Source organism: Tardiphaga robiniae (genome assembly GCF_001618955.1).
Classification (GTDB): Bacteria; Pseudomonadota; Alphaproteobacteria; order Rhizobiales; family Xanthobacteraceae; genus Tardiphaga; species Tardiphaga robiniae_A.
Genome location: NZ_LVYV01000012.1, coordinates 1 through 228,638 on the forward strand (window position 1 = coordinate 1; position 228,638 = coordinate 228,638).

At 61.6% G+C, this 228,638-nt stretch carries 218 protein-coding genes, 1 tRNA gene, 1 other RNA gene and 1 pseudogene (1 of these 221 running past the window's edge); 116 read left to right on the top strand and 105 right to left on the bottom strand.

From position 1 onward, the window contains the following. Positions 1-340 precede the first annotated feature (340 nt). On the top strand, positions 341-772 hold the full coding sequence (locus A4A58_RS13215) for a hypothetical protein (RefSeq protein ID WP_068732732.1): 432 nt from the start codon (positions 341-343) through the stop codon (positions 770-772). A gap of 1 nt (position 773) precedes the next feature. Here the strand turns inward: A4A58_RS13215 and A4A58_RS13220 are convergent, their stop codons facing one another. The 3 genes from A4A58_RS13220 to pyrE all read right to left on the bottom strand — a co-directional run bounded on the left by A4A58_RS13220 (position 774) and on the right by pyrE (position 3,739). Continuing rightward, positions 774-1,538: a DUF2865 domain-containing protein gene (locus A4A58_RS13220; protein ID WP_068733687.1), complete on the bottom strand. Its 765-nt coding sequence runs from the start codon at positions 1,536-1,538 to the stop codon at positions 774-776. 157 nt (positions 1,539-1,695) lie between these two features. Beyond that, positions 1,696-3,060 (bottom strand): sodium:proton antiporter, encoded by a 1,365-nt coding sequence (locus A4A58_RS13225; RefSeq protein WP_068733689.1) that lies wholly within the window; start codon positions 3,058-3,060, stop codon positions 1,696-1,698. Between the two features lie 115 nt (positions 3,061-3,175). After that, positions 3,176-3,739 carry an orotate phosphoribosyltransferase gene (gene pyrE, locus A4A58_RS13230; protein WP_068732734.1) on the bottom strand — a complete coding sequence of 188 codons (564 nt, stop codon included), beginning with the start codon at positions 3,737-3,739 and terminating at the stop codon, positions 3,176-3,178. A 162-nt stretch (positions 3,740-3,901) separates the two neighbouring features. Between pyrE and A4A58_RS13235 the strand changes: the two genes are divergently transcribed. Further along, on the top strand, positions 3,902-4,528 hold the full coding sequence (locus A4A58_RS13235) for a glutathione S-transferase family protein (protein WP_068732736.1): 627 nt from the start codon (positions 3,902-3,904) through the stop codon (positions 4,526-4,528). A 219-nt stretch (positions 4,529-4,747) separates the two neighbouring features. Here the strand turns inward: A4A58_RS13235 and A4A58_RS13240 are convergent, their stop codons facing one another. From A4A58_RS13240 to polA, 4 genes are all read right to left on the bottom strand, one after another. Then, positions 4,748-5,383 carry a LysE family translocator gene (locus tag A4A58_RS13240; protein ID WP_068732738.1) on the bottom strand — a complete coding sequence of 212 codons (636 nt, stop codon included), beginning with the start codon at positions 5,381-5,383 and terminating at the stop codon, positions 4,748-4,750. A 140-nt stretch (positions 5,384-5,523) separates the two neighbouring features. After that, positions 5,524-5,832 (bottom strand): HigA family addiction module antitoxin, encoded by a 309-nt coding sequence (locus A4A58_RS13245; RefSeq protein WP_068733691.1) that lies wholly within the window; start codon positions 5,830-5,832, stop codon positions 5,524-5,526. A gap of 21 nt (positions 5,833-5,853) precedes the next feature. Further along, entirely contained in the window at positions 5,854-6,135 is a 282-nt protein-coding gene (locus A4A58_RS13250; RefSeq protein ID WP_068732740.1) for a type II toxin-antitoxin system RelE/ParE family toxin, read from the bottom strand. Positions 6,136-6,212: 77 nt separating this feature from the next. Next, on the bottom strand, positions 6,213-9,290 hold the full coding sequence (polA, locus tag A4A58_RS13255) for a DNA polymerase I (protein ID WP_068732742.1): 3,078 nt from the start codon (positions 9,288-9,290) through the stop codon (positions 6,213-6,215). A gap of 139 nt (positions 9,291-9,429) precedes the next feature. On the opposite strand from polA, the gene A4A58_RS13260 reads away from it, so the two are divergent. Further along, positions 9,430-10,035, top strand: a complete 606-nt coding sequence (locus A4A58_RS13260; protein ID WP_068733693.1) for a hypothetical protein — start codon at positions 9,430-9,432, stop codon at positions 10,033-10,035. A 3-nt stretch (positions 10,036-10,038) separates the two neighbouring features. Here the strand turns inward: A4A58_RS13260 and A4A58_RS13265 are convergent, their stop codons facing one another. Beyond that, positions 10,039-11,103 carry an acyltransferase family protein gene (locus A4A58_RS13265; protein ID WP_068732744.1) on the bottom strand — a complete coding sequence of 355 codons (1,065 nt, stop codon included), beginning with the start codon at positions 11,101-11,103 and terminating at the stop codon, positions 10,039-10,041. 202 nt (positions 11,104-11,305) lie between these two features. On the opposite strand from A4A58_RS13265, the gene hrpB reads away from it, so the two are divergent. The 3 genes from hrpB to A4A58_RS13280 all read left to right on the top strand — a co-directional run bounded on the left by hrpB (position 11,306) and on the right by A4A58_RS13280 (position 16,205). After that, positions 11,306-13,906: an ATP-dependent helicase HrpB gene (gene hrpB / locus A4A58_RS13270; RefSeq protein ID WP_068732746.1), complete on the top strand. Its 2,601-nt coding sequence runs from the start codon at positions 11,306-11,308 to the stop codon at positions 13,904-13,906. Positions 13,907-14,047: 141 nt separating this feature from the next. Next, the gene (locus A4A58_RS13275; protein WP_068732748.1) at positions 14,048-14,566 is read left to right on the top strand and encodes a TIGR02281 family clan AA aspartic protease; all 519 of its coding nucleotides are present in this window, start codon (positions 14,048-14,050) and stop codon (positions 14,564-14,566) included. A gap of 139 nt (positions 14,567-14,705) precedes the next feature. Further along, on the top strand, positions 14,706-16,205 hold the full coding sequence (locus A4A58_RS13280; RefSeq protein WP_068732750.1) for a phosphomannomutase/phosphoglucomutase: 1,500 nt from the start codon (positions 14,706-14,708) through the stop codon (positions 16,203-16,205). 181 nt (positions 16,206-16,386) lie between these two features. Here the strand turns inward: A4A58_RS13280 and A4A58_RS13285 are convergent, their stop codons facing one another. The 6 genes from A4A58_RS13285 to A4A58_RS13310 form a co-directional block, all read right to left on the bottom strand. After that, positions 16,387-17,268 (bottom strand): LysR substrate-binding domain-containing protein, encoded by an 882-nt coding sequence (locus A4A58_RS13285; RefSeq protein ID WP_068732752.1) that lies wholly within the window; start codon positions 17,266-17,268, stop codon positions 16,387-16,389. Between the two features lie 67 nt (positions 17,269-17,335). Then, positions 17,336-18,373, bottom strand: coding sequence for a YeiH family protein (locus A4A58_RS13290; protein ID WP_068732754.1), 1,038 nt, complete (start codon positions 18,371-18,373; stop codon positions 17,336-17,338). 230 nt (positions 18,374-18,603) lie between these two features. Continuing rightward, positions 18,604-19,113 carry an Lrp/AsnC family transcriptional regulator gene (locus A4A58_RS13295; RefSeq protein WP_068732756.1) on the bottom strand — a complete coding sequence of 170 codons (510 nt, stop codon included), beginning with the start codon at positions 19,111-19,113 and terminating at the stop codon, positions 18,604-18,606. Between the two features lie 78 nt (positions 19,114-19,191). Further along, on the bottom strand, positions 19,192-20,124 hold the full coding sequence (locus A4A58_RS13300; RefSeq protein WP_068732758.1) for a sugar kinase: 933 nt from the start codon (positions 20,122-20,124) through the stop codon (positions 19,192-19,194). Positions 20,125-20,142: 18 nt separating this feature from the next. Next, positions 20,143-21,081, bottom strand: a complete 939-nt coding sequence (gene nudC, locus A4A58_RS13305; RefSeq protein WP_068732760.1) for an NAD(+) diphosphatase — start codon at positions 21,079-21,081, stop codon at positions 20,143-20,145. Positions 21,082-21,086: 5 nt separating this feature from the next. Then, a complete protein-coding gene (locus A4A58_RS13310) occupies positions 21,087-21,509 on the bottom strand; it encodes an HIT domain-containing protein (RefSeq protein WP_068732762.1) in 423 nt (140 codons plus the stop codon). A gap of 180 nt (positions 21,510-21,689) precedes the next feature. On the opposite strand from A4A58_RS13310, the gene ffs reads away from it, so the two are divergent. From ffs to A4A58_RS13325, 3 genes are all read left to right on the top strand, one after another. Further along, an RNA gene (gene ffs, locus A4A58_RS13315) (signal recognition particle sRNA small type) lies at positions 21,690-21,786 on the top strand. Positions 21,787-21,954: 168 nt separating this feature from the next. Then, entirely contained in the window at positions 21,955-23,832 is a 1,878-nt protein-coding gene (locus A4A58_RS13320) for a DNA polymerase III subunit gamma/tau (RefSeq protein ID WP_068732764.1), read from the top strand. A 40-nt stretch (positions 23,833-23,872) separates the two neighbouring features. After that, positions 23,873-24,193, top strand: coding sequence for a YbaB/EbfC family nucleoid-associated protein (locus A4A58_RS13325; RefSeq protein ID WP_068732766.1), 321 nt, complete (start codon positions 23,873-23,875; stop codon positions 24,191-24,193). Between the two features lie 5 nt (positions 24,194-24,198). On the opposite strand, the gene A4A58_RS13330 is transcribed toward A4A58_RS13325, so the two are convergent. Next, positions 24,199-24,675 (bottom strand): hypothetical protein, encoded by a 477-nt coding sequence (locus A4A58_RS13330; RefSeq protein ID WP_139069848.1) that lies wholly within the window; start codon positions 24,673-24,675, stop codon positions 24,199-24,201. Between the two features lie 90 nt (positions 24,676-24,765). Between A4A58_RS13330 and recR the strand changes: the two genes are divergently transcribed. Beyond that, the gene (gene recR / locus A4A58_RS13335; RefSeq protein ID WP_068732770.1) at positions 24,766-25,368 is read left to right on the top strand and encodes a recombination mediator RecR; all 603 of its coding nucleotides are present in this window, start codon (positions 24,766-24,768) and stop codon (positions 25,366-25,368) included. A gap of 16 nt (positions 25,369-25,384) precedes the next feature. Further along, entirely contained in the window at positions 25,385-25,831 is a 447-nt protein-coding gene (locus tag A4A58_RS13340; protein WP_068732772.1) for a hypothetical protein, read from the top strand. 11 nt (positions 25,832-25,842) lie between these two features. Here A4A58_RS13340 and A4A58_RS13345 read toward each other — a convergent pair whose 3' ends face one another. Next, positions 25,843-27,213 (bottom strand): AmpG family muropeptide MFS transporter, encoded by a 1,371-nt coding sequence (locus A4A58_RS13345; protein ID WP_068732773.1) that lies wholly within the window; start codon positions 27,211-27,213, stop codon positions 25,843-25,845. A gap of 40 nt (positions 27,214-27,253) precedes the next feature. Then, positions 27,254-28,468, bottom strand: a complete 1,215-nt coding sequence (locus tag A4A58_RS13350) for a DNA recombination protein RmuC (RefSeq protein ID WP_068732776.1) — start codon at positions 28,466-28,468, stop codon at positions 27,254-27,256. Positions 28,469-28,700: 232 nt separating this feature from the next. On the opposite strand from A4A58_RS13350, the gene def reads away from it, so the two are divergent. Genes def through truA form a run of 3 tightly spaced genes read left to right on the top strand, consistent with a single transcriptional unit; the run spans position 28,701 to position 30,984 of the window. Next, positions 28,701-29,222 carry a peptide deformylase gene (def, locus tag A4A58_RS13355; RefSeq protein ID WP_068732778.1) on the top strand — a complete coding sequence of 174 codons (522 nt, stop codon included), beginning with the start codon at positions 28,701-28,703 and terminating at the stop codon, positions 29,220-29,222. Between the two features lie 39 nt (positions 29,223-29,261). After that, positions 29,262-30,194 (top strand): methionyl-tRNA formyltransferase, encoded by a 933-nt coding sequence (gene fmt / locus A4A58_RS13360; protein WP_068732780.1) that lies wholly within the window; start codon positions 29,262-29,264, stop codon positions 30,192-30,194. A 49-nt stretch (positions 30,195-30,243) separates the two neighbouring features. Then, positions 30,244-30,984: a tRNA pseudouridine(38-40) synthase TruA gene (gene truA, locus A4A58_RS13365; protein WP_068732782.1), complete on the top strand. Its 741-nt coding sequence runs from the start codon at positions 30,244-30,246 to the stop codon at positions 30,982-30,984. On the opposite strand, the gene A4A58_RS13370 is transcribed toward truA, so the two are convergent. The 12 genes from A4A58_RS13370 to rpmH all read right to left on the bottom strand — a co-directional run bounded on the left by A4A58_RS13370 (position 30,981) and on the right by rpmH (position 40,733). Continuing rightward, positions 30,981-31,541: a 5'-methylthioadenosine nucleosidase gene (locus tag A4A58_RS13370; protein WP_068732783.1), complete on the bottom strand. Its 561-nt coding sequence runs from the start codon at positions 31,539-31,541 to the stop codon at positions 30,981-30,983. The genes truA and A4A58_RS13370 overlap by 4 nt on opposite strands. Then, a complete protein-coding gene (gene dapE, locus A4A58_RS13375; protein ID WP_068732785.1) occupies positions 31,538-32,707 on the bottom strand; it encodes a succinyl-diaminopimelate desuccinylase in 1,170 nt (389 codons plus the stop codon). The genes A4A58_RS13370 and dapE overlap by 4 nt, the downstream gene beginning before the upstream one ends. Next, positions 32,707-33,183 carry a DUF805 domain-containing protein gene (locus A4A58_RS13380; RefSeq protein WP_068732787.1) on the bottom strand — a complete coding sequence of 159 codons (477 nt, stop codon included), beginning with the start codon at positions 33,181-33,183 and terminating at the stop codon, positions 32,707-32,709. The genes dapE and A4A58_RS13380 overlap by 1 nt, the downstream gene beginning before the upstream one ends. Positions 33,184-33,251: 68 nt before the next feature. Then, positions 33,252-34,097, bottom strand: coding sequence for a 2,3,4,5-tetrahydropyridine-2,6-dicarboxylate N-succinyltransferase (dapD, locus tag A4A58_RS13385; RefSeq protein ID WP_068732789.1), 846 nt, complete (start codon positions 34,095-34,097; stop codon positions 33,252-33,254). A 249-nt stretch (positions 34,098-34,346) separates the two neighbouring features. Then, entirely contained in the window at positions 34,347-35,054 is a 708-nt protein-coding gene (locus A4A58_RS13390; RefSeq protein ID WP_068732791.1) for a pyrimidine 5'-nucleotidase, read from the bottom strand. Positions 35,055-35,077: 23 nt separating this feature from the next. Then, the gene (locus tag A4A58_RS13395) at positions 35,078-36,115 is read right to left on the bottom strand and encodes a DUF1036 domain-containing protein (RefSeq protein WP_081421883.1); all 1,038 of its coding nucleotides are present in this window, start codon (positions 36,113-36,115) and stop codon (positions 35,078-35,080) included. Positions 36,116-36,201: 86 nt separating this feature from the next. Beyond that, positions 36,202-37,098, bottom strand: coding sequence for an acetylglutamate kinase (gene argB, locus A4A58_RS13400; protein WP_068732793.1), 897 nt, complete (start codon positions 37,096-37,098; stop codon positions 36,202-36,204). Positions 37,099-37,189: 91 nt separating this feature from the next. Further along, the gene (locus A4A58_RS13405; protein WP_068732795.1) at positions 37,190-37,567 is read right to left on the bottom strand and encodes a DUF423 domain-containing protein; all 378 of its coding nucleotides are present in this window, start codon (positions 37,565-37,567) and stop codon (positions 37,190-37,192) included. After that, complete coding sequence (gene yihA / locus A4A58_RS13410; protein ID WP_068732797.1) at positions 37,567-38,217, bottom strand: ribosome biogenesis GTP-binding protein YihA/YsxC; 651 nt, start codon at positions 38,215-38,217, stop codon at positions 37,567-37,569. The genes A4A58_RS13405 and yihA overlap by 1 nt, the downstream gene beginning before the upstream one ends. Positions 38,218-38,278: 61 nt before the next feature. Further along, positions 38,279-40,138 carry a membrane protein insertase YidC gene (gene yidC / locus A4A58_RS13415; protein ID WP_068732799.1) on the bottom strand — a complete coding sequence of 620 codons (1,860 nt, stop codon included), beginning with the start codon at positions 40,136-40,138 and terminating at the stop codon, positions 38,279-38,281. A gap of 73 nt (positions 40,139-40,211) precedes the next feature. After that, the gene (gene rnpA / locus A4A58_RS13420; RefSeq protein ID WP_068732801.1) at positions 40,212-40,574 is read right to left on the bottom strand and encodes a ribonuclease P protein component; all 363 of its coding nucleotides are present in this window, start codon (positions 40,572-40,574) and stop codon (positions 40,212-40,214) included. A 24-nt stretch (positions 40,575-40,598) separates the two neighbouring features. Continuing rightward, a complete protein-coding gene (gene rpmH / locus A4A58_RS13425) occupies positions 40,599-40,733 on the bottom strand; it encodes a 50S ribosomal protein L34 (RefSeq protein WP_011471298.1) in 135 nt (44 codons plus the stop codon). 447 nt (positions 40,734-41,180) lie between these two features. On the opposite strand from rpmH, the gene A4A58_RS13430 reads away from it, so the two are divergent. From A4A58_RS13430 to A4A58_RS31650, 5 genes are all read left to right on the top strand, one after another. After that, positions 41,181-42,608 carry an ATP-binding protein gene (locus tag A4A58_RS13430; RefSeq protein WP_086937061.1) on the top strand — a complete coding sequence of 476 codons (1,428 nt, stop codon included), beginning with the start codon at positions 41,181-41,183 and terminating at the stop codon, positions 42,606-42,608. A gap of 150 nt (positions 42,609-42,758) precedes the next feature. Continuing rightward, a tRNA-Arg gene (locus tag A4A58_RS13435) sits at positions 42,759-42,835 on the top strand. Between the two features lie 98 nt (positions 42,836-42,933). Continuing rightward, positions 42,934-44,772 carry a site-specific integrase gene (locus tag A4A58_RS13440; RefSeq protein ID WP_068732805.1) on the top strand — a complete coding sequence of 613 codons (1,839 nt, stop codon included), beginning with the start codon at positions 42,934-42,936 and terminating at the stop codon, positions 44,770-44,772. 99 nt (positions 44,773-44,871) lie between these two features. Continuing rightward, positions 44,872-45,138 carry a hypothetical protein gene (locus A4A58_RS13445; protein ID WP_068732807.1) on the top strand — a complete coding sequence of 89 codons (267 nt, stop codon included), beginning with the start codon at positions 44,872-44,874 and terminating at the stop codon, positions 45,136-45,138. 26 nt (positions 45,139-45,164) lie between these two features. Further along, on the top strand, positions 45,165-45,296 hold the full coding sequence (locus A4A58_RS31650; RefSeq protein ID WP_283804895.1) for a hypothetical protein: 132 nt from the start codon (positions 45,165-45,167) through the stop codon (positions 45,294-45,296). A 55-nt stretch (positions 45,297-45,351) separates the two neighbouring features. Here A4A58_RS31650 and A4A58_RS13450 read toward each other — a convergent pair whose 3' ends face one another. The 5 genes from A4A58_RS13450 to A4A58_RS13475 all read right to left on the bottom strand — a co-directional run bounded on the left by A4A58_RS13450 (position 45,352) and on the right by A4A58_RS13475 (position 51,834). Next, on the bottom strand, positions 45,352-47,271 hold the full coding sequence (locus A4A58_RS13450) for a hypothetical protein (RefSeq protein WP_139069849.1): 1,920 nt from the start codon (positions 47,269-47,271) through the stop codon (positions 45,352-45,354). A gap of 975 nt (positions 47,272-48,246) precedes the next feature. Beyond that, positions 48,247-48,969, bottom strand: coding sequence for a phosphoadenosine phosphosulfate reductase family protein (locus A4A58_RS13460; RefSeq protein WP_068732816.1), 723 nt, complete (start codon positions 48,967-48,969; stop codon positions 48,247-48,249). Between the two features lie 204 nt (positions 48,970-49,173). Continuing rightward, positions 49,174-49,332, bottom strand: coding sequence for a hypothetical protein (locus tag A4A58_RS30790; RefSeq protein ID WP_158005677.1), 159 nt, complete (start codon positions 49,330-49,332; stop codon positions 49,174-49,176). A 9-nt stretch (positions 49,333-49,341) separates the two neighbouring features. Next, complete coding sequence (locus A4A58_RS13465; protein WP_139069851.1) at positions 49,342-50,136, bottom strand: hypothetical protein; 795 nt, start codon at positions 50,134-50,136, stop codon at positions 49,342-49,344. A 1,461-nt stretch (positions 50,137-51,597) separates the two neighbouring features. Then, positions 51,598-51,834 carry a hypothetical protein gene (locus A4A58_RS13475; protein ID WP_068732822.1) on the bottom strand — a complete coding sequence of 79 codons (237 nt, stop codon included), beginning with the start codon at positions 51,832-51,834 and terminating at the stop codon, positions 51,598-51,600. A gap of 139 nt (positions 51,835-51,973) precedes the next feature. Here A4A58_RS13475 and A4A58_RS13480 point away from each other — a divergent pair, with 139 nt between their 5' ends. Next, on the top strand, positions 51,974-52,453 hold the full coding sequence (locus A4A58_RS13480) for a hypothetical protein (protein WP_244499778.1): 480 nt from the start codon (positions 51,974-51,976) through the stop codon (positions 52,451-52,453). A 596-nt stretch (positions 52,454-53,049) separates the two neighbouring features. Here A4A58_RS13480 and A4A58_RS31655 read toward each other — a convergent pair. Continuing rightward, positions 53,050-53,172, bottom strand: coding sequence for a hypothetical protein (locus tag A4A58_RS31655; RefSeq protein ID WP_283804896.1), 123 nt, complete (start codon positions 53,170-53,172; stop codon positions 53,050-53,052). 9 nt (positions 53,173-53,181) lie between these two features. Continuing rightward, positions 53,182-53,859 carry a recombinase family protein gene (locus A4A58_RS13485; protein ID WP_433993625.1) on the bottom strand — a complete coding sequence of 226 codons (678 nt, stop codon included), beginning with the start codon at positions 53,857-53,859 and terminating at the stop codon, positions 53,182-53,184. 279 nt (positions 53,860-54,138) lie between these two features. On the opposite strand from A4A58_RS13485, the gene A4A58_RS13490 reads away from it, so the two are divergent. The 4 genes from A4A58_RS13490 to A4A58_RS13505 all read left to right on the top strand — a co-directional run bounded on the left by A4A58_RS13490 (position 54,139) and on the right by A4A58_RS13505 (position 59,360). After that, positions 54,139-56,592 (top strand): hypothetical protein, encoded by a 2,454-nt coding sequence (locus tag A4A58_RS13490; RefSeq protein ID WP_139069852.1) that lies wholly within the window; start codon positions 54,139-54,141, stop codon positions 56,590-56,592. Positions 56,593-56,754: 162 nt separating this feature from the next. Then, positions 56,755-57,567: a hypothetical protein gene (locus A4A58_RS13495; protein WP_068732828.1), complete on the top strand. Its 813-nt coding sequence runs from the start codon at positions 56,755-56,757 to the stop codon at positions 57,565-57,567. Further along, positions 57,557-58,666: a pentapeptide repeat-containing protein gene (locus tag A4A58_RS13500; protein WP_068732830.1), complete on the top strand. Its 1,110-nt coding sequence runs from the start codon at positions 57,557-57,559 to the stop codon at positions 58,664-58,666. Before A4A58_RS13495 ends, A4A58_RS13500 begins: the two co-directional genes overlap by 11 nt. Before the next feature lie 22 nt (positions 58,667-58,688). After that, complete coding sequence (locus tag A4A58_RS13505) at positions 58,689-59,360, top strand: hypothetical protein (protein ID WP_139069854.1); 672 nt, start codon at positions 58,689-58,691, stop codon at positions 59,358-59,360. 614 nt (positions 59,361-59,974) lie between these two features. Here the strand turns inward: A4A58_RS13505 and A4A58_RS13515 are convergent. Together A4A58_RS13515 and A4A58_RS13520 are read right to left on the bottom strand one after the other, a co-directional pair. Further along, positions 59,975-64,801: an NAD-glutamate dehydrogenase gene (locus A4A58_RS13515; protein WP_081421859.1), complete on the bottom strand. Its 4,827-nt coding sequence runs from the start codon at positions 64,799-64,801 to the stop codon at positions 59,975-59,977. Positions 64,802-65,187: 386 nt separating this feature from the next. Beyond that, on the bottom strand, positions 65,188-65,976 hold the full coding sequence (locus A4A58_RS13520) for an IclR family transcriptional regulator (RefSeq protein ID WP_068732838.1): 789 nt from the start codon (positions 65,974-65,976) through the stop codon (positions 65,188-65,190). A gap of 135 nt (positions 65,977-66,111) precedes the next feature. Between A4A58_RS13520 and A4A58_RS13525 the strand changes: the two genes are divergently transcribed. From A4A58_RS13525 to A4A58_RS13550, 6 genes are all read left to right on the top strand, one after another. Beyond that, positions 66,112-67,077 carry a Bug family tripartite tricarboxylate transporter substrate binding protein gene (locus A4A58_RS13525; RefSeq protein WP_068733699.1) on the top strand — a complete coding sequence of 322 codons (966 nt, stop codon included), beginning with the start codon at positions 66,112-66,114 and terminating at the stop codon, positions 67,075-67,077. Positions 67,078-67,080: 3 nt separating this feature from the next. Continuing rightward, a complete protein-coding gene (locus A4A58_RS13530; protein WP_068732840.1) occupies positions 67,081-67,689 on the top strand; it encodes a flavin reductase family protein in 609 nt (202 codons plus the stop codon). An 89-nt stretch (positions 67,690-67,778) separates the two neighbouring features. Beyond that, positions 67,779-68,639: a fumarylacetoacetate hydrolase family protein gene (locus A4A58_RS13535; protein WP_068732842.1), complete on the top strand. Its 861-nt coding sequence runs from the start codon at positions 67,779-67,781 to the stop codon at positions 68,637-68,639. Then, positions 68,636-69,445: a 2-oxo-hept-4-ene-1,7-dioate hydratase gene (gene hpaH / locus A4A58_RS13540; RefSeq protein ID WP_433993628.1), complete on the top strand. Its 810-nt coding sequence runs from the start codon at positions 68,636-68,638 to the stop codon at positions 69,443-69,445. The genes A4A58_RS13535 and hpaH overlap by 4 nt, the downstream gene beginning before the upstream one ends. A gap of 22 nt (positions 69,446-69,467) precedes the next feature. Next, positions 69,468-69,860 carry a RidA family protein gene (locus tag A4A58_RS13545; RefSeq protein ID WP_068732845.1) on the top strand — a complete coding sequence of 131 codons (393 nt, stop codon included), beginning with the start codon at positions 69,468-69,470 and terminating at the stop codon, positions 69,858-69,860. 12 nt (positions 69,861-69,872) lie between these two features. Then, entirely contained in the window at positions 69,873-70,745 is an 873-nt protein-coding gene (locus A4A58_RS13550) for an amidohydrolase family protein (RefSeq protein ID WP_068732846.1), read from the top strand. 147 nt (positions 70,746-70,892) lie between these two features. Here A4A58_RS13550 and A4A58_RS13555 read toward each other — a convergent pair whose 3' ends face one another. Then, positions 70,893-71,804, bottom strand: coding sequence for a DUF2189 domain-containing protein (locus tag A4A58_RS13555; protein WP_068732847.1), 912 nt, complete (start codon positions 71,802-71,804; stop codon positions 70,893-70,895). A 601-nt stretch (positions 71,805-72,405) separates the two neighbouring features. Between A4A58_RS13555 and coxB the strand changes: the two genes are divergently transcribed. The 7 genes from coxB (at position 72,406) to A4A58_RS13590 (ending at position 77,580) form a co-directional block, all read left to right on the top strand. Then, entirely contained in the window at positions 72,406-73,239 is an 834-nt protein-coding gene (gene coxB, locus A4A58_RS13560) for a cytochrome c oxidase subunit II (protein WP_068732848.1), read from the top strand. An 80-nt stretch (positions 73,240-73,319) separates the two neighbouring features. Continuing rightward, positions 73,320-75,095, top strand: coding sequence for a cbb3-type cytochrome c oxidase subunit I (locus A4A58_RS13565; RefSeq protein ID WP_068732849.1), 1,776 nt, complete (start codon positions 73,320-73,322; stop codon positions 75,093-75,095). After that, complete coding sequence (locus tag A4A58_RS13570; RefSeq protein WP_068732851.1) at positions 75,092-75,796, top strand: cytochrome c oxidase subunit 3; 705 nt, start codon at positions 75,092-75,094, stop codon at positions 75,794-75,796. The genes A4A58_RS13565 and A4A58_RS13570 overlap by 4 nt, the downstream gene beginning before the upstream one ends. A 16-nt stretch (positions 75,797-75,812) precedes the next feature. Further along, complete coding sequence (locus tag A4A58_RS13575; RefSeq protein WP_068732853.1) at positions 75,813-76,535, top strand: heme-copper oxidase subunit III family protein; 723 nt, start codon at positions 75,813-75,815, stop codon at positions 76,533-76,535. Between the two features lie 9 nt (positions 76,536-76,544). After that, positions 76,545-76,910: a cytochrome C oxidase subunit IV family protein gene (locus tag A4A58_RS13580; protein ID WP_068732855.1), complete on the top strand. Its 366-nt coding sequence runs from the start codon at positions 76,545-76,547 to the stop codon at positions 76,908-76,910. Between the two features lie 36 nt (positions 76,911-76,946). Next, complete coding sequence (locus A4A58_RS13585; protein ID WP_068732857.1) at positions 76,947-77,240, top strand: GYD domain-containing protein; 294 nt, start codon at positions 76,947-76,949, stop codon at positions 77,238-77,240. A 136-nt stretch (positions 77,241-77,376) separates the two neighbouring features. Next, on the top strand, positions 77,377-77,580 hold the full coding sequence (locus A4A58_RS13590; protein WP_068732858.1) for a hypothetical protein: 204 nt from the start codon (positions 77,377-77,379) through the stop codon (positions 77,578-77,580). Positions 77,581-77,684: 104 nt separating this feature from the next. Here A4A58_RS13590 and A4A58_RS13595 read toward each other — a convergent pair whose 3' ends face one another. The 3 genes from A4A58_RS13595 to A4A58_RS13605 all read right to left on the bottom strand — a co-directional run bounded on the left by A4A58_RS13595 (position 77,685) and on the right by A4A58_RS13605 (position 80,668). Beyond that, on the bottom strand, positions 77,685-78,449 hold the full coding sequence (locus tag A4A58_RS13595) for a slipin family protein (RefSeq protein WP_068732860.1): 765 nt from the start codon (positions 78,447-78,449) through the stop codon (positions 77,685-77,687). Beyond that, complete coding sequence (locus A4A58_RS13600; protein WP_068732862.1) at positions 78,446-79,849, bottom strand: NfeD family protein; 1,404 nt, start codon at positions 79,847-79,849, stop codon at positions 78,446-78,448. The genes A4A58_RS13595 and A4A58_RS13600 overlap by 4 nt, the downstream gene beginning before the upstream one ends. Before the next feature lie 399 nt (positions 79,850-80,248). Beyond that, entirely contained in the window at positions 80,249-80,668 is a 420-nt protein-coding gene (locus A4A58_RS13605) for a CBS domain-containing protein (protein WP_068732864.1), read from the bottom strand. A 326-nt stretch (positions 80,669-80,994) separates the two neighbouring features. Between A4A58_RS13605 and A4A58_RS13610 the strand changes: the two genes are divergently transcribed. After that, on the top strand, positions 80,995-81,795 hold the full coding sequence (locus A4A58_RS13610; protein WP_068732867.1) for an AMP nucleosidase: 801 nt from the start codon (positions 80,995-80,997) through the stop codon (positions 81,793-81,795). Between the two features lie 113 nt (positions 81,796-81,908). On the opposite strand, the gene A4A58_RS13615 is transcribed toward A4A58_RS13610, so the two are convergent. Further along, on the bottom strand, positions 81,909-82,379 hold the full coding sequence (locus A4A58_RS13615; RefSeq protein WP_068732869.1) for an aminoacyl-tRNA deacylase: 471 nt from the start codon (positions 82,377-82,379) through the stop codon (positions 81,909-81,911). Between the two features lie 546 nt (positions 82,380-82,925). Between A4A58_RS13615 and A4A58_RS13620 the strand changes: the two genes are divergently transcribed. Beyond that, positions 82,926-84,104 carry a M20 aminoacylase family protein gene (locus A4A58_RS13620; protein ID WP_068732871.1) on the top strand — a complete coding sequence of 393 codons (1,179 nt, stop codon included), beginning with the start codon at positions 82,926-82,928 and terminating at the stop codon, positions 84,102-84,104. A 30-nt stretch (positions 84,105-84,134) separates the two neighbouring features. Here A4A58_RS13620 and A4A58_RS13625 read toward each other — a convergent pair whose 3' ends face one another. Beyond that, positions 84,135-84,812: a GntR family transcriptional regulator gene (locus A4A58_RS13625; RefSeq protein ID WP_068732873.1), complete on the bottom strand. Its 678-nt coding sequence runs from the start codon at positions 84,810-84,812 to the stop codon at positions 84,135-84,137. Between the two features lie 178 nt (positions 84,813-84,990). Between A4A58_RS13625 and A4A58_RS13630 the strand changes: the two genes are divergently transcribed. From A4A58_RS13630 to A4A58_RS13645, 4 genes are all read left to right on the top strand, one after another. After that, the gene (locus tag A4A58_RS13630) at positions 84,991-85,614 is read left to right on the top strand and encodes a TRAP transporter small permease (protein ID WP_068732875.1); all 624 of its coding nucleotides are present in this window, start codon (positions 84,991-84,993) and stop codon (positions 85,612-85,614) included. 1 nt (position 85,615) lies between these two features. After that, positions 85,616-86,881, top strand: a complete 1,266-nt coding sequence (locus A4A58_RS13635) for a TRAP transporter large permease (protein WP_068732877.1) — start codon at positions 85,616-85,618, stop codon at positions 86,879-86,881. 28 nt (positions 86,882-86,909) lie between these two features. Beyond that, positions 86,910-87,893 carry a TRAP transporter substrate-binding protein gene (locus A4A58_RS13640; RefSeq protein ID WP_068732879.1) on the top strand — a complete coding sequence of 328 codons (984 nt, stop codon included), beginning with the start codon at positions 86,910-86,912 and terminating at the stop codon, positions 87,891-87,893. 70 nt (positions 87,894-87,963) lie between these two features. Next, on the top strand, positions 87,964-88,890 hold the full coding sequence (locus A4A58_RS13645; RefSeq protein WP_068733701.1) for a dihydrodipicolinate synthase family protein: 927 nt from the start codon (positions 87,964-87,966) through the stop codon (positions 88,888-88,890). A 189-nt stretch (positions 88,891-89,079) separates the two neighbouring features. Here the strand turns inward: A4A58_RS13645 and A4A58_RS31145 are convergent, their stop codons facing one another. Next, positions 89,080-89,229: a hypothetical protein gene (locus tag A4A58_RS31145; protein WP_170849725.1), complete on the bottom strand. Its 150-nt coding sequence runs from the start codon at positions 89,227-89,229 to the stop codon at positions 89,080-89,082. A 163-nt stretch (positions 89,230-89,392) separates the two neighbouring features. On the opposite strand from A4A58_RS31145, the gene A4A58_RS13655 reads away from it, so the two are divergent. Then, positions 89,393-89,641, top strand: coding sequence for a hypothetical protein (locus A4A58_RS13655; RefSeq protein WP_068732883.1), 249 nt, complete (start codon positions 89,393-89,395; stop codon positions 89,639-89,641). A gap of 37 nt (positions 89,642-89,678) precedes the next feature. Here the strand turns inward: A4A58_RS13655 and A4A58_RS13660 are convergent, their stop codons facing one another. Together A4A58_RS13660 and A4A58_RS13665 are read right to left on the bottom strand one after the other, a co-directional pair. Further along, positions 89,679-89,933, bottom strand: coding sequence for a hypothetical protein (locus tag A4A58_RS13660; protein WP_068732885.1), 255 nt, complete (start codon positions 89,931-89,933; stop codon positions 89,679-89,681). After that, positions 89,933-90,169, bottom strand: a complete 237-nt coding sequence (locus A4A58_RS13665) for a hypothetical protein (RefSeq protein ID WP_068732887.1) — start codon at positions 90,167-90,169, stop codon at positions 89,933-89,935. The genes A4A58_RS13660 and A4A58_RS13665 overlap by 1 nt, the downstream gene beginning before the upstream one ends. Before the next feature lie 219 nt (positions 90,170-90,388). Between A4A58_RS13665 and A4A58_RS13670 the strand changes: the two genes are divergently transcribed. After that, complete coding sequence (locus A4A58_RS13670) at positions 90,389-91,444, top strand: HoxN/HupN/NixA family nickel/cobalt transporter (protein WP_068732888.1); 1,056 nt, start codon at positions 90,389-90,391, stop codon at positions 91,442-91,444. Positions 91,445-91,454: 10 nt separating this feature from the next. On the opposite strand, the gene A4A58_RS13675 is transcribed toward A4A58_RS13670, so the two are convergent. After that, positions 91,455-92,273 carry a class II aldolase/adducin family protein gene (locus A4A58_RS13675; protein ID WP_244499763.1) on the bottom strand — a complete coding sequence of 273 codons (819 nt, stop codon included), beginning with the start codon at positions 92,271-92,273 and terminating at the stop codon, positions 91,455-91,457. Positions 92,274-92,323: 50 nt separating this feature from the next. Continuing rightward, positions 92,324-93,364, bottom strand: a complete 1,041-nt coding sequence (locus tag A4A58_RS13680; RefSeq protein ID WP_068732891.1) for an MBL fold metallo-hydrolase — start codon at positions 93,362-93,364, stop codon at positions 92,324-92,326. Between the two features lie 143 nt (positions 93,365-93,507). Here A4A58_RS13680 and A4A58_RS13685 point away from each other — a divergent pair, with 143 nt between their 5' ends. Then, positions 93,508-94,188, top strand: a complete 681-nt coding sequence (locus tag A4A58_RS13685; protein WP_068732892.1) for a DUF938 domain-containing protein — start codon at positions 93,508-93,510, stop codon at positions 94,186-94,188. A gap of 114 nt (positions 94,189-94,302) precedes the next feature. After that, positions 94,303-95,541, top strand: a complete 1,239-nt coding sequence (locus A4A58_RS13690) for an MFS transporter (protein ID WP_068732893.1) — start codon at positions 94,303-94,305, stop codon at positions 95,539-95,541. Between the two features lie 90 nt (positions 95,542-95,631). Here A4A58_RS13690 and A4A58_RS13695 read toward each other — a convergent pair whose 3' ends face one another. Next, a complete protein-coding gene (locus A4A58_RS13695; protein ID WP_068733702.1) occupies positions 95,632-96,855 on the bottom strand; it encodes an LON peptidase substrate-binding domain-containing protein in 1,224 nt (407 codons plus the stop codon). Positions 96,856-97,076: 221 nt separating this feature from the next. After that, entirely contained in the window at positions 97,077-98,393 is a 1,317-nt protein-coding gene (locus A4A58_RS13700; RefSeq protein ID WP_068732894.1) for an ActS/PrrB/RegB family redox-sensitive histidine kinase, read from the bottom strand. 109 nt (positions 98,394-98,502) lie between these two features. Here A4A58_RS13700 and A4A58_RS13705 point away from each other — a divergent pair, with 109 nt between their 5' ends. The 4 genes from A4A58_RS13705 (at position 98,503) to A4A58_RS13720 (ending at position 102,699) form a co-directional block, all read left to right on the top strand. Further along, complete coding sequence (locus A4A58_RS13705; RefSeq protein WP_068733704.1) at positions 98,503-99,297, top strand: ABC transporter ATP-binding protein; 795 nt, start codon at positions 98,503-98,505, stop codon at positions 99,295-99,297. After that, positions 99,294-100,109, top strand: a complete 816-nt coding sequence (locus tag A4A58_RS13710) for an ABC transporter permease (protein WP_068732895.1) — start codon at positions 99,294-99,296, stop codon at positions 100,107-100,109. The genes A4A58_RS13705 and A4A58_RS13710 overlap by 4 nt, the downstream gene beginning before the upstream one ends. A gap of 136 nt (positions 100,110-100,245) precedes the next feature. Continuing rightward, the gene (locus tag A4A58_RS13715; RefSeq protein ID WP_068732897.1) at positions 100,246-101,571 is read left to right on the top strand and encodes a polyhydroxyalkanoate depolymerase; all 1,326 of its coding nucleotides are present in this window, start codon (positions 100,246-100,248) and stop codon (positions 101,569-101,571) included. A gap of 291 nt (positions 101,572-101,862) precedes the next feature. After that, positions 101,863-102,699, top strand: coding sequence for a M48 family metallopeptidase (locus A4A58_RS13720; RefSeq protein WP_068732899.1), 837 nt, complete (start codon positions 101,863-101,865; stop codon positions 102,697-102,699). A 52-nt stretch (positions 102,700-102,751) separates the two neighbouring features. Here A4A58_RS13720 and A4A58_RS13725 read toward each other — a convergent pair whose 3' ends face one another. Then, complete coding sequence (locus A4A58_RS13725) at positions 102,752-105,013, bottom strand: transglycosylase domain-containing protein (protein WP_068732900.1); 2,262 nt, start codon at positions 105,011-105,013, stop codon at positions 102,752-102,754. Between the two features lie 302 nt (positions 105,014-105,315). On the opposite strand from A4A58_RS13725, the gene A4A58_RS13730 reads away from it, so the two are divergent. From A4A58_RS13730 to A4A58_RS13755, 6 genes are all read left to right on the top strand, one after another. Further along, entirely contained in the window at positions 105,316-105,894 is a 579-nt protein-coding gene (locus tag A4A58_RS13730; protein WP_158005679.1) for an ADP-ribosyltransferase domain-containing protein, read from the top strand. After that, on the top strand, positions 105,895-106,083 hold the full coding sequence (locus A4A58_RS13735) for a hypothetical protein (RefSeq protein WP_068732903.1): 189 nt from the start codon (positions 105,895-105,897) through the stop codon (positions 106,081-106,083). It abuts the gene before it with no gap. Positions 106,084-106,657: 574 nt separating this feature from the next. Then, a complete protein-coding gene (locus tag A4A58_RS13740) occupies positions 106,658-107,203 on the top strand; it encodes a hypothetical protein (protein ID WP_068732905.1) in 546 nt (181 codons plus the stop codon). Positions 107,204-107,540: 337 nt separating this feature from the next. Continuing rightward, on the top strand, positions 107,541-108,170 hold the full coding sequence (locus A4A58_RS13745) for a hypothetical protein (RefSeq protein ID WP_139069855.1): 630 nt from the start codon (positions 107,541-107,543) through the stop codon (positions 108,168-108,170). Between the two features lie 83 nt (positions 108,171-108,253). Beyond that, the gene (locus A4A58_RS13750; RefSeq protein WP_244499764.1) at positions 108,254-108,766 is read left to right on the top strand and encodes an endonuclease domain-containing protein; all 513 of its coding nucleotides are present in this window, start codon (positions 108,254-108,256) and stop codon (positions 108,764-108,766) included. A 180-nt stretch (positions 108,767-108,946) separates the two neighbouring features. Further along, positions 108,947-109,309, top strand: a complete 363-nt coding sequence (locus tag A4A58_RS13755) for a hypothetical protein (protein ID WP_068732912.1) — start codon at positions 108,947-108,949, stop codon at positions 109,307-109,309. A gap of 254 nt (positions 109,310-109,563) precedes the next feature. On the opposite strand, the gene A4A58_RS13760 is transcribed toward A4A58_RS13755, so the two are convergent. The 4 genes from A4A58_RS13760 to A4A58_RS13775 form a co-directional block, all read right to left on the bottom strand. Then, a complete protein-coding gene (locus tag A4A58_RS13760) occupies positions 109,564-110,817 on the bottom strand; it encodes an ABC transporter substrate-binding protein (protein WP_068732913.1) in 1,254 nt (417 codons plus the stop codon). Positions 110,818-111,214: 397 nt separating this feature from the next. Then, on the bottom strand, positions 111,215-113,116 hold the full coding sequence (locus A4A58_RS13765; RefSeq protein ID WP_081421885.1) for a methyl-accepting chemotaxis protein: 1,902 nt from the start codon (positions 113,114-113,116) through the stop codon (positions 111,215-111,217). Positions 113,117-113,533: 417 nt separating this feature from the next. Further along, entirely contained in the window at positions 113,534-113,899 is a 366-nt protein-coding gene (locus A4A58_RS13770) for a DUF1304 domain-containing protein (protein ID WP_086937051.1), read from the bottom strand. Between the two features lie 174 nt (positions 113,900-114,073). Beyond that, entirely contained in the window at positions 114,074-115,810 is a 1,737-nt protein-coding gene (locus A4A58_RS13775) for a bifunctional diguanylate cyclase/phosphodiesterase (protein WP_081421862.1), read from the bottom strand. Positions 115,811-116,017: 207 nt separating this feature from the next. Between A4A58_RS13775 and A4A58_RS13780 the strand changes: the two genes are divergently transcribed. Next, a complete protein-coding gene (locus A4A58_RS13780; RefSeq protein WP_068732919.1) occupies positions 116,018-116,344 on the top strand; it encodes a hypothetical protein in 327 nt (108 codons plus the stop codon). 253 nt (positions 116,345-116,597) lie between these two features. On the opposite strand, the gene A4A58_RS13785 is transcribed toward A4A58_RS13780, so the two are convergent. The 3 genes from A4A58_RS13785 to mtgA all read right to left on the bottom strand — a co-directional run bounded on the left by A4A58_RS13785 (position 116,598) and on the right by mtgA (position 118,677). Next, on the bottom strand, positions 116,598-117,269 hold the full coding sequence (locus A4A58_RS13785; RefSeq protein WP_068732921.1) for a hypothetical protein: 672 nt from the start codon (positions 117,267-117,269) through the stop codon (positions 116,598-116,600). A 273-nt stretch (positions 117,270-117,542) separates the two neighbouring features. Then, a complete protein-coding gene (gene rpmF, locus A4A58_RS13790; protein WP_068732923.1) occupies positions 117,543-117,728 on the bottom strand; it encodes a 50S ribosomal protein L32 in 186 nt (61 codons plus the stop codon). Between the two features lie 286 nt (positions 117,729-118,014). Further along, entirely contained in the window at positions 118,015-118,677 is a 663-nt protein-coding gene (mtgA, locus tag A4A58_RS13795) for a monofunctional biosynthetic peptidoglycan transglycosylase (RefSeq protein WP_068732925.1), read from the bottom strand. A gap of 168 nt (positions 118,678-118,845) precedes the next feature. On the opposite strand from mtgA, the gene A4A58_RS13800 reads away from it, so the two are divergent. The 3 genes from A4A58_RS13800 (at position 118,846) to A4A58_RS13810 (ending at position 122,257) form a co-directional block, all read left to right on the top strand. Continuing rightward, positions 118,846-119,772, top strand: coding sequence for a polyprenyl synthetase family protein (locus A4A58_RS13800; RefSeq protein WP_068732927.1), 927 nt, complete (start codon positions 118,846-118,848; stop codon positions 119,770-119,772). A gap of 13 nt (positions 119,773-119,785) precedes the next feature. Then, entirely contained in the window at positions 119,786-120,484 is a 699-nt protein-coding gene (locus A4A58_RS13805) for a DUF1345 domain-containing protein (protein ID WP_068732932.1), read from the top strand. Between the two features lie 168 nt (positions 120,485-120,652). After that, entirely contained in the window at positions 120,653-122,257 is a 1,605-nt protein-coding gene (locus A4A58_RS13810; RefSeq protein WP_068732934.1) for a Na+/H+ antiporter, read from the top strand. A gap of 75 nt (positions 122,258-122,332) precedes the next feature. Here A4A58_RS13810 and ispG read toward each other — a convergent pair whose 3' ends face one another. The 4 genes from ispG to A4A58_RS13830 all read right to left on the bottom strand — a co-directional run bounded on the left by ispG (position 122,333) and on the right by A4A58_RS13830 (position 126,250). Beyond that, positions 122,333-123,616 carry a flavodoxin-dependent (E)-4-hydroxy-3-methylbut-2-enyl-diphosphate synthase gene (gene ispG, locus A4A58_RS13815; RefSeq protein ID WP_068732936.1) on the bottom strand — a complete coding sequence of 428 codons (1,284 nt, stop codon included), beginning with the start codon at positions 123,614-123,616 and terminating at the stop codon, positions 122,333-122,335. A 49-nt stretch (positions 123,617-123,665) separates the two neighbouring features. After that, positions 123,666-124,580: a DMT family transporter gene (locus A4A58_RS13820; protein WP_068732938.1), complete on the bottom strand. Its 915-nt coding sequence runs from the start codon at positions 124,578-124,580 to the stop codon at positions 123,666-123,668. 42 nt (positions 124,581-124,622) lie between these two features. After that, positions 124,623-125,108, bottom strand: coding sequence for a Fur family transcriptional regulator (locus A4A58_RS13825; RefSeq protein WP_068732939.1), 486 nt, complete (start codon positions 125,106-125,108; stop codon positions 124,623-124,625). A 158-nt stretch (positions 125,109-125,266) separates the two neighbouring features. Beyond that, positions 125,267-126,250, bottom strand: coding sequence for an AraC family transcriptional regulator (locus A4A58_RS13830; RefSeq protein WP_068732940.1), 984 nt, complete (start codon positions 126,248-126,250; stop codon positions 125,267-125,269). A gap of 254 nt (positions 126,251-126,504) precedes the next feature. Between A4A58_RS13830 and A4A58_RS13835 the strand changes: the two genes are divergently transcribed. From A4A58_RS13835 to A4A58_RS13850, 4 genes are all read left to right on the top strand, one after another. Next, positions 126,505-127,350 (top strand): outer membrane protein, encoded by an 846-nt coding sequence (locus A4A58_RS13835; RefSeq protein WP_068732941.1) that lies wholly within the window; start codon positions 126,505-126,507, stop codon positions 127,348-127,350. Between the two features lie 180 nt (positions 127,351-127,530). Continuing rightward, the gene (locus tag A4A58_RS13840) at positions 127,531-128,010 is read left to right on the top strand and encodes a MarR family winged helix-turn-helix transcriptional regulator (protein ID WP_068732943.1); all 480 of its coding nucleotides are present in this window, start codon (positions 127,531-127,533) and stop codon (positions 128,008-128,010) included. Continuing rightward, positions 128,003-129,157: an HlyD family secretion protein gene (locus A4A58_RS13845; protein ID WP_068732944.1), complete on the top strand. Its 1,155-nt coding sequence runs from the start codon at positions 128,003-128,005 to the stop codon at positions 129,155-129,157. The genes A4A58_RS13840 and A4A58_RS13845 overlap by 8 nt, the downstream gene beginning before the upstream one ends. A gap of 4 nt (positions 129,158-129,161) precedes the next feature. Then, positions 129,162-130,733, top strand: a complete 1,572-nt coding sequence (locus tag A4A58_RS13850) for a DHA2 family efflux MFS transporter permease subunit (RefSeq protein ID WP_068732945.1) — start codon at positions 129,162-129,164, stop codon at positions 130,731-130,733. Positions 130,734-130,991: 258 nt separating this feature from the next. On the opposite strand, the gene pcaG is transcribed toward A4A58_RS13850, so the two are convergent. Genes pcaG through pcaF form a run of 3 tightly spaced genes read right to left on the bottom strand, consistent with a single transcriptional unit; the run spans position 130,992 to position 133,540 of the window. Then, positions 130,992-131,573: a protocatechuate 3,4-dioxygenase subunit alpha gene (gene pcaG / locus A4A58_RS13855; RefSeq protein WP_068732946.1), complete on the bottom strand. Its 582-nt coding sequence runs from the start codon at positions 131,571-131,573 to the stop codon at positions 130,992-130,994. Then, the gene (gene pcaH, locus A4A58_RS13860; RefSeq protein ID WP_068732948.1) at positions 131,573-132,274 is read right to left on the bottom strand and encodes a protocatechuate 3,4-dioxygenase subunit beta; all 702 of its coding nucleotides are present in this window, start codon (positions 132,272-132,274) and stop codon (positions 131,573-131,575) included. The genes pcaG and pcaH overlap by 1 nt, the downstream gene beginning before the upstream one ends. Before the next feature lie 57 nt (positions 132,275-132,331). Further along, positions 132,332-133,540: a 3-oxoadipyl-CoA thiolase gene (gene pcaF / locus A4A58_RS13865; protein ID WP_068732950.1), complete on the bottom strand. Its 1,209-nt coding sequence runs from the start codon at positions 133,538-133,540 to the stop codon at positions 132,332-132,334. 252 nt (positions 133,541-133,792) lie between these two features. Between pcaF and mutS the strand changes: the two genes are divergently transcribed. Beyond that, positions 133,793-136,522, top strand: coding sequence for a DNA mismatch repair protein MutS (gene mutS / locus A4A58_RS13870; RefSeq protein ID WP_068732953.1), 2,730 nt, complete (start codon positions 133,793-133,795; stop codon positions 136,520-136,522). On the opposite strand, the gene A4A58_RS13875 is transcribed toward mutS, so the two are convergent. The 5 genes from A4A58_RS13875 to A4A58_RS13895 all read right to left on the bottom strand — a co-directional run bounded on the left by A4A58_RS13875 (position 136,519) and on the right by A4A58_RS13895 (position 140,779). After that, complete coding sequence (locus A4A58_RS13875) at positions 136,519-137,316, bottom strand: hypothetical protein (protein WP_068732955.1); 798 nt, start codon at positions 137,314-137,316, stop codon at positions 136,519-136,521. The genes mutS and A4A58_RS13875 overlap by 4 nt on opposite strands. A gap of 58 nt (positions 137,317-137,374) precedes the next feature. Then, on the bottom strand, positions 137,375-137,884 hold the full coding sequence (locus A4A58_RS13880; RefSeq protein ID WP_068732958.1) for an OsmC family protein: 510 nt from the start codon (positions 137,882-137,884) through the stop codon (positions 137,375-137,377). 57 nt (positions 137,885-137,941) lie between these two features. Beyond that, positions 137,942-138,721 (bottom strand): ABC transporter ATP-binding protein, encoded by a 780-nt coding sequence (locus A4A58_RS13885; RefSeq protein WP_068732960.1) that lies wholly within the window; start codon positions 138,719-138,721, stop codon positions 137,942-137,944. After that, positions 138,721-139,569: an ABC transporter permease gene (locus A4A58_RS13890; protein WP_068732962.1), complete on the bottom strand. Its 849-nt coding sequence runs from the start codon at positions 139,567-139,569 to the stop codon at positions 138,721-138,723. The genes A4A58_RS13885 and A4A58_RS13890 overlap by 1 nt, the downstream gene beginning before the upstream one ends. Positions 139,570-139,804: 235 nt before the next feature. Beyond that, complete coding sequence (locus A4A58_RS13895) at positions 139,805-140,779, bottom strand: aliphatic sulfonate ABC transporter substrate-binding protein (protein WP_068732964.1); 975 nt, start codon at positions 140,777-140,779, stop codon at positions 139,805-139,807. 271 nt (positions 140,780-141,050) lie between these two features. Between A4A58_RS13895 and A4A58_RS13900 the strand changes: the two genes are divergently transcribed. Then, a complete protein-coding gene (locus tag A4A58_RS13900) occupies positions 141,051-143,846 on the top strand; it encodes a [protein-PII] uridylyltransferase (protein WP_068733707.1) in 2,796 nt (931 codons plus the stop codon). Here A4A58_RS13900 and A4A58_RS13905 read toward each other — a convergent pair. Then, positions 143,843-144,367, bottom strand: a complete 525-nt coding sequence (locus tag A4A58_RS13905; protein WP_068733710.1) for a methylated-DNA--[protein]-cysteine S-methyltransferase — start codon at positions 144,365-144,367, stop codon at positions 143,843-143,845. The genes A4A58_RS13900 and A4A58_RS13905 overlap by 4 nt on opposite strands. 88 nt (positions 144,368-144,455) lie before the next feature. After that, entirely contained in the window at positions 144,456-145,055 is a 600-nt protein-coding gene (gene phaR / locus A4A58_RS13910; RefSeq protein ID WP_068732965.1) for a polyhydroxyalkanoate synthesis repressor PhaR, read from the bottom strand. A gap of 307 nt (positions 145,056-145,362) precedes the next feature. Between phaR and A4A58_RS13915 the strand changes: the two genes are divergently transcribed. From A4A58_RS13915 to A4A58_RS31830, 3 genes and pseudogenes are all read left to right on the top strand, one after another. Next, the gene (locus A4A58_RS13915; protein WP_068732966.1) at positions 145,363-146,541 is read left to right on the top strand and encodes an acetyl-CoA C-acetyltransferase; all 1,179 of its coding nucleotides are present in this window, start codon (positions 145,363-145,365) and stop codon (positions 146,539-146,541) included. A gap of 183 nt (positions 146,542-146,724) precedes the next feature. After that, the gene (phbB, locus tag A4A58_RS13920) at positions 146,725-147,450 is read left to right on the top strand and encodes an acetoacetyl-CoA reductase (RefSeq protein ID WP_068732968.1); all 726 of its coding nucleotides are present in this window, start codon (positions 146,725-146,727) and stop codon (positions 147,448-147,450) included. A 68-nt stretch (positions 147,451-147,518) separates the two neighbouring features. After that, positions 147,519-147,767 (top strand): annotated as a pseudogene (locus A4A58_RS31830) (EamA family transporter); the annotation flags it as partial. Here A4A58_RS31830 and A4A58_RS13925 read toward each other — a convergent pair. The 3 genes from A4A58_RS13925 to A4A58_RS30795 form a co-directional block, all read right to left on the bottom strand. After that, on the bottom strand, positions 147,764-148,198 hold the full coding sequence (locus A4A58_RS13925) for a cupin domain-containing protein (RefSeq protein ID WP_068732970.1): 435 nt from the start codon (positions 148,196-148,198) through the stop codon (positions 147,764-147,766). The pseudogene A4A58_RS31830 and the gene A4A58_RS13925 overlap by 4 nt on opposite strands. Then, on the bottom strand, positions 148,198-148,965 hold the full coding sequence (gloB, locus tag A4A58_RS13930; protein ID WP_068732972.1) for a hydroxyacylglutathione hydrolase: 768 nt from the start codon (positions 148,963-148,965) through the stop codon (positions 148,198-148,200). Before gloB ends, A4A58_RS13925 begins: the two co-directional genes overlap by 1 nt. 87 nt (positions 148,966-149,052) lie before the next feature. After that, positions 149,053-149,361 (bottom strand): MliC family protein, encoded by a 309-nt coding sequence (locus A4A58_RS30795; RefSeq protein ID WP_068732974.1) that lies wholly within the window; start codon positions 149,359-149,361, stop codon positions 149,053-149,055. Between the two features lie 222 nt (positions 149,362-149,583). Here A4A58_RS30795 and A4A58_RS13940 point away from each other — a divergent pair, with 222 nt between their 5' ends. Continuing rightward, on the top strand, positions 149,584-150,366 hold the full coding sequence (locus A4A58_RS13940; RefSeq protein WP_068732976.1) for a class I SAM-dependent methyltransferase: 783 nt from the start codon (positions 149,584-149,586) through the stop codon (positions 150,364-150,366). A 3-nt stretch (positions 150,367-150,369) separates the two neighbouring features. On the opposite strand, the gene xerD is transcribed toward A4A58_RS13940, so the two are convergent. Further along, positions 150,370-151,329 carry a site-specific tyrosine recombinase XerD gene (xerD, locus tag A4A58_RS13945; protein WP_068732978.1) on the bottom strand — a complete coding sequence of 320 codons (960 nt, stop codon included), beginning with the start codon at positions 151,327-151,329 and terminating at the stop codon, positions 150,370-150,372. Between the two features lie 16 nt (positions 151,330-151,345). Beyond that, complete coding sequence (locus A4A58_RS13950) at positions 151,346-151,492, bottom strand: histidine kinase (protein ID WP_068732980.1); 147 nt, start codon at positions 151,490-151,492, stop codon at positions 151,346-151,348. A gap of 176 nt (positions 151,493-151,668) precedes the next feature. Between A4A58_RS13950 and A4A58_RS13955 the strand changes: the two genes are divergently transcribed. From A4A58_RS13955 to A4A58_RS13975, 5 genes are all read left to right on the top strand, one after another. After that, on the top strand, positions 151,669-152,310 hold the full coding sequence (locus A4A58_RS13955) for a shikimate kinase (RefSeq protein ID WP_068732982.1): 642 nt from the start codon (positions 151,669-151,671) through the stop codon (positions 152,308-152,310). Then, entirely contained in the window at positions 152,307-153,464 is a 1,158-nt protein-coding gene (aroB, locus tag A4A58_RS13960) for a 3-dehydroquinate synthase (protein WP_068732983.1), read from the top strand. The genes A4A58_RS13955 and aroB overlap by 4 nt, the downstream gene beginning before the upstream one ends. Before the next feature lie 55 nt (positions 153,465-153,519). Beyond that, positions 153,520-154,869, top strand: coding sequence for a hemolysin family protein (locus A4A58_RS13965; RefSeq protein ID WP_068732985.1), 1,350 nt, complete (start codon positions 153,520-153,522; stop codon positions 154,867-154,869). A 79-nt stretch (positions 154,870-154,948) separates the two neighbouring features. Then, positions 154,949-155,914, top strand: a complete 966-nt coding sequence (locus A4A58_RS13970) for a Bug family tripartite tricarboxylate transporter substrate binding protein (protein ID WP_068732987.1) — start codon at positions 154,949-154,951, stop codon at positions 155,912-155,914. Positions 155,915-156,091: 177 nt separating this feature from the next. Further along, positions 156,092-157,051: a Bug family tripartite tricarboxylate transporter substrate binding protein gene (locus tag A4A58_RS13975; protein WP_068732989.1), complete on the top strand. Its 960-nt coding sequence runs from the start codon at positions 156,092-156,094 to the stop codon at positions 157,049-157,051. A 42-nt stretch (positions 157,052-157,093) separates the two neighbouring features. Here the strand turns inward: A4A58_RS13975 and A4A58_RS13980 are convergent, their stop codons facing one another. The 6 genes from A4A58_RS13980 to A4A58_RS14005 all read right to left on the bottom strand — a co-directional run bounded on the left by A4A58_RS13980 (position 157,094) and on the right by A4A58_RS14005 (position 162,082). Continuing rightward, positions 157,094-157,804 (bottom strand): ABC transporter ATP-binding protein, encoded by a 711-nt coding sequence (locus A4A58_RS13980; RefSeq protein ID WP_068732991.1) that lies wholly within the window; start codon positions 157,802-157,804, stop codon positions 157,094-157,096. Then, positions 157,797-158,576: an ABC transporter ATP-binding protein gene (locus tag A4A58_RS13985; RefSeq protein ID WP_068732993.1), complete on the bottom strand. Its 780-nt coding sequence runs from the start codon at positions 158,574-158,576 to the stop codon at positions 157,797-157,799. Before A4A58_RS13985 ends, A4A58_RS13980 begins: the two co-directional genes overlap by 8 nt. After that, complete coding sequence (locus A4A58_RS13990) at positions 158,573-159,511, bottom strand: branched-chain amino acid ABC transporter permease (RefSeq protein WP_068732995.1); 939 nt, start codon at positions 159,509-159,511, stop codon at positions 158,573-158,575. Before A4A58_RS13990 ends, A4A58_RS13985 begins: the two co-directional genes overlap by 4 nt. Beyond that, positions 159,508-160,374, bottom strand: a complete 867-nt coding sequence (locus A4A58_RS13995; RefSeq protein ID WP_068732997.1) for a branched-chain amino acid ABC transporter permease — start codon at positions 160,372-160,374, stop codon at positions 159,508-159,510. The genes A4A58_RS13990 and A4A58_RS13995 overlap by 4 nt, the downstream gene beginning before the upstream one ends. A 6-nt stretch (positions 160,375-160,380) precedes the next feature. Further along, positions 160,381-161,541 (bottom strand): ABC transporter substrate-binding protein, encoded by a 1,161-nt coding sequence (locus A4A58_RS14000; protein ID WP_158005681.1) that lies wholly within the window; start codon positions 161,539-161,541, stop codon positions 160,381-160,383. Positions 161,542-161,650: 109 nt separating this feature from the next. Beyond that, entirely contained in the window at positions 161,651-162,082 is a 432-nt protein-coding gene (locus A4A58_RS14005) for a nuclear transport factor 2 family protein (protein WP_068733003.1), read from the bottom strand. A 268-nt stretch (positions 162,083-162,350) separates the two neighbouring features. On the opposite strand from A4A58_RS14005, the gene A4A58_RS14010 reads away from it, so the two are divergent. Both A4A58_RS14010 and A4A58_RS14015 read left to right on the top strand, forming a co-directional pair. Beyond that, on the top strand, positions 162,351-163,586 hold the full coding sequence (locus A4A58_RS14010; RefSeq protein WP_068733004.1) for an amidohydrolase family protein: 1,236 nt from the start codon (positions 162,351-162,353) through the stop codon (positions 163,584-163,586). A gap of 31 nt (positions 163,587-163,617) precedes the next feature. Next, on the top strand, positions 163,618-164,793 hold the full coding sequence (locus tag A4A58_RS14015) for an amidase (protein ID WP_068733006.1): 1,176 nt from the start codon (positions 163,618-163,620) through the stop codon (positions 164,791-164,793). A 219-nt stretch (positions 164,794-165,012) separates the two neighbouring features. Here the strand turns inward: A4A58_RS14015 and A4A58_RS14020 are convergent, their stop codons facing one another. Further along, positions 165,013-167,355 carry a Tex family protein gene (locus A4A58_RS14020; RefSeq protein WP_283804897.1) on the bottom strand — a complete coding sequence of 781 codons (2,343 nt, stop codon included), beginning with the start codon at positions 167,353-167,355 and terminating at the stop codon, positions 165,013-165,015. 239 nt (positions 167,356-167,594) lie between these two features. Here A4A58_RS14020 and A4A58_RS14025 point away from each other — a divergent pair, with 239 nt between their 5' ends. The 20 genes from A4A58_RS14025 (at position 167,595) to A4A58_RS14120 (ending at position 191,994) form a co-directional block, all read left to right on the top strand. Further along, the gene (locus A4A58_RS14025) at positions 167,595-168,848 is read left to right on the top strand and encodes an Hsp70 family protein (RefSeq protein ID WP_068733010.1); all 1,254 of its coding nucleotides are present in this window, start codon (positions 167,595-167,597) and stop codon (positions 168,846-168,848) included. An 87-nt stretch (positions 168,849-168,935) separates the two neighbouring features. Continuing rightward, positions 168,936-169,517 (top strand): TetR/AcrR family transcriptional regulator, encoded by a 582-nt coding sequence (locus A4A58_RS14030; protein WP_068733012.1) that lies wholly within the window; start codon positions 168,936-168,938, stop codon positions 169,515-169,517. Positions 169,518-169,632: 115 nt separating this feature from the next. Continuing rightward, a complete protein-coding gene (locus tag A4A58_RS14035) occupies positions 169,633-170,979 on the top strand; it encodes an MFS transporter (RefSeq protein WP_068733014.1) in 1,347 nt (448 codons plus the stop codon). Positions 170,980-171,091: 112 nt separating this feature from the next. After that, a complete protein-coding gene (locus A4A58_RS14040) occupies positions 171,092-172,198 on the top strand; it encodes an efflux RND transporter periplasmic adaptor subunit (protein ID WP_068733016.1) in 1,107 nt (368 codons plus the stop codon). A gap of 27 nt (positions 172,199-172,225) precedes the next feature. Then, the gene (locus tag A4A58_RS14045; RefSeq protein WP_068733018.1) at positions 172,226-175,366 is read left to right on the top strand and encodes an efflux RND transporter permease subunit; all 3,141 of its coding nucleotides are present in this window, start codon (positions 172,226-172,228) and stop codon (positions 175,364-175,366) included. 19 nt (positions 175,367-175,385) lie between these two features. Next, a complete protein-coding gene (locus A4A58_RS14050) occupies positions 175,386-175,985 on the top strand; it encodes a TetR family transcriptional regulator (protein WP_068733020.1) in 600 nt (199 codons plus the stop codon). Between the two features lie 36 nt (positions 175,986-176,021). After that, positions 176,022-176,645 carry a flavin reductase family protein gene (locus A4A58_RS14055; protein ID WP_068733022.1) on the top strand — a complete coding sequence of 208 codons (624 nt, stop codon included), beginning with the start codon at positions 176,022-176,024 and terminating at the stop codon, positions 176,643-176,645. A 234-nt stretch (positions 176,646-176,879) separates the two neighbouring features. Then, positions 176,880-179,156, top strand: a complete 2,277-nt coding sequence (locus tag A4A58_RS14060; RefSeq protein ID WP_068733024.1) for an acyl-CoA dehydrogenase — start codon at positions 176,880-176,882, stop codon at positions 179,154-179,156. 13 nt (positions 179,157-179,169) lie between these two features. Then, positions 179,170-180,453 (top strand): acetyl-CoA C-acetyltransferase, encoded by a 1,284-nt coding sequence (locus A4A58_RS14065; RefSeq protein WP_068733712.1) that lies wholly within the window; start codon positions 179,170-179,172, stop codon positions 180,451-180,453. Between the two features lie 7 nt (positions 180,454-180,460). Continuing rightward, entirely contained in the window at positions 180,461-182,557 is a 2,097-nt protein-coding gene (locus A4A58_RS14070) for a 3-hydroxyacyl-CoA dehydrogenase NAD-binding domain-containing protein (RefSeq protein WP_068733026.1), read from the top strand. 27 nt (positions 182,558-182,584) lie between these two features. Continuing rightward, positions 182,585-183,016 carry an acyl-CoA thioesterase gene (locus A4A58_RS14075; RefSeq protein ID WP_068733028.1) on the top strand — a complete coding sequence of 144 codons (432 nt, stop codon included), beginning with the start codon at positions 182,585-182,587 and terminating at the stop codon, positions 183,014-183,016. Positions 183,017-183,103: 87 nt separating this feature from the next. After that, positions 183,104-183,301, top strand: a complete 198-nt coding sequence (locus A4A58_RS14080) for a hypothetical protein (protein ID WP_068733030.1) — start codon at positions 183,104-183,106, stop codon at positions 183,299-183,301. A 119-nt stretch (positions 183,302-183,420) separates the two neighbouring features. Then, on the top strand, positions 183,421-184,239 hold the full coding sequence (locus A4A58_RS14085; protein ID WP_068733032.1) for a DeoR/GlpR family DNA-binding transcription regulator: 819 nt from the start codon (positions 183,421-183,423) through the stop codon (positions 184,237-184,239). Between the two features lie 139 nt (positions 184,240-184,378). Further along, positions 184,379-185,923, top strand: coding sequence for a glycerol-3-phosphate dehydrogenase (glpD, locus tag A4A58_RS14090; RefSeq protein WP_068733034.1), 1,545 nt, complete (start codon positions 184,379-184,381; stop codon positions 185,921-185,923). After that, positions 185,920-187,008, top strand: a complete 1,089-nt coding sequence (locus tag A4A58_RS14095) for an ABC transporter ATP-binding protein (protein ID WP_068733036.1) — start codon at positions 185,920-185,922, stop codon at positions 187,006-187,008. The genes glpD and A4A58_RS14095 overlap by 4 nt, the downstream gene beginning before the upstream one ends. 1 nt (position 187,009) lies before the next feature. Beyond that, positions 187,010-188,095: an ABC transporter ATP-binding protein gene (locus A4A58_RS14100; protein WP_068733038.1), complete on the top strand. Its 1,086-nt coding sequence runs from the start codon at positions 187,010-187,012 to the stop codon at positions 188,093-188,095. Next, a complete protein-coding gene (locus tag A4A58_RS14105) occupies positions 188,095-188,997 on the top strand; it encodes a carbohydrate ABC transporter permease (RefSeq protein ID WP_068733714.1) in 903 nt (300 codons plus the stop codon). The genes A4A58_RS14100 and A4A58_RS14105 overlap by 1 nt, the downstream gene beginning before the upstream one ends. Beyond that, entirely contained in the window at positions 188,997-189,803 is an 807-nt protein-coding gene (locus A4A58_RS14110) for a carbohydrate ABC transporter permease (protein WP_068733040.1), read from the top strand. The genes A4A58_RS14105 and A4A58_RS14110 overlap by 1 nt, the downstream gene beginning before the upstream one ends. A gap of 9 nt (positions 189,804-189,812) precedes the next feature. Then, a complete protein-coding gene (locus A4A58_RS14115) occupies positions 189,813-190,142 on the top strand; it encodes a DUF2160 domain-containing protein (RefSeq protein ID WP_068733042.1) in 330 nt (109 codons plus the stop codon). 61 nt (positions 190,143-190,203) lie between these two features. After that, on the top strand, positions 190,204-191,994 hold the full coding sequence (locus tag A4A58_RS14120) for an ABC transporter substrate-binding protein (protein WP_081421865.1): 1,791 nt from the start codon (positions 190,204-190,206) through the stop codon (positions 191,992-191,994). Between the two features lie 175 nt (positions 191,995-192,169). Here the strand turns inward: A4A58_RS14120 and A4A58_RS14125 are convergent, their stop codons facing one another. The 4 genes from A4A58_RS14125 to A4A58_RS14140 form a co-directional block, all read right to left on the bottom strand. Next, a complete protein-coding gene (locus A4A58_RS14125; protein WP_068733718.1) occupies positions 192,170-193,270 on the bottom strand; it encodes an alkene reductase in 1,101 nt (366 codons plus the stop codon). A gap of 182 nt (positions 193,271-193,452) precedes the next feature. Beyond that, a complete protein-coding gene (locus tag A4A58_RS14130; RefSeq protein WP_068733044.1) occupies positions 193,453-193,956 on the bottom strand; it encodes a DUF1993 domain-containing protein in 504 nt (167 codons plus the stop codon). Between the two features lie 179 nt (positions 193,957-194,135). After that, positions 194,136-195,380: a lytic murein transglycosylase gene (locus A4A58_RS14135; protein WP_068733045.1), complete on the bottom strand. Its 1,245-nt coding sequence runs from the start codon at positions 195,378-195,380 to the stop codon at positions 194,136-194,138. Between the two features lie 135 nt (positions 195,381-195,515). Beyond that, positions 195,516-196,454, bottom strand: a complete 939-nt coding sequence (locus tag A4A58_RS14140) for an acyl-CoA desaturase (protein WP_068733049.1) — start codon at positions 196,452-196,454, stop codon at positions 195,516-195,518. Between the two features lie 158 nt (positions 196,455-196,612). Here A4A58_RS14140 and A4A58_RS14145 point away from each other — a divergent pair, with 158 nt between their 5' ends. After that, complete coding sequence (locus A4A58_RS14145) at positions 196,613-196,990, top strand: metalloregulator ArsR/SmtB family transcription factor (RefSeq protein ID WP_068733051.1); 378 nt, start codon at positions 196,613-196,615, stop codon at positions 196,988-196,990. A gap of 36 nt (positions 196,991-197,026) precedes the next feature. On the opposite strand, the gene A4A58_RS14150 is transcribed toward A4A58_RS14145, so the two are convergent. After that, complete coding sequence (locus tag A4A58_RS14150) at positions 197,027-198,472, bottom strand: helix-turn-helix domain-containing protein (protein ID WP_068733052.1); 1,446 nt, start codon at positions 198,470-198,472, stop codon at positions 197,027-197,029. A 211-nt stretch (positions 198,473-198,683) separates the two neighbouring features. Here A4A58_RS14150 and A4A58_RS14155 point away from each other — a divergent pair, with 211 nt between their 5' ends. Continuing rightward, positions 198,684-198,893 (top strand): DUF4170 domain-containing protein, encoded by a 210-nt coding sequence (locus tag A4A58_RS14155; protein WP_068733054.1) that lies wholly within the window; start codon positions 198,684-198,686, stop codon positions 198,891-198,893. A 249-nt stretch (positions 198,894-199,142) separates the two neighbouring features. Next, positions 199,143-199,691, top strand: coding sequence for a hypothetical protein (locus A4A58_RS14160; protein WP_068733055.1), 549 nt, complete (start codon positions 199,143-199,145; stop codon positions 199,689-199,691). Between the two features lie 143 nt (positions 199,692-199,834). Here the strand turns inward: A4A58_RS14160 and A4A58_RS14165 are convergent, their stop codons facing one another. After that, entirely contained in the window at positions 199,835-200,719 is an 885-nt protein-coding gene (locus tag A4A58_RS14165) for a metallophosphoesterase family protein (protein WP_068733057.1), read from the bottom strand. Between the two features lie 138 nt (positions 200,720-200,857). Here A4A58_RS14165 and A4A58_RS14170 point away from each other — a divergent pair, with 138 nt between their 5' ends. Both A4A58_RS14170 and A4A58_RS14175 read left to right on the top strand, forming a co-directional pair. After that, positions 200,858-201,346 (top strand): NUDIX domain-containing protein, encoded by a 489-nt coding sequence (locus A4A58_RS14170; RefSeq protein ID WP_068733059.1) that lies wholly within the window; start codon positions 200,858-200,860, stop codon positions 201,344-201,346. A gap of 161 nt (positions 201,347-201,507) precedes the next feature. Beyond that, entirely contained in the window at positions 201,508-202,020 is a 513-nt protein-coding gene (locus A4A58_RS14175; protein WP_068733061.1) for a GNAT family N-acetyltransferase, read from the top strand. A gap of 145 nt (positions 202,021-202,165) precedes the next feature. Here A4A58_RS14175 and A4A58_RS14180 read toward each other — a convergent pair whose 3' ends face one another. The 6 genes from A4A58_RS14180 to A4A58_RS14205 all read right to left on the bottom strand — a co-directional run bounded on the left by A4A58_RS14180 (position 202,166) and on the right by A4A58_RS14205 (position 212,167). Continuing rightward, complete coding sequence (locus A4A58_RS14180; RefSeq protein ID WP_068733063.1) at positions 202,166-204,517, bottom strand: TonB-dependent receptor; 2,352 nt, start codon at positions 204,515-204,517, stop codon at positions 202,166-202,168. 123 nt (positions 204,518-204,640) lie between these two features. Next, positions 204,641-205,018 carry a hypothetical protein gene (locus A4A58_RS14185; RefSeq protein ID WP_068733065.1) on the bottom strand — a complete coding sequence of 126 codons (378 nt, stop codon included), beginning with the start codon at positions 205,016-205,018 and terminating at the stop codon, positions 204,641-204,643. Between the two features lie 314 nt (positions 205,019-205,332). Beyond that, positions 205,333-207,396, bottom strand: coding sequence for a hypothetical protein (locus A4A58_RS14190; RefSeq protein WP_068733069.1), 2,064 nt, complete (start codon positions 207,394-207,396; stop codon positions 205,333-205,335). Between the two features lie 9 nt (positions 207,397-207,405). Then, a complete protein-coding gene (locus A4A58_RS14195; protein ID WP_068733720.1) occupies positions 207,406-210,219 on the bottom strand; it encodes a DUF4159 domain-containing protein in 2,814 nt (937 codons plus the stop codon). Beyond that, positions 210,219-211,163 carry a DUF58 domain-containing protein gene (locus A4A58_RS14200; RefSeq protein ID WP_068733071.1) on the bottom strand — a complete coding sequence of 315 codons (945 nt, stop codon included), beginning with the start codon at positions 211,161-211,163 and terminating at the stop codon, positions 210,219-210,221. The genes A4A58_RS14195 and A4A58_RS14200 overlap by 1 nt, the downstream gene beginning before the upstream one ends. Next, positions 211,163-212,167 carry an AAA family ATPase gene (locus A4A58_RS14205; protein WP_068733073.1) on the bottom strand — a complete coding sequence of 335 codons (1,005 nt, stop codon included), beginning with the start codon at positions 212,165-212,167 and terminating at the stop codon, positions 211,163-211,165. Before A4A58_RS14205 ends, A4A58_RS14200 begins: the two co-directional genes overlap by 1 nt. Positions 212,168-212,428: 261 nt before the next feature. Here A4A58_RS14205 and A4A58_RS14210 point away from each other — a divergent pair, with 261 nt between their 5' ends. The 5 genes from A4A58_RS14210 to A4A58_RS14230 are packed head-to-tail and all read left to right on the top strand — an operon-like array spanning position 212,429 to position 216,123. After that, entirely contained in the window at positions 212,429-213,040 is a 612-nt protein-coding gene (locus tag A4A58_RS14210; protein ID WP_068733075.1) for a DUF1285 domain-containing protein, read from the top strand. A gap of 35 nt (positions 213,041-213,075) precedes the next feature. Further along, positions 213,076-213,741, top strand: a complete 666-nt coding sequence (locus A4A58_RS14215) for a CoA pyrophosphatase (RefSeq protein WP_068733077.1) — start codon at positions 213,076-213,078, stop codon at positions 213,739-213,741. After that, positions 213,738-214,001: a DUF6111 family protein gene (locus tag A4A58_RS14220; RefSeq protein WP_068733079.1), complete on the top strand. Its 264-nt coding sequence runs from the start codon at positions 213,738-213,740 to the stop codon at positions 213,999-214,001. Before A4A58_RS14215 ends, A4A58_RS14220 begins: the two co-directional genes overlap by 4 nt. Continuing rightward, the gene (locus A4A58_RS14225) at positions 213,998-215,251 is read left to right on the top strand and encodes a CCA tRNA nucleotidyltransferase (RefSeq protein WP_068733081.1); all 1,254 of its coding nucleotides are present in this window, start codon (positions 213,998-214,000) and stop codon (positions 215,249-215,251) included. Before A4A58_RS14220 ends, A4A58_RS14225 begins: the two co-directional genes overlap by 4 nt. A gap of 14 nt (positions 215,252-215,265) precedes the next feature. Next, positions 215,266-216,123, top strand: coding sequence for a serine hydrolase domain-containing protein (locus A4A58_RS14230; RefSeq protein ID WP_068733082.1), 858 nt, complete (start codon positions 215,266-215,268; stop codon positions 216,121-216,123). A gap of 53 nt (positions 216,124-216,176) precedes the next feature. Here the strand turns inward: A4A58_RS14230 and A4A58_RS14235 are convergent, their stop codons facing one another. The 3 genes from A4A58_RS14235 to A4A58_RS31515 form a co-directional block, all read right to left on the bottom strand. Further along, complete coding sequence (locus tag A4A58_RS14235; RefSeq protein ID WP_068733086.1) at positions 216,177-216,425, bottom strand: YodC family protein; 249 nt, start codon at positions 216,423-216,425, stop codon at positions 216,177-216,179. An 82-nt stretch (positions 216,426-216,507) separates the two neighbouring features. After that, positions 216,508-217,230 carry an aspartate/glutamate racemase family protein gene (locus tag A4A58_RS14240; RefSeq protein ID WP_068733088.1) on the bottom strand — a complete coding sequence of 241 codons (723 nt, stop codon included), beginning with the start codon at positions 217,228-217,230 and terminating at the stop codon, positions 216,508-216,510. A gap of 237 nt (positions 217,231-217,467) precedes the next feature. Then, complete coding sequence (locus tag A4A58_RS31515) at positions 217,468-217,713, bottom strand: hypothetical protein (RefSeq protein WP_244499765.1); 246 nt, start codon at positions 217,711-217,713, stop codon at positions 217,468-217,470. Between the two features lie 29 nt (positions 217,714-217,742). Here A4A58_RS31515 and A4A58_RS14250 point away from each other — a divergent pair, with 29 nt between their 5' ends. After that, positions 217,743-218,222 carry a MarR family winged helix-turn-helix transcriptional regulator gene (locus A4A58_RS14250; protein ID WP_068733091.1) on the top strand — a complete coding sequence of 160 codons (480 nt, stop codon included), beginning with the start codon at positions 217,743-217,745 and terminating at the stop codon, positions 218,220-218,222. Between the two features lie 99 nt (positions 218,223-218,321). Then, positions 218,322-218,771, top strand: coding sequence for a PaaI family thioesterase (locus A4A58_RS14255; protein ID WP_068733092.1), 450 nt, complete (start codon positions 218,322-218,324; stop codon positions 218,769-218,771). 80 nt (positions 218,772-218,851) lie between these two features. Here the strand turns inward: A4A58_RS14255 and A4A58_RS14260 are convergent, their stop codons facing one another. Then, positions 218,852-219,217 carry a 6-pyruvoyl trahydropterin synthase family protein gene (locus tag A4A58_RS14260; protein WP_068733093.1) on the bottom strand — a complete coding sequence of 122 codons (366 nt, stop codon included), beginning with the start codon at positions 219,215-219,217 and terminating at the stop codon, positions 218,852-218,854. Positions 219,218-219,247: 30 nt separating this feature from the next. After that, positions 219,248-219,880 carry a 7-carboxy-7-deazaguanine synthase gene (gene queE / locus A4A58_RS14265; RefSeq protein WP_068733095.1) on the bottom strand — a complete coding sequence of 211 codons (633 nt, stop codon included), beginning with the start codon at positions 219,878-219,880 and terminating at the stop codon, positions 219,248-219,250. Between the two features lie 258 nt (positions 219,881-220,138). Between queE and A4A58_RS14270 the strand changes: the two genes are divergently transcribed. Further along, a complete protein-coding gene (locus tag A4A58_RS14270) occupies positions 220,139-220,615 on the top strand; it encodes a hypothetical protein (RefSeq protein WP_139069856.1) in 477 nt (158 codons plus the stop codon). Here the strand turns inward: A4A58_RS14270 and A4A58_RS14275 are convergent, their stop codons facing one another. The 3 genes from A4A58_RS14275 to A4A58_RS14285 all read right to left on the bottom strand — a co-directional run bounded on the left by A4A58_RS14275 (position 220,616) and on the right by A4A58_RS14285 (position 222,937). After that, positions 220,616-221,065, bottom strand: coding sequence for a tRNA (cytidine(34)-2'-O)-methyltransferase (locus tag A4A58_RS14275; protein ID WP_068733103.1), 450 nt, complete (start codon positions 221,063-221,065; stop codon positions 220,616-220,618). It lies immediately after the preceding gene. An 86-nt stretch (positions 221,066-221,151) separates the two neighbouring features. Continuing rightward, positions 221,152-222,441, bottom strand: coding sequence for a siderophore utilization protein FsrB (gene fsrB / locus A4A58_RS14280; RefSeq protein ID WP_068733104.1), 1,290 nt, complete (start codon positions 222,439-222,441; stop codon positions 221,152-221,154). 106 nt (positions 222,442-222,547) lie between these two features. After that, positions 222,548-222,937 (bottom strand): TonB-dependent receptor domain-containing protein, encoded by a 390-nt coding sequence (locus tag A4A58_RS14285; RefSeq protein ID WP_349509576.1) that lies wholly within the window; start codon positions 222,935-222,937, stop codon positions 222,548-222,550. Between the two features lie 506 nt (positions 222,938-223,443). On the opposite strand from A4A58_RS14285, the gene petA reads away from it, so the two are divergent. The 5 genes from petA to A4A58_RS14310 form a co-directional block, all read left to right on the top strand. Next, complete coding sequence (petA, locus tag A4A58_RS14290) at positions 223,444-223,971, top strand: ubiquinol-cytochrome c reductase iron-sulfur subunit (protein ID WP_068733107.1); 528 nt, start codon at positions 223,444-223,446, stop codon at positions 223,969-223,971. 59 nt (positions 223,972-224,030) lie between these two features. After that, positions 224,031-226,100, top strand: coding sequence for a cytochrome c1 (locus tag A4A58_RS14295; protein WP_068733109.1), 2,070 nt, complete (start codon positions 224,031-224,033; stop codon positions 226,098-226,100). Positions 226,101-226,270: 170 nt separating this feature from the next. After that, entirely contained in the window at positions 226,271-227,200 is a 930-nt protein-coding gene (locus tag A4A58_RS14300; protein ID WP_068733111.1) for a bile acid:sodium symporter family protein, read from the top strand. Further along, complete coding sequence (locus A4A58_RS14305; protein ID WP_068733113.1) at positions 227,197-228,165, top strand: SDR family oxidoreductase; 969 nt, start codon at positions 227,197-227,199, stop codon at positions 228,163-228,165. The genes A4A58_RS14300 and A4A58_RS14305 overlap by 4 nt, the downstream gene beginning before the upstream one ends. Further along, a protein-coding gene (locus A4A58_RS14310) for a flavin-containing monooxygenase (RefSeq protein ID WP_068733115.1) crosses the window boundary here: on the top strand, positions 228,162-228,638 show its 5' end (the start). Its footprint extends 801 nt past the window's final position; the window shows 477 of its 1,278 coding nt (coding positions 1-477); it begins with the start codon at positions 228,162-228,164; the stop codon falls past the right edge of the window. Before A4A58_RS14305 ends, A4A58_RS14310 begins: the two co-directional genes overlap by 4 nt.

Sequence of the window (228,638 nt, forward strand, 5' to 3'; positions counted from 1 at the left end):
ACGCCCCAGGATCTTGCTGATGCCGTTCTGGCTTACAACAGCACACCCCGAAAGTGCCTTGACTGGCACACCCCCGCTGAGCTCTTTGCTCGACAGCTGTTGCACTTCGAGTGGGAATCCACCTCCCGGCTTTCGCCGGGACGACGTCCTCTCCTGTCGTCCCGGCGTAAGCCGGGACCCATAAACTCCTGCATCGAAAGGATCGATGAAGTCACGTCGCGACAAAGTGAGGGCGCCAATTAGAACAAATTAAGAACATTTTTACAAGTCATTGATATATCATGTGATTCGTTGCCTTCGCCTACAATATCTATGGTCTGTTCAATCTCGTGAGGACTAGATGTCCACCATTGCCTTCGATCAGTTTGCTCTCACCCGCATAGCCGACTTCGCGCGGTCGCTGTCGCGGCTGCATTTGATGGCGCGGCGGCATCCGATCGATGACGATCAGATCGATCGCGAGTTCAACACCGTTTGCCTCTCGGTCTGGGGCTATACGACGGACGACATCAGCGATGACCTGTTCTCGCTGGAAGATCACGCCTGGCTCGACCAGCTCGACGAGGCGCATGCGCGGATCTTTGCGGCCGAGCAGGGCTACGACCTTGTCGATGACCACGGCATGCTCACAGACTGGTGGGGCTATTGCTGGATGATCCTCGCCGAGAAGCGCGGATTGCTGACGCCGGAGAATCGCACGGCGGCGCGTGCCGAGATCGAGGAGAAGTATCTCTCGGCGCCGAACGTGATCGGCGTCATCGTCGGGCGATGATCTATTGAAGCTCGGCGCGCTTGGCGCGGGCAGCCGGCGCGCTCTTCGGCACGACGGTCGTGGCAGCAGCCGGCGCTGCATCACGCGCAGCTTCTGACATGGGCGCTTCGTCGGTGATCATCTCTGCAGAGACCGGTGCCACCTTCATCTCGCCGAGCCGGGCACGAACATCCGAGGTCAGGCCGGGATAATTCGCAACCGGCGTGAATTCCGCGGTCTGGGTGTTGCCGGTGCGGACACCTGAGAAGGCGACGAGGCCGTTGGTCGTCGCGATGACATCGCCGGGACGCAGCGACGTATCGAGCGTGAGATCGACCGGCGCGAGGCCGGAGGGATCGCGGCCGTTGCAGGTGCAGTCGGCCTTCAGCGCCTTGCGATAGGCGAAGGCGTTTTCGAGATCATTGTAGCGCTCGCCAGTGCTCGACGAGGCACTTTCGATGCTGCTGCCGAACAGGACCTTGGTGGTCGCCGCCGGGCAGAACGCCTGGCACATCTGTGCCGGGCTCATGCCGCGACCGAGCGGAAAATACTTGCCGTCGCAGGTGCGCACGCAGAAGGCCGGGCCGGAGCCGCCGATGGATGCGCTGCGCTGGAGCGGCGGCGCTTCGGCCGGCGTGTTGAGGCCGAACGGATCCGAGAAGAAATTGCTCTCGGCCGGTGGCGTGCCACGACGCTGTTGCTGTTTCTGCGGCTGGCTGCCGCCGAACAGGAAATCGAAGAAATTTTGCGCAGATGCCATCTGCGGGGTCAGTGCGAAGAGGCTCATGGCCGTCAGCAGCACCAGGGGACGCACGACACGCGAGGATGTTCGATTATGACGCAACGCCAGCTCCGCGACCGCATGTCAGTGCCCGAGCGAAAACGCTCCGGTGCGGTGTCATGTTAGGGCATCATGGTAAATGAATGGTAACCAGCGCAGCGGGCTAGATGAAAAACACCCATGTCATCACCAGGAAGACCGGGATCAGCACCGCACCCGACCACAGGATGTAACCGAAGAAGCTTGGCATTTTTATGCCCGCGTCGCGGGCAATGGCATAGACCATGAAGTTCGGCGCGTTGCCGATATAGGTGTTGGCGCCCATGAACACCGCGCCGGCTGAAATCGCCGCCAGCGTCGCCGCGCCCGATGCCATCAATGTCTTGGCGTCGCCGCCGGCGAGTTCGAAGAACACCAGATAGGTCGGGGCGTTGTCGAGGAATGACGACAGGATGCCGGTGAGCCAGAAATAGGCGGCGTTGTTCGGCGTGCCGTCGGCATGGCTGACAAGGGCAACCAGCGCTGCAAACGGCCCCTGCGCGCCCGCCTGCAGCATCGCCATCACAGGCACGATGCAGATGAAGATGCCGGCAAACAGCAGTGACACTTCCTGGATCGGACCCCAGGTGAAATCATTGGCCTTGCGATATTCGGGGCTGGTCAGCCACAGCGAGGCAAAGGTGACCGCCACGAAAATCGCGTCGCGCAGCAGATCCTGCAGTGCGAGTGGCGTGCCGAGTACGGTGAACGTGATGCCGGGCTTCCAATTGGCACTCATCAGGATCGCGCCGATGATCACGACCAGCAGCAGCAGGTTGATTTTGCCATGCAGATGCAAGGGTGAATCCGGCGTCGGATCTTTCTTCGGAGGAAAATTGCCTTCGCGGTGATGCAACCAGACATCGAGCACCATGAAGATGGCCAGCACGATGCCAGCCGCGAACAGCGTTTCCGGAAAAATATGCACCGTGGTCCAGAAGAAATCGACGCCCCGCAGGAAACCGAGAAACAGTGGAGGATCGCCGAGCGGCGAGAGCGAGCCGCCGATATTCGAGACGAGGAAGATGAAGAACACCACCACGTGGACGTTAGTGCGACGATCGTCATTGGCGCGGATCAGCGGCCGGATCAGGATCATCGACGCGCCGGTGGTGCCGACAACGCTCGCGATCAGCGTGCCGAAGCCGAGCAGCACCGTATTGGTGAAAACGCTGTCATGCAGGTTGCCCTCGACATAGATGCCGCCGGCCACCGTGAACAGCGCCAGCAGCAGCAGGATGAAGGGCATGTATTCGAGCAGCACGGTGTGGGAGAGCGTGTGCACCACGGTCGTTGCATCAGTCACGAAGAACAGCGGCACGATCACCAACGCGGCCCAGAACGCGGCGAACTTGCCGTAATGGTGCTCCCACAGGTGATGATAGAGCACCGGCCCCGTGGCGATGCACAGCAGGATCCCGGCGAACGGTAATGCCCACAGCAGCGACAGCTTCGTGCCATCGAGGCCGCCCTCGGCTGCATGTGCCATGTCGGGCGCAAGCGTGACAACGAGGGGCAAAGCAGCGAGGGCGAAGAAGCGAAGCAAAACGTGACCTCTCACTGCGTCCTTGCGCGCGTGATGCGCGAACGGAGCCGATGAAGGATCAACCCTTCAGAAATTCCCCGGCCTTGTAAAGCGAGCGAAACGCCACGCCGGCCTTGGCGAAGGTTTCGGCTGCGCCTTCATCGCGGTCGACCATGGTGAAGACCAGCACGACTTCGCCGCCGGCCTCGCGCACGGCTTCGAGCGCCTTCACCGCTGAGCCGCCAGTGGTGGTGACGTCCTCGACGATGACGATGCGCTTGCCTTCCAGCGTCTCGCCCTTGGCGAGGCCTTCCACAGCGAGGCGCGCGCCATGTTCCTTCGGCTTCTTGCGAACGAAGAAGGCCGCGATCGGATGGTTCTTCAGCCAGGAGAGCTGCGCCAGCGCGCCGGCCAGCGGCACGGCGCCCATCTCAAGCCCGCCAACATAATCGAGAGTGTCGTCGCGCAGCGCGTCGTAGGTCAGCTCGGCCAGCAGGGCCGCGCCTTCCGGGTGGCACATCGTGGGTTTCAGGTTGAAATAGAAATTGCTCTTGCGGCCCGAAGCCAGCGTGATCTCGCCGTAACCGAACGAGCGGTCGCGGATGATCTCGAACAGGCGGGCGCGGGCGGCTGATTTGGTCAAAATGAATGTCTCTGTGCTGAACCGGGCGCAATCTATCGGCGCTTTACGGCACATTCCAGACCGGGACGGGCGTCGTCAACACTCTCCGGGCCGTTTTACCGCCCATCGCGACGATGCTACAGACCTGCCAACAAGATCGGGCAAGACCGGAAGAGGAATCGCATGACCATCGAGCTGCACACCTGGAATACGCCAAACGGCCGCAAGATCTCCGTCGCGCTGGAGGAAATGGGCCTGCCTTACAAGGTCTTCCCGGTGCACATCGGCAAGGGCGAGCAGATGAAGCCCGAATTCCTGAAAATCAGCCCCAACAACAAGATCCCGGCCATCGTTGATCCCGAAGGACCAGATGGCAAGCCGGTCAGCGTGTTCGAATCGGGGGCCATCCTGCTCTATCTCGGCGAAAAGACCGGCAAGTTTCTGCCAAAGTCGCTGGGCGAGCGCATTCCGGTGCTGGAATGGCTGATGTGGCAGATGGGGGGCTTCGGCCCGATGCCCGGCCAGGTGCATCATTTCATCGCGCTGGAGGATGAAACCCAGCGTGTCTATGGGCTCAAGCGCTATTCCGATGAGACCCGCCGGCTCTATGGCGTGCTGGATCGTCGCCTGGCCGACCACGAATTCGTCGCCGGCGCGCTGTCGGTGGCCGATTTCGCCATTCTTGGCTGGGCCTGGCGCCACGAGCGCCACAAGGTGTCATTCGCCGATTTCCCGAATGTCGGCCGCTGGTACGACACGCTGATGGCGCGGCCCGGCGTGAAGCGGGGCATGGACGCGAAGCTGGATTGAGGTTGGCTCCCTCTCCCCGCTCTTTGCGGGGAGACGGGTGGGGTGAGGGGCGGGGCACTGACGTCACAACGTGCGTGCTACTCGCGTATTACTCAACGCGTGGTTCGACTTTCCGATCCGATAGACTGTTAGTGAGGCAGGCCCGGTGCCTTGCCCCTCACCCGCGCGCAAAGGTGCGCGCGACCTCTCCCCGCAAAGAGCGGGGCGAGGTTAGGAAGATCACGCCTTCCGCGTTTCCAGCGCCATCCGCACGGCGAGGCCGGCGAGCACCGTGCCCATCAGCCAGCGCTGCAACTTGAGCCAGGTCGGTCGCTCGCCGAGAAACAGGGCGATCGACCCGGCACCGAGCGCTATCAGTCCGTTGACGCCAACGCTGATGATCGTCTGTGTCGATCCGAGCACCAGCGACTGCGTCAGCACGCTGCCGGCCGTGGGATCGATGAATTGCGGCAGCAGCGCCAGATACAGCATGGCGATCTTCGGATTGAGCAGATTGGTGACGAAGCCCATGACGAACAATTTGCGTGGGCTGTCGATCGCCAGCTTCCTGACCTGAAACGGTGAGCGCCCGTTCGGCTTCAGTGCCTGCCATGCCAGCCACAGCAGATAGGCCGCGCCGGCGAGCCTCAGCGCGTCATAGGCGTAGGGGACCGCGAACAGCAGCGCGGTGATGCCGAAGGCTGCGCACAGCATGTAGAAGATGAAGCCCAGCGCCACGCCGCCGAGCGACACCATGCCGGCTGCCGGCCCCTGCGTGATCGAACGCGAGATCAAGTAGATCATGTTCGGCCCCGGCGTCAGCACCATGCCGAGCGAGACGAGGGCAAAACCGAGCAAGGATGTGAGATGGGGCATGGGACCGATCGCAGGCTGGGGATGGTCGTTGTGTAGCCCATGCGATGGCGCTCAACCATTTCAGATTAAGCAACCCAGATAGTCGTTTCGATCTGTGATGCTATTCTTGATGGTAAAATGAGTACGCCTACCATCCCGCTCTAAGCCGCAGCTACCGACGGATTTACGGGAGCGATCTTTTCAAGCTCCTTACCGATTTCCCGTTCGGCGATCCTTACATCATAGGCATTCTGCAAGTTGAGCCACAATTGAGCAGACGTCCCGAGTGCCTTGCCCAGTCGAAGTGCGGTGTCGGCGGTTACGCCGGCTTCCTCGTTCGCAAGGCGCTCGATGCGGGTTCGAGGGACGCCACAGATCTTCGCCAGTCCGCCAGCCGACATTTCCAGGGGAATAAGGAACTCCTCGCGGAGTACTTCACCCGGATGCATAGGCGGAAGCTTCTTTATCATCTTCATCTCCTTCTACCCCGGTCAGTGATAATCGACGAATTCGACATTCGTCGGGCCTTCCGCTGTCCAGACGAAGCAGATTCGAAACTGATCATTGACCCGGATCGAATGTTGGCCAATCCGATCAGCTTTCAAGGCTTCGAGCCGATTGCCCGGCGGCGACCGCAGATCGCCTAGGGATATGGCCGCGTCCAGATAATTCAATTTACGTCGCGTCACTACGAGAAGGTGGGCGGGGAAGCCCTTGATAGCTTCGCCGTCAAAAACCGCCCGCGTCATGGCATCTTTGAAGCTCTTGATCACGGACGCGAGTGTATCATATTTCGATACATCTCGCTATAGTTTTGTATCGAAAAGAGATACAAATTACAGGTGGGCTGCTAATGCGCCTCTTCCCAGTTATTCGCCGCGCGTGCGTCGACCTGCAGCGGCACCGACAGCAGCACTGCCGGGAATGGCGCGTCCTGCATGGTGTGCTGCACGACCGGCAGCGTCGCCGCCACTTCGTCGTCGGGGACCTCGAAGATCAGTTCGTCATGCACCTGCAGCAGCATCTTGGCTGACAGCTTCTTCTCCTCCAGCGCATCTTCCATCCGCGTCATGGCGCGACGGATGATGTCGGCGGCGGTGCCCTGCAGGCGCGCATTGATCGCAGCGCGTTCGTTGAAGGCGCGGATCGAGGCGTTCGAAGCCTTGATGTCCGGGTAGTGGCATTTGCGCCCGAACAGGGTCTGCACATAACCGTGTTCGCGGCAGAAATCGCGCGTCTGGTCCATATAGGCGCGGATGCCCGGGAAGCGCTCGAAGTATTTCTTGATATAGGCGCCGGCTTCCTCGCGGGGGATGCCGAGCTGGTTGGCGAGACCGAAGGCCGAAATGCCGTAGATGATGCCGAAATTGATCGCCTTGGCGCGGCGGCGGATTTCGGCCGGCATGTCCTTCACCGGCACGCCGAACATTTCCGACGCCGTCATGGCGTGAATGTCGAGCCCGTCCTGGAAGGCCTGTTTCAGCACAGGGATATCGGCGATCTCCGCGAGCAGCCGCAATTCGATCTGCGAATAGTCGGCCGACACCAGTTTGTGGCCGGGCGCGGCGATGAAGGCGCGCCTGATTTTACGGCCGTCCTCGGTACGAACAGGAATATTCTGCAGGTTCGGTTCGTTGGACGAGAGGCGTCCCGTCGTCGTCGCAGCCAGCGCGTAAGTGGTGTGAACGCGGTGGGTCTGCGGATGCACGTAGTTGGGCAGCGCATCGGTATAGGTCGAGCGCAATTTCGAAACCTGCCGCCAGTCGAGAATCTTGCGCGGGAATTCGTGGCCCTGTTCGGCGAGGTCATCGAGCACTTGTGCCGAGGTCGACCAGGCGCCGGTCTTGGTCTTGCTGCCGCCCGGCAGGCCCATCTTGCCGAACAGGATGTCGCCGAGCTGCTTGGGGCTGCCGATATTGACTTCTTCGCCGGCAATCTCGCGGATTTCGGCTTCGATGCGCGCTGCGGTCTGCGCGAAGTCGGCCGAGAGTTTCGACAGTACCTGACGGTCGATGGAAATGCCGCGGCGTTCCATGCGGGCGAGCACGGAGATCAGCGGTCGTTCCAGTGTCTCATAGACGGTGGTCATGTGCTCGGCCGCAAGCCGCGGCTTCAGTACATTCCACAGTCGCAGCAGCACGTCGGCGTCTTCGGCGGCGTAAGTCGTGGCGCGGTCGATCTTGACCTGCTCGAAGGTCAGCTTGCCCTTGCCCGAGCCGATGATTTCGCCATAGGTCAGCATGGCATGGCCGAGCCAGATCTCGGCGAGCGCATCGAGCCCATGGGCATTGCGCCCGGCGTCGAGCGCGTAGGACATGAGCTGCACGTCGTCGGCGTTGCGCAGGGTAATGCCGTGCTGCGCCAGCAGTACTGCGGTGAACTTGATGTTGAAGCCGATCTTCAGCAGGCCGGCGGATTCCAGAACGGGTTTCAACGCTTCGAGCGCGTCGGCTGCCTTGATCTGGTCGGGCTCGAGGTCCGCGGCGAACAGGCCAGTGCCATCGCCGGATTGGCGATGTGCGAGCGGCACATAGCAGGCGTCATTCGGGCCGAGCGACAGCGCGATGCCGACCATATCGGCCTGCATCGGATCGATCGACGACGCCTTGCATTCGAATGCGACGTGACCGGTGTCAAGGATGCGTGCGATCCACGCACGGAGGTCGGCGAGCGTGCGTACGGACCGGTAGTCGTCGCGCTTCACCGGCAGCTTGCGCGCGGCTTCGGCGCGGGCCTTGGCCAGCGAGATAGGGGTGAGGGCAGGGCGATTGGCGTGAACGGCACTATCAACGTGCGCGCTACTGCTCGACGGACTTGAGACATTCCCTCCCCCCCGCGCGGAGCGAAGCTCCGCTAGGCGGGGGAGGGTTAGGGAGGGGGGTGAGCCAAACAGGTCGCTCTCGCCTGTGGACCCCCCACCCCGGCCCTCCCCCGCAAGGAGGGAGGGAGCAGAAGCGCCGCCGCTGATCCCTGCCGCATCCACATCCGCCGGATCGATCTCGGCATATTCGGCAACACGCCGCGTCAGTGTCGAGAATTCCATCGCCTTGAGGAACGCGATCAGCTTGCGCGCGTCGGGCTCGTGCACGGCGAGGTCATCCAGCGGCACGTCGAGCGCGACCTTGTCATCGAGCAGCACCAGTTGCCGCGAGATGCGGGCCTTTTCGGCGTGCTCGATCAGCGACTCACGGCGCTTCGGCTGCTTGATCTCGCCGGCGCGGTTCAGCAGCGTTTCAAGATCGCCATACTCGGTGATCAGTTGCGCAGCGGTCTTGATGCCGATGCCGGGGACGCCGGGCACGTTGTCGACGCTGTCGCCGGCCAGCGCCTGCACTTCGACGACCTTGTTCGGCGGCACACCGAATTTCTCGATCACCTCGGCAATGCCGAGGCGGCGATCCTTCATGGTGTCGTACATGGTGACCTGTTCGGTCACGAGCTGCATCAGATCCTTGTCCGACGACACGATGGTGGCGGTGGCGCCGCGTTCACCGGCCTCGCGGACATAGGTCGCGATCAGGTCATCGGCTTCGAACCCACCTTGCTCGATGCTCGGCAGGTCGAAGGCGCGGACGGCGTCGCGGATCAGCGCGAATTGCGGGATCAGGTCGTCCGGCGCCGGTGGCCGGTGCGCCTTGTATTCGGGATACAGCTTGTTGCGGAAGGTCACTTCGGACTTGTCGAAGATGATCGCCAGATGCGTCGGCCGGTTGTCCGGCGGCATGTCGCGGATCAGCTTCCACAGCATGTTGCAGAAGCCCAGCACCGCATTGACCTGCAGCCCGTCGGACTTGCGGTTCAGCGGCGGCAGTGCGTGATAGGCGCGAAAAATATAGGACGAGCCATCGACCAGAAAGACATGGTCGCCCTTCGCGAGGGCCTTGACGGTGGCGGGCTTGGCGGCGGCTGTTTCTGAGGTTTTCGGCATGGCCGCAACTTAAGGATTTTCGCCGGAAATGACAGTCTGTCAGCCCGCCATCCCGCCGGTTTTTGTGATGTCGCCCGGCTTGCGCCGCGCCCTGTTCCATGTGCCCTTGCGCCGGTCATTGCCAATCGAAGGACCATTCATGCCCGAGCTCGCCGAACTGATGGACAAGATGAAGGGCGTGGAGGCCGAGATCGAGGCCGAGCTGACCCGCCGGCGGGAAGAGCTGCGCTTCCGTTTCGAGCGGCGCAGGATTGTATTCGAGCAGGACATCGAGAAGCTGCAGCGCGCCATCAAGGTGGGCGCGTCGAAATACCTCTTCAGCGCCAATCCGCTGATCGTGTTGTCCGCTCCGGTGATCTATTCGCTGATCATCCCCTTCGTACTGATCGATTTCTGGGTGATGGCCTATCAGGCAATCTGCTTTCCGATCTATGGCATCCCCAAGGTGCGGCGGCGCGACTATCTGGTGTTCGACCGGCATCATCTCGCCTATCTCAACATCATCGAGAAGGTGAATTGCGCCTATTGCTCATACTGTAACGGCGTGGCTGCCTTTGTGCGCGAAGTTGCCGCCCGCACCGAAGTCTATTGGTGCCCGATCAAGCATGCGCGCCGCGTGCTCGGCCCGCATCCGCATTATGTCGGCTTCGCGGATTTCGGCGATGCGGAAGGTTTCCGCGCCAAGATTGAGGGCATGAAGGACGGCGTGAAGCTCGATGACGGAAGGTCGCCGACGGCGGTGTAAGTTCTACTCCGCCGCCTGCAGGGTCGCGCTTTTCTTCTTCGGTGCGATCCAGAGCGCTGCCGGCCGCTCGAACAGGAAGTTCGCACGGACCAACAGCGCGAGCCTCCAGATCACCAGCGCACCGATGACGCCACAGAGCGTCACCAGCAGCGAGATGGTGCCGATGTCGAACGGGCTGAACTTCAGCAACAGCGCGCGGGATGTCGCCATAGGCAGGAAGAAGGCGAGATAGATCACGATGGAATACTCGCCGAAGAAGCGGATGAAGCCGAGCCACTGCATCTTCGCCAGCAGCGTGCCCATCACGATGATCGCGACCGCGCCGGCGAAGCCGAGCATCAGCGAGATCACGGGCCATTCGCTGCAGCCGTCGTAAACAAGGGCGGCGTTGACCAGCGCCCAGGCCACAAGGCCGATCAGTGCCATCACTGGTTTGGCCCGTGCGCGATCGGACAGCGCGAAGACCTGCGTGGCGAACAGATAGCCGGAATAGAAATAGACGAAGCGCGCGCAGAATTCGTCGATCATCGTCCAGCCGGTGGTGACATGCGTCATCTCCAGCGCCGCGGCGATGCCCCAGATCAGCAGCGGCGGCACGCGCCGCGCCAGCTTGGTGACGATGAAGAACACCGGCAGCATATAGATGAACCACAGCGTACCGAACGGCTCGATGTAGGAGATTAGATAAAGATTGGCGACATGGGCCCAGCCATGTTCGGCGGCAAAGCCGGGCGCCTTGAAGCCGAACTGGATGGTCACCCACAGCACGTAGAAATACAGGAAGTGGACGACCTTGCGGTCGAGATAGGTCCGCCAGTCGCGGTCGATGACACGGGCGAGAAAGAGCCCCGAGATCAGGAAGAAATCCGGCATCCGGAACGGTTTGGCAAAGGCCACCAGCAGATGCATGTAGCCGGTCTGGCCGGCGGCCAGTTCGACGCCCAGCACCGAATGCATCATCACCACCATGATGATGCAGATGCCCTTGGCGTAATCGACCCAATCGATTCGTTCTGTGCCTGACAGCGCCGCGCGATCGGCGACGGCGAATGTGCCGCTGGTGGTCATCGGTATCCCCTGTTCGGCGCTTCTTTTGGCCGGATCATGAGACGAGATCGGTTTCAATTGCCTTTCTCTGGACCTCAAATATGCCCCGCAAATGGTCGCGGCAGTGCGAGTTTGGTGGGGTGGTTAACGCAGGTTAAGGAATGTGGGATGGTCCGCCGCCCCGCTGCCGCGTATGACAGCCCGGACCATTGCAGAGCCTGATTTGACCCGAACTTTCGATACATCCCTGCCGATCGATGCTGTGCTTGATGAGCTGTCAGGCGCGCTGGAAGCCGGCAACGCCGCGGTGCTGGTGGCGCCGCCGGGCGCCGGCAAGACCACGCGCGTGCCACTGGCTTTGCTCGATGCGCCGTGGCTGAAGGGCAAAAAGATCATCATGCTGGAGCCGCGGCGCATCGCGGCCCGCGCCAGCGCCGAGCGGATGGCGAAGACGCTGGGCGAACGCGTCGGCGAGACGGTCGGCTATCGCGTCCGCTTCGACTCAAAGATCTCGCGCAATACCCGGATCGAAGTGGTCACCGAAGGCATTTTCTCGCGGCAGATCCTCGATGATCCCGAGTTGAAGAATATTGGCGCTGTATTGTTCGACGAGTTTCACGAGCGCTCGCTCGATGCCGATATGGGACTCGCGCTGGCGCGCGATGTGCAAACCGGATTGCGCGAAGACCTGCGTATCCTGGTGATGTCGGCAACCATCGATGGCGCGCGCATCGCGAAATTGCTCGGCGACGCGCCGGTCATCGCCAGCGAGGGCCGCGCCTATCCGGTGGAGACGCGCTATCTCGGCCGCAAACCCGATATCCAGCTCGAGCGGCAGATGGCTGACGCCATCGCGACGGCCTTGCGCGCCGATCCCGGCTCGGTGCTGGCCTTCCTGCCGGGTGCTGCGGAAATCCGCCGCACGCAGAGTTTTCTCGCCGAGCGAGTGCAGGACGCATCCATCGAGATCGTGCCGCTGTTCGGTGCACTCGATGCCGGCGTGCAGGACCGTGCCATCCAGCCTGCGCCCAAGGGGCAGCGGAAGGTGGTGCTGGCGACCTCGATTGCCGAGACCTCGCTGACCATCGAAGGCGTGCGGATCGTGGTCGATTCCGGCGTCGCGCGCGTGCCGCGCTATGAGCCGGATATCGGGCTGACGCGGCTGGAGACCGTGCGCGCCTCGCGCGCCGCGGTCGACCAGCGCCGCGGCCGCGCCGGGCGCACCGAACCCGGCATCTGCTATCGCCTGTGGGACGAGCCGCAGACCGCCTCATTGCCCGCCTACACGCAGCCGGAAATTCTCAGCGCCGATCTGTCCACGCTGGTGCTCGATCTCGCGCAATGGGGCGTCAGCGACCCCGCGCAGCTGACTTTCCTCGATCCGCCGCCCGCGCCTGCGCTGAAGGAAGCACGCGGCCTGCTCGGCGAACTCGGCGCGCTCGATGGCGATGGCCGTATCACCGAGGAAGGTCACGCGCTGCGCGCGCTGGCCCTGCCGCCGCGGCTCGCACGCATGATCGTGGATTCGGCGCGCTTCGGCTATGGCGAGGAGGCTGCCGAGATCGCTGCCATTCTCACCGAGCGCGGGCTTGGCGGTGATAGTGTGGATCTCGATGTCAGACTCGATCTATTCCGCCGCGACCGCTCGCAGCGCGCCGGTAGCGCCCGGCAACTCGCGGAGCGCTGGGCGGGACAGGTTGAAGGCAACACGAAAGCGGCTGCTGCTCCCTCCCCCCTTGCGGGGAAGGGCCGGGGAGGGGGGTCCACAAGTGAGGTCGGAGCGTTGGGCACCCCCATCCCCGACCCTTCCCCGCAAGGGGGAAGGGGGGGCGACCGCCGCAGCCCAGCCTCGGATACGCTGACCACCGGCACCATGCTCGCTTTCGCTTTCCCGGACCGTGTGGCCAAGAATCGCGGCAATGGCAGTTTCGTGCTGGCCAATGGTCGCGGGGCGTCGATCGAACAAAGCGCCGCGCTTGCGCGGGCGCCTTACATCGCCGTAGCCGAACTCACCGGCACCGCTGCCAATGGTCGCATCCTGCTGGCGGCGCCGATCGCGCAGGCCGATATCGAAACGCGCTTTGCCGATCAGATCGCAAACACCGACGAGGTCAGTTTCGATCGTGCATCGATGTCGCTGCGCGGGCGTCGCAAGCGTGTGCTGCATGCGATCACGTTGTCGGAAGCGCCGTTCACGCTGAAACCGTCGGAAGACACCGCGCGCGTTTTCGCCGACGGTCTGGTTGCCGCGGGCATCGACCGCTTGCCATGGTCGAAGCCGCTGCAGCAGTGGCGTGGGCGCGTGATGTTCCTGCGTGCGTCGGAAGGCGACGCGTGGCCCGATCTGTCCGACACTGCGCTCGCCTCGGCGCGCGAGACGTGGCTGATGCCGGCGCTGTTCGACAAAATCTCCTTGAAGGATTTTTCGGCCGGAGATCTGTCCGATGCCGTGATGGGCCTGCTGCCCTGGGATCTGCGCACGCGGCTCGACAAGGAAGCGCCGACGCATTTCGAGGCGCCAACGGGGACCGTGCTCGCGATCGATTACGAAGCCGAGCAGGGGCCGACCATTGCCGTGCGTCTGCAGGAACTGTTCGGGCTGAACACCCATCCGTCAGTCGCGAAAGGCAAGGTGCCGCTGGTGCTGGAATTGCTGTCGCCGGCGCAGCGGCCGGTGCAGGTGACGCGCGATCTGCCGGGCTTCTGGCGCGGCAGCTACCTCGATGTGCGCTCCGACCTGCGCGGCCGCTATCCGCGCCATCCCTGGCCGGAAGATCCCGCCAATGCGCTGCCCACGCGCCGCGTGAAGCCGCGCGGGACGTAATCATCAGGCAAAGTGCTGCCCATTAACGCTTCGCTCATCCTTTTCGCGAAAATAGCAGTCTGTAAGACCGTCCTGAACGGACGGTGGTGAACCCGTGTGATGAACTCGCGGTTCCCCTGATTGCGTTCAGTGAGGTTGCGTATGCGTAGTATCATGTTCTTCGCGGCGATCCTGATCGGTCTGGGCACCGTGATGGCGCAGATGGCCGACAAGATGACGGCGACGACGCCGGCCATGGCGAAGGCGGCATCACTCACAACCACAACAGAAGGCAATGCAAAGGCCGGTATCCGCAGCCTGTCGATTGCGCGCGATGCGCGCGGTCACTTCCAGACTGAGGGTAGTATCGAGGGCCAGCGCATCGGCTTCATGGTCGATACTGGCGCGTCCGTCATCGCATTGAATGAAAAGTCGGCGGCACGATTTGGTCTGCGTCCGTCGCGTGCCGATTATAACGCCACGGTGACAACGGCGAACGGAACGCTGAAGGCTGCGCGCGCGCGAATCGCTGTCGTGCAGGTCGGTGAGCTGACCGTGCGTGATGTCGATGCGATGGTGCTGCCCGATGAGGCACTGTCCGAGAATCTGCTCGGCCTGTCGTTTCTCTCGAAGTTGAAACGCTTCGAATATGCAAATGGCCGGATGGTACTCGAACAGTAGTACCTCATATCCCCACGCATTCACGCCGCAGCCCAATTCTAAACAAACTCGCATCCTTGAATACCCATGCGTCTTCCCACAGGCGTGCGCAAAGGCTAAGCCTGCGCAAGATTGATCCCAATTGATGCGAGGTTCTCCGATGTTTCCGAAGCCGAAGCCCTTGCTCGTGCCGAATACCTACGCTTACGAATCCGAGCCGATGGTAAAGGCGACGGGTTTTCGCGAATATGACGCGCGCTGGCTGTTCGGCAAGGAAATCAACCTGATGGGCATTCAGGCGCTGGGCATGGGGCTGGGTGCGCTGATTGCCGAACTTGGCCAGAAGCAGGAAATCGTCACCGGACACGATTTCCGCGGTTACTCCGCCTCGATCAAATATGCGCTGATGACGGGCCTGATGGCCGCCGGCTGCAAGGTCCATGACATCGGCCTCGCGGTAACGCCGATGGCCTATTTCGCGCAGTTCGATCTCGATGTGCCCTGTGTCGCCATGGTGACGGCCTCGCATAATGACAATGGCTGGACTGGCGTGAAGATGGGCGCCAGCAAGCCGCTGACCTTTGGCCCGGACGAGATGACTCGGCTGAAGGAAATCGTGCTCAATGCCGAGTTCAAGAACAAGGCCGGCGGCTCCTATCAATTCCACGAGAATTATCCGGCGCGCTATATCGCCGATCTCACCAATCGCCCGAAGCTGAAGCGCAAGCTGAAGGTCGTCGTGGCCTGCGGTAATGGCACCGCCGGTGCTTTCGCACCACAAGTGATGGAAGCGATCGGCTGCGAGGTGATTCCGCTGGATACCGAGCTCGATCACACATTTCCAAAATACAATCCGAATCCGGAAGACATGGAGATGCTGCACGCGATCCGCGATGCGGTGCTCGAACACAAGGCCGATGTCGGTCTCGGTTTTGACGGTGACGGCGATCGCTGCGGCGTTGTCGACAACGCCGGCGAGGAAATCTTCGCCGACAAGGTCGGCGTGATGCTCGCGCGTGACATGTCGGCGGTTCATAAGGACGCGACCTTCGTGGTCGACGTAAAGTCGACCGGCCTGTTCGTGACGGACCCGGTGCTGCAGAAGCAGAATGCCAAGACGACCTATTGGAAGACCGGCCACTCCTACATGAAGCGCCGCACCAATGAGCTGAAGGCGCTTGCGGGCTTCGAGAAGTCCGGCCACTTCTTCTTCAATGCGCCGGTGGGGCGCGGCTATGACGATGGCCTCGTCTCGGCGATTGCGATCTGCGAAATGATGGACCGCGCGCCGGGCAAGACCATGGCTGATCTCAAGGAGGCGCTGCCGAAGACCTGGTCGTCGCCGACCATGTCGCCGCATTGTGCCGACGAGACCAAATATGGCGTCGTCGCTGCGGTGGTGAAGCATTTCGAGGATGCGCAGAAGAAGGGCGACAAGGTCGCAGGACAATCGATCCGCGATCTCGTCACCGTCAACGGCGTGCGTGTCACCTGCGAGGACGGCAGCTGGGGCCTGGTGCGCGCATCATCGAACAAGCCGGAGCTGGTGGTCGTTGTCGAAAGCCCGATCTCCGAAGCGCGGATGCACGACATGTTCGAGGCCATGAATGTGGTCCTGCGGACGCATCCGGAAGTCGGTGCTTATAATCAGACGATTTAGCACTCTTCCTCGCGTGACAGCGCGTCCGATCTTCCCGTTGCGCGCGGACCTCTCCCCACGTCATGGCCGGGCTTGACCCGGCCATCCATCTTCCGTTCGCGCTTGCTCGTAAAGATGGATGCCCGGGTCAGGCCCGGGCATGACAGCGTTCCAGGTTGATGGTCGACGTGTAACGATTGACTCATCGCGCCCGCATCATCTCCGACATCTCCCTTGCCGCTTGTGTCACATAGCGCTCCTTGTGGCGCAGCTGGATGAAGCGCCGCGTCGGCAGCGAGGCCTTGATGGCTATGAGATCGCCGCTGCCGATCAAGGCGGCGGCAACCAGGCGCGAGATGATGCTCGCACCAGCGCCGGCCACGACGGCCGCGCAGACGGCTTCGTTCGACGGCAGCTCCATGGCAACGCGAATATGGTCGGGCGCGATTCCTGATTGGTCCAGCACCGATTGCGCGATGGCGCGCGTGCCGGAGCCGGCTTCACGCAGCACCCAGCCTGTCTCGGCGAACTGACCCGGCACGACAGTGTGTAGCTTCGCCCATGGATGCGATCGACCGACCACCAGCACAAGTTCGTCGTCGCCCACGGGCTGGGTCGCGAGCGCCGGATCGTCAACCGCGCCTTCAACGATGCCGAGATCGACTTCGCCATCGCGCACCCAGTCGGCCACCTGTTCGGTATTTCCGATGCGGAGGCTGAGGTCGATGCCGGGGAAGCGCTGGCGATAGCGCGCCATGACAGGCGGCAGAAAGTAGTTGCCGACGGTCTGGCTCGCGGCCAGCGCAAGGGAGCCGCGCGTCATGCCGGCCATATCGGTGAGCACGGTCGTCGCGGCGGCGGCGCGGGCCAGCACGGCCCGGGCTTCGATCAGAAAGGCGCGGCCAATCTCGGTCAACTCGATGCGGCGGCCGACACGGTGAAACAGCTGCGTCGCATAGCGCGTTTCCAGCGCCGCAATGGCGGCGCTGGTGGCGGATTGGGTGAGATGCAGACTCTCGGCAGCCCGCGTCATGTGCTCGTGTTCGGCGACGGCGACGAAGATCCGGAGCTGTTCGAGCGTCATGTGATCTCCGTCATAGCGTTTTCGAGCGAAGTGGATGCCGGTTCGCTGAGGAAAACGCATCAAAAAACTAAGTAGTCAGCTTCACCAGCATGAGGCTGAAGCTGGCAATGAACAGGAAGGCCGCGGCGCCGAGCAGCAGGGGGCGCAGGCCCTTGGCGCGGAGCTTCCGGATATTGGTTTCCAGTCCCATGGCGGCAAGTGCCATCGTGAGCAGGAAGGTCGTGACAGGGACGATCAGGCTTATCACCGCATGCGGAATGGCGACCAGGCTGTTGAGCACGACTACCGCGACGAAGCCGAAGGCAAACCAGGGCAGTAGCACGTTCGCGTTGCCGGCTCCGGCGCCGAATGTCCGAGCGCGGCGGGCGGCCAGCGCACCGAGTGCAATCACCACCGGCGCCAGCATCATCACGCGCGCGAGTTTCGCTACGGTGCCGAATTCGCCGGCCTCGCGGCTCTGCTGGAAGGCGGCCGCAACCACCTGCGCGATCTCGTGGATCGATGCGCCAGCCCAAAGCCCGAAATGATGCGGGTCGAGCTGCAGCACGCTACCGAGTAGCGGATAGACGAACATGGCGATCGAGCCAAAGATGGTGACGCAGGCGACCGCGTAGGCGACATCCTCATCGGACGCGCGGGTCACGGTGTTGGTGGCGATCACGGCGGAGGCGCCGCAGATCGATGTGCCTGCAGCGATCAGTTCGACCAGTCTGCGGTCGATGCCCATGGTGCGGCCGAGCCAGGTGGTGAAGACGAAGGTCGCAATGAGCGTCGCTGCGATCACCGCAAAGCCGGCGGCGCCAACCTCCAGCAACTGCGCCGCGGTGAGCTGCAGGCCGAGCAGGATGATGGCGAAGCGCAGGATGCTGCGCATGGAGAAGGTGATGCCGGCTTTGGCTGCGGCCGACGTGCCGGATGTGTTCTGGATCGCGATACCGATGCCGATGGCCAGGATCATCGGACTGGCGAAGCCGACATAGGGGATTTCACGCAAGGCGAATGCGGCGCCGCCGATTGCGCCGGTGAGCGCCAATCCGGGGAGAAGCGGGAGGCTGCGTGCAACAAGTGGGCTGGTGCGGTTGGCATCTTGGGCAAGAACGGTCATGGGCCAAACTCCGGTTTGGCCACATCCTCATGCCATTCGATCAATAAATCTAATTGATCGTTATTGTTGATTCAATCATATTTTACGATTGATCTGTCCCGTCGTCCCGGCGAAAGCCGGGACCCATAGCCCAGGTCGGCGTGGTTGCAACGATAAGGCCACCGCTGCAGGAGCTTTGCCCGTTCCCCAGCGTCTATGGGTTCCGGCTTTCGCCGGGACGACGTGGGTACTCACCCAGCCGGCATGGGCGGCACCGGCAGGGCCGTGACCGACTTGATCTTCTCCATGGCGAAGCGCGAGGTGACGTTCTTCAGGGCCACGGCACTGATCAGCTTTTTGTAGAAGATGTCGTAGCTCTGCATGTCGGCCACGACCACGCGCAGCATGTAGTCGACGTCGCCGGCCATCCGGTAGAATTCCATGACTTCGGGCATGGCGCTGACGGCATCGGCGAATTTCTTCAGCCAGGCGTCGGAATGGTCGCCGCTCTCCACCGAGACAAACACCGAGATACCCAGGCCGATCTTGTTTTGATCGACCAGCGCCACCCGGCGGAGGATCACGCCATCGGCCTCGAGGCGCTGGATGCGCTTCCAGCACGGTGTCGACGAAAGCCCCACGCGGTCACCGATCTCGGCCACCGACAGCGAGGCGTCTTCCTGCAGGACCGTCAGGATTTTGCGATCGATCGCATCGAGGCGGCGGGTGGATTCAAGGGGCTGGTCGGCGACATCGGTCATTGGAAGAACTTTGTTCTAATTATGGGGTCGCTTAACCTCATATATAGAACATTCTTCCAAGGCAAGCCCTGTCCTGCCTCAGTTAGGGGCACCGACCCTGGATTCTCTCAAAAGCTGTTCGACTTCAGCACGTTGCGGGCAGGCGAAAGCGCCGCCATAGCGGGTGCATTTCAGCGCTGCGGCGGCGGACGCGAAGCGCAGGGCCTCCGGTACCGACTTGCCGCCCGCGAATTCCAGCGCGAAGGCGCCATGGAAAATGTCGCCGGCGCCGAGGGTGTCCACGGTGTGAACGGGGAAGGCCGGGGTTTCCTTCGGATGTCCCTGCTCGTCGAGCCACAGGGTGCCCTTGGGGCCGCGGGTGACGGCAAGGAAGGACGAGGTCAGCGTCGCCATCTTCTGCAGCGCCTTGAGATTGTCGGTGATGCCGGCGGTCGATTGCAGCGCATCGTCCGAAAAGATCAGGTGTGACGAGGCGGTCAGCAGGCCCTCGCGCTGCGACAGCGTGCTGTCGATGTCGACGACGACGGGAATGCCGCGATGGCGTGCCTCGATGCAAAGCTCGGTGGCAAAGCCCGCGCAGCGGCTCTCGACCAGAATGGCGCTGCAGTCCTTCAGTAGCAGGTCGTGGTCGGGCAGCTTCACTTTCCAGAGTTCGGGATCGCGGAAGGTGACGATGGTGCGCTCGCCCGAAGGGTCGATCATGACCGCCGAGATCGGTGTCACCAGACCCGGCATGTGCACCAGATGCGCGGAGTCGATGCCTTCCTTGGCAAGATCGTCGAACAGAAACTGGTCGGCGGTCTCGTTCTTGTCACCCATCGGCCCGGTCATCGACGCCCGGCCACCCAGCCGGCTGACGCCGATGGCGGCGTTGAGCGCATTGCCGCCGATGATCTGGGCGAACCGTTGGGAAGGGAATTTCTGGCCGCGCCCGGGTACGGATTCGACGGCAAAGGTCAGGTCGCGAACCGGCAGGCCGATGCACAATACGTGGACAGGCTTGGCACTCATGAGAAATTCCCTGTGTAGTCAGGCTTGGTCGGGGTGCAGCCAGCGACCGAGCAGATGATGCGCGATGGCAAATGGATGCGGTCCCGCGAGCCCGTCGGGGTGCTCGCGTTTCCACATCAGCATCGCCTCGTCACGGTCAAACCACCGGGCGTCCTCAAGTTCCATTTTGTCGACGGTAATCTCGTCGCTGATGGCGCGCGCCGAACAGCCGATCATCAGCGATGACGGGTAGGGCCAGGGCTGCGTCATGTAATAGGTGACGTCGGTGCAGCGGATGCCGGATTCCTCGAAGATCTCGCGCTTCACCGCGTCCTCGATGGTCTCGGCCGCTTCGACGAAGCCGGCGAGGCAAGAATACATGCCCGGCGCAAACTGCTTCTGGCGGCCGAGCAGACACTTGTCGCCCTTCTCCACCAGCATGATGACGACCGGGTCGGTGCGCGGGAAGTGCTCGGTCTTGCAACTCGGGCAAACGCGCTTCCAGCCGCCTTCGGCCATTGAGGACTTGGCGCCGCAATTGGCGCAAAACCCGTGGCGCTGATGCCAGGAGACGAGCGACTTGGCCTGTGCAACCGCCGAGAGTTGTTCCGGCGGCACCATGCCCTGCATGGCCATGCCGCGGAGTTCGCTGACAACGACATCGTCGCGGGTCAGCAGCTTTTCGACGGCGGGTGCGCTGATGCCCATGCCGAATACGGCATCGCCATCACGCAGGCCGAGAAAGACGGTGCCGGGATTGGCGCCGAATTTCAGCGCCTCGTCGATGGTCAGCAGCGCGCGCTGGGCATCGCCATCCTTCTTCATGACCAGCGAGTCGCGGTAGATCACATAAGCGCGCGAGGAGCTTTTGCCCTCCAGCGCGAACAGTTTCTCGTCGCTGAAGCGCAGATGCGCGGCGCGATCGAGCGTGTTGGAGACGAAAGCCGGATGGCCGAGCGGAAACATGGTGCTTGTCATGATGGTTAACCGAGCCAGATCTTGCGGCGGAGTTCTGAGATGAAGCGCTGCACTTCGGCGGCGTCATGGGCGAGTGGCGGCATCACGCCCCAGATCGGCCGCGGCCAGGCGGCATCGGTCTTGCGGCGGGCGATGATGTGGACGTGCAACTGCGGCACCATGTTGCCGAGCGCTGCGACATTGAGTTTGTCGCATTTGGTGATCTCTTTGAGCGCGCGGCCGACGCGGTTGATCTCGGTCATCAACTGGCCCTGCGCGACTTCGTCGAGATCGATGATCTCGGTCGTGTCGGCGCGGCGTGGCACCAGCATCAGCCAGGGATAATGTGCGTCCTTGACGACCAGCACGCGGCTCAGGGGCAGATCGCCGATGTCGATGGTGTCTTGTTGCAGCTGCTCGTGCAGCGACCAGGAGGAGGGAGCGGCCATTCTGACTCTCGATTAAGGCGCACAGCGTCGCAGGAAGCGGCTGCGCAGACAACTCCCGTCATGGCCGGTTTTGCGCGTCTGGACCACGTTTTCTTGCGACTTTCCTGCGCAAAACTTGCGGCGGACTTGCGACACGCGCCGCGCTTGCTTTCCGACCATTTTGGCCCCAAATAAGCACCGGGAGATTGGCGGTGGACGAGCCACTCGCCAATCGGGTCAGGTCCGGAAGGAAGCAGCCCTAACGAGATCCGGATCGGGTCGCTCGTCAGTCTCCTACTGTTTTATCGAGCAAATTCAGCGTCCTGCTTGTGGTCGTTGGCTCGGTGGGCGCCTTGTTCGATGAGTGAGGCAGCATCGAAGGCCGGAACCTGTGTCCCGTTCCGCCTATGATGCGCCAGATGTTCCGCAAGCCGGCTTTACGAGACAACACATTGCGGATTCCTCGATGACCGACGCTGGCACGTCCCCTCCCGATGATCACCAGAGCGGTTTCGATATGGGCGCTGCCCCGGCGCCTGCTGCTACCACGCCCTATCGCGTGCTCGCGCGTAAATACCGCCCCGGCAGTTTCGACGATCTGATCGGCCAGGAAGCGCTGGTCCGCACCGTTTCCAATGCGTTCGAGACCGGCCGCATTCCGCAGGCGTGGATCCTTACCGGTGTCCGCGGTGTCGGAAAGACCACGACGGCGCGTATTCTCGCGCGCGCATTGAATTATGAAATGGCCGATGGCTCGGTCAAAGGCCCGACCATCCACATGCCGACGCCCGGCATCCATTGCCAGGCGATCATGGAAAGCCGGCATATCGACATTCTCGAAATGGATGCCGCGAGCCACACCGGCGTCGACGATGTCCGCCAGATCAATGACAGCGTGCGCTATGCGCCCTCCAGCGCGCGCTACAAGGTCTACATCATCGACGAAGTCCACATGCTGTCGACCGCCGCCTTCAACGCGTTCCTGAAGACGCTGGAAGAGCCGCCGGAACACGCCAAGTTCGTGTTCGCCACCACTGAAATCCGCAAGGTGCCGGTGACGGTGCTGTCGCGCTGCCAGCGCTTCGATCTGCGCCGCGTCGATGCCGACGTGCTGATGTCGCATCTGTCGAACATCGCCGGCAAGGAGAATGTCGAAGTCGAGCCGGAAGCGCTGGGCATCATCGCGCGCGCTGCCGAAGGTTCGGTGCGCGATTCACTGTCGCTGTTCGATCAGGCCATCGCGCACGCCGCGGGCACCGTGCGTGCCGATGCGGTCCGGCAGATGCTCGGCCTCGCCGATCGTACGCGGGTGATCGACCTGTTCGATTCGCTGGCGCGTGGCGACATCGCCAGCGCATTTAAGGAATTTCGCGAACAATACGACGTCGGCGCCGATCCGATCGTGGTGCTGAGCGATCTCGCCGAATTCGTCAATTTCGTCACCCGCGTGAAGATCGTGCCGGCGACCGCCGATAATGTCGCGTTCGGCGAGACCGAACGGCTGCGTGCGCGCGATTTCGCCTCGAAGCTCTCCATGCGCGTGCTGTCGCGGATGTGGCAGATGCTGCTCAAGGGCATCACCGAAGTGCAGGGCGCGACGCGTCCCGCCGCCGCCGCCGAGATGGTGCTGGTGCGTATCGCTTACGTCGCCGATCTGCCGACCCCGGACGAAGCGATTCGGATGCTCGACCAGAATGGCGGGGCGTCGCCGATGATCCCAACGAATGGTGGAGGCCGTGCCGCGCCATCATCCGCTCCGTCGGCATCCTTGCCGTCAGCGCAGATGCCCTCCGCCATGCCGACGATGTCAGCGGGCGTATCGCGCGGTCCGACCATGCAGCGCGGCGGTGCAGAACCATCGCCGCGGCCGCAAGTCGGCATGGCAGACGCGCCGCCCGCAGCGGTGCTGAAGATTTCCACGTTCCCTGAACTCGTCGCACTGGCCGGCGAGAAACGCGACCTGATGGTGCGCGGCGCGCTCGAAGCCGATGTGCGCCTGATCAGGATCGAGGACGGGCGGCTTGAGCTTGCGATGGAGCGTACGGCGTCGCGCACGTTGATCAACGATCTGTCGCGGAAGCTCGAACAGTGGACCGGCCGGCGTTGGGCCGTGATCGTGTCCAACGAGCAGGGACAGCCGACGTTGCGCGATCAGGAGCTCGAGCAGAAGAACGAGCGCCAGCGTGCGGCGGAAGCCGATCCGCGGGTCAAGGAAGTGCTGGCACGGTTTCCCCGCGCGAAAGTCGAGGTTCGTGTCATCGCCCCCGAGCCGCCGGAATTTAACGGCAGCGACAGCGACCTGATCAGCGATGATGCGACCGACGGCCTCAACGACGACGATTAATCGAACTGCGAAGGAAAACTCATGTTTTTGGAGAAAGTATATGGCTGATTTTCTCGGCATGATGAAACAGGCAGCGCAGCTGCAATCGAAGATGAAGGCGATGCAGGACGAGCTCGACCATGTCGAGGTCGAAGGTATTTCCGGTGGTGGCCTCGTGTCGGTGCGGATGACCGCGAAGACCGAAGTGAAGGCCGTGAAGATCGATCCGTCGCTGGTGAAAGCCGATGAGGTCGAGATACTGGAAGACCTGCTGGTCACCGCGCTGGGCGATGCGCGCCGCAAGGCGGAAGCTGCGATGCAAGAGAAGATGCAGGCGCTGACCGGCGGCCTCGGTCTGCCGCCGGGGATGGGCCTCGGCTAGTGAGGCTACTCACCGTGCTTCTGCGAGAGTGCTCTCGTCGATCCGCGTTTGACGCCGACGAATACCAGAATCGCAAATCCCGCTAGCAGTGAAACAAATCGAATCCAGTCGTCGAGATAGGACCAGTAACTCCAGTATCCCCATCCGACGCTTAGAATACCGCCAAGGATCAAACCTGTGCCGATGGCCTGGAAGGAAAGATAGGCGCCGATGAAAATGGCGGCGACTCCGAGCGGAGTCGATACGATGGCCAGAACGCGAGAAAATTGTCTGGCCGCTTCGGCGAATGCGTCCTGCCGCTGTCTCTGCTGTTCGGCATATTCTTTCCGCTCATCTGCCGTGGCGCCGGCTGGCGGAGCTGGTCTTAGCGTAACGAATGCTTGGTATTTTGGCGCTGGATGAAACGTAGCCACGCCGTAGTGAATGAGAAGTGGAAGAATGATAGCTATACCAAACCCGATCGCAATTTGACGCGCCAGCATCATAGCTCCCGCTCTGCTTTGCTTCTGATCAAGGCACCACTATGGGTGATACTTTTCGCCGATACAATCCTTACCTGGTGAGATGGCTATATGGCTGGCACTGCCGGACCTGAAATCGAAAGGCTGATTCAGCTGCTGGCGCGGCTGCCCGGGCTTGGCCCGCGCTCGGCCCGGCGTGCTGCGTTGCATCTGATCAAGAAGCGCGAGGCGCTGATGACGCCGCTGGCCGGCGCGCTGCAGGTGGCGATTGACCGCATCCAGGTCTGCAAGGTCTGCAGCAATATCGATACGCAGAATCCCTGCACGATCTGCACGGACCGGCGCCGCGATCCCTCGACCATCGTGGTGGTCGCCGATGTCGCGGACTTGTGGGCGCTGGAACGCGCACATGCGACGACGGGAAAATATCACGTGCTCGGCGCGACTTTGTCACCGCTCGACGGCGTCGGCCCGCAGGATCTGACCATCGACGCACTGGTGTCACGTGCGCATGATTCAGAGGTGAGCGAAATCATCCTGGCGCTGAATGCGACGGTTGATGGGCAAACGACAGCCCATTACATCACCGACCTGCTGCAGGAAGCCAATGTGAAGGTGACGCGGCTGGCCCATGGCGTGCCGGTTGGTGGTGAACTCGATTATCTCGACGAAGGCACGCTGTCGGCAGCAATGCGACAGCGGACGCTGTTTTAAGACTGGAAGAGCATTGATGACACGATACGACTTGAAGGCTTTGCCGACCTGGGCCGCTGCGATTTGTGTGGCCGGCCTGTTTGCGACGGCTGCCAGCGGCGCGACCGAAACGCCGGCTCCGCCAGCGACGCCGGTGGCACCGAAGACCATGAAGATCGGCGATGTGCTGACCGGGCAGCTCAATGCCATGCGCAGCCGCGACGCCAAGGGCAAGCGCACCAACGTGTATCAACTGGTCAGCGAGCCGCGCCGCCTGCCGGCCCCCGCCGGTCTGTGCAACCTCGAGACCGGCCCCGAGACCTTCGAGATCGTCGTTGCCAATGACGCTCAGGCTACGCAGCTGAAGAAGCTGGTCGGCAAGGAAGTGGCGCTCAAGGTTGCTGAAGTCACCTGCGCCGAACAGGCCGGGCAGATGAGCGAAGCGCTGGTGACGAAATGGAGCGTGGTGACGAAGCCGAACTGAGTTCGCTTCGGCTAAACCCGCACCGGCCCCAGCATTTCGAAATGTTTGCGGCGCTGCAGCCAGATCAGCAGGATCAGGCTCGGCACCGCGACGACCACGCTGATGGCGAAGAACATCGGCCATCCCGTCGCCTGCGCGACGTAACCTGCACCTGCCGACAGATAGGTCCGCCCCACTGCGGCGAGCGCCGTCAGCAGCGCATATTGCGTGGCGGTATGCAGCGGATTTCTGCAGAGCGCGGAGAGATAGGCGACGAAGATCACCGTGCCGATGGCACTTGTGAAGTTCTCGACCGAGATCGCGAGCGCCAGCGCCCATTGATTGACGCCGACGATGGCGAGCCACGAGAAGGCCAGATTGGATACCGCCTGCAGTACAGCGCCGATCCACAGGCTCGCCGCCAGCGAATAGCGCCGCGCCACGAAGCCGCCAGCGAAGCCGCCGATCAATGTGGCGGCAAGGCCGACGCCTTTGACGATGGCGGCATAGTCATTGCGGGTGAAGCCGAGGTCGATCACGAACGGCGCCGTCATGGTACCGGAAAACGCGTCTGTGAATTTGAACAGCACGACAAAGGCCAGCGCGGCCCAGGCATCCTTGCGGGTGAGAAATTCGGAGAACGCGCCGATCGCTGCCTGCAGCACGCGGTTGAAGGCGCTCTCGCCGCGTGTGGCCGCTTCGGCCTGCGCGGATTGCTCGGGCTCGGTGGCGGCCAGCGCCGTGACCGTGCCGATCAGCACCATCGCAGCCATCGCCACATAGCCCCACATCCACGCGGTGGAGCGCGCGATGCCGGTGCTTTCGAAGGCGCTGACCAGAAACAGCACACCGGCGGTGGAGATCAGCATGCCGATGCGATAGGCCGCGACGTAAGACGCCATGCCGGCGGCCTGTTCGCTCTCCGGCAGGCTTTCGACACGGAACGCATCGACGACGATGTCCTGCGTCGATGACATCGCGGCGACCAGCAGCGCACCAAGGGCGACAAACAGCGGCGAGCGCGCGGGGTCGGTCAGCGCCAGCAGCAGGATCGCACAGATCAGCAGCAGCTGTGAAAATACCAGCCAGCCACGGCGGCGGCCGAATCGCCGTGTGAAGAAGGGCACATGCAGCGCATCGACCAGCGGCGCCCAGAGGAATTTCAGCGTGTAGGGCGTGCCGACGAGGGCGAACAACCCGATGGTACCAAGATCGACGCCGGATTCGCGCATCCACACCAGCAGCGTCGAGCCGGACAGCGCGAGCGGCAGGCCCGACGATAGACCAAGCAGCAGCACGATCAGCACGCGCGGCTGCGTGTATACCGCCATGCTCTCACGCCAGGAGGCACGGGGCTTCAGGGCGGCGAGGGCGGCTTCGGACGAGTCAGGCGCGCTGGTCATGGGGAAGGGTTAGCAGATTCGGGAGGAAGCGGCCTGTGGCCTATTCCCCCGCCTGAATCTTGCGCGGTAGCGGCGCGAACATGTCGGGGGCCGCGGTCCTGGCGACCGCAGGGGCGACCTCGGTCGCTGGCTCGCTCTTGCTGAAATCCAGTTCCTCGATGCGGCCGGCGCGCTTCTCGATCTTGTCGGCGGAGATCAAAATCTGGCGGACGTCTTCATTGGCCTGCCCGAAATGTGTCTGCAGCTTCATCACGCGATCACGCAGGCGGGTGAGGTCGTCGCCCAGATTCAGTACCTCGGTGCGGATCTGATCGGCGGCATCGCGCATGCGCGCGTCCTTGAGGATCTGCTGCATCACCTGGATCGCTAGCATCAGCAGCGACGGCGACACCAGCACGACGCGGGCGCGATAGGCCTTCTGAATGATGTCGTCGAAGCCGTCATGGATTTCCGCATAAACGGATTCCGACGGCACGAACATCAGCGCGGTATCCTGCGTCTCGCCGGCGACGAGATATTTCTCCGCAATATCGGTGACGTGTTTCATCACGTCGGCGCGCAGCCGCTGCGCTGCGTATTTCTTCTCGTCGTCGCTGCGCGCGTCATGCAGCGCGGTAACGGCCTCCAGCGGGAATTTCGCGTCGATGCACAGCGGGCGCTGGTCCGGCAGGAAGATCACGCAATCCGGCCGTTTGCCGGACGACAACGTGTGCTGGAACGCATAAGCGCCGCTCGGCATGCCGTCCTTGACGATGCTTTCCATCCGCGCCTGACCGAAGGCGCCGCGTGACTGCTTGTTGGCGAGCACGTCGCGGAGCGTCGTCACCTGTGAGGTAAGGTCGGTGAGGTTCTTGTGGGCGTTGTCGATGATACCCAGGCGCTCATGCAGCGCGCTCAGGCTTTCCATGGTGTTGCGCGTGGTCTGTTCCATGGATTGGCCGACGCGATGGGTCACGGAATCCAGCCGCTCGGACACCGCGCGTGCCATATCGGCCTGACGGCCCGCCAAGGCCTGGCCCATGGCGTCGACGCGGCCGGTGGCCTCGTTCTGTGCCTTCAGCACCTCGCTGAGGCGTTCTTCCAGTTCGTCGGCGCGGATCGCCTGGGCCATGGCCATGGCGGCGCCGCGGCTACCGGAGCGAGCGATGACAATGGCGATGATGAGCAGCAAGGCCAGTGCCAGAGCGCCGAAGCCCATCAATGCCACGCCGGCGGTGACCGGCATGTCGCCGATCATGAAAAGGATTTCGTTCATCCCATCCTTGTAGCCGATTCGGGCAGTGACGCGAACGAAGAGGGAACATTTATAGTTAATAGATGATGAGCTTTCCTGGTTAGCCCATCCTTAAGAAACGTGGTTAGCGAAGCCTTAACCGGCATGGTTAACCTTGCCTTAATCTTCATGGTTAGCGGGGAGTTAACGCCCTTCAAAGTCCAGCTTTTCCAGCGGATTGACCCGGACCGGCGCGCAGATTAAATCGCCCGACATGGCCATTCGTGAAATCATTATCCTGCCGGACAAACAGTTGCGGCTGATCTCCAAACCTGTCGAGAAGGTGACGTCGGAGGTGCGCAAGCTCGCCGACGACATGTTCGAGACGATGTATGACGCACCCGGGATCGGGCTGGCGGCGATCCAGATTGCGGTTCCGCTGCGGCTGATCACCATGGACATCGCCAAGAAGGACGATGAGGAGGACGGCAAGAAGCCGCGTGTCTTCATCAATCCGGAGGTCATCTCGGCCTCGGAAGAGCTCTCGGTCTATGAAGAGGGCTGCCTGTCGATTCCCGAATATTACGAGGAAGTGGAACGCCCGGCGACAGTGCGGATCCGTTACATGGACCTCGACGGCAAGACCATTGAGGAAGATGCCGACGGGTTGTTCGCGACCTGCATCCAGCATGAGATCGATCATCTCAACGGCGTGTTGTTCGTCGATTACCTCTCCAAGCTGAAGCGCGACCGCGTGCTGAAGAAGTTCACCAAGCTCGCCAAGCGCGCGGAGTAGGTTTCTCCGCCCGACGCTACAACAGATCGGCTCCGACCTATGTCGCTTCGTTTGATCTTCATGGGCACGCCGGATTTCGCGGTGCCGACGCTGCTCGAACTCGTGGCTCATGGCCATGAGATCGTCGCCGTCTACACCCGTGAGGCAAAGCCGGCCGGCCGTGGCATGAAGCTGCAGCCGACGCCGGTGGCGCGCGAGGCTGAACGGCTCGGCATTCCCGTCTTCACACCGAAGACGCTGCGGACGCCGGAGGCGGAAGTCGAGTTCCGGTCGCATGAGGCCGAGGCTGCGGTCGTCGTCGCCTACGGCATGATCCTGCCGCAGAACATTCTCGATGTGCCGCCCCTAGGTTGCTTCAACCTGCACGGCTCGCTACTGCCGCGCTGGCGCGGTGCCGCGCCGATCAATCGTGCCATCATGGAAGGCGATGCCGAGAGCGGCGTCATGGTGATGAAGATGGATGTCGGCCTCGACACCGGCGATGTCGCTATGGCCGAGCGCCTGGCGATCACCGATGTGATGACGGCGCTCGACCTGCATGATGCGCTGGCGCCGCTTGGTGCCGACCTGATGGTGCGGGCAATGGGCGCTTTGGAGCGCGGCCGGTTGAGCCTGACGCCGCAGAGCGAGGTCGGCGTCATTTACGCGGCCAAGATCGACAAGGCCGAAGCCAAGATCGACTGGTCGAAGCCGGCGCGCGACGTGCTGCGGCATTGTCATGGCTTGTCGCCGTTTCCCGGCGCGTGGTGCGAAGTGCCGATCGAAGGCGAAGCGGTGCGCGTGAAGGTCTTGCGCTGTGAACTCGCCAAGGGATCTGGCACGCCCGGCGATGTCATCGACGATCAGCTGACCGTAGCTTGCGGCGACGGCGCGATCCGCATCATCGACCTGCAGCGCGCCGGCAAGCAGCCGATGAAGGCCAATGAGTTTCTGCGTGGCACGCCGATGAAGCCGCCCGTGCGCCTTTCATGAGCATGATCTTGTCCGAAAACCGGTGGCCACTTTTCGGGATCATGCTCTGATGCCGCGCTACAAGATGATCATCGAGTATGACGGTGCGCCATTCTCCGGCTGGCAGGTGCAGGCCAACGCGACGCTGACCGTACAGGGCGCGCTGGAGCGTGCCGCCGAGGCCATTTGCGGCGAGCCGATCCGCGTCCATGGCGCCGGTCGCACCGATGCCGGCGTCCATGCGCTCGGCCAGGTCGCCCATTGCGATGTGCCGAAAGTGCTGGTGCCCGGTCGTTTCCGCGACGGCATGAATGCCCATCTGCGGCCGCATCCGGTCGGTGTGCTGTCGGCCGATATCGTGCCGGATGATTTCGAGGCGCGGTTCTCGGCCACCCGGCGCCACTATGTCTATCGCATCACCAATCGCCGCGCGAACCTCGCCGTCGATGCCGGCCGTGTCTGGCGCATACCGCGTCCACTCGATGTCGCTGCCATGAGCGAGGCCGCGAAGCACTTGCTCGGCCGACACGACTTCACGACTTTCCGTGATACCGAATGCCAGGCCAAGTCGCCGATCCGCACGCTCGATCAGCTCGATGTGGTGCAGAACGGCGAGGCGATCACCATCACGACCTCCGCACGCTCGTTCCTGCACAGCCAGGTGCGCTCGATGGTTGGCTCACTGGTGTGGGTCGGCAACGGCCGCTGGACGCCGGACGACCTGGCTGCGGCGCTGGCCGCGAAGGACCGCAGCGCCTGCGGCATCGTGGCGCCGCCGGATGGGCTGTATCTGGTAAAGGTCGACTACTAGACCTTCACGCCCTTCATCGCGTCCCAGAACAGATCCTGTCCATTCGCGACATTCGCCGTCCAATGCTCATGCGCAAAGTCATTGGCGTCGTCAGTGATGAACTTGAAGGCGCGCCAGCGGATGCCGTGGCGCAGGCAGACCTGCGCGATGGCAAACAGTTCCATATCGACGATGTCGACATTGTTCGCCACCAGCCAAGGATCGGTGGAGGTGACGAAACTGTCACCACTGCCGCAGATCACGCCGCGCTGGCCCGAGACCAGGCGGTCGAGATCGGGCGCAAAGGGCGTGCGGCCGCGCGGTGCCAACGGTTCAGCATTCATGTCGCGCTGGATCACGTCGCTGACCTCGACGAGGCCGTTGAGTTTGGTGTTCAGCTTGCCGGCGGTGCCGTAGTTCACGACGAGCTTGGGCTGCATGGCCTGCACCGCCTGAAGCGTTGCGATCGTAGTGTTGATCTTGCCGACGCCGGTGAAAATCACCTCGATCTCGGCAGGCGCGCGCGATTTGTCGAGCTCGCTTTCGAGCGCGGTGAGGACGAGAATCTTGCCGTTCATGCGAAATACCGATCCAGCACGCCACGATAGATTTGGGTGAGCTTCTCCAGGTCGGACACCTTCGTGTGTTCGTCGATCTGGTGCATGGTCTGGCCGACCAGGCCGAATTCGATCACCGGGCAGTAGTTCTTGATGAAGCGCGCGTCGGAGGTTCCGCCACCAGTGTTGAGATCGGGCACGCGGCCGGTGATTTCCTTGATTGCAGCAACGACCGTATCGGTAAACGCACCCGGCTTTGTGACGAAGCTATCCGAATTGCTCGGCTCCCAGATCACATGCGCGCGAATACGGTTGCCGGCTGCAGCTGCGACGCGTGCATCGATCAGGTCGCGCAATGACGCCTGCGTGTGATGGTCGTTGAAGCGAATGTTGAACTTCGCCCGCGCCTGCGCCGGGATCACGTTGGTCGCCTTGTTGCCGACATCCACCGAGGTGAATTCGAGATTGGACGGCTGAAACTGCGCATTGCCCTGATCGAGCGGATCGCTGCTCAGCGCTGTGATCAACGCGGCGATATCCGGTACCGGATTCGATGCGCGATGCGGATAGGCGACATGGCCCTGCACGCCATCGACGACCAGCGTGCCTGATTGCGACCCGCGGCGTCCGATCTTGATCGTGTCGCCCATCTCCTCGACATTCGAGGGCTCGCCGACAATGCAATGATCGAACCGTTCGCCACGCTCGGCCGCCCATTGGAGCAGCTTCACGGTGCCATTGACGGCAATGCCTTCTTCGTCGCCGGTGATCAGGAAGGAGATCGAACCGCCGCCGTCCTTTTGCGGCTTGCCGTCATTCGCCGCCAGATAGTCCAGCACGGCGGCGACTGACGCGGCGATGCCACCCTTCATGTCCACCGCGCCGCGGCCGTAGAGCAGGCCGTTCGTCACGTCGCCGGAGAAAGCGCCATGGGTCCACGCCGCTTCATCACCGGGCGGCACCACGTCGGTATGGCCAGCAAAACAGATATGCGGCGCGGAAGTCCCGATACGGGCATAGAGGTTTTCGATGTCGGCGCTGCCTTCCTCGCTGAAGGTGACGCGATGGACTTCGAAGCCGGCCGACGTCAGCAGGCTCTCGAGCACGCCGAGGGCGCCGGCGTCAGCAGGAGTGACTGAGGGGCAGCGGAGAAGATCTTGAGCGATGGAGAGAGCGTCGGTGGACATCAGACCCTTGGTGCAGTGGCAAGCGCGGCAAGCGGATCGGGACCGTATTCGTTCGGCCCGGCGGTGCCGCGCAGGAAGCCCAGTTCGACGATGGCCCAGATGGTGACGGCGAAGCTGGCAATATGAAAGACGAAGCTGGTGCTTGCGCTGCTGGTGCTGCCGATGCCGCTCAGGACGCTGGGGCCGAGCCAGAACACCAGGATCCACCAGCCGCTCTTCTCGCGGTCGTGCAACCGCTTGATGCCGGTGGCGATGCCTGACCATGTGCCGGCGACGATGAGGACGATGGCGGCCAGCCACAGCAGCAGTGCGCCACCGACCATGCTGAACAGGCGATCAGTGTCGAAGCCGCCGAGCCACATCACGGCAGCAGCCACGAAGGCGATCCAGGCCACTATGTAGATCAGGATCGCAAGCCAGTATTTGCCGCGATTGATCCGTCCCTTGAAGCTGAAAAGCAGCGTGGTCCAGTCCATGGCAGCCCCCGGGTCAACGGATCGGTCCGGTCTGCGCGATGCTACGCGCAAACCGTCCCGAACAACAATCAGTCGCGCAGCAGTTCGTTGATGCTGGTCTTGGAGCGGGTGCGCTCGTCGACGCGCTTCACGATCACGGCGCAGGCGGTGGAAGGGCCGATCTGGCCGTTCTTCATCGGCTTGCCGGGCAGGTTGCCGGGCACGAGCACCGCATATTCCGGCACTTCACCGACGAATACTTCCCCGGTCTCGCGGTCGACGATCTTGGTCGATGCGCCCAGGAACACGCCCATGGCCAGCACCGCGCCCTTGCGCACGATCACGCCTTCAGCGACTTCGGAGCGGGCGCCGATGAAGCAGTCGTCCTCGATAATGACCGGGCCGGCCTGCAGCGGCTCCAGCACGCCGCCGATGCCGACGCCGCCGGAAATGTGCACGCGCTTGCCGATCTGGGCGCAGGAGCCGACCGTCGACCAGGTGTCGACCATGGAGCTCTCATCGACATAGGCGCCGAGATTGACGAAGGACGGCATCAGCACGACGTTCTTGGCGATGAAGGCGGACTTGCGCACGATGGCGCCCGGCACGGCGCGGAACGCCGCGCTGCGGAACTGGTCGTCGCTCCAGCCGTCGAACTTCGAGGGTACCTTGTCCCACCACGGTGCGCCGCCGGGGCCGCCCGAGATCGAGGTCATGTCGTTGAGGCGGAACGACAGCAGCACGGCCTTCTTCAACCACTGATTGACGGTCCACTTGCCATCGTCGGCGCGGACGGCGACGCGCGCCTCGCCCTTGTCGAGCAGGTTCAGCGCCTGATCGACGGCGTCGCGCACTTCGCCCTTGGTCGCAGCGTTGACGTTATCGCGCGCGTCGAAGGCGGCATTGATGGTGGATTCGAGGGCGGTCAGCGACATCGCGATTTCCTTGGGCAGATCGTGGGTAAAGGGTGATTTCTTGAAGCTTTTGTCGGGATTTGGCCGCGGAGAGTCAAGGTCGGCTCTTCCCTCTCCCCCAGCGCAGCGTAGCTGCGCGCAGTGGGAGAGGGTGGATCGAACACGCGAAGCGGGTTCGAGACGGGAGAGGGGTGGCTCAGTATGCGGCACCCCTCTCCCGCCTTCGCTTCGCTCAGGCACCCTCTCCCGCAAGGGGAGAGGGAAAAAGAATCACCGCGCCTTGCTCAGCGCCGTCAGAAACCCCGTCAGATCGTCGGTGACGTGGTCGACATGGTCGTCGTCACGGCCTTCCAGCTCCCAGTCCTCGCGCACCACCGCCTTGGCGCCGTCGGGCACGATCAGCACGGTCGTCATGCCAAGCTTGTGAGGCACCACGAGGTTGCGCGACAGGTCCTCGAACATGGCGGCCTTCGAGGGATCGACGCCGTGCAGGCGCAGGAATTTGTCATAGGTCTGCTGCGCGGGCTTGGGCTCCAGATCGGCGGCGATGATGTCGAAGATCGCTTCGAACTGGTCGGCGAAGCCGAGGCGCTCCAGCACCGCGCCGGCATGGGCGACCGAGCCGTTGGTTAGGATCAGTTTGCGGCCTGGCAGTTGTGCGATGGCGGTGCCCATCACCGGATTGAGCTCCAGCGGTGAATGATCGATCTCGTGGACGAAAGCCAGAAAGTCGTCGGCGCGCACACCGTGCTCGGTCATCATGCCGCGCATGGTGGTGCCGTAGCGCTTGTAATAGTCCTTCTGAACCTTGAAGGCCTCGTCGGGCGAAATCTTGAGAAAATTCGCGACGAAGTCGCGGATCTTGCCATCGACCTGCTGCCACAGGTTCACGTGATGCGGATACAGCGTGTTGTCGAGATCGAACACCCATGTCTCGACATGGTTGAAAGCACGCGGCGATTTGGTCGGCAGGGTCATTGATGGTCTCTGTTGTCCGGTCGTCACGGCGTTGCAAAGCGCAGCGTCTTGCCGCCGCCCGACATGTCGACGATGGCGAAGCCGGCGCTGGTGAGGCCGCGGGTATTGCAGTCATTGTGTTCGCGGATCTCGAATTTGCTCTCGCGCGTGCAGAGCATGCGAACGCCGCCCCAGTTCAGGGGCTTGTCGTTGAGCTTGATGGCGCGGCCGTTGTCGTCGACGGCTTCGGCGAAACTGAGGATCTGGCGGGGCTGGCCAACCACGTCGGGCCGCAGGCATTTGCCGGGCTCGATGCGATACCAGCCGCGGCTGATCACGCCCTTGCCGTCGTCGGTCGCGACTGACGCCATCACCTTGTAGGAGGTGTCGTTGCACCAGGTGAGGCCTGTCGCGGAGGGCGCCTGCACCGCGGCGATCATGGTTTCGAAGAAGTTCGGCGTCGAAACCACATCAGCCGCAAGGCTGCGACTCTTGAGAAATGACGACAGCGCGCTCTGGGTCTTCGGTCCATCGACGCCGTCGATCGGCGCGGCGTCGTAGCCGGCGATCACCAGCAGGCGCTGGATGGCAGCGAGCTTGGCCTGCTCGTCGTCATACTCGCTGTCTTCCGCGAGATAGGCGACCATATTGCCGTCGTCGGTCTGCGTCGGCTTGATCACCGTGAATGGCACTTGCGATTGCCCGGTGCGGCATTGCCGGGCGGCGGCGATGACGAAATTGTCCGGCGCGATGCACAGATTATCGGTGCCGTTCTGCGCAACGGGGGAGGCGCCGTAGATGCTGAGCGCGCGGGCATGCAGCAGGATGCGGTCGGCCGTCAGCGTGCCCTGCACGACGATGCGGCATTGCGCGGGGTCGATGCGAAACCAGCCGCGTGTCGCGGTGGCGCTCTTGTCGTCGATGCCGATGGCGGCTTCGACGACATAGCTCATGCGGTTGCAGAGTTTGAGATCGGCGCGGGCGGCGTTGGTGAAGATGCAAAGTAGTAGCGCAAGGCTAACGAAGAGTGTGCGGCTTAGACCTCTCCCCACGTCATGGCCGGGCTTGACCCGGCCATCCAACTTTCCCGTCACGCGCCGCAAGAAAAGATGGGTGGCCGGGTCAAGCCCGGCCATGACGGAGTTCTGTTGGTCGGCTGTTGCAGCCATCACTTGTGGATCAGCGTGCCCGTGCCCTGATTGGTGAAGAGTTCGAGCAGCACGGCATGGGGGGTCTTGCCATCGATGATGACGACGCCTTCGACACCCTGTTCGAGCGAATAGATGCAGGTCTCGACCTTCGGGATCATGCCGCCGGAAATAGTGCCGTCGGCGATCAGCTTGCGGGCATCCTTGATCGACAGTTCCGGGATCAGCTTCTTCGACTTGTCGAGCACGCCCGGCACGTCGGTGAGCAGAAGCAGGCGCTTGGCCTTCAGCGCGCCTGCGACGGCGCCGGCAAAGGTATCGGCATTGACGTTAAAGGTCTTGCCGTCCTTGCTTGCTGCGAGCGGCGCCAGCACCGGGATCAGCTCATAGCCGATCAGCTGGTTCAGCAGCGTGAGATCGACCTTTTCCGGCTCGCCGACAAAGCCGAGATCGACCACCTTCTCGATGTTCGAATCGGGATCGACCATGGTGCGCGTCGCCTTCGACGCGGTGACCATGTTGCCGTCCTTGCCGCATAGGCCGACGGCCTTGCCGCCGGCTTCGTTGATGTAGCTGACGATCTGTTTGTTGATCGAGCCGGCCAGCACCATCTCGACGATCTCGATGGTGGCGGCATCGGTGATGCGCAATCCGGCGGCGAATTCCGATTTGATGCCGAGACGCTGCAGCATCTGGGCGATCTGCGGGCCGCCGCCATGCACGACCACCGGATTGATAGCGGTCTGCTCCAAGAGGACGATATCGCGGGCAAATGCGCGGGCCGTATCCTCGGCGCCCATGGCGTGCCCGCCATATTTGATGACGATCGTCTCTTCGTCATATTGCTGCATATGGGGCAGCGCCTCCGACAGGATGCGGGCCTGGTCGAGAGCACTGATGATGGGCGCGTCGGTCATGAAGCGGATCTCACGGTGAGCAATCTGCGGCGCGTTCTAGCCGATTGATCGACGCCGCGCAAAGCATCGCTGATCTGTCCAGTAGCCGGCGTCAGGCGCTTCTTGGCCAAGCTGCGGATACCGCCAGCGCCAGCCAGCTCAGGATCAGCAGGGTGCCGCCGGTCGGTGCGGCCATTGTGAACAAGCCGTGACCGACATATTGGCGCAGGGTCAGGTCGCCGGCGAAGAGCGCGGCAGCGATGACGAAGCCGAAGGCGGCTGTCAGGCCGATCTGCAGATGGGCGACGCCGCGCTCGATCAAAGCGACGGCGCCGAGAATGGCGGCCGCATGAAACAGCAGCATCGAAGAGGCCGAGGCCAGTCGCGCCGCGTCCGGCTGGTGCGCCGAAGCGGCGGCGAGAATGACGCCGTCGGCGCCCATCACGCCGGCCAGGATGACAAGAATGCGAAACAGGCTAAAACGGGTCATCAATTGCGCTCGTTCAACAGGCGGACCATTGCAGCCCGCAATTCGGCCATGCCGTCACCGGTGCGCGATGATGTGACCAGCACGTCCGGAAAGGCTGCCGGGTGAGTCCGCAACTCTGTGCGAACCTCTTCGAAGGTCTTTTCGAGTTCGCTCTTCTTCACCTGATCAGCCTTGGTCAGCACGATCTGGTAGCTGACCGCAGAGCGATCGAGGGACTTGAGCACGTCGAGGTCGACATCCTTCAGGCCATGCCGGGAGTCGATCAGGACGTAGACACGGGCGAGGCTCGCGCGGCCCTGGAGGAAATTGTAGATCAGCTTGGTCCAGGACGCGATCTTGACCTTCGGCGCCGAGGCATAGCCGTAGCCGGGCATATCCACGAGTCGGAAGTCGGAGCCATCGGGACCTTCGAAGAAGATCAGCTCCTGGGTGCGGCCCGGCGTATGCGAGGTCCGCGCCAGTGCATTACGGCCAGTGAGCGAATTGATCAGGCTGGATTTGCCGACATTGGAGCGGCCGGCAAAGGCCACTTCCATCCCTGCCATTGGCGGCAGCGTCTCGATCGAGGGCGAGGCCCAGATGAACGTCCATTCGCCTGCAAAAAGCAGGCGGCCCTGTTCGATCAGCTTCGCATCGGTGTCAGTGGTCATGCGAAGTCTTTCCGGCTGCGCGCCCCGGCGTTGCGCCGGGGGCATCAGCCACTTGGTTTGATCAGGTGGTCTTCTTCTTCGCGAAGGTCGACTTCACGTTATCGAACAGCTCGACCTTCACGCCGTTGCGATTCATGATGTAGGCCTGCTGCAGCACCGAGAGGGTGTTGTTCCATGCCCAGTAGATCACGAGACCGGCCGGGAAGCCGGCGAGCATGAAGGTGAAGATCAGCGGCATCCAGTCGAAGATCATCTTCTGCGTCGGATCCGGCGGCGTCGGATTCAACTTCATCTGGAACCACATCGTGATGCCCATGATGATCGGCCAGATGCCGAGCGCGAGGTAGTGACCGAACACCGGAATCGTCGTCGGATCGAAGGGGATCAGGCCGAACAGGTTGAACAGATTGGTCGGATCATGCGCCGAGAGATCCTTGATCCAGCCGAAGAACGGCGCATGGCGCATTTCGATGGTGACGAACAGAACCTTGTAGAGCGAGAAGAACACCGGGATCTGCAACATGACGGGAAGGCAACCGGCGATCGGGTTGATCTTCTCCTTCTTGTAGATCTCCATCATCTCCTGCTGCTGCTTCATTTTGTCGTCAGGGAAGCGCTCCTTGAGCGCCGCCAGCTGCGGCTGCACGGCCTTCATCTTCGCCATCGAGGCGTAGGACTTCGAGGCCAGCGGGAAGAAGATGATCTTCACCAGCACCGTCACCAGCAGAATGGCGATGCCGAAGTTCCCGAACAGGTGGAAGAACCAGTCGAGCGCCAGGAACATCGGCTTGGTGATGAAGTAGAACCAGCCCCAGTCGATCAGAAGGTCGAAGTGGTTGAGGCCGAGCGCCTGATTGTAGCCGCCGAGGCCGACAGCCAGCGGGAAGTTGATGCCGACGGTGGCCGCTTCCTTGGCGCCGGCGAACAGGCGGGCATTGGCCGTGCCGGTGCCGCCGATCGCAATGGTCTGCGCGTCCTGCAGATAATCGGTCTGGTAGGTCCGCTGGGTGCCGGTCAGGTTCGACGAGAAACGGGCCTGCAGCTGCGCATTGGTGTCGGGCAGCAGTGCCGAAGCCCAGTATTTGTCGGTGATGCCGAGCCAGGCATTGGTGACCTTGAAATTCACCGCCTTGGCTTCGTCGATCTTCTTGTAACCGTATTCCTGCAGGCCCTGGTCGCCGAGATAGCCGACGAGGCCTTCATGCAGGATGTAATAGCCTTCGACATGCGGCGTGCCGTGGCGCGAGATCAGCGCGAAGGGATACAGCGTCACCGGCGCGTTGCCGATATTGCTGACGTCATCCTTGACCGAGAACAGGTAGCGGTCGTCGATCGAGATGGTGCGGGTGAAAGTCAGGCCGTCGCCGTTGTTGTACTTGAGCACGACGGGCGTGGTCGGCGTCAGGGAGTTGGAGCCTTCCTGCTGCCACTGGGTGTTCTGGTCGGGAATCTTGGTGTTCGCACCGGCGGCGGCGACCCAGCCGAACTCGGCATAATAAGGCGCGGCAGTGCCGGAGGGGGAGAACAGCACGATCGCCGGCGACTTCGGATCCACGGTGTCGCGGAACTTGGTCAGCGAGATATCGTCGAGGCGCGCGCCCTTCAGCGCGATGCTGCCGGAGATGCGCGGCGTGTCGATCTTGACGCGCTGCGACGCTGCAATGGCGCTATCGCGGCTGACGATCGGAGCGTTGGCCGGCGCCACATTCGTGGGTGCGCCGCCTGCGGCGGTGGAATTCGCGGTCGGCGTCGTGCTGCCGGGCGTGGCGTTTGGCTGTGCGGTCGGGTTGGCGAGCTGGGTCTGCGTCGCGGTCTGTGCGCGCTGCTTCTCCATCTGCGGAATATTGTAAAAATATTGCCAGCCGATCAGCACCAGGCCGGAAAGAATGACGGCAATGATGGTGTTGCGATTATCGATCATCGTTCAGGTCTCGTCATTCAAATGCGGGTGCGGCTCTCGCGGCCAGCTGCGCGCTTGTGGCAGGCTGGAAGCGTCAGGTCACGTCAGTTTTAGAAGATTGCATCTTAGCGGATTGCCGATCGAGGCGGTGCAGCGCCGAGCGGAGGTCGTCGAGCATGGTCGTGAAGTCGCGTTGGAGCGCGACACGACGGCCGACTAGCACATAATCGCTGTGGGGTCGCATGGATAAGACATCGACGCGCTTCACCAGTTCGCGAAGCCTGCGCCGGATCCGGTTCCGCTCGGTGGCGGTTCCGTTCTTTTTGGTCACGGTAAAGCCGACCCGGATCGGGCCGTCGTCGTCACGTCGCCGGGTCTGCATCACAAAGGCAGGGCTGTTCACCCGCGGCCCATTGGCAGCGGCGAGAAAGTCCGCCCGCTGCCGTAACCGGTTCATGATGAACTCTCGGGAGAGATCCGATCAGGCGCTGAGGCGCTTGCGGCCACGTGCGCGGCGCGCAGCCAGAACCTTGCGGCCGCCAACTGTCGCCAAGCGAGCGCGGAAGCCGTGACGGCGCTTGCGCACCAATTTCGAGGGTTGATAAGTCCGCTTCACGGGTCGTTCTCCGCTGACCGGGCAATTCGCCGAGTAATTTGAGGTAAGTCCTAAGATGTTGGCTCAACGAGCCATTTCCGGCCCAAAGACGAGCCGCACCCGATCTAAAACCGGGCCATCGCGGACAGTTGGCGGGCTTATACGGGAGCGTCCTGTTTTCGTCAATGTTGCCCTGTAGCGGTGTTCCGGTCCGTCAAACTCCTGGAACCGCGGGATTAATCCCATTTGTTCGGTGTTTTCAGGTTGTTGGCGGTTGTGAAATTGCTCTATGGCTTAAGCGTGTTCGCTCAGCGGACAAATTTAAGAATTGGTCGCAAACATCATCGTAACAAATCGTCGTTGGACCCGTATCTCTCGATAGTTCAGCGTCAGACCGTGAGATCAGAGGCCAATATTGTGTCTTCGGCCGGCGAAAAGCCCATCGAGCCCGCGTTCAGGCTCGGCCCCATGCGACGGCTGGGGCTGTCGGGCAAGCTGTTGCTGCTCACCATTCCGCTGGTGCTGATTGCCGAAATTCTCATTTATGTGCCCTCGATCGCTAATTTCCGGATCAACCGGCTGAACGACAGGCTGGCCGCGGCCAATACGGCAGCGCTGGTGCTGGACGCCGCGCCGCTCGGCATGGTCCCGGAATCGCTGTCGCGACAAATCCTGAGCAGCATCGGCGCCCGTGCGGTGGCCATCAAGATGGGCCAGCAGCGCCGTCTGCTTGCCAGTGCGGATCTTCCGTCGCAGATCGATCATGACATCGACATGCGGTCGATGACGGTGTGGTCGGCGATCGTCGATGCGTTCGAAGTCATGCTGGAAACCGGCGATCAGACGATGCGCATCATCGGGCCGGCGCCCGGCGGGGCGCAATTCATTGAAGTGGTGGTCGATGAATTGCCGCTGCGGCAGGCGATGTATCGTTTTTCCAGCAATCTGTTGTGGGTGTCGCTGGGATTGGCGATTCTCTCAGCGGGGCTGGTCTATCTGGCGCTGCATTATCTGTTCGTGCGGCCGATGCGGAATTTGACGGCCAATCTCGTCGCTTTCCATGAAAACCCCGAGAGCTCGGCGCGGATCATCGTGCCGAGCCAGCGCGCCGACGAAATCGGAGTGGCGGAGCGCGAATTGTCCGACATGCAGCGCGATCTTGTTTCGATGCTGCATCAGAAGAGTCGTCTTGCTGCGCTCGGCCTTGCGGTCTCGAAGATCAATCATGACCTGCGCAACCTGCTTGCGTCGTCGCAATTGCTGTCGGATCAGCTCGCCAGCGTGCCCGATCCGCGCGTGCAGCGCTTTGCGCCAAAGCTGATGCGCTCGCTGGAGCGCGCCATCGCCTTCTGCCAGTCGACGCTCTCTTATGGCCGCGCGCAGGAAGCTGCCCCCGATCGCAAGATGATTCTCGTCGAGCCGGTGGTCAACGAAGTCCGCGAATCGGCCGGGCTTGCGACCGACGCGTCGATCGGTTGGGTCAACGCCATCGAGCGAGGGCTGATGATTGATGCCGATCCCGACCAGTTGTTTCGCATTTTGCTCAATCTGGTCCGCAATGCGGCCCAGGCACTGGAGGGGCAGCCGCAGAGCGACGTCGCCCCGCAGCAGATCCGCATCACCGGCCGCCGCGAAGGCGCTGTCACCATTCTCGAAGTGTCCGACACCGGCCCTGGCGTCCCGCAGCGGGCGCGCGACCACCTGTTTGAAGCATTTCAGGGCTCGTCCCGCCCCGGCGGTAGCGGGCTGGGCCTCGCGATCGCGGCCGAACTGGTCCGCGCCCATGACGGCGATATTCACCTTGTGGAAGGCACTTTGGGCGCCACCTTCCGGATCAGCCTTCCGGACCGGCCGGTGGAACTGCACAGCATCCGCAACGAACGTGCGCGGGCCTGAGCCGTCTTTTCCGGGTATGTCACGGGAGTGAAATAAGCGGCTCAGGGCGCTTGCCAAGCCGGGTCCGACCCGGTAGCTATGGCCCGCTTTCGCAAACATCGTTTCCGAAACGCATCCGGTGCTGGCGGCTTTAGCCCCACATCGCGGCACGCGCCCGTAGCTCAGCTGGATAGAGCACGTGACTACGAATCACGGGGTCAGAGGTTCGAATCCTTTCGGGCGCGCCAATCAACCTGAAAACGCTTGAAGATCAATAAGTAGCGCAGATACAAACGCTTACTGCCGCGTGGTGGTCACAAGCGGTGGGTCAGTTGTGCGAATATTGATGGGCGTCATTCGAGACAGGCACGGCACGTTTTGTGCGCGGAAGACCGTCCCCGAAAAGCCGAAAGGACTCCAAGCCGCCGTTGCGCGTGTGCTGGAGAACGGCAAAGCAGCCCAGAAGCATCTCAAGAAATCACTAGGCACCAAGGATGCCCGTGAGGCCAACATACGTGCCAAGCCGGTGCTCGCAGAGTTCGACAGGATCATCGCTAAAGCACAGGCCTTGATTGCGGAGAACAGTGCGCCGGTAGTCGCACGCACCAACCTGAACGACACCGAAATCGCGCGGATGTCGGAGTACGTATACTCCAAGGCGCTCGCGTGGGATGAGCGCATCCGGTTCGGCGGGCGAGACGAAATGGAGCGTTTGGAGGCCGAACAGAACCTCAGGGAAGAAGGTGTTCCACGTGAACCTTGGGCGATCCCCTACGAGGACTGGCCGCGCCGGGGCATCCCGCTACAGGTCCTTCGCGAAAGCCATGACGAACTGATCGATACGCAACGTGCCATGCGGGCGGCAGCGGCTGTTGGCGACACCTCTGCTGTGCAAGAACAAATCGACGACGCTTTGCAGGCCTTCGGCATTCGTCTTCAAGAAAATAGCGCGGCGTATACCAAGCTCGCAACAGCGTGCCTGAGTGCGTACCTGAGGGCTCTGGATGCCATTGGAAAGCGTGACGAGGGCATCACCGTTGTGACGCCACAGGTGCCTCACGTAGACCGCTCCGAACTTGCTGAGAGTGACACCCTTAGGCAAGCACTAGACGGATGGAAGCGTCATCGCCCTCGGCCTACGAGGACCGTCTCAGAGTTCACTCGCAGCGTTGAGATGTTCGTTCAGCTTAACGGCAATCTGCCCGTGGTCGCCATTCGCAAGAAGCACGCGCTGAACTACAGAAAGGCTCTGCAGGATGTCCCAAAGCTGCGTAAAGGTGCGTTACTGTTGGCCCCTCTACCTGTTCAGGCTGAGTGGGGGCGTGAACATCCCGACGAACCAAAAATCACTGCAGCCACCATCAATAAGCAATTAGGCGCTGTCCAATCCGTTTGTGTTTGGGCGAACGATAACGGTCTCGTGTCCGATGATGCACAGTGGACAGACCCATTTAGTAAAATGCGATTACCGGAAGACCGCTCAGAGCGTACGTCCTTCGACATCGCAGAGCTACAGATGCTGTTTGATACGTCTGTGTTCACGGATCACGATTACCCTTTAGGGGGACGAGAGGAAGCCAGTTTCTGGTTGCCGTTGCTCGCTCTCTTTTCAGGCGCACGGCAAGCTGAGTTGGGTGGGCTCACTGTAGCGAACGTAAGGGTTGATGCGGCGACCGGAATACAGCTGTTGTATTTTGTGACTGAGAGAGCGCGCGGGAAACGCGTGAAAACGGATTCCTCCGAGCGCGTCGTGCCTCTGCATCCTGAGATTATCCGGCTTGGCTTTTTGACCTACGTGGCATCGAGGCGGAGCGCCGATGGCAACAAGGCTTGGCTGTTTCCCTTGTTGGCACCCGACCGAGGTAGCGCGGGAGTGCCTGCATGGTCAAAATGGTTCGGGCGCTACCTCAGAGCTGCGGGCGTTACCGATCAGGCAAAGGTCTTTCACAGCTTTCGGCATACCGTAAAGGACGCGCTGCGGCGCGGTGAGGCTGACCACGAGGTTCGCGAAGCTCTTATCGGGCACGCAAACGATTCCTCAGTGAGCGGCGGATACGGTGCAAGCTCAATGCTTTCACGGTTCGGTGCAAAGCGATTAGCCGCAGCCATCAAGCGCATTTCGTATCCGGGCCTCGACCTTGCCAAGGTGCGCCCGTTCGTTGCTTCGGACCGCAAGAAGCGCTGAGCGCCTCTCTGTCCGCCTGTTGATTTCAGTAAGCGTTGCGTTGCGTAAAACAATGTCAATCGACCCTGAGGGTCTGCATCACATCACAAGGGGTGAGGGATGAACTACGTGTTGGGACGTATCGGCGTGAAGGCAGCATGGGGCATCATGGACGCTGGGGAAGCCATCGTGCGTTTGGCAGAGAGAATTGAAGCGCTCTCGGCAGGGCCAGGAACGGCCTTATGTGCATTCTCATGGCGCATGATGACGGTAGGAGAGCGCGTGCAGGCATTGGGCGTTGTCGCTGGGACGTGGGTGGAAAGGCAGGCTCAAAAGCTTGGCTGTAATCTGGAGTACCTGATGAGCGATATACTCGCGGAGGCATGATCAGCGAGAAAGGGAGGCCGACGAAGATGGAATGGGAAAGTCTGACGCCAAACGAACAGGCGATGTATCGCGAGCTTTCCAAGAAGATCGATAGTTTGAAGTTCTACGTTTTCATGCTTGGCGTTTTTACGGCGGGCATTCTGTGGAAGCTCTACTAGAAAAAAGGCCGCACCAGAGGCTCCATTTGGAAACCCTTGGTGCGGCTTTCGCTTGTTAGGCGACCTTCAAAAGGTAAGTTTTCGAGCCCCTTCCTTTTCCGGTGTGCGAATAGCTAACGCCGATTTCCGATAGCGCACGGTGAAGATGGCTTGTCGCATCGTTTAGCTGCTCCCGAATACGCTGGATTTTCCTATCGCCTAGTGACAGCGCCCTTTTGATGAATGGAAAAGGCGTGAGGCCGGGCTCTCGTTGCTTCATCAGCGTTAGGAGCGCTGCATTGGCTGAGTTGCTTCGTGGTGCATATACCTTCGGGCCATCCGGCTCATAGTCCCAAGGCGCGACCCGGATACTCGGCATTGCCAGCTTGATGTCATTGAGAATTGCTTCGCCTTGCCACCCCTTCGGAAGAGCAATGAACACATCGCACGGAGGGCAGCGCCCGAGCTGATCTATCACCCTGCGACAGCCAATCCGGTTGATCGCCTGAATAACTGACGTCGAAAGATGACGCTGCATAATGATGTTTACGAGATTAGGTTGCTGTTTGTTTGTGTTGTCGCGCAGCCAATCGGTACCTAGAGGTCCCAAAGTGGCGAACACGCTGTTAATCGCACGACGTTGGTCCATGTAAGGGAGCCCCCAGATCACAGCGACGTCGCAGTCCTTCCAATTGTTCTTGCCGTCCACTGCGCCCCAATTTCCGACCTGAAGTTTGAGCCTGTCAGATGCGAAGGTTTCCGCAAGCGCCGCTGAGTGCTTGTGACAGCAGAGGAACACCGAACGATCAGAATCTAGCTGCTCGGAAAGGTGAGCTGCCAGCCGGGGAAGCCTGAGGTGCTTCGTTTCGTCCATTACGTGCTTACCCAGCCCACTCGCCGTTCGACAGACGTGGAGCGTCACGTTGCTGTAATCGCGCACCCCATCGGGCATAGGCGCGATGTACACGCGGTCACCCAGCAGCTGATAGAGGACGTCGTGGTTCGCAGTGGCGTCTAGGATCACTGCGCCCGGGAGGCTAGGGGGGATCAGGTAGCTCCCGCCGTTGATTGACGCCTGATTGCCACTGCGGAGATAGTAAGCATGAGCGGCGCACATTCTTTCGACGTCCTGTAGTATGTCGTCTACTAGACACGGAGCCTCATCTGCAAAGAGCGGATCGGCGAGAGCCCCTTGCATTGCCTGCCTAAGTTGTCGGACCTCTACTAAGGTTTCCGGGGTCGAACCATCACGCCACAGCTCTTGTGCCGTATGGGCCTCTGATGTGGCCTCACGGTCTCTAAGCCACCGCTCAAGAATTTCTAGGCACCTTAAGGCGTTCGGAAATTGCTGTCGCAGTTCTTGCGGAATGCCACGAAGCACGCTGGATAAGTTCTGAGTTGTGACCTTGTGGCTTTGCACCACGTTCGCAAGGGCCTCATCAATAATGATCAAAAGACGCTCGCCACCTCGCCATTGCGATATTCGATCCCATCTGCTGGTGTCTTCAACACCAAAGCTCTCTGCGGCGTCTTTGAAGGCCGTATGGGTGACCACAAGTATGTCAGCGTTGAAGAGGTTAGCCGGTGTGGCCCGAGCCTTACTGTGGTCGGACACAGCAACCTCGCGGCCTGCTAGTCCATTTACTTCGGCGACAATGGCGTCAGCATCCTCAATAAGACGAGTTACAATGATAATTCCAACAGGCAGCCCGTTAGCCTCTGCGTTTAATTCTGCCTGCATGGAAGCGTAGACACATGTTCCTTGGGTCTTCCCGGAACCTGTAGGCAATGGGAGCACCACGGACGTTGAGGTAGATACACCGAACGCATTAGTTATTGCGGATCGGCTGAAATGTTCAGCCATGGCAATCCAAACAGGGGGCAAGGTAGGCGGTATAGGCATGTTCAATTTACCCGACCAGTGAGTAGTCATCTGACGGGAAAATTCTGGCGGCGGCACAAGCACAAGATTGTGCAGGCCGATGGTACGCTGCATTAAGCGTTATCCTTGGAAGGTCAGAACGTCGCAATGATGCATAGAGATGCATTAGGCGCTCTGAAAATGGTGGTGCCAAAAGGCAGGTGTAGAATGACCCTCTCTGTGTCCACCTATTGATGTTCTTTAGGGGGCTGGGAGGGGCATTTATGGTGGTGTTGATTGACACCCCCGGAGGGCAACTAAGGCCCTCTTAGGGGCTTTGGGGGTCGTTAAAGTTTATAAGCGGGTGGTGTCATCTTCTGTTGTGTCAGTCCGCAGGCTCCTAAGGCCTCCTCAGTCGCCTAGGGAGCCCCGTGGATTCAGTTGGGCCTGCAAGCTGACAAAGGGTGCGCTCGATGTCCAAAGCTCACAGCGGAATCCCTAGGGCTTCCCGTGTCCGCCATCGAGCCCATTGTGTCCCTCTCACAAGGGACCAGCGGTTTTCGCGGGGACGCCCAAGCCGTCTTTGGCTCTTTCGGCTTGCATGGCTCTTGCCATACGTTCCCCACGAGCCCGAGCGCCCATCTTGAAGGCCTGAAAGATATCCCTGATCACTTCCATCCCTTTGGGTGTAAGCGCCACGTGCTTTTGACGCCGATCACCAAGTGGCCCTTGAACAAACTGAACCAAACCAAGGCCTCCCCCGTGAGCCCCCAAGGCCCTTAGGTGCCGGGTTGTGACAGATGGGTTCACGTGTGTCCGAGCGGCGATGTCGGTGCCCGTAAGACCATCTTCAATTGCTATCCGAAGAAAGACCTTTGCGAGGAGCGCTGTCATCGTCGGGTGGAGTTCCGTAAGAACCTCCAGCATGTAGAAAATCCGACTGCAGGCCGTGCGGTCTTGTGGGGATAGTGACGAAGTTCTTGCTGAGCGGTTCACGTGGTCCTCCAACGGCAGTAACGAGCCTCAGTGAAACACGTGGAGCCACAGTTCGACCCAATGCAGCGCAATCGGTCACCATCTTTAACAAGATTGTTGGCGTTTGTGGCGACCCTAGCGAGCCGCGTAGCCGTTCTTGGTGTTGTCACCGTCGAGAGCTGAGATAACAGCCTGACTGACCTCTGCGTGCAACCCCTCGGCAACCGTGAGGATGTCAGGGTAGGTCTGAGCCATCCACGCGCGCCGTTGCTTCGTGAGCGACGATGGGCACACGGAGCAGTCCAAGGACGATGGGTAGGTCGCGTAATGCTCGGGCAACTCGATCCCGAGTTCTGTCACAGCCGATTTCACCTCGGCACGTGTCGCAGTCCAGAGCGGGGCCACTAGGTCCAGCCCGGGGTACTCCAAGGGAGCCGGGGCGTTCTTTGGGTAGTCGCCAGCGCGTTGGCCGTGGATTGCGGCAGTGATCCCATCGGACACCATGGCCTCACAGCCAGGTAGCCAGCGATTGCGCAGGCAGCACAGGGGCCACGGTGCAATGCGAGGGCTCCGCTCTTCGATGTTGATCATCGCTGTAGCGTCGGGGACGTGCTCGATAGGGACCACGGACGCGGGAAGACCTAAGGTGCCGAAGGAAGCTCCGAGGTCCGACGTGATCACGCGGTGATCCCAGCCGTCTAGCTTTCGATCCACGAAAGACACCATGTGCGGGAACTCGGCCCCGGTGCGGACGGTGTAGATGGTGACTGCGTTGCGCCAAGGCTCAGCGAGGTGCAGCAGGAGGCAACTTTCGATGCCACCCGAGAAGAGAAGGGCGACACGGGCATGTTTGGTCATGGCGTGTTGAAGCGCAGCCCGACACGATGCGAGCCAAGGTAAATTGGTCATTGGAGAGTTGTCCGGTGAGGTTGTAAGTCGAAGGTGGGCGAGAGAGCGAGAAGGGCGGATCAAGCCGCCTCACGCTTTACTGCGGAAGCTTTGGTATCCATCGAGGGACGTGCTTCAGCGCCGCTCTCTCTAATCTTCATCGGATTTTGGTGGCTAGTCGGCCTGTGTCGGTACCACTGATACAGCCCAGACCCACACAAGATCATCGGGACGTTGGTAGGTCTTCAGTGTAACATCGTTGACACCCTCGGCCATCGCTGCGTTGAGCGCTTCAGTAGCTTCGGTGAAGTTGGTGTACTCAGTTGTCGTCATTATGTGTCCTTAAGTCTTGATGCAGATGATGGCGCTTAATGCTTCGGGGCGGGTTTCCGCGCCGACGTTAGGTGCCACCGAGATTATGAGATTGTGGGCGTGAGAGCCTTGCCCGTCCGTGCCACCGCTTACCGAGTGAGCGTGGTTGATGTCGGAAGCAAAGATGGTTTCGCCGCCGTTAGCGCCTGCCGGAAACTGACCGCCGCCTGTGGTCGTAGACCCTGCATTGCCGTTCGAGCCATGAGAGTGCGGATTTGCGCGGTCCATGAAGCCGGTAGAGCCGCTGACATTGTGGGCGTGATAACCCGCCGCATCCGTGGTTCCCGACGCCGCGTGGGTATGAGCGCCATTTAAGCTCGCTTCTTTGGTACCAGCGGCAACTCCAGTTCGCCGTGATCGGATGAAGCGCCCCGTGTCGGTCACGTTGGTTAGGGTGAAGGTAGACCCAGCGATGCCCATGTGAGTGGCAAGGCGCGCGAAGTCAGCCGTGTTGTAGGTCGAACCATCGAGTTCGAGATATTCAGCGCCGCCGCTGGGGATCACGCCGCCCTTGCCAAGCTTCGAAGGCTCATAGAGGAACGTGTGAAGCGATCCTACAGGCACTGCTCCGTTGCCATCAAGACGGCCACCACCAATCAAGATGAGGCCTGCGGCTGAGCGGTAGAACCCGAGGGTCTCTTCGTCGGCAAAGGAGTACGCAGGCGCGCCAGAAGCGCCCGAGGGGACGATGAGGCCCCCTGTGCGGGTGATCGGTCCAGTGAGGCCCGGCAAGGTATTTTTCAGGACGGCCTTGATCAGGCGCATGTGGTCGTCAGCGTTGTTCATGCCATCCGAAGAGGCAGGGTTGGACGTAACGAGGTCCGAGATAAAAGTAGCAGTTTCTAAGGGCAATTCAGTTCGTTGTCGTATTTGAGCGCAGACGTGCTGATGTTCACCAAGGCTTTCGCATTGATGTTAGCTGTCGTGCTCAGATGAAAGTTTGTGGTGTTGGGCGAGCGGCGGATTAATCAGCAGCCGTTGCAAGCTGAGGTTCTACCAAAGCTTCCGACACGGACGGCTCTTCGGCAGGTGGTTCGGGCTCGCGGAGGCCTTGGATGTCCAAGGTGTCCTCTAGTGAGTGGTAGCGATTACGAAGGCGATAGGCACGCCTCCATAACCATTTTGGCACGGGCTCATCACGAGCTGCCCTAGGCATCTCAAGGCGATCCGATTGCCGATCACGATAGAGGCGCGCGATGACGTCTACGTCGCTTTGGATTTCCGGTGTGTGGTCAGGGTTATCAGGATCATCCCACGCGTAGCGCTTTGGTGCCGGACGGTTGAATGGGGGCATCTTGAACCCGGGGGCTCGCAGGATCGCGAGGAGAGCCTTTGCGTGAGGGCTCGTGGGGCCGAAGGTCATAGCGAGCTGATAGGAGACCTTGGTCGGACAGGTCCTTCCTGGAGCTAGGTAGATGTCACGCGCACACTCTGCGAGTTCGGCGGGGGTCCATCCGGCTTTGATGAAGCGGCCTAGGCTTAGCCGATGATCAAGGGAGCTGAGATAGCGGCGCACCTCGTTGAAGTCGGGCGGCTGGGTCTTACTAAGTCGTGGGATCATGTTTCCGTTGCTGGTTGATGGTCTGTGGAGGGTGGGAGCTACGAAGTTGCCCCCGCTTCCTCTATAGGTCAGGGTGATTGGCCGGTAAGTATTTGATGCGTCAGCACTTGTTCGTGTGCAGGAACGTTTCGGCTTCCCCTAGAGGTGCGTGGGACTTGCTCGCAACCTATTGAGAAACCACAGGACCATATCGATTTGCAGGGAATCCAGAGCACGCCAGCGCACAGTGCAGTTGTCACGCGGGCGGCGGCTGCGGCTTTACTCCGAACTTTGTGAAGTCAGGTCGCAGATGCGATCCAAAAAGGGTCCCGTGGGTCGATATGGGACCCAACGCGCATGCGGCTACAGCCGAGGCGGCATAGGTTTCCACTGGCCATCCCGGATTGCCAGCATAAGACGAGCGAGTGCAGCCCGCTTCGCGTCTGTGGGCGACGTTGCAATTTGCTCAGCCATGGCCCAGTCGATCAGCAGGCGGCCATCATAGTCCGTTGCAATCATCGGGTCAGGAAGAGGCGACTGAGTAATCTTTTGAGTGCGAACGCTCTTAGCAGAGGTCGCGGTGTCCTGTGCGACAGCGCAACACGGCAATGCCATCGCTAGAGCTAAAGTCACTGCAAGCCGCATCTGCGTTACCCCGTCTGTCGCATTGCGCTAACCGTTGGGTCTCAATCGTACCAATCTTTCCTATCTTCGGGCAAAGCCACTACATACTCGTGCAACTTGCCACGCGCGTAGCCTAGCGAAACTGCAGTCCGCAGTTCTGTCAGCTGGGCCTCAAGAAATTCATTGGCGATCAACAACGCCTTGATGGTGCCGTGTGTATCTCCACCACAAGCCTCGATAGCTCGCGCGCAGGCATCTTCATACGGATCGCTTTCAGGCCGGGCAGCAGGTTGAGACATGGGCGCGTTCCATATTGACGTGTTCTCGAAATGTTCTCATTGTGCGCTCATGGAGTCAAGCCAGCCAAAACGCCGTTTTCCACCGCCATGGCCAGTCAAGAAAATAGACGGAGGCTATGTCGTCACGGATTCGAACGGAGTGGTCTTGGCCACGATCCAGTGCATTGAGGATGCCCACCGACTGAGGTTCAGCCATAAGCATCTAACTGATGACGAGGCCCGGCGGATCGCCAAAGCGATAGGTCGATTGCCTGAGTTCTTGATGCAGCGGCAAGGCTTCTATTCGCGAGATGGTGGTCATAGTCGATGGCGTAAGGATCGGCCTTATCATGTCGCTCTTGAAGACCACTACGTGCGTGCTCACTGGTTTGGTATCGACGCACTGTGCAAGCTGAACAGTATTCCGTTCAACGCTACGGGTGAAAAGATTCAGGATGGGGCCACATGGTGCGTGTACGAGTTCACTTGGCAGATGGACGCAATACAATTTTGGGATCGGTTCAATGGTCGCTGGTTGCGCGGTAGCGAGTTTCACTATCCAGAGCGGCCTAAGGACTTGCTGCCCATGAAGGAATTGAGAGGCTTTCCCGAGTTTGACCCGAAGAAAGCAAGAGGTTGATGGCGGCTACGACGCGCAGTGCAGTCGTGACCGGGTGGCAACCCTAGCTAGTTCTATCAACGCCGTGATGACCGCTATTGAACTCACATCATTGATATCAATTGCTTAGTGAGTATCAGAGTTATCCCCAGAAAACGCGTAGGTGCAATTACAAACACTTATCGGCAATCCAGCGTTCATAGCGCATGAGCGCTGATAGTAGGGCTATTTCCGCTGCTTGAAACGTTGCTGCTCTTCAGCAAACCTCCTTCTTGCAAGGAGGCGTCATGTCGAAACGAAAGGCACACGAAAAACAGCATTGGCTCTTTGGGCTGGCGGCTTGTTTGTGGCCAGTTGCTTTCGCACTTGTAGGACTATTCGGGAGCGTGCCGATCCAAATTGCATCTATGGTGCTCCGGTATGCGCGATAGCTACTTCTCAAAATTCCGAACGGATGAAAGTTCGTGGATGGCACCCCAAGGTTTCCCGAAGCACAGTGCAGTTGTCACCCGGGCGGCGGCTGCGGCTTTACTCCGAACTTTTTGAAGTCGGGTCGCCGATGCGATCCAAAAAGGGTCCCATGGGCCGATATGGGACCCAAACTAAATTGGCATGGCCTAGCTGCCGTGCGACACCAGCCAAAAGGCAATTCCGCCAAGCACAATGGCTACGCCGGTTGCTTCAAGTGCCACCGCGATCACCGCTACGCCACCTATCAGTCCGCCCGTGATTGTCAGCATCGTAGCCCCCTAAGCCCGCTCAAGTACGTTGCTCACCGACTTCGCGTGCCATTGGCCGCCACGAGCCGTTGCGACACCACGAGCGTTGAGAGCTGCTGCGATGTCCCTAAGCGTTGCCGCTCCCGCCTTCTGTGCTTCTCGGATGATAGGGATCACGTTGGCCGCAAACCTATCTGCCTCGCTGCTGACGGCTTCCACGGCACTCTTGCGGGCCACGTGGAGCTTTGGGTTACCCAAGGGGACACCACGGGCCTTAGCGGCAGCAAGGGCTTGCCGGGTGCGTGTTGAGATGAGGGCGCGTTCCTTTTCCGCGAGGGCGGCGTAGAGGTGAAGCACGAAAGGGTCCACGTCGGGGCCAAGCTCTGCGACCAGGAAGGGCACCTTGTGGGCCATAAGGCCGCTCACGAAGTGAACGTCACGGCTCAAACGGTCTAACTTTGCCACCGCCACGTGACACTTGAGCTTCTTAGCGGCAGCTAGGGCGGCTTTGAGCTGCGGGCGACGGTCCAGCGCGTCCGATCCTTTGCCGGTCTCCACCTCGACGAACTCCCGGGCGACCGTGAGGCCTTCGGAGTGCGCGAAGTGAGCAAGCGTTTGCCGCTGAGCCTCAATGCCGAGACCGGAGCGCCCTTGCTGAGATGTCGAGACGCGGACGTAAGTGATGATTGGTCGTTCGGACACAGCCAAAGCCTCCAATGGGCGTTCTGTGTAAAACCTTATCGACCATTTAGGATTGATACAACGCGCGTTTCGGAATCCCTGCGATTCTGTTTTGCATGACTCAGGCTCGGAAAACTACACTTGCTCTCGATGAGTCGAAGACTGGCTTTCGGGACCAGTCCAGTTCAGACATCTGAAGAAGTCTTGAGTAAGTAGGGAAGAATGGAAGAACTATCGGGCTGGACGCGCTCAAGACCAATGAGGGTAGCTTTCCTTGTCGAAGACGGAGAGCACTCATCCATAATCTTGGACGGTATTTTCGCCGATTGCTACAGCCGTTGGGGCGGACGCTTCAGCTTAATCGTGCCATGCGTCGGCGGCGCTATCTCAGAGGCGTACTGGCCGTGGCTAGAACGATTCGGTCCTGACATCGTGTATTCATATGTTCAACTAAGTGAAGCGAAAGTGCTGGACCTGCATGAGCGTTTAGCTCCCAATGCTTATATCTTCCACAACGAAAGAAATGTGGAGAGGACAGATTTGTTCGGCTTCAAGCCGGAGTATGACTTCAGCGCATTGTCATCGCTGTCACTCGTATTCAAGTTGGCTCGCTATGCTCCAGCTGCTCAGACTGGCGCGCCGATTAAGGTGATTGACAGCTGGTTTACTGAACAACCTTCCCAACTTCTAACTGATAACTTCGGCATCTATCATTATAGCACAGGCGGGGGAATGTTTCCTGCTGACGCAGCCGTTGCTGCGAGTTTGATCAGCGTAGTAAGCCCCGAAAATGCGCAGCGCGGTATTCCGCCCGACTTAATTACCTTGCCTGACGAGACCGCTGTCTATGAGGAGTTTGCTGGTCGGAGAGCGAGCGCGTTGTCAGTTATGTCAGCGCAATTTGCGCCCCGGCTTGAGTTTTATGTGCACAGGTGGAACGCTTCTCTAAATGTAGTCATTGGCGATACATTTGATGATCGGCTCTTGTTCTGGAATGCACGCCTGTTGACGCCAGCTTGGCTTGATAGCGAGTTGGGTGCACTACGAGTTACGTCGCGGGCGCTACAGGACCCAGCGTTTCTCACCGCGATTGGCGCAATTCTTAAGCAGCGCAATCGTTTTGGAGGCAATGGTCATGCCAACATTACCATTAGATCGATATCAGCCAGTGCAACCGAACTTGAAGAGGCCGCAAAAGCAATTCGATCGACTAGCCCATGGGGGTATGTCGCGCTGGAAGCAGTCGCTGGTGTAGATGCCATCGTTCCGTCAGTTGAAGCCATTAAGCAGGCCGCCGTCCGTTCCCACACTGACAAGCCTTTCCTGCAAACATCCGAATGGACACAGTTCAGCTGGAGCCCGCCGATAGCTAAACCGCCGACAAATTTGCCCGAGCACCTGCGAGATGTCCCGCCGCAGCAATGGTTTGCGGAGGGCTATTGGTGCGTCGATTTCAGCATGGAGTATGAAGGCGTTGAAGGGCGATATACAGAAAATGTCTGGTCTTTGCCGACACGCTGGCGAATGGCCAAAGCATTCGAGCACACCCATAGTGGCCAAACCGGACCAACCGGATGGCACCCCGGTGGTTGGAGAAGCCAAGGAGGCTTGTATTCAACATACGTCAGTGAAAACCGTAAGATTTCCACGCTGGAGCCGCCGAATGCTTTCTCAGCGATGCAATGGGCACTCGTATCGGACGGCAGTAGAGCGCAGCGCAACATCCACCCGCCAAGTAAAGTTGGCCGAATGGAGCTATCCAACGAAGCGAGATACTTGAGCGGAATACTTGGCTTGTTGGGAGGGCTTGCAGGCGCAAAAAAGCTCTTGCTGCACCCATTTTTGATCGATGTCTTCGCGACCTTTGGGGGCACAACCAATCTACCAGCGAACAAAGGGGTGCCTACAGCCAATCGGCTAAGGAATAGGTTGCAGCTTCAGCCTATATTTAACCTACGCGATGAAAGAGAGCGCGATGTCCTCGCGGCTCTGATTGTTAAAGCCTCATCCGAGCTGAAGAAGCCAATTGACTACATGAGCTACGAGGAGCTCCACACGAGGTGGAAGGTTCATCGGGATGCATATTGGTTCGCGAACCCACGGACTGATGAGCCCGATGATCCTACCGATTGGGAAAAAATCGAACGAAGGACACTCGATGAGACTCTGATTGAGCTGCGACGACGCCAATTGCTGTTTCAGGGTCACCACTGGACCTGTAGACGCTGTCATCACAGGAATTGGCTGGACATGTCGGAGCTGGCCCCAACACTGGAATGCAAGATTTGCAAGGAAGAGGAAGATGCGCCGCTTGATCTGAAATCGCTGTTTCGACCGAGTCAATTTTTGATCGAGAGCCTGCGTGATCACAGCGTTCTATCGCTGCTTTGGGCGTTATCAGCTCTGCAAAGTCGGTCGATGCAATCGTTTCTTTTCGTCGAGCCGACATGGTTTTACTTCGACCGCGATGCTCGGAAGCCTGATGCAGAAGCTGACTTACTAATCCTTTTAGACGGCAAAGCGATACTATGCGAAGTGAAGGCGTCTTGGTCCATTTTGAGGCGGGGTGATATCACTGATCTAGTAGCGTTGGCGAAGCGGTTGCGTCCAGATGTCGCCATCCTGGCTGTCATGGATGAGGGACGAAAGTTAGAACCCGAAATCAATGCTGCAGCCGAAGAGCTTAAAAGTGCGGGTATTGGTTTTGAGTTAGCTACCCTCGACGGTTATCCCTTAGACGACATGCCCTATCTGCATTAAAACAGACTTCATCCTCCGCAGTTGCACACGTGCCGTTGAATAGAAGGTGCGCCTGTTGATCGTCCGGGCTATGTCGTGGCTGCCATCCGAGCTGCTACAGGGTAGCAATCAGACGGCGCGATGTCCTAAGCTAACGCGGTGAGTCGTAAGTCTGAGAGTTTTATGGTCAAGAAGCCTAAACCGTTCGCTTTGGAACAGATTGCTCAGCACGGCTGTGCCGATTTGCTTGAAGTTGTCTTGTTTGCGCCGCAGGGAGCAAACGAACACGATTTTGTTCTCGGAGCAGATGTTAGGTTTGGCACGATGCTACTCTCTTCGGACGATTGGTCGAAATCTGTCGAGGTAGGTTTAGCCCGAGCCACATTGAGTCTCGACTTCTCGGGTTGTGAGATTGATCCGGCTGCGCATCGTCTGGGTGATCAAAAGCCGTCATCTGTCAAAACGCATGTCCAACTCACGCAGGTGAAAAATAAAGAAGCACATGTCGGGGCGAAGACCTCTTTTGGCGCAACCAATCGTGGTGGGATGGTCAAACCTACTGGAGCATTGTCGCTTGGAGCCGGAGCAGCACTTGATAACAAAGTGACGACCAAAGAAACCCAGGTTTCGGATATCAGTGAGCTTCCAGTGGTCTCAATGTCGGGAAATCGTTGGCGATTCTCAGCGGTAGCGCAGGCGTACATGCATTCCCGCTATTCCGGCGATGAAGCACTGTGCAGAATAAAAATCAAAACGTCACCAGTAAGTGTAGAGGGCCGTCTGTCTTTTCAGCCTAAAGACATCTGCATCGTAGACGTAGAAACGCCGCCCGCCTTCCTAGATCGCTTAAGGTCCTCGCCCAACAAGACCGCCATTGCGAAGCTGCTGCTATTGAAGCACCTGCGAGAGATAAACCCCCTAACCGAGAAAGCCGATGCGGGGGTCGTCATAGGGTGTGTGTCCACACTGAGGGGTGAAATCAAAAGTGAGGACTGAAGCTCTTAAGGCATTGTTTGCGCTCTTGGAGGCGGACGAAGATGATTTCGCCGTGTTGCTTGAGCGGTTCGGAATAGATCCTGCGACCGACCTCCAGAACTGTGACCTAACAGGCGTTAATTTTGGCAGGCTCACAGCCGAAACCCTCGATTTAACGGGGTCAGATATCGAGGGAGCTGACCTATCACAAGTAAACTGTAAGCGCATTCTGGGGATAGAAGCTGCGACATCACCGATGGCAAAGCGGCCAGAGCGAACGCTTGACGACGTAATGCTGTCTATTTCGCGATACCAGAATTCAGATTGGGCTCTTAATCAAATCATCGGCGCTCTGGAGGAGACATCCGCGCCCGCGATGGCATTCTATGACAGTGCAGCTGAACAAGATTTGCTGACTAAACGTGTCTGCGCGCATTTTGGTGACTCGTCATACTTGAGAGAAGGGTTCAACGCTCACGCTTCGGGCCTAAGATTTCTGTGGTTCTATTCCAAGGGAAGCAAAGCTCAGTTCAAACTGAATCCAGCATTCCTCGACAAAGTATTTTTTGAAGCGCTGCGCTCAAGCAATACATCCGATGATATTGGAATATACCCGCTTGCGCCCAATCGTTCCGCCGTTGGACGTGTCAAAGCTGGTATCCGTTGGGGTGACTACCAGGAGATGCGTGAGGACTTCGTTCGAAACCTGCGGAAAGAGCTGTCGAAACCCTTGGAGGGAGGATTGGTTACCATTCCGAGCAGCACCATTGTGTTCTCTGGATTTCCGCCAATGTCGAAGCGGCTCTACAGCGAATTACGGGAGAAAATCCACAGTCGCAGTCGGTTTATTTTTCTGTGTTCTTCAACGTTGGAAGCTCAGTACGAGGAAGGCAAAGGAGCGCTGTGGAGACGGCAGGCCGTCCCCGCGTATTCAATAGGCACGCCTAAGGCTGTAGAGGACGACGTTCACCGGCTGCATAAACGGATAGCCGCAGCCTCGGGGGGCAAAATCACACTCTCCACTGTCGCAGTGAATCGAATGGCAAATTGCGTAGGAGAGCCACTAAGTGAACTGAAGAAACAGGCGATGGACGAAGCGCGGATGTGCTGGGTGAATTAGGCGTAAGGGTTAGGGGTGGAGTTTGAAGTCGTTTCGGTTTGCGCGAAAAAGGCCGCATAAGAAAGAACGCGGTTTTACGACGAAGGACGTTGTTACAACGGTGATGTCCGGGGGAGCCTTAGTGTTTTCCGCTTTGTCTCTTTACTTTTCTGTGCTGCGGGAAACCGACGACCTCCGATTGATTGTCTCGAAGTTGCCTGATGTGCAACTTGAAGATCGAGACCACCTGTCAATTAACAACGAGTTTTCTTTGTCGCTTATCAACGGCGGAAACCGACCGGCAGTTATTCTACGGTACACGCTACTCGTTGATCAGGGCATAGATGATGGCTACTGCAGCGACCGTGCAATTTGGTTCCACAGTGATACCGCGCCAATCATAGTGAAGGCGGGAGAAGCCCTGTCAGCGGGCGTGGAGTTAAAAGGGCCTGACGAGGAGAGCACGCAAGTAAAAGCCGCTAAAGGGCGCTGGACCATACCAATCTCCGATCGGTCAGAAGAAGATTTCGCCCACGTGCGCCTTTGTCTGGAGCTTGAAGTTGCTACGCCGTCACTTGCCTACGAGCGCGTGCAGCTTAAAATTTTGCAAGGAACAGGTAGGCTCGACAAAGACACGCCCTTCCTTCTTCTTACAGAAGACCTGTCGCGACCGCACAAAGTTATCCAACACTGGGGTTTTAGTTTCTTGAAGTGAAGGTACGCAATATTGCGTGGCTGCGCTTATCTTGGAAGTGGCCTCTCTTCCGCTTGTGGGTGGTCACAAGAGGTGGTACGCCTCGGTTCGCGGCAGTGATGATTTGCCCTTATTATTCAAGCCTCAGGCGTTTGTGGCGTGCAGTCCTTTCGGGCGCGCCATTTCCGCTTCATTGTGATGCCGCCAATCATCGTGGCCATTGCTGCGCTTTCCGCAGCTTACGGGATCCTTGCCACAACGTCGGGCCGGTTTTTCTCGAGCCAGGCTACGGCCTCGGGCCCATCGACGACGCACTCGAAGGTTTCCCAGGTGGGGTCCTCCAGGGATTCCGGTTGCAGTCGCTTCGCTGCATACTCAACGAGGTCGTGCAAGCGTTCGTATCCTCGTCGGCGCTCAAGGGAGTCTGCAATCGCTGTGCTGGCCCATCCGCGTTGGGCCAAATCGATAATGCTCGGAGCGTTAGCCTCGCTGAACCAGGGTGTGGCATCGAACTCGATGCAGCGAACATTATCAGCGGTATGGCAAGTAGCGTGGATCATTGGGTTCCTCCGTTCGCTGGCTAACAACCTGCGCTAGCATTGCTCTTTAGAGTTTCACATCGCTGCCCGCACGCCTCAGCCTTTGACCAAGTCCCCCAGCAGGTTTGCCGCCACCATCAGTTTGGCGAGCGTCAGGCCGCCTGCCGCAATCTCCTCGACTGCGCGGCGGATGCGCGTCGCCTCGGGATGAGCTGCAAGCCAGGTCTCCGCAGCCTGCTGGCCGGATTGGCCGGTTGCCAGCATATCCGCAGCGAGGCCTCTTTCGGCCAACGCGATCAGATCGACGGCGCGGTCGATGGCGAGGCGTTCGAAACGATCGCTGGCCGGCACGCTGCGCGCGGCAGCGATGATGCGGTCGAGACGGAAATTGGCCTCGACGGCAAAAAACGTCGCGGCAGCATCGACGATGCTGCGGCTGGTGCGCTCGGCGACCGTCACGATGTCCGGCGCCGAGACCAAGGTGTCGAGATCGGCCAGTTCGCCGGCGAGGCCGGACGGGACGCCGGCATCGGTCAGCTCCTGCCGGCGCTTGCCGCGCGCGGCCTGCAAGTCCGGTGGCAGGGCGTTGTCGAGAGAGGCCCTGATCTCGCGGATACCCGGGCCGAAACGCGCGATCACCGCCTCAAGGCCGTCCTTGAAATTAATATTGCGCACGTACCAGACCATGCGGGAAAGCAGAAGGTCCTGGACCGCTTCGTAGAGGGACAACTGCAACTGCCCTTCGATGCAGGCGTCGAGCGTATCGATCGCATCATTTAGCCACTTGAGCCCGTAGGATTCATCCACCGCCACATAGGCCATGACGATGGTGGGGATATCGGCATCGGTTTCGTCGATCAGGCGCACGATACACGCCGGGCCGCCGCGGTTGATGACCGTATTGACGAGGCTGGTCGCGATGATTTCGCGTCGGAGGCGATGGAACTCTACCGCTGTCGGGAACCTGTCCTGAACCTGGCCCGGAAAATACCCGGAGAGCTCACGGGCGAGATAAGGATCGTCCGGCACGCTGGTGCCGAGCAGGTCGTCGTAGAGCGTCAGTTTGGCGTAGGCGAGCAACACGGCAAGCTCAGGCCGCGTCAGGGACTGCCCGCGCCGCGTGCGCTCGGTGATCGCGGCGTCGTCGGGCAGGAATTCGACTGCGCGGCTGAGCAGGCCGCGCTGCTCGAGCGACTGCATCAGGCGAGTGAGGAAGCCGGTCTCGGCCACGCCCTTGCGTTCGGCGAGCGAGAGCGCGAGCGTCTGCAGATAGTTGTTGCGCAGGACGAGCGCACCGACTTCGTCGGTCATCGCGGCAAGCAGGGTGTTACGGTCAGCCGGGCTGAGGCGTCCCTCGCGCTCGGGGCGCGCCAATGCGATCTTGATATTGACCTCGACGTCGGACGTATTCACGCCGGCCGAGTTGTCGATCGCGTCGGTGTTGAGCTTGACGCCCGTCTGCGCCGCTTCGATGCGGCCGCGCTGGGTGACGCCGAGATTGGCGCCTTCGCCAATCACCCTGGCGCGAACGTCGGTCCCGGTGATGCGGATCGGGTCATTGGCGCGGTCGCCGGCCTGATCGTCGCTCTCCACCGACGCCCGGATATAGGTGCCGATGCCGCCAAACCACAGTAGGTCTGCGCGCGCCTTCAGGATCGCCGTCATCACCTCGAAGGGCGTTGCCTGCGGTTTGTCGAGATCGAGCACGGTGCGCACTTCCGGTGCGAGCGGAATCGCCTTGAGGGAGCGCGAGAATACGCCGCCGCCCTGCGAGATCAGCGATTTGTTGTAGTCCTGCCAGCTCGATCGCGGCATGTCGAACAGGCGCTTGCGTTCGGCGTAGCTAATCGCCGGATCGGGGGAGGGATCGATGAAGATGTCGCGGTGATCGAATGCCGCAACGAGTTTCGTCGCCGGCGAGAGTAGCATGCCGTTGCCGAAGACGTCGCCGGACATGTCGCCGACGCCGACCACGGTGAAAGGCATGGTCTGAATGTCGGTGCCGAGCTCGCGGAAGTGGCGTTTGACCGCCTCCCAGGCGCCTCGTGCCGTAATCCCCATCTTCTTGTGGTCGTAGCCCTGGCTGCCGCCGGAGGCGAAGGCGTCGCCGAGCCAATGGTTCTTCTCGGCCGAAATCGCGTTGGCGATGTCGGAGAAGGTGGCGGTGCCCTTGTCGGCGGCGACGACCAGATAAGGATCGTCGCCATCATGCCGCACGGTCGAGTCGGGCGGGAGGAGGTCGTCGCCGTCGAGATTGTCAGTGAGTTCGAGCAGTGAGCGAACGAAAATGCGATAGGCTTCGGTACCTTCCGCGAGCCACGCGTCGCGGCTGGAGAGCGGTGGCAGGCGCTTGGGCACGAAGCCGCCTTTGGCGCCGACCGGCACGATCACGGCGTTCTTGACCTGCTGGGCCTTGACCAGGCCGAGGATCTCGGTACGGAAATCCTGCGGCCGATCGGACCACCGTAGTCCGCCGCGCGCAACCTTGCCGAAGCGCAGGTGAATGCCTTCGACGCGGGGAGAATAGACGAAAATCTCGTAGAGCGGTCGTGGAGCCGGCAGGTCCTCGATTCCGCGCGCGTCGAACTTGAAGGAGATCACCGGACGCGGATGTCCGTCCTCACCGACCTGCCACAAATTAGTGCGGATGGTGGACTGCACCAGATTGGTGAAACGGCGGAGGATGCGGTCTTCGTCGAGCGATGCGACGGATTTGAGCTGCTCCTCAATATCGGCAAGGAGGGCGGTCTCCCGGGCCGAGCGCTCGGAATCAGTAAGGGTGAGGCGTGGATCGAGGCGGGCCTGGAACAGCGCGACGAGGTTGGCGGTGATCGCTGCGTTCTTGCGCAGAGTCTCCCACATATAATCCTGGCTGAACGGCGCGCGGATCTGGTGCAAATAGCGGGACAGCGCCCGGATGGTCGAGACTTCGCGCCAGCCTAGGGCCGTGCGCAGGATCAGCCCGTTATATCCGTCGGATTCGGCTCGATCACCGACCACCGCCATGATCGAGGCTTCGAGCCGATGGCTGAATTCCCGGTTGATCTCGATCGGCTGGCCGTCGCTGGTCTCGATCGTCATGTCGTGCAGCCACACCGGGTCGGGCCTAGCACCGGGCACGATCTGATAGGTACGTTCATCGACCACGCGCAGGCCGTGATTTTCGATCACCGGCACGCGATAGGACAGCGACAGCGGCGCGGCATCCGAGAACACCTTCAGGGCGAAGCGTCTGGGATCGTCCTCGCCCTCGAAGCGATGAACCGAAATCGTCACCGGGCGGGTTGGCGTGAGCCTTTCGATGGTGGTGATATCGGCTATCGCCTGTTCCGCCGTGGAAACCTCGGTATAGCCGCCGGTAAAGGCCTGGGCATAGCGATTGGCGAGCATGCGCGCCCGCATGCCATCGGTAGACGCAGTCAGCGCGGCCTTCAGCTTGTCGGCCCAGGTCGCGGCAATGGCGCTGATCCCGGCTTCCAGCGTGGCGCGCTCGACGGCAGGAGTCTTACCTTCATAGCGTCCGATGATGTAGTGAACGCGCGTCAATGCTCCTTCGGGGAAAGACACGTAGGAGGCCGCCTGCATCCCTTTGTAGATCTGCGACAGGAAGGCACCGACGCGCATGCGCACATCAGTGTCGTATTTGTCGCGCGGAATGAAGACGAGGATGGAGACGAAGCGATCGAATTTGTCGACCCGAGCGAGCGCCCGGACGCGGGGGCGCTCATAGAGGATCAGGATCTCCATGACGAAATTGAAGAGGGTGTCGACGTCGACCTGGAATAGTTCGTCTCGCGGATACTCCTCGAGGATATGCATCAGCGCCTTGCCCGAATGGCTGTTCGGATCGAAGCCGGCGCGCTGGAGCACCCGCGATACCTTGTGGCGAACATAGGGGATCTGTCGTGCCGAGCGCGTATAGGCGCCTGAGGTGAACAGGCCGACGACTCGCAATTCACCCTCGAGCCGGCCGTCGGGCGCATAGAGCTTGATGCCGATATAATCCATCCGGATGCGGCGATGAACGCGGCTACTCACATTGGCCTTGATGACGATGAGTAGGGTCGGCTCGCGCATGAACTCGCGAATTTCCGACGTCATCACCACCATTTCGCTGCCGCGGCGCAGGACCTTTACATCGGGGTCGCGGAGGATGCCGAGGCCCTCAGCGGTCGTGATGTCGTCCGACGCATCGCTGTCGGGCGAGAAGCGATACTCGCGCACGCCGAGAAAGGTGAAATTGTCCGCGCAGAGCCATTGCAGGAACTGGTTGGCCTCGGCGACCTCGTCGATCGGCAGCGGCGGTGGATTGGAAGAGAAAGTCTTGATCGCGTTCTCGACGCGGTCGCGCATGACGCGCCAGTCCGCGACGCTGGCGCGCACGTCGCTTAACGTCCTGGTGAGGCCGTCAATCAGCCTCTCGCGGTCAGCGTCGGCGTCGAGGCGGGTGATGTGGAGGTGAATCAGGCTCTCGCGCACGCCCTTTGCCCCTTCCGGCAGTGCTTCACCGTGGAAGTGCAGGAGCTTGCCTTGGTCATCGCGCTCCACCGCGATGATGGGGTGAGCGACGAGGGTGACTTCGATGCCCTGCTCGGCGAGCTCCGCCATGATGGAATCGAACAGGAAAGGCATATCGTCGTTGAGAATTTCGAGCACGGACATCTCGCGCCCGTCCGGCATTATCGGATTGACGACGCGGATATCGGCACGACCCGCCGTGCGTCGTTGTACATGCTCCCAGGCTTGCTCCGCCAGGAAGGCAAGCGAGGAGGCATCGTAACTGGCGAGGTCCTCGACATTGGTGTAGCCGAACATAAGCTCGGCAAAGGTTCGGGGGGCCTTGCCCGGCTGCACGCTTCCCGCCGCGTCGCGGATCAGAGTTGCCCGGGCCTTGTCGTCACGCCACGCCATAGCGTCCTCCACGTCCCAGCCAACTCACCGCAATTACGGTCGGCCGTTGTTTTTTGGAGTGCATCTCTTCGTGCGCAATCGTTTCCCGACCGCGTTTCAATCCCACGGGTGAAATCTTCGGTCGTGCGGTCTCGACTATATTAGCACCCCGGAGCCGCCGTGGCGCGCGGAGTTGTGACGTGTGTCTTGAGGCCGGAATCGATGCCGACGAGCCTCACGCCATGGGACGTCTTATGAAATCCCAAGCAATTTCAACGATATATGAGTTCGTGATTGTATTCCTAACGGCGCGCCAGACTTTTCCGTTCAAATTAGAACAGCCAGCCGTCGATTGGCTGCTCAATCGCTGCATATGTCGCAAGCGGACCTTTGCCTTGGATTGGGCGACGCGTGCTTGCTTATCGGATTTTCTGCTCGACCTCGTAAGCTGCCTTCAAAAGCGTTTCGACAACTTCCTGCTCGCGTCGTGGGCCGAGCCGTGTTCGGACGGCCGATACGGTGAGGGCCGCCGCCGGATCGCCACCAGCTGTCTTGATCCAGGTCGAAATCGATTTCGTGCCCTGGACCAATCCGACTTCGCGCACGCCATAGCCCCTGCGCCGGGCGTCGGCGATCTCTGACAACACGGTCTGCCGGTTGGTCCGATATCCCGCGAATCGAGGTTCATTCGTCGCAGCGATCCTGCGTGACTCTTGAGCCGGTAACGCGGCCAGGATGGCGATCCCTGCGCTGCTGACGCCGAGCGGCCGCCGCGCGCCGACGGCGATCGAGAGTACCTGGATCGGATATGAGCCAATTCTCCTATCCACGCATAAAGTGTCGTTGCCGGTGCGCACCGTTAGAAACAGTGTATCGCCGACCCGTTGCGACGTTTCGCGCAAAATGTCGTCGGCCGCTGCGAGCAATGGCGAGCGCGATGGCCGAGCGAGTGCCAATTCAGGGACCTGCGTGCCGATTAAGTAGCGGCCCGAGCGCTCGTGGTGCTCGACGAGCCCCTCCTCCATCAGGACATGAATGATCCGGTGTACGGTCGGGCGCGATAGGCGCGTCGCTTGGACGACTTCTTTCAACGGCAATCCGCTCTCACCGCCCGCTGCAAGAACGCGCAGGAGGAAGAGCGCGCGCCGGATCGCCTGTGCGCCTTGTCGCGGCTCCGGGTCGAGCGTTGTCGGCAATCCGGTGTCCATAATGTGGACAATAACCGCACATTGGCATCGACAAGTAAAGCGGTTGAACCAATGGTTCGCCGCAAGAGCGCTGGTCCCAATCGGCGTCGAACATACGGTCTGCGGCGTGAAAGCCGCATCTGGCGGGAGGAAATGATGAAGTCGCTATGGATCGCTGCAGCCATTGCCGCGGCGCTGGTTAATGGCGCGGCGACGACCCAGGAATGGCCCGCGCGCATTGTCAAACTGATCGTGCCCTATCCGGCCGGCGGCAATGTCGATAGCGCGGCGCGCATTGTCGCGGATCGGCTGCAAGAGAAATTGGGCCAGCCCTTCGTGATCGAAAACAAGTCGGGCGCTGGCGGCATGATCGCCGGTGAGGCGCTGGCGAAGGCGCCGAATGATGGCTACACGCTCATGGTCGGCGCCAATGGTCCGGTTCTCTTCGCTCCCGAAATCAACAAGCGCGACGCCTACAACTGGAAGCGCGACTTCCTGCCGATCTCGAGCATCTCGATGACGCCGCTGGTGCTCGAGGTTCATCCTTCCGTGAAGGCTACGTCGTTCGCCGAATTGCTCGAACTCGCGAAGCGCGATCCGGGCAAGCTGACGATGGCCTCTCCGGGGCCGGGCACCACCAATCACCTGCTCAGCGAACTCATGCAGTCCAAGCTCGAGATTCGTTGGGTGACGGCGCATTATCGCGGCAACGCGCCCGCGACCAATGACCTGCTCGGCGGCCAGGTTCAGTTCGCATTCGATCAACTGTCGGTCAGCCTTCAATATATCAAGAGTGGAATGTTGCGCGCCTTGGCGGTCACGAGCCCACATCGACTGAAGACGCTTCCGGACGTGCCCACTTTCGCCGAGCTCGGCTATCCGGATTTTGACGGCCAGACCTTCACAGGGCTGTTTGCTCCGGCGAACACCCCCACTCCGGTCGCCGATAAATTGAACAAAGCGCTGGCTGAGATTCTCAAGGAGCCAGGCGTGGTCGACAAGTTCGAAAAGCTTGGCGCCGAAGCGCTCCCGATGACGCCGGGTGAGTTCAGAGCCTATCTCGATCGCGAGGACGCCAAGTGGATTCCGGTCGTGCGCAAGGCCAACGTAAAGGCGGATTGACGAATGAAGATCGATCCCGCTGAACTTGGCGCCGAAAAGGCTTATCGTCTGCTCACCGGCATCGTCGTCCCGCGACCGATCGCATGGGTGACCAGCCTGTCGCAGGCAGGTACCGTCAACCTTGCGCCGTTCAGTGCTTTCACCTTCGTCTCGCCCAAGCCGCCGATGCTGGCAATCAGCGTCGGCCGCAAATCAGGCGTCTACAAAGACACGGCGCGCAACATCCTGGATCGCGAAGAATACGTCATTCACATCGCGGATTCGCCGTTGATGTCGGCGGTTCACGAAAGCTCCGCGGAACATCCGCCGGAGGTGAGTGAGGTCGAAGTCCTCGGTCTCGAGACGACCCCCAGCGACCATATCGGGGTGCCGCGGCTGACGGCGGCGCCTATTGCGATGGAATGCCGATTTCGGCAATGCCTCGAATTCGGCGATACCCGCAGCCGGTTGATCGTCGGCGAAGTGGTCGCATTTCACATCAAGGATGATCTGCTCGCCAACGGCAAGATTGAAACCGAGAGCCTCGATCCGATCGCCCGCATTGCCGGTCCGCGTTACGCGCGGCTAGGCGAGATCTTCACGTTGAAGTCCGTATTCCAGACATCGAAGTAATTGGAAGAACGCCGCGGGCGCAACTCGAGCAGCCGGTCCGGCACCGCGATCCGGCGGCAATCGATCCAGTGAATTATTCAGGAGCCTTCATGAAACTATGCAGCTATTCGACCGGCGGAAACAGCCGCTACGGCGTGGTGGCCGATGACGGCGTTATCGATCTCAGTGCATTGCTTGGATCGGAGTTTCCCGATCTGCGCAGCTTGATCGCCGGCAACGGGCTGGCGAAGGCGAAACAGGTGAGCGCCGGCCGCAAGCCCGATCATCGACTGTCGGATCTGGTCTTGCTGCCGCCGATCCCGGCGCCGGAGAAGCTCTGGTGCATCGGGGTCAACTATAAGGACCGCAATGCTGAATACAAAGACAGCTCGGATTTGCCGAAATATCCGAGCCTGTTCGTCCGCAACCCGTCGTCGGTGGTCGGCTCCGATCAGCCGATCGAAAAGCCGAAGATCTCCGAGCAGCTCGACTACGAAGGCGAGCTCGTGATCGTCATCGGCAAGGAAGGTCGTCACATTACGCGAGAGAATGCGTGGTCGCACATCTTCGGCATGACTCTCTGCAACGAAGGCTCGGTGCGGGACTGGCTGCACCACGGCAAGTTCAACGTCACCCAGGGCAAGAATTTCGATCGTTCCGGTAGCGTCGGGCCGTGGATCGTCACGGCCGACGAATGCGATCCGCAGGGGACGCACGATATTGTCACGCGGGTGAACGGGGAGGAGCGTCAGAACGACTCGACCGAGCGGCTGATGTTCACCTTCGACTATCTGATTTCCTATCTGTCGATATTCGCCACCTTGAAGCCCGGCGACATGATCGCGACCGGAACGCCGACCGGCGCCGGCGCCCGCTTCACGCCGCCGCGTTGGCTCAAGCCAGGCGATGTCGTCGAGGTCGAGTCCAGGCAGATCGGCATTCTTCGCAACGTCGTCGCAGAGGAGAAATAACGGTGCTTGATCAGACGGTCATCGATGCGCTGGCCCGTCGCCTCGACGAGGCGGAGCGGACCAAGACGCTCATCACCATGTTCACCGCTGACTATCCCGATCTCACCATCGAGGATGCCTATGCGATCCAGCGGACCTGGACGGCGCTGCAGCTCGAACGCGGGCGGGTGATCAAAGGCCACAAGATCGGCCTGACCTCGAAGGCGATGCAGAATGCGGTCAGCATCTCCGAGCCGGATTACGGCGTGCTGTTCGCCGACATGTTCTATCAGGATGCCGGTACCATCCCCTATGAACGATTCTTCGCGCCGCGCGTCGAGGTCGAACTGGCCTTCGTGCTCAAGACCGATCTGCGCGGGCCGGATTGTACGATCTTCGACGTGCTGAACGCGACAGCCTACGTCACACCGGCGCTCGAAATCCTGGAAACGCGCATGCACCGCGTGCATCCGCAAACCAAGAAGCCCCGCACGGTGGTGGACACGATCTCCGACAACGCAGCGAATGCCGCGCTTGTGGTCGGCGGTCGTCCATTCCGTCCGCTGGATGTCGATTTGCGCTGGGTCAGCGCGCTGCTGTTCCGGAATGGCCAGATCGAGGAGACCGGCGTCGCCGCCGGCGTGCTGAACCATCCGGCAAACGGCATCGCGTGGCTCGCCAATCGCCTTGCGCCGCACGACGAATATCTCGCTGCAGGCGAGGTGGTGCTCGCCGGATCCTTCACGCGTCCGATCGAGGTCAGCCGCGGCGATACGATACATGCCGATTACGGGCCGTATGGCTCGGTGTCGTGCCAATTCGTTTGACCGTTATCCGGAGACTGCAGCCATGACATCTTCCAGGCGCCGCCGCAGCGTTCATATTGGCGAGTTCAAGCACGCAAATCCGATCCCCAATGCCTGCCGCATCAACAATCTGTTGATGTCCGGCGTCATCCTCGGCCGCGATCCCAAGACAAGCGAGATGCCGCCCGATCTCGAAAGCCAGTGCGCCAACATGTTCGCGCATATGAAGGCGATCGTGGAAGCCGGGGGCGGCAGCACCGACGACATCATCAAGATGACGGTCTGGTTGAAGGATCGCAGCAATCGTGGGCCGGTCAATGTCGAGTGGCTGAAGATGTTCCCGGACGAACATTCGCGCCCGGCCCGTCACGCGCTCTCCATGGAGATGGAGGGCGGCGCCCTGGTGCAATGCGATTTCACTGCGGTGATCGATTAAAGGAGCAGACAGATGCCCGACTATCTTCCATTTGATCCAAACCCGCGCACGCCATCCCGCAAGCCGCCGCCGAAGAGCATCGACAGCCAGTTCCATGTGCTTGGTCCGGTGGAACGCTATCCCGTCCGGCCCGGCGCGGCCTATCAGATGCCAACGGCGACTTGGGAGGCTGCGCTTCGGGTACACAAGGCGCTTGGTATCGAGCGCGGCATCATCGTGCAGACGACGACATATGGTGCCGATCATTCGGTGGTTCTGGACGGGCTGGCGGCGATGGGGCCGAACTACAAAGCCTGCGCGAATGCGCTGGTTTTCGCCGAACGCGACGATGCGTATCTCGCCAAGCTGAATGACGCCGGCGTCGGCGGGGCGCGGTTCAGCTTTCGCAAGGAACTCGGCGCCGTGCTTTCGGACAGCGACTACGAACGCGCAATCGCACGTATTTCCGAACTCGGCTGGTACGCCAAATTCCAGCCGGAGAAGGACGGCATCGTCGCCAATCTCGACAAGATCGCGTCTCTCAAGGTGCCGGTCCTCATCGATCACATGGGCCGCCCGGATCCAACGCTCGGCAAGAACGATCCGAACTTGCGTGCGGTTCTCGATCTGCTGTCGAAGGGCAATTTCTGGGTGATGCTCTCACTCGGCGAAAAGACATCCAGGAAAGGTCCGCCGTGGGACGATGTCGTTCCCATCGCGCAAGCCTATCTCGAAGCCGCGCCCGATCGCTGCGTCTGGGCAAGCGACTGGCCGCACCCTGTATCGGTCGTCCAGCCGCCGAACGACGCCGACCTGCTTGAATTGCTCTATCGCTACGCGCCGGACGATGCCTTGCTGGAAAAGATACTGGTCACAAATCCGGCAAAGCTGTTTGGCTTCTCCTAATAGATAGTGGGCGGACACCCTGCCGGGAGCGGAGTCCGCTTCCGGCGGATATCCGGGATCGCCCCTTATCCGGGCTGGATTTCATCCGCGTGGGGCTGCTCGACCGATTGTGGAGCCCGAACGTGCGTCCCGGTCGTTTGTTTCGGCCTACGGCTTATCACGGCCCCACGGGAAGAGAGAGACCGGAAAATCGGCCGCATAGCGCCGCCCTTTCGGAGGACGGGGAGGGTCCTGCCGAGGATTCGGGTCTGGTTCCAGCACCTTGCGATAAAGATGCCAGGTGGCGTGACCGAGTAGGGGCAGAACAACCGCGAGACCGACGAATAACGGCAGCGAACCGACCACCAGCAGCGCGGCAACAATCAGGCCCCACGCGGCCATGGTCACAGGATTTTTCATCACGACCCGCAGCGAGGTCTGAACTGCATCTGTCACATTCGCATGTCGGTCGAGCATCAGCGGAAACGCCACGACGCTAACGCACAGGGCCATGATAGCGAACAATAGTCCGACGCCGCAGCCCTGGACGATCAGTTGGTGCCCCTCTGTGGTTGTGAAGATGCGCGACGCGAAATCGGGAATACTGGCCGCAGGGGCATTGCCGAACTTGGAGACGTAAATCGCATTCGCGGTGGTCACCCAGACCACGAACAGAATGAGCAGGAGCGTGCCGAGGCCCAGCATGGCTCCAAAGGACGGCGAGCGCAGCACGCCGAGTGCATGCCACGCCGACGCCTCTTCGCCGCGTTCGCGGCGGCGGCTGAGTTCATAGAGACCGAGGGCTGCAAAAGGACCAATCAACGCAAAACCGGCGGCTAGCGGGAAAAGCAGCGGTAACACCGAATAGCCAAGCGTCATTCTGGCCAGCACAAGCCCGAGAACAGGATAGATGACGCACAGAATAATGGCGTGACTCGGAACCGCCTTGAAGTCCTCCCAGCCCAGCCGCAACGCTTCATGCAGATCGGACAACCCGATCTTGCGAATGACGGGGGCGATGACGCTATCGGAAGCGCCTGGTGCTGTCTGCGAGATCTTGTCAGAATACGGAGTGGCCATGGTCACAATCTCCCGTACGTTCGCACCGGCGAGATCAGGTCATTTTCAAATGACGAGTATTCGCCTTCGTGCGCAGAAATCGCGACTGGTTCTGGAAAACGGCCAAGTTCAACGAAGAGAGCTTTGCCGAGCAAAACCTGTCGCAACCTGTGCAGCAAGTTTAGCGCAATACGGAAGGAATAGCACGCACTGTTCGGTGAATTCTTCGTTTGCAAGGTCTACGTTTCGTCACGTGCGTGATGGCAATTAGAGCATCACTTTGTCTGTCGTGCGGGCGCACGGCGTCGTGCATTGCAGTGCGATATGGGAATCCGGTGCGCGTGCCATTGCTCAACGGTTCGATCATGGTGCTATCGTCTGTCGTGAGGAATGAGCCGGTCTATTGACAATCAAGCCTGCCGGGGAACATCCTGTAGTGGCAAATGCCCGTAGTTCGATGACACCAGCGATCGCAACTTTTCGAATTCGATGTTGCGACCGGTTAGAGGGCAAGGCGGCCAGCATTGTGATGGCGAGCTCGAAATCAGCCATCGATGCAGACGTGAACTGCGCCCTTTTCTAAGTCTTGTCCGCAGCCTCTAGAGGCAAGGATGAACAAGGGATGGCTGTAGCATTCATACTGCTGTTGGTCGCGGTCGCCTCGGTGCTGTTTCACCTCCTTAGCCCATGGTGGTGGACGCCGATCGCATCGAACTGGAGTTACATCGACGACACGATCACCATGACGTTCTGGATCACCGGGGCGGTCTTCTTCGTGATCGTCGCATTCATCGCCTATTGCATCTTCCGTTTTCATCACAAGGAAGGAAGACAAGCGGCCTATGAGCCCGAAAACAAAAGGCTCGAATGGTGGCTCACCATAGGGACCGCGATCGGTGTCGGAGCGATGTTGGCGCCCGGTTTGGTTGTCTGGCATCAGTTCGTGACGGTGCCCTCCGATGCAACAGAGATCGAGGTCATGGGCCAGCAATGGCGCTGGAGCTACCGGCTGCCCGGAAAAGACGGCCGGCTCGGGACGGTCGATGCCCGCAACGTCAGTGCCGAGAATCCACTGGGCTTGAATCCGAACGATCCCAATGGTCAGGACGACGTCGTGGTTGAGAACGACGATTTGCATCTCCCGATCGGGAAGCCGGTCAAGGTATTGCTCCGCTCAATCGACGTTCTGCACGATTTTTATGTGCCTGAGTTCCGGGCGAAGATGGATATGGTGCCGGGCTCGGTCACATACTTCTGGTTTACTCCCACGCGCACAGGAACATTCGAGGTTCTTTGCGCGGAATTGTGCGGCATCGCGCATGCGCAAATGCGGAGCAACGTCATAGTTCAGGAAGATAGCGAATATCATGCATGGCTGGAGAAGCAGCAGACATTCGCAGCGTTATCGGGCCACCGCACCATCACGAAGGCAACTTACAAGACCCGCGGCAAATAGCAGGACCGGCGCGGCGGCGTTGCACGTCGTAACACTTACGATGAGCGACGATCAGAGGATGAATCCAGGAGGACATTTTAATGGTTGATGTCCCGTCTGACGTACTCGCAGGAATCCCGCCGGCCGAAGTGGGTGAGGTCGACCTCTATCACCCGCGAAGCTGGTGGACGCGATATGTCTTCTCGCAAGATGCCAAGGTCATTGCGGTCCAGTATGCGATTACGGCAATGGCCATCGGCATGGTCGCGCTGGTGCTGTCGTGGCTGATGCGGCTGCAGCTCGGCTTCCCCGGAACGTTTTCGTTTATCGATCCGAGCCAGTATCTCCAGTTCATCACCATGCATGGCATGATCATGGTGATCTACCTTCTCACAGCGCTGTTTCTCGGAGGCTTCGGGAATTACCTCATCCCGCTGATGGTCGGTGCTCGCGACATGGTGTTCCCCTACGCGAACATGCTGAGCTACTGGATTTACCTGCTTGCCGTGCTGGTGCTGGTTGCGACCTTCTTTGTACCGGGTGGGCCAACCGGCGCTGGATGGACGCTGTATCCGCCACAGGCCATTCTTTCCGGAAGCCCCGGACAGGAAGCAGGCATCATCATGATGCTGCTGTCGCTGATCTTGTTCATTATCGGCTTCACCATGGGCGGCTTGAATTACGTCGTGACGGTGCTGCAGGGGCGCACGCGCGGAATGACGCTGATGCGGTTGCCTCTGACGGTGTGGGGCATTTTCACAGCGACCGTGATGGCATTGCTTGCATTTCCAGCTTTGTTCGTTGCCTCGGTGATGATGCTGTTCGATCGGCTTCTTGGCACCAGCTTCTTCATGCCAACGCTCGTGGAGATGGGGCAGCTGGGGAAGTACGGCGGTGGCAGTCCGCTGCTGTTCCAGCACCTGTTCTGGTTTTTCGGCCATCCCGAAGTTTATATCGTTGCTTTACCTGCTTTCGGCATTGTCTCTGACCTCATCAGCACTCATGCGCGAAAGAATATTTTCGGTTATCGCATGATGGTGTGGGCGATTGTCGGAATCGGAGCGATGAGTTTCGTGGTGTGGGCGCACCACATGTATGTCAGCGGCATGAATCCGAAGTTCGGATTTTTCTTCGCGACAACGACTCTCATCATCGCGATCCCCACGGCGATCAAGGTTTACAACTGGATCCTGACCCTGTGGCGCGGCGACATTCACCTCACCATTCCGATGCTGTTCGCGCTCGCATTCATCATCACGTTCGTCAATGGCGGCTTGACTGGCCTGTTCCTTGGCAACGTCGTCGTGGACGTTCCGTTGTCCGATACCATGTTCGTGGTTGCCCATTTTCACATGGTCATGGGTGTTGCGCCGATTATGGTCGTGTTTGGCGCGATCTATCACTGGTATCCGAAAGTGACGGGACGGATGCTGAACGAGACGCTGGGTCGCTTCCATTTCTGGGTCACATTCCTTGGAGCATACGCGATCTTCTTCCCCATGCACTATCTCGGGCTGCTGGGTGTGCCGCGCCGCTATCACGACATCGGCGGGACGGCATTCGTCCCGGCGTCGGCCCACGACCTGAATGCATTCATGAGTATAGCAGCGCTTATCGTCGGCTTTGCCCAGCTCGTATTTGTGTTCAACATGATCTGGAGCCTGTTCAAGGGCAAGGAGGCTGGCGGCAATCCGTGGAACGCGACCACGCTCGAGTGGCAAACGCCGCAGACGCCGCCGGCGCATGGCAACTGGGGCAAGGAACTCCCGGTCGTCTATCGCTGGGCTTATGACTATAGCGTTCCCGGCGCTGCACGGGATTTCATCCCCCAGAACGAACCGCCCGCCAGCTTGACGCCGAAGGGAGCGCATCCATGACGGCCATTGTCCTGTTCATGGCTGGAATAGCGGCCATTGCGGGATGGTGGCTCTCGCAGCAACGGCTTGCGGCCAAGCCCTGGCTGGAGGAGGGAGTGGTCGGCGATTTTCCCGGCGGAAGCTCGATGTCGTTGCCGGCGGCGAAAATAGGTTTGGGTGTGTTTCTCGCGGTCGTCGGATCGTTGTTTGCGCTCTTCATCAGCGCTTACTCCATGCGCATGCAATTGATCGACTGGCGGTCGCTGCCCGTGCCCGGGTTGGTGTGGTTCAACACCGGTGTTCTGATCGTGAGCAGTGGCGCCCTGCAATGGGCGCAGGTTTCGGCACATCGCGGCGACAGCGAAAATGTGCTGACCGGCCTGCTTGCGAGCGGCGTTTCCGCCGTTGTTTTCCTGATAGGTCAGTTGCTGGTGTGGCAGCAGCTCAACACCGGGGGCTACTTTCTGGCGGCCAATCCTGCCAACGCCTTCTTCTATCTGATCACCTCGGTCCATGGATTGCACTTGCTCGGCGGTCTCGTGGCTCTGAGCAGAACCATCGTCAAGGCATGGCGCGGTGTTGAAATCTCGCGCCTGCGTTTGAGTGTGGAATTGTGCACGATGTATTGGCACTTCTTGCTCCTGGTCTGGTTGATCCTGCTCGCTCTACTGACAGGCTGGGCGGATGACTTCGTCACCATCTGTCGCCAGTTGCTGACATAGGAAAGGCATCGATGCGATGGCAGAGACTGTGCTGACAAACGCTGAAAGGCGCCGAACGACGGCCACGGGCTGGCAAGGTATTGTCGCCGACTGGTCCTCGGATCAACGGGCATTCAAGAATGTATCGTGGGGAAAGGCCATGATGTGGATCTTTCTCCTCAGCGATACATTCATCTTCGGTTGCTTCCTGCTGTCGTACATGACGGCGCGCATGTCCACGACGGTGCCCTGGCCAAACCCGAGTGAAGTCTTCGCTCTGACGATTGCAGGGCAACACATCCCGCTCATTCTGATTGCCATCATGACCTTCGTGCTGATCAGCAGCAGCGGGACCATGGCTATGGCCGTCAATTTCGGCTACCGCCACGATCGCCGCAAAACGGCAATGCTGATGCTGGTGACCGCTGCGTTCGGTGCGGCATTTGTCGGAATGCAGGCCTTTGAGTGGACCAAGCTGATCATGGAGGGGGTGAGACCCTGGGAAAATCCGTGGGGTGCGGAGCAATTTGGCTCATGCTTTTTCATGATTACAGGCTTCCACGGCACGCACGTCACGATTGGCGTGATCTTCCTGATCATCATTGCGCGAAAGGTTTGGCGCGGAGATTTCGAGACGGAACGTCGGGGATTTTTCACAAGCAGGAAGGGGAACTACGAGATCGTCGAAATCACCGGCTTGTATTGGCATTTCGTCGATTTGGTGTGGGTGTTTATCTTTGCCTTTTTCTATCTTTGGTGAGGGAAAAACATGGCTGAAGTCACGCTACATGCAACAACCCATACACCCCCCGTGGCTCATGCCGAGGGACATCAGCATCCGATCAAGCTTTATCTCGTGGTCTGGGGATGGTTGTTTGTGTTGAGTACATGCTCTTACCTGGTCGATTACTTCAACCTGCAGGGATATCTCAGGTGGTCTCTCATCGTGCTGTTCATGATGTTGAAGGCAGGCTTGATTGTTGCGGTCTTCATGCATATGGCGTGGGAGCGTCTGGCTTTGGCCTATGCCATCCTGCTCCCGCCGTTGCTGTTGTTGGTCTTTGTCGGAATCATGGTGTTTGAGTCGGACTACACGCTGTTGAGCCGGATCATTTTCTTCAAGGCTGGGGCGTAAAGATGAGCGGGGGCCTCGTGTGTAAGGAGGACTTCTATGACCACATATATCATGCTTGCAAACTGGACCGATCAAGGTGTGCAACACGTCAAGGACTCGCCGCGTCGTCTCGACCTGGCGAAGAAAGCTCTCAAGGATATGGATGGAGAGTTCAAATCGTTTTTTCTGACCATGGGTGATTATGACATCGTCGCGATCTACGAAGCGCCTGACGATGCCGTCGCCGCACGATTCAACTTGCAGCTGGGTATGCTGGGAAACATTCGAACGCGCACATTGAAAGCGTTTCCCGAAACGGCTTACCGGGAGATCATCAAGTCGCTGGGCTGATTGCGAACCGGAAGCGCGTCCGCGAGGTGCCACGCGCCGGTCAAATGACATGTCGACAGGGAAGAAGGCCGAGATGGCGCCCGCTGGAGGAAAGTAGGCGGGGACACAATTGCAGTGAAGACGAGGTGGTGCGCAGATGCATTTTACTGTTGGATTTAAGCTGAAGGGCAAGGCGGGCCATGTCGTCGTGGACGCCGAGGACGCGCTTGTCGCCGCTCTGAAAGTCAAGGCCGAGCTCCCGGAAGCGATGACGATGTACGTGCGCCCACAAAACCGGCGCGGCGACGCACGACACCCGTCACATGTGCCTGCCGACGGGGGCGCCGAGGATACTCATTGATGGTAAATTGGGGTGATGAGCAAGCCGGTGCAAGTCATGGTTCGTTCGGGTCATAGCAAACTTAAGCCGAAAGCTTCAGCAGGGGTTGAAGCATAAGAAGGTAGTCACGATGTTCCGCCCGGCCGCGGCGTCATATGGCTGAGCAGATCCATCGGCAGCGGAAAGACCACAGTCGATGATCGCTCGCCTGCAATGTCGTGCAACGCCGCAAAATAGCGAAGCTGCATCGCCTGCGGCTCCTGAGCGAGGATTCGGCCGGCCTCGACGAGCTTCTCGGCGGCTTGCTGCTCGCCTATCGCATTGATCACTTTCGCCCGCCGCAACCGCTCCGCCTCAGCCTGCTTGGCGATGGCACGCACCATGTTTTCATTGAGGTCGATATCCTTGATCTCGATGTTGGTGACCTTGATGCCCCACGCGTCGGTTTGCTGATCGAGGATCTCCTGAATGTCGGCATTGAGTTTGTCCCGCTCTGCGAGCATTTCATCCAGCTCATGCTTGCCGAGCACCGAGCGTAGCGTGGTCTGCGCTAACTGGCTGGTCGCGGCCATGAAGTTTCCGACCTTGATGATCGCACGTTCTGGATCGACGATGCGGAAATAGAGAACAGCATTCACCTTGACGGAAACGTTATCGCGGGAAATGACGTCCTGCGGCGGCACGTCTTGCACCATCACCCTGAGATCGGCCTTCACCATCTGCTGCACGAACGGAATCAGGATGATGAGGCCCGGACCTTTCACGCCGGTGAAGCGTCCGAGCGTGAAGACGATGCCGCGCTCGTATTCCCGCAGGATACGAATGGCGGAGGAGAGAAAGGCGATCACGATGATCGCGAGCAGCGAATAGGCTATGTAATCGAGCATCATCGCACACCTCCTTCGCCGGCGCTGAGTGCCGGCCGGCGACGCACCATCAGCGTCAGATCCGTGATGCTGGCTATCTCGACCGTCTCTCCGGGCTTGAATGTTTCCATGCCGCGGGCTCGCCAGCGCTCACCCTGCGTGAAGACGTGACCTTCGATGTCGTTCCAGTCGAGAACCTCGGCGGGCAGGCCGCGCATGGCCTGCGCGCCGACTCGTGCCGGAGCTTTGCGGGCACGCCGAAGCGAGCCGAGCACAATGAGAAGCAGTGCGATGAACATCGTCGTCACGATGCCGACGAGCGTCCATGACAGCCGGTATCCAGGCGCTTCGATCCTGAACAACATCAACGCGCCAAAGACCAGGGCAATGGCTCCGCCGAGGCCAAGAACCACGGTCGGGTTGAAAGCCTCGATAATCAGAAGTGCGATCCCCAACATCATCAGCCCAAGGCCGACATAGTTGATCGGCAGCAGATTGAAGGCATAGAGGCCCAGCAGCAGACAGATCGTACCGACCACGCCGGGCGCGACGGCGCCAGGAGACATGAATTCAAAAATCAGACCGTAGATGCCAACCAGCAGAAGAATGAAGGCGACGTTGGGGTTGGTGATCACAGACAGAAATTGCGCGATCCATCCGGAATCGATTGTCTCGATCGTCGCATCCTTTGTAGCCAGATGCCGCCTGTCGCCACCGGGAAGTTCCACGACGCGACCATCGATCTGCCTGAGCAGTTCGACCGGGTCGCGCGCAATGAGATCAATGACATTCGCTTGCAACGCAGCACTGGCGGAAAGACTGGCTGCCTCGCGGACGGCTTTCTCGGCCCAATCGGCGTTACGTCCGCGTAACTCGGCCAGGCTGCGGATAAAGGCGACGGCGTCGTTCGTCACCTTCGCCATCATCGCATCCTTCGGCTCCGTTTGCTGGGCGCTGTCTTTCTTGTCCTTGCCGTCTTTGTCAGGGGTGATGCCCGGCAGGCCTGGCACCGGACTGCCGATTTGCACGGGCGTTGCCGCGCCGAGATTGGTGCCTGGCGCCATTGCGGCGATATGCGTTGCATAGAGGAGATAAGTGCCGGCGCTTGCAGCGTGTGCACCGGGCGGAGCAACATAACCCACGACAGGAACGGGCGAGGCCAGCACGTCGGCGATGGTCTCGCGCATGCTGGTGACGAGACCGCCCGGCGTATTCAGGCGCAGAATGACAGCTTCGGCATGTCGTTCGCTTGCCTTGGCGAGAGCATCTTTCACGTAACTGGCGGTTGCCGGTCCGATCGCTCCGTCGATTGCGATCGTCAGCACGAGTTTTCCGCCCCCCTCCGCCGAGACAGACGTGGTGGGGGAGACAGCCAGAGCGACAACCGCAATTGTCACGGCAAGAGTAGCCCGTACGATCTGCACAGCCTGGACTCCCTTATCAAGATAATGTGGGGGGGGCCTGGCAGAATCTCAATACGACTGGGATTGGCGAGCCATCGCTCGTTGTCGAAACGAATGTGAGGGCTGCGCAAGACGAGAAGAATAGTCGATATTATCAGGCGGTCTCAATGACATAAGAAGTTCGCAGTTTCGATCTGAACGGCGGGCCAAATTGCAGCCATTCAGAAAAAAAAACTGCGAAAAAGGCGTGTGCATAATGTTGGGGCCGTATTCGCTGTCCACATGCCGCAGTTTCGATCTACGCCCTCGCTGCGCCTGCGGATAATGGCGTGACCGCGTCGGCACGACCTTCTTCATCGCGGCTCGACGAGCAAAGTTCTGTCATCGAGCTGCTCGACGATCGTGCCGACTGGCCGTATTTCAGTGATGGGCCGAAACGCTCTTGACGCACTCCGACAACAAATCACCTGACGCAGAATGGCTGACGTCGCCCAGACTGACGATACCGACCATCCGTTTACTCTTGTTGATCACCGGTAGCCTGCGGACCCGCAGTTTCTCCATGTGATGCATTGCCTTTGCGAGGTCATCGTCCTCCCGGCAACAATGGATACCTTCCGTCATCACATCCCGCGCCGTCGCGCGGCCGGCGTCGAAGCTGTTCCTCGCGAGCCCTTTGCAGACGATGTCGCGGTCGGTCACCATCCCGATCAGGCGGTCGTCCTCGCCAACCGGAACGCAGCCAATGTCATGGCCCCGCATCAATTTCGCGAGTTCGGTGACAGGGGTGTCGGGGCTGACCCAGTCGACACCTTTGTGCATCACCTCTTTGACTTTCATGACGAACCTCCGTTCCTAGAGTTTAGCTGAATTGATGCAATGCAGTACGTTTCGCCTCCCTCCATATCCTTAACTATACAATCAATTACGTGCGAGGTCGCAGAAGAAAACATCATTCCTGCGCGATCAGGCCGGACAAGCGCGTCCGCTGTTGCAAGCCACCTTCCTGAACAGCGCGCATTCGACGCAAGGCCCGGACCATTCACAGTTGCAAGTGGATTAATGGAACCCAAATAATCCAGGCGTGTCTCATTGGACAGGGAACGGTCCTATCCACTAGTTTGACAGGCGGCGGCGTTGCACACCTCCGGACGAGATCATCGGGAATGAAAGAGAAAAAGGATATCGTAGAAAACTGGTTGCCGCGTTACACCGGCACGCCGCTTGCTGAGTTCGGAGAGTATGTTCTCCTGACCAACTTCGACAACTACGTCGAATGGTTCGCAACGGCGTATGGCAGTTTGGTAAAGGGCGCAGATCGACCGATGCCCAACGCGACTGCCGATGATATCACTCTGATTAACTTCGGCATGGGAAGCCCGAATGCCGCAACCGTGATGGATCTGTTAAGCGCCATCGCGCCGAAAGCCGTATTGTTTCTCGGCAAATGCGGCGGGTTGAAACGCAAAAATCAAATTGGCGATTTGATTCTACCGATTGCGGCCATTCGGGGCGAAGGCACCTCAAATGATTACTTGCCCCCGGAGGTTCCTGCGCTGCCAGCGTTCCAGTTGCAACGCGCGGTGTCGACCACGATCCGCGATCTCGGTCACGACTATTGGACCGGCACCGTGTACACGACCAATCGTCGTGTCTGGGAACATGATGATCGCTTCAGGGATATATTGCGTCGTACGCGGAGCATGGCGATCGATATGGAGACCGCAACAATCTTTGCTGCGGGATTTGCCAATCACATTTCGACTGGCGCGCTGCTTCTCGTGTCCGATCAGCCAATGATTCCCGAGGGCGTGAAGACCGAGGCGTCGGATCAGGAGGTGACCGCGAACTATGTCGAAAGGCATATCAGGATCGGGGTCGAGGCCCTGAAGCTCGTGCGGCGCCGCGGCCGCAGCGTCAAGCATTTGCGTTTCGAAGACGATTTCGATGCAGGGCATGAGACGTAAGATGCAGGGCATGAGACATAAAGAGGCGTCGCACCGCTGCAGCAACAGTCAAGCAGCGGCGCGATCTTCCTATTTGGGACCGCGACGGTCGCCGCGGATTGTCCGACTAATCCTCAGTCATGCGCGCTAAAGCGCCCGTGTTGCGCGTCGGCCATCAGGCGCGCAAACTGCGCGTGACCCATATGAAGCAGCGTCTCGTGATCGCCAGCTTCCAGATAGACCTCCGGCTGCGCCTGGATGCTGTCGTCGACGATGATATCCAGCCCGTAGCATTTACCGACGGCAGGAACTGCACCGTGTGCGCAGTCGCGGAACAGCTGATGGATCTCGGTTTCATCGGCCATGTGGACATTGTCGCCGAGTGATGTCCTCAGGTCCGACAGGCGGAGGTGATGCGATGCGGGCAAGACGGCCAGTATATATTCGCCGTCACGCCGCAACACGATGCCCTTGGCGAGGCGATCGCCCGAGATATGACATGCCTCAGCCGTGCCAGAGGACGTCATGCGGAGTTCGTGCGGGATCACCTCGTATTGGATGTTTTCAGCGGCCAGGTATTTTTGCAGGGTGGGAGCAATGGTCATGGCGTGACCTCCGGGGCAAAATGCAAGCCATCCATCGTAAGGTCTTTGTCTGCAGACTCTCGCCGTGCGATGGGCGGCTGCGGGGTTATAGGCCCAGCATAGGCCTCCCATCCGACAGCTGCAATTCGTTATCGATGACCAACTCTCTCGCGAGATAATCAGAATGCCCGCGCCGTCGATGGTGATTGCGCGAGCGCCGCAATGGTTCTTCCCCCAAACGGGGGGCGCCGTCCATTCGAGTGCATGCGAGGATCGCGTGAGGTATTCAATCGAAATTATATATCTATTTCAAAAGCATAGGAGTTCGCAATTTTATTCTGAATGGCATGCCATTTTCCAGAACGCACAGCATTCACAGACAGGCTGATCGATCACGATGTCGATCATGTGGTGGCGCGCATCTCGCAGCCGCTAATCCCAATTGCTTGGTGTCACCACGGGTCAGCGCCGAAGTAAGTGGGGCGGGCAGCGTGTGCGGCCGGTTGGTTGCGAGGGCATGATCACCGGGCTAGCCTATGGGCAGGACAAGCCCAAAGGTGAGAGCATATGACCCCGCGCGAACGTCTCGACCAATTGCACCCGGAAATGACCGCATGGCGCAGGGATTTCCATGCGCATCCGGAGATTGGTTTCGAGGAGGAGCGCACCAGCGCGCTGGTGGCGGAAAGATTATCGGAGTGGGGTATCGAGGTGCATCGCGGCTTCGGCGGCACCGGTGTGGTGGGCGTGATCCGTGGCCGTCACCAGGCGGCCGGCAGCAACCGGGCTATCGGCTTGCGGGCCGATATGGACGCACTGCCGATGGATGAGGGCGACGGTGTCGAATATCGCTCGCAGAACCCCGGCCGCATGCATGCCTGCGGCCATGATGGCCACACCACCATGCTGCTCGGGGCGGCAAAGTATCTTGCCGAGACGCGCAATTTCGCCGGCACGGTGCATCTGATCTTTCAGCCGGCCGAGGAAGGGCTCGCCGGCGCCAAGGCGATGATGGACGACGGGTTGTTCGAGCGTTTCCCCTGCGATTCCATCTATGCGATCCACAACAGCCCGGACATGCCGCTCGGTACCGTTAAGGCGCTGACCGGCACGGCGCTGGCGGCTATCGATTATTTCAAGGTGACGCTGCGTGGCCGTTCGTCCCATGGCGCGCATCCGCATCAGGGTATCGATACGGTGGCCATGGTTGCGCAGGTGGTGAATGCGCTGAACGCGATTCCGTCGCGCCAGATCGATGCGTTGGAATCCGCCATCATCAGCATCGGCCAGATCCATGGTGGCACCTCGGATATCGTTTTGCCCGAGACAGTGGAATTGCGTGGCTCGGTGCGCACGCTGAAGCCCGAGGTGCGTGTGCGCGTCGAAGAATTGTTCATGCGCGCGGTGACGCTGACCGCACAGGCCTGCGGCGGCACGGCGGAGATCGAATATCGCCACGCCTATCCGGCCACGATCAACACGGCCGACGAAACGGTGCGCGCGGCAGAGGCCGCGGCGGCGGTGCCGGGCGTTACCGAGGTGCTGCGCGAAGGCAATCCAATTCTTGCCGGTGAAGATTTCGCGTTCATGCTCGAACGTAACCGTGGTGCCTATCTGATGTTCGGGCAGCGCGGCGCGGACAAAGGCGGCGTGCCCGTTCACAATCCCGGTTACGATTTCAACGACGATCTCCTGCCGATCGGCGCGAGCTATCTCGCCGGGCTGGTGGAGCAGGAGCTCGCATAGACCGCAATCATCGCGATTTGAGCGGCGTGTCTACGCCGCGCCGCTCTTCGGAATGGTGCGGCCGATGACGCGCAGAAGATCGGCGCGGACCGATTCTATGTGACGTTCGAGAAAGCGGCAGGCGTCGTCGATCTTCTGGCTGCGGCACAGCGCGATGAGTTCGGCGTGTTCTTTCTCGGCGATGCCCATCGCGGTGGTGGTCGAGAGTTGCATGCGCGTGTAGCGATCGCTGGTTTGCAGCAGCGCCATCACGATCGACTGCGTGCGCGGCTGCCGCGCCCGGACATACATCGCCATGTGGAAATCGGCGTTGAGCTGTCCCCATTCGCTGATATTGCCGGCGGCAATCGCCTTCTCGAAGCGGTGCTGGATGTCGTCGAGTGCAGCGAAGTCGTAGTCGACAAAATGTGGCGCGGACTGCGCCAGCATCCGTGGCTCGAGGATGACCCGGAGATCGAACACGTCGTTGATTTCGTCGAGCGAAAGTTCCGAAACGATGGCGCCCTTTTGCGGGACGATCTTCACCAGCCCTTCGGCTTCAAGCTGGAACAGGGCTTCCCGCACCGGGATCCGGCTCACGCCATAGGACTCGCCCAGCGCGTCCTGGCGCAACTGCGCGCCGGCCGGGTGGGTGCCGTCGAGGATTGCCTGCCGGAGTTGATCCGCGATCATGGCCGACAGGGTGCGGTGCTTTAGCGGCGCGCTCATTGATTTATCGAGCCTTTTCTCCGGATTTCGCCCGGATTGATCTCAGATGTCATCCCGTCTTCGCTGCCGCACAAAAACTCCTCAAGGCGCGAATTTGTGCAAATCAGCGTTTGACAGAGAAATTGTATAAATTATACGATCCAAAAATCATATCACAATCGTGACAGGGGGGCCGTTTATGAGTGACCAGACGATATCGACGGCCCCAGCCATCGGGGTCCGCCGGGTCATCATGGCGGCTTCGTCCGGGCTACTGGCCTTCGAACGGCTCGCCCTGATGGGCCTGATGTATCTGCTGACGGCGCTGATCCTGGTGAATGTCGTCACCCGCTATTCGCACTTCCCAATCTACTGGATCGACGAATCGGCGGTGTATTCGGTGGTCTGGCTGACCTTCATCGGCGCCTCCGCGATGACCCGTCTGCGGCTCGACTTTGCGGTCACCATGATGACCGAGCGTCTGTCGGCCAGAAGCCAGCAGATCTTCAAGATTACCGCCACGAGCACGGTGATCGTGTTCGGTGTCGGCCTGATCGTCACCTGCATGCTCTGGATGGATCCAATCGGCCTTGCGCAAGCAGGCTTCGACGCGAAGAAGTTCGCGGGCCAGACCTTCAATTTCCTCTACACCGAACGTACCCAGACGCTGAACTGGCCGACCTGGGTGCTGTATCTGACACTGCCGATCTTCGCGGTGTCGATCACCATCCATGGCATTGCCAATCTGCTCGAGGACCTGGGTCTCGTCACCAAGGTGCCGCCGAAAGGCTTCCAGCTCTCCGAACTCGACGGGGTGAACTGATATGATCACCTTCGCTGCATTCACGGTGATCATGCTGGTTGGCGTCCCGATCGGCCTCTGTCTCTGCCTCGCCGGCTTCGTCTACATCATGGCGTCCGGCAATCCGGTGCTGTTCCAGTCCTATCCGCTGCAGCTGTTCGGCGGTGTCGACAGCTACGGTCTGATCGCGATTCCGCTGTTCATTCTGATCGGTGAGATCATGAATGGTGGCGGCATCACCAAGCGCATCGTCGATATGGCGATGGCCTTTGTCGGCTCGCTCAAGGGTGGACTGGCCTACGTCAACATTCTCGCCAACATGTTCATCTCCTCCATTCTCGGCTCGGCGACCGCGCAGGTCGCCATCATGGCGCAGATCATGGTCCCGGAGATGGAGAAGAAGGGCTACGACAAGACCTTCGCTGCGGGCCTCACGGCCTATGGCGGCATGCTCGGGCCGATCATCCCGCCGTCGGTGATGTTCGTGGTCTACAGCGTGCTGGCGCAGGTGTCGGTCAGCGACATGCTGATCGCCGGCATCATTCCCGGTGTCATCCTCACCGTGATGTTCTGCGTTGTCATCGCGCTGATGGGCTACGTCTACAACTATCCGCGCGCCGACTATCAGACGCCGCGCCAACGCGTCGCAACGATCCTGCGCACGTCTCCGACATTGCTGATTCCCATCGTCATCGTCGGCTCCATCCTCGGCGGTCTGGCGAACGCAACGGAATCGGCTGCCGTCGGCGCTGTCGCCGCTGCTGTTGTCGGTAAATACTGGACCAAGGAATTCGAGTGGTCGCAACTGCCGCAAATGATGCTGCGCTCGGGCATCTATTCGGCGATCGTGCTGTTTCTCGTTGCCGCTGCCGCCGTGTTTTCCTGGGTTCTGATCTTCGGCAAAGTGCCGCAGGAGACCGCAGCCTGGATCCAGACCGTTGCCAAGGATCCGATCAGCTTCATGCTGATCTGCAATGTCATCCTGCTGGTCATCGGCACGGTGATCGACGGCGTGCCCGGCCTGATCATGACCGTGCCGATCCTGCTGCCGGTGGCGACCGAGATCTACCACATCGACCCGCGTCACTTCGGCGTAGTCGTCGTGATCAATCTCGTGCTCGGATTGCTGTCGCCGCCGGTCGGACTCTGTTTCTTCGTCGCCGCCGCCGTCACAGGCGCCAAGCCCGGCAAGATGTTCATGGTGACGCTGCCGTTCTTCTTCATCTCCTGCATCCTGTTGGTGCTGCTCTCGCTCTATCCGTATCTGTCTCTCGCCCTCATCAAGTAAGCCCCATACCCATCAAGGAGCCTCCGTCATGACCATCTCACGTCGTCGCTTCCTCGCCGCATCGGCAGCTGCTTCGGTGTTTGCGCCGTCGCTCGCATTGGCGCAGGCCAAGGAGCTGCGTCTCGGCCTGATCACGCCGAACGGCCATTCCTGGAACAAGGCTGCGCTGAAGCTCGCCGATCAGCTCAAGGAAGAGACCAAGGGCCGTCTCACCATGACGGTGTTTCACTCCGGCCAGCTCGGCAACGAAGCAGCGATGATGCAGCAGTTGCAGACCGGCGCGCTCGATATGGGCTTCATCCAGGCTGCCGAACTCGGTTCGCGCGTGCCGCATATCGCGGCGATCAACGCGCCCTATATCGTGCGCTCCACGCCAGCCGTGGCGAAATTCGTGCGTCATCCGGCGGCAGTCAAACTGTTCGACGTGCTTCCTGCGGAAACCGGCACCATTGGCCTCGGCTGGGGCATCACCGGCATGCGCGCGGTCTTCGCGGTCAAGGATCTCAACACGCTCGCTGACATCAAGGGCATGAAGCTGCGTATCAATCCGACGCCGGTCTATCGCGACTTCTACTCATCGCTCGGCGCCGCACCGACGCCGATTCCGACGCCGCAGGTGTTCGACGCTATGTCGAACGGCCAGGTCGATGGTCTTGAAGCCGATCTGGAATTCTCCTGGAACCAGCGCTTCGACAAGGTGTCGAAGTCGATCCTGCAGATGAATGCCGTCTTCATGCCGATGGCCGCGGTCGTGTCCGGCCGCGTCTGGCAGTCGCTGCCCGCCGCCGACAAGGAGCTGATCACCAAGGCGGTGAAGTCGACGCTCGATGCGCAGATCGACGAATTGGCTGCTGGCGAGCCGGCACTGATCGAGAATTTCAAGGGCACGTCGGTGCCGGTGCGTCAGGTGGCCGTCAAGGATACCGAAGCCGTCATCGCTGAATTCGACAAGATCTGGCTGCCCAAAGCGCCTGTGCTCGCCGAGCTGCGCAAGGTCGGCGCGACGATCTGATCCTCAATTCCACCCCATCGTCCTCATCAACCGGCGCGCTATGCGCGCCGGCATCACACGGAGTTTTGCCATGAGTCCCCGTATTTCCTGGGAAGGTGTCTTCCCGGCAGTCACTACCCAATTCCATGACGATCTGTCGCTCGACATCGACGCCACCGCGAAGGTCATGGACGGCCTGATCCGTGACGGTGTGTCCGGCCTGATCATCTGCGGCTCGGTCGGCGAGAACACCTCGCTGGAGCGCAAGGAAAAGATCGCGATCATGGAAGCGGCCAAGTCGGTCGCGAAGGGCCGCGTGCCCGTGCTCTGCGGTATCGCCGAATTCACCACGGCCTTTGCCGTGGATACCGCCAAGGAAGCCGCGCGCGTCGGCATCGATGGCATCATGGTGATGCCCGCTTTGGTTTATTCGTCCAAGCCCCACGAGACCGCCGCGCACTTCCGTTCGGTCGCCACGGCCACCGATCTGCCAGTCATGCTCTACAACAACCCGCCGATCTACAAGAACGATGTCACCCCCGACATTCTCGCCACGCTGGCCGATGTCGACACGGTTGTCTGCTTCAAGGATTCGTCGGGCGATACACGCCGCTTCATCGACACGCGCAACATGGTCGGTGACCGCTTCGTGCTGTTCGCCGGCCTCGACGACGTGATCGTCGAGAGCGTGGCGATGGGCGCGGTCGGCTGGGTGTCGGGCATGTCCAATGCGTTCCCGCGCGAGGGCGAGACGCTGTTCCGTCTGGCCAAGGCTGGCCGGCTCCAGGAGGCGATGGCGATCTATGAGTGGTTCATGCCGCTGCTGCATCTCGATGCGCGCCCGGATCTCGTCCAGTGCATCAAGCTGTGTGAAAACATCATGGGCCGCGGTACCGCACTGACCCGGCCACCACGTCTGGCGCTGCTGCCGCATGAAAAAGCGGAAGTGGAGGGGATCATGACCAAGGCGCTGCGTCACCGTCCGATGCTGCCGGATGTCGGCCTCAAGGCAGCCTGACGAGTCTTCGCTCTTCAAAACCCATCGGCGCGCCAGTCATGGCGCGCCGATGTCTTATGCGGTGACCTCTTCGCGTAGCTAGAGTCTAATCCGGCGAGGTTGAAGCGAATGGCCATGCTCGTTCACCTCTCCCCGGTGGGGAGAGGTGAACGAGCATGGCGACTCGAGTCCACGCATGCGGATAAGACTCTAAATATCTTCGTCGTCGCGATCGCGTTTCGGCGTGGCGATATCGCCGTCTTCCTCGTCATCGTCAGGCCGCGGCGGTGTGGGGACGGGCTTTTGCTTGTCGTCCTTGGCCGGTTTGTCGTCGCGGGCTCCGCCCACTCGTCCGCTCATCATTTTCCCCGCCTGATTGCTTGCGTTGACCTCATTCTGACCGTGATTGAAGCAGATATTGCTGCGATCCCGCAATTGCCCTGTGCTTTTCCGCATGACCGTGTAAACGGGGGGGCGAATCCTGCCCGATTTCAAATCTGGCGAATCCTGTTCTGGAGTGACGATGAAAAAACCGAAGTTAGAGCTCGACGAACCGCAGGCGCGCAAATTCATTCGCGCCGACAGGGCGCCGACCGAAGGTTATTCACTGGTGGTGGATGGCCATTTCAAATCGCATCACGATACGGTCGAAGCCGCGGAAGAAGCCGGCATGAAGCTGAAGAACCAGTTTCAGATGCTTCAGATCCAGGTCTACGATTCTGCGACCAAGACCCGTACCATGATCGAATGGCCTGCGCCGAGCGCGGCCTGAGATAGATCAGCCCCTGCGAAAGCAGGTCCTGTGACAGTCATGTCCTGCGGCCGCCGCTGCGCTGATCGGCGAGCCATGCTGCCAGGGCCTGTGCTTTTTCCGTCGATTTGCTTGACGATGTCTTGCCCGAAGAGGTCTTGCCCGATTTCGTTGCTGCCTTCTTCTTGGCCGGCGCGGGGGGCGATACCGCTTCGCGGGCAAGGCGCATGGCCTTCAGTCGGGCCATGTTGTCGAGTACCGCTTTGGCCGCGGCGTCGCGTTCGGATTTCGTCGCTTTGTCGTCAGTTGGCATCAGCTCGTTTTCTTTTTTCTGGTAGCTTTCGGTTTGGGTTCGGGCGGGTTGGCCAGTTCTTCGGCTTCCCTGGCAAGACGAAGCGCGCGCAGTTCCTCGGTCCGCTTGCGGATGGCGACATCGGCGGCCGCAATGTCGGCCATCGCCTTCACGCCTTCGGCTTCCTGCGCCGCCTTGCGGGCGAGCCGGATTTCCTTCAGTTCTGCGGGTGTCTTCTGTTCCTGTTCGGTGTCCATCAACGCCTCGGGTTAGGCCACGCGATCGGCGCGCAGCGAACTCTGTGTCATTCTTATCACGTAGATATAGGAAGCGGCACCCCTGCTGCCACCTAACTGACCGCTGCAGTTAATCGCTTTGTGCCGGAAATGCGGCGAATTCGATGCGAATGAGGCCAGGTTGCGTCCGTCAGGCCTTCCTGAGACAATCCGGTGGTAATCCGGACTGCAAGAATCTCCATGATCCGCACACTGTTCAACGATGGCGCCGACAACCTGCGCGGCCGCATCATCGCCATCTACGCCATTCTGATCCCGGCCAACGTGCTGGCCTGGATATGGGCCCTGATCGCCTTCCGCGACCAGCCGGTTCTGCTGGGCACCGCGCTGCTCGCCTACACCTTCGGCCTGCGCCACGCCGTTGACGCCGACCACATTGCGGCCATCGACAACGTCACGCGCAAGCTCATGCAGTCCGGCAAGCGGCCGCTGTCGGTGGGCCTGTTCTTCTCGCTCGGCCATTCCACCGTAGTGGTCGTGGCATCCGTCTTCGTGGCGCTGGCAGTGTCGGCGCTGCAGGACAAATTTGCGAACTTCAAGGAAATTGGCGGCCTGATCGGCACCAGCGTTTCGGCCTTCTTCCTGCTGATCGTGGCAGTGGCCAATATCTTCATTCTCGTATCGGTGTATCGGCTGTTCAAGGCAGTGAAGCGCGGTGAGCGGTTCATCGATGAAGATCTCAATGTTTTGCTTTCGCAGCGCGGCGTCATCGGCCGCATGCTGCGTTCGGTCTTCGCCGTGATCTCGAAGAGCTGGCACATGTATCCGCTTGGCATCCTGTTCGGCCTCGGCTTCGACACCGCGACCGAAATCGCGCTGCTGGGTATCTCCGCCTCGCAAAGCGCCGATGGCATGTCGATGTGGTCGATTCTCGTGTTTCCCGCGCTGTTCACGGCGGGAATGTCACTGGTCGATGCGACGGACTCGGTGCTGATGGTGCGCGCCTATGGCTGGGCTTTCGTGAAGCCGATCCGCAAGCTGTATTACAACATGATCATCACGCTGGTATCGGTGATCGTGGCGCTGGTGATCGGCGGTGTCGAGGCGCTCGGCCTGATCGGCCGCAAGCTCGACCTGTCAGGCAGCTTCTGGGACGGCATCGAGGCGCTGAACGAGAATTTCGGCGCGCTCGGCTATCTCATCATCGCGATCTTCATCCTGAGCTGGATGATCTCGGTGATCGTCTATCGCGTCAAAGGCTATGACGACATCGAGGTTCGGGTTCACGAGGCCTGAGGCGGCGCCGCTACTTGGGCGTCATCTTTTCCAGCGCTGCGCGCTTCCACAGATCCCAGGCCCGGCCATGTATCTGGTCGATCACAGCCAGCGTTTTCTGGCTTTCCTCGCCCAGCAAATAGCTCACTGATCCGCCAAGGGCGAGCGCCTGCGACTGCAACTGCGCATTGACGTTGCTGTAATGGGCGCGGAAAACCGCCATCGGAATGGTAGCGGCGACCACGACGCTGCCATGGCCCCGCATCAGCGCCACGCTGCGGTCGCCGAGCGTACTGGCCAGCGCCTTGCCCAACTGTGCGTTGCTGACGAGCATGTTGCTCATGCCCGCGCTGTCGCGGATCTCGAACACCGGCACGTCGGGAAACAGGAAGGCGCCGAGGTGGAACACCGGCCGCAACGGCGTGCTGCTGACGCTGAAGGGAATGATGCCCGGCGAATGCGTATGGACGACGGCTTTGACATCCGGCCTGGCCTTGTAGATTTCGCCGTGGATGAAGCGTTCGAGAAAGCTGGCGCGTCCCTTCGCGTCGACCGGATTGGAATCGAGGTCGTATTCCATGATGTCGTCGGCCGTGACGAGCGCCGGGGCCACGGAACGCCCCATCAGGTAGCGGTTGGGATCGGTCGGGTGGCGCATGCTGACATGGCCGAATCCGTCGATCACATTGAGATCGGTCAGGACGCGGTTCGCCACCACGAGGTCCTGCATCAACGCTGGGTCGACGGGGCCGGCAGATGTTGGCGCGGGGGTCTGTGCGGAAGCCGGTTGCAGGGAGAACGCAAACACCATTGCCAGCAGCATTGGCGCAGCCGATCGTGTCGACGCCATTATAGTCCTCCCCATTGTCGAGCGGCGGTTGATCCGCCTTGCTCGCTATATCATGCGGCCAACACCGGGCCGCCAGCTTTCTTCCAGGCGTCGATGCCGCCATCGAGATGGGCGGCATTGCCGATGCCGGCATCCTTCGCGGCAGTGACGGCCATGGCCGAGCGTTCGCCGAAGGCGCAGAAGAATACAATGCGGCGCTTGGTGGCATTGGCCACCTCGCGCAGCATGCCGCCGGGCTTCAGGCTGTCCGATATCGACGGGTAGGGCGCATGCAGCGCGCCCGCGAGCACGCCGTGCTTGGCGCGCTCGCCGCTCTCGCGCAGGTCAACCAGCAGGATGGCGGGATCGCCGAGATGGGCAATGGCCTCCCGCGGAGACAGCGCCAGGCCTTGCTTCTTCAGCGCGTCCGGCTTCAGCCCGACCTTCATATTGGCCGGGATCACCACATCCATCAGTTTCGGATTTGGCAGATTAAGTTTGCCCATCAGCTCGATGTAGTCCTCGACGGACTTCACCTGCAGGCGCGGATTGTAGCGCTTCTCTTCGCCGATGGTACTGACGGTGTCGCCCTTGTAGTCGTGCGCCGGGAACACCATCGTCTCGTCGGGCAGCTTGAGCAGCCGGTTGAACAGTGAATCATATTGCGCCCGCGCGCTGCCGTTCTGGAAATCGGTGCGGCCGGTGCCGCGGATCAGCAGCGTGTCGCCGGTGAAGACGCGGTCGCCCATCAGATAGCTGTAGGAGTCATCGGTGTGGCCGGGCGTATACATCACATCGAGCTCGACGCCCTCGATCGTCACCTTGTCGCCGTCGCTGACACGCATGGCGACGACGTCGGCCTTGCTCTGATCGCCCATGATGGTGACGCAATGGGTGCGGTCGCGCAGTTCGGCGAGGCCGGTGACGTGGTCCGCATGGAGATGCGTATCGACCGCCTTCACGAGCTTCAGGTCGAGCTCGCGCAGCAACTGACAGTAGCGATCGACCTTTTCCAGGACGGGATCGAGGATCAGCGCCTCGCCGCCGATGCGGCTGGCAAGCAGGTAGCTATATGTGCCGGACACACTGTCAAACAGCTGACGGAAGATCATGGGCGCACCAATTCTGCGGTCGATCCTTCTTCAGATCGGGTATTCGTCAGAATAATAACCCGATTACTGGTGTTTGGACGATCTCTTTATTCTCTTGTTCGTGAAGGCAACTTCGGGATACTGCCCGCAGCAGTGAGGGCCTGATGGCGGAATATGTGGTCGAGTTCGGTCGGGATGGCCGGCGCGTGGAAGATGATGGCCGGCTCGATGCTGCAGCTTTCCATCGCAACCACGAGGCGATCGGGCGGGTTCTTGCGACTTTCCTGCAGCAGGCTTGCGGCGATGTTGTGGAAGTCGGCAGCGGCACCGGCCAGCATGTCATTCACTTCGCTGGACAAACGCCCGACATCACCTGGTGGCCGAGCGACCTCAACGACGCTCATCTCAAAAGCATAGCCGCCTGGCGCACCCATGCGCAATTGACCAATGTCATGCCGCCGCTGCGGATCGATCTCTCGGATCCCGCATGGTGCCCGGAGATGAAGAACGGTAACGGCCCGGGTGCGCTGCTCGCGGTGTTCTGCGCCAATGTCGTTCACATCGCGCCTTGGCCCGTCGTCGAAGGCCTGATCGCGGGGGCGGCGAAATATCTGCGGCCGGATGGACGCCTCTTTATCTATGGCCCGTTCAAGCGCGGCGGCAAACATACGGCGATGAGTAACGCCGTGTTCGACACCAGCCTGCGCGACGGTAATCCTGAATGGGGCGTGCGCGATGTCGAAGAGCTTGAGCGCGTCGCGCAGGACGTCGGTCTCACGCTGGCCGAGGTCATCGAGATGCCCGCCAACAATCTGATTCTGGTATTTGCCCGCTTGCCCGAATGATCGGCGCATGGTGCGTGCGCACTGGCGTATGTTGATCTGCCGCGGGGCGGTCGTCATAGTCGTGGCGAATGAAGGCCCCGGGACGAACCGGGCCACATCCGGGCGGATTTCCCCATGATCGACGCGGCCACCCCAGAGATTCACGATGACGCACGCGCACGCTCCAACGTGCTGCGGCTGGCGGCGGCGCAGGCGCTTGGTGGCGCCAATTCGGCTGTCATCTTCGCCACCGGCGCCATTGTCGGCGCGACGCTGGCGCCGAGCGTATCGCTCGCGACGGTGCCGATCTCGGTCTATGTCGTCGGCCTCGCCTGCGGAACGTTGCCGGTCGGCATGATCTCCCGCGCCTATGGTCGCCGCGTCGCCTTCATCATCGGCAGTGGCGCCGGCGCAATCTGCGGGCTGCTCGGCGCCATAGCGATCCTGAAAGCATCATTCGCACTGTTCTGCTGCGCGACATTCTTCGGCGGCTTCTACGGCGCGGTCGCACAATCCTATCGCTTCGCCGCGGCCGATGGCGCCAGCCCATCCTATCGCCCGAAAGCCGTCTCCTGGGTGATGGCCGGTGGCGTGTTTGCCGGCGTGCTCGGTCCGCAGCTCGTGCAATGGACCATGGATATCTGGTCGCCCTATCTGTTTGCTGCGAGCTTCGCAGCGCAGGCGGTCGTTGCACTGATCGCGATGGCGCTGCTCTCCACGGTGGATGCGCCGAGGCCAGCGCCCGCGGACATGCATGGTGGCAGGCCGCTGCTGGAGATCGTGCGGCAACCGCGCTTCGTCGCGGCCGCGATCTGCGGCGTGGTGTCCTATTCGATGATGAATCTCGTGATGACCTCGGCGCCGCTGGCGATGAAGCTTTGCGGGCTGACGCTGAGCGATTCCAATTTCGGCCTGCAGTGGCACATCGTGGCGATGTACGGGCCGAGCTTCTTCACGGGATCGCTGATCGCGCGCTTCGGCGCATCGAAGGTCGTGGCCGCAGGTCTGGCGCTGGAGGCGATCGCTGCGGTGATCGGCATCGCCGGCATCAGCGCGATGCATTTCTGGGTCTGCCTCGTCGTGCTCGGCCTTGGCTGGAATTTCGGCTTCATCGGCGCTTCCGCGCTGGTTCTGGAGACCCATCGGCCGCAGGAGCGCAACAAGGTGCAGGCCTTCAACGACTTCCTGGTGTTTGGCCTGATGGCGGTAGGCTCGTTCTCGTCCGGCCAGTTGCTGGCGAATTACGGCTGGTCCACGGTCAATGCTGTGGTTTTCCCGCCGGTCGTTCTCGGTCTGGTGGCGCTGGTCATGGCCGGTTTCGTCAAGCGCCGTGCGATGCAGCAGGCTGCGGCATTTCCCGATCCGGCGATCTAACCAAGGTGCATCACACACTCGCCGGCCGGGCGATCACCATCGCCCAAGCCGGTATTTGTGAACGACACTCCATGAGACGTCCGGACGTCGTCAGACCGATCCTGTGTTTCCAGTGATCGAGGCAGCGACCAGTTTCTGGGTGATGCCTTGTCCGCTCAACAGGCGGACAGCCGGACTTCTTGTTTCGGGAAAGATCGCCAGCAGGGTGTTTGACCCTTTCACCTCAGACCAGCCAAGCTCCTGTGCGTGAACCGCAGCACGCTGAGACACACGCACAAATGCCGCCGTCGGCTGGCCATTCTTGCCGTTCTCGATCATCAGATTTTTCAGTTCCTTATCGAGGTAGCGGATCAGGTCGGCTTTCAATGTGCCGAAATCGGCATTGCAATCCCGCAACACCACCGCGGCATCGGCGTCATCGACCAGTGCAAGTAATAGGTGCTCCAATGTTGCATATTGATGGCCTCTCTGGTCGGCATATTCGATAGCGCGTCGCCGCGTCGCGTGAAGCGTGGACGAAAGCGGCAGCGTCGACAGGTCGAGGAAGGCATCGGCGCATTTCAGCCTCTTCACTGGATCGAGGGTCGCTAACAGCTTCTGCTTTTCGCTGATCGGCAGGACGATATGCGAGGCGATGACGTCGGCAACCCGTCCGGGGTCGAGGGTTCTCTCCAGTGGCGGCCAAATCGGTGGCACGCGCATGTCGTGAGCCGAAACGTAGCTCTCGAACCGTTTGACTGCTCGCTGGATCAGTTCGGGCTCATCAGGAATAGGACCCTCACTCACGCCTGTAACATCGGCTCTATACGAGCCGGTCTCGCCTACGAAACGCTGGATCACGACGCGTTGACGTCCCTGTGCCAGAACCCTGAGCGTGCCGTCATCGAGCCTTTGAATTTCAAGCAGCTGGGCGAGAACGCCAACGTCGTAGATGTCCTCGAAGCCAGGTTCGTCAACAGTTTCGTTCTTTTGTATAGCAAGCACGACCTCTCGCTGCCGCTCGAAGGCATCTTTCAGAGCGAGTATTGTTTTCTCCCGTCCGACAAAAAGCGGGTAGGTCGTTGTCGGGAACGGAACGAGATCTCTCAGCGGAATGGCTGGGTAGCTTGATGTTCCGGCTTGAAGCTTGACGGTCGCCGTTTCTGGCGAAGTTCGACCGACCTGCAGCATCGCCGACAATGTATTCCAGTCAGCGACACCCAATACTCTCGATATCAGTTCCAGGCTTTCGCTGTGACTGATCGTGACGGCTTTGGTGGTGAGGTTTTCGCGCAGGGTCTGCGCCATAGCCTTTGCATCGCGAAAATCGCGCATCTGTTTCGTCCTTTGCGTGAGCGAACCAGGGGGCATCAGGTGGTTGCGTTGCTGACCCGGTCGCTCGGACAAAGGGTGTCGGCAAAGGAAGTGATACGTTCACCGTCCCGTTCAGGGCGCAACCGGCAGGTCGTATCAACCAAGATAAAATTGGCTCAAACGCGTCTAGCTGTCAATGAGTTGCAACTGTCGGCTGCGTTCACGCGACAGTGAGACTTGTATCAGTCGACATCGGCCAACTGGTCCGCGGTCTCGAACGCGTCGCGCGGCCATGAGATCTGCACCACCGCGCCGTGATCCGGAAAGACACGATTGCTGAAGGTCACCCTGGCGCCGGTGCGCTCCAGCAGCGTGCGCGCGATGAACACGCCGAGGCCGAGGCCGCGATGTTCGCCCTCCTCGGCGGGGCGCCGGCGTGACAGATAGGGCTCGCCGATCCGTTTCAGCAGGTCCGGCGGAATGCCCGGGCCATCATCCGAGATCGAGATCACGATACTTTCCGCATTCCACCAGGCGTTCACTTCGACCTGCTCCCGCGCGAAGTCGACCGCATTCTCCAGAATGTTGCCGACGCCGTAGAGGATCGCCGGATTGCGCATGCCGGCCGGTTCGGGCGCGTTGGCGACGGCGATACGTATCTTGATGGCAATGCCAAAGTCGCGATGCGGCGCCACGGCTTCCTCGATCAGCTGCGAGAGCGGCATGCGGTCGAATGGCGCGCCGCTCGAATTCAGCTGCGTGATCTTGGACAGAATCTCGCGGCAGCGCTGCGCTTGTTCACGGACCGTCTTCAGGTCGTCGGCGAGTTCCGGGTTGTTGTGGATGTTCTTCTCGAGCTCGCGGGAGATCAGGAAGATGGTCGAGAGCGGCGTTCCCAGTTCATGCGCGGCAGCGGCGGCGAGGCCGTCGATCTGGGTCAAATGCTGTTCGCGCGTCAGCACCAGTTCGGTGGCGGCGAGCGCGTCCGAAAGCTTGCGGGCTTCCTCGGTGACCTGAAACGCATAGAGGCTGGTCACGCCGATGGCGGTCAGGATCGAGAACCAGACGCCGAGCAGATAGATTTGCGGCAGCACCAGCGGTTCTGCGGAGTCCCACGGTAGCGGCAGATGAAAGAAGGCCAGCACGGTGGCAGAGGCTGCCGCGAGAATGCCGAGCGCGATGGTGAACCGCGTCGGCAATGCCGTCGCCGAGATCAGCACTGGTGCCAGGAACAGGAACGAGAACGGATTTTGCAATCCGCCGGTGCAGTAGAGCAGGCCCGCGAGCTCGATGATATTGAGCGCGAGCAGGGCGGCTGCGAAGAGCGGTTCCAGCCGGTGAACCGGATTGAACAGCGTCTGCAGCACGAGATTGAGGGTCGCCGACAGGCCAATGATCGTCACGCAGGGAATGATGGCGACGTCGTATTCGAGTCCCTGCACCACGACGAAGATCGCCGCCAACTGGCCGAGCGCCGCAAGCCAGCGCAACCGCAGGATCGTGTCGAGGCGAACATGGCGGCGCGGCTGGCGAAAGTCGGAGGCGGAAATATCGGTCATATCAGGACATTAGACGCCCCGGGCGATGACCACAAACCCATGCGGGCTGCGGCCACTTGAAGCGCCCAAGCTTGCCTTCGCGGCCACAATGCCGCATGGAACGGCCGCGATGGCGATTGAAGACACCAAGTCAGGTCATGCGGCGACGGTTGATCGCAGTGCTTCGGCGGCGATCGACGTCGCGCATCTCGTCAAACTCTACAAGACCAACCGCGCCGTGGACGACATCTCGTTCAAGATCGCGCGCGGCAGCGTCACCGGTCTCCTGGGCGGGAACGGCGCTGGCAAGACCACCACCATTGCCATGATCATGGGGCTGACGCTGCCGACCTCGGGAAAGGTCTCGGTGCTCGGCTGCGCGATGCCGGCGCAATCAGCCGAAGTGCTCGGCCGGATGAATTTTGAAAGCCCTTACGTCGACATGCCGATGCGGCTCACGGTCCGGCAAAACCTCACCGTGTTCGGAAAGCTCTATGCCGTGCCGGACCTCAAGGGCCGCATCGCGCAACTGGCCGAAGACCTCGATCTCAAGGATTTTCTCGACCGCGCCAGCGGCAAGCTCTCGGCAGGCCAGAAAACGCGTGTCGCGCTGGCCAAGGCGTTGATCAATGCGCCGGAGCTGTTGCTGCTCGATGAGCCGACTGCCTCGCTCGATCCGGATACCGCGGACTGGATCAGGCAGCATCTTGAGACCTATCGCAGGAGCCAAAACGCGACGATCCTTCTGGCGTCGCACAACATGCTGGAAGTTGAGCGGCTGTGCGACCGCGTCATCATCATGAAGAAGGGCCGCATCGAGGACGATGACAGCCCCGAGCAGATTCTTCTGCGCTATAACCGCACGACGCTGGAAGACGTGTTCCTCGACGTCGCGCGCGGTCGCGACCGGGAGCAGGCGCCATGAGCCTCGTAGAGCGGTCACACGGTATCGCCATGCATCGCGTCAATGCGATGGTGCTGCGCTACTGGTATCTGTTGGTATCGTCGTGGCCGCGCATGCTGGAGCTGGTCTATTGGCCGGCGCTGCAGATCATCACCTGGGGCTTCCTGCAGAATTACATCTCGCAGAATGCCGGGTTCTTCGCCCAGGCCGGCGGCACGCTGATCGGCGCAGTGATCCTGTGGGACATCCTGTTTCGCGGCCAGCTTGGCTTCTCCATCTCCTTCCTCGAGGAAATGTGGGCGCGCAATCTCGGTAACCTGATGATGAGCCCGCTGAAGCCGATCGAGTTTCTGATCTCGCTGATGATCATGAGCCTGATCCGCCTCGCCATCGGCATCATCCCGATGGTGATTCTCGCAATGTTCTTTAAATTCAACCTGTTCGCGCTCGGCCTGCCGCTGATCGCGTTCTTCTGCAACCTGATCTTCACCAGCTGGTCGCTCGGTATCTTCGTGTCTGGTCTGGTGCTGCGCAACGGCCTCGGCGCCGAGAGCATTGTCTGGACGCTGATGTTCGGGCTGATGCCGCTGGCCTGCGTCTACTATCCAGTCTCGGTGCTGCCGGCGTGGTTGCAATATATCGCCTGGGCCTTGCCGCCGACCTATGTATTCGAGGGCATGCGGGCGCTCCTGTTCGATCACACCTTCCGCGCCGATCTGATGTTGACTGCGCTGGCCATCAACGTCGTGCTGTTTATTGTTTCATTCGCGATATTTCTTGGGCTTTTGAACAGCGCCAGGCGCGCCGGAACGCTGATCTCCGGCGGCGAATAAGACCATTTATCAAGGGATAACCGCCGTTTTTACCGCCAATGGCCTGAAAGCCATGCGTGCGGCGCATTGACGCTTTCTTACGCAGACACCAGTATATACTGCAGCGCAAAAGCAGACGCTCAACGAGTGAGGACAGATGCCGATAGGTGAATTTGGCAGGCCGCCAGCCCTGCCGTCCGAGACGAGCCCGGCTCTGACCACCCCGATGTACTGGATGTATGAGATGGCCTACGCGTCGCTCAATCCAGCGCGCGCGATGACAGACGCTACCAGGATGCTGTTTCAGAATCCGCTGAATCCGTTCTCGCAGACCGAGTTCGGCAAGTCGGTGACAGCGGGCTGCGAATTGTTCGAGCGCACCACGCGTCGCTACGGCAAGCCGGAATGGGGCCTGCACGATACCGACGTGAACGGCGTACGCACGCCGATCGAGATTCGCTCGGTGTGGGAAAAGCCGTTCTGCCGTTTGTTGTATTTCGATCGCAAGCATCCGCGTCCGCTGCGCGCACCGCAGCCGCGCGTGTTGATCGTGGCGCCGATGTCCGGTCACTACGCGACATTGCTGCGTGGTACCGTCGAGGCCTTCCTGCCGACCCATGAGGTCTACATCACCGACTGGTCGGATGCGCGTCAGGTCCCTCTGGCCGCGGGCCGCTTCGATCTCGAAGACTACATCGACTATGTGATCGAGATGTTCCACGTGCTTGGCGGCAACGTCCATGTGCTCGCTGTCTGTCAGCCCGCGGTGCCGGTGCTCGCCGCCGTCTCGGTGATGGAAGCCGACAACGATCCCTATGTGCCACTGTCGATGACGCTGATGGGCGGTCCGATCGATACACGCCGCAATCCGACCGCCGTGAACAATCTCGCGGCGGAAAAGGGAATCGACTGGTTCCGCAACAACGTCATTACCAAAGTGCCGTTTCCGCATCCAGGCGTGATGCGCGACGTTTATCCGGGCTTCCTGCAGCTCAGCGGCTTCATCAGCATGAATCGCGACCGCCACATGGAAGCGCACAAGAAGCTGTTCCAGAATCTCGTGAAGGGCGATGGCGACCTCGTCGACAAGCATCGCGAATTCTACGACGAATATCTGGCGGTGATGGACCTGACCGCAGAGTATTACCTGCAGACGGTCGATACCGTGTTCGTCAAACACGCGCTGCCGAAGGGCGAGATGATCCATCGCGGCAAGCCTGTTGATCCCTCGAAGGTCGTCAACGTCGCGCTGATGACCGTCGAAGGCGAGAACGACGACATCTCAGGCCTCGGTCAGACTGAAGCGACGCATATGTTGTGCAGTTCGATCCCCGACGATCGTCGTGTGCATTACGTTCAGAAGGGCGTTGGCCACTACGGCGTGTTCAATGGATCGCGATTCAAATCTGAAATCGTGCCGCGCGTGTCTGACTTCATGCTGAGCGCAGCAAGCGCACGTCATCGCGCCGCTGCTGCGGAGTGATTCAACACGCGCGCATGCGATGACGATGCATCGTCATCGCATGCGCGCTATCAACATCGATGAATCGAAAATAACGTCGTTGAGATGCGCGATTATCGCGCGTGAGTTGCGATGGCGCGCTTTCTAAGCCCTTGAAAACAGGCACGGAAACCGGATTTTTCGCCTATTTCTAGCAGCGGTGCGCGATTCACTCCTAGATTCCGAAATTCAGCGTTCTTTTGAATCGAGATTCCTGTTCCGGCCCCCATCCGGTAGGGGACAAATCGCCTTTTGACCCCGTATATTGGGCAAATGATTTGTTTTTGCGCCGAGCAATTCCCGTGGCGGCGGTTATGGCAGAATCCGGTCGATCTACTGACGACCGGGACTACTGACATGGCCTTCCGCGCACTTCTCTATCGCCGCCCCACCGAACCAGACACGCTTGCCGTCAAACACGGCTCCCAGATCTTCGCCATACGCCTGCGCAGGCACCGCCGTGCCACGCGTTACACGCTGCGCATTCATCCGAGCGAGCGCGAAGCCATTCTGACGATGCCGCCGCGTGGGTCATTGGCCGATGCAAAGGACTTCGCACAGCGTCATGGCGCCTGGATCGCCGCGCGTCTAGGTCGTTTGCCGAAGGCAGCACCATTCGAACACGGCACAACGGTTCCGTTGCGGGGAACTCCGCACAGGATCGTGCACCGTGCGGGGCGGGGGACAGTGTGGACCGAGACCCGCGACAGCGGCGAGAAGATCATCTGCGTCGCCGGCGATGTCGAGCATATCGACCGACGTATCCACGATTTCCTCAAGCGCGAAGCCAGGGCCGATCTCGTCAAGGCATCGAACCGCTACGCGGCGCAGCTGAACGTCAAGGTGAAGCGGATCTCGATCCGCGATCAGTCGAGCCGCTGGGGATCGTGCACCACCGAGGGGTCGCTGTCGTTCTCGTGGCGTCTGATCCTCGCGCCGCCCTTCGTGCTGGATTATCTCGCGGCCCATGAAGTCGGGCATCTCGTCGAGATGAACCACTCGGTGAAGTTCTGGCGCGTGGTCGGGCGCATCTGCCCGGCGACCGAACGTGCCAAGGCCTGGCTCGATACCCATGGCAACGACCTGCATCGCTTCGGCGTGCAGGACTGAGCTTCTGTCCCGGCCGCGATGCTGCGCATCGCGTGTCCGGGACGCTCGCTCACTATCTCCCGAACAACCGCTCCGTCAGCCAGCCATCCAGCCCGCTCGCGGCTTCCGGCCGCACATTTTGCTGCGGCTGCTGGCGCGCGGCGGGGTAGTTGGTTTGCGTCGGTGCCGGCGGCTGCGGGCGAGTGCCGTTATAGACGGGGGCGCTTGGCACGTAGCCGCGTTCCGGTGGCGCTGATGGCGACGGTGCGTTCGATCCGGGCAGCAGGCTCGACAGCGCCTGGCCGATCGGATTGTTGCTGAACGAATTCGACGGCGCCAATCCCGGCACCGGCTGCGGCTGCAGGCCCTGATGCGCCGTCTTCATGAAGCGCGACCAGATCTCCACCGGCAGTCCGCCGCCGGTGGCCTTCTTGGTCGGCGAGTTGTCGTCATTGCCGAGCCAGACGCCGGTGACGAGCTGTGAGGTGTAGCCGATGAACCAGGCGTCGCGGAAATCCTGGCTGGTGCCGGTCTTGCCCGCGGCTTGCCAGCCCGGCAGTTCGGCCTTCTTGGCGCTGCCGGACAAAATCGTCTGCTGCATCATCGTGTTCATGGCAGCCACGGCGCGGCGATCGATCACCTGGCTCGCGGTCTCGGCCGGGCGCGTATAGAGCGTCTTCTTGCCTTCCACCGTACGGATGCGGTTCACCACATGGGGCGACACAGCGAGGCCGCCATTGGCAAAGGGCGCATAGGCGCCGACCAGCTCGGTCATCGAGACTTCCGAGGTGCCGAGCGCGATCGACGCATTGGCCTCTAACTTGGAGGCGATCCCCAGCCGATGCGCGGTGCGCACCACGCTGGCCGGGCCGACCTCGATGCCGAGCCGCACGGCGACCGTGTTCAGCGACATCGCCAGCGCCTGGGTCAGGGTCACCGAGCCGAAATATTCGTGGGTGTAGTTCTCCGGCTTCCAGCCCTTGATGTCGATCGGCGCGTCGGTGCGGATGGTTTCCGGCGTCAGCCCCGCCTCGATGGCGGTGAGATAGACGAACGGCTTGAAGCTCGACCCCGGCTGGCGCTTCGCGGTCACCGCGCGGTTGAACTGGCTCTCGCTATAGTTCCGCCCGCCGACCATGGCGCGCACCGAGCCGTCCGGCGTCATCGCCACCAGCGCGCCCTGCGTGACGTTGAACTTCACGCTCTTGGCCGCCAGCTCGTCGATGATGGCGGCTTCGGCGACGCTTTGCAGCTTGGGATCGATGGTGGTCTCGACAATGATGCTCTCGTCGACCTGGCCGACGAGGTCGTCCAGCACTTCGCCGATCCAGTCGGCGACATAGTTCACCGTGCCGGCGCCGACCGGCTTGACGTTGTATTGCGGCACGCCGGTCGCGCCCTTGGCCTGCGCTGCGGTGATGAATTCGGCGTCCTGCATCGCCGCCAGCACGACCTTGGCGCGCGCCTCGGCGCCTTCCGGATTGCGGTTCGGTGCCAGGCGCGAAGGCGACTTCACGAGCCCCGCCAGCATCGCCGCTTCCGCCACCGTGACGTTCTTGGCCGGCTTGCCGAAATATTTCTGCGCCGCGGCTTCGACGCCGTAAGCGCCGGAGCCGAAATAGACCCGGTTGAGATACAGTTCCAGGATCTCGGCCTTGGAATGCTTGCGCTCCAGCCAGAACGCCAGCTCCACTTCCTGCAGCTTGCGCGCCATGGTGCGCTCCTGCGTCAGGAACAGGTTCTTGGCGAGCTGCTGCGTCAGCGTCGAGCCGCCCTGCGACACGCCGCGATGCATCAGGTTGGTGGCCGCCGCGCGCGCGATGCCGATCGGGTCCACGCCGTAATGCGAATAGAACCGCCGGTCCTCGATGGCGATGAAGGCCTTCGGCAGATAGGGCGGCAGATCCTTCAGCGACACATTGGCGCCGGCCTGTTCGCCGCGCGTCGCCAGCACCGTGCCGTCCATGCCGACGATCTGGATCGTCGGCGGGCGCTTGGGAATTTCCAGCGACTGGATCGGCGGCAGATGCGCGCCGACATAGATCACGACGCCGACAATGGCGATCGCCGCCCACAGGCCGAGCACCGCGCCCCAGTAGAACAGCCGCTTGACGCCGCGGCCTATGCCGCCAGAGCTGCGCGCCTTGCTGGATGTGCGGGATTTGCGCGGCTTGTCGCTGCCGCCACTATTGGACTCGCGCTTCGGCGCCTTTTTTGGCCGGTCGTCACCGCCGCCGGGCACGCGATCCGCCGCGCTGAGGCGCAGATCGGACAGCGCCGCGCCGAGCCCGAAGGTCGGCTCCTTGCGCCCGCTCTTTTTCTTGCCCCACGCCATACGCAAACACCACGCCACCCGATACCGCGGAGCCTAGCGAGCGCGGTTTAAGGCGCGGTTACGCAGAAGTTAACGTAAGGGAAACGCGGTTCCATGGGGAGACCGCTTGAGCCTGCCCATGCGCGGCTTTGCCTACGCTGTTGGGCGGGATGTAGCCGTCGCCACACTCTCGGTGTCATCACCGGGCTTGACCCAGTGATCCATCCGCGAACTAATTCCCGTGCCTTTGCGACAAGTCGGTATGCAATCCTTTCCAACGACCGTCGGATATAGATCGCGTGCGGGGAGCCGAGTTTCTTGAGGTGCTGACGCGTCTCATCGGTGTCGATGAGGCCGCGCGCTGCGCGCGAAGGATCAGCAGCCCTTCGGCATTGGATGAGATATTTCACGGTCAGATAACGAATACAGAGGCGCTGGCGTTCTACGTCTATTCCACCGCCAATGGCTGGCATAGCTATATCAATGAGCAACTTTGGTCCGGGCGTCCTGATCCGGATGTGGTCGCGTTCGCGCAGGTTCTGGATGCCGGGTTGGGCAAGATCGTTCCCATCACAGGAAAACAGGCGACCGTTTATCGAGGTTATCACGCCGCCGACATGGCTGCATTCGAAGCCCACTACGTTCCGGACGGGATCGTAACCTTCCCCGCGTTCACGAGCGCCTCATTCTCCGAGGCCGGCGCCTTTGGAGGAAACGTCCTGTTTATCATTCGGGCCTTAAATGGACGGGCGATCTGGTGGTTGTCGCCCAATTTTCACGAGGAAGAGGCGCTTCTCCCGACCGGCTGTCGATTTCGGGTGATCGACAAGGAATTTCTTTCCGTCGGCAGTGAACCCGTCAAGCTCGTCATCGTTCTTCAAGAGATTGATCAGAGACCCTAGATGACCGATCGAGATCAGACACCACCCGGCAAAACCAGCGTTCCCAGCCTGCATCTGGAAGAGAGCGTGTTGTCAGGTCGTATCACGCAGGCCGAGGCCGACGTGATCAGGTCGTTCTTTGCAAGCAAGCCGGCGCCTAATTGGCCCGCATCGGACTTGCAGCGCCGCATGCAAAGCTCCGGCGGCTGAGCCGCACACCGCTTCACCTGTCAAACAGCCACTTCATTCACTGGGAAAATCTCAGCGCCCACGCGCCGTCCGTATCGCGCCCCTGGCGCAAAGCGGGTGGACCGGTTGTCCCCCTCGCAAATGAGGGGGATGACGCGCCGAAAGGCGCAACTGGGTCGTCTTGCGATGGGAGGACGCCGCCGAACGGCATCGCCACCGCGCATGTGCCTCTCGGCGCATCATCGCGACGTCAGGCGAAGGGACCGTTCGTCGCGGGAGGCACGGGCATCGCGCCCGTCATCCGGCCGGCTTGCGCCCGCCTTCACCCGCACCGCGTCCTGCCGACCAGCGGCAAGGGCTCATCAAGAGCCCGGACGGTGACCCCGACCTCCCGCGCCGTGCGTGTGAGCACGACCACAGGCGCCGCATCCCAACTCCACTTGAGAACGCTCTCGAGAAGCGCCCCTCTGAGCGAGGACGGAGAGGAATATAGTCTATCCAACTTTTGGTGTCAACTTGCTTTAAACTCAACCGACAATCACACTGCGTCTGGTTCATAAGAACACTTAGTCCGAACTCAAGGGTTGGAAATACGATGACAAGTTCGCTTTGCGATAAAATCGGTGCTGATCCCCGTGCACTAATGGAGTTTGAAAGAATTCGATTTGAACTCGTGTGGCGCCATTTCGAATTTCATGCACGCCAGCGCACGACGATGTTTCATTTCTTTGTTATTCTAAGTCCATTCCTGTTCGGCGGTTGCTTTGTTCTATTCAAAGAGCGTGCGCTTGTGGGTAGCATTCCTGCAATTGGCGCCGCCTTGGCAGGCAGCTTATTGGCCATCTTTTTCTTTCTTTTGGACCAGAGAAACAAGCAGCTGTACCGAGTTAGCAAGAATGCACTCGGCTTAATGGAGACGCAATTTCTCTTCGGTAGATTTCGAGCGCTTGAGACCGAGAATGGATATTATCCCGGTGTTATCTCGACGGAGAGTCGGTCCTACGGCGATAACAACCTTCTCAAACACAGTTTGCTAATGGGAGGTGTGTACTGGCTTTCAGCCGCTATGTTTCTTGTTCTTGCTATGTATTTTTCTGCAGTGCGCCAAGGGTGCATAACATTCCTTCTTCCTGCCAACTAGCTTCGTGCGAAAGTGCGTCTGCTCGTAGCAAAGCGACGGCTAAGACGCTGTGGCATTCAGCGTGAATAGTTAGGACTGCAAATGATCCGATACGGGATTCTGTGTTTGATCGCCGTAGCCGCGATAGCTGCTAGCGGTGCTCGTCCAACGCTCCCGCAATCGCGCGTCGGAATGACCGGCACATTGATTACGACGGTGCCAGCGAAAGACGGCCTAATAGTAGCTAGCGATACGCGATCTACAACAATGGGGGCGCGTTGCGACGGGAATTCGAAGTTGGCCGTTGTCCGGGGGATTCCTCTGACGATGGTCGGCGCCAGCGGAACAGCAACTTGGATTGAAGCGCGTGTTCCCCTTTGGCTGGATGATCCTTGTGGCGACCTCGCAAAGAATGGAGTTGTCTTCCTCGACGCAAAGCAGATCGCTGTTTCATATTTGGAAGAACAAAAAAAAGCAGCTGTGGGAAATTGATCTCAAACTATTTGCGTCGGACGTGGTGGGAAAAGTAGTAGCGGCAGCAGCAGTGCGGCCGGAATATGTTCGATCCTTCGCCGGCAAGACAATGTTTCAAATCGTGTTGTGCGCATATGATCCCTCTGAAGCGATAAGCTACGTCAGGGCTGTGCAGTTTGATCTAACGCCCTCCTTCGGAGTTGAGGTTAAGCTCAGTGCAGATTATAGATTTCGGAATATAGATCGCCCCGATTACCCCCACTTTGGCGATACTGCAAATTTTACAAGACATGTAATGCTTGGTGCTGGGAAGCGATACTTGCCGCCGAGCCTTGAGGCGTTTCATTCTATAAAAGAAGTCGCCGATGTTGCGCAGGATCAAGCCGCTGATATCGCGATCAATCTTATAGAGGCTGCGAAATCAGCGTCGGACTTTTCTCCTGATCTGCAATCAATCGGTGGTAGGGTCGAAGCATATTCTTTGAGCCAATCTGGGGTTCAGAAACTAAGGTAGTATCTGCCAGTGGTGCGTGTTGTGTTGGCTCTATGAGGCCGTAGGGTGAATTAATCAGTCTACCTCAAGCAAGCGTGGTCCGGGTGAGCCCTGAACTCTGCAAACACTCCGCATGTCGCTTCATTCACGCGGCCGGCTTTCTTCTCCCTCCCTCAAGCGGCGAAGCCGCGCAGTGGGGAGGGTGGCGCGGTGCGAGCACTTGCGAGCAACGTGACGGGTGGGGTGGTGCAGCAAGCGAGGACGGTGTGGCCAACGCATTCGCTCGCTCACTTCGCAAGAGCCTGACGCAGCAGGAAGCCAAGCTGTGGGTGAAACTCCGCGAACTCAAATCGCTCGGCTTTCACTTTCGCCGGCAGGCGCCGATCCGGCATATCATCGTCGACTTCGTCTCGTTCCGCGATCTGCTGGTGATCGAGGTCGATGGCGGGCAGCATAATTTTGACGAAGCTGCGCGCAAGGATGAAGCGCGGGATGCGTTTCTGCGCGGTGAGGGATTTCGCGTGTTGCGGTTCTGGAATCACGAGGTGGACCGGAATTTGAACGGAGTGATGGAAGCGGTTGCGACCGCATTGGGCACCCCCACCCGACCGGCCTGACGGCCGGCCACCCTCCCCATGCAAGAGCGGGGGAGGGAAGGAAGCGCGCGTCGTTGCGATGGTCTGTGTCGGCCCCACATCATCGCCGCATTCCTTTCACCTCACCGCCACCTCGCCTCCAGACCTTCCGCACACTTCCTCGCTACTCCTTCGCTCCTTCCCAACCGGAAAGGACCAACCATGCGCATTATGACAGCGACCGCCCTCGCGGCAATTCTTTCGCTCGGCACGCCGGGTTTCGTGCTCGCACAGGGAGCGGCGACCCAGGCTGAAAAGGCGCCGGCCAAGTCCGGCGGGCAGACCAGCGCCAAGATCTCCAGCATCCAGGTGGTGGACATCAAGCAATTGCCGGAGGCGGTGAAGGCGCAGGTCGAGGAGGTCGTGTCGAAATCCAGCGCCGAGGACATGCAGGCGCTGCGCGCCTCGATCGACGCCTCGCCGGCGGCCGCCAATGCGCTCAAGGAAAAGGGCATGAGTTCGGCGCAGGTGGTGGCGATCAATATCGCCGACGGCGTGCTGACGATGTTTGCGAAGACGGCGTAGGCGGCGCTCGCTGACGTGGCTTGTGCCATACGTCGCTATACTCTCGGGTGTCATGGCCGGACTTGATCCGGCCATCCATCTTTGCCGTACGCTTTGTTGAAGCTGGATGCCCGGGTCATCTGGCGAAGCCGCGCTTCGCGCTTTGCCCGGGCATGACGTGGTGAGAGTGTTGAGCGCGTCAGCGAAGGTTGAAGCCACGCACAAATGCAAAGCCACGCGCAGGGATACCCGCGCGTGGCTTTGTCGTGTGCAGCCTAACCCGCCGAGTCATCCTCGATGATCGGGCCGAACAGTTCCCAGCGCTCGCCGTTGAAGCGCTGCATCTGCAGCTGCTTGTTGACGCGGTAGTCGGTGGGCGAGGTGGAGAGCCGCATGCCGGGCAGGTGAAGATCGGTCTCGAGCCCGGACAGGCTGGTGGCCTGCTTCATCACATTGGCGCGGGTGAGATCGTCGCCGCAGCGCCTCAAGACCTCCACCATGAGCTGGGCATTGCCGTAACCATAGGTGTTGAAGTTCGAGTTCTTGTCGCCGTCGGGATAATATTTCTCCATGAAGGCCATGTAGCGCTTCATGCCGGCATCTTCCTTCCACTGCGGGTCCAGCGGGTCCTTGCCGTAATTGGTCGAAATGAGGCCCTTGGAATTGTCGAGACCCGCGGGCACCAGCACCGCGCCGACCGACGTCGCATTGATGTCGACGATGTGGATCGGCTTCCAGCCAAGATCAGCCACCTTCTTGATCGCTTGGGCGGCGAATTTCGGCGTCGAGGCGTTGAACAACAGGTCGGCGCCGGAGGATTTCAGCTTGACGATCTGCGAGTCGATGGTCGGGTCCGCGAGTTCGTAGGAGGCCTCCGAGACGATCATCGACGCCGCCTTGTCGCCCAAACCATTCTTCATGCCGGTGAGATAGTCGCGGCCGAGATCGTCGTTCTGCCAGAGGATGGCGATCTTGGCGGTCGGATGGTTCTTCAGGATGTATTTGGCGTAGATCCGGCCCTCGCTCTGGTAGTTGGGATTGTAGCCCATGGTCCAGGGGAAGTTCTTTGGATCGGTGAAGCGCGTGGCGCCGGTGGCGGCGAACAGTTGCGGGACGCTCTTGCTGTTGAGATATTTCTGCACGCCCGCATTGGACGGTGTGCCGATGATCTGGAAGGTCAGCAGGACTTCATCGGACTCGACGAGCTTGCGCACCTGTTCCACGGCCTTGGGCGGCGAATAGGCGTCGTCATACTGGATCAGGTTGATCTTGCGGCCGTTGATGCCGCCCTGCTCGTTGACCATCTTGAAATAAGCGAGCTGGGTTTTCGCGATCGACGAGTAGGCCGAGGCGGGGCCCGAGAACGGCACGGTCTGGCCGATCTTGATTTCGGTATCGGTGGCGCCGGGATCGTATTTCTTCTGCGCCGCTGCTGGATTGATAGTGGCCGATGTGGCCGTGAGCGCAATCGCCACCATCCCAACGAATTTGGTCGACGCGGCGAAACAGTGAAGAAGCGAGGTTCTCATGTCGTTGCCTTCCCTGATGATATGTCACTCGACAGTCGTTCCTATGCGGGCGCCGTCGTTACCGGGGAGTGTGAGGCAAGGATTTGAGGTTGGCAAGGCGAGGAGATGGGCACTTTCCTTAACCTCTCCCCGCTTTGCGGGGAGAGGTCGCCGCGCCTTCGCGGCGGGTGAGGGGCCATGCACACGGGCTGACCCGAGCCCCGTCGATGCGGGTCGGCTAGCCGCTGCGCCGTTCGTGCGAACTGAAGGAATGTGCTTGCGGCAGGCTCAGTGCCTCGCCCCTCATCCCACCCTTCTCCCCGCCTAGCGAAGCTTCGCTTCGCCCGGGAGCGGGGAGAAGGAGCGCAGCGGCGCTCGTGGCGGCTAAGTCACCAACCACATCATCGGCGCCGCCCCCTCACGCACTCCGCACCGACTCCAGGAAGCTTGCCACATCTGCTTTCAGCCGGGCGCTGTCGCCGGACAGCGAGCGGGCGGCCGAGAACACATGCGAGGAAGCCAGACCCGTATCGCTGGCGCCGCGTTTGACGTCGGCGATATTGGCGCTGACATCGGAGGTTCCTTGCGCGGCGCGCTGCACATTGCGGGCGATCTCCGCCGTGGCGGCGCCCTGTTGCTCGACGGCGGCGGCGATGGTCGAGGCGATCTCGGACATCCGGCCGATGGTGCTGCCGATGCCCTTGATGGCCGCCACCGAATTCTTCGTCGCCTGCTGAATGCCTGACACCTGCTGGCCGATCTCGCCGGTGGCGCTCGCGGTCTGTTCGGCCAGCGCCTTGACCTCGGCGGCGACCACGGAGAAGCCACGGCCGGCGGTGCCGGCGCGCGCCGCCTCGATGGTGGCGTTGAGCGCCAGCAGATTGGTCTGCCGCGCAATGGCACTGATGAGCTGGACCACCTCGCCGATCTTGTCGGCCGCGCTCAGCAAGTCGCCGATCTGGCGGTTGGTCGTCTCGGCCTGTGCGACGGCCTCGCCGGCAATCTGCGCCGAGGCCTGTACCTGACGGCCGATCTCGTTGACCGATGACGACATCTGCTCGGTGGCGGAGGCCACCGACTGCACATTGGCGGAGGCTTCATCGGACGCCGCCGCGACCATCTCGGTCAGTTCCTGAGATCGTGTGGCCGTCGAGGTCAGCGTGCCCGCCGCCGTCTCCAGCTCCGCCGAGGCAGACGACACCGTCTCGACGATGCGGCCGACGGCGCTTTCGAAGTCGCCGGCGAGCCTGTTCATGTCGGCCTTGCGCGCTTCCGCGGCGCGGTACTCCTCACGAAGCTGGGCGTCGAGTTCATCCGCCGCCTTCTGCTGCGCGCGCAGCTTGAAAGTCTCGACCGCCTGCGCCATATCGCCGATCTCGTCGGCGCGGCCGAGGCCGGGCAGGACCACGGCGAAATCGCCTGATGCCAGCGTCTGCATCGCCTGCGTCATAGCGGCGATCGCGCGCGCGATGCGCTGGCCGAAATACACCGCGGCGAGGCCGATCAGGATCGTCGCCAGCGCGATGGTCCAGGTCAGGATCTGGCGGGTCTGCGTGGCGCGCACCTCAGCGGCGTTGTATTCGGCCTGGGCCGCGGCCACGAGGCCATCCAGCGCCGGTCGGTTGCGCTGAAACACCATCGCGAAGTCCGCGACTTCGTCATTCAGCGTGGTCTGCGTCACCGAATAGGCCAGGAAACTCTCGCCATAGGCCTTCATCAGCGCGGCGAGCTCATCGCGCACCGCGTCGGGCAGTTCCGCGGCCTTCAGCGCGTCGGAAAAATCGTCGCGCCTTTTGTCGAACTGGTCGCCATATTTTTCCTCGCCGCGCAGCATGAAGTCCTTCTCATGCCGCCGCATCATCAGCATCAGATTGGCCAGGCGGATCTGGTCGAATTGCGCCAGGCGCGTTTCGGCGTCGTGAACCGCAGCACGCAGCCGGCCCTGCAGGCCCAGCGTCTCGTTGAGCCCCAGCGATTTCTGGATCGAGGCGATGTTGTTGAAGCGGGTCTGATAGACATTGAGGCCCGCGCGCAGGGCCGAGCCCTGTTTCAGCGTATCGCCCTCGGGGCGCTTGTCGACGATGGCGTCGATATCAGACAGATTCGCCAGCGCTGTCGTGATGATCTCGCCATGGACAGCGATCAGCTTCTCATCATGCTTGCGCAGAAATTCATTGGCGACCTGTCCGGCTTCCAGATAGTTCGCTGACAGACCCACGACATGCTGGCGCAGCTTGACGGCCTCATCCGATTGGCGCTGCGCGTCCGCTTCATATGCGAGGCCGATGAGGCAGATAGTGCCGGTGAGCACGACAGCCATGATGCCGATCAATGCGATCTGGATGCGCAGACCGAATCTGATGCGCGGAAAATAGCGTCGGATCGCTGGAGCGCGCAGAGAGAACTTGAACAAGAGAACTGATCCTCGTTAATGCCGTGACCGCGTCGCGCGGTGCACCTAACGACGATCTAGATAGCGCAGCTCTGCATCGCTTTTACAAAACGCGCGCAAGATGGTTACGAGAGTCGCGCCGACTCTGACATGCGCATGTCACAATGAATGCAGCATGCGCGATGCAACGCGCGCACGAGATGTCAGCGCGATGATGCGGCAGCGATGGCGATGTTTTTATGAAAAGATGTCGCCGAATTTGGTTGGCTTAGTCAGCAAAAGAATCGCGAGGCGTAACTCTCATTGTCGTCCCGACTTTCACCGGGACGACAATGAATGGGTGAGTTACGTCGCCAGCCACAGCACGATCAGCGCCAGCGCCGCCGGCGCGGCCTGCACATACAGAATGCGCTTGCTCACCGTCGCTGCGCCGTAAGCACCGGCCACGATCACGCACAGCAGGAAGAACGCCTTGATCTGGAATGCGAAGGCTGGCGCGGAATGCAGCAGGCCCCAGATCAGACCGGCGGCGAGGAAGCCGTTATAGAGGCCCTGATTGGCGGCGAGCACCGCGGTGATCTCGGCTTTCTCCGGCGTGTTCCTGAAGGTCTTCAGGCCCTGCGGCTTCTGCCAGAGAAACATTTCCAGCACGAGAAAGTAGATGTGCAGCGCAGCGACCAGCGCGGTCAGAAGATTACCGATGAAGTTCATGATGAGGCCCCATAAAAAAGCTGTCATTCAGGGGCGGGCCGGCGCCGAAGGCGACGGGACCGAACCCGGAATCTCGATGTGTTCATACTATATCGGGATTCCCCACCACTCCCATTGGAGTGGCTGAGGTTCGCCCGCAGCTAACGCTGCGTTCGCCCCGGAATGACGCGTGAACTAGCCCACCGCCGGCTTCGGCAGCGATGCCGGGTCCAGCCACGGACGCGCGGATGACGCGAGGCCGGTGAGGCGACCCTGAATGTAGTCGCAGCCCCAGTCGCGCAGCATCAGGCCGGACTCCTCGTCCTGCACCCATTCGGCGACGGTCTTGATGCCGAGCCGGTGGCACAGATCGATCAGGGTCTGCACGAAGGCGCGGTCGTCGGCGGAATGCGCGATGTTCTGTACGAAGGCGCCGTCGATCTTGACGATGTCGACGCCGAGCTTACGCAGGTTACGGAACGAGGTGTAGCCGGCGCCGAAATCGTCGATGGCGATGCGGCTGCCGAAATTCTTCAGCCGCGTGACGAAGCCGCGGACGTCGTCGAGGTCCTGGATGGCCACGGTCTCGGTGATCTCGACGATCAGCCGCTGCGCGACGCCGGGATGCGCTGCCATCATCGACTCGATGGAGGTCCACCAGTCCGGGTCCATCGTCGTGTCCGGCGAGATGTTCAGCGACAGCTGCACATCCGGCGCGGCGGCGAGTTCGGCAACAACCAGTTCGAGCACGCGGTGATCGACCAGCCGGATCAGTCCCAGCTTCTCGGCGACCGGCACGATATCCGGCGCCAGCAGCAGCTGCCCGTCATCCTGCTTCATGCGCACCAGCGCTTCATAGAAAGCGGGGGTACGGCTGTCGGCATGCATCACGGGTTCGAAGGCCGTGACGATGCGGCGCTCGTTCAGCGCAGTCACGATCTCGTCGGTGACGCGGATATTGACGCGGCGCTGCGCATCGCGCTCCACATTCGGCCGCCACAGGGCAAAGCTGCCGTGGCGGCGGCGCTTGGCGCCGTTCAGGGTTTCCTGCGCGCGGTTGACGGCTTCGTTGACGTTCTGCGCATAGCGGGGAACGCTGACGGCGCCGATGGTGGCGGTCACCGAGACCGGGCCGGACTGGGTTGGAATGACCTCGTCGCGGATGCCGACAAGAAAGCGCTCGGCGGCGATCGTGGCATCGTCAACGGTGCAGTTCTTCAGGATCAGCCCGAACTTGTTGCCGGAGAAGCGGCCCATCACATCGCCGCCGCGCAGCCGCGCGCGAATCCGCCTGGCGATCTCGACGATCACTTCATCCGCGATATCGAAGCCGAAGGCGTCGTTGATCCGCGCCAGATGATCGATGCCGATCAGCATGAAAGCAAAGGACGAACGAAAGCGCGTCGCTTCCTCGATCGCTTCGGCGAGGGACGCCAGAAGATGCGTGCGATTGAGTTCGCCGGTGACGGGATCGTGCTGCGCCAGTTTCAGCAGTTGCTCGTCGCGGGCATGGCGTTCGCTGTCGATGCGGACGACGCCTTCGACGCGTACCGCCTTGCCGTCGGCATCGGCGCGGCAGTTGCCGCTTTCCTCGATCCACAGCACGGCGGCGGTGGTCGTGGCGCGCAATCCGTATTCGATCCGGTAGGTGCCGCCGCCGGAAGCGAGTGCCTTGGCTAGTGCCTCGGTGCGAATGCCGCGCTGCGGCTCAATGAGAGTCGCCAGCTCGGCGCCGCTGGCGATGGTCGCGGGGGAAATGTCGGTGAAGATGGCGGCGGCCTGGTCGGTCCAGGTGATCCGGTCGCTGGCGATGTCCCAGATGAAGGCGGCCTGGCCGAGTGCGGCCAGAATCTCTGCTGCCTGCGGCTCGGAAAAGCCCGCGGCGCTTTGGGAAACAGCGGATGTCAAAGTCGCCTCGTTTTGGGACGTCATCGGGTGATTCGCCCCCCGACAATACGGCTCAGATCGCTACAATCGTTAGTCAAAGTTCCTAAAGACTTAAGAAAGTGTAGCCGGGCAGGCCTTCGCAAACCTGATGAGGCCCCGATCTGAGTTGTGGAGAGCCGCGGCACGACCCTTGCGACGCAGAGGGTGGAGGGGCAACCCTCGTCCCGAATTGAGACGCGAGCACTGTTAACAATGTCGATTTCCGCGACCCGCGCTTACGCCACGACGCCGCATCCGATGCGGCGCGCCGGCGATTTCGTGGTCGAGAAAGATTCGGTCATCGTGGAGGCCGTCGCGCTGACGCGGCTTGAGCCGGTGCAGCATACCAACCCGGTGTCGTCGCGCGTGGCGCGGCCCGATGCATCCTTCATCGCACATCTGATCGCGACCGCCGAGCAGGCGCCGCAAACGCGGGTGCTGCGCCGCGCGGATGTGGCCGATGTCGAGGCGGCCTATCGGGCGGTGGCAAATATGTATGTTGCGGGATCGGCGAGCGGTCGGACGCAGCGAGTGATCTGACTTTTCTTTTCCCTCCCTCCAGCGCAGCGAAGCTGCGCGCAGTGGGGAGGGTCGGCCGAACCCTGATGATGCGTAGCATCGTTAGGGTGAAGGACGGGGTGGGGCAGCCCCACGCTCGACAGCGTATGTTGAAACACCCCGCCCGTCACGTTGCTCGCTATCGCTCGCAACGCGCCACCCATGGCGGACGAATTCGTCCGCCAGACCCCACTGCGCGCAGCTTCGCTGCGCTTGAGGGAGGGATTAAGACAACTTACGTCTTGGGCTTGTCGTCAGGCGAAGCCACGCCACCCGGCTGCAAATCCGGCGACGTGATTTGCGGCGACGTATGCGCCACGACTTCCGGCGGGACCGGGGTCGGTTCAAGTTTCGGCTCGATCCGTTCGATCTTCTCGACCTTCGGCTCCGGACGATCGGTCAACACGGCTTCGGCGACGGACGTCGCGGCCGGAACGTGAGCGGGCGGAGGCGTCGGAGCGACCGGCGCTGGCGCGGGCTCATAACGCGGTGCCGGCTCCGGTGCATAGACCGGTGCGGCGACGCGGCGCGGACGGCGGGCGCGGAGCGAGATGCCGGCGAGGAAATCCACCATCGCCGTCAGGGTGATCAGGAAGAAGGTCGCGTTGCCGAATTTCGGCAGCATCACGAATTCAGTAGCTGCCGCGCCGAACACCAGCAGCGACAGGAAATGGTCGGTGAAATATTTCGGCGCCGGGCGGGCAGCGCGCATCACTTCGAGCCACAGCAGGAGAATGCTGAGCGCAACGAGCAGGTCGTTGAGCGTCACCATCCAGATGTCTTTCGACATCAGCGTGATCGGGAAGAGGGGGATCGGGCCCGACAGCGCGAGGTCGGGCATCAGGAAGGCGATGATGTTGCAGATCGCCACTGGAATCAGCAGCAGCGGGAAACCGATCGACGCCATCGAAGGCCTTCTTTGCAAGCGAGAGAACCAGAACGCATGTCGGCGATGCAGGACATCACCAAGGTGACGACATCACCGAGGTGACGCGAGCGCATCACCGGGACAACGCATTAGCTCCAGAGTTGGAGCGAATTCGGGCGGAAGACCAGTTCAGAATTATTGTCTGAACAGTTTTCTCGACTTGCCCGCTGGCGCTTCGACCCGCTTGACCGGACCTTACGTGGATGATCGAAGGCGGCGCCACCTGACGCGGCGCTGCCCTCCATCCAGTGGTCAGGATTCTTTCTTCACCTTCAGAACCTGACGACCCTTGTACATGCCGGTCTTCAGGTCGAGGTGGTGCGGACGGCGCAGTTCGCCGGAGTCCTTGTCCTCGACATAGGTCGGGGTCTTGAGCGCGTCAGCCGAACGACGCATGCCACGCCGCGACGGCGATGTTTTTCTTCTCGGAACGGCCATAGGAAAAGTCCTTGCAGGTTCTTGGCAGATGGTTTCGATCGGCGCCCGGTGACAGGCGGCCAGCACAGAACGCGCGGGCAAAATCGCTGATAAGGCCGGGCTTATAACGGAATGACGACGCGATGGCTAGGGCGCAGCCGCGGGAATTTTGGCCCAAAGCTCGTCATTCCGGGACAGGACCGGCGGCGGAGCCGACGGGCATGGGCCCGGAATCCCAAAGTGTTTTGAACATATCGGGATTCCGGGTTCGCGTCCGGCCGTGCCGGCCGCGCCCCGGAATGACAGCCTAGTTCCAGCACCGCTGCAACTCCGCCGCCTGCGCCCGCGCCATATAGGTTCCCGCCAGACGCCGCACCCCCGGCCCCGGCGTCCGGGCACTGCGGGTGACCGGATTGGGCAGGATCGCCGCCAGGAGCGCGGCTTCCCGGGCCGACAGGCTCGAGGCTGGCCGATTGAAGGCATATTCGGCGCCGGCCTGGGCGCCAAACTGCCCGGATGGGCCCATTTCGGCGATATTCAGGTAGATTTCCAGGATCCGCTGCTTGGACAGCATCAGATCGACCCACATGGCCAGCGGGATTTCGAGGCCCTTGCGGATCACGCTGCGGCCCGACCACAGGAACAGGTTTTTCGCCACCTGCTGGGTGATGGTGGAACCGCCGCCGGAGACTTCGCCGTCCTGGGCGTCCTCAATGGCATTTTGCAGGGAATCCCAGTCGATGCCGCGATGGCTGCAGAATTTGGCGTCTTCGGACGCGACCACGCTGCGCGGCAGCGCCGGCGACATGGTCTTGAGATCGACCCAGGTCCGCTGCACGGGGGAACCGGTGATCCAGCGCCATGCCATCAGCGCCGAGATCGGCTGGCCGACGGCATAAAGCGGCGTCAGCAGATAGGGCAGCGCGAGGAGCAGGATCCCGATCAGGATGAGGCGGCGGATGAGGCGCAAGAGCGGCGTTCCCGGTCGGAGCTATGCCGCTGATAAAGCGGGCTTTCCCCGCTCTTTTCAAGCCGGTTAAGCTTGCCGCGACCAATCGCGGCGGGACGCCGCAGGCGCAATTGACGTGGCCTTTGCCATAGAGGATTGTCCGGCCAAATTGTTCTGGAGCTATTCTTAATGTCGACCGGTGCTTCCACCAAAGATTTTGCCTCGCGCCTGGACCAGACCGCGGACGATACCGAAGCCGTACTGACCAAAGTGCTCGCCGATGGCGTGCTACCCGATGAAATCGCCCGGCCGAAGCGGCTGATGGATGCGATGCGTTACTCCTCGCTCGGCGGCGGCAAGCGTTTGCGCCCGTTCCTGGTGGTGGAGAGCGCTGCGGTATTCGGTGTGCATCGCGAGCAGGCGCTGCTGGTTGGCGCCGCCCTCGAATGCATCCACTGCTATTCGCTGATTCATGACGACCTGCCGGCGATGGATAACAGCGATCTGCGCCGGGGACGTCCGACCCTGCACAAGGCCACCGACGATGCCACCGCGATCCTCGCCGGCGACGCGCTGCTGACGCTGGCCTTCGACATCGTCACCCGCGACGAGATCCACGAAGACGCCACCGTGCGCCTGCTGCTGACCCGGGCGCTTGCCCGCTGCGCCGGTCTCGGCGGCATGGTCGGCGGCCAGATGCTCGATCTCGCCGGCGAAGGCCGCTTTGGCGACACGGGGCCGGTGGACGTTGCGCGTGTCCAGCAGATGAAGACCGGTGCGCTGCTGCGTTACGGCGTCATCGCCGGCGCGCTGCTCGGCCAGGCCACGCAGAAGGAATACAAGGCGCTCGACGATTACGGCCGCGCGCTCGGCGAAGCCTTCCAGATCGCCGATGATTTGCTCGACGTCGAAGGCGACGCCGCGGCGCTCGGCAAGCCCGCAGGCGCCGATGCCGCGCTGAACAAGACGACGTTCGTCACGCAGCTCGGCGTCGAGGGCGCCAGGAAGCGTGTCGCCGATCTGATCGCGACGGCCGACGCATCGCTGTCGATCTTCGGCGCCAAGGGCGACGTGCTGCGCGCTGCTGCCCGCTTCGTGGCCGAGCGCAAGAACTAAGGAAGACCTGATCATGTCGGAGGCGGGCAAGGATCTCGATGAGCTCCTTGTCCGTTTTCGCAAGATGCCGGCGCCGCTCCGCGTCGTCTATGGGCGACCGCGCACGTTTCTGGCGCTTCTGATCGGCATCGTCGCATTCTTCGTGCTGCCGTCGTCGCTGCGGCTGGTGACGCGTCTGCTGATCGGCTGGGACGTGTTCATCGCGTTCTATCTCATGCTGGTCTACGGCATGATGCTGTCAAGCGGCGGTCAGAAACACATCCGCCGCAACGCCGCCCTGCAGGACGATGGCAGTTTCATCATTCTGCTGGTGGCGGCTCTGGGTGCCTTCGCCAGCATCGCGGCCATTGTGTTCGAACTTGGCGAGGGCCATCGCACGGCCTGGGAGTTGACGCTGGCGATCGTCACCATCGCCTCGTCCTGGGCCGCCGTACACACGACCTTCTCGCTGCATTATGCCCATCAATTCTATCGCGGAGCCAAACCCGGCGGCCTGGCATTTCCGTCTGGCGATGACGACACGAAGGAACAGCCCGACTATTGGGACTTCGTGTATTTCTCCTTTGTCATCGGCATGACCGCGCAGGTCTCCGACGTCGGCATCACCGTGAAGTCGATCCGCCGCACCGCCACGGCCCACGGCATCGTCTCCTTCATCTTCAACACCGCGCTGGTGGCGCTGATGGTCAATATCGCGGCAAGCGCGATTTGAGCTTCGACCTCTCCGCCGTCATTGCGAGGAGCGAAGCGACGCGGCAATCCAGAAGGCCACAAGCGAAGTAAGACTGGATTGCTTTGTCGCAAGGGCTCCTCGCAATGACGATCGCATTGACCTCCCTTGTCATCCGGGCAAATTAGGCACGTAGAGGATGTCGCCCGCGTGGAAGCCAAATTTCAGATTTTCCTGGTTTTGATCGCTGCGCTTGCGGGCACGGCGTGGCTGGCCAAGCGCATCAGCATCGCCCCGGCGATCCTGCTTTTGCTGGCCGGTATTGCACTGGCCTTCGTGCCGGGCATGCCCTCGATCCAACTGCCGCCGGACGTGGTGCTGCTGGGCGTGCTGCCGCCGCTGATCTATTCGGCCTCCGTTGCCATGAGCTGGCGCGAATTCCGCGCCAATCTGCGCATCATCACGCTGCTCGCGGTCGGCTGCGTGATCTTCACCGCGTGCCTCGTCGCAACCGCGACGCACTATCTGATCGGTCTGCCGTGGTCGGTCGGCTTCCTGCTCGGCGCCATCGTCGCCCCGCCGGACGTGGTGGCGCCGCTGGCGATTGCGCGAAAACTCGGCCTGCCACGCCGGATGCTGGTCGTGCTGGAAGGCGAGGGGCTCGCCAATGATGCGACGACGCTGATCCTGTATCGCTTCGCGGTGGTGGCGATCACCACGGGAGCGTTCTCGATGTCAAAGGCGGCGGGCACCTTCGTCGCTATTCTCGCTTGCGAACTCGTCTTCGGTCTGGCCATCGGCTGGCTCAGCCTGCGCATGCGTCACCGCGCGCGCGATCCGCAGGTCGAAATCACGCTGTCGCTGCTGACGCCCTATGTCGCCTATCTGATCCCCGAACATTTCGGTGGCTCCGGTATCATCGCCACCGTCGCCTGCGGTCTCTACATCTCGTGGAACGGCCCGTTGCTGATCTCCGCAGCAACGCGTTTGCAGGGCATCTTCTTCTGGGATTTGGTGATCTATCTGGTCGAGGGCCTACTGTTCCTGCTGACCGGCTTCCAGATGCGGGCGCTGATCGAAAAGTCGAAGGCATTTCCGTTCGCCGACATCATGCTGGCCACGGTGCTCGTCACCGTCGTGATCATCGTGGCACGGTTCGTCTGGGTCTATGCGGCGATTTATGTGCCGCGCTGGCTCAGCGCGGACCTGCGTAAACGCGATCCGGCGCCGAACTGGCAATGGACCTTCGTTATCGCCTTCACCGGCGTGCGTGGTGCGGTGTCGCTGGCCGCAGCGCTGGCGCTGCCATTCACGCTGGTCTCGAACGAAGGCTTTCCGTCGCGCGACCTGATCCTGTTCGTCTCGTTCAACATCATCCTGATCACGCTGGTCGGATTCGGCCTGTGCCTGCCCATCGTGGTGAAGTGGCTCGGCGTGACCAAAATCGGCCGCGAGGAATATATCGCCGAGCACGAGGCTGAACTCGCCACGCGCCGCGAGGCACTGGCGACAGCCCTGGCGCGGCTCGATGCCATGACCGATGATCGCGAACTGTCCGACGAAGTCGTGAAACTGCTTCGCGCGCGCCACGAAAGCCGCTCGAACCAGTTACCGGGCGAGCTCGATCCCGACGTGGATGTCTCGGCGGTGGGCATCGATCTGGTGCGCGAACTCATCAAGGCCGAGCGCAAATTCATCCACGCGCAGCTGCGCGACGGCAAGATCACCGACGAAAGCAGACGGCGGATCGAGCGCGATCTCGATCTGGAAGAGGCGGGGCTGACCAATCGTGAGTTTCGGCGGATTCCGCTTTAGGCAGCTATTAGCCGCACAAACGAAAACGGCCGGGACGATGCCCGGCCGTTTCAGTTCGTATTTATATGGCGCGGCTTATTCCGCCGCTGTCACGATTTCCGGCGCCTTCGCGTTGGCGCCATAACGCTGGTCGATATAGTCGATCACCAGCGCCTTGAAGTCGGCAGCGATGCTCGGGCCGCGCAGGGTGCGGAATTTCTCGCCGTCGACAAACACTGGTGCGGCCGGGCTTTCGCCGGTGCCGGGGAGCGAGATGCCGATATTGGCGTGCTTGGATTCGCCGGGGCCGTTGACGATGCAGCCCATGACCGCAACGTTGAGGTTCTCGACGCCGGGATACTGCGTCTTCCAGCCTGGCATCGAGTCGCGGATGAAATCCTGGATCGAACGCGCCAGTTCCTGGAACGTGGTCGACGTGGTGCGGCCGCAACCCGGGCACGCCGCGACCAGCGGCACGAAGGTGCGGAAACCCATGGTCTGCAGCAATTCCTGCGCAACCTGAACTTCCACCGTGCGGTCGCCGCCGGGCTCCGGCGTCAGCGAAATGCGGATAGTGTCGCCGATGCCCTGCTGCAGCAGGATGCCGAGCGCAGCCGAGGAGGCGACGATGCCCTTCGAGCCCATGCCGGCCTCGGTAAGGCCGAGATGGATCGCATAGTCGGAGCGCGAGGCCAGCGTCTGATACACGGCGATGAGGTCCTGCACCGCCGAAACCTTGGCGGACAGGATCATCTTGTTCTTCGGCATGCCGAGTTCTTCGGCGCGGGCCGCCGACAGCAATGCCGACTGCACCATCGCTTCACGCGTCACCGCGCGGACGTCCTTTGGATTCGCGGACAGCGCGTTCTCGTCCATCAGCTTGGTGAGCAGTTCCTGATCGAGCGAACCCCAGTTCGCGCCGATGCGGACGGCCTTGTTGTTCTTGTTCGCGATCTCGATGATGTCGGCGAATTGCGTGTCACGCTTGCTCTTGAAGCCGACATTGCCAGGATTGATGCGGTACTTGTCGAGCGCCGCGGCGCAGGCCGGGAATTCAGCAAGCAGCTTGTGGCCGATATAGTGGAAGTCGCCGATCAGCGGCGTCGTGATGCCCTGCTTGTCCAGCGCCTCACGGATATGCGGAACGGCGGCTGCGGCCTCGTCGCGGTCGACGGTGATGCGGACCATTTCCGAGCCCGCGCGCGACAGCGCTGCGACCTGGTCGATGGTGCCCTGAATATCGGCGGTGTCGGTGTTGGTCATCGACTGCACGACGATCGGGGCGCCGCCGCCGACAGCGACGTTGCCAACCATGACCTGTGTGGTGAGGTGCCGGGGCGCCGGACCGGCGATATCAGACGGAATTTCAATCTTGTTCATGGGGTCTCGAATATCAGATTTAGATGACATCCAGCAATGCGTTAGTGGCCTAGGCCCTGACCGGTCGGTTAACGAGGACCAGCCCGGCAACGACCAATAACGCAGCGAGGCCGAAGGCGGGGGTCAGATGGTCGCCCATGATGAGATAGCCTGCCGCGACGCCAAACAAAGGGGTGATGAAGGTAAAAGCCGACAATTTGCTGGCGGAATAGGTCTTGATCAGCCCGAACCAGAGCAAAAACGTGAATCCGACCACCCAGAAGGCCTGAAACGAGAGCAGGGACAGCGCCAGTGGACCGGGAACCCGGGTCACGGTCTCGCCCGCCAGCAGCGCCGCCAGGCCCAGAATCGGGACAGACAGCCCGACCTGGTATCCCAATGCCTTTTCAGGCGCGACGTAGAGCAACGGGGTCGTTTTGACCACCAGCGTGGTCGCGGCCCATAGTCCCGCACCGGCGACGATCATCAGATCCCCGATCAGCACATCGGCGGTGACGTCGGGCTGCGGGACGCCGATCGCCACGGCGACACCGGCAAAACTCACCGCGAGTCCGGCCCATTGCACCGGGCGCAGGCGTTCGCCCAGGAACTGATAGGAGCCGAAGGCCACGAAGAACGGCATCGTGTAGAGGAAAACCGCGGCCCGCGAGGCCGTCGTGAATTGCAGGCCGTGAAAGATCAGCACGAATTCGATGCCGAACAGCAGGCCGGCAAACAGGCCCGCTTTCAGCGTGCCGTCGCGTTCGAACAGCTTGACGCCGCGCATGCGCGCAATGGCCAGGATGACCAGCAGCGCGCCGGCCGAGCGCAGCATCGCCTGCGTGTAAGGCGGGATGTCGTGCAGCACCAGCTTGATGGCGATCTGGTTGAAGCCCCAGGTCAGGCACAACATCAGGACAAGGGCGATGGCGCCGGCGGTAAGTGCGCGTCCGCCGGGTGGGCTGATGATGGTTTCTGCAGACATGAAGCCTCGGGCCCGGCTTGTCGCCGTGTTGTTATGGGATCGTCACGCCTGACAGTGCGCGCAGGTTCCGGTGATTTCGACAACAGACAGTTTCGGGACGAAGCCAGTCGTCCGTGCGGCATCGTTCAGGCTCTGCGCAACTTTCGTAGCCGGCACTTCGCCGACCGACCCGCATTGGTCACAGATCAGAAACGCGACCATCGAGGCCGTGCCGTGGTCGTGCGCGCAGGCCAGGAAGGCGTTGCGGCTCTCGATGCGGTGAACGAGGCCGTTCTCCATCAGGAAATCAAGTGCGCGATACACGGTGATGGGTGCCGGACGCGAAGTGGTCTTGGCAAGCTCATCGATGATCTCGTAGGCCCCAAGCGGTCGATGGCTCGCGAGCAGCGCTTCAAGCACCAGCCGGCGGATTGGAGTCAGCTTTTGCGACCGGGCCGCACAGACATGCTCGGCATGATGCATCGCGTCCGCCGTACAGCGGTCGTGATCGTGGCCGGGAGCCGGGAAAGTTGGTTTCGGAACTGCCATACGGAGGTAGCTTAACCCGTTGGGTGTGATTGTGCCCGTCTTTTTGGCGTTGGGCCCCAGTCTTACACTAAATCCAGCGCCGCCAAACGGCGACCGCTCCCTGGAGATGGGGCGCCGACCGGTCGATTGCAAAGGTTGAACGGGCATACCGTGCCGGATCAAGTCGCGCTTCTGCGCAAATCCGATGGCGAGGTGGCATATCGGCGCCGGAATGTCCGGTTGAAATACGACAAATCGTTGAAGCCGGCCTCGTCGGCGATCTTTCCGATCCGCTCATCGGCCCGCAATGGGTTGAGTAACAGTCCATGAGCAAAGGCCAAACGCCGTTCGAGCAAATACTCCGACAGGCTGAGGCCGTGTTCGCGAAACAGCTTGCGGACATAATCCGGCGAGATTTTCTGAGCCGCCGCCAGTGTTTCGGCCGAGAGGTCGTGATTTCCGAGGCTTGCTTCTATGGCTGCCTTGATCGCGTGCAAGCGCAGCATGCGGGTGCTGGAAGGCGGAGACGCCTCGGAGCGGTTCTCCCAACCGTTGATTAGAAATGCGATCAGACTGCACAGATCGGCCACGACATGGTGCTGAAGATGAGTGGGGGCGGACTCGTCGAGGTCGATTGCTTCCTGACAATGCGCCATCAATAGCCGCAACGTCTGAGTCTCCAGGAAGAGAGGTCGCATGAGCCAGGCGCCGAGATTGGGCACCTTGATCGCCAGCACGGCACGGTCGATCTGAACGATCAGATGCTGCGTCTCACGAGATGACGTATGCGAACCGGCGTCCCTGGTTGTCATCAGGACCGCGTGGTCCTGCTCGATGACCTCTTCGCGGCCATGCTGCGATGCGCGAGCGCCACCTTTCAGAACGACTGCAAAGACGACATCGTCGGGCGATGACGCAGTCGCAGCATCCGGCATGCGATCATTCGCCGGAAATCCCGTGCCGATAAAAACAATCGCGCCCGGCAACCTGTGCAAAACAGTATCGATCGAAAACGGGGCGTCCGTCGGAGGAGGGGATTCGACGTTGAATGTCAGGCGTCCGAATTGTAGCTGCGGCGTCAGATTTTCGGAAGTCGCCGCGATCGAGGAATCGGGCGCTTCGGGACCGGGCCTTGAAGTCACGAGGATCAGTCCTGCAAGCATTGAACTATATCTTGGTCGTGCCAGTACGGATCGCGTTCATATTCGTCGTGGTTACTGCGTCTTTGGGCGGTTTCTCTTTTGATAGTTCGCGATGCGTCATGTGGCTTGAACGCAACAAGCAGAACGAATTGCGGTGCCAGTCTCGCCCAGTCCTGCCGCGTCGCGTCCGTTCCAAGTCGCTGATGTCTCATTCAACTACACATCATCGAAGCAGGGCCTTGGGCCTGCCTTTTGATCTGTTGTTGAGGAGACTGATGGTGAAACGTACCGTATTGGCCGCTGCAGGCCTCGCCATCATGGCGTTTTCGTCGACCGCCGGCGCTGCGGATCTGTCGCCCCGCATGTACGCCAAGGCGCCGGTTCTGGTGGACCCCGGCATCAACTGGACCGGATTCTATGCCGGCCTCAACGGTGGCTACAGCTGGGGCAAAGGTGACGCGACCTTCTTGCCGGGCACCGCCTTTGCGTCGCCGGTCAAGCAGGACGTCAATGGCGGCCTCGGCGGCGGCCAGATCGGCTACAATTGGCAGCTCAATCGCACATGGGTCGTCGGTCTCGAAGCCGATATCCAGGGGACTGGTGAACGTGGCAGCGCGAACTCTCCAGTGAGTTCGCTGCGGACCACTTTGCCCGGCGGTGACTTCAATCTGCTCGCACTGACCTCGGCAAACAGCTCATGGAGCTTCCCGTGGTTCGCCACATTCCGCGGCCGGGTCGGCCTGCTGGCAACGCCGGATCTGCTCCTCTACGGTACTGGCGGTCTCGCTGTCGGTGAGGTCAAATATTCCACCCAGACGACTGTAACGGGCCAGATATTCGGACCGGGATCGCAGGGCACAACACCGGCCAGCGCCGCCGTGACGGTTCCCGGCACGCTGCTGTCGGAATCGCAGACTCGTGTCGGCTGGACCCTGGGCGCCGGTCTGGAAAAGAAGTTCGGCACCAACTGGTCGGCCAAGCTCGAATATCTTTATCTCGATCTGGGCTCGGCGACCTATTTCGGGGGAACGGCCAACCAGACCTCGGTCGGCTTCCATGACCACGTCTTCCGCGCCGGCATCAATTACGCCTTCAGCCCGGCTGTCGTGGCCAAATACTGATCCTTTCGATCCTCCTGACGACCTCAAGCCCGGCCTCGTGCCGGGCTTTTTGCTGTGCCGCCTATTCTGGGGAGGTCAGGTAGATCCAGCCATGCGCTAGTCGCGGGGCTGCGTCGTATCGTCCACCGATGCGTTATTCATAAGCTTGCTTATAATAAGCTAAGTTTACGGAGCGCCTTCATGTCCTGTCAGCCTGACACCGGCACCGATTTCCTGTCCGCCTTGTTCGAGACCCAGCGCATGTTGCGGCAGCTGGCCGACAAGGAAGCGCGCCAGTTCGGCATGACCCGCGCCCAATGGGCGGTGCTCGCCAAGGTCGAGCGCAATGAGGGGCAAAAACAGACCGATCTCGCCGACGCCATGGAAATGGCGCCGATCAGCCTGACGCGGCTGATCGACAAGCTCTGCGACAGCGGCCTGATCGAACGCCGCAATGACGACACCGACCGCCGCATCAAGCGCCTCTATCTCACCGAGGCCGCGCGCCCGCTGACGGCAAAGCTGGCGGTGCTGCGCGGTAACCTGATGCAGGTCGCGTTCGACGGCGTGAGCGAGGCCGACATGCACCAGCTGGTCGCGCATCTCGAAAACATCAAAGACAATATCCGCGCTGCGCTGAACCCCGCAGCCACAAAGACCAAGGAACAAGTCTATGGCTGAGCCCGTGCTGAAATTTCCCGACAAGGATGCGCCCGAGGGCGGATCCGATGGCGCCGCGACCACGCAGCGTCAGGGCGCGAAAGGTTTCCTGAAGCGCTATCGGCGAACGTTGCTGCTGGTCGTACTGCCTGCGATCGTTCTTATTGGCGGCGTCGCCTTCTATCTTTCGGGCGGTCGCTATGTCGGCACCGACGATGCCTATGTCGGTGCGCAGAAGGTGCTGATCACGCCGGACATCTCCGGCAAGGTCGACAAGGTCGTCGTGCGCGAAGGCCAGCATGTCAAAGAAGGCGATGTGCTGTTCGAGATTGACCCGGTGCCGTTCCGGCTGGCGCTTGACGATGCCAGGGCCAAGCTGGCGCAGGCAAAGACCACCTATGACAACCTCGTCAGCAATGTGAAGATCTACGGCCAGATGCAGGATCTGGCGCAGCAGGGCGTCGACTTCAAGCAGCGCGACGTCGAACGCAAGTCGACTCTGGTCAAGAGCAACTTCGGCTCGCAGCTCGATCTCGACAATGCGGCGACGGCGGCGGTGACCGCGAAGGCGCAGCTCGAACTCCTGAGGCAGCAGCTTGCGACCTCGATGAACCAGTTGCTCGGCAATCCCGATCTGCCGCTAGCCCAGTTCCCGCCTTACGCGCAGGCGCAGTCGGCGCTCGATCAGGCGCAGCGCAATCTCGACCACACCGTGCTGAAAGCGCCGATCTCCGGTGTCGCGACGCAGGTCGATAACATCCAGCTCGGCCGCTTCGCGATGGCCGGCACGCCTATCCTCACGGTGATCGACGACAACAGGCCATGGGTCGATGCTAATCTGAAGGAATCCGATTTCACTTACATCGCCGTTGGCCAGACCGTGGAGATCGATGTCGATGCGTTCCCGAACCACGCCTTCAAGGGCACCGTCGGTTCGCTGAGCCCTGGTACCGGCGCGCAATTCGCGATCCTGCCGCCGCAGAATGCCACCGGCAACTTCGTCAAGGTGGTGCAGCGCGTGCCGGTGCGGATCTATCTCGACTATAACGATCCGTTCGTGAAACGGCTCAAGGCCGGCATGAGCACTTACACGACCATCGACACCGAACACCATCGTTCGCTGGCGGGCCTGCTCGGCCTGTCATCGGCCAAGGCTGCTCAGGACTGATCCCATGAGCACGTCGGCGCCATCTCCCAGTGCGGTCCCCGGCTTTCGCCGGAACATGGTGACGATCTGCGCCATGACCGCGACTATCATGCAGGCGCTCGACACCACGATTGCGAACGTTGCGTTGCCCTATATGCAGGGCACGCTGTCGGCGTCGCAGGATCAGGTCAACTGGGTGCTGACCTCCTATATCGTGGCAGCGGCGATCATGACTGCGCCGGTCGGCTGGATCGCCAACCGGTTCGGCCGCAAGAAAATCTTCATCGTCTGTTCGGCGGGTTTTACTGTCGCCTCGGTGCTGTGCGGCCTAGCGCAGGACATCAACCAGATGGTCGGCTTTCGCCTGTTGCAGGGCGTGTTCGGCGCGGCACTGGTGCCGCTGTCGCAGGCGGTGATGCTCGACAGCTACGCGCTGCATGAGCGAGCCAAGGCGATGTCGATCTGGGGCATGGGCGTGATGCTCGGCCCGATCATGGGGCCTTCATTGGGCGCCTGGCTGACTGAAACTTATTCCTGGCACTGGGTGTTCTTCGTCAATCTGCCCTTCGGCATCGTCACGGTGTTTGGCCTGCTGGCCTTCATGGACGAGACCAAGACCAATGCAGAACTGAAATTCGACTGGTTTGGCTTCGGCGCGCTGGCTATCGGAATCGGTGCGATGCAGCTCGCGCTCGACCGCGGCGAGCAGCTCGGGTGGTTCGAATCCAACGAAATCGTCATCGAGGCGATCGTCTCGATCATCGGTTTCTATTATTTCTTCGCGCATTCCTTCACGACCTCGAAGCCGTTCATCCAGTTCGCCATCTTCAAGGACAAAAATTTTGTCGGCGGCTGCGTGTTCATGGCCGTCATGGGGCTGGTGCTGTATTCGACCATGGCACTGTCGTCGCCCTATCTGCAGAACGTGATCGGCTATCCGATCCTTACGGCAGGTCTGTTACTGGCGACCCGTGGCTCCGGCACCTTCGTGGCGATGATGCTGGTCGGGCGCATCATGAAATATGTCGAGGCGCGTACACTAATTATGGTGGGAATGGCGCTGATGTCGGTGTCGCTGTTCTTTACGTCGATGTGGACCGACCAGACCGGCGTGCCGGAGATCGTGATCGTCTCGATCGCGCAGGGATTTGGCCTTGGTCTCGTCTTCGTGCCGCTGTCCACGGTGGCGTTCCTGACACTGCCAAATCATCTGCGCACCGACGGCACCTCGATGCTCACGCTGCTGCGTAATGTCGCGAGTTCGATCGGTATTTCCATCGTGATCGCGCAACTGACGTCCAACACCCGCATGGCGCATGCGGTGCTGGTCGAGCACATCACGCCGTTCAACAACGCGCTGCAGATGCCCAATGTGACCGGCGCGATCAACCTCGCCGCCGACAGCGGTCGCGCCATGATGGACGCCATCGTCACGCTGCAGGCAACGATCATCGCCTTCGGGCTGGATTATCAGATGGTGATGCTGGTGACGCTCTGCGCGATTCCAATGGCGCTGATTATCGGCTCGTCCAAGGCGGCCTTGCGTGCCCAGGCGGCGAAGCCGGGTGCGGACGAGCATCCGGCGGTGATGGAATAGTTCCTTTTAACCTCGCGCCGCTCTTTGCGGGGAGAGGTCGCCGCGTCTTCGTGGCGGGTGAGGGGCATAGCACGGCACTAGCCCCATACGTGGCTTCTCGGATCGGAATTTCCTCGGAGAAATGCAAAGATATGGGGGAGGGTGGGACTTGATAGTCCGCGCGCGGCGCGGCTGCGTACCCGGCCCCTCACCCGGAGCCGTCGCTGCGCGCCGGCTCCGACCTCTCCCCGCAAGGCGGGGAGAGGTTAAGGAAGAGCATCACACGTCGAAGAACACCGTCTCGTTGTCACCTTGCAGGTGAATATCAAACCGATACACGCCCGGCGCCGTCTTCTTCGCGATGATCGTCGCACGGCGATCCGCTGGCACGAGATTCATTACCGCGTCGCTTGCGGTTGCGGCTTCATCGTCGAAATAGATACGCGTCATCGACTGCATGGTCATGCCGCGGCCAAACACGGCCATCACGATATGCGGGGCCTGCGGCTTGCCATCATGGCCGGGTACCGCGCCGGGCTTGATGGTGTCGAACGAATACTCGCCGGCGTCGGTGGTGCCGGAGCGACCAAAACCCTTGAAGCTCGAATTCGGAAGTCCGCGGGTGTCCTGAGGATCGGCGAAGCGGCCCTGCGCGTCGGCCTGCCAGATTTCCAGCACGGCGTCGGGCACAACCTTGCCGTCGCCGTCATAGATCACGCCTTCGATGCGGATCTTGTCGCCGGTGACGTCGGGCGTCAGCAGGTTGTTGGTGAAGGCGTCGTTCCAGGCGTATTTGCCGTTCGGCGTCAGGCCATAGGCATAGAACGGACCCACGGTCTGCGACGGGGTAATTCCGGGCATCAGTGATTCTCCGTCGGGGTCGCGTTGCGGCCGCGCAAAACGATGTTGAAGCGATAGGCCAGCGCCCAGCCGGGCTCGGTGACGTCGAGGTCGAAATCCGACACCATACGCAGGCGCGCCTTCTCGTCGGTGACCGAGTTGAAGATCGGGTCGAACGGGAACAGCGGATCGTTCGGGAAATACATCTGCGTCACGAGGCGCGAGACGAAGGAGTGGCCAAACACCGAGAAGTGGATGTGCGCAGGGCGCCAGGCATTGTGGTGATTGCCCCACGGATAGGCGCCAGGCTTGATAGTGACGAACTTGTAGTTGCCCGCGGCGTCGGTGACGGTGCGGCCGGCGCCGGTGAAGTTCGGATCGAGCGGCGCGGGATGCTGGTCCCAGACATGCACATAGCGGCCGCAGGCATTGGCCTGCCACAGTTCGACCAGCGTGTTCGGCACGCCGCGGCCGTCCTCGTCCATCACCGTGCCGTGCACGATGATGCGTTCGCCGAGCGGTTCGCCGGCATGCATGGTGGTAAGGTCATGATCGCCGGGGCGCACGGTCTCGTGGCCATAGACCGGTCCTGTCGTTTCCGACAGCGTGTGCGGCATCAGGATGCGCTGCTTCTGCGGGGCACGCTTGATGGTGCTCTTGTAGCCGGGTGAGAGCCGCGGCGCGTGGGCCGCATTGCTTTCGACGGGATAGATTAGCGTCATGCTGGTTTCCCTCTGGCCGCCGCGGATCCCGCGGCGGCATTCTTGTGGACGTGAGTTTTAGTTCAGCTTCTCGATCGCCATGGCAACGCCCTGGCCGACACCGACGCACATGGTGGCGAGCGCGAGCTTGCCGCCGCGCTTCTCCATGCCGTGCACCGCCGTCATCGCCAGGCGCGCGCCGCTCATGCCGAGCGGATGACCGAGCGCGATCGCGCCGCCGTGTGGGTTCACGAAATCAGCATCTTCCTTGACGCCGAGCTGGCGCAGCACGGCGATGCCCTGCGACGCGAAGGCTTCGTTGAGCTCGATCAGGTCGAAATCGCTGATCTTCAGACCAAGGCGTTCCATCAGCTTCTTGGTCGCGGGTACCGGGCCGATGCCCATGATGCGCGGCGCGACGCCGCCCGAGGCGAGGCCGAGAATGCGGGCGCGGGCCTTGAGGCCGTGCTTCTCGACCGCAGCGCCCGAAGCGAGGATCATGGCGCAGGCGCCGTCATTGACGCCCGAGGCGTTGCCGGCGGTGACCGTGCCGTCCTTGCGCACGATCGGGCGCAGCTTGGCGAGGCCTTCCAGCGTGGTCTCGGGGCGCGGATGCTCGTCCTTGTCGACGGCGATCGGGCCGGCCTTGCCGCCGGGCACCATCACCGGGATGATCTCTTCGGCGAAATAGCCCGAAGCGATCGCCTTGCCGGCGTTCTGCTGCGAGCGGATGGCGAAAGCGTCCTGGTCGGCGCGGGAGATCTGGAAATCCTGCGCGACGTTTTCGCCGGTCTCAGGCATGGCGTCGACGCCGTATTTCTCGCGCATCAAGGGATTGATGAAACGCCAGCCGATGGTGGTGTCAAAGATTTCCGCCGAGCGGGAGAAGGCTTCGGTGGCCTTGCCCTGCACGAATGGCGCGCGGGTCATGGATTCCACGCCGCCGGCAATGGCGAAATCGATTTCACCGGCGCGAATGGCGCGGGCGCCGGCGCCAACGGCATCGAGGCCGGAGGCGCAAAGACGGTTCAGTGTGGCGCCGGGAACGGAATCCGGCAGGCCTGCGAGCAGCGCGGCCATGCGGGCGACGTTGCGGTTGTCTTCACCGGCCTGGTTGGCGCAGCCGAAATAGACTTCCTCGACGGCAGCCCAATCCACACCGGGATTGCGGTCCATCAGGGCTTTAATGGGGGCGGCGGCGAGGTCGTCGGCGCGAACTTTGGCAAGGGAGCCGCCGAAACGGCCGATGGGGGTGCGGACGGCGTCGCAAATGAAGACATCGCTCATCAATTCTCTCCCTGGAGACTGCATCCGCGCTCGATTGCCGGATTTTCGCGGTGGTTTTAAGAACCCCCGCTCACCCGGTCAAATGGCTCCGGCAGATGGCTGCCTTGTCCCCGGGAATTCAAAGAATTCCCTCGGAATTGCGGATATGAAATTCAAGTTGACTTGTCAACTGGGCCGCTCGATGGGGAAAACTGGGATTTGAAACCAGGGCGGGTGGGATCGGCAGGGTAAAATTTGCTAGCGTCCGCCGCCATGACAATCCAGCAAGCCATTACCGCCCCGGAACAGCCAGCCGCCCGCGTGGAAGACACCACGAAGGTGTCGCCGATGATGGAACAGTACCTCGAAATCAAGGCGGCCAATCCTGGCCTCCTGCTGTTCTACCGGATGGGCGATTTCTACGAGATCTTCTTCGAGGACGCCGAGCTCGCCTCGCGTTCGCTCGGCATCGTGCTGACCAAGCGCGGCAAGCATCAGGGCATGGACATTCCGATGTGCGGCGTGCCGGTGGAGCGCTCCGACGACTATTTGCATCGCCTGATCGCGCTCGGCATCCGCGTCGCCGTCTGCGAGCAGATGGAAAATCCCGCCGAAGCCCGCAAGCGCGGCAACAAGAGCGTGGTACGGCGGGATGTCGTGCGCGTGGTCACGCCGGGCACGCTGACCGAAGAAAACCTGCTCGATGCCCGGGCGAACAACTATCTGCTGGCGATCGCGCGCAGCAAGGGCTCAAGCGGTGCGGATCGCATCGGTCTGGCCTGGATCGATATTTCGACTGCCGAATTCATCGTCACCGAATGTGCGACGGGCGAACTCGGCGCGACACTGGCGCGGATCAATCCCAATGAGGTGCTGGTTACGGACGCGCTCTACAGCGATCCTGACCTCAGCCAGTTGCTGCGCGAACTCCCGGCGGTGACGCCGCTGACCCGCGACGTGTTCGATGGCGCCACCGCCGAACGCCGGCTGTGCGATTACTTTGCCGTCGCCACCATGGATGGCCTCAGCGCCATGTCGCGGTTGGAAGCGACCGCGGCCGCCGCCTGCGTCACCTATGTGGAGCGCACCCAGGTCGGCAAACGCGTGCCGCTGTCGCCGCCGACCCGCGAAGCGGTCGGCACCACCATGGCGATCGATCCCGCGACCCGCGCCAATCTCGAACTGACGCGGACGCTATCAGGCGAGCGCAAGGGCTCGCTGCTGGATGCCATCGACTGCACCGTGACGGCCGCGGGCTCGCGGCTGCTGGCGCAGCGTCTTGCCGCGCCGTTGACCGATGAAGTGGCCATCGGTCGCCGGCTCGATGCGGTGACCACATTCGTCGCTGACAGTGGCCTGCGCGACGATCTTCGCGCGGCGCTGAAGACCGCGCCGGACATGTCGCGCGCACTCGCGCGGCTTTCGGTCGGCCGCGGCGGCCCGCGCGATCTCGCTTGCCTGCGCGACGGCGTGCTGGCCGCGGACCAGGTGTTGGCGCGCCTCGGCGCCATCGACAACCTGCCGGCAGATATCACCGCGGCCATGGCCGGGCTGCACCGCCCGTCACGTGAGCTTGCGGCCACCTTCGCCCGCGCGCTCGCCGAAGATCTTCCGCTGTTGAAGCGCGACGGTGGCTTCGTGCGCGAGGGCTTTGAGGCCGCGCTCGACGAGACCCGCAATCTGCGCGACGCCTCGCGCCTGGTAGTCGCCGCGATGCAGGCGCGCTATGCCGACGATACCGGCGTCAAAGGCCTCAAGATCCGCCACAACAACGTGCTCGGCTACTTCGTCGAGGTCACCGCGCAGCATGGCGACAAGCTGATGCAGGCGCCGCTGAACGCGACCTTCATCCATCGCCAGACGTTGGCCGGGCAGGTGCGCTTCACCACGTCCGAGCTCGGCGAGATCGAAGCCAAGATCGCCAATGCCGGCGACCGCGCGCTTGGGTTAGAGCTCGAAATCTTCGAGCGTCTGTCGGGCATGGTCGTCGAGGCCTCAGAAGATCTGCGCGCCGCCGCGCACGCTTTCGCGCTGCTGGATGTGGCGACCGCGTTGGCGAAACTCGCGGTCGACGACAATTATGTCCGCCCCGAAGTCGACAACTCGCTGTTGTTCGCCATCGAGGGCGGCCGGCATCCGGTGGTCGAACAGGCGCTGCGCCGCGACGGCCAGCCGTTCATCGCCAATGCCAGCGATCTGTCGCCCGGGCCGGGGCAGCAGTCCGGCCAGATCTGGTTGATCACCGGTCCGAACATGGCGGGTAAGTCAACCTTCCTGCGCCAGAACGCGCTGATCGCGCTGCTGGCGCAGATCGGCAGTTTCGTGCCGGCATCGCGCGCCCGCATCGGCATCGTCGACAGACTCTTTTCGCGCGTTGGCGCTGCGGATGATCTCGCGCGCGGTCGTTCGACCTTCATGGTCGAAATGGTCGAGACCGCCGTGATCCTCAATCAGGCCACCGAACGCGCGCTGGTAATTCTCGACGAAATCGGCCGCGGCACCGCGACCTTCGACGGATTGTCGATCGCTTGGGCCGCGATCGAGCATCTGCATGAGAGCAATCGCTGCCGCGCGCTGTTCGCGACCCATTATCACGAACTCACCGCGCTCTCGGCGAAACTGCCGCGGCTGTTCAATGCCACGGTGCGGGTCAAGGAATGGCACGGTGACGTCGTGTTCCTGCACGAGGTGCTGCCGGGCTCAGCGGACCGCTCCTATGGCATTCAGGTGGCCAAACTCGCAGGCCTGCCGCCCGCGGTGATCGCGCGCGCGAAGTCGGTGCTGGCCAAGCTCGAAGCGCAGGATCGCGGCCAGAGCGCCAAGGCGCTGATGGATGACCTGCCGCTATTCGCCATCACTGCGCGCGCGCCGGCCGAAGCAGCACCGCCGAGCGAAGCAGAGCTCCTGATGGATGCCGTGAAGGCGCTGCATCCGGATGAGATGTCGCCAAGGGAGGCGCTCGACGCGCTCTATGCGCTGAAGGCGAAACTGCCCAAAGGCTAGACGGCGCGGATTTTCATGCGCCCGTATGCCCACAGGCCGAGATTCCACACCACGCAAGTTGCCAACGCGACGCTTAGCGCGATTGCCGAACCGAAGCGCGGCGCGGTGAGGGGCAGGGTCGCGACGGCGATGCCGAAGCCCATGAGGCCCCAGCCGCCATTGGCCATTACCGCGGCGGTCGGCAGGCCGCCGATGCGCGGATGCAGGATCAGCAACAGGCTGGTGAACACCACGGGATAGAGCGCAAGGATGCCGCTACCGGCCGGGCCGATGGTCGCGGATAGCGTGACGACTGTGCCGACCAACGTGGACACCAGTGCCGCACGTAGCAGTATGTCGTACCAGCGTCGTGTGATGAGCGGCATCCTGGCGTGGCGAAACCGCGCCATGAGCGGCAGGCAGATGCCGAAGGCCACCGCATTGGCAAGGAGACCCCCAAGCAACGACCATTCGAATTGCCGGACCAGTATGGCAAGGCCGAACCACACCAGCATTGCCGTGCCGAGACTGACAACGACGTTATGGCGCCGGGCCAGATAGACGTAAGTCAATCCGAAGAACATTGTCACGGCGTTGATAGGCAGGCTCGTCAGCGCGCCCTGCGCGATGAAGGCGGCATCGTGATCGATGGCGAGAAAGACGTAGGACGGACCTGCAGAGATCGGCAGTGTCGCTACCAATGCGCCGATCACCGGGCCGGATCGTTCGGTAATGATGGAGGCGGTGATCACAAAGGCGGCGGTGATCGCCATGCGCAAAGTGAGCGTCAGGAGGAAGGCAAGTTCGGGGGACATGGCAGCCTGACGAGAGGAGGTGCTTGGCCTCCTCTTCCTTGTGAACAGTCCCGCCTGCTTACACCCTGTTGAGGGACACCGAAACCTTCGGGCCATGCTTGATGGTCTGGTAGACCACGCAATAACGCTCGGTCAGCTTGAGCAGCAGATCGAGCTTGTCCTGCGGTGCGTCGGTATCGACGTCGAAGCGCAGGCGGATTTCGGCGAAGCCGACCGGGGCTTCCTTGTCGACGCCGAGCGTGCCGCGGAAATCGAGATCGCCTTCGGCGGTCACATTCCCGGACTTCAGTGGGATTTCGACGGCGGTGGCCACCGACTTCAGCGTCACGCCGGCGCAGGCCACCAGTGCTTCCAGGAGCATGTCGCCCGAACAGAGTTCGAGGCCGGAGCCACCCGTGGCCGGGTGCAGTCCGGCGGCTGCGATCTGCCGGCCGGTCTCGACCTTGCAGGCGATGCCGTCGCTGTCGATCGAGCCCTTGGCTTTGAGCGTGATGAAGGCAGCCTTGGGATCGGTCTTATAGAGCTCTTTGATGGGGGCCTGGGTGGCGCGAAGCGCGGCGGCGTCCATGATATCTCTCCCTGAGATTTTGTTAGTTGCAGCTTTTATTCGCCTGCGTCGATGTTGTCACCACCACGCGCCGACCGTCTCGGCGGGCGCGCTATCGGGCACGTCACGATCCAGCGATCGATCCAGTGCGGTGAGCACGCGGCGCTTCACAGCGTCGAACAGCGGCGAGGCACGATCGCGCGGACGCGCAAGGCCGACATCGATCTCGGCGAACAGCCGACCCGGCCGCGGCCGCATGACCAGCACGCGGTCTGCCAGCACCAGAGCTTCATCGACATCATGGGTGACAAGGATCAGCGTCGGCCGTGTATCGGCCCAGAGATCGAGCAGATGATCCTGCAGATCGCGGCGCGTGAAGGCGTCGAGCGCCGAGAACGGTTCGTCGAGCAACAGCACCTCCGGCTGCGGCACCAATGCACGGGCAATGGCCACGCGTTGCGCCTGCCCGCCGGATAGTTCGCGCGGCCATGCTTTTGCTTTATCCGACAGGCCGACGCGCGCCAAGGCCTGCGCGACTTTCTCGCGGCGTGCGGCGGCAGGAAGCTCGGACAGGCCAAAGCCGATATTGTCGGCGACACTCAGCCACGGCAGCAGCCGCGGTTCCTGGAAGATGATGCCGATCTTCTCGTGCGGCGCGCTGATATCGATATTGTCGATGCGGATGCTGCCGGTCGAGGCGCGATCGAGCCCGGCCACGGCGCGCAGCAGTGTCGATTTTCCACACCCGGAGCCGCCGATGATGGCGACGATCTCGCCCTGCGGGATTGTCGCCGAGAAGCGCTCCAGCGCATGGACGCCGTTGGGATAGATCTTGCCGACCTTGTCGAGGGCGAGCATCAGGTCTCTCCACCCGGTCGGAACGCGTCCTGCCAGCGCAGCAGTGGTGTGGTGATCAATTCGATCAGCCAGTCGGTGGTCTTGCCGAGCAGCGCGAAGATGGTGATTGCGGCGAGGATCTGCGCGGGCTTGCCCAGTTGCTGGCCGTCGATCAGGAGATAGCCGAGCCCTTCGGAGGCGCCCATGAATTCGGCGGCAACCACGAACATCCAGCCGAGCCCGAGGCCGACGCGCAGCGCGACCACATAGGCGGGCAGAACCGCAGGCAGCAGGATGCGGCGGATCATGGCGGGGCCGGAGAGGCGGAAGGTGCGGCCGACCTCGACGATCTTGCGATCGACCGAGAGGATCGCGCCCATCACGCCGAGATAAACCGGAAAGAACACGCCGACGGCGATCAGCGCGACTTTCGAGGTCTCAAAAATACCGAGCCACAGGATGAACAGCGGCACCCAGGCGATCGACGGGATGGCGCGCAGTGCCTGTACGGTGGGATCGAGCAGGCGCCGTGCGATTCCCCAATAGCCGGAGATAGCGCCGAGCAGCGTGCCGGTGACAACGCCGAGGCCGAAGCCGGCAGCAACGCGCGACAGCGTCGTGGTGATATGGCGCCAGAGTTCGCCGCTTCGGGCGAGCTCCATGATGGTGGCAAAGACGCGCGATGGCGGCGGCACCAATCGGCCATTCGACCAGCCGGACCACACCGCTAGCTCCCATGCCAGCGCGAGTGTCAGCGGCAGTACGACGCCGAGCGCCGGCCGCGCGAAACGCTGCCAGCGCCTGTTGGATGCGGATCGGTCGCGTGTCTCGGGTCGTTCGAGCGCGGGTGTTTCCAGCGTCATTGTCATAGGAGATTGCGTCTCGTCGGTGATTGCAAGCAGCGCCTTGCTGTCTTCCCCTCGCCCCCGGCGCAGCGAAGCTGCGTCAGGTGGGAGAGGGTGGATCGAACACGCGAAGCGGGTTCGAGGCGGGAGAGGGGGCGCTTCGCGGAAGAAAGAGCCCTCTTCCGCCTTCGCTGCGCTCAGGCACCCTCTCCCGCGGCGCGCAGCTTTGCTGCGCTGGGGGAGAGGGGAAGTCAGAGCGTCAGCTCTTCGGCAGCGGCACCTGATCGTCGATCAGTGCATCCACCGTCGCCTTCACATCGACCTTGGCGTCGATCACCCCCGCCTGCTGCAATGCGAGGCCTGCGGCAAGGATCGACTCGCGCTGCGGTGCGCCGATGCGGCTGTGGGTGAGTTCGGTGCGCTCCTTGAGCTGCTTGTCGACCACGGCATCGGGCAGCTTGGTGACGCCGATGAAGGCCTTCTTCAGCTCGGGATAATTCTCCAGCGAATATTTCCGCGCGTCTTCATAGACGGCGAGCACCCGCCGTGCGGCATCCGGATAGTCCTTCAGGAACTGCTCGCGCACATTGAGGATGCCCCAGGTGTTGGCGTCCGGCTTGCGGAAGAACAGTTTGGCGCCGTCCTCGACCTCGGCCTGCGCCATCATCGGATCGAGTCCGGCCCATGCATCGACGTCGCCGCGGATCAGCGCGGCCTTGCCGTCGGCATGCTGCAGCAGAACTGGCGTGATGTCCTTGTCGGTGAGGCCGGCGCCGAGCAAAGCGCGGACCAGGAAGATGTGCGGATCGGTGCCGCGGGTCACCGCGACCCGCTTGCCCTTGAGGTCGGCGACGGAGGCGATCTTGGAGTCCTTGCCGGTGACCAGCGCGGTCCATTCCGGTCGCGAATAGACATAGACCGATTTGATCGGGTTGCCGTTGATCCTGGCGACCAGCGCAGCCGAGCCCGCGGTCGAGCCGAAATCGATGGACCCCGCATTGAGGAATTCGAGCGCCTTGTTGGAGCCGGCCGACTGTACCCAGGTGATCTTCACGCCGTCCTTGGCGAATTCCTTCTCCAGGAGGCCGTTCTGTTTGAGGATGATCGAGACCGGATTGTAGGTCGCCCAGTCGAGCCGGATTTCCTTGAGAGGTTCGGCGGCGAAGGTAGCTCCGGGCAGTAGTGCAGCCGCAGCAATCAGACCGGCGACAGCGCGCCGTGACATCGTGAACATTCTAGTCTCTCCCTGATGGACGATCGAAGCGTGAGATTTGAAGGCGACTTGCGTCCTGCGGGCGTCATGGCACCACGCCAGGGTCGCTCTGTGAGCAAAAACGTGCTTTAATTTCAATTAGTTATGGCGTTTCGTCAACGAGAAGATATGATGCGCCAGAGATACCGCCGCGAGAACGTTGTTGCCCGGATTGCGCAAAAGGCAGCATGGACTAGCTGTGGAGCTACAATCACCGTGACAGCGCTTGCGCCGTCCGATATCCGGGTTGTTCATGGACAGCGTTGCTACACAAGACAGACCGACAACCGAAACCGACTTCGACACGACGCGGATTACCGCCGAAATCGATACGCTTGCAGCGCAGCATCGCGGCAAGAACGATTTGTTTCGCGCCGCGGTCGCCAAGCTGCTGAAGGCGGAACTGCTCAAGGCCAGTGAAGCCGCCGAGGCCGTGTTGCTGAAGGACCGCCACGGCCGACGCTGTGCCGAGCAGCTCTGCCACGTGCAGGATGAAATCATCCGCATACTGTTCGCCGCGGCGACGAAGCATCTGTATCATTCGCCAATCCCGTCTGGTGCCGAACGCATGGCGGTGGTCTCCACCGGCGGCTATGGCCGTGGGTTGATGGCACCGGAATCCGACATCGATCTGTTGTTCATCCTGCCCTACAAGCAGACGGCCTGGGGCGAGCAAGTCGCCGAAGTCATTCTCTATTGCCTGTGGGACATGGGTCTGAAGGTCGGCCACGCCACGCGTTCGGTGGATGAATCGATCCGCCAGGCGCGGGGCGACATGACGATCCGCACCGCGATCCTGGAAACGCGCTTCCTCACCGGCGATCAGGCTCTCTACGACGAACTGGTCACGCGCTTCGACGCCGAGGTGGTGCAGGGCACCGCCGCCGAATTTGTCACTGCCAAGCTCGCCGAACGCGAGGAGCGCCATCGCCGTGGCGGCCAGTCGCGCTATCTGGTCGAGCCCAACGTCAAGGACGGCAAGGGCGGTCTGCGCGATCTGCACACCGTGTTCTGGATCGCGAAATACGTCTATCGGGTGCGCGACAGCAAGGAGCTGGTCGCGCGCGGCGTGTTCGATCCGCAGGAATACCGCACCTTCAAGCGTTGCGAAGACTTCCTGTGGTCGGTCCGCTGCAATATCCACTTCCTGACCAAACGGCCGGAAGAGCGGCTGTCCTTTGACCTGCAGCGCGAGATTGCGGTTCGTCTCGGCTATACCTCGCATCCCGGCATGCAGGACGTCGAGCGCTTCATGAAGCACTACTTCCTGATTGCCAAGGAAGTCGGCGATCTCACCGCGATCCTGTGCGCGAAGCTCGAAGACCAGCAGGCCAAGCCGGCGCCGGCGCTGACGCGCATGATGGCCAAGTTGCGACCCGAGATGCATCGCCGCCGGCTGCCGGACAGCGATGCGTTCATCATCGACAACAACCGTATCAACCTTGCTGCGCCCGACGTGTTCAAGGAAGACCCGATCAATCTGATGCGGTTCTTTCGACTGGCACAGAAGCACAATCTGGCTTTCCATCCCGATGCGATGCGGGCAGCAACGCGGTCGCTCCGGCTGATCACGCCCGAGATCCGCGAGAACGCCGAAGCCAACGCGCTGTTTATGGAGATCCTGACCTCGGACAATGCCGAGATCGTGCTGCGGCGGATGAACGAGACCGGCGTACTCGGTCATTTCATTCGTGCCTTCGGCCGCATCGTGTCGATGATGCAGTTCAACATGTATCATCACTATACGGTGGATGAGCATCTGCTGCGGTGTGTCGGCATCCTTCAGGAGATCGAGCGCGGCGGGAATGACGAGTTCGTTGTCGCCAGCGATCTGATGCGCAAGATCCGCCCGGAACATCGGGCGGTGATCTATATCACGGTGTTGCTGCATGACATCGCCAAGGGGCGTCCGGAGGATCACTCAATCGCCGGCGCCAAGGTGGCGCGGCGGCTGTGCCCGCGGCTCGGATTCAACGCCGCCGACACCGATCTCGTTGCGTGGCTCATCGAAGAGCATCTGACCATGTCCACGGTGGCGCAGTCGCGCGACCTGTCGGATAGCAAGACCATCGAGAATTTCGCGGCCGTGGTGCAGTCGGTCGAGCAGATGAAGCTGCTCACTATCCTCACCACCGCGGACATTCGTGGCGTCGGTCCCGGAGTCTGGAACGGCTGGAAAGCGCAGTTGATCCGCACGTTGTACTACGAAACCGAGCCTGTGCTGACCGGCGGCTTCTCCGAGGTCAATCGCGCACAGCGCATCGCGTCGGCGCAGGCGGAATTCCGCCGTGCCTTCACCGAGTGGCCTGAGCAGGATCTCAACGCCTATATTTTGCGGCACTATCCGGCCTACTGGCTCAAGGTCGAGCTCGACCGCAAGATTCGCCATGCTCGTTTCCTGCGCGCATCGGAAGAGGCCGGGCACAAGCTCGCGATCAATGTCGGGTTCGATGAAGCCCGCGGTGTCACCGAGCTCACGATTCTGGCCGTCGACCATCCATGGTTGCTGTCGATCATCGCCGGCGCATGCGCCGCAGCCGGCGCCAACATCGTCGACGCGCAGATTTACACCACGACCGATGGCCGCGCGCTGGACACCATCGCGATCTCCCGGGAATACGATCGCGATGACGACGAAGGCCGCCGTGCAACACGAATCGGCGACATGATCGAGGACGTGCTCGAAGGCAAGGTGCGGCTGCCAGAAACCGTGGCGAAGCGCGCCTCGACCAAGGGCAAGATCAGGGCTTTTACCGTCGAGCCGGAAGTCATCGTCAACAACCAGTGGTCGGATCGCTATACGGTGATCGAGGTGTCCGGCCTCGACAGGCCGGGCCTCTTGTATCAGCTCACCACGGCGATCTCGAAGCTCAACCTCAACATCGCTTCGGCGCATGTCGCGACCTTCGGCGAGCGCGCGCGAGACGTGTTCTACGTCACCGATTTGCTTGGAGCGCAGATCAATGCCCCGACGCGTCAGGCTGCGATCAAGCGCGCATTGATCCATCTGCTGGCAAACGGCGATATCGCGGAGAAGCCGGCGGCTTAGGACGCCACCACGACACCCTCATGCTGCAGCAGCCAGCGTTTGCGCGCGATGCCGCCGCCATAGCCGGTGAGCGAACCGTTGGCGCCGATCAGGCGGTGGCAGGGTACGACGACACTCAGGGGATTTGCACCATTGGCATGGCCGACCGCGCGCATCGCGGTAGGCACGCCGAGTTGCGCCGCCAGCGTGCCGTAGCTGAGTGTGCTGCCTGCAGGGATTTTTCGCAGTGCCGTCCAGATACGGTTCTGAAACGGCGTGCCGGGGATGTGGCAGGTGATGCCATCGAGTTGGTTGAGGTCGCCGTCGAAATAGCGTGAGAGTGCGTTGCGGATTTCGGATGGTGCCGAGTTCTCGATCAGTCCGACCGCCCCGTAGTAACGACGCAGCAAAGTCAGCAAGCGCTCTTCGTAATCGATCCAGTCGAGTGCGCAGAGTGCGCCGCCGTGGTTCGTCACCAGCAGCGCGATGCCGATCGGAGTGTCGAGCCGGTCGAGAGTGAGTGGGGTGGGTTGCTTCGCCATGGCGATGTTGCGCTCATCAAATGGAAACACCGACCGTAGGTGTAGCTACGGCCGGCGTCATTCCGATTTCCGATAAGTGAGCCGCGAATTATTCCGGCTTCGGCTCGTGCGACATGCGCTCGAGGCGTTCCTGCATTTCCTTCATCTGGCGACGCAGGTCATCCATGGTGTCGGCAGGCTCAGCGGTCGGCTCCGGCGCCTTTTCCGGCTCCGGCGCCGCCGCGCCGCCGCGCGGTGGCACGAACGGCTTGAACATCGCGAAGGTCTGCTGAAACAATTCCATGTTGCGACGAACGGTTTCCTCAAGCGGCGCGAACGGCGTCATGCTGAACGTGTTCGTCATCTGCTTGCGGAATTTCTCCTGCTCGCGCGTCAGGCTGTCGATGGACTGCTCGAGATACTTCGGCACCACCATCTGCATGCTGTCGCCATAGAAGCGGATCAACTGGCGCAGGAAAGTGGTTGGCAGGAGATTCTGGCCAGCCTTGTTTTCCTGTTCGAAGATGATCTGGGCCAGCACAGAGCGGGTGATGTCGTCACCGGTCTTGGCGTCATAGACGAGAAAATCCTCGCCGTCCTTCACCATCGCAGCGAGGTCCTCAAGCGTCACGTAAGTGCTTGTTCCGGTATTATAAAGCCGGCGGTTCGCGTATTTTTTGATTGTCGTGGGTTGATCTGATTTCGCCATGGGGGCTCACACATACGGACCGAGGACAGGGAACCTTACGGCAGCGCGCCATAAGGTTGTCGAACAACGCAATGCAATAAAGTAAGCACTTTCAAAGGGGCTCGGCTACCGTTTTGTGCGTCACGGTTAAAATGGCAGCAGTCTTGTGCTATGCAAAGCGACATCCGTGCCATTTTGCGTGCGTTGCGGCCGTAATTTGGCTTCTGGCCAATTGACAGTCCAACCCTCAGTTAACAGGATAGTTTGCAACGCGGCCCCCGCCATCCTGGCTCTGACCGTCGAAAAAACCTCAACACAGGAGATGTCCATGTCAGACGATGTTGTCATCGTCAGCGCTGCCCGCACACCCGTCGGCAGCTTCAACGGCGCTTTCGCCACTATGCCGGCACATGATCTCGGCGCGATCGCCATCAAGGCGGCGCTTGAGCGCGGCAAGATCGATCCAGCCCGCGTCTCCGAAGTCATCATGGGACAGATCCTCACTGCTGCGCAGGGCCAGAACCCCGCGCGTCAGGCCTCGATTGCTGCCGGCCTGCCGGTGGAAACTTCGGCCTGGGGCGTCAACATGCTGTGCGGCTCCGGCCTGCGCACCGTGGCGCTCGGCTATCAGGCGCTGCTCAATGGTGATTCGGAAATCGTCGTTGCCGGCGGTCAGGAATCCATGAGCATGGCCCCGCATGCGCAATATCTGCGCGGCGGCGTGAAAATGGGACCGGTGGAATTCGTCGACACCATGATCAAGGACGGTCTGTGGGATGCCTTCAACGGCTATCACATGGGTAACACCGCCGAGAACGTGGCAAAGCAGTACCAGATCACGCGCCAGCAGCAGGACGAGTTCGCTGTTGCATCGCAGCAGAAAGCGGAAGCTGCGCAGAAGGCCGGCAAGTTCAAGGACGAGATCGTTCCGGTCACGATCAAGGGCCGCAAGGGCGACACCGTGGTCGACAGCGACGAATATCCGCGCCACGGCGCCACTATCGAAGCCATGGCCAAGCTGCGTCCGGCCTTCGAGAAGGATGGTACCGTCACCGCCGGCTCGGCATCGGGCATCAATGACGGCGCCGCCGCCGTGGTGCTGATGACCGCCAAGCAGGCCGCCAAGGAAGGCCTCAAGCCGCTCGCCCGCATCGTGTCGTGGGGCCAGGCCGGCGTTGATCCGAAGATCATGGGCACTGGCCCGATCCCGGCATCGCGCGCTGCGCTGAAGAAGGCCGGCTGGACCATTAACGATCTCGACCTGATCGAAGCCAATGAAGCTTTTGCTGCGCAGGCTTGCGCCGTGAACAAGGACCTCGGCTGGGATACGTCGAAGGTTAACGTCAACGGTGGCGCGATCGCGATCGGTCATCCGGTGGGTGCATCCGGTGCACGCGTGCTGGTCACGCTGTTGCACGAGATGGAAAAGCGCGACGCGAAGAAAGGCCTCGCCACGCTGTGCATCGGCGGCGGCATGGGCATCGCGATGTGCATTGCACGCGACTAATCCTTACGCGCTGCGTGCTGAAAACATCAGCTCGCGCGTGCACTGCACACACTGCTACAACAAAATGCCCGGCGCTTTGCGTCGGGCATTTTCGCTTGATGGTCCAATTCTGCTTGATGTTCAGCGTATCGCCAGATTAATTCGAAGCTATAACTACAAAAGAGATTGGTGGAGGGATCGATCATGGCGCGCGTTGCATTGGTGACCGGGGGAACACGAGGGATCGGCGCTGCAATCAGCAAGGCTTTGAAGATTGCGGGATACAGCGTCGCGGCAAGCTATGCCGGCAATGATGCCGCCGCCGAGAAATTCAAAAGCGAGACGGGTATCGGCACCTACAAGTGGGATGTCGGTTCGTTCGATGAATGCGCCGCCGGCGTGAAAAAGGTCGAGGCCGATCTGGGACCGGTGGAAGTGCTGGTCAACAATGCCGGCATCACCATGGATGGTGCCTTCCACAAGATGACGCCGGAACAGTGGAACAAGGTGGTCAACACCAATCTCGGTTCGCTGTTCAACATGACCCGTCAGGTCATCGAGGGTATGCGCGAACGCAAGTTCGGCCGTGTCATCAACATTTCATCGATCAACGGGCAGAAGGGCCAATTCGGCCAGGTCAATTATTCCGCCGCCAAGGCCGGCGACATCGGCTTCACCAAGGCACTGGCTCTCGAGAATGCTAAGCTCGGTATCACCGTGAACGTGATCTGCCCTGGCTACATCAACACCGAGATGGTGCAGGCCGTGCCGCTCGCTGTGCTTGAGAAGAGCATTTTGCCGCAGATCCCGGTCAATCGCCTCGGCGAGCCCGAGGAAATTGCGCGCGCCGTGGTGTTCCTGGCCGCAGACGAGTCCGGCTTCTTCACTGGCTCGACCATGACCATCAATGGCGGGCAATATCACGCGTAACGGGCCTCGAAGCTCGGACCTTATCCTGAGGAGCCCGCCCTTGCGGGCGTCTCGAAGGATGTGCGACATGCGCCACCGCCGCGTTTCTGGCCTTCGCCGTACATCGCTTTACGGAGGACGCCGTATGGCCATCGAGCCCGCTGCATGGGCGGATCATCGCGCTCGGTGCCGCCTCCTATGCGACGCCGCTGCTATCGACGGCGTTCCTGATTCTGGCCGGCTTCGCGCAGGCGAGCGCTAATATTCCTGTCGCGGCAGCGTTGATCGCAGGTGGTGGCTTGATCGCAGCGAAGGATATGATTTGGAAGCCGAGCTAGTCGGGCTTCCAGCCCTTCGGGGCCAACTCAAACGTCGCGAAATCGAAACCCGGTGCCACGGTGCAGCCGACCAGTGTCCAGTCGCCAGTGGTGGAGGCAGCCTGCCAAGCATGCGGTGGGACAATGCCTTGCGGCTCTTGTCCAGTGGCGACGTCCGGCCCGAGCGTGATCGTGCGCTGGCCGGCGTCGCTGGCGATTTCCAGCGTGAGCGGAGCGCCCGCATGATAGTGCCAGATCTCGACGGCATCGATGCGATGCCAGTGCGAGCGTTCGCCTGATGCCAGCAGGAAGTAGATCGCCGTAGATGCCGCCCGCCCGCCGGCATCGACGCGACTGTCGCGAAACGTCTCGCGGTAGTGGCCGCCTTCGGGATGCGGCTGTAGGCCGAGCGTCGCGATGATCTCGGCTGCAGTTGGCGTCTTGCCTGTCATCAGGACTTATTCTTGCGTTCGCGGAGTTCGCCGAACACGTCGTCCTCGCTGAATCCCTTGAGGCGGACGGCGGCGGCGATGGCCGGATCGTCGGCGCGCAGAAACACGTTGGTCTTCTTTTCAAGCCCGAGCAGCACCGGGATGGTTGGCTTGCCGACTGCACGGAGCTGAGCGACCTCTTCGGCGCGCTTCTTCAGCGCTTCGTTATTGGCATCGATGCCGAGACAGAACTTGACGTTGGCCGCGGTATATTCGTGACCGCAATAGACACGGTAGTCATCGGGCAGTGTGCGCAGCTTCTTCAGCGATTGCCACATCATCGGATAGGTGCCTTCGAACACCCGGCCGCAGCCGCCGGAAAACAGCGTATCGGCCGAGAACAGCGCCAGCTCGCTGTCGAACACGTAGCAGATATGGTCGAGCGTGTGGCCGGGGGTCTCGAACACCCGTGCGGTGAGCGCGCCGACCTGCACGGTATCGCCTTCGGCGACGCGGACGTCGACTTCAGGAATTGCCGTGCCCTGATCGTGCGGCGCTGTGACCTTGCAGCCATAGGTTTTCTTCAGCTCGGCGATGCCGCCGACATGGTCCGCATGGTGATGCGTCACCAGAATATCCGTGAGCTTCCAGCCCTCGCGCTGCAGCACCTTCATGATCGGGCCGGCCTCCGGCGCGTCGATCGCGGCAGTCTTCAGGCTCTGCGGATCATGGATCAGGTAGCCGAAATTGTCGGACAGGCAGGGGAATACGCGAATTTCAGCAGCCATGATAACTCCGTTGGATCACGTCGTGATGCGCTCGCACCGTGATGCGGCGAATTGATGGGTATGAGGAAGATGCGTGGTGCATGGCGTTCAGCGCGGTGTCACACATTGGCGCGCGGGCTGGCCGGCGATCTGCAGCGTGATGGTGGTCTGGCCCTTGCCGGCAATCTCGACATTGCCCTCACCATAGCGGAAGCCCGAGCCTGATCGCTGGATCGGCATGCGGAGCGTTTCGCCATTGGGATAGAACAGGGTGATCGACTTGCCGCCTGAATTGTAATCGACGGAGATCTTGCTGCCGCCCGGCAATGCGGGGGTGCATGTGTAGTCGACCGTCGCGGGATTGGCATAGGCGCCGAATGGCATCAGTGAAGCCATCACGGCCAGACTCGCGGCCATCGCCGCCGCCCTTGTGATTGTTTGACCTCGGCGTGACAGCATTTTTGTCTCTCCTGCAACGACGTCGCGGCGCTTGTTTCTCCGACTAGGCCGCAGCCGGGCCGGCCTTGTCAATTGGTGCAGCTGGCCGCCCGGGATGGTCTGGATATGTGGCGTTAACGCTGCCCCGGCAATGCGCGATTCGGGGGATCGTGGGCCGCCGCAACGTGTTAGAAAGCCATCATGACCATCGATGTGATCGATCTCCGGGATTTTTATTCGCGCCGCCTTGGCATCGTGGCGCGGCGGTTGATCAATCGCGGTATTCAGGCGCATTGGCCGGATGCCGAAGGCCAGCGTGTGCTCGGTCTGGGGTACCCCACACCGTATCTCGGCCTTTTCCGGGAGAATTCCGAACGGTGCATCGCTTTCATGCCGGCGGCACAGGGCGTGTTGAAATGGCCGACGGCAAAGCCGGCGCTGGCCACGCTGGTCGACGAATTCTCGCTGCCGCTGCCGGATGCCGCTGTCGATCGCATCATCCTGGTGCACGCTCTGGAAATGTCCGACGATCCCGAAGGTTTGCTCCGTGAGGTTTGGCGCGTGCTTGCGCCGTCCGGCCGGTTGATGGCGGTGATTCCGAATCGCCGGGGCGTCTGGACCCGCACCGACTCGACGCCGTTCGGTCACGGCCGACCCTATTCGCGCTCGCAAATCACGCAGTTGCTGCGACAGACCTGGTTTACGCCGACGGCGTGGAGCGAGGCGCTGTTCATGCCGCCGGTCGGAATGGGCTGGTTTCTGCGCTCGGCAATGGCGTGGGAGCGGATCGGCGCGGCGCTGTCGATGCCGTTCGCCGGCGTGCATATCGTCGAAGCCACCAAACAGGTCTATCGGGCGATCCCCGCCAAGCGCGAACGCACGCGGCTGATTCCGGCGCTGCAGCCGGTACTGGTGCCGACCTCCGGGATGCGGCGCGACGATGAGACGGATCATCTTGGCGAGACCGAGCCGCAGTCGCGCTGAGCACTATTTTTCCGCGAGCGGATGCAGGTCGCGGACCAGGCTCTTGAGCCGCTCTTCCACTACATGGGTGTAGATCTGCGTCGTCGAAATATCGGTATGACCGAGCAGCGTCTGCACGATGCGAAGATCGGCGCCGTTATGCAGCAGATGGCTGGCGAAGGCGTGGCGCAGCACGTGCGGCGACACCAGCCGCGGCGCGATGCCGGATGCAGCCGCAAGTTCTTTCAGGTCGCGCGCGAAATGCTGCCGGGTGAGGTGGCCGCTCTCGCCAAAAGACGGAAACAGCCATTTTGAGGCTGCACTCTTTTTTGGTTGAGACTTCTGCAACTCGGTCATCGCGGCGAGATATTCGGCCATCGCCTGTTTGGCAGTTTCGTTGAGCGGCACCAGCCGCTCCTTGTTGCCCTTGCCGCGCACCACGATCATGCGGGCATCGCGCCGCGCTGCGGTGAGCGGTAGCGACACCAGCTCGGAGACGCGAAGCCCGGTGGCGTAAAGTACTTCGAGCAGGCAGTAGAGTCGGGCATCGCGCAACCGCTGCTGCGCCGAAGCCTCCGCGTTTTGCGCCTGCGTGCGCGCCTGCACCAGCATACGGTCGACATCGGCGATCGACAGCACCTTGGGCAGACTGCGGCCACGTTTGGGGCCGGACAGGATGGCGGCGGGGTCATCGGTACGGATTTTTTCGCTGAGCAGAAAGCGAAACAGATGCCGTATGGCGGACAGCCGCCGCGCCACCGTGGTCGATTTGAAGCCGCGCTCGTCCAGGTCTTCGAGATAATCGCGTAGCAACTGGGTGTCGGCACCGGCAATGCTGGATTTCGCCCCGGCAGCAAATTCGGAAAAGTCCTCCAGGTCGCGGCGATAGGCGTCCAGTGTATTGACGCCAGCACCCTGTTCGGCGGCAAGCATGTCGAGGAACAGGCCGGAAAGTTTCGAATCGGAGGCGGGACGGGTGCTCATGGGGCGACCCTAGCGGCTATTTCTTGAGAAATTTGTCCGGCTGGACGGTAACCGTCATGTCCCGTGGCTTCGGATTGACGAAATTGGCCAGCGCGAAGATGACGCCATAGACCACGCCGACGAGCACCGCGACGACCGTCAAAAAGCGGAACAGGCTGGGCATGATCAGGGAACTCGGCGGCAGAATTGGGCGATTCGTTCCGCCGGAGGCGGTCACCTTGTCCGGATACAGACTGCAAGAGGTGCTGGCAACGCTGGCGCTGGGGGTAGTATAGGTGACCGGAATGCGGCAAACCTCTGCGATCCCTTGTCGCTCACTGATTTTGCAGGTGTTTTTTGATGTCCGAGACCATCTTGCCGGCGATTGCCAGCGCACCCCAGGAGGCCGCCATCGTCGCGGCGCTGGGAAAGCGCTCGGTCGTGCTGGTGGGCATGATGGGCGCGGGCAAATCGACCATCGGTCGGCGCATGGCGACGCGGCTGCGGCTGCCCTTCGTTGATGCCGACAACGAGATCGAGGCGGCGGCCGGGATGTCGATCCCGGACATTTTTGAAGTCCACGGCGAACCGCATTTCCGCGACGGTGAGGCGCGGGTGATCGCCCGGCTGCTGGACAGCGGACCGATCCTGCTGGCGACCGGCGGCGGCGCGTTCCTGCGCGAGGACACCCGGCAGCGAATTCGCGACAAGGCGATCTCGCTGTGGCTGAAAGCCGATGCGGACGTGATCCTGCGCCGGGTCCGGCGCCGGGAGAACCGTCCGCTGCTGAAGACTGCTGATCCCGCCGCGACCATTGCGCGGCTGATCGAGGCGCGCCATCCGTTCTACGAGCAGACCGACATCACGATCGACTCGCGCGACGTGCCGCATGAGAAGATCGTTGAGGAAGGCATCATCGCGCTGCATGAGCATCTGTTCCGCCCGCACGCGGCTTCCGCCATTTCCGAACCGACAGGCGATCCCTTGAGTTCTCAACTATGACCGCGCCCTTGAAGCATTCCGATCCGATCATCCCCGACCCTATCGTCGTGGACGTCGCGCTGGCTGAGCGCGCCTATGACATCGTGATCGGCCGTAACGTGCTGCCGTCACTCGGCGCGCGCATTGCGAAGCTACGACCGGGCGTGCGCACGGCCATCGTGACCGACAGGACCGTTGCCAAGCATTGGCTGGCTGCAACGGAAGCCTCGCTGGCGGAAGCCGGCATTCCGACCTCGCATATCATTGTTGAGGAAGGCGAGGGTTCGAAGAGCTATTCGGGTCTTGAGCAGGTCTCCGAGGCCCTGATCGCAGCAAAGATCGAACGCAACGATCTCGTCATCGCGCTCGGTGGCGGCGTGGTTGGCGATCTCGCGGGTTTTGCCGCAGCGATCGTCCGCCGCGGCGTCGATTTCGTGCAGGTGCCGACGTCGCTGCTGGCGCAGGTCGACTCCTCCGTCGGCGGCAAGACCGGAATCAACTCACCGCAGGGCAAGAACCTGCTCGGTGCCTTCCACCAGCCGGTACTCGTGGTGGCCGACACGGCGGTCCTCGATACGCTGTCGCCCCGGCAGTTTCGTTCGGGCTATGCGGAAGTCGCCAAATATGGCGTCCTCGGCGATGTCGCGTTTTTCACATGGCTTGAAGCCAATCATGCCGACATCATGCGCGGCGGTAGTGCTCGTGAACATGCGATCGCCACCTCGTGCCGTGCCAAGGCGGGCGTCGTGTCGCGCGACGAACGCGAGAATGGCGAGCGCGCACTACTCAATCTCGGCCATACCTTCGGCCACGCACTGGAAGCGGTGACGGGTTTCTCCGACCGGCTGTTCCATGGCGAGGGCGTGTCGGTCGGCATGGTGCTGGCTGCGCAATTGTCGGCGCAGCTCGGCATGATCGCCGAGAGCGATGCGACCCGCGTGCAGCATCATCTCGCCGATGTGGGTCTGCCCACGGAGCTACAGGACATCGCCGGCTTCGCCCAGGAAGGCCTCGCGGGCGCTGATACGCTGATGGCGCTGATGGCGCAGGACAAGAAGGTGAAGCGCGGCAAGCTCACCTTTATTTTGCTGGAAGGCGTCGGCCGGGCCGTCATTGCTGGCGATGTCGATCCCGCGACGGTTCGCGCCTTTCTGCATCAGAAACTGACGGGATAGAACTGACCGTGTCCGGTTTGGGAATCACCAAAGTCGGCGCCGTCGCAGGACTTTCATGAATTCGATTACCGTCAATCTGCTGATCGCGATCTTCCTGCTCGCTGCCAACGCGTTTTACGTGGCGGCGGAGTTTGCGCTGGTCAAAAGCCGAGGCTTCCGCGTCAAGAGCATGGTCGAGCAAAACCGCTTCGGCGCGCGCCTGCTGCAGAACATGATGGGCAACATCGAAGCCTATCTGGCCTGCTGCCAGCTCGGCATCACCATGGCATCGCTGGGACTCGGCTGGGTCGGCGAGCCCACCGTGGCCGCACTGCTGAAACCGGTGCTCGATCCGCTCGGCCTGTCGGAATCCGCGCTGCACTTCACATCGTTCCTGACCGGCTTCCTCGTCTTCTCGTCGCTGCATATCGTGATCGGCGAGCAAGTGCCGAAGACGCTGGCGATCCGGCAGCCGGAGCCGGTGTCGCAATGGATCGCCTATCCGCTCTATGCATCCTACATCCTGTTCTATCCGCTGAACTGGCTGCTCAACGCGGCGTCGCGCGGCACGCTGGCGCTGCTTGGCGTGCAGGAAGCATCGCCGCATGAGATCCTCACCGGTGTCGAGATCGAAGGTCTTGTCGGTGAATCCGCCGAACATGGCGGCATCGCGTCAGGCGAGGCTGAGTATATCCAGAACGTGTTTCGCTTCGGCGATCTCGCAGTGTCCGACGTCATGGTCCATCGCACGGCGATGGTTACGTTGAATGCGGACCTGCCGTCCGAAGAGCTGGTGCGTGAAGTGCTGGCCACCGAATACACCCGCATTCCACTCTGGCGTGAGAAGCCGGAAAACATTATCGGCGTGCTCCACGCCAAGGACCTGCTGCGCGCGATCCGTGCCGTGGATGGCGACACCGCGAAGATCGATGTTGCCAGCATCGCGCTGCCGCCGTGGTTCGTTCCGGAAATGCGCCCCCTGTCGGATCAGTTGAAAGCATTTCGTCGCCGCAAGACCCACTTCGCCCTCGTTGTCGATGAATATGGCGAAGTCGAAGGCATGGTGACGCTGGAAGACGTGCTGGAAGAAATCGTCGGCGACATCGCGGATGAACACGACGTGGTCGTGGCCGGCGTGCGCGCGCAGGCCGATGGCTCGGTGGTGGTCGATGGTTCGGTGCCGATCCGCGACCTCAACCGCGCCATGGACTGGCATCTGCCGGATGATGAAGCGACCACGGTGGCCGGCCTCGTGATCCACGAGGCACGTTCCATACCCGAACGCGGGCAGAGCTTCACCTTCTACAACTTCCGCTTCCGCGTGCTGCGCCGTGAGCGCAACCGCATCACCGCGCTGCGCATTGGGCCGGTGCCGACAGAGCCTGAAGTGCCGGAGAAAAAGCCGCGGGCCGGGACGTCGTTCTAGCCCTCGGCCGGTCCGGTTCTTGCTTTTGTTTTACTCCATGAGCTGCCATTCCCATCGAATGGCGCAACTGGAGCGAGCGATGAACAAGTCCTGGCGATTGTCATGCGTATTGGCCGCGGTGTTGATGTCCGGCGCTGCGCAGGCCGACACGAACTGGCCATCGAAGCCGATCAAGGCCGTCAATCCGTTCGGTGCCGGCAGCGCGGGTGACGTGGTCCCGCGGCTCTTTTTCGAAAGACTGAGCACGGAGCTCGGGCAGCCGATCGTGATTGAAAATCGCGTGGGTGCGGGCGGCTCGGTCGGCACGGGCGCGGTCGCGAAGAGCGATCCGGATGGCTACACCTTGCTGTCACAGACCAACGCCATCTCCATCGCTCCGGCGATCTTTCCCAATCTGAATTACGACACCACCAGGGAGCTCTCCTCGGTGGTGATGATTGGCTATGCGGCCAATGTGATGATCGTGCCGAACGAACGGCCATGGAAGAAGGTGCAGGATTTCCTGGCCGCCGCAAAGACCAAGGGCACGGTGATCAATTACGGCTCGGTAGGCGTCGGCAGTGCGGTGCATATCAGCTCGGAGAAATTCCGCGCCGCTGCGGGCTTCGAGGCCACGCATATCCCGTATCGCGGCGGCTCCGAGGTGATCACCGACATTATCGGCGGGCGTATCGATTTCTATTTCTGTCCGCTGGCGACGGCACTCCCGCTGATCCGCGAAGGCCAGGTCCGGGCGCTGGTGGTCTCGACACCGACCCGCGTGCGCGATTTGCCGGAGGTGCCGACACCGATCGACGCGGGTCTCAAGGATGCCGACAGCGCGATCTGGTTCGGCGTCTTCGTGCCGAAGAAAACGCCGCCGGAGATCATCGAGAAACTCTATGCAACCGGCACCAAGGTGCTGAACACGGCCGACATGCAGGCGGCGCTGAAGAAGATCGGCGTCGAGCCGATGCCGATGACGTCGGCCGACATGGATGCGCTACTGGTCAAGGAAATCGCGGCCAACAAGGTACTGCTCAAAAGCGAGGTCGCGGCCAAGTAGGCAGACTGCCGGCCTTGTCAATACGGGTGAGGCCGGCGTTGTCCTTTGTCTGGGCTGGATCACCGCGCGTTCGGGCGTTGTTTTAGACTTCAAACGGTCCGAAACTTGCTTCGTTGTCGCTGATTGGCCCGATCACTGGCCGCCATTCCCGTCGAATGGTATTATTGGAGCAAGTTAATGAATAAGTTTGTGCGGTGGTCGTGTGTTTTTGCCGGTGTGTTGCTGTCGTCTGTCGCAGCGCAGCCCGATACCATCTGGCCGACCCGGCTGATCAAGGCCACCATCCCGTTCGGACCCGGCAGCGCCACGGACGTGGTGCCGCGGATCTTCTTTGAGCGTCTCGGGCCCGAACTCGGTCAGACGATCGTGGTCGAGAACCGGGTCGGTGGCGGCGGCTCGATCCGCACCAACGCGGTCGCGAAGGCCGAGCCGGATGGCTACAGCATCCTGGCGCATTCCTCGGCGCTGGCGATCACGCCGGCGATCTTTCCGAACCTGCCTTATGACACGTCGAAGGACCTGTCGTCGGTCATCATGATTGGCTCCAGCCCGCAAATCATGATCATTCCGAAGGAGCGGCCCTGGAAGACCGTGGACGATTTCCTCAAGGATGCGAAAGCCAAGGGATCGCAGATCAATTTCGGTTCGGTGGGCGTCGGCAGCGCCGTGCATATCAGTGCCGAGAAATTCCGCCTCGCTGCCAATTTCGAAGCGACCCACGTACCGTATCGCGGCGGTCCGGAAGTGATCGCCGATATTCTCGGTGGCCGTATCGACTTCTACTTCTGCCCGGCGGCCACCGCTTTGCCGTTGATTCGTGAGGGACAAGTACGTGCGCTGGTCGTCTCCACGGACAAGCGCAGCAATGAACTGCCCGACGTGCCGTCGATGACCGAAGTCGGTCTTAAGGATGGCGTCAGCGAAAGCTGGATCGGCGTGTTCGTGCCGTCGAAGACACCGCGCGAAATCGTGGACAAGATGCACGATGCCGGCGTCAAGGTTCTGGCCAAGCCGGAAATGCAGGCTGCGCTGAAGAAGATCGGCGTCGAGCCGGTGCCTATGCAGCCGAAAGCGATGGACGACCTCGTGGCGAAGGAAGTTGTTGCGAATATCGAGCTGCTGAAGAACGTGAAGTAACAGGATGATCTGACCTCTCTCCGCAATCGGGAGAGGTCAGATCTATCCGCCGAGATACGCCTCGCGGATTCGCGGATCGTTCGCTAGGACCGAGGCCGAGCCTGATAATGTGATGGAACCTGTCTCAAGCACGAAGGCACGTGCAGCGACTTCCAGTGCCATCGCCGAATTCTGCTCCACCAGCAGCACGCCCAGACCCGTTCGCTTGTTGAGTTCGACGATCTTGTCGAAAACCTGCTCGATCACGATGGGCGCCAAGCCGAGTGACGGCTCATCGAGCATCAGCAGGCTCGGCCGCGACATCAGCGCGCGCCCGATGGCCAGCATCTGTTGCTCGCCGCCGGAGAGCGACCAGCCGCCCTGCTTGATGCGTTCCTTCAGGCGCGGAAACAGTTCGAACACCAGCGCGAGATCATCCTCGACTTCGGCCTTCCTGTAGGCGCGCGATGCGGTGCCGGTGATCAGGTTCTCGCGCACGGTTAGCCCCGGAAAAATCCGGCGTCCTTCCGGGCAGTGGGCGAGGCCGGTGCCGACGATGGTTTCCACAGCCGTGCCGTGAATGTTTTCGCCCTTCCATGAAATCGTGCCCGATGTCGGTCGCAGCAGGCCAGAGATGGTGCTGAGCGTCGTGGTCTTGCCGGCGCCATTGCCGCCGATCAGGGCAACGATCTCGCCCATCTCGACGCTGAAGGAGATTCCCTTCAGCACTTCGATATGACCGTAGGAGACGCGGAGATTGTCGACCTTAAGCATGGCGGTGCCGCCTGCCGAGATAGGCCTCGATCACTAACGGGTTTCGCTGCACGTCGGATGGCGCGCCTTCGGCGATCTTCTTGCCGAAATCGAGGACGGCAACGCGGTCGCTGATCCCCATTACCAGTCGCACATTGTGCTCGACCAGCAACACGGTGATGCCCTTACCCTTCAGCTTCGCGATGGTGTCGAGCAGCGTCATGCTCTCGGTCATGTTCATGCCCGCGGCAGGCTCATCCAGCAAAAGCACGCTGGGTTTTGACGCCAATGCCCGTGCGATTTCCAGCAGGCGCTGCTGCGCATAGGGCAACTGGGTCGGGCGGTCGTCCGCGCGGCCGGCAAGGCCGACGATTTCCAGCGCCTGGCGCGCGGCGCTCTCGATCTCCGTCTCGCGCTGCCGCTGCGTCGTGGTCGACAGCATGATGCTGAACATCGACATCGGCGAGTTGCAGGCGGCGGCGACTTTTACGTTTTCCAGCACTGTGAGATTGGAAAACACCCGGATGTTCTGGAATGTGCGCGCCAGCCCGAGCCGCGCGATGCGATGTGGTCTGAGGCGAAATATCTCCTTGCCGTCAATACGGATCGAACCGGCATCGGCATGCGAGGCGCCTGATAGCGCGTTCAAAAGCGTGGTCTTGCCGGAGCCGTTGGGGCCGATAATGGCCTGCACGATGCCGTGGGGCACATCGAGATCGACGCTGTCGAGCGCGACAAGGCCGCCGAAGCGGCGCGTCACGCCGCGCGCCGTGATGATCGTTTGATCGGTCATCGCGCACCTGCCCAGCGTGGCAGGCGTGAGGCGAGCGAGGCCAGACCGCCGGGCGCCAGCACGATGACGGCAATGACGCCGAGGCCGTAGAGCACGAGGTACCATTGCCCGAGAAACCGCAGCGCCTCCGGCAGGATGGTGAGGCCGACAGCACCGATGATGCAGCCGGGGATCGAGCCCATGCCGCCGACGATCAGCATGGTCATCAGCAGGATGGCCTGGGTGCCGGAGAAACTGTCCGGGCTGATGAAGCGGATCGATGAGGCATAGAGGCAGCCGGCGAGGCCGGCATAGACCGCGCCGATCGTGAAGGCGATCAGCTTGGTGCGCGTGGTGTCCACGCCGCTCTGCTCAGCCGCGATTTCGGAATCCTTGGTGGCGATCATCGCCCGGCCGAGCGACGACTGTCTGATACGGGCGGCGATCGATGCGGCGAGCCCCAGCACCACGATCAGCAGGTAATAATGCTGGATCTGTCCCTGCGGGCCGATACCGAACACGTTAATGCCCGGTATCGCGCGCAGGCCGGATGTGCCGCCGGTTACGGGCTCCCAATGCACGATGATCAGCCGGACAATCTCACCAAAACCGATCGTAGTCATCGCGAGATAATAAGTGCGCAGCCGCAAAGTAGGCAGGCCGAGCACAAGGCTCGCACCCATCACGATGACGACCGACAGAAACGGCGTCGTGATCCAGGGTAGGCCGGCCTTGGTCGCGATGCCCGTCGTATAGGCGCCGAGACCGTAGAATGCGGCCTGACCGAAATTGATCTGGCCGACCCAGCCGGTGGCGAAGTTCAATCCGAGCACGACAATGGCATTGAGGATCGCGATGTTCAGGAGCTGAATGACATAGTTGTCATGGGTCACTGCGGGGATCAGCAGCGCCACCACAGCGCCAAGCGCGAGCGGAAACCAGTGTTTCACTGTCATACCTTCTCGCTGCTCTTCTCGCCGAACAATCCGCGCGGCCAGGCCACGAGCACGGCGATCATCACGATGAAGGCATAGGCATCGCGGAAGTTCGAGGAGATGTAGCGCGCGCCGAAGGTCTCGATCAGGCCGAGAAACAATCCGCCGATCACCGCGCCTGGCAGATTGCCGAAGCCACCGATCACGCTGACGACGAAACCCTTGAGACCTAAGCTGCCACCCATGGTCGGTTCGGCAAGAAAGATCGGCGCAACCAGCAGGCCAGCGATGCCCGACAGGATCGCACCGAAGGCAAAGGCCACCGCGATGGTACGGTTGACGGGAATCCCGACCAGCCGCGCGGTGTGCAGATCCTGCGCAGTCGCCTGCATCAGGATCCCGAAGCGCGTCCTGGTGAGCATCAGATATTGCAGCAGCAGGATCACGGCCAGCGTACAGAAGATGAAGAGCTGATGCATCGAAATAACGACGCCGGCAAAGCGCAGCGGCGGGCCGCGTACCGGCGAGGGCAGCGACACCGGCAGCGGCCCCCAGACGATCAGCGCGATGTTCTCCAGCACGATGCCCATCGCGATGGTGGTGAGGATCACGAGGAATGGTGGCCGCCCGCGCAAGGGGAAATAGACCAGCACCATGAAGACGATGCCGATCAGCGCCATCGCCAGCATGGTGGAGGCCCAGGCCAGCGCCATCGGCAGTTCATGCGTCACCGCGCCCGAAATGCCGATAAAGGCACCGAGCATCAACAACTGTCCCTGCGCGAAATTGACGATCTGAACGGTGTTGAAAATCAGCAGCAGACCGAGCGCCACGAGAGCGTAGATGCTCCCGAGCGCCAGACCGTTGACGACGAGCTGGCCCATGAAGTCTTAGAACCCGCTCTCTTTGATCGGCCCGGTGAATTCGGGGGTCTTGCCCTTGTTGCGGTAGATGCCGAGCGTATGGGTAAGATCGCCATTGGCATCCGCCTGATAGGAGATCAGCATGCCCTTGAAGTCCTTGGTGGCCGCCAGTGCATCGCGGATCGCGGGCTTGTCGCAGCCGACTTTCTCAATGATCGACTTCAGCATGAAGACCGAGTCGTAATAGGAGACGGTGAAGTTGTCGGCCGGCACCTTGTATTTGTCCTGCACGCGCTTTGCCCAATCCAGAATTTTCGGATCGGTCGAGGTTTGGGGGATCATGCCCCCGATCGCGTAGTTGCCGTCGGCTTCGGCTGCGGACAGATTGTTCAGGGTGGTCTGCGCGACAATGCTGGTATTGCCGATGGTGGTCAGCTTGATGCCGAGATCGCCCATCTGCTTCAGCACCAGCGTGATGTCGGAGGGACGACCGAACAGGATCAGGCTGTCGGCGCCCTTGTCCTTGATCTCCAGAAGCTGCGCGCTCATGTCCTTATCGGACGGGGCATAAGAGGCCGTTGCGACCGGCGTGACATTGAGTTTGGCAAGTGCCGCCTGAATGCCCTTCGACGCGCCGAGACCGTAATCGTCGGCAACGACGAGAATGCCAGGCTTGGTCTTCTTCAGCGACTTCACGAGATATTCGGGGATCAGGTCGGCGAGCTGACCGTCATGGGCGTGGGTGCGGAACAGCCACTTCGAGCCCTGCGCGGTTACCTTGGCATTTGTCGCGCCGACGATGAACGGCGTCTCGGACTTGTTGACGCTCTCGGTCTGCGCGAACACATGCGGCGAGATCATCGACGACATGATGACCAGCGGCTTGCTCTCGATGATGCGGTTCATCGCATTCAGCGCGTCGGTTGACGAGGCGCCGGTGTCCTCGGTGGTGAGCGCGATCTTCTTGCCGGCAATGCCGCCGGCCGCATTGATCTCATCGACGGCGAATTCGGCGCCGTTGCGGGCCTGCGTGCCGAGCAACGCGAGGTTGCCCGTCAGCGGAGTGGTCAACCCGAACGGGATCGTCGCGGGGCAGGCAGCCGCGTCGGCCTTGGCAGTGTTGGTGAAACCGATCAGGCACAGCAGCGCGGCGCCTGTCTTCATGGTCCTGGAGAATCCCTGCAACATCGACGTTTCCTGGTTACGTTCAGCTTGCATTCTGTATGCAAACCGGGTGCCAGATCGTCGACATTTCGAGGCGCTGAACACCGGCGGCGATCAAGCCGCTGTGTTCGCGTTACGCTTCGATATCCATGCGCACGAGAATGCGTTCGGCGCTGTCGTTCCAGACATCCATCCTCACGATCTTGCCGTCGCGCACGACGAAGCGATCGACATAGCGATTGCCTTCGAACGGCGTGCCGTCATGCCATTCGCCGTAGAGCGTGCCGGTATTGTAGACGATGGTCTCGCCATTCCCCGGCGACACGTCGGTGCGCTCCATCTTCTTCTTCACCCATTTGTAGCGCATGGCGTTGAACGCGGTGGCATCGCGCGGATGCTTGAACTTGCGACCGCCGGTGAAGGTGATCGCGACGTCGGCCGACATGAAGGTGCCCGCGGTTTCCGGGTCCGGCACCATGGAGGCCACGAGAAACCGCTCGACGAGGTCGGCAGCCTGGGCGGTTTCATTGGTGACGGGCGCAAGCGCGGTGGGGGATTGCGACATCGGGTTTCTCCTGCGGACAGATGCTGGCGCCATCATAGCAAAACCGGTGCCAGAATTGTATTCGGTAGATGCATCAGATCGTATACAATTCTTGTGTGCGGCGACTGATTATTGGGAGTTCTCTGAAGGAAGATTTGAAGATACTAGTGTATTTTCAGATAGTTAATCAGAGATTGAATCGCATGCGCCTTGGCACATGCCTTGCTTGCCCACGCATATGCTTTCGCTACGTCCCGCTCGGTGGCGTGGCCTCTCCAGGAGTCCTCCCATGACCTTCGACCTCATCCTGCGCAACGCGCGCATTGCCGACCGGCCTGATGGCCCGGTGGATATCGGCATTCGCGGCGGGCGGTTCGAGGCCATCGAGATCGGCCTGCCGCGCGGCGTGGCGCCGGATCAGGATGTCGGCGGCCGGCTGCTCGTGCCGGGCTTCGTGGAGACGCATATCCATCTCGACAAATCCTGCCTCCTGGGCCGCTGCAATTGCGCGAAGGGTACGCTCGCGGAGGTGATCAGCGAAGTCTCCCGGGCCAAACGCGACTTCACCGAAGAGGATGTCTATGCACGCGCATCGCAGACGCTGGAGAAAGCGATCAAGCACGGCACCAACCGCATGCGCACCCATGTCGAGGTCGATCCGCGTATCGGGTTGACCAGCTTTCGCGCGCTGAAGAAGTTGAAGCAGGATTACGCCTGGGCGATCGATCTGCAGCTGTGTGTGTTTCCGCAGGAAGGATTGCTCGACGATCCCGGCTGCGAGGATGTGCTGCTGCAGGCGATGCGAGAGGGCGCGGATCTTCTCGGCGGCGTGCCTTACATCGACAAGGACTCGAACGGCCAGATCGCCAGGATCTTCGGCATCGCGCAGGAGTTCGGCGTCGATATCGATTTCCACCTCGATTTCGATCTCGATCCGACGCGGTCCGATTTCGAAGAGGTTTGCCGCATGACGGAGGCCACGGGCTGGGGCGGTCGCGTGGCCATCGGCCATGCCACGAAACTGTCGGCGATGCCGCCGGCAGCCTTCGAGGCGGCTGCGAAACGGCTGGCGGATGCTGGCGTCGCCGTCACCGTATTGCCGGCAACCGACCTGTTCCTCACAGGCCGCGGCAGCGATCATAATGTGCCGCGCGGCGTGACATCGGCGCACAAGCTGCGCGCGCTGGGTGTGAATGCGAATATCTCCACCAACAATGTGCTGAATCCGTTCACGCCGTTCGGGGATGTCTCGCTGATCCGCATGATCAATCTCTACGCCAATGTGATGCAGGTCGGCGCCATGGACGATCTTGCCGGATGTCTCGATCTCGTGACGTCGGCTTCGGCGAAGCTGCTCAACCTGAAGCACTACGGCATCGCCGTCGGCAATTCCGCCGATCTCGTGGTGCTCGATTGCGAGACCAAGGCAGAGGCGGTATGCGAGATTGCGCAGCCGCTGTTCGGTTTCAAGAACGGCATCAGGACCTTCATCAGGCCGGCTGCGAGTCTGCTCAAGCCCCACTGAAGCGGGCGCCCCTTGCTGTACGGAGACTTCGATGCCGATCAATGACACGCTCAATGCCTTTGTGGATCACGGCCACATCGAAGTGCAGACGACGAAGGAAGGGCCTCTCGCTGGTCTCACCTTTGCGCTGAAGGATTTTTTCGATCTTGCCAATGTACCGACCGGCGCCGGCAGCCCGGAATGGCTGGCGACACATCCGGTGCCGACGAAATCAACGCCAGTGGTCGATCGCCTGCTCGATGCCGGCGTGAAACTGGTCGGCAAGACGCATACGGATGAACTGGCCTGGAGCCTCAATGGCGAGAACGCGCATTACGGCACGCCGATCAATCCGGCCGCGCCCGGCCGCATCCCTGGCGGCTCGTCGAGCGGATCGGCCGCTGCGACCGCCGGTGCGCTCGTCGATTTCGCTATCGGCTCCGACACCGGCGGCTCGGTGCGTTTGCCCGCCAGCTATTGCGGTGTCTACGGCATTCGCACCACGCATGGTCGTGTTCCGCTCGATGGCGCGGTGCCGCTGGCACCGAGTTACGACACCGTCGGCTGGTTCGCGCGCACGCCCGAATTGATGGCCGAGGTCGGCAAAGTGCTGCTCGACAAGGCGCGTGCCCCGCGCCGGGTGAAGAAGGTTCTGATCGCAAGCGACCTGTTTGGCGCTGTCGATGAGAAGGTTCGCAACCTGCTGCAGCCGTCGGTCGATCGCATCAAGGCGCTGATTGGCGCGAGCGAGGAGGTAGATGTCGCAAGCGGTGAACTCAACGCCTGGCGCAACACCTTCCGTGTAGTCCAGTCGGAAGAAGCCTGGGCCGCGCAGGGCGAATGGATCAAGGCGACCCAGCCGAAACTCGGCCCCGGCGTGAAGGAACGTTTCGCGGCTGCGGCGGTTTTGGATCCCGCCGAGATCGCCGCCGCACGCGCGATGCGCAAGACCATCGTTGAACGCGTGCTGTCGCTGCTGTCCGCCGATACAGTCATGGTGCTGCCGACCGCACCAGGCATTGCGCCGCTGCGCAACACGCCGGATGCGACGCTCGATGTGTTCCGCGCCCGCGCCATCGAATTGCTCTGTGTGTCCGGCCATGCCGGAACGCCGCAGGTCTCAATGCCTGTCGCCAAGTTCGACGATTGCCCGATCGGGTTGTCGATCATGGGCGCACGGGACTGCGATGAGGATATTTTGCAGTTGGCTGTGGAATTGGGGAAGTAACGCGCCGGCCGTGCGCTCCCTCTCCCCGCTCTGCGCGGGGAGAGGGGTGGGGTGAGGGGCTGGGCACTCACTAAAATAAATCGGATGAGGTGCGGGTCGGACAATCCGATCCGAGAATCAATCATTGAGGAGAGGCGCTGCCATGCCCCTCACCCGACCAACTTCGCTGCGCTTCGCCGGTCGACCTCTCCCCGCAATGCGGGGAGAGGTTAAGTAAGACTACTTCGCCTTCCCCGCGCCCTTCTCGGCCGCGCGGCGCAGTGCCTCTGCAAATGCACCACCGCCACTGCTCTCCTGCTTCGCCGGAGCACGCGATGTCATCTGGCGTTCGTTGAAGCGAGGGCCGCGATCGGCTTGCGGACGGTCGGCCTTGGCGCCGACAGGATCGTCCATGCGCAGCGTCAGCGCGATGCGCTTGCGGGCGACTTCGACTTCCAGCACCTTCACCTTGACGATGTCGCCTGACTTCACGACTTCGCGTGGATCCTTGATGAATGTCTTCGACATCGCCGAGATGTGCACCAGGCCGTCCTGATGCACGCCGATATCGACGAAGGCGCCGAAAGCAGCGACGTTGGTCACTGTGCCTTCGAGCACCATGCCGGGCTTGAGATCGCTCAGTTTCTCGACGCCTTCCATGAACACCGCAGCCTTGAAGGCGGGGCGGGGGTCGCGGCCGGGCTTTTCGAGTTCTTTCAGGATGTCGGTGACGGTCGGCAGGCCGAAGGTGTCATCGACGAAGGTCTTGGGCTGCACCTTGCGCAGGATCTCGGCATTGCCGATCAGCGCCTTGATGTCGCTCTTGGTGGCCTCCAGAATCTTCCTCACCAGCGGATAGGCCTCCGGATGCACGCCGGATTTATCGAGCGGATCCTCGCCGTCATTGATGCGCAGGAAGCCGGCACATTGTTCGAATGCCTTCGGGCCAAGCCGCGGCACTTCCTTCAGCGCCTTGCGTGACTTGAACGGGCCGTTGGCGTCGCGGTGCTGCACGATGCTCTGCGCCAGACCCGTACCGATGCCGGACACGCGTGCCAGCAGCGGCGCGGATGCTGTGTTCACGTCGACACCGACGCCGTTCACGCAGTCTTCCACGACGGCATCGAGCGACCGCGCCAGTTTGCTCTCGCCGAGATCGTGCTGATACTGGCCGACGCCGATCGCCTTCGGATCGATCTTCACCAGTTCGGCCAGCGGATCCTGCAGGCGGCGCGCGATGGAAACCGCGCCGCGCAGCGTGACGTCGAGCTCGGGCAGTTCTTCAGAGGCGAAGGCCGAGGCCGAATAGACCGAGGCGCCGGCTTCCGACACCACGATCTTCGACATCTTGAGGTCCGGCAGCAGCTTGACCAGCTCCATGGCCAGCTTGTCGGTCTCGCGCGAGGCGGTGCCGTTGCCGATGGCGATCAGGTCGACCTTGTGTTGGACGGCGAGCTTGCCGAGCATGGCGAGCGACGCATCCCACTGGCGCTGCGGCTCATGCGGATAAATCGTGGTCGTTGCGACGACCTTGCCTGTCGCGTCGATGATCGCGGTTTTCACACCCGAACGGAAGCCTGGATCGAGGCCCATGGTGACGCGCGCGCCGGCAGGCGCTGCGAGCAGCAGGTCGCGCAGGTTCGACGCGAACACGCGGACGCCTTCTTCTTCCGCCGCAGTCCACAGCCGCATGCGCAGGTCGATGTTGAGATGGACCTGGATCTTGGTGCGCCAGGCCCAGCGCGTGGTTTCGGTCAGCCACTTGTCGCCGGGGCGGCCCTGATCGGAGACGCCGAAGCGGTTCATGATCTTCAGCTCATAGGAGCTTGGTGTGGTAGTTGGCGCAGGCGTGGCCGGTACCGGCTCGGGCTGCATCGCGAGATCGAGGATCTCTTCCTTCTCGCCGCGGAACAACGCCAGGATACGGTGTGATGGGAGCTTGTGCAGCGGCTCGCTGAAGTCGAAATAGTCCTTGAACTTCTCGCCTTCGGTCTTCTTCCCGGTGCGCACGGTCGAGGCCATCAGGCCGTTCGACCACATCTGCTCGCGCAGCGCGCCGATCAGATCGGCATCTTCGGCGAACCGCTCGACGAGGATCGCGCGGGCGCCATCCAGTGCCGCGGCGACATCGGCGACGTTCTTCTCGGCATTGACGAAAGCTTCCGCAACTTTCTTTGGATCGTTCTGCGGCTCCGTCAGCAACAGTTCCGACAGCGGCTCGAGGCCGGCTTCCCTGGCGATCTCGGCCTTGGTGCGGCGCTTCGGCTTGAACGGCAGATAGATGTCTTCGAGACGGCCCTTGGTGTCGGCGGTCATGATCGCCGTTTCGAGCGCGGCATCGAGCTTGCCCTGTTCGCGCACCGATTCCAGAATCACGAGGCGGCGTTCTTCGAGTTCGCGCAGATAGGTCAGGCGCTCTTCCAGCGTGCGCAGTTGCGCGTCATCGAGACCGCCGGTGATTTCCTTGCGGTAGCGCGCCACGAACGGCACCGTCGCGCCGCCGTTGAGCAGCTCTACCGTCGCCGCGACCTGCTGTTCGCGCACGCCAAGTTCGTCTGCGATCTTCTGATTGATGTTTGCCACGCGTAGAGATTCCTTCGAAATTCCGTGGCGGGTCATACCGCCGTCGCAAAACGCTTATGGACCGATGCCGCACGATTCATCAACCCCGGCGGATGCAGTCGATTGTTCTGTGGATCGCGTTGTTTTGCTTCGAAAATTGCAGTGTTCGGTGCGCTTCATGACAGTGCGGCTGTGCAAAAATATAATGCTAGATCGCGGCCTGCGAACTGTGTAGACGGACGTTCCTTTCGGGAGCGGCAATGTCGGTTTGTGGTCTGGATTTTGGAACGTCGAACACGACGCTAGGCACGGTCATCAATGATGTTCCGGTGCTGGCGGCGCTCGAAGACTATCATGTCACAATTCCGAGTGCGATCTTTTACAAGGCCGATACCGGCGCCTTCATTGGCCGCAAGGCGATCGAAGCCTATGTCGAGGGCGCGCCTGGCCGCCTGATGCGCAGCCTCAAATCCGTGCTTGGCACGTCGCTGATCGATGAGACGACGCGCGTCGGCCGCGAACGCGTCAGCTTCCGCAATGTCATCGCCTATTATCTCGGTGCGGTGAAGCGGCGTGCGGAACAGGCCACAGGGCTTGAACTCCGCCAGGTCGTCCATGGCCGTCCCGTCCATTTCGTCGATGACAATCCGGCCGGTGACGCCAAGGCCGAAGCTACGCTGCGCGCGATCGCCAAGGACGTCGGCTTCGAGGACGTGACATTCCAGTTCGAGCCGATTGCCGCGGCGCTGGATTACGAGCGGCAGATCAATTCGGAGGAGATCGCGCTGATCGCCGATATCGGCGGCGGCACGTCGGACTTCTCCATCGTGCGGCTGTCGCCTCAGCGGCATCGCCATGCCGACCGCAAGGACGACATTCTCGCCAATGACGGCGTGCGCATCGGCGGTACCGATTTCGACAGACATCTCAGTCTCGGCGTGATCATGCCGCTGCTCGGCTATCGTTCGGCGATGAAGCGCGCGGGGCTCGATGTGCCGTCGGGCTATTTCCACGATCTGGCGACCTGGTCGAGCATCAACCGGATGTACGATTCCAAGGTCATGAACGAGGTAAAGCAGGTGCGCTATGAGGCGCAGCAGCCGGAGCTGCTGGACCGTCTCGTCCGTGTACTGGACGAACAGCGCGGACATACGCTGGCGATGGAAGTCGAGGGCGCGAAGATTGGCCTGTCTGACAAGCCGAAATCGAGCATCGCGCTGGACTGGATCGAGCCTGGCCTCGCCGCTGGCGTCGCCCGCAAGGAACTGGTCAGCCACACCCAGTTGCTCGCCGATCGGATCACCGCGCGGATCAAGATCTGCCTGACCCAGGCCGGGCTGAAGCCCGAAGCGATCGATGCGGTGTTCCTGACCGGCGGTTCGGTGCAGCTCGCCCATGTCCGCAAGGCGATCACGGCGGCGTTGCCGGCCGCCCGGGCCATCGATGGCGATACGTTCGGGGCTGTCGGCAAGGGCCTGACCGTCGAGGCGGCCCGACGCTACGGGCACGGCTAGATGCCGAGGGCCGGACAAGGCCTGAATGCTTTGTGCCTATGCGTGTCGGTCGCTTGATCCGGCGTCCGGCGCAGCCATATTAAGCCCATGGCGAAGCTCTCGAATCGCGACAGGATTCTCACCGCAGGCCTCGCGGTCGTGCATGCGCGCGGCTATGCGGGCGCGAGCGTCCGCGACATCGTGCATGCCGCCGGCGTGCCGCAGGGCACCTTTACCAATCACTTTACCTCCAAGGAAGAATTTGGCCTCGAGATCATCGATCTCTATTTCGCCAAGGGCCGCGAGTTGATGGCGCAGACGCTGCGCAATGAAGGCCTGTCGCCACTGGCGCGGCTGCGCGCCTATATCGATGCAAATGTGGCCCGGCTGAGCGAAGACCAGATGTGCAATGGCTGCCTGTTCGGCAATTTCACGGCAGAAGCCAGCGACCACAGCGACCTCATTCGCGACCGGCTGCTGACGATCTTCGCCGACGTCCAACAGAGCATCGCCGAATGCCTGACCTCTGCGGTGACAGCCGGCGAGCTGCCGGCCGACTTCAAGTGCGCTGAGGTTGCGGGCTTCATCGTCTCCTCGCTGCAGGGCGCCAACCTGCTGTCGAAGGCCGAACGCAGCCCGGCGCCGATCGAGCGCTTTGCGCAGGTGCTGTTCACGCAGGTATTGCGCTGAGCTGATTACTGCTCTGCACAGACATTGCCGCTCCCCGGCTCTTTCGCTAAACCGTGCGACATGACAGCGCGGCCCGCAGAGGCCGTTGCCGACAACAAACGACCGGGAGTGAACCATGAGCCAGACCGCCGTCGGTGCGCGCGCCACGCGCAGTGCCAAATCCGACATCGAAACCTCGACCATCCGCGCCATTTCGTGGCGGCTGATCCCGTTTCTGGTGCTGGCTTATTTCCTGGCCTATCTCGACCGGGTCAATCTCGGCTTCGCCGCGCTCACCATGAATGCCGAACTGAATTTCTCGCCGACGGTCTTCGCCTGGGGCGCGGGCATCTTCTTCATCGGCTATTTCATTTTTGAAGTTCCCAGCAACATCGCGCTGGAGAAATTCGGCGCCAGCCGCTGGATCGCGCGCATCATGGTGAGCTGGGGCATCATTTCCGCGCTGATGGCGATCGTCAGTGGCCCGTGGAGCTTCTACACGCTGCGCTTTCTGCTCGGTGTCGCCGAGGCCGGCTTCTTCCCCGGCATTATCCTCTATCTCACTTACTGGTTTCCGGCCGAATATCGCGCGCGTTTCCTCGCGGCCTTCGCGATCGCGGTTCCCGTATCCACGGTGATTGGCGCGCCGATCTCCGGCATGCTGCTGGGGCTCGACGGTGTCATGGGCCTGAAGGGCTGGCAGTGGTTGTTCATCATCGAAGGGATTCCTTCGGTCATTCTCGGCGTCGTCACCTGGTTCTACCTCACCGACAAACCTGAAAAGGCCGAATGGCTGACGCCCGACCAGAAGATGTGGCTCCCCAACAAGCTCGAAGGCGAGCGTCTCGCCAAGGAAAGCGCCCATGGCATGACACTGGGGCAGGCGCTGTCGTCGTCGAAGGTGCTGATGCTGAGCGTGATCTATTTCGGCTTTGTCGGCGCGCTCTATGGCATGCAGTTCTGGCTGCCGCAGATCGTGAAGGCGTTCGGCTTCACCAATCTGCAGACCGGTTTCGTCACCGCGATCCCCTATCTGTTCGGCTCCATTGCCATGGTGCTGTGGGCGCAGCATTCCGACAAGACCCGCGAACGCGTCTGGCATGTCGGCCTGCCGCTGCTGCTGACCGCCGTGGCGCTCGCGCTGTCCGGCATCTCCACCAATCCGACTCTGACCATGGTCGCGCTGACGGTCGCTGCGATCGGCGTGTTCTGCACCTTCGCTCTGTTCTGGACGCTGCCGACCGCGTGGCTCAGCGGCACGGCGGCCGCCGGTGCCATCGCGCTGATCAATTCGATCGGCAATCTCGCCGGCTTCGGCGGTCCCTATCTGATCGGCTGGGTCAAGGAGCTGACGGGCAGTACCTCGACCGGGCTTCTGGTGCTGGCGGCGATGCCGCTGGTCGCCGGTATTCTCCTGCTCGTCGGCAATCACGGGACAGCAACGGAGTTCACAACTACCGGCAAACCGGCACGGGTGAAATAAGGCCGGGATGGGGTGCGGCAATCTGCCGAAATTGTGACCACTGACGAATATTGACATTCGTCAGTGGTCACGCCTAAGTTCCCTTCGAACATTCATTCGAAGGACGCTCGTGATGCTCGGCCACACCAAAGTCAGCGCTTTCCGCAAGCCACTCGCCGCCGCGCTCCTGCTGATCCCGGCCCTTGCTCTGGCCGGCTGCGGCAAGAAGACCGAGGCTGAGGCCAAGCCGACCCGCCCCGTGCTGGTCGCGACCGTGCATTACGAGCCGGAATCTCCGCAGCGCAGTTTCGTCGGCACCATCCGCCCGCGGATCGAGACCGATATGGGCTTCCGGGTCACCGGCAAAGTCGCCAAGCGCCTTGTTGAGGTCGGCCAGAACGTCGAGATCGGCCAGCCGCTGGCTACGCTCGACGAGGTCGATCTGAAGCTGCAGGCCGAGCAGGCGGTCGCCGAACTCAACGCATCCACGGGCGTGCTGGCCAATGCCACTGCAGCCGAGGGCCGCGCCACCGAGCTGCGCGCCAAGGGCTGGTCCACCCAGGCACAGCTAGATCAAGCCAAAGCCACGGGCGACGAAGCCCGCGCGCGTCTCAATCGCGCCGAACGCTCTGTCGAACTCACCAAGAACAGCCTCTCTTATGCGACGCTGATCGCCGACACCCGCGGCGTTGTCACCGCGACGCTGATCGATGCCGGTCAGGTCGTCGCCGCAGGGCAAGCCGCCATCCGTGTCGCGCGCTTCGGCGAGAAGGAGGCGGTGGTTTCCATTCCGGAAACGCTGGTTGGCCGCGCCAAGGAAGGCAAAGCCAGCGTGACGCTATGGTCCGAGCCCGGCAAGCAATATGCCGCCAAGCTGCGTGAACTCGCGCCCAATGCCGACACCGCGACCCGCACTTATCTCGCCAAATTCTCGCTGCCCGAGGCCGACGACAAGGTGTCGCTCGGCATGACGGCGACGCTGACGCTCTCCGATCCCGCCACCGAACGCGTTGCGCGCGTGCCGCTTTCGGCACTGTTCAGCCAGGGCAACAATCCTTCGCTCTATGTTGTGAGCGCATCGGGCGACGTCGCCCTGCAGCCCGTCAAGGTGAAGTCCTATGAGAGCAACGATGTCATCATATCAGGTGGCGTCGATGAAGGTGCCAAGATCGTGACGCTCGGGGTGCAGAAACTGGACCCTGCGCTGAAGGTCCACGTCGTCTCCGCATTGTCGTTTTAAGACGCTCGCATTCAAAGGACGAAGCCGATGCATCGCTTCAACCTCTCCGCCTGGGCCGTCGCTCATCCCGCGCTGATCCTGTTTCTGATCATCGCGCTCGGCGTCGGCGGCTTCATCTCTTACGAGAAGCTCGGCCGCGCCGAAGACCCGTCCTTCACGGTGAAGGTGGTCAACGTCACGGCGATCTGGCCGGGCGCGACGGCCAAGGAAATGCAGGAGCAGGTTGCAGATCCCATCGAGAAAAAGATGCAGGAGCTGCCTTACTTCGACAAGGTGCAGACCTATTCGAAGCCGAACTTCACGGCGCTGCAGGTCACGTTCAAAGACAACGCGCCGGCCAAGGACGTGCCGTTCCTGTTCTATCTGCTGCGCAAGAAGCTCGCCGACGTGCAGGGCAGTCTGCCTGCGAATCTGGTCGGGCCGACGGTCAATGACGAGTTCAGCGACGTCGATTCCATTCTCTACATGATGACCGGCGACGGCGCCGACTTCAAACAGTTGAAAGTGGTCGCCGAAGGCCTGCGCCAGCGCCTGTTGAAGGTGAAAGGCGTCACCAAGGTCAATCTCTACGGCACCCAGGACGAGCGCATTTTCGTCGAATTTTCCCACGCCAAGCTGGCGACGCTCGGCATCACGCCGCAGACGCTGTTCGACTCACTTGCCAAGCAGAACGCGATTCAGCCGGCCGGTACGGTGGAAACCTCGTCGCAGCGCGTACCGCTGCGCGTTACCGGTGCGCTCGACGGCGTGAAGACCGTCGCGGAAACGCCGGTGGAGAGCAACGGACGCACGTTCCGCCTCGGTGATATCGCGACGGTGAGCCACGGCTTCGTCGATCCATCGGATTTCAAGGTCCGGCAGAAGGGCCAATACGCGCTCGGCATCGGCGTTGTGACGGCCAACGGCGCCAATATTCTCGAACTCGGCAAGGACGTCGAAAAGGCCAAGAACGAGTTCATGGTCGCAGTCCCGCAGGGCATCAATGTCGAGCAGATTGCCGATCAGCCGCTGGTGGTCGAACACGCCGTTGGCGAATTTACGCACTCATTCATCGAGGCCCTGGGGATCGTGCTGTTCGTCAGCTTCCTTGCGCTCGGCTGGCGCACCGGCATCGTGGTCGCACTGTCGGTGCCGCTGGTGCTCGGTATCGTCTTCATGGTCATGAATGCGATGGGCATGGACCTGCATCGCATCACGCTCGGCGCGTTGATCATCGCGCTCGGCCTCCTGGTCGACGACGCGATCATTGCGGTCGAGATGATGGTGGTGAAAATGGAGCAGGGCTGGGACCGCGTCCGCGCGGCGTCCTTCGCCTGGGAGTCGACGGCGTTTCCGATGCTCACGGGCACGCTGATCACGGCCGTCGGCTTCCTGCCGATCGGCTTCGCCAATTCCGCAGTCGGCGAATATGCCGGTGGCATCTTCTGGGTGGTCGCGATTGCGCTGATCGCCTCATGGTTCGTCGCGGTGATCTTCACGCCCTATATTGGCGTCAAGCTGCTGCCGAACTTTGCTGCCCACGGCAAGGCCAATCACGATCCGCATGCGGTCTATGAGACGCGCATGTATCGCGGGTTGCGCAGCGTCGTGCAGTGGTGCGTCACGCATCGCATCAAGGTGGTAGCCGCCACGGTCGGCATCTTCATTGCCGCCATCGTCGGTTTCGGCCATGTCCAGCAGCAGTTCTTCCCGCTGTCTGAGCGCCCGGAACTGTTCCTGCAGCTGCGCCTGCCGGAAGGCACGGCCTTTGGTGTTACCGAAAAGGCGGTCAAGGACGCCGAGAAGCTGCTCAAGGACGACAAGGACATCGCCACCTATACGGCCTATGTCGGCCGCGGCTCGCCGCGCTTCTGGCTCGGCCTCAATCCGCAGCTCCCGAACGAGGCCTTCGCCGAGATCGTGATTGTGTCCAAGGATGTCGAGGCACGCGAGCGCATCAAGTCCAAAATCGAGAAGGCCGTCGCCGATGGCCAGCTGCCGGAAGCACGCGTGCGCGTCGATCGCTTCAATTTCGGCCCGCCGGTCGGTTTCCCCGTCCAGTTCCGCGTCATCGGGCCGGATACCGCGACCGTGCGCGATATCGCCTACAGAGTGCGCGAAGTGATGCGCGCCAACAAGAATATGGTCGATCCGCAGCTCGACTGGAACGAGCAGACGCCTTCGCTCAGGCTGGTGGTCGACCAGGACCGCGCCCGTGCGCTCGGCCTGACGCCGCAGGAGTTGTCACAATCCCTAGCGATGCTGATCTCCGGCGCGTCGGTTACGACCGTGCGTGACGGTATCGAGAAAGTGGGTGTCGTCGCCCGTGCCGTGCCGTCGGAACGCCTCGATCTCGGCCGTGTGGGCGATCTTACCATCATCTCGCGCAACGGCGTTCCAGTGCCGCTGTCACAGGTGGCGAAGATCGAATACGCCCATGAGGAGCCGATCCTCTGGCGCCGTAACCGCGACATGGCGATCACAGTACGCGGCGACGTTGTCGACGGCGTGCAGCCGCCGGATGTCACCAACCAGATCTGGCCGCAGCTCCAGCAGATCCGCGACAGCCTGCAGCCGGCCTATCGCATCGAGATTGGCGGCGCGGTGGAGGAATCCAGCAAGGGCAATGCCTCGATTGCCGTGCTGTTTCCGCTGATGATGATCATCATGCTGACGCTGCTGATGGTGCAATTGCAGAGCTTCTCGCGCCTGATCCTGGTGTTCCTGACGGCGCCGCTCGGCATCGTCGGTGCCTCTTTGGCGCTGAACGTTGCCAACAAGCCGTTCGGCTTCGTGGCACTGCTCGGCCTGATCGCGCTGGCGGGTATGATCATGCGCAACGCCGTTATTCTGGTGGATCAGATCGAAACCGATGTGCAGCACGGCCTGACCCGCCGCGAAGCCATCGTCGAGGCGACCGTGCGCCGTGCGCGTCCGGTCATCCTGACGGCGCTGGCGGCCATTCTGGCGATGATCCCGCTGTCGCGCTCGGCCTTCTGGGGCCCGATGGCGGTCACCATCATGGGTGGATTGTTTGTGGCGACGTTCTTGACGTTGTTGTATCTCCCGGGTCTCTATGCCCTATGGTTTCGCAAGAGCCTGGATGAACGCGGATCGGGTGAGGATGTCGATCATCACGCACCGCAACATCATGACAAGCAACAGGCCTTTCCGCTTGCTGCCGAATAACTGAAGACTGCATTCCGAGATGACTCTGATTTCTGATCACGTTGAAGCCGATATGCGGGGCCGCATCGTTGTGGTCGCGGAAAAACTGTTTCGTGAAATCGGCTACCAGAAGACCACCGTGGCTGATATCGCCAAGGTGCTCCGGATGAGCCCGGCGAACGTTTATCGCTTCTTCGATTCGAAGAAGTCGATCATCGCGGCCGTGGCGCAGCGATTGATGGGCGAGGTCGAGGAGGCCGCGCAGGTGGTCGCGACGACGCCGAAGCCGGTGCAGCTGCGACTGCGCGAATTGCTGATCTCGATCCATCAGTTGAATTCCGAGCGCTATGTCGGCGATGCCAAGCTGCATGAGATGGTGGCGATCGCCATGGAAGAGAATTGGGACGTCTGCGTCGCCCATATCGAGCGGGTTACCGGTACCATTGGCGGCGTTATTGCCGAGGGCGTCGCAAGCGGAGAGTTCTACGCGCCGGACGTGCCGCTAGCGGCGATGTGCACCTGCACGGCGATGCTGCGCTATTTCCATCCGCAGATGATCGTCGAATGCGCGGAAAAGCCCGGTCCCACCGTGGACCAGATGATCGACTTCGTTCTTGCCGGGTTAGCCCCGCGGGGCTAGACGATCTCTCTGACGTTAATTCAGGGGATCTTCCGCGTGACCGCATTCGATCTGCATTCCTACGAGCCCGTCAACGGCCACGGCCTCAAGCACGATCCCTTCAATGCCATTATCGGTCCGCGTCCGATCGGGTGGGTCTCCTCCCGGGATGCCAATGGCCATGTCAATCTGGCGCCGTACAGCTTCTTCAACGCCTTCAACTACACGCCGCCGCTGATCGGCTTCTCCAGCATCGGCATCAAGGACTCCGCCCGCAACATGCAGGCGACGAAGGAATTCGTCTGGAATTTGGCCACCATGGATCTGGCCAAGCAGATGAACGCGACGGCCGCGAGTGTTGGCCCGGAAGTGGATGAATTCGAGCTTGCCGGTCTGACGCCGGTGCCGAGCAAATTTGTCAATGTGCCACGGGTCGGCGAAGCCCGCGTTGCTTTCGAGTGCAAGGTGACCCAGGTCATCGAGCTCAAGGGCGCCAACGGCGCCTCGGCCAACGCCTTCCTCACCATGGGGGAGGTCGTCGCCATCCATATCGACAAGACCCTGATCGTGGACGGCGTCTACCAGACTGCATTGGCCGGCCCGATCCTGCGCGCCGGTCGCCGCGGCGATTACTTCCACATCAAGCAGGACGCCATGTTCGAGATGGCCCGCCCGGACTGAGCCCGCTAGCAGTCCGGCGCGTGGTCGCGCGACCTCTGGTCACGCGGCGAGAAATCGCCTTTCGGGAACCGTTGCGGTATCCTGTCGTTAATGATGGCTCGATGCTGTCGAATTTCGCTTAAATTTCAATGCGAAAGCTAAGGTGACACCAACGCCGTCCCGCTAAGAGCGTCTGCCTTTGGGCGCCCGCGGTCCGCCCGGACTGCCGGTCGCCTCGATCGAGAGGAAGCCTCCATGAGCCCGTCCAGCCTACGCCGCGATTATCTCACCAAGCCGATCTTTGGCTGGGCCAAGGGCGTGCTACCGAAAATGTCCGATACCGAGCGCGAGGCGCTGGAAGCCGGCGACGTCTGGTGGGATGCGGACCTGTTCACCGGCAACCCGGACTGGGCCAAGCTGCTCGCCGTCAAGCCGGCCGCACTGACGGACGAAGAACAGGCCTTCATGACCGGGCCGGTGGATCGTCTCTGCGAGATGATCGACGACTGGAAGATCAATTGGGAATTGCGCGATCTGCCGCCGGACGTCTGGGAGTTCATCAAGCGCGAAAAGTTCTTCGGCATGATTATCCCGAAGGACTATGGCGGTCTCGGTTTCTCGCCCTATGCCCATTCGGAAGTGGTGCGCAAGATTTCGTCGCGTTCGGTGGTCGCGGCGGTGACCGTGATGGTGCCCAATTCGCTCGGCCCCGGCGAACTGCTGATGAAGTTCGGCACCGACGCGCAGCGCCAGCGCTGGCTGCCGCGCCTCGCCGACGGACGCGACATTCCCTGTTTCGGCCTCACCAGCCCGGAAGCCGGCTCGGACGCGGCGTCGATGATCGACAGCGGCATCATCTGCAAGGGTACGTTCGACGGCCAGGAGGTTCTGGGCCTGCGCCTCAACTGGCACAAGCGCTACATCACGCTCGGCCCGGTCGCGACGCTGATCGGTCTCGCCTTCAAGGCCTATGACCCCGATCACCTCGTGGGCTCACAGGACGAGCTTGGCATCACGGTTGCGCTGATCCCGCATGATCTTCCGGGCGTCGAGATCGGCCAGCGCCATCTACCGTCGATGCAGGTGTTCCAGAACGGCCCGAACTGGGGCCGCGACGTCTTCATCCCGCTCGATTACATCATCGGCGGTCAGGAGCGCCTGGGGCAGGGCTGGAAGATGCTGATGTCGGCGCTCGCCGCCGGCCGTGGCATCTCATTGCCGTCGCTGTCTGCTGCCGGTGCCGCCTATGCCGCGCGCACCACCGGTGCCTATGCCCGCATCCGCGAGCAGTTCAACATTTCGATCAGCAAGTTCGAAGGTATCGAGGAGCCGCTGGCCCGTATCGCCGGCACCGCCTATCTGCTCGACGCTGCACGGCGACTGACCTCGGCGGCGCTCAATCAGGGCCATCATCCCGCAGTCATCTCCGGCATCATGAAGCTGCATGCCACCGAGCGCATGCGCATCGCCATCGACGACGCCATGGACATCCATGGCGGCAAGGCCGTGATCGACGGGCCGCAGAATTATATGGGCAATCTCTATCGCGCGGTGCCGGTGGGCATCACGGTTGAGGGCGCCAACATCCTGACGCGCAATCTCATCGTGTTCGGGCAGGGCGCCATCCGCGCGCATCCTTATTTGCTGCAGGAAATGAACGCGCTTGGCGATCCCGACAAGGCGAAGGGCCTCGATGCCTTCGACACCGCGTTCTGGAAACATATCGGCCACAGCGTCACCACACTGTTCCGCGCCTGGGGCCGCTGCTGGACCGGTGGCGTATTCGCGCCTGCGCCGGATGCCGGCGATGCCACACAGTTCTATCGCCAGCTCTCGCGTTATTCCTCGGCCTTCGCATTGTGCGCCGATATGGCGTTGCTGACGCTGGGCGGAGCGTTGAAGCGCAAGGAAATGCTGTCGGCGCGGTTCGGCGATATTCTCTCCGAGCTTTATCTGCTCTCGGCTGCGCTGAAGCGCTGGGAGGACGAAGGTCGTCAGCAGGAGGACCTGCCGGCGCTTGAATGGTGTATGGCGTCCGGCTTCAAGACCATCGAGAACCGCTTTGCGGAGATTCTGGCCAACCTGCCGAACCGCTTTGTCGCCGGCATCCTCAAATTCATCGTGCAGCCATATGGTGCATCGGTGCTCGGGCCTTCGGATCGCGTGGTGCACCGCTGCGCGCAGATGATCCTGGAGCCGTCGGCGACGCGCGATCGCCTGACGCCGGATCTGTCGCATGTGGATGATGACCGCGGTCTGGCGCGGCTGGAGAAGGCGTTCAAACTGGTGACATCGAGTGACGATATTGCCAAGCGCATCCGCACGGCAAAGCTCAAGAACTGGAAGGATGCAGTGGCACAGGGCGTCATCACTCAGGCCGAGGGCGAAAAGCTCGCCGCTGCGCAGGAAGCCGTCAAGCTGGTGATCGAGGTCGATCACTTCGCGCCGGAAGAGCTGTCGCCCGACTATAAGAAGTCCGATAACGTGCATCAGTTCTTCCAGGAACTTGGTGAGCAGCGGGCAGCAAGCTGATGGCAAGCCTTTCATGACAAGACCAGTCTATATCGTTGACGGCAGCCGCACGCCGTTCATCAAGGCGCGCAGCGGTCCCGGCCCGTTCACCCCTGTCGATCTCGCCGTTCAATGCGGACGCCCGCTGCTGGCACGGCAGCCATTTGCACCAAACGCCTTCGATCAGGTGATCCTCGGCTGCGTCAATGTCATCGCCGACGAGATGAATCCGGCGCGCGTCGCCGCGCTCAGGCTCGGCATGGGCGAGGCGATGGTGGCCTTCACCGTGCAGATCAATTGCGGCTCCGGCATGCAGTCGATCGACACCGGCTATCGCTACATCCGCGAAGGCAATGCCGATTTGATTCTCGCTGGCGGTGCCGAAGCGCTCAGTCACGCGCCGCTGGTCTGGCCACAGAATGGTGTACGCTGGTTCGCCGGGCTTGCCATGGCCAAGGGCGTGCTCGGCAAGGTGGCGGCGATCGCCAAGGCCCGGCCGGCTTATTTCAAGCCGATCATCGGCCTCGAGCGCGGTCTCACCGATCCGATCACCGACCTCAATATGGGCCAGACCGCCGAGAAGGTCGGGCACCTGTTCGGTATCACCCGCGCGCAGGCAGATGCCTATGCCGTCGAAAGCCACACGCGCCTTGCGCATGCGCAGGAACAGGGCTGGCTGAAAGGCGAGGTTGAGACCGCCTTTGATCGCAAGGGCAATTTCTACGACCACGATGACGGCGTCCGCGCGGATTCGTCGGTCGACAAGCTCGCGACGCTGAAGCCGGTATTCGAACGTCCGTGGGGGCAGGTCACCGCCGGCAATTCCTCGCAGATCACCGATGGCGCATCCTGGACCATCCTTGCGTCCGAAGACGCGGTGGCGAAACATGGTCTCACGCCGAAGGCGGTGATCATCGACAGCCAGTGGTCTGCGCTCGATCCGTCGATCATGGGGCTCGGTCCGGTGTTGTCGTCGAACGATCTGTTGAAGCGCAACAACATGACGATTCAGGACATCGAGACCTGGGAGTTGAACGAAGCCTTCGCCACGCAGGTACTCGGCTGCCTCGCCGCCTGGAAAGACGAAAAATTCTGCCGCGAGGTGCTTGGCCTCGATGGCGCCGCCGGCGAGATCGATCGCACCAGGCTCAATGTCGATGGCGGTGCGATCAGCCTCGGCCATCCCGTCGGCACGTCCGGTAACCGCATCGTGCTGCATCTCGTCAATGCAATGAAGCGGCTCGGCACCAAACGGGGAATCGCCACCGAATGTATCGGCGGCGGCCTCGGTGGCGCGATGTTGATCGAGACGGTGTGAGGGCGTCATGGACAGCAAGATCATGGACGTTCTCAAGGATCGCGTGCTCGAACTCGGGCCGGCTCCCGACACATCAGGCGCTTATCGCCACTTCAAGCTGACGCGCGATGCCGATGGCATCGCGTGGCTGTTGTTTGACCGCGCCGATGCGAGCGCCAATACGCTGTCGGCTGTGGTGCTGGAAGAATTCGATCAGGTGTTGAATGCGCTGGAAGCCCAGCGCCCGACCGGCATCGTGGTTCGTTCGGCCAAGAGTTCCGGCTTCATTGCCGGCGCCGACGTCAATGAATTTCGCGGCGCCAGCGACCCATCGGAAGTCGAAACGCAGATCAGCCGCGCTCATGCGGTGATCGACCGCTTCGAGGCGCTGAAGATCCCGACGGTGGCCGTCATTCACGGTTTCTGCCTGGGCGGAGGCCTCGAAGTGGCACTGGCCTGCCAGATGCGTATCGCCATCGATGGTGCGCGCTTCGGTTTCCCGGAAGTCATGCTCGGCCTGCATCCGGGTTTGGGAGGCACCGCGCGCTTCACGCATCTGGTCAATCCGATGCAGGCGATGCCGTTGATGTTGACCGGCAAGACCATCGACGCACGCAAGGCGAAGGCGATCGGTCTTGTCGATGCGGTGACCGAGGAACGCCATGTCCGTAACGCCGTGCGCGATGCGGTGTTCGGAAAGCTCAAGCGCGCCAAGCCGAGCGCGCTGATCCCGATCATGAATTTCTCGCCGGTGCGCGGCATTCTCGCTTCGCGCATGGTGGCCGAGGCCGGCAAGGCGGCGCCGCGCGAACATTATCCTGCGCCCTATGCGCTGATCGAGCTCTGGGAGAAACATGGCGGCGACCGTGCCGCGATGCTCAATGCCGAGAAGGCGTCTTTTGCCCGCTTGATGGTGACGCCGACGGCGCAGAATCTGATCCGTGTGTTCTTCTTGCGCGAGCAGATGAAGAAGCTCGCCGGTGACGGCAACACGATCAAGCATATCCATGTCATCGGCGCCGGCGCCATGGGCGGCGACATCGCGGCGTGGTGCGCGCATCAGGACATCCGCGTCACGCTGGCCGACATGAAGCCCGCGCCGATCGCGGGCGCCATGAAGCGCGCCGCCGATCTCTACAGCAAGATCATCCGCAAGCGCACCGATCAGCGTGATACGCTGGATCGCCTGATCCCCGATATGGACGGCGAGGGCGTACGCAATGCCGACCTCATCATCGAGGCCGTGTCGGAAAAGCTCGAACTGAAGCAGAAGGTCTATGCCGGGATCGAGCCGCGTATGAAGCCGGATGCGATCCTCGCCACCAATACATCGAGCATTCCGCTGCAGGACCTGCGCAGCACGCTCGCTAGGCCGGAGCGATTGCTCGGCCTGCACTTCTTCAACCCGGTGTCGCGCCTGCAACTCGTCGAGGTCGTCAGCCATGACGGCGTCGACGCGGAGATGCTGCGGAAGGCGACCGCCTTTGCCGGCGCCATCGATCGCCTGCCACTGTCGGTGAGAAGTTCGCCGGGTTTCCTCGTCAATCGCGCGCTGACGCCCTACATGCTCGAGGCGATGATGCTGATGGAGGAGAAGGTCGACAAGGAAACCATCGACGCCGCCGCCGAGCAGTTCGGCATGCCAATGGGACCGATCGAGCTGGCCGATCAGGTCGGTCTCGATATCTGCCTCGCGGTGGGCGACATGCTGCGCTCCAAGTTTGGCGACCTGCTGCCGCCGACGCCGGCCTGGCTGCGCGAGAAGGTCAACAAGGGCGAGCTCGGCAAGAAGACCGGCAAGGGCTTCTATACATGGCGTGATGGCAAGGCCGAGAAGAGTTCCAGCGCGGTCGCCACGGCTCGTCCGACGCAGGAAATGATCGACCGCCTGGTGCTGCCGATGTCCAATGTCTGCGTCGCCTGTCTGCGCGAAGGCATCGTCGACAATCCCGATGTGGTCGATGGCGCAATGATCTTCGGCACTGGCTACGCGCCATTCCGCGGCGGCCCGCTGAACTACGCGCGGACGCGTGGAACCGAGAATATCACCGCCACGCTGCGCACGCTGGCGGCCCGGTTCGGCGATCGCTTTGCGCCGGATGCCGGCTGGGAAACCTTTAAATGATGACTCAATTTGCGGCAGGCTTTGCTCATGACTGAATCAAAGACGCAGCCAGTGACGGGGCTGGATGCGGAACCGACCGGCGATCTCACCATCCGCACGGTGGCGATGCCGGCGGATACCAACGCCAATGGCGATATTTTTGGTGGCTGGCTGCTCAGTCAGATGGATTTGGGCGGCGGCATCTTCGCCGCGAAAGTGGCCAAGACGCGCACCGTCACCGTCGCCATCGAGGCGATGACCTTCCGCAAGGCCGTTCATGTCGGTGACGTCGTATCCGTGCATGCGGATCTGGTACGGATGGGCCGCACCTCGCTGACCGTGCATATCGAGGCTTGGGTGCTTCGCCGCAACGAAAGCGCCCCGATCCTGGTGACCGATGGCAATTTCACCTTCGTGTCCATCGACGAGGCCGGCCGCCCGCAACCGATCAAGCGCCCGGACGCGACGATTGCGACCTGAATGCTTCCAGACTGACGGCGGGAACGAAATACCCCGTTCCAAGTTAGTGGCCCGGAATATGCATCGCCTATCGCGTAGGGGGCCGCCATGTCAGATACTTACATCATCGAAGTCTCATCGCAGGCTGCCGGCATCGTCGTTCGCGATCCCGACGGCTACCGGTTCTTCGCCGCGTCTCACCGTTTCAACCCCATGGAAGGCCAGCTGTTTCGCAATGCGCGCGAAGCCGAACGCGCTGCCTTCCAGTTCGCAGCGCAGGGCAACCAGACGACCGTGACGCCTTAAAGGGCAACAATGCCCAACGACACGCGGCGGCGAAATCGCATGCCCGCGCGTCAGCGCTAACGCGTTGACCATCGCCGCCAACACCCGCACCATGGAACCGTTCGCTCCGAGGTGCTGACGTGACTGCTGGCCTGACCCATCGCCAATCCGAAATCCTGAATCATGCCCGTGCCTTCGGACGCGTGATGGTCGACGACCTCGTGCGCCGTTTCGAAGTGTCCGCGCAAACCATCCGCAAGGATCTCAACGATCTCTGCGACCAGCGCCTGCTGACGCGTATCCATGGCGGCGCCATCGTCGCCTCCGGCGTGGAAAACCTCGCTTATGAAGCGCGGCGATTCGTGGCGGCCGAGGAGAAGAAGGCGATTGGCGTTGCTGCCGCGGCGCAGATTCCCAATGGCTCGTCGCTGTTCATCAATATCGGCACCACGACCGAGGAAGTCGCCAGCGCGCTGACCAATCACGAAAATCTGCTGGTCATCACCAACAACCTCAATGTGGCGATGATGCTGTATCGGCATCCGCATATCGAGGTGATCGTGGCCGGCGGCACCGTGCGTCGCTCCGATGGCGCAGTGATCGGCTCGACGGCGATCAAGCTGATCGGCCAGTTCAAGGTCGATTACGCCATCATCGGCGCCTCGGCGATCGACGAGGAGGGCGCGCTCCTCGACTTCGACTATCGCGAGGTGCAGGCCGCGCAGGCCATCATCGCCAATGCCCGCAGCGTCATGCTGGTCTGCGACTCGACCAAGCTGCGGCGTTCGGCGGCGGTCCGCATCGCCCATATCAGCCAGATCCAGACCTTCGTGACCGACGTGCCGCTGCCGCCGTCCTTGCAGGAGATCTGCCGGAGCCGGGGCGTCCAGGTCATCGCCGCCTTGCCGGGCTCCGTCGACGATGCGGACGATCTGGAACCCGAGCCAACCCCGCTTTAGAGCCTGTTCAGACCCCGAAAACGCCAGTTGCTTTCGTTTTAGGTTGTGCTTTAATCGAAAGCGAAAGCAAAATCGCTGAAAGCGAAGATGGCGCGTCCGAAGGAAGGCGCCAGACAATTGGCGCAGGAGGGGAGACGGGGTGGGTCAGATCTACGACCTCGCAATCATTGGTGGTGGTGTGAACGGCTGCGGCATCGCCCGCGACGCCGTCGGCCGCGGCAATTCCGTATTCCTCTGCGAGATGAACGATCTGGCCTCAGGCACCTCGTCCTGGTCGACCAAGCTGATCCATGGCGGCTTGCGCTACCTCGAATATTACGACTTCAAACTGGTGCGCCACGCGCTGCTGGAACGCGAAGTTCTCTGGCAGATCGCGCCGCATATCATCCGTCCTCTGCGTTTCGTGCTGCCGCATCACGCCGGTCTGCGGCCTGCCTGGCTGCTGCGCTTGGGGTTGTTTCTCTACGACTATATCGGTGGCCGTAAACTTCTGCCTCCGACGCGCACGCTCGACCTCACCCGCGATGAGACCGGCAAGCCGCTGGCGCCCGGCCGGTTCAAGCGTGGCTTTGAATATTCCGACTGCTCGGTAGATGATGCGCGCCTTGTCGTGCTCACAGCGCGTGATGCCGCCGACCGGGGCGCTGACATCCGCACGCGCACGCGGGCAACCGAGATTAGGCAGGCCGACGGGATGTGGCAGGTCACGGTGCAGGATACGGCGACGGGCGACCGCTCGACCATCAGTGCGCGCACGCTGGTCAATGCCGGTGGTCCGTGGGTCGAGAATGTTCTGGCGGTCGGTGCCGGCGTCAATGCGAAGGCGAAAGTCCGCCTCGTGCAGGGCTCGCATATCGTGGTGCCGAAACTTTACAACCACGACCGTGCCTACATCTTCCAGAATGCCGATGGTCGTATCGTGTTTGCGATTCCCTATCAGGACGATTTCACCCTGATCGGTACCACCGATATCGATTATGACGGCGATCCCGCCGATGTGAAAATCTCTACCGACGAGATCAATTATCTCTGCAAGTCGGTCAGCGAATATCTGGCGCGGCCAGTGCTGGCCGAAGACGTGGTGTGGACGTATTCCGGCGTGCGCCCGCTCTATGACGACGGCGCCAACGAGGCCAAGGCGGCGACGCGCGATTATGTGTTCGAACTCGATCTGCCCGGAGGCCTGCCGCTGCTGTCGATCTATGGCGGCAAGATCACGACCTATCGCCGCCTTGCCGAAGAAGCCCTGCAGAAACTCGCGCCCTATCTGAAAGGCACAAAGGCCAAGGAAGGCTGGACTGCGGATGCCGCGCTGCCCGGTGGCGATTTCGACGTCTCTGCCGTCGATGCGCTGATCGCAGAACTGTTGCGCGACTATCCGTTCCTGACGCCGGCCCATGCCAACCGGCTGGCGCATGCCTATGGCACGCGCGCCGCGAAGATGCTGGGCACCGCGAAATCGCCGGCCGATCTCGGTCAGGCCTTTGGGGCTACGCTGACCGAGCGCGAAGTGCGCTATCTCATGGCTAATGAATGGGCCGTGCGCGCCGAGGATATCGTGTGGCGCCGTTCGAAGCTCGGCTTGCGCCTCTCGAAGGATGAGATCGCGGTGCTCGATCAGTGGCTGCAGGCCAATCGCGCCCAGCCCGCCAATCCGATGCGTGAAGCGGGAGCGCGATCATGAGCGTCGCACTGGATCACGTCTCGCAGATGGTCGATGGCGTCACGACGATCCGTGACGTGTCGCTGACGCTGGAAAGGGGCACACTGAACGTGCTGCTCGGGCCGACATTGGCCGGCAAGACCTCGATCATGCGGTTGCTGGCCGGGCTCGACAAGCCGACCCAAGGCCGCGTGCTGGTCGATGGCAAAGACGTCACCGGCGTCGATATCCGCAAGCGCTCGGTGGCGATGGTCTATCAGCAGTTCATCAATTACCCCTCGCTGACGGTCTATGAGAATATCGCCTCGCCACTGCGCGTGCAGGGCAAGCCGAAAGCCGAGATCGAAACCCGTGTGCACGAGGCCGCGGCCTTGCTCAAGCTTGAGCCCTATCTGAAGCGTATGCCGCTGCAACTCTCCGGCGGCCAGCAGCAACGCACGGCGATTGCCCGCGCGCTGGTCAAGGGCGCCGATCTCGTGCTGCTCGACGAGCCCCTCGCCAATCTCGATTACAAGCTGCGCGAGGAATTGCGCACCGAATTGCCGAAGATATTCGAGGCCTCCGGCGCGATCTTCGTCTATGCGACGACGGAGCCTTCCGAAGCGCTTTTGTTGGGCGGCAGCACCGTGTGTCTGTGGGAAGGCCAGGTTTTGCAGGTCGGCCAGACCTCTAAAGTCTATCGCCATCCCGAGACTCTCAAGGCCGCCGAAGTGTTCTCCGATCCGCCGCTCAATCTGGTGGCGATCGAGAAGAAGAACGGCAATGTGCACTATGCCGGCGGCGCGACGGCGCCCGCCAGCGGGCTCTACGCCGATCTCGCCGACGGCAGCTATCGCGTTGGCTTCCGCGCGCATCAGCTCGAAGTCGCCAGTGGTCTCGCCGGACGGCATGCATTTCCCGCGGAAGTGACCGTGACTGAAATCACCGGGTCGGAAAGCTTCGTCCATCTGAAGCGCGATGCGTCGAACTGGGTTGCGGTGCTGCAGGGCGTGCATGAATTCCAGCCCGGCCACATGCTCGATGCCGTGCTCGATCCCGCCAATCTGTTTGTCTTCGATGGCAGCGACCGCCTGGTCGCCGCTCCCAACACTGTGCAGGGAGCGTAACATGGCCCGCATCGATCTCGTCGATCTCGCGCAGTCCTACAGCGGCAATGATGCCGATCCGGAATCATTCGCGCTGAAGCCGATCTCCATGACCTGGCGGCAGGGCGGCGCCTATGCGCTGCTCGGCCCGTCCGGCTGCGGCAAGACCACGCTGTTGAACCTGATCTCCGGCATCGTGACGCCGACGCGTGGCCAGATACTGTTCGACGGCAAGGACATCACGCCGCTGTCGACGCAGAAGCGCAACATCGCGCAGGTGTTCCAGTTTCCGGTCATCTACGACACCATGACCGTGGGCGAGAATCTTGCCTTCCCGCTGAAGAATCGCGGCGTCCCGAAGGCGCAGATCGACGCGCGCGTGGCCGAGATCAGCGAGTTGCTCGATCTCACGCCCTATCTGGGCCGCAAGGCGACGCGGCTGACACCCGATGCCAAGCAGAAGATCTCGCTCGGCCGCGGCCTAGTGCGTTCCGACGTTGCTGCGGTGCTGTTCGACGAACCACTGACGGTGATCGATCCCGCACTGAAATGGGAACTACGCTCGAAGCTCAAGGCACTGCACCGCGCGCTGGACCTCACGATGATCTACGTGACCCACGACCAGACCGAGGCGTTGACCTTTGCCGATACGGTGGTGGTGATGCATGACGGGCGTGTCGTACAGTCCGGCACGCCGCAGGAATTGTTCGACAAGCCCGCGCATACATTTGTCGGTTACTTCATCGGATCGCCCGGCATGAATATCGTGCCGGCCGAAGTCAGCGGCCGCGAGGCGCGTATCGGCGGTCACGTCATCGCGCTGCAGCGCAGCTACGACAAGTTGCCAGCAGGCGCCACAATCGAAATCGGCATTCGTCCCGAATTCGTTCATGTTGCAACGCCCGCGCCGGGTCTGCTGCTGGCGCAGGTGGAGCGCGTCGACGATCTCGGTCGCATCAGTTTTGCGCGTGTGCGCATCGGTGGCGTCAAATTCGCAGCGCGCGTACCCCAGGGATTTTCTGTTGCGGGGAGCGATGTCGGGCTGGTGTTCGATCCCGGCCGGGTGCACGTTTACGCTGACAGCCGCCTTGTTGAAGGGGTTGCATGATGGACAAGACCGTCAATCAAAAAGCTTGGTTCCTCGTCCTGCCGGTGTTTCTCATCGTGGCGTTTTCTGCGGTGCTGCCGCTGATGACGGTCGTGAACTATTCGGTGCAGGACACCTTCGGCAACAACCAGTTCTTCTGGAACGGCGTCGGCTGGTTCAAGGAGCTGCTCGATCCCTCCAGCGATCTCGGAGGGCGCTTCTACGCGTCGCTGCTGCGCAATCTGGCCTTCTCTGCGATCATCCTCGCCATCGAAGTGCCGCTCGGCATTCTGGTCGCGCTGTCGATGCCGCGTGACGGCTGGCGCGTCGCAGCCTGCCTCGTGATCCTCGCGCTGCCGCTTTTGATTCCGTGGAACGTGGTCGGCACCATCTGGCAGATTTTCGGCCGTCCCGATATCGGCCTGCTCGGCTATACGCTCAATCACATGGGCATCGACTATAACTATGTGTCGAACGAGTTCGATGCCTGGGCGACCGTCATCGTGATGGATGTCTGGCACTGGACCAGCCTCGTTGCGCTGCTGTGCTACGCAGGCCTGAAGTCGATCCCCGATGCCTATTATCAGGCTGCGCAAATCGACGGCGCTTCGCGGTGGGCAGTTTTCCGAGCTATCCAGCTACCGAAGCTTAATCGCGTGCTGCTGATTGGCGTGCTGTTGCGTTTCATGGATAGTTTCATGATCTATACCGAACCCTTCGTGGTCACCGGCGGCGGCCCCGGAAATTCGACCACCTTCGTCTCGATCGAGCTCGTCAAGATCGCGCTCGGCCAGTTCGATCTCGGCAAGGCCGCGGCGCTATCGCTGGTCTACAACATCATCGTGCTGATCGTGTGCTGGATATTCTACACCGTAATGACCAATGCCGGCGTCGATCATACCAAGCGCGAGGGAGCGGTCTGATGCATACGATCCCCGGACGCCGCATTATCCTGTTGCTGTTCCTGATCTTCCTGCTGTTACCGATCTACTGGCTCGTCAATATGAGCTTCAAGACCAATACCGAGATCGTTTCGACCATGACGCTGTGGCCGCATACGCCGACGCTGGAAAATTACACCCGCATCTTTACCGATGAGAGCTGGTATTCCGGCTACATCAATTCGCTGAAATACGTCATCATCAACACCATCCTGTCGATCTCCTTCGCGCTCCCCGCGGCCTATGCGTTCTCGCGCTATCGCTTCCTCGGCGACAAGCACCTGTTCTTCTGGCTGCTGTCGAACCGGATGGCGCCGCCTGCGGTATTCGCGCTGCCGTTCTTCAATCTCTATTCGGCCATCGGTCTGTTCGACACGCCCTGGGCCGTGGCACTGGCGCATTGCCTGTTCAACGTCCCGCTCGCGGTGTGGATTCTCGAAGGCTTCGTGTCAGGCGTGCCGCGCGAGATCGACGAGACGGCGTTTCTCGATGGATACTCATTTCCGAAGTTCTTCGTGAAGATCCTGGTGCCGCTGATCGCCTCGGGCATAGGTGTCGCCGCCTTCTTCTGCTTCATGTTCTCCTGGGTCGAATTGCTGCTCGCACGCACGCTGACCTCGGTGAATGCCAAGCCGATCTCGGCAGTCATGACGCGCACTGTATCCGCCTCCGGCATGGATTGGGGCCTGCTCGCTGCCGCAGGCGTGCTGACAATCATCCCAGGTGCCCTCGTCATCTGGTTCGTCCGCAATTACATCGCGCGCGGTTTCGCGCTTGGCAGAGTCTAGGAGGTCGCCATGGAAAACATCGCATGGATGGCCTGGACGCCGCCGACCGCGATCTTCTTCACGCTGCTCGCGATCACGCTGGGCACCATGACGTGGCTCGCAGTCGCTTATCCCGAAGCCGAACGCATCGGCATCCTGCGCATTCCGACCACGCGCGGCGACCGGCTGTTTTTGTCATTGATCGCGGCGGCCGTCATCCACCTGTTGTGGATCGGCTTCGTCGGCAGCGATCCGATCGCGACGCTGCCGATCGGGGAAGAAGGTCTTGAGATCTCGAACCTGTGGTTCGCGACATTGATTTCGCTGGTCTCGGCGGTGGCGATCTTTCGCACCGTCTGACCGGCATGGACTGCAGTCTCGGGATGAACCCGGGCCTGAAACAGAAGTGAGGGAGGAAGCTATGAGGCACCTGACGACACAGGCACGTCGCCCGACGCGCCATATTATGATGACCAGCGCCGCCGCGCTGATTACCGCGACCGCACTGCTCACCGCGCCGGCGAAGGCCGATGACGCCACGATTCAGAAGTGGATCGACAGCGAATTCCAGCCATCGACGCTGTCGAAGGCAGACCAACTGAAGGAACTGCAGTGGTACGAGAAGGCTGCGCAGCCGTTCAAAGGCATGGAGATCAATATCGTCTCCGAAACCATCACCACGCACGAGTACGAATCGCGCACGCTGGCCAAGGCATTCTCCGAGATCACGGGCATCAAGCTGAAGCACGACCTGATCCAGGAAGGCGACGTGGTCGAGAAGCTGCAGACCCAGATGCAGTCCGGCAAGAACGTCTATGACGGCTGGATCAACGACTCCGACCTGATCGGCACGCATTTCCGCTACGGCCAGACCATCGCGCTGTCGGACTACATGACCGCAGAAGGCAAGGACGTCACTAGCCCGACGCTCGACGTCAAGGACTTCATCGGAACGTCCTTTACCACCGGGCCGGACAAGAAGATGTATCAACTGCCCGACCAGCAGTTCGCGAACCTTTACTGGTTCCGGTACGACTGGTTCACCAATCCCGACTACAAGGCCAAGTTCAAGGCCAAGTATGGCTACGATCTCGGCGTGCCCGTGAACTGGTCGGCCTATGAAGACATCGCCGAGTTCTTCACCAACGACATCAAGGAGATCAACGGCGTCAAGGTCTATGGCCACATGGACTACGGCAAGAAGGATCCGTCGCTCGGCTGGCGTTTCACCGACGCCTGGCTATCGATGGCCGGCAACGGCGACAAGGGTCTTCCGAACGGTCTGCCCGTCGATGAATGGGGTATCCGCATGGAAGGCTGTCGTCCGGTCGGCTCCTCCGTCGAGCGCGGCGGCGATACCAACGGTCCGGCCGCCGTGTATTCGATCGCGAAATATCTCGACTGGATGAAGAAGTATGCCCCGCCGCAGGCGCAAGGCATGACTTTCTCGGAGTCGGGTCCGGTGCCGGCACAGGGCAATATCGCCCAGCAGATGTTCTGGTACACCGCTTTCACCGCCGACATGGTGAAGCCGGGTCTCGCGGTGATGAATGCCGACGGCACGCCGAAGTGGCGCATGGCCCCGTCGCCGCATGGCTCCTACTGGAAGGAAGGCATGAAGCTCGGCTATCAGGACGTCGGTTCGGGCACGCTGCTCAAGTCGACCCCGGCCGATCGCCGCAAGGCAGCCTGGCTCTATCTGCAGTTCATCACCTCGAAGACGGTGTCGCTGAAGAAGAGCCATGTCGGTCTCACCTTCATCCGTGAGAGCGATATCTGGGACAAGTCGTTCACCGAACGCGCGCCGAAGCTTGGCGGTCTGGTCGAGTTCTATCGCTCGCCGGCCCGCGTGCAGTGGTCGCCGACCGGCAACAACATTCCAGATTATCCGAAGCTGGCGCAGTTGTGGTGGCAGAACATCGGCGATGCGTCGTCCGGTGCGAAGACCCCGCAGCAGGCGATGGACTCGCTGGCCGCGGCGCAGGATTCGGTGCTCGAACGTCTTGAACGCTCCAAGGTTCAGGGCGAATGCGGACCGAAGCTGAACAAGAAGGAAACCGCCGAGTTCTGGTACAACAAGTCGGCGAAGGACGGCAACATCGCGCCCCAGCGCAAGCTGGCGAACGAGAAGCCGAAGGGCGAGACGGTGGACTACGACACGCTGATCAAGTCGTGGCCCGCTACTCCGCCGCAGAAGCGCGCGTCGAACTAAGGCGAGCGATCTGAGCAAACAAAAAGGCCGGGAGCGATCCCGGCCTTTTCTCTTTCTGTCATTCCGGGGCGCGCGCTCTTGCGCGCGAACCCGGAATCCCGACATGGCTGAACACTTCCGTATTCCGGGTTCGTGCCCGCAAAGATGCGTGCGCCAACCCGGAATGGCGGCGTGCTTACTCCGCTGCCTGCTTCGCGCCCAGCACCGGATAATCCGTGTAGCCCTTGGCGCCGCCGCCATAGAACGTGGCCTTGTCGGCATCGTTGAGTGGTGCGCCGGACTTCAGACGTTCGACCAGATCCGGATTCGAGATGAACGGCTTGCCGAAAGCGATCAGGTCGGCTGCGTTCGCTTCGAGAACCTTGTTGGCGAGCGCGAGATCGAAGCCGTTATTGGCGATATACGTTCCGCTGAAACGCTTGCGCAGGCTGGCATAGTCGAATGGCGCGATGTCGCGCGGGCCACCGGTGGCACCCTCGACAACGTGCAGATAGACCAACTTCTCGGCGCTCAGCCCATCGACGATATAGTCGAACAGCTTCTGTGCTTCGCTGTCGGCGACGGCATCGTTGGCCGGGGTCACCGGCGAGATGCGGATGCCGGTCTTGTCGGCGCCGATTTCCCTGGCGACGGCCTTCGAGACTTCCAGCATCAGCTTGGCGCGGTTCTCGAGCGAGCCGCCGTAAGCGTCGGTGCGCTTGTTGGTGCTGTCGCGCGCGAACTGGTCGAGCAGGTAGCCGTTGGCGCCATGAATTTCGACGCCGTCGAAACCGGCCTCGACCGCGTTGGCAGCACCGCGCGCGAAACTGTCGATGATGCCCGGGATTTCACCGAGCTCCAGCGCGCGTGGCTCGGAAACATCAGTGAAAGTGTTGTTGACATAGGTCTTGGTTTTGGCAGGGATCGCGGAAGGCGCCACCGGCGCGCCGCCATTCGGCTGCAGGCTGATATGCGAGATGCGGCCGACGTGCCAGATCTGCATATAGATGTGACCGCCCTTGGCATGCACGGCCTCGGTCACCTTCTTCCAGCCGGCGATCTGCTCCTTGGTATAGATGCCCGGGACGTCCTGATAGCCTTGGCCCTGCTGCGACACCGGCGTGCCTTCGGTCACCAGCAGGCCGGCGCTGGCACGCTGGCTATAGTATTCGATCGCCAGCGGGTTCGGCACGTTGCCCGGCAATGCACGGTTACGCGTCAGCGGGGCCATCACAGTACGGTTGGTGAGGGTGACGGCACCAAGCTTGTAGGGGTCGAAAAGTTTGGAAGTGCTCATGTTGTTTGTCCGGACAATGAGGAATGAGATCGAGTTGGGTATCGCGCTGCGCATTGGCAATGTCGCTGCGCAGCGCGTTGTTCATTCAGGATAAAGCGGCTGCTGTGTTGATGGATTTAGCAATCATGACCTCTTGATCTCGCCGAAGGCGGTCGAATTATCCTACGGTTTGTCGGTGCTTTTTAGCTCGCGCCGAGGAAGTCGCGCTTGCCGATTTCGATGCCGCTATGCCGGAGAATGCCGTGTGCGATGGCGACGTGGAAGTAGAAGTTCGGCAGCGAGAAGCTGCTCAGATACTGCTGGCCCGTCATGGTCGTGGTCTTGCCGCCGCCAATCGGAAACGTGACCTCGCGTGAGTCGGCGCCTTCGAATTGAGCCGGCGTGAAGCCCTTCACATAGTCCATCGCCTTGGCCAGACGCTGCTTCAATTCGCCGAAGGTTTTCTCGGTGTCCGGTACCGACTGAGGTTCGTTCTGGGTGAGCCGGGCGCAACCACGCATCGCCTGGTCGCAGGCGACCTGAACCTGGCGAGAGAGCGGCAGCATGTCGGGATAAAGCCGGGAGCCGAGCAAGGCTTCCGGCTCGATCTTCTTCGCGGTGACGTGGGCCTCAGCCTTGTCGAGAATGGCGGAGAGGCTGGCGAGCATCTGCAGATAGGCAGGCACGGCGGAATCGTAAAATGACATGTGATGCTCTTTTTCGGTCGATTGCGGCTGCGCAGCGGTGACGACCCGGAAAGGGTCAAGAAAGATGCTGCTGCATGGACTTGGGGCGCGGCCAGCCGAATTCAACCGCCCCGGTCTTACAAAAGAGAAGAAATTTCGAGCATGGTGCCGATAAGCGGATACCGTTTCTCGGATCAGACTTAGTGCCCGGATTTCAATGCGGCGAGCAATTCAACCGTCGGCCAGGAGTCCGCGGGCAGCCCGAACTTGACCTGCATGGCCTTGACGGCGGTGCGGCTCTGCTGGCCGAGAATGCCGTCGATCTTGCCGACATTGAAGCCGCGCTTCGCCAGCAGCTGCTGCAGCTCGCGCAACTCAGGATGTGACAGCTGCGCGACAGGGGCGGAGGGCTGCCGCATCTTGGAGGCGCCATTGATGCGGGTGGCGAGATAGGCCGCTGTCGTCGAATAGATCAGCGAGTTGTTCCATTCGGTATAGGCGGCGAAATTCGCGTAAGCGAGGAAAGCGGGACCGTGGCGGCCCATCGGCAGCAGCAGCGAGGCCGGCATGGTGTCGTTGGGCAGCGGCCGTCCGTCGGGATAGCTGACGCCGAATGACGCCCATTTGGCGCGCGGCAGTTGAATGGTGAGATCGGCCTGATCCCACGGGATATTCTCGGTGACGCGCACCTCCTGCAGCCACGGTTCGCCGCGCCGCCATTTCAGGCCGGTGGAGATGTAATGCGCGGTCGAGCCGATCACGTCGGCGGGGCTGCGCAGCAAATTGCGATGGCCATCGCCGTCGTAGTCGACGGCATAATTGAAGTAATGCGTCGGCAGAAACTGCGTCTGGCCGAGTTCGCCGGCCCATGAGCCGATCATCTCCGCCGGCGACAGGTCGCCGCGATCGATGATCTTCAGTGCGGCGATGGTCTCGTCCTGAAACATCTTCGAGCGCCGGCAGTCATAGGCCAGCGACACCAGCGAGCGCAGCGTCTGCAGATTGCCCATCTGCACGCCGAAGTCGCTTTCCAGCGCCCAGAACGCGGCGATCACCGCAGGAGGTACGCCATACTCTTTCTCGGCGCGCGCAAAGGCCGCGGCATTTGCCTTGATCTTCAACTGCCCGTTCTGCATCCGGTAGTCCGCTGCCATGCGTCCGGCAAATTGCGTGAACAATTGCCCGAACACCCGCTGCCCGCGGTCGCGATTGACGATGCCCTGGTCGTAGACGAGGTAAGGCGAGGCCTCCGCCATCGCCCGCTGCGACACGCCGGCGGCGACAGCCTGCTGTTTCAGCCCGGCCAGGAATTGATCGAAGTTCTGGCCGTTATGGCAAGAGGCGGCGCGCTGGGCGGAGGCGGGGGTGATCGAGAATGCGAATGTTGCGAGTAAGCCGACAGTCAAGATGGTTAGGCGCTTCTCGGAAGTCAGAAGTCCAGGCATTCAAATCCCCACAACGTCATGCCCGGGCTTGACCCGGGCATCCATCTTTCGGCCAGCTTACTAACAGTCAAGATGGATGGCCGGGTCAAGCCCGGCCATGACGGAGTTCATATTTCGTCCTCATAGCGGTGACGGCTACGCACAGCCGGCAGTTGAACGTGCGGAAGCGGCGGTGTCGGGCAGGCGTCGCAAGCCTTCTCGCGGGACAATATTGTCGGGAAGCTTGATGTCGTTGGCCAGTCCCATGCACGACAAGATGCGAACGAAGAGGTAGCCTAAGTCAATCTGGCCGCGTTCGACACCCAATTGCGCCGACTCCGGGAAAGCGTGATGATTTCCATGGTACGCTTCGCCGAAGGTCACCAATCCGAAGGCGGGCAGATTAAACCCCTGCACGGCCACGCCGTCCACGCGCCACCCTTGGTGGCCGCGCCGATGCGCGAAATGCCCTATCAGCCAGTGCCCCGTGAGTGAGACCGAGATCCGAACGGCAATGCCCCACACGACCCATGGCCAGTCGCCGAGGACGTAGAACAACACTGCCCATGGCAATTGTTGCGCCATCCAGGTTGCTTCAAGGAAGCGGTAGAAGCGATCTCTCGCGACGCGCGGCTCTATGATGAATTCGGGCGGATGCCGCAACGCCACGATGCAGTGCATCTGCCAGAATGCGTCGACGAAGAAGGACCGCCGATGTGCGTGCAGATCATGACACAATGCCTGCCTCTGCGCCCAGTCGCGAATATCGTGAGCGTAAATCATGCCAAATGGTCCTGCCATGCCGACCAGCACGCCCAGATAGACGAGAGCATGTTCGAGCCACAACGGACACCGGAAGGCGCGATGAATGAGGAGGCGATGCATGCCGACCGAATGACCCGCGCAAATTGTCACCGCGCTCGATATAGCGCAGACGAGCAAAGCGCTCCAACTGAAGTTTGGGGGGCCACAAACGACAGCGACCACTGTCATTGTTGTGGTCCATACAGATTTGCCCGGCACCCATTCGATATGACCCTGGACGGGATCGCTGTGTGACCCGGAAATCATCCGCCCCGTTGATATTGTTTCCATTGTTTATCCTCTCGGAACCGTGAGCGGTCGACAGGCGTCACACTTGCGGTGCGCCCGGTCCTGCAGTAATTAGGTAGTAAGCTAATTATTGATATGGGTATTTAGATGATTAGGCAATGCCCTAAATAAAGCGGGCTAGATCACGGTGGGACTGCCAATTGAACGCGAGTGAAAAAAAGGAAACGTCCGCTGATGTTTGGCTGGGTGGTGCGTCAATCCAGCGTGTTTTCGAAGCGCTGGCGTCTGCGCCGAGGCGTAAAATTCTTGCATATCTGGCTCACACGTCGCTGACGGCAGGCGAGATCGCGGCACGCTTCGACATGGCAAAGCCGTCCATCTCGCAACATCTGAGTGTGCTGGAAAATGCCGGGCTGATCACCAAGCGACGGCAGGGGCAATTTATCCACTATTCATTGGTCGAGAACAATCTCGTCAACACGCTGGATGGTTTTGTTCAGGACGTTTGCCCGGTCCGGCGTCCGATCAAAGGAGAGAGCAAAGCGCTCGCGTCGGGCAAAAAGAAGAAGGTACCGTAGCGTCGCATGCCGTCAGATTCTCGGATCGGTTAAGCCTCACAATTCCCGCGCATTGCTGAACGCAAAGCTCGACACCCGCCGCGTGTTTTCGTCCAGAATCAGACTCCGCGTGATCGGCGGCTCGGCGCGCTGGCTGCAGTTTTCGCGCTCGCACAGGCGGCAGTTGACGCCGATCGGCGTGCCTTCGGTCTTTTCCAGATCGAGGCCCGCCGAATAAGCCAGCTTGCCGGCATGGCGGATCTCGCAGCCGAGGCCGATGGCGAAGCGCGGCTGTGGCTGCGGATGTGGCGCGGCAGGCCGACGCAGCGTCTGCGCGATGGAGAAGTAGCGGCTGCCGTCGGGCAGTTCGATCACTTGGCTCAGCAGGCGGTCCGGCGTGTCGAAGGTCGAGTGCACGTTCCACAATGGGCAGGTGCCGCCGAATTTCGAGAACGGGAAGGTGCCCGACGAAAATCGCTTCGACACGTTGCCGGCGTTGTCGACGCGCAGCATGAAGAACGGCACGCCGCGCGCATTCGGCCGCTGCAGCGTGGTGAGGCGATGACAGATCTGCTCGAAGCCGACATTGAAGCGCTGGCCGAGCACCTGCACGTCATAGCTCAGCGCTTCCGCTGCGCTATGAAAGGCTGCATAGGGCATCAGTGCGGCGGCTGCGAAATAGTTGGCCAACGTGATGCGATAGAGCCGCCGCGTCGTGTCGTCGAGCGGGCCGGCGCGGCCGATGATGCTCTCGAAATTGGACGAACATTCGACGAGGCCGATCTGGAACGCAACCTGAAAGGCGCGGCCGGGCGCATCGACCATTTCCGAGATCAGCAATTGCCGGCGATGCCGGTCGAACCGACGCAGCGTCTCGCGCATCACGTCCACCGGCATGATGCGGGTGACGATCGAATATTTGTCCCGCAGCCGCGTGCTCAGCGCGGCAAACAGATCCTGCGACGGCACGTTGATCTCGTCGCGCAGGCTTTCGGCGGCCGCTTCGAGTTCGGGGAAGTAATTGCGGTTGGCCTCGATCAAATCACGCACGCGCTCGATCGGATTGGCCTCGAATGGCGCGCCTTCATGCCGATCGGCCATCTGCGCAGCCACCATGGTCTCGCCGCGCCGCGCTTCGGTATAGGCCGCATAGAGCCGCTGCAGCGCATGCGTGACGCCGGGGCAGAGTTCGGCGAGGTCGCGCAATTCCTGTTTCGGCAAATCGATCTGGCGAAACAGCGGATCGGAAAAAATCTCGTTCAGCTCTGCGAAGAAGCGATCCTCATCGGCCGTTGCGAGGTCGCGCAGATCGAGGTCGTAAGTCTCGGCAAGTCGCAGCAAAAGTTGCGCGGTGACCGGCCGCTGGTTGCGCTCGATCAGGTTGATATAGCTCGGCGAAATGCCGAGCCCCTCGGCCATCTGGGTCTGCGACAGGCCCTGTTGCTGCCGGATGCGCCGAAAGCGCGGCCCCACGAACAGTTTCTTGCCGGACTCGCCTGCCATCCGCGCCAATTCCTGGTTCCCCGAGTCGCCACTCGGTCGTTAATTGTGACAAAATTGACAAAATGACATTTATTACAAGTCGTGATGTTACATTACATCACCATTCAAATACAAGCCATCTGGCGGTTTTGGCTGATATGGCGTTATCTCCTCACACGGTGAATGCATCGCATGTCACGAATGTCGATTTTAGAGAGATCAGGAGCACGACATGTCACACGGTAGCAATTTCTGGGTCATCGGCGGCGAGTTCGGTTCGATGAACTTCCACAAGCTGGTTGAAGGCTCGGCCCAGGTGCAGGGCCCGTTCAAGACGCGCAAGCAGGCCGAAGAAGCCTGGAAGACCGTGTCGGAAGAGAATCGCCACCGCGCCGGCGTCCGCTTCTCCATCGTCGAAGAGCCGAGCCGCCAGGTCGCTTAAGACCGACGGCTCGCCTGAGGCTGAGATCCCGAGCGGTGTCAGTGCCGCCGGATCGCCTCAAGCCTGTCGCCGATTTGCCTATAAGAAGACGTCCAAGGACATCAGCGGCCTCATCCGGGCAACCGGGTGGGGCCGTTGGTGCGTTCAGCGGCCAAGCCTCTGGAAACAAACGGCCTTTCCGGCACTTATGGTTACTGATAGGTTAGAGCCTGTGGCTGCCGCGCTCAGGCAGCCAAAAAGAGGTCCAGCGTGGCGAGTAACGGGACGAAGCCTGCCGAGGAAGCCAAGCCGCAGCGTCTGCGCGACGCGTTGCGTCAGGCCCGCATCGAGGCGGCCGATCGCACCGGTGTCGTCGTCGAGCTGCGCGATGCCGAAGTGGCGCGGCTGGAGATCCTCAATGAAGCGCTCGATCCGCTGTTCGCCGAGATCCCTGTTGGCATCGAGATGTTCGACCGGGGCATCAGCCAGGGCGACACGCCGCGGCTGTGGATCGACATGGTCGCCCATGTCGCGATGGGGCGTGACAAGCGCATGTATCGATTCGTGCAGGACACCCGCCATGGTCGCGTCGTGCTGGCAGAGGCGCATGACGTTCCGACCATCGTGAAAGCCGTGACCGACTATATCGCGCGCCGCATGATCGAGCGCGAACATGCGCTGGTGACGATGCCGGCTCCGCAAGTGCCAACACCCGTGAAGAGGCCGCGCAGCCGGTTCTGGCCCTTTGTGTTTGGGGTGATCTTCGGTGTGATTGGCTTGTTTGCACTGGCGCTGTTCGTGTCCGTGCGCGGGCATTAAGTTTTCTGTCATTCCGGGGCGAACGCAGCGCTAGCTGCGGGCGAACCCGGAAGCTCCAAGTAATAGGAACAAATCGGGATTCCCCGCCACTCCAATTGGAGTGGCTGAGGTTCGCCCAAGAGCGCGCTCCGGAATGACGACTACTACACCAGCATTGTCCGCGTCAGTTCATGCACCATGTTGCCATCGCCAAAGCCCCGCACCGTGTGCTCGCAGCGCCAGCGCTCGCCGTCGCGCGCGATGGCGAACAGATTGTAGGCCGCCGCTGGCTTGTGCCCGTGCGCGATCGATGATGCCGACGGCACGCCGATAGCGGGGATGCGCCGCTGCGGGCCGTCGAACCACATGGTCGAGTGAATGTGGTCGTGACCATGCAGGATCAGTTCGACGCCATGCCGTTTCAGCACGGCCTGCAGCGCGTCGGAATCCGTCAGCCGCTTCATTTTCTGTGCTGAACGCAGCGGATGATGAATCAGCAGCACGCGAAACAGATGTGCCTCTGCGAGGCCACCAAGCATAAGGTTGAGTGCGTTAAGCTGCGCGTCGCCGAGCGAGCCCGTCGCCATGAACGGCGCAGTCGGGACGCTCGACGACACGCCGATCAGTGCCAGCGGGCCGCGGATACGCAGGAACGGAAAGCGCGTCTCCGCGGTATCGTCGCTGCGCATATAGTCGCCGAACGTTTCGGCAAAGCGCTGCGGCGCCCCGCGGACGTAAGCATCGTGATTGCCGGGGACCAGCGAGACCTTGTCCGGCGTGCCGACGCTTTCGATCCAGCGGCGCGCGCGCGGGAATTCAGCAGCCAGTGCAAGGTTTACGAGATCGCCGGTGACGGCGATATGGTCTGGTTGCTGCGCCTGCATGTCGCTGACGATGACATCCAGCATGTCGCGGCGGTGGATCAGGTGCCGGTTGCGCCGCCAGTTCAGATAGCCGAGCACGCGCTGCCCCAGCAGCTCGCGCCATTGCGGTTCCGGCATCGGCGGAACATGCGGATCGGACAGATGGGCGAGGGTGAAAGCCGTCATCGGAAGCGATCTGCCCCTGCGCGCGTGTGAACAAGCCGGCTCAATGCGCCCTCATGCCTGTGAAATCCCTGCATGTTTTGGCAAGGTGGGGCATATGACGCAAGGACCCACCGTGTCGCCAGCTAGGAATTTGCCGCGATGACCTCACCGACGTTGCGGCAGCGGCTGGAGCCGACCTTGCGCAAATTCGTGCATCTCTATTTTCGCTTCGCCCGCGGCATGACCCTTGGCGTTCGCGCCGTGGTGCTGGACGCTGATAACCGCGTGTTTCTGGTCCGGCACACTTATGTGACCGGCTGGTATCTGCCTGGCGGCGGTGTCGAAGTCGGCCAGACCTTTCGCGAGGCGCTGGATATGGAGCTGCGGGAAGAGGGGCGCATCGAACTCACGGGCGAGCCGGTCCTGCATGGTGTCTTTCTCAACAGTCACGTCTCGATCCGCGATCACGTGGCGGTCTATGTGGTCAGGCAGTTCCGTCAGGACCGGTTGCCCGAGCCCAATCGCGAGATCGCCGAAACCGGCTTCTTCGCCCTCGATGCCCTGCCTCACGACACCACCGAGGGCACCCGGCTGCGGCTTGCCGAGATCTTCGACGGCAAGCCGATCAGCGCCACCTGGCGGGTCTGATTCTCTAGAGCGTTTTCGAGCGAAGTGGGTACCGGTTCGCGTTAAGAAAACGCGCAAAAAGAGAAGAAGCTGGAGCTCCCGTTCCGATTCAATCAGAACGGAAAAGGCGCCAAGCCCGGCAATGGACCGCGCGCCCGCCAGATGCTATCCCGCCTCCCGACATGAATGACCTTTCTTTGACCATTCTGGCGGAAACCGCCAACGACGCCCAGATTATCGAACGGCTGCATGCCCGCACCTTCGGCCCGGGCCGTTATGTGCTGTCAGCCTACCGGCTGCGCGAACATGTCAGCCATCTGCTCGACCTGTCGTTCACGGCACGGATCGGCACGCTGCTAGTCGGGTCAGTCCGGCAGTTGCCGATCTGTGTGGGCGATACGCCGGCGCTGCTGCTCGGCCCGCTGACCGTCGAGCCGCCATTCCGCAGCCGCGGCGTCGGCCGCAAGCTGCTGGACCGCGCCATCGCCGATGCGCGCAAGAAGGGCCACAAGCTCATCGTGCTTGTCGGCGACGAACCCTATTACCGCCGGGTCGGCTTCAAGGCGATTCCGAAGGGCAATGTGACCATGCCGGGTCCGGTCGATCAGAACCGGCTGCTGGTGCTGGAGCTGGTGGAAGGCGCTGCTGCGGGGCTCACCGGCGCTGTCCGGCCGGACTGGGACGCGGCGAAGTAAAAGCCACAAGCTGTCATTCCGGGGCAGGTCGAGCCGCGAAGCGGATCGGCCTGAACCCGGAATCTTGAAGTGATAGAGCCGCATGAGGTTCCGGGTTCGCGCGTCCGGCTTCGCCGAGCGCGCGCCCCGGAACGACGAATGCAAATCAGAACTTCACACTCGCAAATGCCCGCACGTTCAGTCCGGGCTGCAGCACGTTGTCCTTGTTATAAGACACCGCATTACGAATGTTCTCGTTGAGCAGATTGTTGCCGACCACACCAAGTGTCATTTCCTTGGCGCCGTAGATGCGCGGGTCGAGCAGCGTCTTGTAGCTGACTTCGGCCTTCAGGAGATTGTAGCCCGATGTCGGCGTCTCGGCGATGTCAGCGATGTCGTTCTGTGCGAAGGCATGCAGCAGGTTCACGCGGGCGAACCAGTTGGCATCGCGCCAGAACAACCCGCCACCGGCACGCACCGGCGGAATGCGCGGCACATTGGTGCCATCGCTGAAGGTCGCGCGGACGATGTCGGCCTGGGTCTCGATGCCCCATGTACCGCCATAGATCTGCGCAACATCGAGCTGGCTCTGGAATTCGCCGCCGCGGAAGGTGGCGTCACGCTGCGAATAGATCGCCTGGTTCAGTTCGAGGCCAAGCCCCGCCTGGCAGACCCCGTCTCCGCAGGTGTTGCCGGTCAGGCGGCGATAGATGAAGCCGCTATACTGCGTGTAGTAACCGGTGAGCTCGAAGCGGAGCGGACCGGCGGCACGGCGCAGGCCGAGTTCGACTGACTTCGCCGTCTCGATGCCGAGATTCGGATTGCCGATGTCGAAAGTCTCCGTCGCATCGTGGCCGCCGCGCGAGAACAGTTCGGCCGGCTTCGGTGCGCGTTCGGTATATTGCGCGGTGATGCTGGCGGCGAGGCCATACCAGGGAAGATCCTGGATCAGGCCGATGCTGCCGCTCTTCGGCGTGAAAGTCAGATTACGCCCGACCGCCGGACCGATCGCGCCCGGATCCGCGTTGAGATCGAACTCGTTCGGGATCGACGATGGTGTCGTGCCCGACAACTCAACATGTTCGATGCGGCCGGCGATCTGGGCCTTCGTGGTCTCGGTGAACTTGAATTCGTTGAAGCTGTAGCCGGCGACCCGGGTATTCTTGTTCGGATCCCACAGACCATTGAGCGGGCTGCCGATGTCGTCGGGGCTCGGTGCCGTCAGTTCCTGATGGTTGACCTGCAGGCCGAAGGCCGAGGTGATCGTCGCGAAGCGCGCATTGAACGGCATCATCTGCACTTCGAGCCGGCCTTCCTGCTCCTTGTTGGTGAAGGTCTGTCGGACGCCGTCGGTGGTCGGATCGGTGCCATCGGCGAGGCCGATTTCGTTGTGCTTGTAGTTCGTCGCGCCGACCCAGAAGCGGATCGCCTCGATTGCCGCGGTATCCGGACGATACTCGCCTTTGGCCGTGAACTTGGTCTGCTGGCCGGCGATGCGGGTGCCAACCTCGGCGCCTTCGACGCCGGGAATGCGATAGGTCGTGTTGTTCTGCGTGATCGCCGCGCCGATATAACCGCCGGTGAAGAAATACGATCCGCCGACCGACGCGCCAGCCGATTGGTTCGACGAGTTCGGCTGCTTGCCGTTGAAGGCGAGGCCGGGCTCGGCATAAGGATAGCTCGGCACATTATAGTCGCCGGCCTTGCGGCCATAGACGTCGGCATGAACGGCGACATTGCCGCCGCCGGCATCGAGCAGGATTCCGCCGTCGACGCCGCGATCCACCGAACTGAACGAGGTGCGGACTTCGGCATTCATGCAACCCGGTGCCGCGAGACCGGCAGCCGGCGCCTTCACCGGCATGCCGTAGCTCTGGAACGGCGTCGCCACGGCGCAGTTTGGCAGCGCGTCGGGAATGCGATTATTGGATGCGCTGACCACGCCGCCGATCGATTGCGAGCCGTAGCGCAGCGTTGCCGGGCCGCGGATCACCTCGATCTGATTGGCGGCGAACGGGTCCACCGGCACGAAATGATCTTCGCCGAGATCCGAAGCACCATTGCTGCCGATACCGTTCTCGACGATGCCGACGCGATTGACGTCAAGGCCGCGAATGATCGGGCGGCTTGATGCGCCCGGCGCGTAGCCGGAGCCCGTGATGCCGGGCTTGTTGGCCAGAAGGTCGCCGAGCGTCGAAGCACCGGAACGGCGGATCTCGTCGTTAGGCACCACGGTGACAGTGGCAAACTGATCGGTGACGATCGGCAGCTCGCCCTGCTGCGCCTGGACGGGTTCGGCCTCGACGGGCACCGGCGCGGCATTGCGATTCGGCGCGGGGCGCGTGACATGGGTATGCGCGGTGCGCGAAGGCACCGGCTTGCGGCGCACGATCGGGCTCGGCGCGGTGACTTCCACGGCAGGAAGCTGCGTCTGCGCCAGCGCGGATTGCGGGAGGCAGCTCAGTCCCACCACGGCTGATGTGCCGAGCAGGAGGGCGCGCTTGAATTGAATCGACATTGGTTTGTCCTGACTTCACCGGCTGCGCGCTCGGGCGCTTGAGCCGGGACTCGCGGTGATGCGAATCTGACTTCGGTTACGCTGCCTGCGAGGAATTCGCGGCAGCGATCGTCAAAGGTCGTGTCAGGAAACAGGAGGGCCGCGCGGCTGCGACGCGCCGCTGATGGCGTCGAGATGGTCGAATTCGGCCTCGGTGATCCGCTGCAGTAAGGTGGCGGCCTGCGGCAACAGCAGGACCGGCGGCGCGGCGAATAGCGCCGTACCGGCCATCGCCATGACGGCGCAAATGGCGCAGGGGTCAGCGGCCCGATGATGGTGATCGGTTTCGGGAGCGGCCGGTGTCTGCGCAACGTCGCTGGCCGAGAGTGCCAAGGCAGCGTCGAGAGGGGCAGCATGGACCGTCCCGCCGTGAACGTGGCCGAATGACAGAACGAGCTGCACCGCCAGCGCGAATAGCGCCAGCTTTGCCCCATGTCTGATATTCGCGCGAAACCACTTCATGCCGATAGGCCGCCCCGCATCGGCCGGCGGAGAGGTCTGCCAGTACCGATGTTATAATGTAACATCGCGCGGTGGGGGGCCGGGTGTCAACGGCCAGTCATCTCCGGACACAGAAACGCGGCAGGCTGTGGGATTACGGCAACGCTGCAGCCACGGAGTGAGCTGCCGATAGCTAAACGCCGTCATGCCCGGGCTTGTCCCGGCTATCCACGCCTTCTGCACCATCAATGGAGCCCAAGACGTGGATGGCCGGGACAGGCCCGGCCATGATGTATTCTAATTGTCAGCTCAGGGGGCCGCGGGCTACGAAAACCCTACCGGCTCTCTCTTAGCCACGTCGCCGCAAACGCGCCGAGCAGCAGTAGCAATCCGATCAGGCCGGCGAACATCGGCAGCACGCCGACGCCGCGGACCACGCTGGCGTCGCGCATATGCACGCCCATCCAGCCGTCGCCGCGGAACACCGTCGAGGAGCGCACCGGCACGATGCGCGGCACCTCAACGCCGGAGCCTTCATTGATGCGGCGGGCATCGCCGCCGCTGGCCAGTGCCAGTGGCTTCAACATCTCGGTGGTCGAGGTGACCTCGGAGAATTCCTTCGGGTTGATCGGGCCGACATTGATCAGCGCCTTCAGCGTGCCGTCGGTGGCTTGCCACAGGCCAAGCTCATCGGCCGGCGTGGTCGAGCGCCACAGGCCAGGCTCGCCGGCTGACAGCTTCAGTTCGCGCGTCTTACCCGAGGGCGAGGTGACGGTCACGGGTTGCACGGCATCGCCCATGGTCTGCCTGACCACCACGAGATCCTTGCCCTGGCTCTGGAGCTTCAGCGCTTCCTCGTCGAGATCGGGTTGCTTCATCAGCCAGTGCGAGGTCCGTCGCAGCAGGTCGAGGTGCGGGCCGCCGCCTTCATAGCCGCGCGCCCACAGCCAGATGTGATCCGACAGCAGCAGTGCGACGCGGCCTTCGCCGGAGCGCGACAGCAGCAGCAGAGGCTGGCCATCGGCGCCGGTCATCACGGGCGGCGTGGTGGTGTTGCGGGTCTCCACGGTGCGGAAGAAGCGGCTCCATTTCGGCGGCTCGGAATTGGAGCCTTCGAGGCCACGCGTTACCGGGTGACGTTTGCCGATATCGCTGAGATGCGCATAGAACGGTTTTTCGCTGACACCGACAGGTTCGGCGGGCAGCACTGAATCCAGCGGTGTGCGCCAGATCGAGGTGTTCGACGCATAGTCCGGACCGGCCGAGACCAGCACGGCACCGCCGGCGCGGACATAGCGCGCGATGTTGTCGAAGTAGGCGATCGGCAGCACGCCCTGGCGGGCATAGCGATCGAAGATGATCAGCTGGAATTCGTGAATCTTCTGCTGGAACAGTTCGCGGGTCGGAAACGCGATCAGCGACAGTTCGTTGATCGGCGTGCCGTCCTGCTTCTCCGGCGGCCGCAGAATCGTGAAATGCACGAGATCGATCGACGCATCGGACTTCAGCAGGTTGCGCCAGGTGCGCTCGCCCGAATGCGGCTCACCGGACACGAGCAGCACGCGGAGTTTGTCGCGCACGCCGTCGATGGCAACCACAGCGCGGTTGTTCACCAGCGTGAGTTCGTTGTCGAGCGGCGAGGCTTCGATCTCGACGATGTTCGGTCCGGCGTGCTTGATGTCGATATCGACCGACACGGTCTGGCCCGACAGCACCGTGCGCTCGCTCAGCGTATCGCCGTCGCGGCGGATGGCGACGCGGGCACGCTCGCCGGTAACGCCCTGATCGTCGAGCCGGAAGGTGATCTTCTGCGACTGACCGACAATACCAAAGCGAGGCGCGGCGGTGATGGCGATGCGGCGGTCGCGTTCGTCCTTGCGGCCGGTGATCAGCGCATGGACGGGGGCATTGAAGCCGAGGCCGGCGAGGTTAGCCGGGATGTCATGGACACGGCCGTCGGTAATCAGGAACGCACCGGCGACGCGGTCGGTCGGCACGTCGGAGAGCGCGGAGGACAGCGCGCCGAACAGTTTGGTGCCGTCGGTTTCGCCATCAGCCTGTCCGGCTTCGACGACACGGACTTCGAGGCCCTTGACCTGCTTCAGCCGGTCGACGAGTTGCCTCTGTGCTTCCTCGGTTTCCTTGGTGCGCTCGCCGAAATTCTGGCTTGGGCTCTTGTCGATGACGACCGCGGCCACCGAGGACAGCGGCTCGCGCTCCTCGCGCGTGAAGGATGGATTGGCCAGCGCCAGCAGGATCAGCGCAAGTGCTGCGACACGCACGGCGGCGCCGCGCGCGCGGCCAAGCAACAGCAGCGCCGATATCGCCACGATGGCGGCAAGGCCGATCCACAGCACGATGGTCGGGACGAGAGGTGTAAACGCGATGCCGTATTGCATGTCGCGCTCCTATTGTCCGAGACGTTCGATGAGCGCCGGCGCGTGCACCTGATCGGCCTTGTAGTTGCCGGTCAGCGTATACATTACGATGTTGACGCCGGCACGGAACGCGAATTCGCGCTGCCGCGGTTCGCCGGGTGTCAGCGGCAGCATCGGTTGGCCATCGGCCCGCATCGCCCAGGCGCCGGCAAGATCGTTCGAGGTGATGATGATCGGCGACACGCCGTCACCACCACGAGCCGGACGCGAGGCTGCGTCATCGCCATCGTCGCGTGGCAGGGTCTCGACCCAGGTCGGTCCAGAATTGAAGCGGCCGGGGAAGTCGCGCAGCAGATAGAAGGTCTTGGTCAGCACATGCTCGCGCGGCACCGGCTCGAGCTCGGGCACATCCAGCGAGGACAGGATATTGCGCAGTGTCAGCATGCCCGGCGTCTGCGACTCGCCATTCGGGCCGGGCGGGGCTTCGACGGCGTCGCGGGTGTCGAACAGCACCGTGCCACCTTGCTTCATGTAAGCGTCGATGCGGTTGATGGCTTCCTGCGGCGGCTTGGCCGCGCCGGGAATGATCGGCCAGTAGATCAGCGGGAAGAATGACAGTTCGTCGCGAGAAGGATCGACGCCGACGGGCTCGCCGGCTTCCAGCGCGGTGCGCTGCGCGAGAAACAGCGTCAGTCCGGTCATGCCCGACTTCACGATGGAGTCGACGTCGGCATTCCCCGTGACGACGTAAGCGAGACGTGTCTGCGATACGGCCTTGACGGCGAAATCGTCGCTGGCCGGATCGGCGCGTGACGGCGTTGGTGCGCCCATCACACTCGTCAGCGCGAGAACAACGGCGAGTGCGGTAGACACAGCGCGGCGACGGAACATCGCGGCGATGGCGCCCCCCAGCAGCGCGACGATGATCGCGTCGACCAAAAACAGCGCCAGTGCCGTGGAGAGCAGGATGCCGCGAAGGTCGCGCGGTTCAGCATTGGTGTAGCTGGCGCGGTTGGCCTTCAGGCCTGAGAAATCGATCGGGCCAATGCGATCGGCTGATGCCAGTGCATTCACGGCGAGCGGACCATCGGCCGGGCCATAGAAACCCGGCGGGTGATCGAGCGTGGCGCGATCACGATAGTCAGCGGCGAGGGGCTTGGCCGTGGAGGGCGGCGGGGTGAAGGCACCGAAGCCATCGAGGGTGCGCAGCGGCGCGACGGTTTCCGCTCCGGTCTCGCCGGCGACACCTGCGCCGGGCGTGGATGTGTAGCCGGAGATATCGACGACTCTGCGCAGCATTTCGACGAAGGTGCCAGACAAAGGCAGGTCCGACCAGCGCATATCGGCGCTGACATGGAACAGGGTGACGAGGCCCTTGCCGCGACGCTCGCCAGTGACCAGCGGCGTGCCGTCGGCCAGTGAGGCCCAGCTCTTCGAGGCTAGTGCAGCATTAGGCTCGGCAAGCACTTGACGATTGATAGTGATGTCCTTCGGCACAGTCAGACCGGCAAACGGGCCGTCTGCGGAGAACGACGCCATATGCTGCGGCTTCTCCCAGGTCAGGCTGCCGCCGAGGCTGCGGTCGCCGCGGCGCAGTTTCACCGGCACCAGATCGTCGTCGCCTTGAGCCAGACGAGGCCCGGCAAAGCGCACCAGCACGCCGCCCGCATCGATCCAGGCATTAAGACGCTCGCGGATTTCCGGCGACAGCGTGCCGACATCGGCGAGCACGATCATCGGCAGTTTCTGATCGAGGAACTGCGTGATCGCCTGCTGCGGCGCGCCGCGATCGCCGAGGCGCACATCGGCGAACGGCGCCAGCGCGCGCGTGAGATAGAAGGTCGAAGCCAGCAGCGGCTGGGCGGTATCGTTGGTGGCGCCCGAGACAATGCCGATGGCGCGGCGGCGCCAGCGCTTGTCGAGCAGTTGCACGGCGCCGGCAGAGCGTTCGCCGGTGATTTCGAGCCGTGCGATGTCGTTGCGCAGTTCGACCGGCAGATCGAACGAGGCTTCGGTCTCGCGGTCGTTCGGCGTGAACAGGAACTTGGCCTCGCCGACCGGCGAGCCCTTCTGGTCGAGGCCGCGCACAATGCCGCCGTCGGGACCGCCGCTATTGGCGCGCAGCACCTTCACGGTCATTTTCGCTGCGGCATTCTCCGCTGCGACCAGCGCGTGGGCCGGCGTCGCGCCGCCGTCATAGATGGTCAGCGTGCGGTCGCCGATGGTCTTGGCGAGGCCCTGCGTGAAGTCCGTGCCACGGCCGGTATCGATACCATCGGACAGCCAGACGATTTCGCTATCGCCAGTGGCTTTCAAAAAGCGCTCCAGCGCCGGCAGCGTATCGACGCGATCGATGGCATAGGGCTTCGGCGAGAGCTGGCGCAGTGTGACGCGCGCAGTGCCGCCCGGCAGCATGGTAATGTCGCGGTTCGGCTCCGACAGTGGCACGAGGGCAACGCCGCGGCGGTTGCTGTCGGCATTGGCGATCAACTCATCCGCGGCCTTGACGCGTGCATCCCAGCTCGCCGCAGCGCTCCAGCCGTCATCGAGCAGGATGGTCAGTGGCGCACTGCTGCCGGCCGTGCCGGTTTGCGGATTCCAGATCGGGCCGGCGGCAGCGAAGATGATGAGCGCCGCAGCCAGCAGGCGCAGCAGCGTCAGCCACCAAGGCGAGCGTGACGGGGTCTCTTCCTTCGGCGTGATATCGAACAGCAGACGTGTCGGCGGAAACGCGATGCGCTGCGGGCGCGGCGGCATCACGCGCAGCAGCCACCATAGCACCGGAAGGCTGATCAGGCCGAGCAGCAGCAGCGGTTGAGCAAAGGCGAGCGGAAAACCACCGATCATGCTGAACGTCCTGCCTTGACCATGATGCCGCCGCCGGCAGATTTGCTGACCATCATGCCGCCGTGCAGGAACAGCAGCAGTTCAGCCGCAGAGCGGCTGGTGGTGTGTGTCGAGAACAGCCAGCCGAGCTTGGCGGTCTCGGCACGGATTTCCTCGCGATGCGCGGCGACGCGGGCGACGTAATCCTCGGCCCAGGTCTGCGCGCGGCCGGCAGTGATCACATTGCCGCTTTCCGGCTCGACGAATTCGACGCGGCCTGAATAGGGGAAGCTCTCTTCGGCGGGATCGACGACCTGCACCAGCGCGCCATGGGCGCCGGACGACGACAGACCGGCCAGCATCTCCCTGATCTCCGGCATCGGCGACCAGAAGTCGCCGAGCACCACGATTTCCGCCAGCGCCGACGGCACAAACGACGGAGGCAGGCTGGCGCGGTTCGATGTGTCGTGCAGCATCGCCTGCGCCATCTTGTCGATGACGCTGCGGCTGGAGGTCGGATTCATCAGGCCGGGCACGCCGACGCGTTCGCCGCCGGCGACCAGGAGTTCAGCCAGTGCGAAGGTCACGATCAGTGCGCGTTCGAGCTTGCTGTCGCGCGAGCCTTTGGACGCGAAGGCCATCGACAGCGACCGGTCGGGCCACAGCCACACCGTGTGTGCGGCTTCCCATTCCTGCTCGCGGACATACAAATGATCGTCGCGCGCCGAGCGGCGCCAGTCGACATTCTGCGACGGCTCGCCCGAGACGAAGCGGCGATATTGCCAGAAGCTTTCGCCATGGCCGGCGCGACGTCGGCCATGCAGGCCATGGATCACGGTTGCCGCAATGCGCCGCGCTTCCAGCACCAGACGCGGCAAGCTTGCTGCGAGCGAACGGCTTTCGCCATCGGCGCGGCGGACTGCGGTGATCTCCTGCGTGGCGTGATCCGGCGCTGCGGCCATCAACCGATCCGCGTCTTGAGCTGGCGGATCACGTCGGGGACCGTGCGACCTTCGGCCCGTGCCGAGAAGGTCAGCGCCATACGATGCTTCAGGATCGGTTCGGCGAGATCGAGCACGTCGTCGATCGACGGCGCGAGACGGCCATCGAGCAATGCACGCGCACGCACGGCCAGCATCAGCGACTGCGACGCGCGCGGGCCGGGGCCCCAGGCGATCAGCTTCGAGGCATCGCCTGCGTCCGGTCCCGGACGCGCCGAGCGCACGAGCGTCAAGATCGCTTCGACGACGCTGTCGCCGACCGGCAGGCGGCGCACCAGGCGCTGTGCTGTGATCAGCGTGTCGGCAGTCACAGCAGCCTTGGCGATGGTTTCGTCGGCGCCGGTGGTTTCGAACAGAATGCGGCGTTCGGCATCGCGATCGGGATAATCGACGTCGATTTCCATCAGGAAGCGGTCGAGCTGCGCTTCCGGCAGCGGATAGGTGCCTTCCTGTTCCAGCGGGTTCTGCGTTGCCAGCACATGGAACGGTTTCGGCAGGTCATGCCGCGCGCCGGCCACTGTGATGTGCTGTTCTTGCATCGCCTGCAGCAATGCCGACTGCGTGCGCGGCGAGGCGCGATTGATTTCGTCGGCCATCAGAAGCTGCGCGAACACAGGTCCCGAGATGAAGCGGAACGACCGCTTGCCGGCGACGCTCTCGTCCAGCACTTCGGCGCCGAGAATATCCGAGGGCATCAGGTCGGGCGTGAACTGGATGCGCTTGGCGTCGAGGCCGAGCGTGGTGCCCAGCGTTTCCACCAGCTTGGTCTTGGCAAGGCCGGGGACGCCGATCAGCAGCGCGTGGCCGCCGGACAGGATCGTCACCAGCGTATTTTCGACGACACGGTCCTGGCCGAAGATGACAGTGGAAATCGCTTCCTTGGCGGCGCGCATCTGGCCGGCCACCTGTTCCGCGGAGCGGACAATCACGTCTTCGAGTTTCTCGACACTGTCAGCGCCAGCCATCCATTGCTCCTTCGGGTGAACGGCGCCTGAAATACGCCGCCGCATTTGTCGTCACGCCATCTTAGTATTCCATGGACCTGATGCTAAACTTAAGCGAAGGCCATGTATTTGTTGAATTAAACTATCCCCACAATATCGGGATGCGGCTATGAACTGCATCACGTTGTGGCGAGTTTGAATGTGACACCGCACGTTTCAAGACTTGAGGTTCAAGACTTGCACCAAACGTGCCAAATGGCAGTGGTAAAGTCAGGGCAAACAATGGCGAAGCAAGGGCAGATCGCAAATCGGGGGCTGGATGGCCTGACCACTGCGGCGAAGGATGCGGCGGCCAACGGTAAAGCCGGGAAGGGCCTGCCGCCCGTGCATCTGTGGAATCCGCCGTTCTGCGGCGATCTTGACATGCGAATCGCCGGCGACGGTACGTGGTTCTATTTGGGCACGCCGATCGGCCGGCCGGCTTTGGTACGGCTGTTCTCCACCATTCTGAAACGCGAGGACGGCAAGCACTTTCTCGTGACCCCCGTGGAGAAGGTCGGCATCACCGTCGACGATGCCCCTTTTCTCGCCGTCGAGATGCTCAAGGAGCAGAACGCGGGCGGCACGGTGTTGAAGTTTCGCACCAATGTGGACGATTGGGTAGCGTGTGACGGCGAACACCGGCTGCGATTCGAGATGGCCGAGGACGGCGGGCTGACGCCGTATCTGCATGTGCGCGCTGATCTCTGGGCCAAGGTGACGCGGGCGATCTATTACGATCTGGTTGACATGGGCGAGGAGCGGATGGTCGATGGTATCGCGATGTTCGGCATCGTCTCCGCGGGCGCGTTTTTCGCCATGGCCGATGCGGAGCAGGTCAGGGAAGCTACATAAGTGAGCCGATTGAAGTGAGCCGGGCGAATGAGCCGATGCTGAAGACCGACGCGGATGCCGCGGATATCGGTTCAGTTGAGTTTTTCAAGCGGGCGAAGGCACGCCTGAATTTCGATGTGCCCGAGGGGCTCACCGATGCCAGCATCATTCCCGTCACCGGCGATGCCGGCAACGACCGCATGATCCAGATCGTGGCGCAGGAGAGGCCGATCCGTCCGGCCGCGGTCCTGATCGGCATCGTCGAACACGAACAGCCGACGGTGCTGCTGACCCAGCGCTCGGCCCATCTCAACGACCATGCCGGACAGATTTCGTTTCCCGGCGGCAAGATCGATCCGACCGATGCCTCACCGCTCGATGCGGCGCTGCGCGAGGCCGAGGAGGAAATAGGTCTCGATCGCTCCTTCGTCGAGCCGATCGGCTATCTCGATCTCTATGCGACCGGCTTCGGCTTTCGAATCTTGCCGACGCTGGCGCGTGTGAAGCCAGGCTTCAATTTGAAGATCAACGAGAACGAAGTCGAAAGCGCCTTCGAGGTGCCGCTGGCATTCCTGATGGACCCCGCCAATCATCAGCTGCACAGCAAGGAATTCCGCGGCATGGAGCGGTCCTACTACGCGATGCCATTCGCCGAACGTTACATCTGGGGCGCCACCGCAGGCATCCTGCGCGTACTGTATGAACGGATCGTGCTCACATGATCCGTCCGGTTCTGACCGAAGTCGGCATTTTCCTCATCCCGTTTGCGCTCTATGCCATTTTCCTGATCGCGACCAAAAATGGCGTAGCGCTGAAATCGTCATGGCCGATGCCGGTGATGATCAGGCTCGCCATCGCCGCCGCCGTGCTGGTGATCGTGAGCCTCGTGCTGCTGGCGCAGTTTTCCGGCGCGCCGCCGGGATCGACCTATGTCCCGGCGCATATCGAAAACGGCAGGCTCGTTCCCGGGGTCGAAAAATGAGCGTGCGCAAACTGCACGACGCGCCGTGGCTCACGTCAGGACCGTCCGGGCAGGTGCTGGCGCTGCTCAATGGCAATGGCGAGGAAGCCCGCGCGGTCGGCGGCGCTGTGCGCAACGCGCTGATGAAATTGCCAGTGGGCGAAATCGATATCGCCACGACGGCCGTGCCCGATGAAGTGATCCGCCGCGCCAAGGCGGCCCATATCAAGAGCGTACCGACGGGCATTGAGCACGGCACGGTGACGCTGGTGGTCGATGGCGCACCGTTCGAGATCACGACATTGCGCGAAGACGTCGAGACCTTTGGCCGCAAGGCCAAGGTGGCGTTCGGGCGCGACTGGAAGCGCGATGCGGAGCGTCGCGACTTCACGATGAATGGTCTCTCGGCGTCGATCGACGGCGTGGTGCATGATCATGTCGGCGGGCTCTCCGATCTCGATGCCCGGCGCGTGCGCTTCATCGGCGATCCCGACCGGCGCATCGCCGAAGACTATCTGCGCATTCTCAGATTCTTCCGCATTCACGCCGCCTATGGCGCCGGCGCCCCGGATCGCGAAGGCTATCTCGCCAGCATTCGTGGCCGCGATGGACTGGCGGGAATATCGGCCGAACGTATCAGGATGGAGCTGCTGAAGCTGCTGGTGGCCGATGGGGCTTTCAGGGCGGTGGATGCGATGGTCGATGCCGGCCTGATGCTGCGGATCGTGGGCGGTGTCACCTACAAGGGACCGTTCGCCGCAATGATCGCCATCGAGCAGGCGTTGGGGCTAAAACCCGATGCAGTTCTGCGGCTTGGCGCGCTTGGCGTGGCCGTCACCGAAGATGCACGGCGGCTTGCGCAAAAGCTGCGGCTGTCCAATGACGAAACCAAGGCACTGGATTCCATGGGCCATCGCTGGTGGCGGCTGAAGGGCATGGATGAAGCCCACGCCCGGCGTCGGCTCTATCGCTTGGGCGAAACCCGCTATCGCAATCGCATGATGCTCGCCTGGGCGCGCGCCGGGCGCGATGCCGATGCAACGGCGTGGACAGCGCTCATGACCTTGCCCGAGCGCTGGACCCCGCCGGTATTTCCGCTCAGGGCCGCCGACTTCATGGCGCGCGGCATCGGCAAGGGTCCGGCGCTCGGCCATGTGCTGGCGCTGGCGGAAGATGCCTGGCTGGCGCTGGATTTTCCGATGGAGGTCGATGTGTTGACAGTAATCGCCGACCAGACGATTGCGCGGTTCAAGCACGATCATCAGCTCTAAGTCTCGACGGCACCATGAAGCATGTCATTCGCCCCGGTTCTGCCGATATCAGCGATAATGCCGACGTCGTTGTGCCGTGGTGGAGTTTTACCAAGACGCTGATTGCCGCCACGGCACTGACCATGGTGCGTGATGGACAGTTGGCTCTGGATGATGCGTTGCCGGGCGAGTCCTTTACGCTCCGCCAGTTGTTGCAGCATCGCGCCGGTCTGGCCGACTACGGTTCTGTTACCGCCTATCATGCCGCGGTTGCTGCCGGTGAAGATGCGTGGCCGGTGGATCGGCTGCTGCAATCGGTCGCCGCCCTGCATGCCGGAATTGAACCGGGAAGTTTCGCTTATTCGAATGTCGGCTATCTGCTGGTCCGGCAGCATCTTGAACAAATGAGCGGGTTGACGCTCGATGTAGTGATGCGACGCCGATTGTTCGAACCGCTTGGCGTGGTCGGGCCGTGTATCGCCGGTCAGCGCAGCGATCTCGCCGATGTCCGGATGGGAGATGTTCAGTCTTACGATCCGCGCTGGGTCTATCACGGGCTGGCGGTCGGGACATTGCGCGATGCCGCAATGCTGTTGCACCGCTTGATGACGACGGACTTGCTGCCTGTGGGGCTGCGCGACGAGATGTGCCACGGAATCGCAGTGGGTGATCCCGGTACAGGACGTCCGTGGCAACACGCGGCTTACGGTCTTGGCGTCATGGCTGGAACGACAGCCAGTAATTTAAGCGTCGTCGGGCATACCGGCGGAGGTCCGGGCAGTGGCATCGCCGTCTATCATTGTCCCGAACATGCGCAAGCAACCGTCGCGGTCTTCGCGACCGGCGGTACTGCAGGCAATATCGAGGCGGACGCGTTCAAACTCGGTCTGTAAAGGTGAGCAACAAGCTGCCGCCGGACATTTGCGCCCGGCGGCGAACGGCCTGATCAGGCCACCTTGCTCTTGTGCTCTTCTTCGTCGTCGTGTTCTTCAGCTTCATCCTCTTCACTCTCGTCTTCGTCGTCATGCGGGATGACGAGGGCGAGTTCGAGCACGGCACGCGGAAGGGTCTCGCGGAACAAATCGCCTTCCTCGCCCAGCCAGATGCATTCGATGTTGTCGCCGTCAACGTCGGCCACGGTCAGCGGGCAACCGCCCGACTTCAGCATGACGACATCGCCTGATTTCAATTCCATGGTCGGCTCCCGAAATGTGTTTGACGCGCACTGAGTCTAGCTGCGCGTCATGACAGGCCGAACACGGGGATGTTTCTGTCAGCTATTTTTGCTGAAGCAGTTTTGCGAGTTCCGCGCTGAGGCCGACATTCTCCAGCGCAGGCGGCGGGCTGCTGTCGAGACCTTTCGCTGCTGCGGCGATCACGGCACGCGTGCCGGTTTCGACGGAACACAAGACGGGTACCGGCACGTCCGCTTGGATGCGAGACGCAAGGCCGGCGAGCGCCGCGCCGCCAAGGATCACGACCTCGGCCCCGTCGTCCGTGGCACAGGCGGTACAAGCGCTGGCGAGTGCGGCAAGTGCTGCATCGGGATTTCGCGCGATATCGCCACCGGTCGGTGCGATGGTGCGCACCTTGGCGAGCTTGTCGGCCAAGCCAATGCTCCCGACGAACTCCCGGAGCATCGGCCCCCAGAGCGCGCCGCCGGTGACGATGGCGAAACGCCCGCGTCTGGATGCTTCGATGCACGATGCCTCCGCCATGCCGACCACGGGAACGTTTGCAATTTCGCGCAGCGCCAGCAGGCCGGGGTCGCCGAAGCAGGCGAGGTAGACCGCATCGCAGCCGGCGGCATGAGAAGCATAGGCGTCGAGCGCCGCATGGCCTGCGATGGCCGCCGAGGCGCGCGTCGAAATATAGCGGGCGCCGAACCGGCCGGTCACCGGCACAAAGGTTGCTGCATCGCCGGCTATGGCCTCGACATGCCGTTTTACGAGCGTGGTGACGCTCTCGGTGGTGTTGGGATTGATCAACAGAATGCGCACAGGGGGGCTCTCGATGAGTCCGTCCACTATAGGCGCCAGTGCGGGAAATGCACGACGATCATCGAAACGCATGCGGGAGCGTACGTGGCGTGCCGCCTGCGGTGGTCCTAGCTGCCGGCGCCATAATAGGCTTCGCTGCGGACGATCTGGTGGCAGGCGTCGAAATCCATCATCTCGCACGCCCTGGTCGGTCCACTGGGCAGCGGCGCACTCCACCAGACCGTCAGGCGCTGTAACTCATCGTCCCAGGCGATGCTCTCCAGCGTGAGGCGCGGCTCGGTCAGCCCGCCATAGGGCCGCGTGCCAGTAGGTGCGAATGGCGTCGCGTCCCTTTATGGTGGATGATCCCGCCAGCTTCGTTGCCAGCGGGCTGCGCATCTCACCTTCGGGAGCAAAATGATCAACGATCGTATCGATCGCAAGCCGATTCCAGTTTGCAGCCCATTGCTGCGCGAATGCCATCGCGTCCTGCCGCGTCAACATGCGTCCCGTCTCCCTGTCGTGAGCCTTCGATGAGCCCATCTTCCGTGAAGCCTAGCACCGCCCGTAATCAAGTCAATGTTATTGACCTGAAAAAGCTCGACCCGCTCGATGATGCGCTGGCGCTGATGTATTTCGGATGGCGCGGGATGACGCGCGCGGCTGACGAATATCTGGCAACGGTCGGCCTGTCGCGGGTCCACCATCGCATTCTCTATGCCGTGCTGCGCGGCGATGGCATCACGATGTCGGATCTTCTGGCGATCCTGCAGATTTCGAAACAGGCGCTGCATCGCCCAATGAAGCAATTGCTCGATGAAGGCTATGTGGCCGTCAAGCGTGACCCGGCGCGGCATCGTTTCAAAATTCTCGAATTGACGCCCGCCGGCCGCACAGTCGAGCGCATCGCATCCGGCCATGAGCGCAAGATCATGGCCCGCGCCTTCAAGAAGGCGGGGGCAGGCAGTCAGGCCGCATGGTCGGCGGTGATGGCCGAGGCGGCACGCGACTAGCGCAAAGTCTTTTGTCTTAAGGTCAACAGTATTGACTTGATGGACGCGCTCTGCCATCCGGTCCCATAACAGGGACGTTCAGGGACGGTGGAGGCAAACATGGCGAATGAAACCGGCGACGCGAGCAGCGGCCTGGAGCTTGTGCAGCGGGCTTTTGCCGCTGGCGGATTCGCGCGCGGCATCGGCCGCACGCTGGGCATCAAGGGCGAGTCAGCAGAGCAGGGCAAGGTCGTGCTGGTCGGCTCGCCGAACGAGGATCACTACAATCCGCTCGGAACGGTGCATGGCGGTTACGCCGCGACCATGCTGGATGGCGCCATCGCGCTGGCGGTGCAGACCTCGCTGCCAGCAGGGACCGGTTACGCGACGCTCGATCTCAAGGTCACCTACATTCGCGCCATGACGGCTGCATCAGGGTCGATCCGCGCCGAAGGCCGTATCATTCATATGGGGCGCAGGATGGCCGCGACGGAGGGTACGCTGACCGATAAGGATGGCAGGCTTTGCGCGCATGCCACCGCGACCTGCATGATCACGGGGAAAGACTAGAGCATGATCCCGAAAAGTGGATACCGGTTTTCGCCGACGAACGAATTCGTTTGTCGAGAGATCATGCTCCAATAAAGACTCTAGCCCTTCGGCCCGAAATACACGCAGCTCTCATTACAGCTGTCGCGAAACACGCCGACGCGGACGACCGGAGCCTTGTCGGCGACGCGGTCCCAGATGAAGCGCGAGAGATTTTCCAGCGTCGGAATGCCGATCGCTTCGATCTTGTTGAGAAACTTGTGGTCGAGCGTCTTGCGCAGCTCATCGAGGCTGCGGTCGAGCAAGCCGAGATCCATCACCATGCCGGTTACGGGATCCGGTACGCCGCGGATGGTGATTTCGGCGCGGAACGAGTGGCCATGGATTTCCTGGCTCACTTCACCGAGCGTGGTGTGGGACAGCGCATGCGCCGCCTCGAAGCGAAACGATTTGGTCAATTCCCACATAGGAAGTCGTCGTCCTTAGAAGTCGGGTCCTTAGCGGATCCCAAGTGTCTTGTGTGTCTGCACGCTCAGCCGCCATTGCGGGTGGCGCAGGCAGTAATCCACCGCGTCAGCGGTATTGCTGATGGCGTCCGGCCCGTCCATCGGCTGCAATGAGAAACGCTCGAAGGAGAGGCCTTCGAACTTTTCCGGCATCGCTTGCGCCTGCGGATAGACCAGCTTCAATTCGTGTCCGCTGCGCACCACCAGTTCCGCGCCGGCCTTCGGGCTCACGCAGATCCAGTCGACGCCTTCGGGCGGCGCGACGGTGCCGTTGGTCTCGACGCCGATCTCGAAGCCACGCGCATGCAGCGCGTCGATCAGTTCGGCGTCCACCTGCAGCAGCGGCTCGCCGCCGGTCAACACCACATAGCGATTGCCGGATGGTCCCACCCATTGTGCGGCGATGGTGTCGGCGAGCTTGTCGGCGTTGGGGTAACGGCCGCCCAGCGTGCCGTCCATGCCGACGAAGTCGGTGTCGCAGAACTGGCAGGTGGCCTCCGCACGATCCTGTTCCCGGCCGGTCCAGAGATTGCAGCCCGAGAACCGGCAGAATACGGACGCGCGGCCGGCATGGGCGCCTTCGCCCTGCAGCGTCAGGAAAATCTCTTTGACCGCGTAACTCACTGTTTCAGCTTTCTAAAACTGGCGTCCCCGATCGGGGGCGGGCGATATCTCGGTTCCATATGGGGTAAGCGGCGGCTCTTAGCACGGCTGGGCCGTGGATGTCCCGGCCGATCACCGACATGTCAATTGCGATGTCAGGCGCGGGCCGCCAAAGGTCGATGACATCACGTCAAATTGTCGCACTTGGATACCATGCAGCCGTCGCTCGTCACATCCGGCAGTTCTGCCGCCGCCACACGTACGTGCGGGACCTGCACCATGTGCTGCAAGGTCTATCGCGTCGACGACCTCGCCAAGCCGGCGGGTAAGTGGTGCAAGCACTGCGCGATCGCACAGGGCTGTAAGATCTACGACAGCCGACCACAGCAATGCCGCGCCTTCGATTGCGTCTGGATCCAGGACGAGGAAATGCCGGAGTCCTGGAAACCGGAGAATTCCAAGATCGTGTTCTCGGTCTATCCGACGACGGGCTTCATCTATGGCCAGGTCGATCCCGGCACGCCTTTCGCGTGGCAGAAGGAGCCGATCCATTCTGGCCTGATCGCCTGGTCGGAGAAGCTGCTCGCTGAACGTCGCCACCTGCTGATTTTCGTCGGCGGCAATGCCACGCTGATTATGCCCACGGGGCCAGTGCCGATCGGCCCGATGTCGCCGGCGGACGGCTTCATCATCCGCGAAACCTTCACGGCGAAGGGCAAGGACTACATCGCCACGCGTGTGCCGAGCGGGCGGTAGTCAGCCGCGCGTCTGCCGCAGGGCCTCTCCCAATGCCATGGCCACCGTCATCGCCAGATTGATCGACCGCAGGCTCTCACGCATGGGGATCACCAGACGCACATCAGCCGCCGCTGCGACGTCGTCGGGCACCCCTGCGGATTCGCGGCCGAACATCAGGATGTCATTGGCGTCATAGCGATGGTCGAGATAGGGCGTAGCGCCCTTGGTGGTGAACAGCGCGAGCCGATACTTCGCCTCGCGCCGCCAATCCTCGAAATGTCGCCATGAATCGTGCCGGACGATCGACACCTGATCGAGATAGTCCATGCCGGCGCGGCGGAAATGCCGGTCGGAGGTCGGAAAGCCCGCTGGCTCGATGATATGCGCCTCGACATCGAGGCAGGCGCAGAGCCGCAGGATGGTGCCGGTGTTCTGCGGGATGTCGGGCTGGTAGAGGGCGATACGCACGGCGGACTTTCTCCGGCCGCGTTGCGATCGACGCAGCCCTATTCAGGCGATAGCGCCTCACATGCAGCCGGACAAGGCCGGCGGCTCTACTCCGCCGGCGCGAGTCGCGTGTTCGAGCGCTCTTCCGTCGTCTCGCGCACCTTGACGCGCGCGCGGCGCTTGCGCCACCAGATCACCACGCCGGTCACCGACAGCGCTGCTACCACCAGACCCATCGCCGAGATCAGGATACGGCCGGGCAGGCCCAGGATTCGTCCCGAATGCATCGGAAACTGCATCTGCACGAAGATGTCGGCGGCGGTGCCGACCCAGGGCAGCTTGGCGCCGAGCGGACGGCCGTCTTCGCTGTCGTAAAAAAGCGACGGCGGGCCGACGCCTGCGGCGCCGTGATCGTCGCCAGGTTCGAAGAAGAACACCTGATACACGCCGTGTGCCGGGCCGTAGAACAGCGAGCCGATCGGTGTGGTCCAGCCGCGCGCCTTGCCGTCGGCGGTGGCGCGCTCGAGGATCTGGGCCCAGGTCATCTTGGGTTCGATCGGACTATCGAGGTGACGATACTCACGCTGCTCGTAAGGCGTCGGCGTGTAGTCCGAGAACTTCTTCATCAGCGGCGAGAACACCTCGAAATAGAGGTTCAGCGAGAACGCCGTGAACGCGATGATGAACAGCAGGCCCCAGGTCCACAGGCTGAAGGCGCGGTGGATGTCGAAATTGATCCGGTAGGCGCTGCCCGAGGTCTTGATCATCCAGGCCGGCTTCCAGCGCGCCCAGAACCCCTTGCCGAGTTCGCGCGCGACGGCGGGAGCGGCTCCCGCCTTGACGCGTTTGCGCGATGGCAGTGTCAGATAGAATCCGATGAAGCAATCGATGGTCCAGATGATGGCGATGACGCCGAGAATGCGCATGCCCCAGCGGTCGCTGCCCCAGAATTCCGGGATATGCATCGTGTAGTGCAGCTTGTAGAGAAACGAGACGAAATTCTCGCGCGTGACCGGCCACACCGCGCCCCAATAGCGTCGCCCGAGTTCTTCACCGGTGTTGGGATCGAGGAAGATCTGATTGTAATCGAGCGTGTAACGCTTGCTTGTCGTGGGATCGATCCGCGGCAGAACAAAGAACGAGAGCGACTCATTCTTTTCCGGCGTCATGTACATATGGATCACGCGCGCACGCGGATCGCGCTGCTCGATCAGGCCCGCGAGTTCGATCGACGGTTTGGCGGGGCCTGCGGTGGTGACGTCCTTCAGCTTGCTGTTGAGGAGATCGTCAAGCTCGTGATCCCACGAGATAATCGCGCCGGTGACGCCCGAGAAGAACAGGAAGGCCGCGGTGAGGAGTCCAGCCCAGCGATGCAGGCGCCCGAAGATCGATCTCATGGCGTTCCGCCCGTGTTGTTGTCGTCGCGTTTAACTACCGCGGATGCACACCGCCGGTCGAGGGACCGGCGGTGGCGTATTGTCGCGTTTTAGGGCAGTTCTAAACTCACCAGCGATAGGTCAGCTTGGCGACGACCTTGCGCACGTCGGCATAGAAGCAGCCGAATGAGGCATAGCAGGACGCGACATAGCGAGTGTCGGCGAGGTTGGTCACGTTCAGTGCCAGGCGGTAGTTCTCGTAATTATAGGCAACCAGCGCGTCGAGCGCGGTTGCTCCTTCCACTCTGAAGGTGTTGCCTTCGTCGCCCCAGCTCGCGCCGGTATAGCGCACGCCGCCGCCGATCTGGACGCCTTTCAGCGGGCCGCCCTGCAGCGGGTGGTCAGTCCATAGCGCGAAGCGGTTCAGCGAAACCGTGATCGGCGCCTTGTCAACATTCACCGGATCCTTGGTGACGACGGCGTCGGACAGATCATTCGGGATTGTCTGCCCAAACACCGCAAGCCCAGACACATTCGGGAACATTTCCGGTTTTCGCGCGGTCCGATTTTGGGAGTATAATCATGAGCCTCCGCGCCCGGCCTCGGAGGGCAACATCGGGCGCATTGCCGGTTCGCCGAATCGGCGTGCGCGTTGTGCGGCGATCGCTGACCGGAAGCGGTATTCAGGCTGGTCCCAACCTCGGCGCCAAGGCCCGATCTCACGTATGATCAACGGCCTGACGGCCGTTTCGGTGTGGCCACGACGTGCCGAATTATCCGCCGCGCGGAAAGGCGTTGATTCTGTGGTGCATCGCATCTTGCTTCGCCGATCGTAGGCTTGCACTGCCGCACCAAGGGTGCCAATAGAACGATTCTGGACTGCGTGTTCTGCCTGTTAGGCAAGGACTAGTAGGCCTCTGCCGCCGTGGGGAGAATCGCGGGCGTCGGTTTTTTGCTTCAGGTCAACGCAAAGGCGTGACCGGGGGTGTCTAAGCCGGCTGCAGATAAGAAAGGGTTGGGATCGTGACGACAACGTCTTCGGCGGAACACACGCGCCGTGATTTCTTGTTCGTGGCCACTGGGGCAGTGGCTGCAGTGGGCGCCGCAGCCGCCGTCTGGCCGCTGATTTCTCAAATGAATCCAGATGCTTCGACCATCGCGGCGGGTGCGCCGATCGAGGTCGATCTGGCCCCCATCGCCGAGGGGCAGGACATCAAGGTGTTCTGGCGCGGCAAGCCGATCTACATCATGAACCGGACCAAGAAGCAGGTCGAAGAGGCGCGCGCCGTTCCGGTGTCGAGCCTGCCCGATCCGCAGACCGATCAGGCCCGCGTCAAGGAAGGCCACGACCAGTGGTTGGTCGTCATCGGCATCTGCACCCATCTGGGCTGCATCCCGATTGCTCATGAAGGCGCTTACGACGGCTTTTTCTGCCCCTGCCACGGCTCGGTCTACGACACTTCGGGCCGCATCCGTCAGGGTCCGGCGCCGCTCAACCTGCCGATCCCGCCTTACGCCTTCGTCTCTGACACCAAGATCAAGATCGGCTGAGCTGTCGGACCCCATCCGATCTCGCGCCGATAGTGTTTTTCTCTTCTCAGGATCGCATCATGAGCGGACCATCGACCTACCAGCCGACCAATCCCGCTTTGCAGTGGATTGAAAAGCGTCTGCCAATTATCGGCCTCGTCCATTCCTCCTTCGTTGCCTATCCGACACCGCGTAACCTGAACTACTGGTGGACGTTCGGCGGCATCCTCTCCTTTATGCTCGGCGTGCAGATCGTCACCGGCGTGATCCTAGCGATGCATTATACGCCGCATGTGGACATGGCCTTCAATTCGGTCGAGAGCATCGTCCGCGATGTGAATTACGGCTGGCTGTTGCGTTATCTGCACTCCAACGGCGCATCGATGTTCTTCATCGCCGTCTACATCCACATGCTGCGCGGCCTGTATTACGGGTCGTACAAGGCACCGCGCGAAATCCTCTGGATCCTCGGTGTGATCATCTACCTTCTGATGATGGCGACCGGTTTCATGGGCTATGTGCTGCCATGGGGCCAGATGAGCTTCTGGGGCGCCACCGTCATCACCAACCTGTTCTCCGCGATTCCCTATGTGGGCGAGAGCATCGTGACGTTGCTGTGGGGCGGCTATTCGGTCGGCAATCCAACGCTGAATCGCTTCTTCTCGCTGCATTACCTGTTGCCCTTCGTGATCGCCGGCGTCGTCGTGCTGCACGTCTGGGCGCTGCATGTCGCCGGTCAGAACAACCCAGCCGGCGTCGAGCCGAAGACCGAGAAGGACACCGTGCCGTTCACGCCCTACGCGACCATCAAGGATGGTTTCGGCATGGTTTGCTTCATGATCTTCTACGCCTGGTTCGTGTTCTACATCCCGAACTATCTCGGCGATCCCGATAACTACATCATGGCCAATCCGGGCGTGACGCCCGCACACATCGTGCCGGAATGGTACTACCTGCCATTCTACGCCATCCTGCGTTCGATCCCGAGCAAGCTTGGCGGCGTCATCGCGATGTTCTCGGCGATCATCGTGCTAGCCTTCCTGCCCTGGCTCGATACCGCCAAGACCAAGTCGTCGAAGTATCGTCCGCTGGCCAAGCAGTTCTTCTGGATGTTCGTCGTGGTAGCTGTCCTGCTCGGCTGGCTCGGCGGCAAGCCCGCGGAAGGCATCTACATCATCGCCGGCCGTGTCCTGACCTTCTGCTACTTCGCCTACTTCCTGATCGTGCTGCCGATCCTCAGCCGTATCGAGACGCCGCGTGCGCTGCCTAACTCGATCGCCGATGACGTGCTGGCCAAGTACGGAAAGAAAGCTGCGTCCGCGATCATTGCGCTGATTCTCGCGGGTGGCCTGATAGTCGGTGGCACGCAGAACGCCAAGGCTGCCGACGAGCATGGCGGCTCGACGCCGCCGTCGTTGAACTGGTCGTTTGCAGGCCCGTTCGGCAAGTTTGACCGCGGTGCCCTGCAGCGCGGTTACAAGGTCTACAAGGAAGTCTGCGCGACCTGTCACTCCATGAGCCTGCTGCACTTCCGCAACCTCGCTGATGCCGGCGGTCCGGGCTTCTCGGCGGCGCAAGCACTGGCAGTGGCGTCCGACGTGAAGGTGCAGGACGGCCCGAACGATGCCGGCGACATGTTCGAGCGTCCCGGCCGTCTCGCCGATCCGTTCCCGAAGCCTTTCCCGAACGAGAACGCGGCGCGCGCAGCCAATGGCGGCGCCTATCCGCCGGACCTGTCGCTGATGGCCAAGGCGCGCAACTACGATCGCGGTTTTCCGCAGTTCGTGTTCGACTTCTTTACCCAGTTCCAGGAGAAGGGTCCGAACTACATCGACGCCCTGCTGCAGGGCTATGTCGATCCGGCGCCGAAGGATTTCGCGCTGCCGCCGGGCGCGTATTACAACAAGTACTTCCCCGGCCACGCTATCAAGATGCCGAAGCCGATCTCCGACGATCAGGTGACCTATGACGACGGCACCCCGCAGAAGGTCGAGAACTACGCCAAGGACGTTTCGACCTTCCTGATGTGGACCGCAGAACCGCATCTCGAGGCCCGCAAGCGTATCGGCTTGCAGGTGATGGTGTTCCTGATCATCTTCGCGTTTCTGATGTATTTCACGAAGAAGAAGGTCTGGGCGAACGCTCACTGAGCGTCGCAAACATTCTTTCAAAAGGGCCCCCGATGGGGCCCTTTTTCGTTTTCAGCCTGTGCGCGCCCGGACCATGGATTCTCGCGGAACCGTTGACTAAGCTTTCGCGCAAAGGCGGGAGACGCGGGCTCGGTGAGCGTCACGGATATCCACGCTCATCGGGGGGATGGATGGCGGGCGCGGCGATCGACGATATTCTGTTGAACATCAGTCCGGGCGGCCAGATGGCGCTCGGCATCGTGCTGGCGCTGATCATGTATGGCGTCGCGCTCGATCTTCGCGTCGCCGATTTCGTCGATATGTTTCGACGTCCGGCGGCGCCGCTCGCGGGGCTCGCCGCGCAACTGATCCTCCTGCCGGCGGTCACATGGGCGATCACCATGGTGTTAAAGCCGCAGCCCTCCATCGCGCTTGGTATGATGGTGGTGGCGGCCTGTCCCGGCGGCAACATCTCCAATCTCATCACCCATATGGCGCGTGGCAACACCGCGCTGTCGGTGTCGATGACCGGCATCTCCAGCCTGCTCGCGTCCGTCACGACGCCGCTGAACATCCTGTTCTGGGCCGGGCTCAATCCGCAAACCGCCGCCCTGCTGCGCCAGGTGAGCGTCGATCCCGTCTCGTTCATTGGATCGACCGTGCTGCTGCTCGGCGTGCCGATGGTTGCCGGTCTGCTCACGGTGCGTCATCTGCCGGGGCTGGCCGACCGTCTGCGCCGGCCGCTGCAGATCCTGTCTTTCGTGTTCCTGATCGGATTTATTTTGGCCGCGACGATCACCAACTGGCGCTATATCTCGGTGTTCGCGACGGCGGTACTGCCTTTCGTCGTGCTGCATAACGCGATCGCCGTCGCACTTGGCTGGGGCGTCGCGAAGATCCTTGGGCTCAGCGACTACGACACCCGCGCGCTCACCATCGAAGTCAGCATGCATAATTCCGGCCTGGGGCTGGCGCTGATCCTCACGCAATTCGACGGTCTCGGCGGTGCGGCCTTGGTTGCGGCCGGGTGGGGCGTCTGGCATCTGGTCTCCGGCTGGGCGCTGGCGGCCTGGTGGAAACGGCGCGACCCGCATCCGGCACGCATTGAAGGTGCGGCATGAGCGACGCGATGGCGAATAGCGGCGTGCTGATCACCGGCGCGGCAGGCTTCATCGGCAGTGCTTTGCTGCGCGCATTCGCGGCCGGCGGTGACGGGCCGGTGACAGCGCTCGATCTGCGCGAGGTGCCGTTGCAAGAGCGCCTCGACGGCGTTGCCTATGAGCACGGCGAAATCCGCGATCCCACGTTGAAGGAGGTCATCGCCCGCGTGAAGCCGCGCACCGTGGTGCATCTCGCCTCGGTCGTTGCCGTCGGAGGCGACGACCGGCGCGACTATGAGATCGATGTGCTGGGCACGCGCAATGTGCTGGAAGCCTGTCTCGCGGCTGGTGTCGGCCACCTCATCGTCACCTCAAGCGGCGCGGCCTATGGCTATCACGCCGACAATCCCGTCCCGTTGCGCGAGACCGATCCGCTGCGCGGTAACGAGGATTTCCCTTATGCACGCAACAAGCGTGAGGTCGAGGAGATGCTGGCGCGCTGGCGTAACGATCATCCGCAATTGCGGCAGACCGTGTTTCGTCCCTGCACGGTGCTGGGGCCGACCACGAACAACCAGATCACCGCATTGTTCGAACGTTCTGTCGTGACTGGTCTGAGCGGCACCGTAACGCCGTTCTCGCTGATCGCTGATTCCGATGTGGTTGCGGCGCTGGCGCAGGCCGTGCGCACCGGCAAGGGCGGCATCTATAATCTCGCCGGCGATGGTACGCTCAGTCTGCGCGAGATTGCGCAGCTGAATGGCAAGCCGTTCATTCCAATTCCGCCCGCGGTGATGAAGGGCGCGCTGTGGTTGCTGCATGCGCTCGGGCTGACCAAACTGACGCCGCAGAATGTCAAATTCATCCAGTATCGTCCGGTGCTCGACAATACCCGGCTCAAATCCGAATTCGGTTACGCACCGCAGCTCGATGCGCGTGCCGTGTTCGAGCGCTATCGCGACGAGCGCCCGGAGCCGATGTCATGACTTTCCTCGTCATCGGTGCTGGCCCCGCAGGTCTTGCCGCAATCCAGAGCCTGAAGGTCGTTGGCCACGCGGTGGAAGCGGTCGAGCAGAACGCCGATGTCGGCGGGCAGTGGCTGTATGGCGCCGCGCCGAGTGCGGTCTATGCCTCGACGCATCTGATCTCGTCAAAGCGCACCACGGCCTTTGCTGATTTCCCGATGCCCGAGGACTGGCCGGCCTATCCGGGCCATCGTCAGGTGCTGGATTATCTGCAGAGCTATGCCCGGCATTTCGATCTCTATCCGCTGATCCGCTTCAACACCGGTGTGCGCAGCCTGACGCGGCAGGGAAGTGGATGGCACGCTGCTTTCAGCGACGGCACGTCGGCAGACTATGCTGGCGTCATCATCGCCAACGGTCATCTCAGCGATCCCCTGATCCCCAAAACGTCAGGCACCTTTGATGGCCCGGTGATGCATGCCAAGGACTACAAG

Coding starts and splice junctions, on each gene's coding strand:
- A4A58_RS14300 (WP_068733111.1), top strand. CDS start 226,271: ATGGCGGGCGCGGCGATCGACGATATTCTGTTGAACATCAGTCCGGGC.
- A4A58_RS14235 (WP_068733086.1), bottom strand. CDS start 216,425: ATGGAATTGAAATCAGGCGATGTCGTCATGCTGAAGTCGGGCGGTTGC.
- A4A58_RS14230 (WP_068733082.1), top strand. CDS start 215,266: ATGAAGCATGTCATTCGCCCCGGTTCTGCCGATATCAGCGATAATGCC.
- A4A58_RS14170 (WP_068733059.1), top strand. CDS start 200,858: ATGACCTCACCGACGTTGCGGCAGCGGCTGGAGCCGACCTTGCGCAAA.
- A4A58_RS13535 (WP_068732842.1), top strand. CDS start 67,779: ATGAAACTATGCAGCTATTCGACCGGCGGAAACAGCCGCTACGGCGTG.
- A4A58_RS13845 (WP_068732944.1), top strand. CDS start 128,003: ATGGCTGAGCCCGTGCTGAAATTTCCCGACAAGGATGCGCCCGAGGGC.
- A4A58_RS13530 (WP_068732840.1), top strand. CDS start 67,081: ATGAAGATCGATCCCGCTGAACTTGGCGCCGAAAAGGCTTATCGTCTG.
- A4A58_RS13345 (WP_068732773.1), bottom strand. CDS start 27,213: ATGACCAGCGCGCCTGACTCGTCCGAAGCCGCCCTCGCCGCCCTGAAG.
- A4A58_RS14035 (WP_068733014.1), top strand. CDS start 169,633: ATGAGCCAGACCGCCGTCGGTGCGCGCGCCACGCGCAGTGCCAAATCC.
- A4A58_RS14045 (WP_068733018.1), top strand. CDS start 172,226: ATGCATCGCTTCAACCTCTCCGCCTGGGCCGTCGCTCATCCCGCGCTG.
- A4A58_RS13700 (WP_068732894.1), bottom strand. CDS start 98,393: ATGACCGATATTTCCGCCTCCGACTTTCGCCAGCCGCGCCGCCATGTT.
- xerD (WP_068732978.1), bottom strand. CDS start 151,329: ATGAGCACCCGTCCCGCCTCCGATTCGAAACTTTCCGGCCTGTTCCTC.
- A4A58_RS13785 (WP_068732921.1), bottom strand. CDS start 117,269: ATGGCGTCGATCGGTTTCCCGCTGCTGCTGATTCCAGTGGCGATCTGC.
- A4A58_RS13880 (WP_068732958.1), bottom strand. CDS start 137,884: ATGGACGCCGCCGCGCTTCGCGCCACCCAGGCCCCCATCAAAGAGCTC.
- rnpA (WP_068732801.1), bottom strand. CDS start 40,574: ATGAACCGGTTACGGCAGCGGGCGGACTTTCTCGCCGCTGCCAATGGG.
- A4A58_RS14040 (WP_068733016.1), top strand. CDS start 171,092: ATGCTCGGCCACACCAAAGTCAGCGCTTTCCGCAAGCCACTCGCCGCC.
- A4A58_RS13895 (WP_068732964.1), bottom strand. CDS start 140,779: ATGTTCACGATGTCACGGCGCGCTGTCGCCGGTCTGATTGCTGCGGCT.
- A4A58_RS14205 (WP_068733073.1), bottom strand. CDS start 212,167: ATGGCTGGCGCTGACAGTGTCGAGAAACTCGAAGACGTGATTGTCCGC.
- A4A58_RS13370 (WP_068732783.1), bottom strand. CDS start 31,541: ATGAACGGCAAGATTCTCGTCCTCACCGCGCTCGAAAGCGAGCTCGAC.
- aroB (WP_068732983.1), top strand. CDS start 152,307: ATGACCGCGCCCTTGAAGCATTCCGATCCGATCATCCCCGACCCTATC.
- A4A58_RS14030 (WP_068733012.1), top strand. CDS start 168,936: ATGGCGAAGCTCTCGAATCGCGACAGGATTCTCACCGCAGGCCTCGCG.
- recR (WP_068732770.1), top strand. CDS start 24,766: ATGGCTGGCACTGCCGGACCTGAAATCGAAAGGCTGATTCAGCTGCTG.
- A4A58_RS14025 (WP_068733010.1), top strand. CDS start 167,595: ATGTCGGTTTGTGGTCTGGATTTTGGAACGTCGAACACGACGCTAGGC.
- A4A58_RS13835 (WP_068732941.1), top strand. CDS start 126,505: ATGGTGAAACGTACCGTATTGGCCGCTGCAGGCCTCGCCATCATGGCG.
- A4A58_RS13735 (WP_068732903.1), top strand. CDS start 105,895: ATGACCGATCGAGATCAGACACCACCCGGCAAAACCAGCGTTCCCAGC.
- A4A58_RS14305 (WP_068733113.1), top strand. CDS start 227,197: ATGAGCGACGCGATGGCGAATAGCGGCGTGCTGATCACCGGCGCGGCA.
- A4A58_RS13985 (WP_068732993.1), bottom strand. CDS start 158,576: ATGACCGATCAAACGATCATCACGGCGCGCGGCGTGACGCGCCGCTTC.
- A4A58_RS13465 (WP_139069851.1), bottom strand. CDS start 50,136: ATGCGCCTGATCAAGGCCGTCCTGAAAAATACCTTGCCGGGCCTCACT.
- A4A58_RS13460 (WP_068732816.1), bottom strand. CDS start 48,969: ATGACCAAACATGCCCGTGTCGCCCTTCTCTTCTCGGGTGGCATCGAA.
- def (WP_068732778.1), top strand. CDS start 28,701: ATGGCCATTCGTGAAATCATTATCCTGCCGGACAAACAGTTGCGGCTG.
- A4A58_RS13630 (WP_068732875.1), top strand. CDS start 84,991: ATGAGTGACCAGACGATATCGACGGCCCCAGCCATCGGGGTCCGCCGG.
- A4A58_RS13875 (WP_068732955.1), bottom strand. CDS start 137,316: ATGTCCCCCGAACTTGCCTTCCTCCTGACGCTCACTTTGCGCATGGCG.
- A4A58_RS13770 (WP_086937051.1), bottom strand. CDS start 113,899: ATGAACTTCATCGGTAATCTTCTGACCGCGCTGGTCGCTGCGCTGCAC.
- A4A58_RS13905 (WP_068733710.1), bottom strand. CDS start 144,367: ATGGCGAAGCAACCCACCCCACTCACTCTCGACCGGCTCGACACTCCG.
- A4A58_RS13290 (WP_068732754.1), bottom strand. CDS start 18,373: ATGACCGTTCTTGCCCAAGATGCCAACCGCACCAGCCCACTTGTTGCA.
- A4A58_RS13965 (WP_068732985.1), top strand. CDS start 153,520: ATGAATTCGATTACCGTCAATCTGCTGATCGCGATCTTCCTGCTCGCT.
- A4A58_RS13705 (WP_068733704.1), top strand. CDS start 98,503: ATGGCGATTGAAGACACCAAGTCAGGTCATGCGGCGACGGTTGATCGC.
- A4A58_RS14060 (WP_068733024.1), top strand. CDS start 176,880: ATGAGCCCGTCCAGCCTACGCCGCGATTATCTCACCAAGCCGATCTTT.
- A4A58_RS13445 (WP_068732807.1), top strand. CDS start 44,872: ATGAACTACGTGTTGGGACGTATCGGCGTGAAGGCAGCATGGGGCATC.
- A4A58_RS14155 (WP_068733054.1), top strand. CDS start 198,684: ATGTCACACGGTAGCAATTTCTGGGTCATCGGCGGCGAGTTCGGTTCG.
- A4A58_RS13675 (WP_244499763.1), bottom strand. CDS start 92,273: ATGGCGTCGACACGATCGGCTGCGCCAATGCTGCTGGCAATGGTGTTT.
- rpmF (WP_068732923.1), bottom strand. CDS start 117,728: ATGGCCGTTCCGAGAAGAAAAACATCGCCGTCGCGGCGTGGCATGCGT.
- A4A58_RS14050 (WP_068733020.1), top strand. CDS start 175,386: ATGACTCTGATTTCTGATCACGTTGAAGCCGATATGCGGGGCCGCATC.
- A4A58_RS13740 (WP_068732905.1), top strand. CDS start 106,658: ATGACAAGTTCGCTTTGCGATAAAATCGGTGCTGATCCCCGTGCACTA.
- polA (WP_068732742.1), bottom strand. CDS start 9,290: ATGCCGAAAACCTCAGAAACAGCCGCCGCCAAGCCCGCCACCGTCAAG.
- A4A58_RS13640 (WP_068732879.1), top strand. CDS start 86,910: ATGACCATCTCACGTCGTCGCTTCCTCGCCGCATCGGCAGCTGCTTCG.
- A4A58_RS14075 (WP_068733028.1), top strand. CDS start 182,585: ATGACTGAATCAAAGACGCAGCCAGTGACGGGGCTGGATGCGGAACCG.
- A4A58_RS13635 (WP_068732877.1), top strand. CDS start 85,616: ATGATCACCTTCGCTGCATTCACGGTGATCATGCTGGTTGGCGTCCCG.
- A4A58_RS13300 (WP_068732758.1), bottom strand. CDS start 20,124: ATGAGTGCCAAGCCTGTCCACGTATTGTGCATCGGCCTGCCGGTTCGC.
- A4A58_RS13760 (WP_068732913.1), bottom strand. CDS start 110,817: ATGAGAACCTCGCTTCTTCACTGTTTCGCCGCGTCGACCAAATTCGTT.
- A4A58_RS14010 (WP_068733004.1), top strand. CDS start 162,351: ATGACCTTCGACCTCATCCTGCGCAACGCGCGCATTGCCGACCGGCCT.
- A4A58_RS13890 (WP_068732962.1), bottom strand. CDS start 139,569: ATGACAATGACGCTGGAAACACCCGCGCTCGAACGACCCGAGACACGC.
- A4A58_RS13495 (WP_068732828.1), top strand. CDS start 56,755: ATGGTCAAGAAGCCTAAACCGTTCGCTTTGGAACAGATTGCTCAGCAC.
- nudC (WP_068732760.1), bottom strand. CDS start 21,081: ATGACAAGCACCATGTTTCCGCTCGGCCATCCGGCTTTCGTCTCCAAC.
- A4A58_RS13925 (WP_068732970.1), bottom strand. CDS start 148,198: ATGACAGGCAAGACGCCAACTGCAGCCGAGATCATCGCGACGCTCGGC.
- A4A58_RS13575 (WP_068732853.1), top strand. CDS start 75,813: ATGGCAGAGACTGTGCTGACAAACGCTGAAAGGCGCCGAACGACGGCC.
- A4A58_RS13655 (WP_068732883.1), top strand. CDS start 89,393: ATGAAAAAACCGAAGTTAGAGCTCGACGAACCGCAGGCGCGCAAATTC.
- A4A58_RS13765 (WP_081421885.1), bottom strand. CDS start 113,116: ATGGCTGTCGTGCTCACCGGCACTATCTGCCTCATCGGCCTCGCATAT.
- phaR (WP_068732965.1), bottom strand. CDS start 145,055: ATGGCGAAATCAGATCAACCCACGACAATCAAAAAATACGCGAACCGC.
- A4A58_RS13805 (WP_068732932.1), top strand. CDS start 119,786: ATGTCGGAGGCGGGCAAGGATCTCGATGAGCTCCTTGTCCGTTTTCGC.
- A4A58_RS13850 (WP_068732945.1), top strand. CDS start 129,162: ATGAGCACGTCGGCGCCATCTCCCAGTGCGGTCCCCGGCTTTCGCCGG.
- A4A58_RS13450 (WP_139069849.1), bottom strand. CDS start 47,271: ATGCAGCGTACCATCGGCCTGCACAATCTTGTGCTTGTGCCGCCGCCA.
- A4A58_RS13615 (WP_068732869.1), bottom strand. CDS start 82,379: ATGACCATTGCTCCCACCCTGCAAAAATACCTGGCCGCTGAAAACATC.
- A4A58_RS14105 (WP_068733714.1), top strand. CDS start 188,095: ATGGACAAGACCGTCAATCAAAAAGCTTGGTTCCTCGTCCTGCCGGTG.
- A4A58_RS14250 (WP_068733091.1), top strand. CDS start 217,743: ATGAGCCCATCTTCCGTGAAGCCTAGCACCGCCCGTAATCAAGTCAAT.
- A4A58_RS13590 (WP_068732858.1), top strand. CDS start 77,377: ATGCATTTTACTGTTGGATTTAAGCTGAAGGGCAAGGCGGGCCATGTC.
- A4A58_RS14065 (WP_068733712.1), top strand. CDS start 179,170: ATGACAAGACCAGTCTATATCGTTGACGGCAGCCGCACGCCGTTCATC.
- A4A58_RS13240 (WP_068732738.1), bottom strand. CDS start 5,383: ATGCCCCATCTCACATCCTTGCTCGGTTTTGCCCTCGTCTCGCTCGGC.
- dapD (WP_068732789.1), bottom strand. CDS start 34,097: ATGTCGCTGACCGCCCTCGAATCCACCATCAATGCCGCCTTCGACGCG.
- A4A58_RS13605 (WP_068732864.1), bottom strand. CDS start 80,668: ATGAAAGTCAAAGAGGTGATGCACAAAGGTGTCGACTGGGTCAGCCCC.
- A4A58_RS13720 (WP_068732899.1), top strand. CDS start 101,863: ATGATTTGTTTTTGCGCCGAGCAATTCCCGTGGCGGCGGTTATGGCAG.
- A4A58_RS13800 (WP_068732927.1), top strand. CDS start 118,846: ATGTCGACCGGTGCTTCCACCAAAGATTTTGCCTCGCGCCTGGACCAG.
- pcaH (WP_068732948.1), bottom strand. CDS start 132,274: ATGACGCTAATCTATCCCGTCGAAAGCAATGCGGCCCACGCGCCGCGG.
- A4A58_RS13310 (WP_068732762.1), bottom strand. CDS start 21,509: ATGGCCGCTCCCTCCTCCTGGTCGCTGCACGAGCAGCTGCAACAAGAC.
- fmt (WP_068732780.1), top strand. CDS start 29,262: ATGTCGCTTCGTTTGATCTTCATGGGCACGCCGGATTTCGCGGTGCCG.
- A4A58_RS13245 (WP_068733691.1), bottom strand. CDS start 5,832: ATGATAAAGAAGCTTCCGCCTATGCATCCGGGTGAAGTACTCCGCGAG.
- A4A58_RS13260 (WP_068733693.1), top strand. CDS start 9,430: ATGCCCGAGCTCGCCGAACTGATGGACAAGATGAAGGGCGTGGAGGCC.
- A4A58_RS13620 (WP_068732871.1), top strand. CDS start 82,926: ATGACCCCGCGCGAACGTCTCGACCAATTGCACCCGGAAATGACCGCA.
- A4A58_RS13780 (WP_068732919.1), top strand. CDS start 116,018: ATGTCGATTTCCGCGACCCGCGCTTACGCCACGACGCCGCATCCGATG.
- A4A58_RS13915 (WP_068732966.1), top strand. CDS start 145,363: ATGTCAGACGATGTTGTCATCGTCAGCGCTGCCCGCACACCCGTCGGC.
- A4A58_RS13695 (WP_068733702.1), bottom strand. CDS start 96,855: ATGCGCGATTTTCGCGATGCAAAGGCTATGGCGCAGACCCTGCGCGAA.
- A4A58_RS13440 (WP_068732805.1), top strand. CDS start 42,934: ATGGGCGTCATTCGAGACAGGCACGGCACGTTTTGTGCGCGGAAGACC.
- A4A58_RS13380 (WP_068732787.1), bottom strand. CDS start 33,183: ATGGACTGGACCACGCTGCTTTTCAGCTTCAAGGGACGGATCAATCGC.
- A4A58_RS13715 (WP_068732897.1), top strand. CDS start 100,246: ATGCCGATAGGTGAATTTGGCAGGCCGCCAGCCCTGCCGTCCGAGACG.
- A4A58_RS13820 (WP_068732938.1), bottom strand. CDS start 124,580: ATGTCTGCAGAAACCATCATCAGCCCACCCGGCGGACGCGCACTTACC.
- A4A58_RS14150 (WP_068733052.1), bottom strand. CDS start 198,472: ATGGCAGGCGAGTCCGGCAAGAAACTGTTCGTGGGGCCGCGCTTTCGG.
- A4A58_RS13330 (WP_139069848.1), bottom strand. CDS start 24,675: ATGCTGGCGCGTCAAATTGCGATCGGGTTTGGTATAGCTATCATTCTT.
- A4A58_RS13825 (WP_068732939.1), bottom strand. CDS start 125,108: ATGGCAGTTCCGAAACCAACTTTCCCGGCTCCCGGCCACGATCACGAC.
- A4A58_RS13830 (WP_068732940.1), bottom strand. CDS start 126,250: ATGCTTGCAGGACTGATCCTCGTGACTTCAAGGCCCGGTCCCGAAGCG.
- A4A58_RS13550 (WP_068732846.1), top strand. CDS start 69,873: ATGCCCGACTATCTTCCATTTGATCCAAACCCGCGCACGCCATCCCGC.
- A4A58_RS14295 (WP_068733109.1), top strand. CDS start 224,031: ATGAGCGGACCATCGACCTACCAGCCGACCAATCCCGCTTTGCAGTGG.
- A4A58_RS13275 (WP_068732748.1), top strand. CDS start 14,048: ATGCGTAGTATCATGTTCTTCGCGGCGATCCTGATCGGTCTGGGCACC.
- A4A58_RS14215 (WP_068733077.1), top strand. CDS start 213,076: ATGCTGAAGACCGACGCGGATGCCGCGGATATCGGTTCAGTTGAGTTT.
- A4A58_RS14185 (WP_068733065.1), bottom strand. CDS start 205,018: ATGAAGTGGTTTCGCGCGAATATCAGACATGGGGCAAAGCTGGCGCTA.
- phbB (WP_068732968.1), top strand. CDS start 146,725: ATGGCGCGCGTTGCATTGGTGACCGGGGGAACACGAGGGATCGGCGCT.
- A4A58_RS14200 (WP_068733071.1), bottom strand. CDS start 211,163: ATGGCCGCAGCGCCGGATCACGCCACGCAGGAGATCACCGCAGTCCGC.
- A4A58_RS13665 (WP_068732887.1), bottom strand. CDS start 90,169: ATGGACACCGAACAGGAACAGAAGACACCCGCAGAACTGAAGGAAATC.
- A4A58_RS14000 (WP_158005681.1), bottom strand. CDS start 161,541: ATGTTGCAGGGATTCTCCAGGACCATGAAGACAGGCGCCGCGCTGCTG.
- A4A58_RS13235 (WP_068732736.1), top strand. CDS start 3,902: ATGACCATCGAGCTGCACACCTGGAATACGCCAAACGGCCGCAAGATC.
- A4A58_RS14135 (WP_068733045.1), bottom strand. CDS start 195,380: ATGCCTGGACTTCTGACTTCCGAGAAGCGCCTAACCATCTTGACTGTC.
- A4A58_RS31145 (WP_170849725.1), bottom strand. CDS start 89,229: ATGAGCGGACGAGTGGGCGGAGCCCGCGACGACAAACCGGCCAAGGAC.
- A4A58_RS14255 (WP_068733092.1), top strand. CDS start 218,322: ATGGCGAATGAAACCGGCGACGCGAGCAGCGGCCTGGAGCTTGTGCAG.
- A4A58_RS13405 (WP_068732795.1), bottom strand. CDS start 37,567: ATGACCCGTTTTAGCCTGTTTCGCATTCTTGTCATCCTGGCCGGCGTG.
- A4A58_RS13900 (WP_068733707.1), top strand. CDS start 141,051: ATGGACAGCGTTGCTACACAAGACAGACCGACAACCGAAACCGACTTC.
- A4A58_RS13430 (WP_086937061.1), top strand. CDS start 41,181: ATGCGACGGCTGGGGCTGTCGGGCAAGCTGTTGCTGCTCACCATTCCG.
- A4A58_RS13475 (WP_068732822.1), bottom strand. CDS start 51,834: ATGTCTCAACCTGCTGCCCGGCCTGAAAGCGATCCGTATGAAGATGCC.
- fsrB (WP_068733104.1), bottom strand. CDS start 222,441: ATGAGATCGATCTTCGGGCGCCTGCATCGCTGGGCTGGACTCCTCACC.
- ispG (WP_068732936.1), bottom strand. CDS start 123,616: ATGAACAAGATTGAAATTCCGTCTGATATCGCCGGTCCGGCGCCCCGG.
- A4A58_RS14270 (WP_139069856.1), top strand. CDS start 220,139: ATGTGCTGCAAGGTCTATCGCGTCGACGACCTCGCCAAGCCGGCGGGT.
- A4A58_RS13225 (WP_068733689.1), bottom strand. CDS start 3,060: ATGGCACATGCAGCCGAGGGCGGCCTCGATGGCACGAAGCTGTCGCTG.
- A4A58_RS14125 (WP_068733718.1), bottom strand. CDS start 193,270: ATGAGCACTTCCAAACTTTTCGACCCCTACAAGCTTGGTGCCGTCACC.
- A4A58_RS14225 (WP_068733081.1), top strand. CDS start 213,998: ATGAGCGTGCGCAAACTGCACGACGCGCCGTGGCTCACGTCAGGACCG.
- argB (WP_068732793.1), bottom strand. CDS start 37,098: ATGACCGACGCGCCCATCATCAGTGCTCTCGACCAGGCCCGCATCCTG.
- A4A58_RS13725 (WP_068732900.1), bottom strand. CDS start 105,013: ATGGCGTGGGGCAAGAAAAAGAGCGGGCGCAAGGAGCCGACCTTCGGG.
- A4A58_RS13320 (WP_068732764.1), top strand. CDS start 21,955: ATGACCGACGCTGGCACGTCCCCTCCCGATGATCACCAGAGCGGTTTC.
- A4A58_RS13755 (WP_068732912.1), top strand. CDS start 108,947: ATGCGCATTATGACAGCGACCGCCCTCGCGGCAATTCTTTCGCTCGGC.
- A4A58_RS13970 (WP_068732987.1), top strand. CDS start 154,949: ATGAACAAGTCCTGGCGATTGTCATGCGTATTGGCCGCGGTGTTGATG.
- A4A58_RS13325 (WP_068732766.1), top strand. CDS start 23,873: ATGGCTGATTTTCTCGGCATGATGAAACAGGCAGCGCAGCTGCAATCG.
- A4A58_RS13390 (WP_068732791.1), bottom strand. CDS start 35,054: ATGACCCTGCCGACCAAATCGCCGCGTGCTTTCAACCATGTCGAGACA.
- A4A58_RS14175 (WP_068733061.1), top strand. CDS start 201,508: ATGAATGACCTTTCTTTGACCATTCTGGCGGAAACCGCCAACGACGCC.
- A4A58_RS31515 (WP_244499765.1), bottom strand. CDS start 217,713: ATGTTGACGCGGCAGGACGCGATGGCATTCGCGCAGCAATGGGCTGCA.
- A4A58_RS13265 (WP_068732744.1), bottom strand. CDS start 11,103: ATGACCACCAGCGGCACATTCGCCGTCGCCGATCGCGCGGCGCTGTCA.
- A4A58_RS14070 (WP_068733026.1), top strand. CDS start 180,461: ATGGACAGCAAGATCATGGACGTTCTCAAGGATCGCGTGCTCGAACTC.
- pcaG (WP_068732946.1), bottom strand. CDS start 131,573: ATGCCCGGAATTACCCCGTCGCAGACCGTGGGTCCGTTCTATGCCTAT.
- A4A58_RS13775 (WP_081421862.1), bottom strand. CDS start 115,810: ATGACGTCCCAAAACGAGGCGACTTTGACATCCGCTGTTTCCCAAAGC.
- A4A58_RS13660 (WP_068732885.1), bottom strand. CDS start 89,933: ATGCCAACTGACGACAAAGCGACGAAATCCGAACGCGACGCCGCGGCC.
- A4A58_RS13295 (WP_068732756.1), bottom strand. CDS start 19,113: ATGACCGATGTCGCCGACCAGCCCCTTGAATCCACCCGCCGCCTCGAT.
- A4A58_RS14005 (WP_068733003.1), bottom strand. CDS start 162,082: ATGTCGCAATCCCCCACCGCGCTTGCGCCCGTCACCAATGAAACCGCC.
- A4A58_RS14210 (WP_068733075.1), top strand. CDS start 212,429: ATGGCGAAGCAAGGGCAGATCGCAAATCGGGGGCTGGATGGCCTGACC.
- A4A58_RS14115 (WP_068733042.1), top strand. CDS start 189,813: ATGGAAAACATCGCATGGATGGCCTGGACGCCGCCGACCGCGATCTTC.
- A4A58_RS13350 (WP_068732776.1), bottom strand. CDS start 28,468: ATGAACGAAATCCTTTTCATGATCGGCGACATGCCGGTCACCGCCGGC.
- A4A58_RS13680 (WP_068732891.1), bottom strand. CDS start 93,364: ATGATCTTCCGTCAGCTGTTTGACAGTGTGTCCGGCACATATAGCTAC.
- A4A58_RS13685 (WP_068732892.1), top strand. CDS start 93,508: ATGGCGGAATATGTGGTCGAGTTCGGTCGGGATGGCCGGCGCGTGGAA.
- dapE (WP_068732785.1), bottom strand. CDS start 32,707: ATGTCCACCGACGCTCTCTCCATCGCTCAAGATCTTCTCCGCTGCCCC.
- A4A58_RS13545 (WP_068732845.1), top strand. CDS start 69,468: ATGACATCTTCCAGGCGCCGCCGCAGCGTTCATATTGGCGAGTTCAAG.
- A4A58_RS13565 (WP_068732849.1), top strand. CDS start 73,320: ATGGTTGATGTCCCGTCTGACGTACTCGCAGGAATCCCGCCGGCCGAA.
- mutS (WP_068732953.1), top strand. CDS start 133,793: ATGACAATCCAGCAAGCCATTACCGCCCCGGAACAGCCAGCCGCCCGC.
- A4A58_RS13690 (WP_068732893.1), top strand. CDS start 94,303: ATGATCGACGCGGCCACCCCAGAGATTCACGATGACGCACGCGCACGC.
- A4A58_RS14260 (WP_068733093.1), bottom strand. CDS start 219,217: ATGTGGGAATTGACCAAATCGTTTCGCTTCGAGGCGGCGCATGCGCTG.
- A4A58_RS31650 (WP_283804895.1), top strand. CDS start 45,165: ATGGAATGGGAAAGTCTGACGCCAAACGAACAGGCGATGTATCGCGAG.
- A4A58_RS13610 (WP_068732867.1), top strand. CDS start 80,995: ATGAAAGAGAAAAAGGATATCGTAGAAAACTGGTTGCCGCGTTACACC.
- A4A58_RS13340 (WP_068732772.1), top strand. CDS start 25,385: ATGACACGATACGACTTGAAGGCTTTGCCGACCTGGGCCGCTGCGATT.
- A4A58_RS14165 (WP_068733057.1), bottom strand. CDS start 200,719: ATGACGGCTTTCACCCTCGCCCATCTGTCCGATCCGCATGTTCCGCCG.
- yidC (WP_068732799.1), bottom strand. CDS start 40,138: ATGATCGATAATCGCAACACCATCATTGCCGTCATTCTTTCCGGCCTG.
- A4A58_RS13710 (WP_068732895.1), top strand. CDS start 99,294: ATGAGCCTCGTAGAGCGGTCACACGGTATCGCCATGCATCGCGTCAAT.
- A4A58_RS13215 (WP_068732732.1), top strand. CDS start 341: ATGTCCACCATTGCCTTCGATCAGTTTGCTCTCACCCGCATAGCCGAC.
- A4A58_RS14015 (WP_068733006.1), top strand. CDS start 163,618: ATGCCGATCAATGACACGCTCAATGCCTTTGTGGATCACGGCCACATC.
- A4A58_RS14140 (WP_068733049.1), bottom strand. CDS start 196,454: ATGGAAACAATATCAACGGGGCGGATGATTTCCGGGTCACACAGCGAT.
- A4A58_RS13580 (WP_068732855.1), top strand. CDS start 76,545: ATGGCTGAAGTCACGCTACATGCAACAACCCATACACCCCCCGTGGCT.
- A4A58_RS14120 (WP_081421865.1), top strand. CDS start 190,204: ATGAGGCACCTGACGACACAGGCACGTCGCCCGACGCGCCATATTATG.
- A4A58_RS14095 (WP_068733036.1), top strand. CDS start 185,920: ATGAGCGTCGCACTGGATCACGTCTCGCAGATGGTCGATGGCGTCACG.
- A4A58_RS14190 (WP_068733069.1), bottom strand. CDS start 207,396: ATGCAATACGGCATCGCGTTTACACCTCTCGTCCCGACCATCGTGCTG.
- A4A58_RS13625 (WP_068732873.1), bottom strand. CDS start 84,812: ATGAGCGCGCCGCTAAAGCACCGCACCCTGTCGGCCATGATCGCGGAT.
- A4A58_RS13555 (WP_068732847.1), bottom strand. CDS start 71,804: ATGGCCACTCCGTATTCTGACAAGATCTCGCAGACAGCACCAGGCGCT.
- pcaF (WP_068732950.1), bottom strand. CDS start 133,540: ATGAGCGATGTCTTCATTTGCGACGCCGTCCGCACCCCCATCGGCCGT.
- A4A58_RS13285 (WP_068732752.1), bottom strand. CDS start 17,268: ATGACGCTCGAACAGCTCCGGATCTTCGTCGCCGTCGCCGAACACGAG.
- yihA (WP_068732797.1), bottom strand. CDS start 38,217: ATGACCACTGACACCGATGCGAAGCTGATCGAACAGGGCCGCCTGCTT.
- A4A58_RS13520 (WP_068732838.1), bottom strand. CDS start 65,976: ATGGACACCGGATTGCCGACAACGCTCGACCCGGAGCCGCGACAAGGC.
- A4A58_RS14180 (WP_068733063.1), bottom strand. CDS start 204,517: ATGTCGATTCAATTCAAGCGCGCCCTCCTGCTCGGCACATCAGCCGTG.
- A4A58_RS13995 (WP_068732997.1), bottom strand. CDS start 160,374: ATGGGCCAGCTCGTCGTCAACGGTCTGGCGCTCGGGAGCATCTACGCT.
- coxB (WP_068732848.1), top strand. CDS start 72,406: ATGGCTGTAGCATTCATACTGCTGTTGGTCGCGGTCGCCTCGGTGCTG.
- A4A58_RS14080 (WP_068733030.1), top strand. CDS start 183,104: ATGTCAGATACTTACATCATCGAAGTCTCATCGCAGGCTGCCGGCATC.
- A4A58_RS13885 (WP_068732960.1), bottom strand. CDS start 138,721: ATGCTCGCCCTCGACAAGGTCGGCAAGATCTATCCCAACGGCGTCCAT.
- truA (WP_068732782.1), top strand. CDS start 30,244: ATGCCGCGCTACAAGATGATCATCGAGTATGACGGTGCGCCATTCTCC.
- A4A58_RS30790 (WP_158005677.1), bottom strand. CDS start 49,332: ATGACGACAACTGAGTACACCAACTTCACCGAAGCTACTGAAGCGCTC.
- A4A58_RS14130 (WP_068733044.1), bottom strand. CDS start 193,956: ATGTCATTTTACGATTCCGCCGTGCCTGCCTATCTGCAGATGCTCGCC.
- A4A58_RS30795 (WP_068732974.1), bottom strand. CDS start 149,361: ATGGCCGCGAGTCTGGCCGTGATGGCTTCACTGATGCCATTCGGCGCC.
- A4A58_RS14220 (WP_068733079.1), top strand. CDS start 213,738: ATGATCCGTCCGGTTCTGACCGAAGTCGGCATTTTCCTCATCCCGTTT.
- A4A58_RS13585 (WP_068732857.1), top strand. CDS start 76,947: ATGACCACATATATCATGCTTGCAAACTGGACCGATCAAGGTGTGCAA.
- A4A58_RS13950 (WP_068732980.1), bottom strand. CDS start 151,492: ATGCCCAGCCTGTTCCGCTTTTTGACGGTCGTCGCGGTGCTCGTCGGC.
- A4A58_RS13595 (WP_068732860.1), bottom strand. CDS start 78,449: ATGATGCTCGATTACATAGCCTATTCGCTGCTCGCGATCATCGTGATC.
- A4A58_RS13280 (WP_068732750.1), top strand. CDS start 14,706: ATGTTTCCGAAGCCGAAGCCCTTGCTCGTGCCGAATACCTACGCTTAC.
- A4A58_RS13955 (WP_068732982.1), top strand. CDS start 151,669: ATGTCCGAGACCATCTTGCCGGCGATTGCCAGCGCACCCCAGGAGGCC.
- A4A58_RS13990 (WP_068732995.1), bottom strand. CDS start 159,511: ATGACAGTGAAACACTGGTTTCCGCTCGCGCTTGGCGCTGTGGTGGCG.
- A4A58_RS31655 (WP_283804896.1), bottom strand. CDS start 53,172: ATGCTGACAATCACGGGCGGACTGATAGGTGGCGTAGCGGTGATCGCG.
- gloB (WP_068732972.1), bottom strand. CDS start 148,965: ATGGCTGCTGAAATTCGCGTATTCCCCTGCCTGTCCGACAATTTCGGC.
- A4A58_RS13220 (WP_068733687.1), bottom strand. CDS start 1,538: ATGAGCCTCTTCGCACTGACCCCGCAGATGGCATCTGCGCAAAATTTC.
- A4A58_RS13670 (WP_068732888.1), top strand. CDS start 90,389: ATGATCCGCACACTGTTCAACGATGGCGCCGACAACCTGCGCGGCCGC.
- A4A58_RS14100 (WP_068733038.1), top strand. CDS start 187,010: ATGGCCCGCATCGATCTCGTCGATCTCGCGCAGTCCTACAGCGGCAAT.
- A4A58_RS13975 (WP_068732989.1), top strand. CDS start 156,092: ATGAATAAGTTTGTGCGGTGGTCGTGTGTTTTTGCCGGTGTGTTGCTG.
- A4A58_RS13980 (WP_068732991.1), bottom strand. CDS start 157,804: ATGCTTAAGGTCGACAATCTCCGCGTCTCCTACGGTCATATCGAAGTG.
- A4A58_RS14110 (WP_068733040.1), top strand. CDS start 188,997: ATGCATACGATCCCCGGACGCCGCATTATCCTGTTGCTGTTCCTGATC.
- A4A58_RS13570 (WP_068732851.1), top strand. CDS start 75,092: ATGACGGCCATTGTCCTGTTCATGGCTGGAATAGCGGCCATTGCGGGA.
- A4A58_RS13645 (WP_068733701.1), top strand. CDS start 87,964: ATGAGTCCCCGTATTTCCTGGGAAGGTGTCTTCCCGGCAGTCACTACC.
- A4A58_RS13940 (WP_068732976.1), top strand. CDS start 149,584: ATGACCATCGATGTGATCGATCTCCGGGATTTTTATTCGCGCCGCCTT.
- A4A58_RS13840 (WP_068732943.1), top strand. CDS start 127,531: ATGTCCTGTCAGCCTGACACCGGCACCGATTTCCTGTCCGCCTTGTTC.
- A4A58_RS13525 (WP_068733699.1), top strand. CDS start 66,112: ATGAAGTCGCTATGGATCGCTGCAGCCATTGCCGCGGCGCTGGTTAAT.